Annotated in this window: 150 protein-coding genes, 1 tRNA gene and 3 pseudogenes (1 of these 154 only partly in view); 55 read left to right on the top strand and 99 right to left on the bottom strand. The window is 55.5% G+C overall.

Annotated elements, in window-relative coordinates; all coding sequences use genetic code 11:
- The 13 genes from QN378_RS08155 to QN378_RS08215 form a co-directional block, all read right to left on the bottom strand.
- Window positions 1-842, bottom strand: the 5' portion of a protein-coding gene (locus QN378_RS08155) for an alpha/beta hydrolase (protein WP_322206824.1). It extends 67 nt beyond the left edge of the window; only the first 842 of its 909 coding nucleotides appear in the window; the start codon lies at window positions 840-842; its stop codon lies beyond the left edge, outside the window.
- An 83-nt stretch (window positions 843-925) separates the two neighbouring features.
- The gene (locus tag QN378_RS08160; protein ID WP_322201612.1) at window positions 926-2,203 is read right to left on the bottom strand and encodes a flavohemoglobin expression-modulating QEGLA motif protein; all 1,278 of its coding nucleotides are present in this window, start codon (window positions 2,201-2,203) and stop codon (window positions 926-928) included.
- 44 nt (window positions 2,204-2,247) lie between these two features.
- Window positions 2,248-2,802, bottom strand: coding sequence for a hypothetical protein (locus tag QN378_RS08165; protein WP_323549409.1), 555 nt, complete (start codon window positions 2,800-2,802; stop codon window positions 2,248-2,250).
- A gap of 2 nt (window positions 2,803-2,804) precedes the next feature.
- The gene (locus QN378_RS08170; protein WP_323549408.1) at window positions 2,805-3,536 is read right to left on the bottom strand and encodes a TetR family transcriptional regulator; all 732 of its coding nucleotides are present in this window, start codon (window positions 3,534-3,536) and stop codon (window positions 2,805-2,807) included.
- Between the two features lie 59 nt (window positions 3,537-3,595).
- Entirely contained in the window at window positions 3,596-5,098 is a 1,503-nt protein-coding gene (gene lysS, locus QN378_RS08175; protein ID WP_323567412.1) for a lysine--tRNA ligase, read from the bottom strand.
- Window positions 5,099-5,216: 118 nt separating this feature from the next.
- Window positions 5,217-6,312 (bottom strand): peptide chain release factor 2 gene (prfB, locus tag QN378_RS08180; RefSeq protein ID WP_322168031.1). Its coding sequence is split into 2 segments (ribosomal slippage): window positions 5,217-6,239 and window positions 6,241-6,312, totalling 1,095 coding nucleotides; the frame shifts between segments, so codons are not numbered across the junction.
- Window positions 6,313-6,535: 223 nt separating this feature from the next.
- On the bottom strand, window positions 6,536-7,543 hold the full coding sequence (locus QN378_RS08185; RefSeq protein ID WP_322201604.1) for a PleD family two-component system response regulator: 1,008 nt from the start codon (window positions 7,541-7,543) through the stop codon (window positions 6,536-6,538).
- A gap of 45 nt (window positions 7,544-7,588) precedes the next feature.
- Window positions 7,589-8,599 carry a chemotaxis response regulator protein-glutamate methylesterase gene (locus tag QN378_RS08190; RefSeq protein WP_322201602.1) on the bottom strand — a complete coding sequence of 337 codons (1,011 nt, stop codon included), beginning with the start codon at window positions 8,597-8,599 and terminating at the stop codon, window positions 7,589-7,591.
- The gene (locus tag QN378_RS08195; RefSeq protein WP_323550883.1) at window positions 8,596-10,962 is read right to left on the bottom strand and encodes a hybrid sensor histidine kinase/response regulator; all 2,367 of its coding nucleotides are present in this window, start codon (window positions 10,960-10,962) and stop codon (window positions 8,596-8,598) included. The genes QN378_RS08190 and QN378_RS08195 overlap by 4 nt, the downstream gene beginning before the upstream one ends.
- The gene (locus QN378_RS08200; RefSeq protein WP_322201598.1) at window positions 10,959-11,648 is read right to left on the bottom strand and encodes a chemotaxis protein CheW; all 690 of its coding nucleotides are present in this window, start codon (window positions 11,646-11,648) and stop codon (window positions 10,959-10,961) included. The genes QN378_RS08195 and QN378_RS08200 overlap by 4 nt, the downstream gene beginning before the upstream one ends.
- A complete protein-coding gene (locus tag QN378_RS08205) occupies window positions 11,645-12,922 on the bottom strand; it encodes a CheR family methyltransferase (RefSeq protein ID WP_322201596.1) in 1,278 nt (425 codons plus the stop codon). Before QN378_RS08205 ends, QN378_RS08200 begins: the two co-directional genes overlap by 4 nt.
- A complete protein-coding gene (locus QN378_RS08210; RefSeq protein WP_323550882.1) occupies window positions 12,919-13,452 on the bottom strand; it encodes a chemotaxis protein CheW in 534 nt (177 codons plus the stop codon). The genes QN378_RS08205 and QN378_RS08210 overlap by 4 nt, the downstream gene beginning before the upstream one ends.
- A gap of 9 nt (window positions 13,453-13,461) precedes the next feature.
- A complete protein-coding gene (locus QN378_RS08215; protein ID WP_322201592.1) occupies window positions 13,462-15,084 on the bottom strand; it encodes a methyl-accepting chemotaxis protein in 1,623 nt (540 codons plus the stop codon).
- 299 nt (window positions 15,085-15,383) lie between these two features.
- Between QN378_RS08215 and QN378_RS08220 the strand changes: the two genes are divergently transcribed.
- From QN378_RS08220 to QN378_RS08255, 8 genes are all read left to right on the top strand, one after another.
- Window positions 15,384-16,298 (top strand): LysR family transcriptional regulator, encoded by a 915-nt coding sequence (locus QN378_RS08220; protein WP_322201590.1) that lies wholly within the window; start codon window positions 15,384-15,386, stop codon window positions 16,296-16,298.
- A gap of 135 nt (window positions 16,299-16,433) precedes the next feature.
- A complete protein-coding gene (locus QN378_RS08225) occupies window positions 16,434-17,891 on the top strand; it encodes a gamma-aminobutyraldehyde dehydrogenase (protein WP_322201588.1) in 1,458 nt (485 codons plus the stop codon).
- A 160-nt stretch (window positions 17,892-18,051) separates the two neighbouring features.
- A complete protein-coding gene (gene ydcS, locus QN378_RS08230) occupies window positions 18,052-19,203 on the top strand; it encodes a putative ABC transporter substrate-binding protein YdcS (protein WP_322201586.1) in 1,152 nt (383 codons plus the stop codon).
- A 162-nt stretch (window positions 19,204-19,365) separates the two neighbouring features.
- Window positions 19,366-20,406 (top strand): ABC transporter ATP-binding protein, encoded by a 1,041-nt coding sequence (locus QN378_RS08235; protein ID WP_322201584.1) that lies wholly within the window; start codon window positions 19,366-19,368, stop codon window positions 20,404-20,406.
- A gap of 2 nt (window positions 20,407-20,408) precedes the next feature.
- Window positions 20,409-21,359, top strand: a complete 951-nt coding sequence (locus QN378_RS08240) for an ABC transporter permease (protein WP_323550881.1) — start codon at window positions 20,409-20,411, stop codon at window positions 21,357-21,359.
- A complete protein-coding gene (locus QN378_RS08245) occupies window positions 21,349-22,176 on the top strand; it encodes an ABC transporter permease (RefSeq protein WP_322201580.1) in 828 nt (275 codons plus the stop codon). The genes QN378_RS08240 and QN378_RS08245 overlap by 11 nt, the downstream gene beginning before the upstream one ends.
- 24 nt (window positions 22,177-22,200) lie before the next feature.
- Window positions 22,201-23,625, top strand: a complete 1,425-nt coding sequence (locus QN378_RS08250) for a gamma-aminobutyraldehyde dehydrogenase (RefSeq protein ID WP_322201579.1) — start codon at window positions 22,201-22,203, stop codon at window positions 23,623-23,625.
- A 113-nt stretch (window positions 23,626-23,738) separates the two neighbouring features.
- Entirely contained in the window at window positions 23,739-25,220 is a 1,482-nt protein-coding gene (locus QN378_RS08255; protein ID WP_323550880.1) for an APC family permease, read from the top strand.
- Window positions 25,221-25,293: 73 nt separating this feature from the next.
- Here the strand turns inward: QN378_RS08255 and QN378_RS08260 are convergent, their stop codons facing one another.
- The 3 genes from QN378_RS08260 to QN378_RS08270 form a co-directional block, all read right to left on the bottom strand.
- Window positions 25,294-26,400 carry an NADH:flavin oxidoreductase/NADH oxidase gene (locus tag QN378_RS08260; protein ID WP_322201575.1) on the bottom strand — a complete coding sequence of 369 codons (1,107 nt, stop codon included), beginning with the start codon at window positions 26,398-26,400 and terminating at the stop codon, window positions 25,294-25,296.
- 112 nt (window positions 26,401-26,512) lie between these two features.
- Window positions 26,513-28,228, bottom strand: a complete 1,716-nt coding sequence (recJ, locus tag QN378_RS08265; protein WP_322201573.1) for a single-stranded-DNA-specific exonuclease RecJ — start codon at window positions 28,226-28,228, stop codon at window positions 26,513-26,515.
- A 62-nt stretch (window positions 28,229-28,290) separates the two neighbouring features.
- Entirely contained in the window at window positions 28,291-28,833 is a 543-nt protein-coding gene (locus tag QN378_RS08270; protein ID WP_322201571.1) for a YaeQ family protein, read from the bottom strand.
- A 284-nt stretch (window positions 28,834-29,117) separates the two neighbouring features.
- Here QN378_RS08270 and QN378_RS08275 point away from each other — a divergent pair, with 284 nt between their 5' ends.
- A complete protein-coding gene (locus QN378_RS08275) occupies window positions 29,118-29,954 on the top strand; it encodes a TIGR02285 family protein (protein WP_407074104.1) in 837 nt (278 codons plus the stop codon).
- Between the two features lie 195 nt (window positions 29,955-30,149).
- Here QN378_RS08275 and QN378_RS08280 read toward each other — a convergent pair whose 3' ends face one another.
- Entirely contained in the window at window positions 30,150-30,446 is a 297-nt protein-coding gene (locus QN378_RS08280) for a DUF3509 domain-containing protein (RefSeq protein WP_322206822.1), read from the bottom strand.
- Between the two features lie 173 nt (window positions 30,447-30,619).
- On the opposite strand from QN378_RS08280, the gene QN378_RS08285 reads away from it, so the two are divergent.
- On the top strand, window positions 30,620-31,282 hold the full coding sequence (locus QN378_RS08285; protein ID WP_322201569.1) for a response regulator transcription factor: 663 nt from the start codon (window positions 30,620-30,622) through the stop codon (window positions 31,280-31,282).
- Here QN378_RS08285 and QN378_RS08290 read toward each other — a convergent pair.
- The 11 genes from QN378_RS08290 to ffh all read right to left on the bottom strand — a co-directional run bounded on the left by QN378_RS08290 (window position 31,251) and on the right by ffh (window position 44,790).
- Window positions 31,251-32,504, bottom strand: coding sequence for an EAL domain-containing response regulator (locus tag QN378_RS08290; RefSeq protein ID WP_322201567.1), 1,254 nt, complete (start codon window positions 32,502-32,504; stop codon window positions 31,251-31,253). The two genes, QN378_RS08285 and QN378_RS08290, sit on opposite strands and share 32 nt — an antisense overlap.
- A gap of 85 nt (window positions 32,505-32,589) precedes the next feature.
- The gene (locus QN378_RS08295) at window positions 32,590-36,132 is read right to left on the bottom strand and encodes an ATP-binding protein (protein WP_416350634.1); all 3,543 of its coding nucleotides are present in this window, start codon (window positions 36,130-36,132) and stop codon (window positions 32,590-32,592) included.
- Window positions 36,133-36,297: 165 nt separating this feature from the next.
- Window positions 36,298-37,722 (bottom strand): threonine synthase, encoded by a 1,425-nt coding sequence (gene thrC, locus QN378_RS08300; protein WP_322201563.1) that lies wholly within the window; start codon window positions 37,720-37,722, stop codon window positions 36,298-36,300.
- 133 nt (window positions 37,723-37,855) lie between these two features.
- Entirely contained in the window at window positions 37,856-39,160 is a 1,305-nt protein-coding gene (locus tag QN378_RS08305; protein WP_322201561.1) for a homoserine dehydrogenase, read from the bottom strand.
- Between the two features lie 134 nt (window positions 39,161-39,294).
- Entirely contained in the window at window positions 39,295-40,035 is a 741-nt protein-coding gene (gene dsbC / locus QN378_RS08310) for a bifunctional protein-disulfide isomerase/oxidoreductase DsbC (RefSeq protein ID WP_322201559.1), read from the bottom strand.
- 161 nt (window positions 40,036-40,196) lie between these two features.
- Window positions 40,197-41,093: a site-specific tyrosine recombinase XerD gene (gene xerD, locus QN378_RS08315; protein ID WP_322201557.1), complete on the bottom strand. Its 897-nt coding sequence runs from the start codon at window positions 41,091-41,093 to the stop codon at window positions 40,197-40,199.
- Between the two features lie 148 nt (window positions 41,094-41,241).
- Window positions 41,242-41,592, bottom strand: coding sequence for a 50S ribosomal protein L19 (gene rplS / locus QN378_RS08320; RefSeq protein ID WP_296248607.1), 351 nt, complete (start codon window positions 41,590-41,592; stop codon window positions 41,242-41,244).
- Between the two features lie 43 nt (window positions 41,593-41,635).
- Window positions 41,636-42,388, bottom strand: a complete 753-nt coding sequence (trmD, locus tag QN378_RS08325; RefSeq protein WP_322201554.1) for a tRNA (guanosine(37)-N1)-methyltransferase TrmD — start codon at window positions 42,386-42,388, stop codon at window positions 41,636-41,638.
- Window positions 42,389-42,393: 5 nt separating this feature from the next.
- On the bottom strand, window positions 42,394-42,930 hold the full coding sequence (rimM, locus tag QN378_RS08330; protein ID WP_322201552.1) for a ribosome maturation factor RimM: 537 nt from the start codon (window positions 42,928-42,930) through the stop codon (window positions 42,394-42,396).
- A gap of 5 nt (window positions 42,931-42,935) precedes the next feature.
- Window positions 42,936-43,187, bottom strand: coding sequence for a 30S ribosomal protein S16 (gene rpsP, locus QN378_RS08335; RefSeq protein WP_297846527.1), 252 nt, complete (start codon window positions 43,185-43,187; stop codon window positions 42,936-42,938).
- Between the two features lie 226 nt (window positions 43,188-43,413).
- The gene (gene ffh / locus QN378_RS08340) at window positions 43,414-44,790 is read right to left on the bottom strand and encodes a signal recognition particle protein (protein ID WP_322201550.1); all 1,377 of its coding nucleotides are present in this window, start codon (window positions 44,788-44,790) and stop codon (window positions 43,414-43,416) included.
- 246 nt (window positions 44,791-45,036) lie between these two features.
- Between ffh and QN378_RS08345 the strand changes: the two genes are divergently transcribed.
- From QN378_RS08345 to QN378_RS08355, 3 genes are all read left to right on the top strand, one after another.
- Entirely contained in the window at window positions 45,037-45,849 is an 813-nt protein-coding gene (locus QN378_RS08345) for a cytochrome C assembly family protein (protein ID WP_323548978.1), read from the top strand.
- A gap of 13 nt (window positions 45,850-45,862) precedes the next feature.
- Complete coding sequence (locus QN378_RS08350; protein ID WP_323548980.1) at window positions 45,863-47,110, top strand: HlyC/CorC family transporter; 1,248 nt, start codon at window positions 45,863-45,865, stop codon at window positions 47,108-47,110.
- A 92-nt stretch (window positions 47,111-47,202) separates the two neighbouring features.
- The gene (locus QN378_RS08355; protein WP_323548982.1) at window positions 47,203-48,522 is read left to right on the top strand and encodes an MFS transporter; all 1,320 of its coding nucleotides are present in this window, start codon (window positions 47,203-47,205) and stop codon (window positions 48,520-48,522) included.
- A 64-nt stretch (window positions 48,523-48,586) separates the two neighbouring features.
- Here the strand turns inward: QN378_RS08355 and purT are convergent, their stop codons facing one another.
- From purT to QN378_RS08375, 4 genes are all read right to left on the bottom strand, one after another.
- A complete protein-coding gene (gene purT, locus QN378_RS08360; RefSeq protein ID WP_322201542.1) occupies window positions 48,587-49,768 on the bottom strand; it encodes a formate-dependent phosphoribosylglycinamide formyltransferase in 1,182 nt (393 codons plus the stop codon).
- 128 nt (window positions 49,769-49,896) lie between these two features.
- Window positions 49,897-50,109: a DUF1289 domain-containing protein gene (locus tag QN378_RS08365; protein WP_322201540.1), complete on the bottom strand. Its 213-nt coding sequence runs from the start codon at window positions 50,107-50,109 to the stop codon at window positions 49,897-49,899.
- Window positions 50,109-50,633, bottom strand: coding sequence for a gamma carbonic anhydrase family protein (locus QN378_RS08370; protein ID WP_322201538.1), 525 nt, complete (start codon window positions 50,631-50,633; stop codon window positions 50,109-50,111). The genes QN378_RS08365 and QN378_RS08370 overlap by 1 nt, the downstream gene beginning before the upstream one ends.
- Before the next feature lie 39 nt (window positions 50,634-50,672).
- Complete coding sequence (locus QN378_RS08375) at window positions 50,673-51,278, bottom strand: CoA pyrophosphatase (protein WP_322201536.1); 606 nt, start codon at window positions 51,276-51,278, stop codon at window positions 50,673-50,675.
- A 169-nt stretch (window positions 51,279-51,447) separates the two neighbouring features.
- On the opposite strand from QN378_RS08375, the gene QN378_RS08380 reads away from it, so the two are divergent.
- The 7 genes and pseudogenes from QN378_RS08380 to nagE all read left to right on the top strand — a co-directional run bounded on the left by QN378_RS08380 (window position 51,448) and on the right by nagE (window position 59,838).
- A complete protein-coding gene (locus QN378_RS08380; RefSeq protein WP_322201534.1) occupies window positions 51,448-51,999 on the top strand; it encodes an NUDIX hydrolase in 552 nt (183 codons plus the stop codon).
- A gap of 202 nt (window positions 52,000-52,201) precedes the next feature.
- Window positions 52,202-52,618: pseudogene (locus tag QN378_RS08385) on the top strand (L,D-transpeptidase family protein); the annotation flags it as partial.
- A gap of 92 nt (window positions 52,619-52,710) precedes the next feature.
- Window positions 52,711-53,441: pseudogene (locus QN378_RS08390) on the top strand (GntR family transcriptional regulator).
- Window positions 53,442-53,477: 36 nt separating this feature from the next.
- Window positions 53,478-54,584 carry an N-acetylglucosamine-6-phosphate deacetylase gene (nagA, locus tag QN378_RS08395; protein ID WP_323548983.1) on the top strand — a complete coding sequence of 369 codons (1,107 nt, stop codon included), beginning with the start codon at window positions 53,478-53,480 and terminating at the stop codon, window positions 54,582-54,584.
- The gene (locus tag QN378_RS08400; RefSeq protein WP_322201528.1) at window positions 54,565-55,587 is read left to right on the top strand and encodes an SIS domain-containing protein; all 1,023 of its coding nucleotides are present in this window, start codon (window positions 54,565-54,567) and stop codon (window positions 55,585-55,587) included. The genes nagA and QN378_RS08400 overlap by 20 nt, the downstream gene beginning before the upstream one ends.
- A 13-nt stretch (window positions 55,588-55,600) precedes the next feature.
- Window positions 55,601-58,129, top strand: a complete 2,529-nt coding sequence (gene ptsP / locus QN378_RS08405; RefSeq protein ID WP_323548985.1) for a phosphoenolpyruvate--protein phosphotransferase — start codon at window positions 55,601-55,603, stop codon at window positions 58,127-58,129.
- Window positions 58,130-58,149: 20 nt separating this feature from the next.
- Window positions 58,150-59,838, top strand: coding sequence for an N-acetylglucosamine-specific PTS transporter subunit IIBC (gene nagE, locus QN378_RS08410; protein ID WP_322201524.1), 1,689 nt, complete (start codon window positions 58,150-58,152; stop codon window positions 59,836-59,838).
- 59 nt (window positions 59,839-59,897) lie between these two features.
- Here nagE and QN378_RS08415 read toward each other — a convergent pair whose 3' ends face one another.
- Together QN378_RS08415 and purL are read right to left on the bottom strand one after the other, a co-directional pair.
- Window positions 59,898-60,209 carry a YqfO family protein gene (locus tag QN378_RS08415; protein WP_322201522.1) on the bottom strand — a complete coding sequence of 104 codons (312 nt, stop codon included), beginning with the start codon at window positions 60,207-60,209 and terminating at the stop codon, window positions 59,898-59,900.
- A 13-nt stretch (window positions 60,210-60,222) separates the two neighbouring features.
- Window positions 60,223-64,119, bottom strand: a complete 3,897-nt coding sequence (gene purL / locus QN378_RS08420) for a phosphoribosylformylglycinamidine synthase (RefSeq protein ID WP_322201520.1) — start codon at window positions 64,117-64,119, stop codon at window positions 60,223-60,225.
- A 190-nt stretch (window positions 64,120-64,309) separates the two neighbouring features.
- Between purL and mltF the strand changes: the two genes are divergently transcribed.
- On the top strand, window positions 64,310-65,770 hold the full coding sequence (gene mltF, locus QN378_RS08425) for a membrane-bound lytic murein transglycosylase MltF (protein ID WP_323548986.1): 1,461 nt from the start codon (window positions 64,310-64,312) through the stop codon (window positions 65,768-65,770).
- A 55-nt stretch (window positions 65,771-65,825) separates the two neighbouring features.
- Here the strand turns inward: mltF and tadA are convergent, their stop codons facing one another.
- Entirely contained in the window at window positions 65,826-66,308 is a 483-nt protein-coding gene (tadA, locus tag QN378_RS08430) for a tRNA adenosine(34) deaminase TadA (protein ID WP_323548987.1), read from the bottom strand.
- Window positions 66,308-66,519 (bottom strand): annotated as a pseudogene (locus tag QN378_RS08435) (multicopper oxidase domain-containing protein); the annotation flags it as partial. The gene tadA and the pseudogene QN378_RS08435, both read right to left, overlap by 1 nt.
- Before the next feature lie 92 nt (window positions 66,520-66,611).
- On the opposite strand from QN378_RS08435, the gene QN378_RS08440 reads away from it, so the two are divergent.
- Window positions 66,612-66,950 (top strand): zinc ribbon domain-containing protein YjdM, encoded by a 339-nt coding sequence (locus tag QN378_RS08440; RefSeq protein WP_323548988.1) that lies wholly within the window; start codon window positions 66,612-66,614, stop codon window positions 66,948-66,950.
- An 84-nt stretch (window positions 66,951-67,034) separates the two neighbouring features.
- Here the strand turns inward: QN378_RS08440 and QN378_RS08445 are convergent, their stop codons facing one another.
- The 6 genes from QN378_RS08445 to QN378_RS08470 form a co-directional block, all read right to left on the bottom strand.
- Window positions 67,035-68,249, bottom strand: coding sequence for a type II toxin-antitoxin system HipA family toxin (locus tag QN378_RS08445; protein ID WP_323548989.1), 1,215 nt, complete (start codon window positions 68,247-68,249; stop codon window positions 67,035-67,037).
- Complete coding sequence (locus QN378_RS08450) at window positions 68,249-68,593, bottom strand: transcriptional regulator (RefSeq protein ID WP_322201510.1); 345 nt, start codon at window positions 68,591-68,593, stop codon at window positions 68,249-68,251. Before QN378_RS08450 ends, QN378_RS08445 begins: the two co-directional genes overlap by 1 nt.
- 380 nt (window positions 68,594-68,973) lie before the next feature.
- Complete coding sequence (gene guaA / locus QN378_RS08455) at window positions 68,974-70,551, bottom strand: glutamine-hydrolyzing GMP synthase (protein ID WP_322201506.1); 1,578 nt, start codon at window positions 70,549-70,551, stop codon at window positions 68,974-68,976.
- Window positions 70,552-70,663: 112 nt separating this feature from the next.
- Entirely contained in the window at window positions 70,664-72,133 is a 1,470-nt protein-coding gene (guaB, locus tag QN378_RS08460; protein WP_322201504.1) for an IMP dehydrogenase, read from the bottom strand.
- A 195-nt stretch (window positions 72,134-72,328) separates the two neighbouring features.
- On the bottom strand, window positions 72,329-72,877 hold the full coding sequence (locus QN378_RS08465; RefSeq protein ID WP_322201502.1) for a sugar ABC transporter ATPase: 549 nt from the start codon (window positions 72,875-72,877) through the stop codon (window positions 72,329-72,331).
- A gap of 58 nt (window positions 72,878-72,935) precedes the next feature.
- Window positions 72,936-73,727 carry a sulfite exporter TauE/SafE family protein gene (locus QN378_RS08470; protein ID WP_322201500.1) on the bottom strand — a complete coding sequence of 264 codons (792 nt, stop codon included), beginning with the start codon at window positions 73,725-73,727 and terminating at the stop codon, window positions 72,936-72,938.
- 113 nt (window positions 73,728-73,840) lie between these two features.
- Here QN378_RS08470 and xseA point away from each other — a divergent pair, with 113 nt between their 5' ends.
- Window positions 73,841-75,220, top strand: a complete 1,380-nt coding sequence (xseA, locus tag QN378_RS08475) for an exodeoxyribonuclease VII large subunit (RefSeq protein WP_323549016.1) — start codon at window positions 73,841-73,843, stop codon at window positions 75,218-75,220.
- Between the two features lie 389 nt (window positions 75,221-75,609).
- A complete protein-coding gene (leuA, locus tag QN378_RS08480) occupies window positions 75,610-77,280 on the top strand; it encodes a 2-isopropylmalate synthase (RefSeq protein ID WP_322201498.1) in 1,671 nt (556 codons plus the stop codon).
- Window positions 77,281-77,370: 90 nt separating this feature from the next.
- Here the strand turns inward: leuA and QN378_RS08485 are convergent, their stop codons facing one another.
- From QN378_RS08485 to trmJ, 21 genes are all read right to left on the bottom strand, one after another.
- Window positions 77,371-78,162: an amidohydrolase gene (locus QN378_RS08485; RefSeq protein ID WP_322201496.1), complete on the bottom strand. Its 792-nt coding sequence runs from the start codon at window positions 78,160-78,162 to the stop codon at window positions 77,371-77,373.
- The gene (locus QN378_RS08490) at window positions 78,150-79,298 is read right to left on the bottom strand and encodes a pyridoxal phosphate-dependent aminotransferase (RefSeq protein ID WP_323548992.1); all 1,149 of its coding nucleotides are present in this window, start codon (window positions 79,296-79,298) and stop codon (window positions 78,150-78,152) included. Before QN378_RS08490 ends, QN378_RS08485 begins: the two co-directional genes overlap by 13 nt.
- Before the next feature lie 119 nt (window positions 79,299-79,417).
- Entirely contained in the window at window positions 79,418-80,881 is a 1,464-nt protein-coding gene (der, locus tag QN378_RS08495) for a ribosome biogenesis GTPase Der (RefSeq protein ID WP_322201492.1), read from the bottom strand.
- A gap of 156 nt (window positions 80,882-81,037) precedes the next feature.
- Window positions 81,038-82,192: an outer membrane protein assembly factor BamB gene (gene bamB, locus QN378_RS08500; RefSeq protein WP_323548994.1), complete on the bottom strand. Its 1,155-nt coding sequence runs from the start codon at window positions 82,190-82,192 to the stop codon at window positions 81,038-81,040.
- On the bottom strand, window positions 82,185-82,826 hold the full coding sequence (locus QN378_RS08505) for a tetratricopeptide repeat protein (protein WP_323548995.1): 642 nt from the start codon (window positions 82,824-82,826) through the stop codon (window positions 82,185-82,187). Before QN378_RS08505 ends, bamB begins: the two co-directional genes overlap by 8 nt.
- A gap of 39 nt (window positions 82,827-82,865) precedes the next feature.
- A complete protein-coding gene (gene hisS / locus QN378_RS08510; RefSeq protein WP_323548997.1) occupies window positions 82,866-84,155 on the bottom strand; it encodes a histidine--tRNA ligase in 1,290 nt (429 codons plus the stop codon).
- A 21-nt stretch (window positions 84,156-84,176) separates the two neighbouring features.
- Window positions 84,177-85,286 carry a flavodoxin-dependent (E)-4-hydroxy-3-methylbut-2-enyl-diphosphate synthase gene (ispG, locus tag QN378_RS08515; protein ID WP_323548999.1) on the bottom strand — a complete coding sequence of 370 codons (1,110 nt, stop codon included), beginning with the start codon at window positions 85,284-85,286 and terminating at the stop codon, window positions 84,177-84,179.
- 3 nt (window positions 85,287-85,289) lie between these two features.
- On the bottom strand, window positions 85,290-86,276 hold the full coding sequence (locus QN378_RS08520) for a RodZ family helix-turn-helix domain-containing protein (RefSeq protein ID WP_322201484.1): 987 nt from the start codon (window positions 86,274-86,276) through the stop codon (window positions 85,290-85,292).
- Window positions 86,276-87,034: a type IV pilus biogenesis/stability protein PilW gene (gene pilW, locus QN378_RS08525; RefSeq protein ID WP_322201482.1), complete on the bottom strand. Its 759-nt coding sequence runs from the start codon at window positions 87,032-87,034 to the stop codon at window positions 86,276-86,278. The genes QN378_RS08520 and pilW overlap by 1 nt, the downstream gene beginning before the upstream one ends.
- 14 nt (window positions 87,035-87,048) lie before the next feature.
- Window positions 87,049-88,197 carry a 23S rRNA (adenine(2503)-C(2))-methyltransferase RlmN gene (rlmN, locus tag QN378_RS08530; protein ID WP_323549001.1) on the bottom strand — a complete coding sequence of 383 codons (1,149 nt, stop codon included), beginning with the start codon at window positions 88,195-88,197 and terminating at the stop codon, window positions 87,049-87,051.
- Between the two features lie 23 nt (window positions 88,198-88,220).
- Complete coding sequence (gene ndk / locus QN378_RS08535; RefSeq protein ID WP_322201479.1) at window positions 88,221-88,652, bottom strand: nucleoside-diphosphate kinase; 432 nt, start codon at window positions 88,650-88,652, stop codon at window positions 88,221-88,223.
- An 89-nt stretch (window positions 88,653-88,741) separates the two neighbouring features.
- The gene (gene iscX / locus QN378_RS08540; RefSeq protein ID WP_322201477.1) at window positions 88,742-88,942 is read right to left on the bottom strand and encodes a Fe-S cluster assembly protein IscX; all 201 of its coding nucleotides are present in this window, start codon (window positions 88,940-88,942) and stop codon (window positions 88,742-88,744) included.
- A 14-nt stretch (window positions 88,943-88,956) separates the two neighbouring features.
- Window positions 88,957-89,298 carry an ISC system 2Fe-2S type ferredoxin gene (fdx, locus tag QN378_RS08545; protein ID WP_322201475.1) on the bottom strand — a complete coding sequence of 114 codons (342 nt, stop codon included), beginning with the start codon at window positions 89,296-89,298 and terminating at the stop codon, window positions 88,957-88,959.
- A gap of 3 nt (window positions 89,299-89,301) precedes the next feature.
- Window positions 89,302-91,164: a Fe-S protein assembly chaperone HscA gene (gene hscA, locus QN378_RS08550; protein WP_322201473.1), complete on the bottom strand. Its 1,863-nt coding sequence runs from the start codon at window positions 91,162-91,164 to the stop codon at window positions 89,302-89,304.
- Window positions 91,165-91,208: 44 nt separating this feature from the next.
- Window positions 91,209-91,730: a co-chaperone HscB gene (hscB, locus tag QN378_RS08555; protein ID WP_323549004.1), complete on the bottom strand. Its 522-nt coding sequence runs from the start codon at window positions 91,728-91,730 to the stop codon at window positions 91,209-91,211.
- Window positions 91,731-91,738: 8 nt separating this feature from the next.
- On the bottom strand, window positions 91,739-92,062 hold the full coding sequence (gene iscA, locus QN378_RS08560; protein WP_322201468.1) for an iron-sulfur cluster assembly protein IscA: 324 nt from the start codon (window positions 92,060-92,062) through the stop codon (window positions 91,739-91,741).
- A gap of 51 nt (window positions 92,063-92,113) precedes the next feature.
- Window positions 92,114-92,500 carry a Fe-S cluster assembly scaffold IscU gene (gene iscU, locus QN378_RS08565; protein WP_322167960.1) on the bottom strand — a complete coding sequence of 129 codons (387 nt, stop codon included), beginning with the start codon at window positions 92,498-92,500 and terminating at the stop codon, window positions 92,114-92,116.
- A gap of 47 nt (window positions 92,501-92,547) precedes the next feature.
- Window positions 92,548-93,762, bottom strand: a complete 1,215-nt coding sequence (locus tag QN378_RS08570; protein ID WP_323549006.1) for an IscS subfamily cysteine desulfurase — start codon at window positions 93,760-93,762, stop codon at window positions 92,548-92,550.
- Between the two features lie 44 nt (window positions 93,763-93,806).
- On the bottom strand, window positions 93,807-94,298 hold the full coding sequence (gene iscR, locus QN378_RS08575) for a Fe-S cluster assembly transcriptional regulator IscR (protein ID WP_297833141.1): 492 nt from the start codon (window positions 94,296-94,298) through the stop codon (window positions 93,807-93,809).
- 173 nt (window positions 94,299-94,471) lie between these two features.
- Window positions 94,472-95,248, bottom strand: coding sequence for a serine O-acetyltransferase (cysE, locus tag QN378_RS08580; RefSeq protein WP_322201464.1), 777 nt, complete (start codon window positions 95,246-95,248; stop codon window positions 94,472-94,474).
- Entirely contained in the window at window positions 95,248-96,021 is a 774-nt protein-coding gene (gene trmJ, locus QN378_RS08585; protein WP_322201462.1) for a tRNA (cytosine(32)/uridine(32)-2'-O)-methyltransferase TrmJ, read from the bottom strand. The genes cysE and trmJ overlap by 1 nt, the downstream gene beginning before the upstream one ends.
- Window positions 96,022-96,164: 143 nt before the next feature.
- Here trmJ and suhB point away from each other — a divergent pair, with 143 nt between their 5' ends.
- A complete protein-coding gene (suhB, locus tag QN378_RS08590; RefSeq protein WP_322201460.1) occupies window positions 96,165-96,980 on the top strand; it encodes an inositol-phosphate phosphatase in 816 nt (271 codons plus the stop codon).
- Between the two features lie 129 nt (window positions 96,981-97,109).
- On the opposite strand, the gene QN378_RS08595 is transcribed toward suhB, so the two are convergent.
- The 6 genes from QN378_RS08595 to queA all read right to left on the bottom strand — a co-directional run bounded on the left by QN378_RS08595 (window position 97,110) and on the right by queA (window position 103,223).
- A complete protein-coding gene (locus tag QN378_RS08595; RefSeq protein WP_323549008.1) occupies window positions 97,110-97,661 on the bottom strand; it encodes a glycine zipper 2TM domain-containing protein in 552 nt (183 codons plus the stop codon).
- Window positions 97,662-97,784: 123 nt separating this feature from the next.
- Window positions 97,785-98,696 carry a protein translocase subunit SecF gene (gene secF / locus QN378_RS08600; RefSeq protein ID WP_323549009.1) on the bottom strand — a complete coding sequence of 304 codons (912 nt, stop codon included), beginning with the start codon at window positions 98,694-98,696 and terminating at the stop codon, window positions 97,785-97,787.
- Between the two features lie 9 nt (window positions 98,697-98,705).
- Entirely contained in the window at window positions 98,706-100,574 is a 1,869-nt protein-coding gene (gene secD, locus QN378_RS08605) for a protein translocase subunit SecD (RefSeq protein WP_322201454.1), read from the bottom strand.
- A 63-nt stretch (window positions 100,575-100,637) separates the two neighbouring features.
- Complete coding sequence (gene yajC, locus QN378_RS08610) at window positions 100,638-100,970, bottom strand: preprotein translocase subunit YajC (RefSeq protein ID WP_322201452.1); 333 nt, start codon at window positions 100,968-100,970, stop codon at window positions 100,638-100,640.
- Window positions 100,971-101,022: 52 nt separating this feature from the next.
- Window positions 101,023-102,138 (bottom strand): tRNA guanosine(34) transglycosylase Tgt, encoded by a 1,116-nt coding sequence (gene tgt, locus QN378_RS08615; protein ID WP_322170764.1) that lies wholly within the window; start codon window positions 102,136-102,138, stop codon window positions 101,023-101,025.
- Between the two features lie 14 nt (window positions 102,139-102,152).
- Window positions 102,153-103,223, bottom strand: coding sequence for a tRNA preQ1(34) S-adenosylmethionine ribosyltransferase-isomerase QueA (queA, locus tag QN378_RS08620; protein ID WP_322201450.1), 1,071 nt, complete (start codon window positions 103,221-103,223; stop codon window positions 102,153-102,155).
- Between the two features lie 109 nt (window positions 103,224-103,332).
- Here queA and QN378_RS08625 point away from each other — a divergent pair.
- Both QN378_RS08625 and QN378_RS08630 read left to right on the top strand, forming a co-directional pair.
- Window positions 103,333-103,417: transfer RNA gene (locus QN378_RS08625), tRNA-Leu, on the top strand.
- Window positions 103,418-103,692: 275 nt separating this feature from the next.
- A complete protein-coding gene (locus QN378_RS08630) occupies window positions 103,693-104,475 on the top strand; it encodes an SDR family NAD(P)-dependent oxidoreductase (protein ID WP_322201448.1) in 783 nt (260 codons plus the stop codon).
- Between the two features lie 5 nt (window positions 104,476-104,480).
- Here the strand turns inward: QN378_RS08630 and QN378_RS08635 are convergent, their stop codons facing one another.
- The gene (locus QN378_RS08635; protein ID WP_322201446.1) at window positions 104,481-105,545 is read right to left on the bottom strand and encodes a LacI family DNA-binding transcriptional regulator; all 1,065 of its coding nucleotides are present in this window, start codon (window positions 105,543-105,545) and stop codon (window positions 104,481-104,483) included.
- A 132-nt stretch (window positions 105,546-105,677) separates the two neighbouring features.
- Here QN378_RS08635 and hisD point away from each other — a divergent pair, with 132 nt between their 5' ends.
- Entirely contained in the window at window positions 105,678-106,985 is a 1,308-nt protein-coding gene (gene hisD, locus QN378_RS08640) for a histidinol dehydrogenase (protein WP_323549012.1), read from the top strand.
- Window positions 106,986-107,105: 120 nt separating this feature from the next.
- Here hisD and QN378_RS08645 read toward each other — a convergent pair whose 3' ends face one another.
- Window positions 107,106-107,864 carry an HpcH/HpaI aldolase family protein gene (locus QN378_RS08645; RefSeq protein WP_322201442.1) on the bottom strand — a complete coding sequence of 253 codons (759 nt, stop codon included), beginning with the start codon at window positions 107,862-107,864 and terminating at the stop codon, window positions 107,106-107,108.
- The gene (locus QN378_RS08650) at window positions 107,854-109,194 is read right to left on the bottom strand and encodes an MFS transporter (protein WP_322201440.1); all 1,341 of its coding nucleotides are present in this window, start codon (window positions 109,192-109,194) and stop codon (window positions 107,854-107,856) included. Before QN378_RS08650 ends, QN378_RS08645 begins: the two co-directional genes overlap by 11 nt.
- 562 nt (window positions 109,195-109,756) lie before the next feature.
- Here QN378_RS08650 and QN378_RS08655 point away from each other — a divergent pair.
- From QN378_RS08655 to QN378_RS08750, 20 genes are all read left to right on the top strand, one after another.
- The gene (locus tag QN378_RS08655; RefSeq protein ID WP_322167946.1) at window positions 109,757-110,233 is read left to right on the top strand and encodes a formate dehydrogenase subunit gamma; all 477 of its coding nucleotides are present in this window, start codon (window positions 109,757-109,759) and stop codon (window positions 110,231-110,233) included.
- Window positions 110,230-111,792 carry a formate dehydrogenase beta subunit gene (locus QN378_RS08660; RefSeq protein WP_322201438.1) on the top strand — a complete coding sequence of 521 codons (1,563 nt, stop codon included), beginning with the start codon at window positions 110,230-110,232 and terminating at the stop codon, window positions 111,790-111,792. Before QN378_RS08655 ends, QN378_RS08660 begins: the two co-directional genes overlap by 4 nt.
- The gene (fdhF, locus tag QN378_RS08665) at window positions 111,789-114,677 is read left to right on the top strand and encodes a formate dehydrogenase subunit alpha (RefSeq protein ID WP_322201436.1); all 2,889 of its coding nucleotides are present in this window, start codon (window positions 111,789-111,791) and stop codon (window positions 114,675-114,677) included. Before QN378_RS08660 ends, fdhF begins: the two co-directional genes overlap by 4 nt.
- Window positions 114,674-114,895 carry a formate dehydrogenase subunit delta gene (locus tag QN378_RS08670; RefSeq protein WP_322201434.1) on the top strand — a complete coding sequence of 74 codons (222 nt, stop codon included), beginning with the start codon at window positions 114,674-114,676 and terminating at the stop codon, window positions 114,893-114,895. The genes fdhF and QN378_RS08670 overlap by 4 nt, the downstream gene beginning before the upstream one ends.
- A gap of 926 nt (window positions 114,896-115,821) precedes the next feature.
- Window positions 115,822-116,736, top strand: coding sequence for an MSHA biogenesis protein MshI (locus QN378_RS08675; RefSeq protein ID WP_322201432.1), 915 nt, complete (start codon window positions 115,822-115,824; stop codon window positions 116,734-116,736).
- Window positions 116,733-117,341: a PilN domain-containing protein gene (locus QN378_RS08680; protein WP_322201430.1), complete on the top strand. Its 609-nt coding sequence runs from the start codon at window positions 116,733-116,735 to the stop codon at window positions 117,339-117,341. The genes QN378_RS08675 and QN378_RS08680 overlap by 4 nt, the downstream gene beginning before the upstream one ends.
- The gene (locus tag QN378_RS08685; protein WP_322201428.1) at window positions 117,338-118,015 is read left to right on the top strand and encodes a type II secretion system protein GspM; all 678 of its coding nucleotides are present in this window, start codon (window positions 117,338-117,340) and stop codon (window positions 118,013-118,015) included. The genes QN378_RS08680 and QN378_RS08685 overlap by 4 nt, the downstream gene beginning before the upstream one ends.
- Window positions 118,008-118,331: a Type II secretory pathway component gene (locus tag QN378_RS08690; protein WP_323551116.1), complete on the top strand. Its 324-nt coding sequence runs from the start codon at window positions 118,008-118,010 to the stop codon at window positions 118,329-118,331. The genes QN378_RS08685 and QN378_RS08690 overlap by 8 nt, the downstream gene beginning before the upstream one ends.
- A 44-nt stretch (window positions 118,332-118,375) precedes the next feature.
- Window positions 118,376-119,971, top strand: coding sequence for a secretin N-terminal domain-containing protein (locus QN378_RS08695; RefSeq protein ID WP_323551117.1), 1,596 nt, complete (start codon window positions 118,376-118,378; stop codon window positions 119,969-119,971).
- Between the two features lie 4 nt (window positions 119,972-119,975).
- A complete protein-coding gene (locus tag QN378_RS08700; protein WP_322201423.1) occupies window positions 119,976-120,902 on the top strand; it encodes an ExeA family protein in 927 nt (308 codons plus the stop codon).
- Window positions 120,899-122,302 (top strand): tetratricopeptide repeat protein, encoded by a 1,404-nt coding sequence (locus QN378_RS08705; protein ID WP_323550691.1) that lies wholly within the window; start codon window positions 120,899-120,901, stop codon window positions 122,300-122,302. Before QN378_RS08700 ends, QN378_RS08705 begins: the two co-directional genes overlap by 4 nt.
- A gap of 33 nt (window positions 122,303-122,335) precedes the next feature.
- Window positions 122,336-124,060, top strand: coding sequence for a GspE/PulE family protein (locus QN378_RS08710; RefSeq protein ID WP_322201419.1), 1,725 nt, complete (start codon window positions 122,336-122,338; stop codon window positions 124,058-124,060).
- A gap of 58 nt (window positions 124,061-124,118) precedes the next feature.
- A complete protein-coding gene (locus QN378_RS08715; RefSeq protein WP_322201417.1) occupies window positions 124,119-125,351 on the top strand; it encodes a type II secretion system F family protein in 1,233 nt (410 codons plus the stop codon).
- 122 nt (window positions 125,352-125,473) lie between these two features.
- Entirely contained in the window at window positions 125,474-125,914 is a 441-nt protein-coding gene (locus QN378_RS08720) for a type II secretion system protein (RefSeq protein WP_322201416.1), read from the top strand.
- A complete protein-coding gene (locus QN378_RS08725; protein WP_323550692.1) occupies window positions 125,914-126,366 on the top strand; it encodes a prepilin-type N-terminal cleavage/methylation domain-containing protein in 453 nt (150 codons plus the stop codon). Before QN378_RS08720 ends, QN378_RS08725 begins: the two co-directional genes overlap by 1 nt.
- Window positions 126,363-126,818: a prepilin-type N-terminal cleavage/methylation domain-containing protein gene (locus QN378_RS08730; RefSeq protein WP_322201413.1), complete on the top strand. Its 456-nt coding sequence runs from the start codon at window positions 126,363-126,365 to the stop codon at window positions 126,816-126,818. The genes QN378_RS08725 and QN378_RS08730 overlap by 4 nt, the downstream gene beginning before the upstream one ends.
- Entirely contained in the window at window positions 126,818-127,714 is an 897-nt protein-coding gene (locus tag QN378_RS08735) for a type II secretion system protein (RefSeq protein ID WP_323550693.1), read from the top strand. Before QN378_RS08730 ends, QN378_RS08735 begins: the two co-directional genes overlap by 1 nt.
- Window positions 127,704-128,132: a hypothetical protein gene (locus tag QN378_RS08740; protein WP_322201408.1), complete on the top strand. Its 429-nt coding sequence runs from the start codon at window positions 127,704-127,706 to the stop codon at window positions 128,130-128,132. Before QN378_RS08735 ends, QN378_RS08740 begins: the two co-directional genes overlap by 11 nt.
- Window positions 128,129-131,461 carry a DUF6701 domain-containing protein gene (locus tag QN378_RS08745; protein ID WP_323550694.1) on the top strand — a complete coding sequence of 1,111 codons (3,333 nt, stop codon included), beginning with the start codon at window positions 128,129-128,131 and terminating at the stop codon, window positions 131,459-131,461. The genes QN378_RS08740 and QN378_RS08745 overlap by 4 nt, the downstream gene beginning before the upstream one ends.
- Before the next feature lie 270 nt (window positions 131,462-131,731).
- Window positions 131,732-133,129, top strand: coding sequence for an amino acid permease (locus tag QN378_RS08750; RefSeq protein ID WP_323550695.1), 1,398 nt, complete (start codon window positions 131,732-131,734; stop codon window positions 133,127-133,129).
- Window positions 133,130-133,165: 36 nt separating this feature from the next.
- On the opposite strand, the gene QN378_RS08755 is transcribed toward QN378_RS08750, so the two are convergent.
- The 10 genes from QN378_RS08755 to hmpA all read right to left on the bottom strand — a co-directional run bounded on the left by QN378_RS08755 (window position 133,166) and on the right by hmpA (window position 142,851).
- On the bottom strand, window positions 133,166-133,804 hold the full coding sequence (locus QN378_RS08755) for a hypothetical protein (protein ID WP_322201404.1): 639 nt from the start codon (window positions 133,802-133,804) through the stop codon (window positions 133,166-133,168).
- Window positions 133,801-134,436 (bottom strand): CatB-related O-acetyltransferase, encoded by a 636-nt coding sequence (locus QN378_RS08760; protein WP_323550696.1) that lies wholly within the window; start codon window positions 134,434-134,436, stop codon window positions 133,801-133,803. Before QN378_RS08760 ends, QN378_RS08755 begins: the two co-directional genes overlap by 4 nt.
- A gap of 73 nt (window positions 134,437-134,509) precedes the next feature.
- Window positions 134,510-135,403 carry a glycosyltransferase family 2 protein gene (locus tag QN378_RS08765; RefSeq protein ID WP_322206820.1) on the bottom strand — a complete coding sequence of 298 codons (894 nt, stop codon included), beginning with the start codon at window positions 135,401-135,403 and terminating at the stop codon, window positions 134,510-134,512.
- Between the two features lie 308 nt (window positions 135,404-135,711).
- The gene (gene cyoE / locus QN378_RS08770; protein ID WP_323550697.1) at window positions 135,712-136,599 is read right to left on the bottom strand and encodes a heme o synthase; all 888 of its coding nucleotides are present in this window, start codon (window positions 136,597-136,599) and stop codon (window positions 135,712-135,714) included.
- Window positions 136,600-136,608: 9 nt separating this feature from the next.
- Window positions 136,609-136,971, bottom strand: coding sequence for a cytochrome o ubiquinol oxidase subunit IV (cyoD, locus tag QN378_RS08775; protein WP_322201401.1), 363 nt, complete (start codon window positions 136,969-136,971; stop codon window positions 136,609-136,611).
- Entirely contained in the window at window positions 136,972-137,586 is a 615-nt protein-coding gene (locus QN378_RS08780; protein ID WP_322201399.1) for a cytochrome o ubiquinol oxidase subunit III, read from the bottom strand.
- A gap of 3 nt (window positions 137,587-137,589) precedes the next feature.
- A complete protein-coding gene (gene cyoB / locus QN378_RS08785; RefSeq protein ID WP_322201398.1) occupies window positions 137,590-139,566 on the bottom strand; it encodes a cytochrome o ubiquinol oxidase subunit I in 1,977 nt (658 codons plus the stop codon).
- Between the two features lie 3 nt (window positions 139,567-139,569).
- A complete protein-coding gene (cyoA, locus tag QN378_RS08790) occupies window positions 139,570-140,508 on the bottom strand; it encodes a ubiquinol oxidase subunit II (RefSeq protein WP_322201397.1) in 939 nt (312 codons plus the stop codon).
- Between the two features lie 466 nt (window positions 140,509-140,974).
- On the bottom strand, window positions 140,975-141,484 hold the full coding sequence (locus QN378_RS08795; protein WP_322201396.1) for a disulfide bond formation protein B: 510 nt from the start codon (window positions 141,482-141,484) through the stop codon (window positions 140,975-140,977).
- Window positions 141,485-141,669: 185 nt separating this feature from the next.
- Window positions 141,670-142,851, bottom strand: coding sequence for an NO-inducible flavohemoprotein (gene hmpA / locus QN378_RS08800; protein ID WP_322201394.1), 1,182 nt, complete (start codon window positions 142,849-142,851; stop codon window positions 141,670-141,672).
- Window positions 142,852-143,143: 292 nt separating this feature from the next.
- On the opposite strand from hmpA, the gene QN378_RS08805 reads away from it, so the two are divergent.
- The 4 genes from QN378_RS08805 to QN378_RS08820 all read left to right on the top strand — a co-directional run bounded on the left by QN378_RS08805 (window position 143,144) and on the right by QN378_RS08820 (window position 146,425).
- Window positions 143,144-144,043 carry a chemotaxis protein gene (locus QN378_RS08805; protein WP_322201393.1) on the top strand — a complete coding sequence of 300 codons (900 nt, stop codon included), beginning with the start codon at window positions 143,144-143,146 and terminating at the stop codon, window positions 144,041-144,043.
- Between the two features lie 226 nt (window positions 144,044-144,269).
- Window positions 144,270-144,593: a hypothetical protein gene (locus QN378_RS08810; RefSeq protein ID WP_322201392.1), complete on the top strand. Its 324-nt coding sequence runs from the start codon at window positions 144,270-144,272 to the stop codon at window positions 144,591-144,593.
- 100 nt (window positions 144,594-144,693) lie between these two features.
- Window positions 144,694-145,452: a YkgJ family cysteine cluster protein gene (locus QN378_RS08815; RefSeq protein ID WP_322201390.1), complete on the top strand. Its 759-nt coding sequence runs from the start codon at window positions 144,694-144,696 to the stop codon at window positions 145,450-145,452.
- Between the two features lie 10 nt (window positions 145,453-145,462).
- Complete coding sequence (locus QN378_RS08820) at window positions 145,463-146,425, top strand: GlxA family transcriptional regulator (RefSeq protein ID WP_323550698.1); 963 nt, start codon at window positions 145,463-145,465, stop codon at window positions 146,423-146,425.
- 21 nt (window positions 146,426-146,446) lie between these two features.
- On the opposite strand, the gene QN378_RS08825 is transcribed toward QN378_RS08820, so the two are convergent.
- The 7 genes from QN378_RS08825 to QN378_RS08855 all read right to left on the bottom strand — a co-directional run bounded on the left by QN378_RS08825 (window position 146,447) and on the right by QN378_RS08855 (window position 153,248).
- On the bottom strand, window positions 146,447-146,683 hold the full coding sequence (locus tag QN378_RS08825; protein ID WP_322201387.1) for a hypothetical protein: 237 nt from the start codon (window positions 146,681-146,683) through the stop codon (window positions 146,447-146,449).
- A 118-nt stretch (window positions 146,684-146,801) separates the two neighbouring features.
- The gene (locus tag QN378_RS08830) at window positions 146,802-147,794 is read right to left on the bottom strand and encodes a fimbrial protein (RefSeq protein ID WP_322201386.1); all 993 of its coding nucleotides are present in this window, start codon (window positions 147,792-147,794) and stop codon (window positions 146,802-146,804) included.
- Window positions 147,791-148,582: a molecular chaperone gene (locus QN378_RS08835; protein WP_322201384.1), complete on the bottom strand. Its 792-nt coding sequence runs from the start codon at window positions 148,580-148,582 to the stop codon at window positions 147,791-147,793. The genes QN378_RS08830 and QN378_RS08835 overlap by 4 nt, the downstream gene beginning before the upstream one ends.
- A complete protein-coding gene (locus tag QN378_RS08840; RefSeq protein WP_322201381.1) occupies window positions 148,579-151,029 on the bottom strand; it encodes a fimbria/pilus outer membrane usher protein in 2,451 nt (816 codons plus the stop codon). Before QN378_RS08840 ends, QN378_RS08835 begins: the two co-directional genes overlap by 4 nt.
- 224 nt (window positions 151,030-151,253) lie before the next feature.
- The gene (locus tag QN378_RS08845; protein ID WP_322201379.1) at window positions 151,254-152,003 is read right to left on the bottom strand and encodes a molecular chaperone; all 750 of its coding nucleotides are present in this window, start codon (window positions 152,001-152,003) and stop codon (window positions 151,254-151,256) included.
- A gap of 60 nt (window positions 152,004-152,063) precedes the next feature.
- On the bottom strand, window positions 152,064-152,645 hold the full coding sequence (locus tag QN378_RS08850; protein ID WP_322201377.1) for a fimbrial protein: 582 nt from the start codon (window positions 152,643-152,645) through the stop codon (window positions 152,064-152,066).
- Window positions 152,646-152,933: 288 nt separating this feature from the next.
- Complete coding sequence (locus QN378_RS08855; protein WP_322201375.1) at window positions 152,934-153,248, bottom strand: hypothetical protein; 315 nt, start codon at window positions 153,246-153,248, stop codon at window positions 152,934-152,936.
- Window positions 153,249-153,916: 668 nt separating this feature from the next.
- Between QN378_RS08855 and QN378_RS08860 the strand changes: the two genes are divergently transcribed.
- Window positions 153,917-155,452, top strand: a complete 1,536-nt coding sequence (locus QN378_RS08860; protein WP_322201374.1) for a sensor domain-containing diguanylate cyclase — start codon at window positions 153,917-153,919, stop codon at window positions 155,450-155,452.
- 55 nt (window positions 155,453-155,507) lie between these two features.
- Here QN378_RS08860 and QN378_RS08865 read toward each other — a convergent pair whose 3' ends face one another.
- On the bottom strand, window positions 155,508-155,978 hold the full coding sequence (locus QN378_RS08865; protein WP_322201373.1) for a PA2169 family four-helix-bundle protein: 471 nt from the start codon (window positions 155,976-155,978) through the stop codon (window positions 155,508-155,510).
- A 224-nt stretch (window positions 155,979-156,202) separates the two neighbouring features.
- Here QN378_RS08865 and QN378_RS08870 point away from each other — a divergent pair, with 224 nt between their 5' ends.
- A complete protein-coding gene (locus tag QN378_RS08870) occupies window positions 156,203-156,433 on the top strand; it encodes a DUF3820 family protein (RefSeq protein WP_322201372.1) in 231 nt (76 codons plus the stop codon).
- Window positions 156,434-156,538: 105 nt separating this feature from the next.
- Here QN378_RS08870 and QN378_RS08875 read toward each other — a convergent pair whose 3' ends face one another.
- From QN378_RS08875 to zwf, 3 genes are read right to left on the bottom strand one after another with little or no spacing between them, the layout of a single operon-like run.
- Window positions 156,539-157,213, bottom strand: a complete 675-nt coding sequence (locus tag QN378_RS08875) for a bifunctional 4-hydroxy-2-oxoglutarate aldolase/2-dehydro-3-deoxy-phosphogluconate aldolase (RefSeq protein ID WP_322201370.1) — start codon at window positions 157,211-157,213, stop codon at window positions 156,539-156,541.
- Between the two features lie 17 nt (window positions 157,214-157,230).
- Window positions 157,231-157,944, bottom strand: coding sequence for a 6-phosphogluconolactonase (pgl, locus tag QN378_RS08880; protein WP_322201368.1), 714 nt, complete (start codon window positions 157,942-157,944; stop codon window positions 157,231-157,233).
- Window positions 157,931-159,400, bottom strand: a complete 1,470-nt coding sequence (gene zwf / locus QN378_RS08885; protein WP_322201366.1) for a glucose-6-phosphate dehydrogenase — start codon at window positions 159,398-159,400, stop codon at window positions 157,931-157,933. The genes pgl and zwf overlap by 14 nt, the downstream gene beginning before the upstream one ends.
- Window positions 159,401-159,620: 220 nt before the next feature.
- Here zwf and QN378_RS08890 point away from each other — a divergent pair, with 220 nt between their 5' ends.
- Window positions 159,621-160,490 carry a MurR/RpiR family transcriptional regulator gene (locus QN378_RS08890; RefSeq protein WP_322201364.1) on the top strand — a complete coding sequence of 290 codons (870 nt, stop codon included), beginning with the start codon at window positions 159,621-159,623 and terminating at the stop codon, window positions 160,488-160,490.
- Between the two features lie 96 nt (window positions 160,491-160,586).
- Here the strand turns inward: QN378_RS08890 and QN378_RS08895 are convergent, their stop codons facing one another.
- From QN378_RS08895 to QN378_RS08920, 6 genes are all read right to left on the bottom strand, one after another.
- Window positions 160,587-161,441, bottom strand: coding sequence for a D-hexose-6-phosphate mutarotase (locus tag QN378_RS08895; RefSeq protein WP_322206819.1), 855 nt, complete (start codon window positions 161,439-161,441; stop codon window positions 160,587-160,589).
- 197 nt (window positions 161,442-161,638) lie between these two features.
- On the bottom strand, window positions 161,639-162,988 hold the full coding sequence (locus QN378_RS08900; protein ID WP_322201362.1) for a carbohydrate porin: 1,350 nt from the start codon (window positions 162,986-162,988) through the stop codon (window positions 161,639-161,641).
- 119 nt (window positions 162,989-163,107) lie between these two features.
- Window positions 163,108-164,271 (bottom strand): ABC transporter ATP-binding protein, encoded by a 1,164-nt coding sequence (locus tag QN378_RS08905; RefSeq protein ID WP_322201360.1) that lies wholly within the window; start codon window positions 164,269-164,271, stop codon window positions 163,108-163,110.
- A 3-nt stretch (window positions 164,272-164,274) separates the two neighbouring features.
- The gene (locus QN378_RS08910; protein WP_322201358.1) at window positions 164,275-165,120 is read right to left on the bottom strand and encodes a carbohydrate ABC transporter permease; all 846 of its coding nucleotides are present in this window, start codon (window positions 165,118-165,120) and stop codon (window positions 164,275-164,277) included.
- Entirely contained in the window at window positions 165,113-166,021 is a 909-nt protein-coding gene (locus QN378_RS08915) for a sugar ABC transporter permease (RefSeq protein ID WP_322201356.1), read from the bottom strand. Before QN378_RS08915 ends, QN378_RS08910 begins: the two co-directional genes overlap by 8 nt.
- 128 nt (window positions 166,022-166,149) lie before the next feature.
- Window positions 166,150-167,436: an ABC transporter substrate-binding protein gene (locus QN378_RS08920; protein WP_322201354.1), complete on the bottom strand. Its 1,287-nt coding sequence runs from the start codon at window positions 167,434-167,436 to the stop codon at window positions 166,150-166,152.
- Window positions 167,437-167,773 lie beyond the last annotated feature (337 nt).

A 167,773-nucleotide genomic window follows, 5' to 3' on the forward strand; every position in this document is an offset into this window, starting at 1 on the left:
GGATAATTCGGTACTTCGGCCAATCGACGCAGCCCATTGAAGTGCTGCGGATCTTCCAGATAACGCAGCAACACCTGACGCCAGGTCGGGTCAAAGAACGTTTGCACATGGCCACCCCGCGTCAATTGCAGGACCCGCGGCGGCGGCGCAGCTTGATACAGACTGATGCCATTGGAAAGTGGGACCAACGTATCGTCGATGCTTTGAAACATCATGATGGGCGTGCCCGCCAGCTGCGGCATTCCTTTGATGGCGCTTTCTGAGTCCGGGATCAGCCATGACAGTGGCGTTTGCAGCGGCCAGGTCAGCCACGACGTGCTCAAGGTGTAGCGCGCAACATCCCGGTAGCTGGCCGGCGTGCCGTCTAACACCAAGGCTTTGACCCGCGCCCTTTGCTGTGGATGCTCAGCCAAATAATGTACCGCCAGTGATCCACCGATGCTTTGTCCCAAAACCACCAGGGGCTTGCCCTGTACCTGCGGCGCGGTATTGAGCCAGGCAAAGGCAGCGTCGATATCTTGATAGATCGCCGGCAAGCTTGGCTCGCCTTGAGACAACCCGTATCCCCGGTAATCCAGCAGTAACACTTGGTAGCCCTGCGCCGGCAGCCAATAACTGCCACCCAGATGCCACGCCAGATTGCCGCCATTGCCATGCAAGTGCAAAACCGTGCCTTTGACCGGCACCCCGGCTTTTCCAGGCAGCCACCAACCATGCAAGTGCGTGCCGTCAGCCGCGATCAATGTGACATCGCGGAATTGCACATGGGCTTTTTCAGGGGTAAAGGGCAAGCCGGGTTCAGGGTAAAACAACAGGGAGCTGCAACCTGCCAGGGTCAGCATCAACGCTAATGCAGCGAAAATCTTCACCTGATATCCCTTTTGGTTGCGATGGCTGGACGACACGGTAGGTAGGCGCGTGAAAATTACAAAATATTGGAATAGTCCGCTTCGATCCGGTCCAGGCTCAGGTGGTTGAGGAAGTTCGAGAAACACATCCAGGCAGACAACGCATTCATGTCGCGGAACTGCTCGGGCAGGTACTTGGGTGGCACCACCAAGCCTTCATCGACCAGTTGACGCAAGGTGCGCATGTCTTCCAAGGTGGTCTTGCCACAGAACAACAGCGGCACTTGCTCCAGTTTGCCTTTACGCACGGCCAACTGAATATAGTTGTAAACCATGATGAAGCCCTTGAGGTAGGACAAGTCTTTGGTGAATGGCAGACCGTTGGGCACCGAACCACGAAATACGCGACTGGCGTTGCCGTAGCTTTCGGCCATTTCAAATCCCTGCTCGCGATAAAACTCGAAAACCTGCAGGAAATCAGCGCCCTCTTCGGCCATGTGAATGGCACGTGTACGGTTGGTCAACTTGCGCAGGCGGCTCGGATAAGAAGCAAACGCGATGACTTCCATCAGGATCGCCAAACCTTCTTGAGTCACCGTCGACGACGGAGGTCCTTTTGACAAGAAGGTACAGATTGGCTGGTTTTGACCGTTAAGCGTAGTCCCGACATGGACCAGCCCCTCGTGTACTTCGAGCGCACGCACATCACGCTCGTTGAACATAGCGTCAGTACGGATCTTGATGTAGTCGGCACCTGCTGCCGCATCGGCAACGATTCCGTCGGACTCGAACACCCGAATAGTTGACTCCGCCTCGCCGAACACTTTGTTCAGTCGCGATTGCAATCTATCCACCGCGTCTTTCGCGGTGAGGGTTTTCGGTTCGTCTTTGAGGTCGCCTCGGCCCGCAATGTTATTTAGGTAGTCAGAAAGCATCATGCCCAAGTCGGCCAGCGTAGGATCACCAGCATGGAAGGCGTCGGAAGCGGCGCCATACAGTTCTTGGGAGATCAGGCCAAAGTCTGGCGTACCTCGCGCTTCGAGCATGCGGATGACCATGCGGTATTCCTTGCACATGCGCCGCATGATCTGCCCGACCGGGTTGAATTGGCCCAGCTGCCGGGTGATGTCGCGCTCAATGTTCTGGAACTCCAGCTTCACTGCGTTAGAGTCGAAAGCCAGCGGGCGATTGTCGTAATAGGCGCGATCCACGGCGGGCATTTTCTTGCCCTTCGCTTCGAGGAAGCCCTTGCGAACGTTGTCGTCCCACTTCACCGCGTCGAGCACCCGGATTGGGGTTTGAGCCACGACGATACGGTCCGACAACGCACGAATAGTCTGCTGGTAATCGTCCACCCGATACTCCTTGCTAAATGACGGCTCGCTGCATACAGGCGCCGCTACTGAATCAGGCGCTGGTATCGCGCCATTTCGATGAATACATCGGAATTCGCCGGATCGTCGAGATAGCGAAACACCTGATCCAGGGGGCTAGTGACCAACACACCGTCGCCTTTTTCGGTTTCCAAATTGTCTGCCGCCAAGAGCTTCTGGTCGACCAACTGATTGATCCGATCAATATCGAGGGGGTAGACCACTAATTCATGGGTTTCGGTCAATTCAAACCCGGCAATGACGAAATTAGCGCCATATTTTTTTGGCAAGGCTGCCGACAGGTACCAGCGACTGCCATGCCGCGACACGGTAAACGTGTACTCGTCACGGTTTTTGCGGTCCCCCTTGCGGTAGCTGACGGCTTTGTACTCGTGATTGCCTAAACGGGTAATCTCCAGTTCAAGCGCATCGCCCCAGGCGTTTTGACTTGTCCACTTGCCAAGCAGTCCAGCGGGCGCGTCGTCGCTTGCCGCAATAGGGTCTTTGAACGTGACCAGACAGCCGCTTAATAACAAGAACGATAAAGCGATGACGACTGAGGATGTCCTGAAAAATCGCATATTTACTCGCTGGTCAGTGTTGGTGCGCCCAGTACCAAATGCATGTAACGGGTAAGAATTCCAAGCATTGTTTCGTCCCCATCAGGCTGCGGACCGTCTAGCAGGCCCTGATATTCCATCCGACAGATAATCCCCGTCAACACTTGAGCGTCCTGTTGCGGTTGCGTCGACCCCATAACCTGTAAAAACTGGAAGGTGCCCTGCAGCAAAATCTGCTGATGTGCACTCACTAACTGCACCAGCCGCGGGTTGATCAACGCCTCATGATGGAATGCATGCTCAGCGATCAAATGCTCGCGTCGTGTGGTCAATTGATGGCGCAGGTATTCAAGGGCCATCAACGCAATGTCGTCGGCCAATTGAGCCCGCGATTGGGCACTGCCATCGCTGAGTGCAAGCATGCCGCGCAGCACCACTTCAGTATTGCCCCATAGTTTGGCCATGTAAGCCGCACTGCGTTCGACGTATTGGGAAAAGGCGTCAGTGATCAGGTCGTCCATGTCTTTGAAATAGTAAGTGGTGGCCGAAAGCGGCACGCGGGCTTCAGTGGCCACTGCGCGATGGCGCACAGACCGTACGCCATCACGTACGACAATTCGCATCGCCGCGTCGAGAATGTCTTGTCGACGCTGCTCACTGCCCCGCTGACTGGCTTTACGCCCTTGATATTGAACACTGAGCGCCACCGCCGTTGCGATGCCAGCAGCCCCTTCTTGAGCGATGCCACGGGTCACGATGGGTCTCCTTTAGCGTATAAAAAAGCCGCCTCATCGGGCGGCTTCTTCATCGATTATTACGCTTGTGGGCGCATATGCGGGAACAGGATCACGTCGCGAATCGACGGTGCGTCGGTCAGTAGCATCACCAAGCGGTCGATGCCTATGCCTTCACCAGCGGTGGGCGGCATGCCGTATTCCAACGCGCGAACGAAGTCAGCATCGTAATGCATGGCTTCATCGTCACCGGAATCCTTGTCGCGAACCTGCGCCTGGAAACGCTCGGCCTGGTCTTCCGCGTCGTTCAACTCGGAGTAGGCGTTGGCGATTTCACGACCGCCGATGAACAATTCGAAACGGTCGGTGACGTTAGGGTTGGTGTTGTTGCGACGTGCCAGCGGCGACACTTCGAACGGATACTCAGTGATAAACGTCGGCTGTTCGAGTTGATGCTCGACCAGCTCTTCGAAAATCATGGTTTGCAGCTTGCCCAGACCTTCAAAGCCTTTAACCGCAGCACCGGCCTTCTTGGCGATAGCGCGGGCCTTGTCAATGTCTTCAAGGTCGGCCGCGGTGATGTCCGGGTTGTACTTGAGGATCGATGCGAACACCGAGATGCGCTGAAACGGCTCGCCAAAGTGGAATACTTTGCCTTGATAAGGCACATCAGTACTGTTCAAGACCAATTGCGCCAGCTCACGGAACAGCTCTTCAGTAAGGTCCATGTTGTCTTCGTAATCGGCGTATGCCTGATAGAACTCAAGCATGGTGAACTCAGGGTTATGCCGAGTCGAAACGCCTTCGTTGCGGAAGTTGCGGTTGATCTCAAACACTCGCTCGAAACCACCAACGACCAAGCGCTTGAGGAACAGCTCCGGTGCGATACGCAGGAACATGTCCAGGTCCAGGGCGTTGTGATGAGTCTCGAACGGTTTGGCCGCAGCCCCGCCGGGAATGGTTTGCAACATGGGTGTTTCCACTTCAAGGAAATCACGCTTCATGAAGAAGGCACGAATGTGCGCGATGACTTGTGAACGAGTGCGGAAAGTGTCGCGGACTTCTTCGTTGACGATCAAATCAACATAGCGCTGGCGGTAACGGGTTTCGGTATCGGTCAGGCCGTGGTGCTTATCCGGCAGCGGGCGCAGTGACTTGGTCAGCAAACGCACGTTGGTCATTTCAACGTACAGGTCGCCTTTGCCGGAACGGGCCAAGGTGCCTTCAGCAGCAATAATATCGCCCAAGTCCCAGGTCTTGACCGAGGCCAAGGTGTCTTCTGACAGAGTCTTGCGGTTGACGTAGACCTGGATGCGACCGGTCATGTCCTGAATCACCATGAACGAGCCACGGTTAAGCATGAGACGACCCGCAACCTTGACCGGAATCGCTGCAGCCAACAGCTCTTCCTTGGTCTTGTCGGCATACTGCTTCTGCAAGTCATTGCAGTAGCTGTCGCGGCGGAAGTCGTTGGGGAAGACATGGCCTTTGGCGCGCTCGACGGCAAGTTTTTCCTTGCGCAGGGCGATCAGGCTGTTTTCTTCCTGTTGCAGGTCTTGCGGGTCGAGTTGTTGGTCGCTCATGTCTTGGATTTCCATCACAGGTTCGGTGCCCTCGCCAGAGACGAGGGACTTGAATCGGGGCTATTGATCAATGCCTGATCAGCGCCGCTGCGTCTTGAAACGAAGTGTGCACATCTGACTACAGTCCTTGCTTGAGGCTGGCCTCAAGGTATTCGTCGATGTCGCCGTCGAGTACGTTGTTGCAGTCGCTGCGTTCGATGTTGGTGCGCAAATCCTTGATCCGCGACTGATCGAGCACGTATGAACGAATCTGATGACCCCAGCCAATGTCCGACTTGGTGTCCTCAAGGGCCTGCGAAGCGGCGTTGCGCTTCTGCACTTCCTGCTCGTACAAACGCGCTCGCAACATTTTCATCGCGGTGTCTTTGTTGGAATGCTGGGAACGTTCATTCTGACAGCTGACCACGGTGTTGGTCGGCACGTGAGTAATCCGTACCGCAGAGTCAGTGGTGTTAACGTGCTGACCACCGGCACCGGACGAACGATAAGTATCGATCCGCAGGTCCGACGGGTTGATGTCGATCTCAATGTTGTCATCGATTTCCGGGGAAACAAACACCGCGGAGAATGAGGTATGACGACGGTTGCCGGAGTCGAACGGACTCTTGCGCACCAGACGGTGCACGCCAATCTCGGTGCGCAACCAACCGAACACGTACTCACCTTTGATGTGCAGGGTCGCGCCTTTGATTCCAGCGACTTCACCGGCAGACAACTCCATGATGGTCGCGTCGAAACCGCGTTTATCCGCCCATCGCAGGTACATGCGCAGCAAGATGTTGGCCCAATCTTGAGCCTCGGTCCCGCCGGAGCCGGCCTGGATATCGAGGTAAGCGTTGTTAGCGTCCATCTCACCGCTGAACATCCGGCGGAATTCGAGTTTTTCAAGCGATTCGCGCAGGCGCTCTACTTCAGCGGCCACATCATCCACGGCAGCTTGATCTTCTTCTTCAGCCGACATCAGCAACAGGTCTTTGGCGTCGTTCAAACCGGAGGACATTTCGTCCAGGGTGTCGACGATCTGTGCCAGCAAGGAACGCTCGCGGCCCAGGTTCTGTGCATATTCGGGGTTGTTCCAGACAGCAGGATCTTCAAGCTCGCGATTGACTTCGGTCAGGCGCTCATGCTTTTGATCGTAGTCAAAGATACCCCCGAATGGTTTCGGAACGCTCGGACAGGTCCTTGATGCTGTTTAGAATCGGGTTGATTTCCATGGTAGGCAGCACTCGTAGGCGAACTTTTGAAAGCCGACGAGTATACCCCACAGAAGACCGCTAAGGCAGCCTGTTAAGCAGCGCTGGCGGGATTATTGTGCCTGATATCGCGCAATCCCCGTAGCAGCCGACTGGTTGGCGGGGGTCATGTCAGGCTGATCGAATAACGCCTCTCGCGAACAAGCTGCCTAATACAGAGGGCCGCGCGACATTTGCGAAAACACTACCCACCCACCACCACTTGATTACGCCCGTTGTTCTTTGCTGAATACAGGCCCTTGTCGGCCTCTTGAATCAGTTGGCGGCTGTTAGAGCCCGGCTGAGGGATCATGGTCGCCAAGCCGATGCTGATCGACAAAGTGGAACCCGGCACCGGGGAGTTGTGTGGGATTGCCAGGGCGGTCACGGTGTGGCGCAGTTTTTCTGCTAGCAATCGCGCGCCGCCCGGTGACGTGTTGGGCAACACCAGCGCAAATTCCTCGCCGCCGTAACGTGCCGGCAGATCGGAAGGACGCGCACAGCTTGCGCGGATTGCCTGGGCGACCCCGCGCAACGCCTCATCGCCTTCCAAATGGCCAAAGCTGTCGTTGTAGGCCTTGAAGTAATCGACGTCGATCATCAGTAGCGACATTTGGGTCTGCTCACGCGCAGCCCGACGCCATTCCAACTCCAGGTATTCGTCGAAATGCCGACGATTGGACAACCCGGTCAGGCCGTCGGAGTTCATCAAACGTTGCAACACCAGATTGGTGTCGAGCAACTGCTGTTGGCTGACGCGCAGAGCGCGGTAAGCTTCGTCGCGCTGAAGCAGGGTCATGTAGGAGCGCGAGTGATAACGAATGCGCGCCACCAATTCAATAGTGTCCGGCAGCTTGACCAGATAGTCATTTGCGCCAGAGGCAAACGCCGCGCTTTTGATCAGCGGGTCATCCTTGGTCGATAGCACAATGATCGGAATATCTTTGGTTTGAGGATTGTTGCGGTATTCGCGGACCAGCGTCAGTCCGTCAAGGCCTGGCATCACCAGATCCTGCAGGATCACCGTCGGTTTAATTAAAATGGCCTGACTGACCGCTTGATGGGGATCGGCGCAAAAATGGAAATCGATGTTTTCTTCGTTGGCAAGGCCACGTCGCACAGCTTCACCGATCATCGCCTGGTCATCAACAAGCAGCACCATCGCAGAGTTTTCGTCGGTTTTTTTAAAACCATCTATTTGTAAGTCATGCATGACGGGGCTCCCGCGAGTTGGCTGGAAAAAAACTCATCTCAATGATCATTGGGCGAACACCTCCATTAATCTGGATGCGATTTTTTCCAGGGGCCTTATTTCAACGGCCGCATCTATGGCTGCAGCAGCCTTAGGCATGCCGTACACCGCACTGCTCTGCTGATCCTGCGCAATGGTCAGAAATCCCTGTTGGCGCATTGACTTAAGCCCTTCGGCACCGTCACGCCCCATACCTGTCAACAACACACCCACCGCATCTCCACTCCAAAAGCGGGCCACACTGTCGAAGAACACATCGATAGAGGGCCGATAAATTTCGTTCACAGGCTCAGCCGTATAGGCCAAGTTGCCGTTTTTCAACAAGCGAATATGGTGATTGGTACCGGCCAATAAGACCGTGCCGTTTTGCGGGGGTTCGCCGTCGCAAGCCAACCGCACCGGTAAACCTGAAGCGCTGCTTAGCCATTCGGCCATGCCCGCCGCAAAAACCTGATCAACATGCTGCACCAGCACAATGGCCGCCGGGAATGTCGTCGGCAATCCTTTAAGCAGTATTTCCAATGCGGCGGGACCACCCGCAGATGAACCAATAGCAACTAATCCGCGACGCTGGACACTTTGCCGCAACGGGGTCAAGACGGTGCGTACGCGGCTGTCGCGCTGGCCAATCAGCCAGCCAATATTAAGAATCTTGCGCAGTAATGGAGCTGCGGCATCCTTTGGATTACCGGCACCAAGCGATGGAGTGTCAACCACATCCAGTGCACCATACCCCATGGCTTCGAATACCCGATGGACATTTTGCTCCCGGTCGACAGTCACAATGACGATGGCGCAAGGCGTCGCGGCCATGATTTGGCGGGTGGCCTCTACGCCGTCCATGACTGGCATGATCAAGTCCATCAAGATCAAGTCAGGTGTCAATTGAGCGCAACGCTCAACCGCTTCGGCGCCATTGCTTGCTATCCAGATCACCTGGTGTTGCGGTTCCAAAGCGATGGCACGGCGCAACGCTTCGACCGCCATGGGTATATCGTTGACGATTGCGATTTTCATCCTTGCGCACTCCCTATCAACTCCGTGACCGCGTCCAGCAGGGCATCGTCATGGAAGCTGGCTTTGGCCAGGTAGTAATCCGCGCCAGCATCCAGGCCGCGCCGACGATCTTCTTCTCGATCTTTGTAGGAAACCACCATCACCGGCAAAGATTGCAAACGGCTGTCGCGACGCAGCAACGTCACCAGTTCGATGCCGTCCATGCGTGGCATATCGATGTCTGTGATCAACAAATCGAAATCCTCGGCACGCAACGCGTTCCAACCGTCCATGCCGTCGACTGCAACAGCCACTTCATAGCCACGGTTGACCAGCAACTTGCGCTGCAGCTCCCTCACCGTCAGTGAGTCATCCACTACCAGCACGCGCTTGCGCACCGCCTTATCAACCTGTTGGCTGCGGCGGTCAATACGTTCCAGTCGCCCTGTATTGAGGAGCTTTTCCACCGACCTCAACATGTCCTCGACGTCGATGATCAATACCGCTGAACCATCGTCCAATAACGCCCCGGCAGAAATGTCCTGGACCTTACCCAGACGCGGATCAAGAGGCAGCACCACCAGCGTTCGCTCGCCGACGAAGCGCTCCACGGCCACGCCATACACGGCGTCACGTTCGCGTATCACGACGACCTTCAGCACCTCAGACACCGACGTGCTCTGCGGTCGCTGAAGTAGCTGACTCGCGGCAACCAGGCCAACATGTCGTCCCTCGTGCCAAAAATGCTGACGACCTTCAAGCTGCACAATTTCGTCGGATTTCAAATCCCGCATGCGCTCGATGTGAGCCAACGGGAAGGCATAAGCCTCACCACCGACTTCCACCACAAGGCTACGGACTACCGACAGCGTCAGCGGAACTTCAATATGAAAACAGCTGCCCTGTCCAGCGCCTTGCTCTAGCTCAACCGAACCGCGCAATTGGCGGACCATATGCTGCACGGCGTCCAGACCCACGCCGCGCCCGGACACCTCAGTGACCGTCTCGCGCAGGCTGAAACCGGGCAAAAACAGAAAACTCAGCAGCTCTTCTTCACTTAATTGTGCGGCGGTCTCGGTGGGCGATAGCTGGCGCTCGATAATGCTGCGGCGCAGCCTGTCCAGATCGACTCCTGCGCCGTCGTCGCTGATCTCCAATACCAACAACCCGGCCTGGTGGGAAGCTTTCAAGCGGATCAACCCTTCAGCGGGCTTGCCTGCTAGCAACCGCTCTGCGGGAAACTCCACGCCATGGTCAACTGCATTGCGCAACAGATGCGTCAATGGCGCTTCGAGTTTTTCCAAGACATCGCGGTCAACCTGAGTCTTCTCACCCTCAATCTCTAATCGCACCTGCTTACCCAGCTCGCGACCCAAGTCACGAACCATGCGAGCTTGCCCGCCCAATACATCGGCAAAGGGTCGCATCCGACACGCCAGCGCGGTGTCGTAGAGTTGTTGGGCACGCCGACCGGCATTCCAACCAAACTCGTCCAGCTCAGCCGTTTGCTGGGTCAACATCGCTTGGGCCTGGGATAACAAACGCCGTGATTCTTCCAGTGCGTCATGGACTTCAGCGCTGGCGCCCGCTTCATTAAGCTTCGCTTCAAGACTGTCCAGGGCTTGACCGCTTTGGTTTTGCAGGCGTTTGACCCGTTGCATCGTCGCTAAATATGGTTTGAGCCGCTGGGTCTCAACGAGGGCTTTGCTCGACAGATCGAGCAGACTGTTCAGACGTTCAGCGGTAACACGCAAAACACGCTCGCCGCCTTCTGTGTCTTGACGCCTGCGCCGTGAAACACGGGACGAGGCAGAGCTGACATCAGTCGTCGGTGCCGCGCTCTGCGCGGGTGCGACCTCAAGTGCCAAGGCGTCAAGCCGTAGCGCCTGCGCCAACAAATCAGCAGTCGAAAAGTCGGTTGTAAGAGTCGCTGAAGTCGACAGTAGAGATTCAAGTGATGGCGGCAGCGCGGGCGACTTTGCAACTACAACCGTGGGCGCCAGCAAACGGTTCATTTGCAACACGTAGGCGTTGATATCTTCCGGCCTGACGCCGGTACTGCCTGGCGTGGCGATGCGCAACAATAAATCAGTACCCAGCAGCAAAGCGTCGATATGTTCAGGCATCAGGTACAAGCGCGACTCTTGAGCGCTGACCAGGCAATCTTCCATTACATGAGCGACGCTGACTCCAGCATCAACCCCAACAATCCGCGCCGCACCTTTGAGCGAATGGGCAGCACGCATACACGCTTCCAGATGATCGGCTTGGGTTGGATTGCGCTCCAGCGCCAACAACCCCGTACTGAGAACCTGGGTTTGCGCTTCGGCCTCTAACGCAAAGAGCTCGAACAACGAAGCGTCGCGCATTTGCTCTGGGGTCATGAGAAGCTCCGGTTCATGGCCGACAGCAACTGGTCTTCATCGAGCAAGCGCAGACTGCGGGCTTTCCAGCGGATGACGCCCCGGGTGTATTTGGCATTGGCGTGCTGACCAGGATTCGATGCTGAATCCAAGGTGCCTTGGTCAATGGCGTGTATACCGTCGACTTCGTCCACCGGGACTACCGCCGGCCCACCCTCAGCGGTAATTATCAACATGCGAGGCATGATTCGGTTTGATGGATTGACTACCGCAGTACTGTCCAACCCAAGAAGCTCAACCAACGACACACACGCCACTAACGCACCCCTGACATTGGCAACGCCCAGCAAAGCTCGAGAGCGCTGATGTGGCAACGAGTGAATAGCCTGTAGTGGCGCCACTTCAATCAGACAGCGGGTAGGCAACCCCAGCCACTCTTCGCCCAGGCGAAATATAAGAACCGACCGGGTTTTAATTTCGTTATGAGCCTTGCTGCTGTGGGTCGGTATACGTTGTTCCTGAACCAGCGAATAGCGGTCCAGCAACCGCGTGGCCGCAGCAGAGTACACCGCGCAATTACGACAATGAATGTGCTCGACCAATAGTGGGCACGAACGCACGCCATGAATGCCGATGCGGTTCCAGCAATCATCAATTGCCTGAGTGTCCTCTTGAATCAAGCTCACCTCATTCTGCGGGGCGCTCATGGTTTATGTCCGTCCTTGCCCAAGCTCCGAGTTGCCCGCTCATGCAATCGTCGCGCACCCGCGAGATCACCCTGGGAGGTGAGTAGCGCCGCAAGCTGCGCTAACGCTTCGGGATGTTGCGGTTGCAGGTACAGCGCTTTGCGATACAAGCTTTGCGCCTCTAAGCGCTGACCACCAAGATCACTCAGCAGGCCCAACCAATAAAACACTTGCGCCGAGGGTTCAAACAGTTGCAGAAAACGCTCACAGCCCGCACGAGCCTCCGCGCTTCTACCCTGGTTCGCGAGGGCTGCGATGGTGCTCAGTAGACTGGCAGCGTCGGTATCCACGGCGGCGGGTTCAATGGATGACCGCTGCGTCAGGGTCGTGATTGACGGCCTGGCTACCAGCGGGCGTGGCGTCGACGGCCACGTCACGGGCGTGAGCGGCCGCGAAAGCGGCGGTGCCACCCCAGTGGCGACTGGCTCCGGAACGTTGTCGGCATGGCGACTGAAGGCGAACGACTGCGCAACGCCGATCGAACGCATCCCCAAGCGAGCCAGCAAATTCCCTTCAGCAGGGCCAATAAACAGCACTCCGTCCACACGGGTCCAGCCTTTGAGCACGTTGAACACCCGCTGTTGAGTCGCCAAGTCGAAATAGATCAGCAGATTGCGGCAGAACACAAAATCATAGGCTGGCTGAGCGGAAAACAAACCGGGATCAAGCACGTTGCCAGGCTGAAAGCTAACCTGCGCTTGCACGCGCTCGCTGATCAGCCAGCTGTCGTCTTTGGCGCTAAAGTGTCGGTCGCGAAACTCGATGTGTTCGCCGCGAAAGGAGTTCTTTCCGTAAATGCCATGTTGGGCGCGCTCGATTGATAGCGGGCTGATGTCTACGGCATCAATCTGAAATTGCTGCGGCATCAACCCGGTGTCGAACAACGCCATGGCGATTGAATAAGGCTCTTCGCCTGTGGAACACGGCAAGCTGAGAATGCGCAACGGCCGCACACCCATGAGTTCAGCCAAGCGTGCCTGAGCCAGCTTGCCCAAGGTCGCAAACGATTCCGGATAACGGAAAAACCATGTCTCAGGCACGATTACGGCTTCAATCAACGCTTGTTGTTCAGTGGCCGACGTGAGCAAAAGTTGCCAATAATCTTCGATGCTCTGGGACTTTGCCAGAATGCTGCGCTGCCGCACCGCACGCTCGATAATGGCCTCGCCCACAGACGCGACGTCCAGACCTATCCGGTTTTTAAGGAAGGTAAAAAAGTGTTGGTCACTGCTCATGGTTCACCCTCAAAAAGCTCGATGTCCGAAGACTTCACGGGGTAAAGCAGTTCGCGCACGGGATCACTGAGCAAGTCCTGCACTCGCACCCATTGCAACAAGCCTTTTTCATCCTCACGTACTGGCCCCAGATAAAGCGCCTGGGGGTTATCCAACCCGTAATGTTTGAACTCGGCAGGAAGGCAACGCAAGGTTTCGGTCGCTTGTTCGAGAATCAGGCCAAGCAGTTGGCTAGGACGATCGGCGTCCGGTCGATAGTTCACTAACACCAGCCGAGTACTGGTCCGAGCCTGTGCAGGATGGCCGAAGGTCAGCGCGCTAAGGTCGATAACCGGCACCATAGTGCCCCGATGCGCGAACACGCCTGCCACCCAATGCGGTGTCTGGGCAATGGGTTTGAGCTGCAGGCGCGGTAATACTTCTGCGATATCCACCGCCTCCAGCGCGTAACGCTCTTGGCCGATGAGAAACAGCAGAAATAAGGTGCTCCGTGGCGGTGAGGCGCCCCGCTTGGCCGATTGCTCAATCATCGCTCGTTCTCAAACTTTGAAACGCGACACGCCACTTCGCAACCCAACCGCCACCTGACTCAACTCGTCGATAGCGAAGCTGGCTTGGCGCAGCGAATCAACCGTCTGGCTACTGGCGTCACCCAATTGCACCAGCGCCTGGTTGATCTGTTCGGCACCCGTCGCCTGGGCCTGCATACCTTCATTGACCATCAACACGCGCGGCGCCAGCGCCTGCACTTGATGAATAATCTGTGAGAGTTGCTCGCCGACTTGGGTCACCTCGAACATGCCGCGCCGGACCTCTTCAGAGAATTTGTCCATACCCATCACGCCCGCAGACACTGCGGACTGAATTTCGCGAACCATTTGCTCAATGTCGTAGGTGGCCACAGCCGTCTGGTCAGCCAGACGCCGAACTTCAGTCGCAACCACCGCAAATCCGCGCCCATACTCGCCGGCTTTTTCCGCTTCAATGGCTGCGTTAAGTGAGAGCAGATTGGTCTGGTCGGCGACTTTGACAATGGTCACAACCACTTGATTGATGTTGCCGGCTTTCTCGTTAAGGATCGCCAGCTTGGCATTTACCAGATCGGCGGCGCCCATGACCGAGTGCATGGTTTCTTCCATACGCGCCAAGCCTTGCTGGCCAGATCCGGCGAGGATCGAAGCTTGATCGGCGGCGGTGGTGACTTCCGTCATGGTGCGTACCAGATCCCGAGACGTTGCTGCAATTTCTCGAGACGTTGCGCCAATTTCAGTGGTAGTGGCAGCGGTTTCGGTAGCCGTAGCTTGCTGTTGCTTGGACGTAGCGGCGATTTCAGTGACCGAGGTGGTGACTTGTACTGATGATCGCTGGGCCTGTGAGACCAGACCGGTCAGCTCGGCCATCATGTCGTTGAAACCAGTTTCTACTGCGCCAAACTCATCTTTACGTCCCAGGTTCAAGCGCTTGCTAAGGTCACCGGCGCGCATGATGTCGAGCACCCAGACGATCCGCCGCATTGGCGCCATGATCGCGCGCATCAACAGTAGTCCGCAGAAAACTGCGGCAATGATGGCAATCAGCAAGGAGACACCCATGCTGATTTTCGCGGAAAGCACCGTTGACGCGATTGAAGCCATCGACCGGTCTGCCGATTGTTTGTTTTGGACGATCAACGACGTCAGCAACGCGCGGCCCCGGTTCCACGAGGGTTCCATTTGTGAGGCAAACAGGTTGTGTGCCTTAACAAAATCATTGGCTTGATAGAGGGCGAGCACCTCATTGGTGATCTTTATATAGTCAGCATGCTGTTTCTCAAACTCATCGACAGACGCCTGATCCTCGGCGTCGAAAACCGTCTTGCGGTAGTTATTCAGTTCACCGACCAACGTATCTTCGTAGCCTTTGAAATTGCTGATTTCGGCAGGCGTGAGCACTCTGCCTTGGTCTTCACTGAACAACTGTAAGGTAGCGAGGTAACTGTTTACCCAGGCACTGCGAACCATGGTGCTGTAATAAAGACCAGGAAGGGCGTCGGTTTCAACCTTCTCTTCACTGGATTGAATCGATAACAGCCGGGTATACGACACGACAACCATCAATAACATGATGGCGATAATCACAGCGAAACTCGCCGATATTCGCTGGCGCAATGTCCAATTCTTCACGGTCCTGCCCTCAAGAGTTCAACTCGGCAGCGTTTGCCGCGTTCAAGAAGTGGACCGACAGGCGATCCAAAGCTGGCTGAGTATAGCCCAGGCCATTCGGCCTTAGATCGATGTTTCCCACATACTTTTGAGGTTTTTCCAACGCTTATTCGAGAAAAGCCCCAATGCAGTGCAAAACGTATAAACCGGGCGAAGTTGCAGCCTTTATCCGGACCTGAAGCAGGGCAAACGGGCCTATCGATAAAAAAGATATACACTCGAAAAAATCAATAAAAACGTTACCCACTAGAGCCATTCTCATGATGACGCTGCGTCAGATTCGTCACTTTATCGCGGTCGCCGAAACCGGTTCGATATCGGCGGCCGCCCAAGCGGTGTTCATATCTCAATCAACGCTGACTCTCGCCATTCAACAACTGGAGCAGGAAATCAGCGTATGCCTGTTCAATCGTCACGCCAAAGGCATGACCCTGACGCATCAAGGCCATCAATTTTTGCGTCAAGCGCATCTGATTCTGGCAACGGTGGACAACGCCAAGCGCAGCTTGCAACAGAGTACCGATCAAGTGGCGGGACAGTTGATCATCGGCGTGACCAGCTTGGTGGCAGGCTATTACTTGGCGGACTTGTTAACCCGTTTTCAGCGCGCCTACCCCAACGTCGAGCTGCGGGTGATGGAAGATGAGCGTCAATACATCGAACACCTGTTGGTAAGCGGCGAAATTGATGTCGGCGTATTGATCCTCTCGAACCTGGAAGATCGCCATGCGCTGCAAACAGAAGTATTGACCCACTCACCTCACCGGGTTTGGCTACCCGCACAGCATCCACTGCTGGAACACGACAGCATTAGCCTTGCGGACATCGCCCGCGAGCCGCTAATCCAGCTCAATGTCGATGAAATGGACATAAACGCGCTGCGCATGTGGGTCCGTGCCGGGCTGCAACCGCATATCACGTTGCGCACCGCCTCCACTGAAGCGGTGCGCAGCTTGGTCGCCGCAGGCCTGGGCGTGTCGATTCAGCCGGACATGACCTACCGCCCTTGGTCTCTGGAGGGCGACATCATCGAGGCCCGTCCGCTGGCCGACCTCACCCAGACCCTGGACGTCGGTTTGGCATGGCGCCGCGGCACCGCCAGACCAGCATTGGTCGACCCTTTTTTGACCGTTGCCCGAGAGCAACCGAACGCAGGACGCCGGCTATCTATTTAATCGAACGCTGCTTTCGGTATTTAGCATTTGTCGGCCGTACGTCCGCGCACTAGTCTCTGTGACAGAGCTAAGGCCGGGCGTGCAACGGAGCTTGCCTATGCATGGATGCCCCCGCCTAAAAAGAGAACAGCGAAAATGCCCGGTAACCCGACTCCATTATTCACTGCACTGCTGATCGACGGAGAACTGGTCGCTGGACAGGGCTTTGCCGAGCCGATTATCAATCCGGCCAACGGAGATGTCCTGATCGGCGTTGCGGAAGCCAGTACCGAGCAAGTTGAATCTGCCATTCTCGCTGCGCACCGCGCGTTTGCCAGTTGGTCGCGAACCACGCCGCAGCAACGCTCAGTCATTCTGTTGTCGATTGCCGATGCCATCGAAAAACAAGCCGACCTGTTGGCGCGCCTAGAATCGCTGAACTGCGGCAAGCCGCTGCACTTGGCACGTCAGGATGACTTGAGCGCAACCGTCGATGTGTTCCGCTTTTTCGCCGGGGCCGTGCGCTGTCAGATGGGGCAATTGTCTGGGGAATACCTGCCGGGTTACACCAGCATGGTCCGCCGTGACGCTATTGGCGTGGTGGCGTCCATTGCGCCATGGAACTACCCGATGATGATGGCCGCTTGGAAGATTGCCCCCGCGCTGGCGGCGGGTAACACGTTGGTGTTCAAGCCGTCAGAACATACGCCGCTGTCGATATTGGCATTGGCCCCTGTCCTGGCCGAGCTATTGCCCCGTGGGGTGATCAACATCATCTGCGGCGGTGGCGAAGGCGTCGGCAGCCATTTGGTCAGCCACCCGAAAGTACGTATGGTCTCGCTGACCGGTGACATTGTCACCGGACAGAAAATTCTTCAGGCCGCCGCCAAAACCCTTAAACGCACACACTTGGAACTGGGCGGAAAAGCCCCCGTAATCGTCTGCAACGACGCCGACATTCAGGCCGTGGTCGAAGGCGTTCGTACCTACGGCTATTACAACGCCGGCCAGGACTGCACCGCTGCGTGCCGAATCTATGCTCAAACCGGTATTCATGATCGCTTGGTGGCCGAACTCGGCGCGGCGGTCAGCAGCCTGCGCTTTGCCGGTAAACGCGACGCCGACAATGAAATGGGGCCGCTGATTAGTACTCGTCAGCGCGACCGGGTGGCCAGCTTTGTCGAACGTGCGCTGGGCCAGCCGCACATTGAGCGAATCACCGGCGCGGCCGTACATTCCGGCGCGGGTTTTTTCTATCAACCGACGCTGCTGGCGGGCTGCAAGCAAAGCGATGAAATTGTCCAGCGCGAGGTATTCGGGCCGGTGGTGACAGTGACCCGCTTCGATCAACTGGAACAGGCGGTGGACTGGGCTAACGATTCGGAATATGGCTTGGCGTCGTCGATATGGACCCAGAATCTGGACAAAGCCATGCAAGTGGCCGCGCGGTTGCAGTATGGCTGCACCTGGATCAACAGCCATTTCATGCTGGTCAGCGAAATGCCTCACGGCGGCTTGAAGCGCTCGGGCTATGGCAAGGATTTGTCCAGCGACTCACTGCAGGACTACAGCGTAGTGCGGCACATTATGGCCAAACATGGGGTGGCGTTATAAGCGGCAAGCTTCAAGCAAGAGCTGAATCAAAAACAAGAAGAATGGCTACACCCTGTGATCTTGCGGCTATACGTAATAGTAAGAGCGAAACCTCTTACGGCTTACAGCTTACAGCTGCCTGCAAAACTGCCCCGACCATAATTAAAGAAGAGGGAATTCCATGTCAGTGCTCAAGACCGCCGTACTCAGCGCTATTGTCACCAGCTTGTTCAGCAGTTGTGGCGTGCAGGCAGCAGAAATGCTTAAAACAGTGGGACCAGGTGAAGGCCAGCTCGATATTGTGGCGTGGCCGGGCTACATAGAGCGGGGGGAGAGTGATAAAGCGTATGACTGGGTGACAGGTTTTGAAAAGGAAACCGGCTGTAAGGTCAGCGTCAAAACCGCCGCCACGTCCGATGAAATGGTCAGTTTGATGGCCAAGGGCGGTTACGATCTGGTGACCGCATCCGGCGACGCATCATTGCGTTTGATCGTCGGTAAACGGGTACAACCGATCAACACTGCGCTGATTCCGAACTGGAAGAACCTTGATCCACGCTTGGTAAATGGACCGTGGTATGTGGTCAACAAGCAAACCTACGGCACACCTTATCAGTGGGGTCCGAACGTGTTGCTGTACAACACCAACGTATTCAAAACTCCGCCCGTGAGCTGGGACGTAGTGTTCAAAGAACAAAAGCTGCCCGATGGCAAGACCAACAAAGGTCGGGTGCAGGCGTATGACGGCCCGATCTACATCGCCGATGCTGCACTGTATTTGAAATCCATCCAGCCTGAATTGGGCATCAAAAACCCCTACGAACTGACCGAAACCCAATATAAGGCCGTGCTGAATCTACTGCGTGAACAACACGCGTTGATCCACCGCTACTGGCACGACGCGACCGTGCAGATGAGTGACGTGAAAAACGAAGGCGTCGCGGCCACCAGTTCATGGGGCTACATGGTCAATGGCCTGCAAACCGACAAACAGCCAGTGGCTTCGACCATTCCCAAAGAAGGCGCCACTGGTTGGGCCGATACCACCATGCTGCACGCCGACGCCAAACATCCAAACTGCGCCTACAAATGGATGGACTGGTCAATGCAACCGAAAGTCCAGGGGGATGTAGCCGCGTGGTTCGGCTCGCTGCCAGCTGTACCGGCCGCCTGTAAGGCCAGCGAACTGCTCGGGGCTGAGGGCTGTAATACCAACGGCTTCGACCAGTTCGACAAAATCGCGTTCTGGACCACTCCACAAGCTGAAGGCGGCAAGTTCGTGCCGTACAGCCGCTGGACCCAGGACTACATTGCGATCATGGGCGGCCGCTAACGCTGAATCTGCGGCATCCCTGTGGGGCGAATTCATTGGCGAATGACATTGCGCGGCTTTTCTAATAGACCGTGGCGCTTGCTTCCCGAATGAGTTCGGTTCCACACAGCCTGCACAGCGTTTCAAAGCCCACCGGGCTCTCGAATTTCGGAATCTTAAACCATGACACTCGCAGTCCAGTTCACTAACGTTTCCCGTCAGTTCGGCGAAGTGAAGGCCGTTGACCGGGTTTCTATTGATATTCAGGACGGTGAGTTCTTCTCCATGCTGGGCCCATCGGGCTCGGGCAAAACGACCTGCCTGCGCTTGATTGCCGGTTTCGAGCAGCCCAGCGCAGGGTCGATTCGTATTCACGGCGAGGAAGCCGCAGGCCTGCCGCCCTATGAGCGGGACGTTAATACCGTGTTTCAGGATTACGCACTGTTCCCGCACATGAACGTTCGGGACAACGTTGCTTACGGCCTGAAGGTCAAAGGCGTCGGCAAGACCGAACGCTTGAATCGCGCTCAGGACGCACTGGGCATGGTCGCATTGGACGGCTACGGCGAGCGTAAACCGGTGCAGCTTTCCGGTGGCCAACGCCAGCGGGTCGCCTTGGCGCGGGCACTGGTCAATCGGCCGCGCGTGCTATTGCTTGATGAGCCGCTGGGCGCGCTGGATTTGAAACTACGCGAGCAGATGCAAGGTGAACTGAAGAAGCTGCAACGCCAACTCGGCATCACCTTCATTTTCGTCACCCATGATCAAACCGAAGCGCTGTCAATGTCCGACCGCGTGGCGGTGTTCAACAAGGGTCGCATCGAGCAGGTCGATACCCCGCGCAATGTGTACATGAAACCGGCCACCACCTTTGTCGCCGAGTTTGTCGGCACCTCCAACGTGCTGCGCGGTGAATTGGCCTTGCAACTCAGCGGCACCACCCTGCCCTTTTCTATCCGCCCGGAGCATATTCGTTTCGCCGAAGGCCAGGCCGGCAGCCATGAGATTGAGGTCAGCGGTTTGCTGCACGACGTTCAATATCAGGGCAGCGCCACCCGCTACGAACTCACGCTCGATAACGGCCAGACCTTGAACATCAGCCACGCCAATAGCCAATGGCTGGACACCACGGCGCAGCACCAACCGGGGCAGCGGCTTATGGCCCGCTGGTCCCGTGAAGCCATGATTACGCTGCATGAAACTGCCTTGAGCGAGGGCGCGTAGTCATGAGCCAGGCCATCTCTCATCAGGCGATGCCGACTGGGCAACCGCCCTTGCGGCGGTTTTCCAATCTGCTGTATCGACGACCCAATCTGTACCTGTCTCTGCTGCTGATTCCACCGTTGTTTTGGTTTGGCGCGGTGTACCTCGGCTCGTTGCTGAACCTCTTGTGGCAGGGGTTCTACACCTTCGACGACTTCACCATGGCGGTCACCCCGGTCCTGACCCTGGAAAACTTCGCAGCTCTGTTCAATCCGGCCAACTTCGACATCATCACCCGCACCCTGAGCATGGCAGTAGCCGTGTCGGTTGCCAGCGGCATCATCGCGTTTCCCGTTGCTTATTACATGGCGCGCTACACCACCGGCAAAACCAAAGCGTTCTTTTACATCGCGGTGATGATGCCGATGTGGGCCAGTTACATCGTCAAGGCCTACGCCTGGACCCTGCTGTTGGCCAAAGGCGGCGTTGCGCAGTGGTTTGTTCAGCATCTGGGCCTGGAATCGATCTTACAGTTGATCCTGAGCATTCCCGAGATTGGCGGCAGCACCTTGTCGACCTCGAACGTGGGGCGCTTTCTGGTCTTCGTTTATATCTGGCTGCCATTCATGATCCTGCCGATTCAAGCCTCACTGGAGCGCTTGCCGCCTTCATTACTGCAAGCTTCTGCGGACCTTGGGGCCACGCCGCGCCAGACCTTCATGAACGTGGTATTGCCGCTGTCGGTGCCGGGGATCGCCGCCGGTTCGATTTTCACCTTCTCCCTGACCTTGGGCGATTTTATCGTGCCGCAATTGATCGGGCCGCCCGGTTACTTCATTGGCAGCATGGTTTACGCCGAGCAAGGCGCCATTGGCGACATGCCCATGGCGGCGGCCTTCACGTTGGTGCCCATCGTGCTGATTGCGATTTACCTGTCCATTGTCAAACGCCTGGGAGCCTTCGATGCGCTTTAACTCTTCGACTGGCAGCGCGCACGCACCTCTGGGCTTGAAACTGGCGGCCTGGGGCGGTTTGGTATTTTTGCACTTTCCGATCTTCATCATCTTCATGTACGCCTTCAACACCGAAGACGCCGCCTTCAGCTTTCCGCCACGGGGATTCACTCTCAAGTGGTTCAGCGTGGCCTTCTCGCGGACGGATGTGCTGGAGTCGATCAAGCTCTCGCTGGAGATTGCTTGCATCGCCACCTTGATTGCGATGGTCCTCGGCACACTGGCCTCCGCTGCGCTCTATCGCCGGGATTTTTTTGGCAAGGACGGTATCTCGCTGATGCTGATTCTGCCGATTGCACTGCCGGGAATCATTACCGGTATCGCCTTGCTCTCGGCGTTCAAGACGTTGGGCATCGAACCGGGAATGTTCACCATCATCGTCGGCCACGCGACCTTCTGTGTAGTAATCGTCTACAACAACGTTGTCGCTCGACTGCGCCGCACCTCCCACAGCTTGATCGAAGCATCCATGGATTTGGGCGCCGACGGCTGGCAGACCTTTCGCTACATCATCATGCCCAGCCTCGGCTCAGCCTTATTAGCGGGCGGGATGCTGGCGTTTGCGTTGTCGTTTGACGAGATCATCGTGACCACCTTTACCGCAGGCCATGAGCGGACGTTGCCGATTTGGCTGCTTAACCAACTCAGTCGACCGCGCGATGTGCCGGTGACTAACGTGGTCGCCATGCTGGTGATGCTGGTGACTATGCTGCCAATCCTTGGCGCGTATTACCTGACACGCGGCGGCGAAAGCGTCGCGGGCAGTGGTGGTAAATAACCAATTCCCCTGTAGGAGCCAACCATGCAAACCAAACTGTTGATCAATGGCCACTTGGTCGCGGGCGAAGGCCCTAGCCAATCGATATTCAACCCGGCGTTGGGCCGTGTATTGGTAGAAATCAACGAAGCCAGTGAGGCTCAGGTCGATGCTGCCGTGCGGGCCGCAGAGACCGCATTTGAATGCTGGTCGCAGACCGCGCCCAAGGATCGTTCGCTGTTGCTACTTAAACTGGCCGACGCCATCGACGCTCATGCAGAAGAATTGGCAAAACTTGAATCCGATAACTGCGGCAAGCCGTACCACGCCGCCCTCAACGATGAAATGCCGGCGATCGCCGACGTGTTCCGTTTCTTCGCTGGCGCCAGCCGTTGTATGAGCGGTTCGGCGGCGGGTGAGTATTTGCCGGGACATACCTCCATGATCCGCCGTGATCCAGTGGGCGTTGTTGCCTCGATTGCGCCGTGGAACTACCCGCTGATGATGGTCGCCTGGAAAATCGCACCGGCGTTGGCGGCAGGTAATACTGTGGTGCTCAAACCGTCAGAACAAACCCCGCTGACCGCGTTGCGCTTGGTCGAGTTGGCCGCCGATATCTTCCCGGCGGGCGTGCTGAATCTGGTGTTCGGTCGCGGGCAAACCGTGGGAAATCCGCTGGTGACCCACCCGAAAGTGCGGATGGTCTCGCTAACCGGCTCAATCGCTACCGGTTCGCACATCATTTCCAGCACCGCCGACAGCGTTAAACGCATGCACATGGAATTGGGTGGCAAGGCGCCGGTGATTATTTTTGACGATGCCGATATTGAAGCCGCCGTGGACGGTATTCGCACCTTCGGCTTCTATAACGCGGGGCAGGACTGCACCGCTGCGTGCCGGATTTATGCACAGAAAGGCATCTACGAAAAATTCGTCACTCAACTCGGCGAAGCGGTCAGCAGCATTAAGGTGGGTTTGCAAAACGATCCGGAAACCCAATTGGGTCCGTTAATTTCTGCGCAGCATCGGGATCGAGTTGTGGGTTTCGTTGAGCGCGCACTTGCCCAGTCACACATTCGACTGATCACCGGTGGCAAGGCGATAGAAGGCAATGGCTTCTTCTTCGAACCAACGGTGTTGGCCGACGCTCAGCAGGATGACGAAATCGTCCGCCGCGAAGTATTTGGACCGGTGGTTACGGTGACTCCATTCGACGATGAAGCACAGGCATTGGCGTGGGCCAATGAGTCGGATTATGGCCTGGCGTCCTCGGTGTGGACCAAGGACGTCGGCCGCGCCCATCGGCTGGCCGCCCGTTTGCAGTATGGCTGCACGTGGGTCAACACCCACTTTATGTTGGTCAGCGAAATGCCCCATGGCGGGCAAAAGCTGTCCGGTTATGGCAAGGATATGTCCATGTATGGATTGGAAGACTACACCACCGTCAGGCATGTGATGTTTAAGCATTAGAACTGATCGTAGCCTTTAGTGGGATCAAAACAATAACGACTGAACCGGGCCGCGCTTGAGTGCATGGCTGCGGATTCCCATACCCAAAATCTGGCGATTTCCAGGAGAAATATATGACTGTTCCATCCCTTAATTCAGCCGCAGACAGCGACGCTGAACAACTGAGGAAGTTGGGTTACACCTCTAACTTCAACCGCACCATGAGCTTGTGGGAAAACTTCGCGCTGGGCTTCACCTACTTGTCGCCGGTCGTCGGCGTTTACACCTTGTTCGGCTTTTGCCTGGCAGCGGGCGGCCCCCCGATGTTCTGGGCTTACTTATTGGTGGGTATCGGCCAATTATTGGTGTGCCTGATCTTCGGTGAGGTGGTGTCCCAGTTTCCGATTTCAGGTGGTGTTTATCCGTGGGCTCGCCGTTTAGTGGGTAAGCGCTGGGCGTGGATGGTGGGCTGGATTTACGCGATTGCCTTATGCGTGACTATTGCCGCTGTTGCAGTGGGTGCCGGGCCTTATTTGGCCGCGATGTTGGGTTTCGCACCGAGCAACACTACCAATATCGTCATTGCACTGGTGCTAACGCTGTTTGCCACGTTGGTTAACCTAAGCGGCACTAAGGTACTGTCGCGCATCGCCATGTTTGGCTTTTTATGCGAGTTGATCGGCGCTGTAATCGTCGGTTTGTACTTGTTGATATTCGAGCGCCACCAGCCAATCAGCGTGCTGTTTAACACCTTCGACATCCGTATAGACGGCTCGTACTTGCCGGCTTTTTTGACTGCATCGCTGGCGGGAATGTTTTTGTATTACGGCTTTGAAGCCTGCGGTGACGTGGCCGAAGAAACACCCAACCCGAGCAAGATGATTCCGCGCGCCATGCGCATGACCATCTACATCGGCGGCGCCGCAGCAATGTTCGCGTGCCTGGCGCTGATTCTTTCCGTGCCGGACATGGCGGCGGTGATCAACGGCACCGACAAAGACCCGGTGACCACTATTCTCAGCAACGCTTTCGGGGTCACCGGTTCAAAAGTGGTCATGGCCGTTGTAATGATTTCGTTTATCTCCTGCGTGATAAGCCTACAGGCCGCCGCTAGCCGACTGCTGTATGCCTACGCCCGAGATGAAATGATCGTGGGCAGCGACGTGCTTAAACGTCTGTCGCCCAATACCCAAGTGCCGGTCGCGGCACTGTTTGTAGCCGGTATATTGCCGGCGCTGATCATTTGCCTGGGCCTTGTGTTGCAGGATGCGGTTGCCACCATCGTCAGCTTCGCCGCCATCGGAATTTACCTTGCGTTCCAAATGATCGTGGCCGCTGCCCTTTTCGCCCGCGCACGTGGCTGGATACCCAGCGGCCAATTTAGCCTCGGCATATGGGGCCTGCCGATTAACCTTGGTGCGCTGATCTATGGCGTCCTAGCGATCATCAACATGGCCTGGCCGCGCACCCCAGACGCGGCGTGGTACATCAACTACGCCATGGTCCTGACCACCGCCATCGTCATCGGCCTGGGCCTGCTCTACATGTGGCTCGGCAAACCGTATGACCACGGGACGGCACCAGCCGGGGATGCGTGCAAGGTCGGGAAAAGCTGAGATCTACCCCCTGTAGAGACCAATTTGTTGGCGAAGGATTCACAGCGGCGTGTTGGACACGCCGCCTGTCCATTCAATCGCGCAAATCGGATTCGTGGATCGGTTGATCACGGTGGGTGGCGCGTTGGTATTGGGCGGGCCAGACGGCTTTGCGGCCGCCGAGATCGTCGTCGGCGTGGAGGGGCCAGTACGGGTCACGCAGCAGTTCTCGGGCCAATAGGATCAGGTCGGCCTGGCCGGTACGCAGGATGTGTTCGGCCTGTGCCGGTTCGGTGATCATGCCCACCGTGCCGGTGGCTATGCCGGACTCTTTGCGCACGCGCTCGGCGAATCGCGTCTGGTAGCCTGGTCCTACCGGAATTTCAGCTTTGGCCGCCGTGCCGCCTGAGGATACGTCAACCAAGTCGACGCCCAAGTCTTTCAAGCGCCGTGCCAGCTCGACGGTTTCGTCAGGGTTCCAGCCATCCTCCACCCAGTCGGTCGCAGAGACGCGTACGAATAAGGGCAGCTCTTGCGGCCAGACCGCACGCACGGCTTGGGTGACTTGCAGCGTTAAACGGATGCGATTTTCGAATGAACCACCGTATTGATCACGACGTTGGTTGCTCAGAGGCGACAGAAATTGGTGCAGCAAATAGCCATGGGCGGCGTGCAGCTCGATCACTTTAAAGCCGGCGATCAATGCGCGCTTGGCGGCTTCAACGAACGCGGTGATGATTTCCTGAATCTGCGGTTCTTCCAGCTGAGTTGGCGCTGTATGTTGCGGATCAAAGGCAATCGGGGAAGGGCCAACAGGCACCCAACCGCCTTCACTGATCGGCACGCTGCCATGTTTGCCGATCCAGGGGCGCCACGTGCTGGATTTACGTCCGGCATGGGCCAATTGCATACCGGCGACTGCACCTTGGGCCGTAATAAACCGGGTAATACGTTGCAGCGGCTCGATCTGCTCGTCATTCCACAACCCCAAGTCTTCAGGGGTTATGCGGCCATCTTCGGTCACCGCTGTGGCTTCGGTGAAAATCAGCCCCGCGCCGCCGATGGCGCGGCTACCTAAATGGACCAGATGCCAATCATTGGCCAAGCCATCGACGCAGGAGTACTGACACATCGGCGACACCGCAATGCGGTTAAGTAAGGTCAGTTCGCGAATAGTATAGGGTTCAAGCAGCAGGCTCATGGGCACCTCTCAAGTTAAACTTCCAGACTCTAATTAACGTTCTCGATCGTGCTTAGAGCCTAGTAGACAACCCGAGGTAGCGAGGGTTCGTACCCCTGCCTACTTGCCTGCTCTAACGCGGAGCGATGTGCGCAACCATCAATTGAACTGTTTCATTACCTCGAAACTCATTTAGGTCGAGTCTGTAGGCTAACTCCACCCAACGAATGGTTGGATTGGGCCAGATCTCACGATCAACACCAAAGGCGATACCGTCGAGCTTCAGCGACCCGCATTCGCTTTTTAGCACCATTTTTAAATGTCGATCACCGACGATGCGTTGTTCGACCAGTTGGAATACGCCGTGGAACAGTGGCTCGGGGAAGTGCTGGCCCCAAGGACCGGCGTTACGCAAGGCGCGAGCCAGTTCCAGGTGAAACTCTTCCACCGCCAGCGTGCCATCAGACAGCAGTCGCCCGGTCAGGTCTTCTTCATCTAATTGGCGACGGACTTCAACGTCAAAAGCCTCGGCAAAGGCGGGGAAGTTCGCTTCTGGCAATGACAAGCCGGCCGCCATTGCATGGCCTCCGAACTTGCTGATCAGTTCTGGGTGTTTGGCGGCAACCGCGTCTAGTGCATCGCGAATGTGGAAGCCGGGCACCGAACGCGCTGAGCCTTTAAGCACACCCTCCCCCGCACTGGCGAAGGCAATGGTTGGACGGTGATAACGTTCCTTCATGCGCGAAGCGAGGATGCCAATCACCCCTTGGTGCCAATCGGCTTCGAATAAGCATAAACCGAACGGCATTGACTCCAACGGCAAGTCCTTGAGTTGGGCCAGTGCCTCGCGCTGCATGCCTTGCTCGATGGATTTGCGGTCCTGGTTCAAATCATCAAGCTGCGTGGCCATTTCACGGGCCAGGGTTTCGTCTTCGCAGAGCAGGCATTCAATGCCCAGACTCATGTCATCCAGACGCCCCGCCGCGTTCAAGCGCGGACCAATGATGAAGCCCAGGTCGGTGGACGTAATGCGTGAGGCTTCACGACGTGCGACCTCGAGAATCGCTTTGAGCCCCGGCCGCGCGCGACCCGCACGAATTCGCAACAAACCTTGATGCACCAGAATGCGGTTGTTGGCGTCCAGCGGCACGACGTCGGCAACGCTGCCCAACGCGACCAAATCCAGCAGGTCACCGAGGTTCGGCTGAGTCTGTTGGTGGGCCTGGAAATAACCGGTGTCACGCAAACGAGCGCGTAAGGCCATCAACACGTAGAAGATAACGCCGACACCCGCGAGGGCTTTGCTGGAAAACTCACAACCGGGCTGATTCGGGTTGACGATGGCATCGGCAGCCGGTAATTCACGGCCGGGCAAGTGGTGATCGGTGACCAGTACCGTCAACCCCGCCGCTTTGGCCGTCGCCACACCCTCGACGCTGGAGATGCCGTTGTCCACGGTAATCAACAATTGCGGCTGACGCTGAAGTGCGACCGCGACGATTTCCGGGGTCAGGCCGTAACCATATTCAAATCGATTGGGCACCAGATAATCGACATGAGCCGCGCCGAACAGACGCAGCCCCAACACGCCCACGGCGCTGGCGGTTGCTCCGTCAGCATCGAAGTCGCCAACGATCAGAATGCGCTGGCGCTCTTTCAGCGCAATAACCAGCAGATCGACCGCCGCATCAATACCCTTGAGTTGCTGATACGGGATCAGCCGCGCCAGACTCTTGTCCAGCTCCACCTCGGACACCACGCCGCGTGCGGCATATAGACGGGTCAACAAGGGTGGCAGGTCGCCAAGGAATGGCAAGGTGTCAGGCAACAGGCGAGCTTCGATACGCATTCGGTTTCCGCTGATGTTTTACTTTTTGACCATGCTGGCCGGGCAGTCAGAGACGGCGCTAATCAGTCGCGCTCACCGGTAAGCCATTGCAGCTGAACTTCGTGCTGGCCGCGGTCGTCGGTGACGAAAATAGTCCCTTCGCTGATCATCACGTCCCACTTGATAACCCGTGGCATGTCCTTGGCCAGTACTTCCAGAATGTCTTGCGGCACAGCGGCGATATTCACGTTTTTCAGGTTTTTCGCAACCGGAATCACCTTGGTTTCCCAAACGCGCAAGCTGCCGTACGCCAGCAAACTGGTGCGTTCGGTTCGCCGCGAAGACCAGGTCAACCGATCTGCGTCAGGCTGACCGACTTCGATCCAGTGTAAAACGCGATCATCTAGGCTTTTTTCCCACAGCGCTGGTTCGTCTACTTCTGACAGACCACGGCCAAATGACAGCTGCTCGTTGTACCAAAAGGCATAGGCGAGCAAACGCACGGTCATACGTTCTTCGGTTTCCGAAGGATGCCGGGCGATAGTCTGTTTAACGCTCTCATACACGCCACGATCAAGGTCGGTGAGGTTGAGTTCGAATTTGTAGGTCGTGGACGGCTGGGCCATGGACGGGCTTCTAGATACGGGGAAAGGCGACAAGTCTACCCGATGCTGACCTCTTCAACGACGACGATGGTCTGCCAACGACTTGGGAACACCTCTATTTATGAGCACGTTGGGCCGAACTCAGCAGGTACGTTGCTTGAGGCAGAGACAGCGGAAGGCAGATTTTAATCTAGACAAGCAGAACGCCAGCTAAATGGCGCTATAATTCAGTCACTTTTTTTTGCGGATGGATTCAGCGAATGACCTGCCGCTTACTACTTACCAGAACCTACGCAAAGGTAGCGCTGATCACGCTGATGCTTTTATGCGTTCCGCGCATTGGTATGGCGAAAGACACAATTATGTGGTTACTGCGAGACTTTCCCCCTTTGACCATTAGCTCAGGCCCCCAAGAGGGACAAGGCGCTATTGATAAGCTAATGCCTTTGCTGATAGCCGGGATGCCTGAGTACGATCATTTAATGTTGCGTGTAAATCGGGCCCGGGGGATACAGATGCTCAATGAACCGTCGTTTACCTGTGACCCGACATTGCTGTGGACCGCTGAGCGCGCTAAAACCATTGTATTTTCGATCCCAACCTACGCAGTGATCAGTAATGGCATAGTTATTCGCCGCAATGACTTCAGTCGCGTAAGCCCTTTCATCAAGGAGGGTCAGGTCGATCTAGCGGCGCTGTTGGCAAGTCGACAAATCAAGCTCGGAATCGTCGCAGAGCGAAGCTATGGCCCGGTGATCGATCAAATACTTCAGGCCGCACCAAATGATGCGGTCAGCCGGCACTATGGCAATGACGCTGTTGGCAGCCTGTTACAGATGGAGCGCGTGGGCAGATTGCGTGCGCTAATCAGTTACTGGCCTGAGGCACGATTCACTGCGACGCAAGAAGATATCGACCCCAACGATCTAAAGTTCTACCCGATCATGGGCACGGCTAAATATCAGTTCGCCCATATTGGTTGCTCGGATACGGCCCAAGGGCGCGACGCGATGGAAATCATCAACCGCAAAATGCGTGTCCTGCGTCAAACCAAACTCATCGACTTCTACGCCGACTGGCTAGACCCCAACTCCCGCTTGGCGTACCTGGAAGACGCCAAGGCATTTTTTGAAAGCCCATAAGGGGAAGAGTTCATTGCAGTAATCAGACTCATTGGCCGAATTTCAGGCAAAAGAAACCCCGAGCAGTGGGGCACTCACTCGGGGTCAAACCGTGATCCCTCAGGACCAGTACGGCAGGTATCAATCACCGGAGCACAATGCTTGAACCTGCCGTAATTAATCAGAGCACTCGGCGCGAAAAAGGTTCCCGAACAATCAATTAAAAGCCTGCAACGAAGTAAAAACCTGAGTAGACGTCGCATACCGCATGGCTGCGATGACGCAAGGTTCAATTCGGCCTTCAGCAATCAGTAGATCCCGGTGAAAACCATCTACCACATCCGTCAGTTGCCGTTTGTCACAAAGCTGCGCCACGCAAAGTGTGCGTTCGATCACAATCGCACCTGCCGCATTTTTCAAAGTGACGACGCGTTCGCCATTCGCGCCCGCTGGCCCTAGGTTTGCCTGATAAGGTGTCAGGGCTTCACTCAGCAATAAGCTGATATTTTCCATCTGGTCACCACTCGATAGTTTGAATGCAAGGTGCTTATCAATGACCATCCGTTCGATAAGAAAGTTCTTCTCACCTGAGTGGGGTGATTGCCCGCTACCAGACGCCTGAGCATGCCTGCCGAAGATGACAGATAAAAAACAACGGCAGATATCTCTTATAAAGGACCCCAATATTGAACGCCGCTCCTGCCAAACCGTTGCGCGTCATTCTGGCCGACGATCATCCTATTTTCCTGATCGGGTTGAGGGTTGTGCTTGAGCAACACAGCCATGCCACCGTAATCGCCGAGGCCGACTCGCCATCGGCGCTCGCCGAGGCACTGAAAAATCACCCCTGTGATGTACTGGTGACCGACTTCATGATGCCCATCGATCTGCAGAACGACGGGCTAATATTGCTGGAGCGGGTTCGCCGTGATTACCCACAGCTGCCCATCGTCGTCGTGACTATGCTCAATAATGCAGGGCTGTTTCGCTCGATCCTAGCGTCAGGTGTCACGGCACTTTTGAGCAAGGCAAGCTTGGCGGGGGAATTGCCCGCTGCGATCGAGTGCATCCATCAGGGCAAGCAGTACGTCGCAGCATCGGTCGCCAAAACGCTACTTGACGCGGGTGATTACGGCTCGGACACATTGATCGCCCACCAACACCTATCCCCCAAGGAGTCAGAGGTACTCCGCCTGCTAGGGGCCGGTCGCTCAGTAGGTGAGATTGCCGCGCAATTCAACCGTAGCAAGCAAACCGTGAGCGCACATAAAGTTAGCGCCATGCGCAAATTAGGGCTTAGCAATGATGCAGGATTGTTTATTTATTTGCAGGAACATGGTTTGACTTGAAATCAACGCTGGAACGCCCTGCCATCCAGCCAAACAGGTCCGCCTCGTTCATAGGTTTAGCCACGAAATATCCCTGCAACATCGGACTGCCTAATGCCTTGACCGCCTCATAATCACAAGTTGTCTCCACGCCCTCTACTACCACCTCCATTTGCATCTCGCGCGCCATCACCCAAGCACCCGCTACTACGGCAGCTTTGCGGGCATCTTCGGCCATACCGCGTATGAATTCGGCCGGAATCTTCAACTCCGAGAACGGCAATTGAAGCAGGCGCTGAATATTCGATGCGCCCGTCCCGAAGTCATCGATAGACAAAGTGCAGCCCCGCATGCGCAAGCGCAGCAAGCCTTCCAGCTGCGCAGTAGTGGTTTGCAGCGCTGAGCTTTCTACGATCTCAAGAGTGAGGACGCTGGCCGGTAAATCCAGTCGTGACAGAAGTGCGCCGACGCCTTCAACAAAATCTGCTTCATTAAGCATTGTCGGCGCAATATTCACCGCAACGGGCAATGCGCTGCCAGTTGCCTGCATAACCTTGGAAGATAATTTCAATGCCAACTCCAGCATGCGCCAGGTCAGCGGCACGATAAGCCCCGCGCCCTCGACGGCGGCCATGAAGCTGCCCGGCGACAACAAGCCATGACGGGGATGCTGCCAGCGAATCAACGCTTCGACGCCAAGCACATCACCTCCAATATTGACTTTAGGTTGGTAGTGGGCGGTCCACTGCTCGACAACATCAATTTCGCGAATATGCTGACCGGGTGCCAGTGGGTGCAGTTCTTCCAAAGAAAACACGGCGCAACCGGGAGACAGAGGTAACGGCTCGAGAGCCTGTCGGCCGGCGCAGTAAGACTCAAGCAATTCCCGAAGCACCGCAGCGGACGCTGGCTTTTGCAGGCTGCCTAAAACCCACAGGCCCTGTTGCCGCGCTAGATAGGCCGCACCGTCGAGTACGCTTCTATCACTGCTGCTAAGGATAATAATCGCGCGAGCGCGCTGACCTTCGGCGAGGTATCGAATCATCTCAAGCCCGTCCGCACCCTCCATTTGCAAATCACAGATAGCAATATCGACATCGCCGCGATTAGCCAATGATTGCCGCGCATCGGCAACGCTGTGAGCCGTCATGACATTGAACACCTGATTTGCGTTGAGCATTTGATGCAGCGCCATCAGTTGAAATGCATTGTCTTCAAGTATCAAAACATTAAGTGAGCGCACAATTTCGCCTCCCGGGTCAGAGCAGTTTTAGCCAACGGTCTCTGCACTTTAAAGTGGTCAGCATCTGTTCCCAATAAGACATGTCTTAAACTGGAGGCGACAGGTGATGCTGGATATCCGCACGCAACTGCTCAATCGCGCAACTCAACGTTTGCCATTGCACGGCAAGCGAAGCGTTGTTCTGTTGACTTACGCTACCATCAAGACTGGCACACGCCTTCGCCAACGGAACTGAATCGATAAGGCACGCTACACCTTTTAAGCGGTGCACAGAGGCACTCAGGGCCTTCCAGTCCTGCGTCTTGGTGGCAGGCGCAAGTACTTCCACCTCCTGCTGCAGGTTTTTCCAGAGTTCTGACAACAGTTGGTGCATCTGTTTGTCGTTGGCTTGGGTCATTTTGCGCAGAGTATCGACGTCAAAAGACTGCATCGGTGCAATCTCGGCTAGCACTTGCGCCAGCCGGCTCAACGACACTGGCTTGATCAATAGTTGGCTCATGCCTGCCTGTTCGCAGCGCTGACGCTCCCCACTCATGGCGTTGGCGGTATAACCAATGATCGGACAGGCCTGACGTTGTTCCTCTATCTCAATCGATCGAATATTTTCGGCCAACGCATAGCCACTCATTACCGGCATATTGCAGTCGGTAAAGACCGCATCGAATGTCTCTTGTCGCCAAAGCTTAAGGGCTGACCTTGCATCGCCGGTACATACCACCTCATGGCCGAGAAATTCTAACTGCTGATTCAGTACCAGTCGGTTCGCCGACAGGTCATCAACAATTAGTATCCGAATTGAGCGGCTAGCGGCGAGATGTTTATCCGTTTCGGTGGCCCGATCATGCTCTATGAGCACGCGGACCAAGGGCAATTCAACCGTCACGCAAGTCCCTGTGCCTGGGGTACTTTCGAGGCCGACGTGGCCTCCCATTAACTCAACCAACTGCTTGCAGATACTCAAACCAAGGCCGGACCCACCGTATTTGGCAGCCGTATCGTCGGTGGCTTGTGCGAAAGGCTGAAACAGCTGAGATTGCTGCGCGATGTCGATACCTACTCCACTGTCTTTTACGCTGACCCGCAGACACGGCCGTTGCGGCAAGCCCGAGGTCGTGACACTCACGACCACTGACCCCTCTCGGGTGAACTTTAAGGCGTTGCCCAGCAAGTTGTGCATGATTTGACGCAGACGCAGAGGGTCGACCCAAAAATCCCCCTCGGCCTGGTCGGCAAACTCCAATCGCACATCGAGTCCCTTTTCACGAGCACTGACCTTAAACAACCGAAAAATGCCATCAAAAAACGGCCGTAGTGAAGTCACCGCCAACGCCAATTGCATGCTGCCGGCTTCAATTTTGGTCAAGTCCAAACTGTCGCCAATCAGCTCGATCAGCTCATGGGCAGACTGACAGGCAAGATTCAGCCCTTGAGACGGTGTTTCGCCGCGCTGCAAGATCAGTTCGCGCTCGAGTTCGAGCAAGCCAATGATCGCCCCCATCGGCGTGCGAATTTCGTGACTCATGGTCGTCAGAAAAACGCTTTTGGCTTCATTAGCCTGTTCAGCCAGTTGCCGTGCTTCAGTGAGCTGAGCTTCCAGTCGTTTGCGCTCGGTGATATCAATCCAGCCACCTAATAACCCCTGTAATTGACCGTCAGCCCGATAGAACGGTACGGTCCATTGATAGGCATCAATCAAGCGACCAAACAGTTCCATGCGCCGGTCAGCAAACACCGGTTGCTGGTTTTCAAGCAATTTCAGGTAGTCGGCATGCATCTGTTCGGCGCTTATGCTCGGGATTAACTCGACATCAATCAGGCGACGTCCGCTCATTTGCTCGAAGCTGATGCCAAAACTTTCCTCGTAGCTGCGGTTACACGAAATCAAACAACCGCGTAGGTCACGGACGTAGATCGGATTGGGAATACCATCGAGCAAGGCCCGCTTGAATGCCAATTGATCGTTGAGTTGTTCCTCGGCTTTGAGGCGCTGCTGTATCTGCACATTTAAACGGCCGCTCCAGATCAGGGAGATCAGGCCGAACAGAAGTGTGACCGCCATAGCCCAGTAGACCCAAGCCGGAATTCGCAACCACACCGGCGGCGGAACGACAACTGCCCCCAACCATTTCATGCGAATCGCGCGCATTTCCGCCACCGGAAACTCTTCGAGGGCTTTATTCAGAATGCTGAGCAGTTCGGGTTGCGTCCGTACTACGGAGAAGCGATCAGATGACCACTGACCCTCAACGGTGCGGCCAATTTTCAGCGTAGCGAGCGGAAGCAGATGAGCGCCAGCCTCGCTCTGGATCGTGGCATCGGCCTGACCGTTTTCAACCATCCTGCGCGCTTGTTCGTAAGTGTTGACCGAGTAGATCCGGATGCCTGAATAGTTTCGGCGGATATAGTCCTCCAACGCATGCCGGGCGGGCAGCGCGAGGACACGTCCCGATAACGTTTGGAGGCTAATGGGTGACGCCTCGTTCTCACGCGAAACAAACACCCAGTTGCTGCCTCCAAACGAGTATGTGAAATCAAGAAATCGCTCGCGTTCGTTATTTTCGGCGAGTGTTGTACTCATATCGGCTTGACCGCTTCGCAGCAAATTGATGCTTTCCTCGGTAGAAGCCACTTCTTTGTGCACAAACTGCAAACCCGTCATGCGTGAAATTCGCTCCAGCATGTCCACGTTCAGGCCGACCCAGTGGCCGTTTGAGTCTTTGTAAAGGTACGGCGCATGTTGCCCGGACACGACCGTGACTTGGGGATGCTTTCGAATCCAGGCTTGTTCAGCGGTATTCAGCTTAATGCGCTGACGGGCAACGTCCGATCCCAGACCTGTAGTCCAACGTCCGAGCACTTCGCGCCGAACCGAATCATCGATACTCGCCAGCGCAAGATTGATCAGCGCCACCAGAGCGGCGTCTTCCTTACGGGTAGCGAATGAAAAACCAATAGGCGGCAACGCACTTTCGGATTTGATCTGCAACCCCATATAGGGCCGCAAAGCCATGTAGGCACGCACGATGACTTCGTTACCAATAAAGGCATCAACCTCGCCTTGGCTCAGTGCTTCAAGGGCACTGAACAGATTGGGAGCGAGAATCACCTCACTTGCCGGGTAGACCCGATGAACTACCTCAGCATCGGCGTAACCATCGAGTAGTACGATTTTCTTGCCTTTCAACTTTAAAGGCAGGGTGAAGTCACTGCTTCGCCCAACAATGACTGAGCGGTCTGGAAGGTAATCAACAGAAAACTCAAGCGCTTTTACCCCACGCTCAAAGCCGTTGGCCGTCGTGAGCATATCGACAGTGCCATTGCGTAACGCCTCAACGGCTTCATTGCGCTGGGCGAAACCGACGACCTGGATGGGGACAGAAAGCTTACTGCCAATCAGACTCAGGTAATCCGCGCTGATACCTTGGTAGCGATTACGGTCACTGGTGATGTCAATCGGTTCGTAGTCAGCAATCGAGATGCCCACACGCAATTTCTGGCGTTGATCCAACCACTGCCTGTCTTTTGGGTCGAGTGACAACGGCGTCAGGTTGACAAAGGGCGGGACGAGTCTGAACGGTAAGCTATTAGCTGCGAACGCCACTTGACTTAGACATAACAGCCAAAACAGAAGGGCTGTGTACAAAATAATTCTATTAGGGGCACCCGCAGGGTGCATGCTGAATTCCTTCACCGCTATTCCATTCCATATGGATCCAATACCTCACGAGTGTGGCACGCGGAAATAAAAAAGCCCGCCAAACGGCAGGCCTTATGTTGTTACACGACGATACCGTTAAAGAGGTGCTCCGCGATTACCGTGCTGAGCAACGAAGTCATGTACGGCTTTCAAGTCATTTGGCAGTACGGTGTACTTTTCTTCACGAACAAAAAGATCAGATAGATGTGCAGGTAGCTCGAGCGCTTTTCCTACACCAGCTTTATCGACCGCTTCCGGGAATTTGACCGGGTGCGCGGTCCCCAGAATGACCATCGGGGTGTCCAGGCTTCGGCGACAATCGCGAGCGGCTTTGACACCGATCGCCGTGTGCGGATCGAGCACTTCGCCTGTGTTTGCAAACACCTCGGCGATGGTTTCGCAGGTCTCTTCATCGCTGACTGCCAGCGAATCGAACAGTTTGCGGGTTTCGGTCCAGCGCTCTGCATCGACGCTAAAGGCGCCACTTTGCTTGAACGTATCCATCAAGCCCGCAATAGATGCGCCGTTACGTCCATGCATATCGAACAACAAGCGTTCAAAGTTCGACGAAACCATGATGTCCATGGACGGCGACAACGTCGCGTGCAAGGTTTCCTTGGTGTACTGATTGCCGCTCATAAAGCGGTGAAGAATGTCATTGCGGTTGGTAGCCACGATCAGTTGGCTGATCGGCAAGCCCATGTTACGCGCAAGATAACCCGCGAAAATGTCGCCAAAGTTACCTGTTGGGACTGAGAACGCCACTGACCGCGCCGGGCCACCAAGTTGCAAGGCTGCGTGAAAGTAGTAGACGATCTGGGCCATGATCCGCGCCCAGTTGATCGAGTTGACCGCCACCAGGCGCGTCCCCTTCAGGAAGCCCTGATCGGCAAAGCTGGCCTTGACCATTTCCTGGCAGTCATCGAAGTTACCTTCGATGGCGATGTTGTGAATGTTCTCGCCCGCAATGGTGGTCATCTGCCGACGCTGAACTTCAGACACCCGTTTGTTCGGGTGCAGGATGAAAATGTCGACGTTGTCGCAACGACGGCAGCCTTCGATAGCAGCAGAGCCGGTATCGCCGGAGGTCGCGCCGAGAATCACCACCCGTTCGCCACGCTTGGCTAGCACGTAGTCGAGCAAACGCCCGAGCAGTTGCAGGGCGAAGTCCTTGAACGCCAGGGTCGGACCATGGAACAGTTCAAGCACCCACTCGTTGCCGTTCAGCGGGCGCAGAGGCGCAATACCGCCGTGGGCAAACACGCCGTTTTCTCCCGACGAATAGGTTTCTTCAAGAATTTTTTTGAAATCGGCATCTGGAATGCTGCCGCTGACAAAGGGCCGCATCACCCGAAAAGCCAGCTCGTGATACGCCAGGCCCGCCCAAGAGGCGATTTCTTCCTGGGTAAAGCGCGGCAGGTTTTCCGGCACATACAGGCCGCCATCGCTGGCAAGGCCAGTAAGCAGCACGTCTTCGAAATTCAGCGCGGGCGCTTGGCCGCGGGTACTGATGTAGCGCATGGGGGCAACCTTCGGTTTGAGCTGCAAGCTACAAGCTACAAGCTACAAGTTAAAGCAGCTTGGCTTCTACTTGCAGCTTGCGGCGTGAAACTTGCCGCGATGTTGATTTGCTTTTGTTGTAGCTTGCTGCTGCCTAGTTCAAATGCTCCACGCGGATACGAACCACCGGTCCAACCACGTCGTGCAACGCTTCCAGTGCCTTAATGGCATCGTTCATGCGTTGCTCCAGCACACTGTGAGTCAACAGAATCATCGGCACCAGGCCGTCGTGTTCTTCGACTTCTTTCTGCATGATCGACTCGATGTTAATTCCGCGCTCCGACAGAATACTCGCCACTTGCGCCAGGACGCCGGGGTGATCCTTGGCCTGAATACGCAAGTAATAAGCGCTTTCACAGGCTTCGATCGGCAGAATCGGATGCGCGGACAGCGAGTCTGGCTGGAAAGCCAGGTGCGGCACGCGGTTTTCAGGGTCGCAGGTCATGGCACGAACCACGTCGACCAGATCAGCAATCACTGATGATGCGGTGGGTTCCATACCGGCGCCGGCGCCATAGAACAAGGTCGAGCCTGCCGCATCACCATTGACCATCACTGCGTTCATCACACCATTGACGTTAGCAATCAGACGGTCAGCAGGGATCAGGGTCGGGTGCACCCGCAACTCGATACCTGCGGCGGTGCTGCGTGCCACGCCCAGGTGTTTGATGCGGTAACCCAGCGCTTCGGCGTAGTTCACGTCCGCAGTGGTCAGCTTGGTAATGCCCTCGGTGTAAGCCTTGTCGAACTGCAACGGAATACCGAAAGCAATGGACGCAAGAATAGTCAGCTTATGCGCAGCGTCAATACCTTCAACGTCAAAGGTCGGATCAGCTTCGGCGTAGCCCAATGCCTGAGCTTCCGCCAGCACATCAGGAAAGGTGCGACCCTTCTCACGCATTTCGGTGAGAATAAAATTACCCGTGCCGTTGATGATCCCGGCCACCCAGTTGATACGGTTAGCTGCAAGGCCTTCGCGAATCGCCTTGATCACGGGAATGCCGCCAGCCACTGCGGCTTCGAACGCTACGATTACGCCCTTTTCGCGAGCTTTGGCAAAAATCTCGTTACCGTGCACGGCGATCAGGGCTTTATTGGCAGTTACAACGTGCTTGCCATTTTCAATGGCTTTGAGCACCAGTTCGCGGGCAACGGTATAACCCCCGATCAGTTCGATAACAATATCGATTTCGGGGTTGGTGGCCACGGCAAAAACATCAGCGGTCGTAGGGATACCGGTTACCTGGCAATTAGGATTTGGCCGACGCAGGCCAATTTGCGCAACTTCAATGCCACGCCCGGCACGACGAGCAATTTCCTCAGCGTTACGTTGAAGCACGTTAAAGGTGCCGCCACCGACAGTACCAAGCCCACAGATGCCTACTTTGACCGGTTTCACTATGAACTCCCCATAAAACGGCCGACGCAAGGCCGGCCGCGAAAACCGCCACCTGCTGCGAGGTGGCTCTATTAATGAAGCGGCTAATGATTCGCACGCTCTTGACCGTCAGAGGTTATCCCTGCATGTCAGGATTATTTTGCGCTCAACGCCAATTTGGCCACTTGCGGTGCTGGTTGATAACCGGGAATGACTTGGCCGTCTGCCAGCACGATGGCCGGAGTACCATTCACCCCAATAGACTGGCCCATGGCGTATTGCTTGGAAACAGGATTAGCGCATTTCACCGAGTCTATGTTTTTGCCCTCAACCATACGGTTCATGGCGCTTTTCTTGTCCTTGGAACACCAAACCGCTTGCAGCTGCTCGTCGCCTGGTGAACCTAACCCCTGACGCGGGAAGGCCAGATAGCGAACTTCGATGCCCAAGCGGTTCAGCTCCGGCACTTCGGCATGCAGTTTGTGGCAGTAAGGGCAGGTGGTGTCAGTGAATACGGTGATATGCGACTTGGTTTCACCGATGGCGGGGTAGACGACCATCTCAGCTGTAGGAATACCATTGATTGTTTTTGAAATAGCCAGACGCTCGGCTTTCTCGGTCAGGTTGACCGGCTTACCGTCCTGCATCTGAAACAAATAACCTTGCATCACGAACTGGCCGTCAGCGCTGGCATACAGCACGCGGCCGCCCTGGAGTTTCACTTCGTACAAATCATTCAGCGGGCTGGCCGCAATACTATCGATCGGCACATCGAGCTTCAGTGTGTCGAGGGTTTTACGGATGGCTTTATCGGCGGCATCATCAGCCAAGGCAAACATACTAAATGAACTGGCCAACACAATAGCTGCAGCGGCGAAAATCTGGGGCACGCGCATGGGGACTCCTCGGGCGATGGTCTATGGGGAGCTAATAACGGCGATCGCGGAGGACCGAAGGCGTTTTAGTGATGCCCAATTTGCTAACCGGCAAAGCCTATCACATAAGGGCTGTGAGGCCGACTTCGGCTGATGTGGGACCGACCGAGGAAAGCGGGTGTTTATCCTCGCGGATGATGCTTGGCGTGCATTTCTTGCAACCGAGCGCGCGCCACATGGGTGTAGATTTGCGTGGTGGATAAATCGCTGTGTCCCAATAACATCTGGACCACGCGCAGGTCGGCGCCGTGGTTGAGCAAATGAGTCGCAAACGCGTGACGTAGGGTGTGCGGTGACAACGAATTACTGATGCCAGCGACCATAGCGTGTTGCTTGATCCGATGCCAAAACGTTTGCCGGGTCATTTGCTCACCGCGCAGACTGGGGAATAAAACGTCGCTAGGGCGCCCGTTCAATAACTCTGAACGGGCATCACGCAGGTAGCGCTCAATCCAGATGATTGCCTCCTCCCCCATCGGCACCAGGCGCTCCTTACTGCCTTTGCCCATCACACGCACAACACCTTGACGCAGATTAACTTGCTCAAGGGTCAAGCCAATCAACTCAGTGACACGTAGCCCGCAGGCATAGAGTACCTCGAGCATGGCCCGGTCGCGTTGACCGATGGCTTCGCTCTGGTCCGGTGCGGCCAGTAACGCTTCAACGTCAGCTTCGGACATTGATTTTGGTAACGGACGACCCAACTGGGGCATGTCGATGCGTAACGTTGGATCGATCTGAATCATCTTTTCGCGCAACAGGTACCGATAGAAACCGCGAACCCCTGAAAGAAAGCGAGCTGTTGAACGCGGCTTGTAGGCTTTCTCCAAGCGCCATGCCAAGTGATCCAGGATAAGTTCACGACCGGCCTGATCGAGCTCGATACCGTGCTCCTGAAGCCAGCCATTGAACAAAGCCAGGTCGCTGCGATACGCATCGCGGGTGTTATCCGACAGGCCTTTTTCCAACCACAAGGTGTCTAGAAAACGGTCGATCAAAGGGTGGTCGATGGCGGGCATGGGGGTGACGGATTCTGCGAAAAATAATAGCGGGAGTTTTTCACAAATGAGAGCGTAGAGCGATCTCTCTGTATGTCTGTAGAGACTTTTATTCGGTCAACAAAAAAGCAGCCCTTAGGCTGCTTTTTTACATCGGGAAAAACTGAAATCAGGACAGTTTTTCTTTGATGCGAGCTGCTTTACCGGACAGGTCACGCAGGTAGTACAACTTGGCTTTGCGAACGTCACCGCGACGTTTCACAGCCATACTGTCGATTTGCGGGCTGTAGGTCTGGAAAGTACGCTCAACGCCAACACCGTTGGAGATTTTACGAACAGTGAAAGCACTGTTTACACCACGGTTACGCTTGGCAATTACTACGCCTTCGAACGCTTGCAGACGCGAACGGTCGCCTTCCTTCACTTTCACCTGAACGACAACAGTGTCGCCCGGGGCAAAGGGAGGGATCTCTTTAGTCATCTGCTCAGCTTCGAGTTGCAGAATGATTTTGTTAGTCATGCTGTGCTCCTAAGGCAGATCATCAAGATCTACCATCGATACGTTAACTATCGTCCCGCTCGCGAATATATTCCGCCAGCAGCTTTTTCTCTTCTCCAGAAAGCGAGCGGCTTTCCAGAAGATCGGGTCGTCGTTCATAGGTCCGCCCAAGGGACTGCTGTAAACGCCAACGCCGGATATGTGCGTGATTGCCACTTAGCAACACGTCGGGAACACGCTGATCCGCATACACCTCCGGTCGGGTGTAGTGCGGGCAATCCAGCAGACCATCTGTGAAGGAATCTTCCTCCGCAGAGTCCGCATGCCCTAAAGCTCCAGGCAGCAGCCGCGTAACCGCATCTATCAGGACCATCGCCGGCAGCTCGCCACCGGAAAGTACATAGTCGCCAATCGACCACTCTTCATCGACATGAGCTTCAATAAAACGCTCGTCAATGCCTTCATAACGACCTGCGATGAGGATAAAAGCCTCCCCTTGCGCCAGTTCGCGTACCGCCGACTGAGTCAGCTGACGGCCTTGTGGCGACAGGTAAATAACCTTCGCCGCGTCCCCTGCTGCATGCCTGGCCTGAACCAGAGCATCTTCCAGAGGCTTGATCTTCATCACCATGCCCGGACCACCGCCAAAAGGGCGATCATCAACAGTGTGGTGACGATCAGTGGTGTAGTCCCGCGGATTCCAACAAGTCAGCTGTAGCAGCCCTTGTTTCACCGCACGGCTGGTAATGCCGTAGTCGCTGATGGCGGAAAACATCTCGGGGAACAAACTGATCACTTCTACGCGTAGGCTAGCCATGTCGCTTAGAAGTCCGCATCCCAATCCACCCTCATCTCGCCAGCACCAAGGTCGACTGCCAACACGCATTGCTCTGTATAGGGCAACAAGCGTTCGCGATCATCCAGGCTGCCTGCACAAGGCTTGACCACTATTACATCGTTCGAGCCGGTTTCCAGCAGATGATCAATCTTCCCGAGCAATTGCCCGAGGTGGTCGATGACCTGGAGACCTTCAAGCTGGTACCAGTAGTACTCGCCGTCGGTCAGATCAGGGAACAGGTTACGCGGAACGCAGATTTCAAAACCGGCCAGAAGACGAGCTTCTTCACGGTCATCGAGACCTTTGATCTTTGCGACCAGGAACTTGTTTTGCAAGCGTCCACTGACCAGCTCTACCTGTCGTACTTCACCGTCGCGCCGAAGCGTGAGGTGTTTGTAATCCAGGAGGTTACCAATTGGATCAGTAAAGGAAAAAACCTTCACTTCGCCGCGAACGCCGTGAATCGAGTAGATCTTGCCGATAACGATCAAATCATCTGCAATGGTTGGCGTCGCGTTCATATTGCTCAGGCCGCAGCCTTAGCATTGTCCTTCAACAACTGAGCAACGCGCTCAGAAGGTTGTGCACCAACGCTCAGCCAGTAGGCAACGCGTTCGTTATTCACAGACAGGCGGATTTCTTGACCACGAGCAACCGGGTTAAAGAAACCAACTTGTTCTTTGTGTGAACCGTCGCGCGGGTTGCGGCTGTCGGTCACGGTCAAATGGTAAAACGGGCGCTTTTTGGAGCCGCCGAGGGCAAGACGGATGGTAAGCATATAAGCATCGTTCCTGTAGTCGTGCTGCAAATCTAAGATGCACAACGGGCATAGGTGCCCGAAAGGCCGCATATTCTAAGGAATATCCGCACTTTTGCAAATGTCTTTTTCAGGCGCCTACCGGCATGCCATCGAGATCTGCTATGGAGCCGCTGTAAACAGCGGCATTTCAATCCCGCCAAAAGCAGGATTACTGGAGGCGAACCTCCATATGAGGGCACTGCAATTACATTTTCGGGCCAGTGCGGCCGGGCATCATTGAGCCCATTCCGCGCATCATTTTTGCCATGCCGCCTTTCGCAGAGAATTTTTTCATCATTTTCTGCATTTGCTTGTGCTGCTTGATCAGACGCCCGATGTCCTGCACCTGAGTACCTGAACCCAGGGAGATCCGGCGCTTGCGCGAGCCGCTGATCAGGTCAGGGTCTCGGCGCTCGGCAGGCGTCATCGAATTGATGATGGCTTCCATCTGCTTGAACTGCTTCTCGGCCGCGCCTTGAGCGTTACCCATTTGGGCCACGTTCATGCCGCCGATGCTTGGCAGCTTGTCCATAAGGCCACCTAAGCCGCCCATGTTTTTCATCTGTTGCAGTTGATCGCGGAAGTCTTCGAGGTCGAAGCCCTTACCTTTCTTCAGTTTTTGCGCGAGCTTGTCGGCTTTCTCTTTGTCCAGACCTTGCTCGGCTTGCTCAATCAGACTGAGCACATCGCCCATACCGAGAATGCGTGACGCAATACGGTCCGGGTGGAACGGTTCGAGCGCGTCGCTCTTCTCGCCCACACCGATGAACTTGATCGGTTTGCCCGTGATTGCCCGAACCGACAGCGCAGCACCACCGCGTGCATCACCGTCGACCTTGGTCAGAATCACACCGGTCAATGGCAGCGCATCGCCAAAGGCCTTGGCGGTATTGGCGGCATCCTGACCGGTCATGGCGTCAACCACGAACAGGGTTTCGGCCGGCTTCACTGCCGCGTGCAACGCCTGGATCTCGCCCATCATCTCGACATCGATGTGCAAGCGGCCGGCGGTATCGACGATAACGACGTCGATGAATTTGAGCGTGGCTTCTTTAATCGCCGCCAGTGCGATATCCACTGGCTTCTGGCTGATATCGGACGCGAAGAAGGTAACGCCGACTTCGTTGGCCAGGGTTTCCAACTGCTTGATGGCAGCAGGACGATAGACGTCGACCGACACCACCATGACGCTTTTCTTTCTGCGTTCTTTTAGAAAACGCGCCAACTTAGCGGCGGTGGTGGTTTTACCCGCACCCTGCAAACCCGCCATTAGCACGACAGCCGGTGGCGTAACGTTGAGTGCCAGATCTTCGTTGGCCGCGCCCATCAATGCTTCAAGTTCGGCCTGAACGATCTTCACGAACGCCTGACCCGGTGTCAGGCTGCGCGACACTTCGGTGCCGACGGCGCGGTCTCTGACCTTGTTGACGAAGTCTTTGACCACCGGCAAGGCGACGTCGGCTTCGAGCAACGCCATACGCACTTCGCGCAACGTATCCTTGATATTGTCTTCGTTCAGCTTGGCCTTGCCAGTGACATGGCGCAGCGTCAGCGACAGACGTTCGGTAAGATTTTCAAACATGTGCGATCCTTTCAGGTTCCTGGTGAACCCACGGTTGGTGCGGCCCGGCTCGTGGTAGCCCTGCGCCTGAACAGAGGCTAAAACGGCTACTGAAAATAGCCTGCGACGAGCCTGCGACTTGAGCAGGTGGCGGATTATAGCGAAGACTCTGCTGGACGGACACCATGGAGTCTGCTTCTGTAGTCTTTCGTCAAATGTCGGTTCTATGCGAAACTCAGCGCCTTTCGGGCTTGCCTACCAGGATTTATGCTCCCCTTGCCACCCAGTCTGCTAACTAGCCTCGCCGCCGCCTTCCTTTACGCCGCTGCGACCCTTTACCAAGCGCTTCGTTTGAAGCAAGGCGCCAAGGCCGATAAACGGCTGCTTTGCTTGCTCGGCAGCTTTGCGGTGATTGCCCATGCGGTTGCTCTCTATTCCCAATTGATTCGACCGATCGGCTTGGGGCTGGATTTTTTCAGCGCCGCCAGCATGATCGCTATCGCCATCATTGTTGTGACGATGATCGCCTGTGCACGAATTCCGGTGGAAAACCTGCTGGTGCTGGTGTTCCCGTTAGGTCTAATGACGACGCTTCTGAGCCAGTTCGCCCCCAGCGGCACGGTACAGATCATCAACGAAGAGCCCGGTATTCTGAGCCATATCGTGCTGTCGATTCTGGCCTATGGCATGTTCACCATTGCGGTTTTACAAGCCTTGTTGTTGCTGATGCAGGATCATCGCCTCAAGCACAAACATCCGTCGGGCCTGATCAAAAACTTCCCTCCACTACAAACCATGGAAAGCCTGTTGTTCGGCTTCTTGTGGGCGGGATGGATCTTGCTTTCCCTGTCGCTGATCTCGGGTTGGTTGTTTGTCGAAAACCTGTTTGCTCAACATCTGGTACATAAAACGCTGCTCGCTTGTTTGGCCTGGCTGGTGTTCAGCGTGCTGTTGTGGGGGCGCAATCGTCTCGGCTGGCGCGGTCACAAAGCTATCCGTTTGACCCTAGGCGGTTTCTGCCTGCTGATGCTGGCGTTTTTCGGCAGCAAGCTGGTACGCGAATTTATTCTGCACATCTGACGGGCGCTTGATCATGGATAACTTGCCCATCGGCCCAATGCTCGGCGTATTGGTATTGCTACTGTTGTGGTCCGGCCTGATAACCGCCGTAGAAGCCGCTTACCTCAATATGAAGGCGTTACGCCCCAGCAGTCGAAGCAGCGACGCCGCCAAACCGAAACTGGCGTTCAAGCTCGCCAGCTTGATTCTGAGCAACTCCCTCATCAAAGTGCTGATCACGATCATCAGTACCTTGCTGACTCTGAACTCCTGGTACTTCAACGGCCCAACGCTGGCATGGATTCTGGTCAGCAGCGGGCTACTGATCTTTGCCGAGTTCATACCTCGCAAGCTGGCCGCACGTTATCCCGATGCCATCCTGATGCTGGGCAACAGCATCCTTCGCCTGCCAATGAAGCTTCTTTACCCACTGGCCTGGCTGTTTTCGGCGATTGCCGACGCACTGTTGCGCCCCTTCGGTGTCACCGACAAACCGAATATCCGTCAAGCGGACGACGATGAAATTCCCCTTGCGGTCATGCTTCACGACGGCGCGCAGGAGCATCAACCACGCTCACATATGATCTCGGGGATTCGTGCGCTCGACAGCATTACCGTCAACGATATTCTGGTGCCGCGCAGCGAAGTTGATGGGATTAATCTGGATGACACCATCGAGCGAATCATCGAACAGTTGATCATTTCCCGTCATACGCGGCTGCCGGTGTATCACAATGACATCAATCAGGTTGAGGGCGTACTCAATACCCGTCAGATCAGCCACCTGCTGCCGACCGCCAAACTCACCAAAGACGACCTCAAAGCGGCGTGCTACGAACCCTACTTCGTGCCGGAAAGCACCCCACTGCAACTGCAACTGCTCAATTTCCACAAACAACAGCGTCGGCTTGGCGTAGTGGTAGACGAATACGGCGAGGTTCAGGGTATCGTCAGCCTGGAAGATATTCTCGAAGAGATCGTCGGCGAGTTTGAAAACGAACAGGACCTGGATAACCCCCATATCCATCCGCAAGCCGATGGGCGCCTGGTCATTGAAGGCGCCGCCTCGATTCGTGAACTGAATAAAATTCTGGGCTGGCATTTGCCGTCCGACGGTCCCAAGACCCTCAACGGTCTGGTGACCGAAGCGTTGGAAACTATTCCGGAAAGTTCGGTTTGCCTGAAAATAGGGCCGTACCGACTGGAAATTCTCGAGACCGAAGACAATCGTGTCACCCGAGTGATGATATGGCACAACGGTATGACTCGCGCCGTGGTCTAGCCCTTCGCGCTTCTGCCTGGCGCTGTACTAAAATGCCCCACCCAGCAAGCAAGCAGCCATAAAACAATAATAATTTCATCGGGGACACCTGCATGACTAGCTCTACAACCTTCAATGACGACACCTGCGCCACCAAACCAACCAACTCCACCGGCCGCGTCGCCATCGCCAGCTTCATTGGCACCGCCATCGAGTTCTACGACTTCTATGTATATGCCACCGCCGCCGCGCTGGTAATCGGCCCGGTATTTTTCCCGCAGACGTCAAGTTCAGCGCAAATGCTGGCGGCGTTTTTGACCTTTGGCATCGCCTTTCTGGCACGGCCACTGGGCGCGGCGCTCTTCGGCCACTTCGGTGACCGCATCGGGCGCAAATCGACCCTGGTTGCTTCGCTAATGCTGATGGGTGTCTGCACGACCCTGATCGGCGTGTTACCGGGCTATGCCACCATCGGTTTCTGGGCGCCGACGCTATTATGCGTGTTGCGTTTCGGCCAAGGGCTTGGGCTCGGCGGTGAATGGGGCGGCGCAGCCTTGCTCGCCACGGAGAACGCCCCCAAAGACAAGCGCGCCTGGTTTGGCATGTTTCCACAGTTGGGCCCCTCGATTGGCTTTCTGGTAGCCAACGGGCTGTTCCTGGCACTGGCCATGACCCTCACCGACGAACAGTTCCGTTCATGGGGCTGGCGCATTCCGTTTCTGCTCAGTGCGTTGCTAGTAATGGTGGGTCTATACGTGCGGTTGAAGCTTGAAGAAACACCCATCTTTGCCAATGCCATTGCTCGCCATGAGCAGGTCAGATTACCGATTGCTGAACTATTCACCCACTACTGGCGGCCAATGCTGCTGGGCGCGGCGTCGATGGTGGTGTGCTATGCGCTGTTCTACATCTCCACGGTATTTTCCTTGAGCTATGGCGTAGCCTCTCTCGGCTACAGCCGCGAGACGTTTCTGGCCCTGCTGTGTTTCGCCGTTCTGTTCATGGCCGCTGCCACACCCTTATCTGCTTGGGCAAGTGATCGCTTCGGGCGCAAACCAGTGTTGATTGTTGGCGGCGTACTGGCGGTGCTTTCCGGGTTCACCATGGAACCGCTGCTGACCCACGGCACTACGGGCGGCGTCGCGCTGTTCTTGTGCATCGAGTTGTTTTTGATGGGTGTAACGTTCGCGCCAATGGGGGCGCTGCTGCCCGAACTGTTTCCGACTCGCGTGCGCTATACCGGCGCATCGGCAGCCTACAACCTGGGCGGCATCGTCGGCGCATCCGTGGCACCGTTTTTTGCGCAAAAGCTGGTAGCAATGGGTGGTTTGAGCTGGGTCGGAGGGTATGTGTCGGCGGCGGCGCTAATTAGTTTGATCGCTGTGCTTTGCCTGAAAGAAACCCGGGAACGGGAGCTGGATACGATTGCCTGATAGAGCCAGTCAAGCCGTTCCCGAAATCACCGGGAATGGCTTGACTGGCTCCCGGCTTATCTCATTACAACTGAACCTTAACCGCTCTCGAAGCGCGCATGGCTTTTGCCCGCGCCAACTCAATGGATTCGTCACGGGCCAGGGCAACGCCCATCCGGCGCTGGCCGTTGACCTCAGGTTTGCCGAACAAGCGCAAGGCGGTGTCAGGCTCGCTGAGTGCCTCGCCCAAGTTGGCAAAACTGGTTTGAGTAGATTTGCCTTCGACCAGAATCACCGCCGAAGCCGATGGCCCAAACTGGCGGATCAATGGAATTGGCAGACCCAGGATCGCCCGCGCATGCAATGCGAACTGCGACAGGTCTTGGGAAATAAGGGTCACCAGACCCGTGTCATGCGGACGCGGTGACACTTCGCTGAACCACACTTGATCGCCCTTGATGAACAGCTCGACGCCAAACACACCGCGACCACCCAAGGCCTCGGTCACGGCGAGGGCAACCCGTTCCGATTCCGCCAATGCTGCAGGGCTCATGGCCTGTGGCTGCCAGGATTCCTGATAATCGCCCTTCTCTTGACGATGACCGACTGGCGCACAGAATGTCGTGCCACCGATGTGACGCACAGTCAGCAGGGTAATTTCGTACTCGAAATCGATAAAGCCTTCGATGATCACCCGACCTTTGCCAGCGCGACCGCCTTCTTGCGCGTAGTCCCAGGCTTTTTGTACGTCGTCGATGCTTTTCAGCAGGCTTTGGCCTTTACCCGACGAACTCATGACCGGCTTGACCACGCACGGGAACCCTAGGTCTTCGACAGCTTGGCTGTAGTCCTCGAACGTGTCGGCGAAGTGATAGGGCGAAGTCGGCAAGTCCAGTTCTTCAGCCGCCAGGCGACGAATGCCTTCGCGGTTCATGGTCAACAGCGCGGCGCGAGCAGTTGGAATGACGGTGAAGCCTTCAGACTCAAGTTCAACCAGAGTCGCGGTGGCGATCGCTTCGATTTCCGGCACGATGTAGTGCGGTTTTTCGGCTTCGATCACCGCACGCAAAGCCGCACCATCGAGCATGTTAATGACGTGGCTACGGTGTGCAACCTGCATGGCGGGCGCGTTGGCATAACGGTCTACGGCAATCACTTCAACGCCCAGACGTTGAAGCTCGATGACCACTTCCTTGCCCAACTCTCCGCAACCACAGAGCATTACACGGGTTGCAGTAGGCGACAGCGGCGTTCCGATTTGAGTCATTTCAGGTCCTCGTGGAGCAGGTCGTCGAGTTTGCCCACGGTGGCGCACGACTCGGATGAGAAGAAAGTCGCGCAATTTACCACGAAGCGGCAGGCAGAGGCTCAAGCCCGGACAAGCGAGCCGCCGAATCAGGACGCCGGCTTTACACCCACGTGCCAAAGCACGCCGTTGGCCCGCGCCCGCTCATGACATAACCCCAGCACCACACGACGCTCGGCATTGTCCATACGGTTCCAGCCGGTGATTTCTTCAACGGTGCGCTGACAGCCCAGGCATACATCCGCGTCATCCAGGCAACAGATGCTGACGCAAGGCGACGCAACGCGACCTTCAGGGTTCATCAATCGTCCTGCGGCGCTAGATCACGGGCATAGCGCTGGGCGTTATGGACGTAATGTGCGGCACTGGCTTCAAGCATTTTTTTCTGCACATCGGTGAGTTCGCGCATGACTTTGCCAGGGGAACCCATCACCAGCGAGCCGTCAGGAATAACCTTCCCCTCGCCGATCAACGAATTGGCGCCGATCAAACAATGCTTGCCTATCTGCGCACCATTGAGAATCACCGAGTTAATGCCAATCAGGCTGTAATCACCAATCGTACAGCCGTGCAGCATCACGTTGTGGCCAATGGTTACGCCTTTGCCGATGTTCAACGGCGACCCCATGTCGGTGTGCATTACCGTGCCGTCCTGCACGTTACTGTTTTCGCCGATGTGAATCAGTTCGTTGTCGCCGCGCAACACGGCGCCGAACCAGACGCTGGCGCCCGCCTCAAGTTTGACTTTGCCAATCAGTGTGGCAGTGGGTGCGACCCAGCTCTTAGGATCGGTTTCTACACGGGAATCGCCCAAGCGGAATTTCATCTTGTTTGTCCTCAAGGCTCTTTGGCCGTGGGTGGAGCGCTAGCTATCGAAAGTAATAAAACGGTCTGGTGGTGTGTGCAGGCTGATGTTGCTGTCGTACAACACATTGACCAACTCGACGATCATAATTGCGGTCAATCCCCATATCTTGAATTCCCCATAACGGTACGACGGTACATACCAGCTGCGCCCTTGGTAGTCGATGCGATGGGTGTGTTCGCGGGTGTCTTGACGAAAGAACTCCAGTGGCACGCTGAACACGGCGGCGATCTCGCCATCATTGGGGCAGTATTCGACAAAGTCGGGAATCAACCCCACGTAGGGCGTGACCAAAATGCCGTGCTTGGAAATCAGCGGGCTAAGTGGACCGATGATCTCGACCAGTCCCGGTGGCAAACCGATTTCCTCTTCGGCTTCGCGCAGCGCGGTGAACACCAGGTCCGGATCACCGGGATCACGACGACCTCCAGGAAACGCCACCTCTCCGCCATGGGTCGACAGACCGCTGGCGCGCAGGGTCAATATCAACTCCGGTTGTTCGCTGCGAGTGATGGGCAATAAGACCGCGGCCTCGGGAAAGCCTCGGCCCGCCTCAAGCGTGTTAGGTGTGTGACTGCTTACGCGGCGAAGTAGCTCGTCCAGCATGGGAATCTCGGTTCTGTTGCTTGTTTGGCATCATGCACCAAAGCGGCGAAGTGCCCAAGCCCTTGTAAGACAGTTCATCACGACGCCCTTCTCCTTCAATTGCACCAGCGACTTGCCGACCTTGATGCGTCAAGCCAAGATAGCCACTGCTTTCAGGAATCCAGCCCGTATGAAATTCTGCAGCCACTGCGGTAAACCGGTCGTCCAGCGCATCCCCGACGGGGACAGTCGCCTGCGTTTCGTTTGCGAAACATGCCAGACTGTTCATTACCAAAATCCAAATATCGTCGCCGGGGCCGTAGCGGTTTGGGGGACACAGGTGCTTTTATGTCGTCGCGCCATTGAGCCGCGCCTCGGGTTCTGGACTTTGCCAGCCGGCTTCATGGAGAACGGCGAGACCCTTGAAGAGGCTGCTCGCCGCGAAACCGTCGAAGAAGCCTGCGCGACGTTGAGCAACATGACGCTGTACATGCTGGTCGACGTGCCCCATATCAGCCAGGTTCACGTGTTTTATCGCGCTGATCTGGTCAATATGGACTTTGCAGCCGGTGTCGAGAGCCTTGAAGTCAGGCTCTTCGAAGAGGCCGAAATTCCATGGTCAGAGCTGGCTTTCATGACGGTGAGGCGTACTTTAGAATGTTTTTACGCCGACCGGATCGAGCAGGTTTATCCAGTACGATCGGAAGCCATTTTGGCCTCGCATCCGACGAAAAAAACCTGATTCCACGGTGCTGCCCGCCAAGGCAGCCCTTACTTTACCCAGGGATACCGTTTCAATGCGTTGGTTGCTCACCGTTTTCTGCTTGTGCTTCGCGTCGCTTTCGCAGGCTGAATTTATTAAAAGCATTGTCCCAAAGGGTAGCGAGCAAGCGTTTTTGGGGCAAAAGGTCATCGACACTCAAGACATCTCAGACCGCCCGGTCGACAAAATACTGGTCCTCAAATCCGCGCATCAGCTGCAATTGATCAGTCACGGCGAAGCACTGAAAACCTATCGCGTTTCACTGGGCAAATTCCCTAAAGGACAAAAGCTGCGCGAAGGCGACCGACACACGCCCGAAGGGTTTTACTGGCTGGACTGGCGCAAAGTCAGCGACGCCTACAACTTATCGATGCACATCTCTTATCCCAACATCAACGACTCGGCTCGCGCCCGACGCGAAGGGGTTAGTCCGGGCAGCATGATCATGATTCACGGCACCCCGGTTGATGAGAACTACCCGGAATGGTACTTCCAGACACTGGATTGGACAGATGGCTGTATTGCCATGAATAACATCGACATGCGAGAAGTCTGGAGCTTGGTAAAAGACGGCACCATGATTGAAATTCGTCCCTGACTATCGGGCGTATCCCGCTTACTCCGCCAAGTGGTCTTTTATTGGTATTGACGTGGTATTAGCTTGGCGTCATATCGACTTTGGACTGCGACATGAACCCGATCTCTGCCTTACGGCCAGACGACACCCAGGCAACTCCCCTCTACTTACAGCTTGCTCGTAATATCGAAGCCGCCATTCATGCTGGCCAATGGAAAGCCGAGCAGGCCCTGCCGTCTGAACGCAGCTTGAGCGAGCTGCTTGGTATCTCTCGCGTTACTGCACGCAAAGCACTGGAAATTCTCTTTGATCAAGGTTTGATCCGACGCCATCAAGGCTCCGGCACGTTCATCACGCCGCGCTTGGAACAACCGTTGTCACGGCTTCCAGCTTCAGCGAAATGCTCCAAATGAAAGGGTTTACGCCTGGGTCGCAATGGATCAAGCGCGAAATAGCCCTGCCAACACACGATGAATTGATTCGATTGAGCCTATCGCCCATCGACAACGTCGCGCGCCTCAAGCGTTTACGAACAGCCGACGGAATCGTCATGGCCATCGAAATGACGGCCCTACCCGCTAAATTGTTACCCGACCCCCACGCTGTAGGTGATTCGCTTTATGCGCACCTGGACAGCATTGGCCGCCCTGTCGTACGCGCCCTGCAACACATTCGCGCTATCAATGCCTCGGCTGAGTTCGCCACGCTGGTCGGCATCGAAACCGGCACTGCCATGCTGTTGATGACGCGCATCGGTTACCTCGAAGACAACACACCCATCGAGCTAACAGACACCTACTGCCGTGACGACTATTACGATTTCGTCGCCGAACTTCGTCGCTGAATGACTTTTTTTCAAAGTAAACTGCCGGGGCTACTGATGTCCGAACACAACATTCTCACGCCACAGGGCTGGATTCTCGGCCATCTGGAACATCAAGACGGGCGCGTGAGCGCTATCCGGGGTCAACATTGCGAGCCGCAAACCAACAATAAACCATACCTGCTGCCCGGCTTTATCGATCTGCATATTCACGGGGGTGGCGGTCAAGACATCATGCAAGGCCGCGAGGCTTTCGACACCATTGCCCGTACCCACCTGCGCTTCGGCACCACGTCATTATTAGCCACAACCATGACCGCTCCTCCTGAAGAAGTCAGCGAGGTGTTGAGTGCGCTGGGTAGCTATTGCGAGCAACGACAACCCGGCACCGCGCGGGTGTTGGGTGTACATCTGGAGGGGCCATTCATCAACCCCAGCAAGCTAGGCGCACAACCCAATTTCGCCCACACCGCGTTGCTGTCCGAAATAGAGCATTACCTAAGCCTGGCGCCAATCCGAGTGATCACCATTGCCCCGGAAATTGCCGGGCATCTACAACTGATCCGCGAGCTGAGCCAACGCGGCATAAGGCTGCAACTGGGTCACACGTTGGGCAGCTACGAAGAAGGTGTTGCCGCCCTCGATGCGGGAGCATCCAGCTTCACTCACCTGTACAACGCGATGAGCGCACTGCACCACCGCGAACCAGGAATTGTTGGCGCTGCGCTGGCCCACGCGAATTACGCCGAATTGATTCCTGACCTGTTGCACGTCCACCCCGGCGCCATGCGCGTCGCCCTGCGGGCCATCCCGCGGCTCTATTGCGTCACCGATTCCACTGCGGCGGCAGGCATGCCCGATGGCGAATACAAACTCGGCAGCCACACGGTCACTAAATGCCTGGGTGGCGTTCGTTTAGAAGACGGCACTCTGGCCGGAAGCACCCTGACCATGGACCAAGCCCTGCGCAACTTGGTGAAAATCGGCGTGTCATTGCCTGAAGCATCACAACGTTTGTCACAATTTCCCGCAGATTATTTGGGTTTGGAAGAGCGTGGGCGCTTGCAAACTGGGAGCTGGGCTGATTGCGTCGTACTGGATCGTTCACTGAATGTGCAAGCCGTCATGGTCGAAGGAGAAGCCATTGAACTCAAAAATGCTTGAAGAAGCCCTATCGTCCAGCGACGCGGTCGAGCGCCAATTACACAAGATGGACCCGTCCCTGATACGAGTCGCTAAACGCCTGCGCGGCGCGGCGCCGAATGTGATCATGACCGTCGCCCGTGGCAGTTCAGACCATGCCGCGAGCTACTTCGCCTACCTGACCATGCAACTGACCGGTGTACCGGTGGCCTCGTTACCGATGTCAGTGGTGACGTTGCAGCATTCGCCAATGCACGTTCTTGGGCAGACGGTTTTCGCTTTCTCTCAATCAGGTCAAAGCCCCGACCTTGTAGACAGTTTGCGCACATTGCGGGAGCGCGGAGCCTTGAGCATTGCTTTGGTCAATGCCGAACAATCACCGCTGGAAGCTGCCAGCGAATATGTGTTGCCGCTCTGCGCCGGGGCCGAACGCAGCGTCGCGGCAACCAAGAGCTTCATCGCTACGTTAAGTGCCAGCGCCCGTTTGATTGGTCATTGGCAACAGGACGACGCGCTATTAGCAGCCGGCTTAATCCTGCCGGAAAACTTGCGTAACGCCGCTCAACAGGACTGGAGCGCAGCCGTCGACGTGCTGCGTGACTGCCAGCAGCTATTGGTGATCGGCCGTGGCGCCGGGTTTGCCATCGCTCAAGAAGCAGCGCTTAAATTCAAGGAAACGTCATCGATTCAAGCCGAAGCGTTCAGCAGTGCTGAGGTGCGCCACGGTCCCATGGCATTGGTTGGCGAAGACTACCCACTCCTTATTTTCGCCCCACGTGGTGCTGAGCAGACAGGCCTGCTGAGCTTTGCCGCAGACATGCGCAAACAAGGAGCTCGCGTGCTGTTGGCCGCACCGGACGACATCGAGCAACGTGACTTGACCCTAAGCCGTGCGGCCCATCCCGCCCTGGATCCGATACTTGCCATACAAAGCTTCTACGTCATGGCCGCTCATTTGGCCAAGGCCCGCGGCATGGACCCTGATCAACCCCGGCACTTGAGCAAAGTTACCCTCACTCACTGAATGAGAATGCGCCATGCATAATAATAAGGATTTGATTCTCAGCGCGCCCCTCAGCGGCCCGGTAATAGCACTGTCGCAAGTCCCTGATCCGGTGTTTGCTAGCGGTGCCCTAGGTGATGGGATTGCGATTGACCCCACCAACGATTGCCTCTGCGCGCCTTGCCCCGGGGTCATTGTGCATATCGCACGCACCCTGCACGCGGTAACGTTGCGCGCGGACAACGGCGCCGAATTTTTACTGCATATCGGCCTGGACACGGTTGCTCTCGCAGGTGACGGTTTTACTGCACTGGTCGAGGAAGGCTCCCGCGTCAGCGAAGGTCAGGCGCTGCTGCGCTTCGATCTGGACCGCATCGCACAACATTCCACCAGCCTGATCAGCACCTTGGTCTTGGTCAACGGTGACCGCTTCAAGTCAATACCGATCGCGGGCGTGTCATCGGTGACCCTAGGCCAGCCGCTGCTTAACGTCAGCGCATTGTTGTCGAAACTACCTTTCGACTCAGGTCGCAGCTCTAATATTTCGCAAGTACGTGGACGCGTCCGTGTTGCCCACAGCGGTGGCCTGCACGCGCGCCCGGCAGCGTTGCTGCGTCAAACCGCTCAAGGCTTTATCAGCCAGTCCGAACTGCATTTTTCAGGGCGTAGCAGCTCATCCGAGAGTTTGGTTGGGATCATGGGTTTAGGGGTCGCCGAGCAAGACGAAGTCGAGGTCGTCTGCAGGGGTGAGGACTGTGAGGCTGCACTGCAGGCGTTGCTTAACGCATTGTCCATCCCTTCACCCCACGATAAGCCCCTACACCTCCCTGCGCCGCTCGTGACTGATCACCCAGCGTCTAAAGTCGGTGTATTGCAAGGCGTCTGTGCCTCGCCGGGCCTGGTGAGCGGTCCGCTGTTTCGGTTGAACTCGGTTCACCTCCCAAGCGATCCCGGGCAGCATGTCGCTCGCGAGCAGCGTCATGCCCTGCAACTTGCATTGCAGCAGGTAGCCGCTGAGATTCAAGGGACAATGCACGCTGCCGAACAACGCGGTGACCAGCAAGAGACGGCGATCTTCGCCACTCATTTGGCACTGCTGGAAGACCCAGTGCTATTGGATGGCGCCACACTCGCCATTGATCAAGGTAGCGCCGCGGCCCACGCCTGGAGCCAGGTTCTGCTTGCGCAATGCGACGTGTTGCAGGCATTAGGCAAACCGTTGCTCGCCGAGCGCGCCAACGATCTTCGAGATTTACGTCAGCGGGTGTTGCGGGCCTTGCTCGGTGACGCCCTACGCCTTGATATTCCAAGCGGTGCAATTGTCGTCGCCGAGGAGCTGACGCCTTCCGACTTGCTGATGCTCAGCCAGCATCAGGTTGCCGGTCTATGCATGGCCGAGGGTGGCGCCACCTCGCATGTGGCGATTCTGGCGCGGGGCAAAGGCCTGCCGTGCGTGGTGGCATTGGGTCCGGTATTGCTGAACCAGCCACCAGGCAATACCGTTGTCCTTAATGCCGACGACGGAACGTTGGAACTGATACCCAGCACCCAGCGCCTACAACAGGTCATCGAGCGCCAGCAGCAATGGGGTCGGCAACGACGCAACCAGCAACAGTTTGCTCATGTTCCTGCCGTTACCGTGGATGGCGTGACCATTGAAGTGGCCGCCAATGTTGCCTCCCGCGCAGAGGCGGCGGAGGCCCATGCGGCGGGTGCGGACGGTGTAGGGTTGTTGCGTACCGAGTTTTTGTTCGTTGATCGCACCACCGCGCCAGATGAGCACGAACAATGGACGGCCTATCAAGGCGTGCTGGACGCCATGGGCGATAAATCGGTAATTATCCGTACGATTGACATCGGGGGTGACAAGCAACTGGCGTATCTGCCGTTGCCCGCCGAAGCCAACCCGGTATTGGGCTTGCGCGGCATTCGCCTCGGTCAGCTGCGTCCAGAACTTCTCGACCAACAATTGCGCGCCTTGCTCAGGGTGAGCCCGCAGCAGCGGTGCCGAATCCTGTTGCCCATGGTCAGCGAAGTGGATGAGTTGTTGAACATTCGCCAGCGCTTGGAGGCGCTGAGCGCCGAGCTCGGGATTGCCCACCGTGCACAACTTGGAGTCATGATCGAGGTGCCCTCCGCGGCGCTAATGGCTGAGCAATTGGCCGAACATGCGGATTTTTTGTCTATCGGCACTAACGACCTTTCTCAATACACCTTGGCCATGGACCGTGACCATGCGGGACTTGCGGCGCGGGTGGATGCCCTTCATCCCGCGCTGTTGCGACTGATCGAAATGACCTGTGTCGGTGCTGCACGCCACCACCGCTGGGTAGGTGTATGCGGGGCGTTGGCGTCAGACCCGCTAGCGACTGCGGCGCTGATTGGCCTTGGCGTGCGTGAACTGTCGGTCAGCCGACCATTGATTGGGGAAATCAAGGCGCAGGTGCGCATGTTAGACCTGGCTGACTGCCAGCCCTGGAGCCGATCGCTGCTCAGCTTGAACAGTGCTCAAGCGGTACGTCTGGCATGTCAACAATATTTGAAGCACCACGCCTTCGTATAACAATAATAAGGAAAACCGCCATGTACCAGCACCTGATCGAAGGTTTACAACGCCTTGGCCGCGCCCTGATGTTACCCATCGCCATCTTGCCCATCGCCGGCCTGTTGCTGCGCCTCGGTGATACTGACTTGCTAAACATCGCCATCGTCCATGCCGCTGGCAACGCAATTTTCGCCAATCTCGCGCTGATTTTCGCCATCGGCATTGCCGTGGGTTTCGCCCGCGACAACAACGGTACGGCTGGATTGGCCGGCGCCATTGGTTATCTGGTGATGGTTTCAGCACTCAAAGTGCTGGACCCCAAAATTGACATGGGCATTTTGGCGGGGATCATCAGCGGGCTAGTCGGGGGAACGCTCTATAACCGGTTCAAGGACATTAAGCTTCCGGAGTATTTGGCATTCTTCGGCGGACGGCGCTTCGTGCCCATCGTCACTGGCTTAACCGCCGTGGTGCTCGGATTAATATTTGGGCTGATATGGCCGCCGTTACAAGGTGGCATCAACAGCCTCGGCAAGATGATGCTGGAGAGCGGTAGCGTTGGCGCCTTTGCCTTTGGTGTCATGAACCGAATTTTAATTATTACCGGCCTGCACCACATTTTGAACAACCTGGTGTGGTTCGTCTTCGGAACCTTTACTGACCCGGAAACCGGGCGAGTGGTCACGGGTGACTTGGCTCGCTATTTCGCAGGCGATCCGGAAGGTGGTCAGTTCATGACCGGTATGTTCCCGATAATGATGTTCGGCTTACCCGCCGCGTGTCTGGCGATGTACCGAAATGCTTTGCCGAGCCAGCGTAAATTAATCGGCGGAGTATTGCTGTCGATGGCCTTGACCTCCTTTTTGACCGGTGTCACCGAGCCGGTGGAATTCGCCTTCATGTTCCTCGCGCCCCTGCTGTACCTGATTCACGCACTGTTGACGGGGTTGTCGATGACCCTGACTGACCTGCTCAATATCCACTTGGGATTCACCTTTTCCGGTGGCGCCATTGACTTGGCTCTAGGCTGGGGCAAGTCCACCAATGGGTGGATGATTTTTCCGCTGGGACTGCTCTATGCAGCGGTGTACTACGCAGTGTTCGATTACTGCATTCGCCGCTTCAATTTAAAAACCCCGGGGCGCGAACAACTGGTCAACAGAGACGCTCTAGTACCTCAAAGCGAACGCGCCGGTGCATACATTCATGCGTTCGGGGGGGCGGCTAACCTACTCAGCATCGACGCTTGTACTACACGTCTGCGCTTGAACCTGGTAGACCGCAGCAAGGCCATCGACAGTGAACTTAAGGCTTTAGGCGCAATGGCCATTGTGCGTCCAGGCAATGCAGGAAGTCTGCAGGTGGTCGTCGGACCCATGGCTGACAGCCTGGCAGACGAACTGCGAATAGCCCTGCCTAATACCAGCGTATCGCCGCTGCCGGTGACCCCCCCGACCATAGAGCCACAGGTGCAGCCGGTAGCGAATGAAGAAGCGCAACAATGGCTAGCCGCATTGGGTGGTAACCATGTAAGGCAAGTCGATTGTATAGCGCTGACGCGTCTGCGCGTACAGATAGATGCGGACTATCAACTGGCTGAAAGCCAACTGAAGGCACTGGGATGTTTGGGATTGAGTCAATTGGAAGATGGCGTATGGCATGTACTGGTCGGCGATCGAGCTCAAGGATTGAGCAAGGCTATACGACCGATGCTTGTGGGGGGTTGACCCTTAACGCTGAGAGTCTCTCGCGGCCCAGATGGCATCAGAAGATAATCTGCGGTGTCTCAGAAGTCAGCCAACCGCCACACTTCATACGCCGGGATTTCGTAGGGGTGACTCTGTTTAAGAGCCACAACTACGTGAGCGATCAACTCATCTGCGACAACCAGCTCGACTTTCCATTCCTGCAACTGCTCAATTTCGCCCCTGATCCCCCTGAACGGCTGACTGCCGTCCAGCGGGCAGAACTGCCCTTGCCCGAGTACTTGCCATGAGCAATGATCATAGGCGCCAATCCGACCCGCACCGGCAGCGAATACAGCGTTTTTGACCTCGTCTACATGGCTCTGTGGAACAAAAAAGCAGAGCTTATACATGGCTGACGCTACCTCAGTTCACCCAGACCCGTGCGTTACGGAATATGCGCATCCAGGCACCGTCTTCATTCCACTCTTCCGGACGCCACGAGTTCTGCACAGCGCGAAATACCCGTTCCGGGTGCGGCATCAGGATCGTGACACGACCGTCGCGCGAAGTCATACCACCGATACCGCGTGGCGAACCGTTCGGGTTAGCCGGGTATTTCTCAGTCACCTTGCCGTGGTTGTCAACGAACCGAATCGCTACGGAGCCAGATACCTCGGCTTCAAGTAGCGCATCTGCGCTGGCGAACTCGGCATGGCCTTCACCGTGGGCAATGGCTATTGGCATACGCGAGCCGGCCATTCCCTGTAGGAAGATTGACGGCGAATCCTGCACTTGGACCATCGCAACCCGCGCTTCGAACTGCTCGGAACGGTTACGTACAAAGTGCGGCCAGAACTCGCTGCCCGGAATTAATTCCCGCAGGTTGGACAACATCTGGCAACCGTTACACACGCCGAGAGTGAAGCTGTCCTGACGCTCAAAGAAGCCTTGGAACGCATCCCGGGCACGAGTATTGAACAAAGCTGATTTGGCCCAGCCCTCGCCAGCGCCCAGTACGTCGCCGTACGAAAAACCACCGCACGTTACCAGACCTTTGAACTCACCCAGATCGACGCGACCAGCGAGGATATCGCTCATGTGCACGTCGATGGCGTTAAAGCCAGCGCGGTCGAACGCGGCGGCCATCTCCACCTGACCATTGACGCCCTGCTCACGCAGAACGGCGACTTGTGGACGAATATTCTTCTTGATGTACGGCGCGCTTATGTCGTCATTTACATCAAACCCGACCTTGACGCTGAGGCCTGGATTGTCTTCTTCCAGCAGTACTTCGAACTCCTGTTCGGCACATTCAACGTTGTCACGCAAACGTTGAATCTGATAACTGGTTTCAGCCCACTGACGTTGCAGCAGGCGACGCTGACCGCCAAACACCGGATCACCGTTGAAGCTGATAGCCACTTCGTCGTTGTTTACTGGCTGGCCGATGACCGAAACGCATTCGCCAAGACCGGCAGCGCTGAATTGTGCAAGAACATCCGGAGTATCGTCCTGACGAACTTGAATCATCGCGCCCAGTTCTTCGTTGAACAGGATCGAGGCCAAATCAGCCGGACCGTCTGCCAAGCCATCAAGAAATAAGTTCAATCCACAATGACCGGCGAAAGCCATTTCAAGAGCAGTAACCAGCAAGCCGCCATCGGAACGGTCGTGGTAAGCCAGTACGTGACCGTCAGCATTGAGGCCTTGGATCACAGCAAAAAAGGCTTTGAGGTCTTCGGCGTCGTCCACGTCCGGCGCCACACGCCCGAGTTTGCCGTGGGTCTGTGCCAGAATCGATGCGCCCATACGATTTTGACCACGGCCCAGGTCGATCAGGATAAGGTCGGTTTCGCCCTTGTCCATGCGCAACTCAGGAGTCATGGTTTTACGAATATCCGTCACTGGGGCAAAGCCGGTCACGATCAACGACAGCGGCGAAGTTACGCTCTTGTCGGTGTCTTTATCGCGCCACTGGGTTTTCATGGACATGGAGTCCTTGCCCACTGGAATGGTGATACCCAGTTCCGGGCACAATTCCATGCCGACCGCTTTCACGGTGTCGTACAAACGAGCGTCTTCGCCGGGGTGACCGGCCGCGGACATCCAGTTGGCCGACAGTTTGATATCTGAGATTTTAGCGATGCGCGACGCCACGATGTTGGTCAGGGTCTCGCCAATGGCCATCCGGCCAGACGCCGGAGCATCCAGCAGCGCCAACGGCGTGCGTTCTCCCATGGCCATGGCTTCGCCGGTTTCAACGTCGAAACTGGTGGCGGTCACCGCGCAGTCAGCTACCGGCACTTGCCACGGGCCAACCATTTGATCGCGGGCGACCAGTCCGGTGATAGAACGGTCGCCAATAGTGATCAGGAAACTTTTGCTGGCAACTGCCGGGTGATGCAGAACCCTGGTCACACAGTCTTCGATATCCAGCATGCTTGGGTCGAAATCATCGCCCAACGCCTCTTCGCGAACAGCTGAACGGTGCATGCGTGGCGCTTTGCCCAGCAATACTTCCAGCGGCATGTCCACCGGGCTGTTGCCGAAGTGACTGTCGGTGACAGTCAGCTGTGGCTCGGCCGTGGCTTCACCAACGACAGCAAACGGGCAACGCTCACGTTCGCAAATGGCTTTGAAACGCTCGAAATCTGCGGCACCCACCGCCATCACGTAGCGTTCCTGGGATTCGTTGCTCCAGATTTCCAGCGGGGCCATACCCGGCTCGTCATTGGGGATATTGCGCAGTTCGAAACGACCGCCGCGTTCGCCATCGTTGACCAGTTCCGGGAAGGCGTTGGACAAACCGCCTGCGCCGACGTCATGGATGAAGCTGATCGGGTTGTCTTCACCCAGCTGCCAGCAGCGGTCAATCACTTCCTGGCAGCGGCGCTCCATCTCAGGGTTTTCACGCTGAACCGAAGCAAAGTCCAGATCTGCCGAACTGGTACCGGTAGCCATCGAAGAGGCTGCACCACCACCAAGGCCGATCAACATGGCTGGACCACCGAGCACGATCAGCTTAGAACCGACCACGATTTCGGCTTTCTGGACGTGTTCGTCACGAATGTTGCCCATACCACCGGCTAACATGATCGGCTTGTGATAACCACGGACTTCATCGCCGTGGGGCGTGTTAATCGATTGTTCGAAAGTACGGAAGTAACCGGTCAGTGCCGGGCGCCCGAACTCATTGTTGAATGCTGCGCCGCCCAACGGACCTTCCAACATGATGTCCAGCGCGGTGACGATACGCTCGGGTTTACCGTAGGGCACTTCCCAAGGCTGCACGAAACCGGGAATTTGCAGGTTGGACACGGTAAAGCCGGTAAGGCCGGCCTTTGGCTTAGCGCCACGACCAGTCGCACCCTCGTCGCGAATCTCACCACCCGAGCCGGTAGCAGCGCCGGGGAACGGGGCGATAGCGGTTGGGTGGTTATGGGTCTCGACCTTCATCAATATATGCACCGGCTCCTGGACCGCACCGTATTGGCGGGTCTCAGGATCCGGAAAAAAACGCCCAGCAACCGGGCCAGCAATGACGGCGGCATTGTCTTTATACGCAGACAACACACCTTCACCATGCATCTGGAAGGTGTTCTTGATCATGCCAAATAGGCTTTTTTCCTGATTCTCGCCGTCGATGTCCCAGCTGGCATTGAAGATTTTGTGGCGGCAATGCTCAGAGTTGGCCTGAGCGAACATCATCAGTTCGATGTCGTGGGGATTACGGCCCAACGCAGCAAAACTCGTCACCAAATAATCGATTTCGTCGTCAGCCAGGGCCAAGCCCAACTGGACGTTGGCAACTTCCAGCGCGGCGCGCCCGCCACCCAGCACATCGACGGCAATCAGTGGCTTGGGTTCGGCGTGGCCGAACAAACCGGCAGCGTGTTCTAGCGAACCCAACACCAACTGAGTCATGCGATCGTGCAGACAGCTTGAGATCAATTGGGCATCGGCTTCGCTAAACTGGCCTTCGACATAGAAGGCGATTCCGCGCTCAAGGCGCTGGACTTTCGCGAGACCGCAATTGCGGGCGATGTCGCTAGCCTTGCTCGACCATGGCGAAATAGTGCCGAACCGCGGGAGCACCAAAAACAGCCGACCGCTAGGCTCTTGAACCGCCACGCTAGGGCCGTATTTCAGAAGGCGGGCAAGCACCTGCTGTTCTTCGTCGCCAAGAACGTCGGCGACCTCAGCGAAGTGGGCGAATTCGGCGTACAAGCCACTTACAGCTGAAACTTTGAGTTCCAATTGCGCAAGTAATTTGCTGTGGCGGAAGGCAGAAAGGGCAGGAGCACCGCGCAGGATCAACATCTTCGGGACAGCCTCGGGAAGGGGTGTGCTTTGAGGCCGTGCATTCTAGCCTAAACCGTCCCTTTCGGCACCCAAAACGGTGGCGTGCGACGTCACCTAATGTCGGCATCCCGATTACCACCCGGGCCTATCAGACATGGCCTTGTCTGTCGAGATATGGTGCCGGGGGTCCTTTGCGTATACTGCACCGATGTTTTCCCATCCCGCTTTCCGCCCGCTGTGTGCCAAATGGCTCATCGCAACCGGACTCTTCCTGATGCTCGGCGCCTGTGTTGATAAACCCAACACACTGGAGCGAGTCAAGGAGGATGGCGTTTTGCGCGTCGTAACTCGTAACAGCCCGGCTACTTATTTTCAGGATCGCAACGGCGAAACCGGTTTTGAATACGAACTTGTTAAGCGTTTCGCCGAAGATCTCGGCGTCACACTGAAGATAGAGACAGCGGACAACATCGACGATTTGTATGATCAATTACACAAACCCGGTGGTCCGGTACTGGCCGCTGCCGGTTTGGTTGCGACCGATTCACGCAAATTGCAGGTGCGCTTCTCACACCCCTACTTGCAAGTCACCACTCAGATCATCTATCGCAACGGTCAACCGCGCCCATCGACGGCGGCCGATTTGATCGGAAAAAAAATTATGGTGCTTAAAGGCAGCAGCCACGCCGAGCAATTGGCCGCTCTGAAACTGAAAATGCCTGCACTGGAATACGAAGAATCTGACGCAGTTGAGGTTGTCGACCTACTGCGGATGGTTGATGAGGGTCAGATAGACCTGACCCTGGTTGATTCGAATGAAGTGGCAATGAATCAGGTGTACTTCCCAAACGTGCGCGTGGGGTTTGATTTGGGCGAGGGTCGCGATCAGCGTTGGGCGGTTGCGCCAGGTGACGACAACAGCCTACTCAACGAGATCAACAAATTTCTCGATAAGGTCGAGAAAAACGGCACGCTTCAACGCTTGAAAGACCGCTATTACGGGCACGTGGATGTCTTGGGTTACGTCGGCGCCTACACCTTCGCGCAACATCTTCAAGAGCGCTTGCCGCGCTACGAAAAACATTTCAAAACCTCTGCCAAGCAAGAACAGGTGGACTGGCGACTACTCGCGGCTATCGGTTATCAAGAGTCTCTTTGGCAGCCCGAGGTGACGTCAAAAACCGGTGTGCGTGGCTTGATGATGCTCACCCAAAACACGGCGCAAGCCATGGGCGTGGTCAATCGGCTGGACGCCAGGCAAAGCATTGAAGGCGGGGCAAAGTATTTTGCCGCCATGAAAGATCAGTTGGATGACAAGATTGAGGAGCCGGATCGAACCTGGCTTGCATTGGCCGCTTACAACGTTGGCAGCGGGCATTTGGACGACGCGCGAAAGATGGCGGAAGCCGAAGGAATGGACCCCAATAAATGGCTCGACGTGAAAAAAATGCTGCCGCGTCTGGCGCAAAAGAAGTGGTTCAGCAAAACCCGCTACGGCTACGCCCGCGGTGGCGAACCGGTAACTTTTGTCGCGAACATCCGCCGCTATTACGACATCCTCACTTGGGTGACTCAGCCACAGCTCGAGGGCAGTCAAGTGGCCGACGGCAACCTGCACGTGCCGGGAGTCGACAAAACCAAACCGACCGAAGAAAATCCTTCGCTGTAACCCATAAAATTCTGTACGCCCGCTGAACAGCTGGTTTCAGAGTTTTCTGTGAGGTTCAGCCCTTCGCCCGCCGCGCCTTGAAGAACTCACTCAACATCGCGCCGCATTCTTGGGCCAATACGCCGCCTTCGAACAGCACCCTATGGTTGAGAAACCCCTGGGTAAAAAACTGACCCTGGCTCTGCACAATACCGGCCTTGGGTTCAGGTGCGCCGTATACGACCCGGGCGATTCGTGAATGCACGATCAGCCCAGCGCACATGCTGCACGGCTCAAGGGTCACGTAGAGCGTGGCGCCCGAGAGCCGATAATTACCCAAGGCCTGTGCCGCCGCCCGGATTGCGACCATTTCCGCATGTGCGCTAGGATCATGACCGCTGATGGGGCAGTTAAAACCGCGACCAATAATCTCGCCGTTTTGCACCACTACCGCGCCCACGGGCACCTCGCCCAGCGCCCCGCCTTGGGCGGCCAAGGCCAGCGCTTCGCGCATAAAAAACTGGTCCTGACTGCGATCAATAATCTGTGGCTGCCTCATCAGGACACCTCAATTGCGGCCATAAGCCCGGTTTCCATGTGATCGATCACATGACGTGAAACATCCAGATGCCGGGATTATCGGCCACCTGTGCCACACGAGCACGCTCGTTTTTACCTAACAAGTAGGTATCGGTGAAATACGGAATGATGGCTTTACGGTTCGAGACGATGACCTTGAAGCTCATCCCATGCAAGTGGATCGGATATTGCTTATTGCTGAGCGTTTATCACGAGTCGGCACCCTACCCCCTTAAAAACCCTTATAATCCTGCGTCTATTATCTTCAGATGCGAGAAACGCCGTGAGCTTACCGCCGTGCCCCAAATGCAATTCCGAATACACCTACGAAGACGGCACCCAATTCGTCTGTCCGGAATGCGCCAACGAGTGGACCGCTGACGGCGCAACCGATGCCTCTGACGACGTCAAAGTCATCAAGGATTCGGTAGGCAATACCCTGCAAGACGGCGACACCGTTACCGTTATCAAAGACCTCAAGGTCAAAGGCTCGTCACTGGTGGTTAAAGTCGGAACCAAGGTCAAGAACATCCGCTTGGTGGACGGCGACCACGATATCGACTGCAAGATCGACGGCATCGGCGCGATGAAACTGAAATCGGAGTTTGTAAAGAAGGGTTGAGGCTTACTCGTGCGGTCTGATCATCGGCCACCACACCGCACGCGCCCAACCTTGGAAACCACTTTCAAACTCATAAGCTCTTGCTTACCTGAGCATTCGCTCTGAGCTGGTGGCTTCGCGTGCCATTTGCAGGTCTCCACCTTTAAGCCATTGGCTGTAGTAGTCCTTCAACTCTTCTTCCCAGCTTGCTACCTCATCAAGGAGATGCTCGGCGTGCTCACGCTCAAGCGCAAAGTGTGTGTGATGGCTGAGTAAGTTGGAGCGACTCACTTGGGGGCCGTCACTTCCAACCGCCATGGCTAACGCCTTAGCTGGACCTTCCTCCAGAATCGGCAGAACGTCATACATGGGTGAAAGGCGCCACTGGCCGTGGATTAAAATTACTGCATGGTTACGCGGGTGATCGTCGCTATTTCCAACCAGTGCGTTGTAGCACATGCGCCTGAACAGCTCATGCAAGTCCTCATCAGGAACACCACGTCGGCGCATCTCATCGGCCATGCCCGCGTACAACCAGTCACGATGGTACGGCTCATTCCAATCAGCATTCAGCAAGGTCAATGCGCTGAGCATCGGGATACGTTTCGCACCTTCAGCAATCGGAGTTCGGTCAAAGCGCTCCACTAGCAGGGTGGTTGGGGACTCGGCGTGAAGGGCCGTCTTCGCGACGCTCAATCCCTTCGATGCCGCGAAAGTCATGCACGCATACTCAATCGATGGATAGTCGTAGTTATCGAACCGATCTCTTGGCTTGGCCAGGATCAACATTCCGTTGTCTTGCAGGGTTCGTTTCGGGCGCGCACCGCCGAGTGCCGACCGCTGCTGGCGAATGTTGAGCGTGATTATCGCCTCATCTTCGAGCTGCCCGTCGTAAACGGCTTCACAGGCCTCAACAAATTTTGCCAATCCGCGCAAAGTTGGAACTGCTCCCCCACCTAAGCCCGGTGCCGGTGCCGCCGCGGTTCCAGCCATCAAGTTCCCAATCCGGTCGCTGTTCGGCGACTTGAGCAAAAAATCGATTGGACCAAGATCTCTTCCATATGCGCGATGGAGCAATCGCTCGCCCCAACCGTCGGGCATCGCGTCATTGATGAAGCCGGGAACGCCACGGTTCTTCGTAATTCCGGTGTAAAGCTCGGCGCGCAATGGATAGTTGATGGGGTCAGGCACCCAACCCCCGCGCTTAACTAATTCGGGCGCATAGAGAAACTCACCCGTGCTCCCTGTCAAGGCCAGCCTTCCGAGGGTCAGAAGCTCGCCGGTTTCGGGATGATCCATGTAGATGTAAGCACGCGACATCAGAAATCCTCGGGCTTGGATTTAGGCAGTCGCACACGCTTTGTTGCTATGGCGTGGTGGGATTCGCCTTCGTAGGTAAAGCGGGTGATTTCGGACGTTTTTTCGATTCCTTCCAGGGAAGCGAAAACCGTTTCTGTGATTCCCAACTTCCACAGCACCAACATGAACGACCGAAGATCCACGAGTTCAGATCCACCCTCAATCTTGCGGAGCGTGTGCTCCGAGACGCCAAGTGTGACTTTTAGGTCCGATTGGCGCACGCCTAACGCAAGGCGCTTGGCTTTAACTAGAAGCCCGATTTTACTTAGCCTATCAGCGCAAGCGACGGGGAAAAAGCCGTCCATTAAGACTCACCACCATTAGCATTAAATAATTTAAGGTTCACGATAGCACTTATTAAGCGCGCACCAAATAAAATTAAAGCGCTTCAGCGTGAGCCTTAAGGACAATAAGGTTAACAAGGATGAATATTATATTAAGGCTCGTGAGCCAGGTATCGCTTGGGAGCGCCGCGAGCGTCAAAAATTGACGAGTTGAAAATGCAGCGTGAGATGAGGCCGAGCGACCTCATCAATTGGCGGCGGCGGCATCGCCCAACCGAACACGGTGTCGATACACTGGCTGAGGATGCTGCGCTGCACACCGTGGACAGCGCCATTAATGACGTAGAAAGACTCGTAACTATTGAATATATTTAGATAAATCAAATAGTTACAACCAATACCTACTCCCACTCAATGGTCGCTGGCGGCTTGCTCGACACGTCGTAGGTGACGCGGGAGATGCCTTCGATTTCATTGATGATCCGGCCACTGACTACTTCCAGCAGTTCGTAAGGCAGGTGCGCCCAACGTGCGGTCATGAAGTCGACGGTTTCAACCGCTCGCAAGGCAACGACCCACGCGTAGCGACGTGCATCGCCGACTACGCCAACCGATTTCACTGGCTGGAACACCACGAACGCTTGGCTGACTTTGTGATACCAGTCGGCCTTGCGCAATTCTTCGATGAAGATGTGGTCGGCACGACGCAGCAGGTCGGCGTATTCCTTTTTAACTTCACCGAGAATCCGCACACCCAAGCCTGGGCCTGGGAATGGGTGACGATAAACCATGTCGTACGGCAGACCCAGTTCAAGACCCAAGCGACGGACTTCGTCCTTAAACAACTCGCGCAGTGGCTCGACCAGTTTGAGGTTCATCTCGTCCGGCAAACCACCCACGTTGTGGTGCGACTTGATTACATGGGCCTTGCCACTTTTAGCGCCAGCCGACTCGATCACGTCCGGGTAAATGGTGCCTTGGGCCAGGTACTTGATGTTGTCCAACTTGCAGGATTCAGCGTCAAACACATCGATGAAAGTGCGACCGATGATCTTGCGCTTTTTCTCCGGATCGCTTTCGCCTGCCAGGTTGTTGAGGAACTGATCCGCAGCGTTGGCGCGAATCACTTTGACGCCCATGTTCTCAGCGAACATGGCCATCACTTGCTCGCCTTCATGCAGGCGCAGCAGGCCGTTGTCGACAAAGACGCAGGTCAGCTGGTCACCAATGGCTTTGTGCAGCAACGCCGCGACCACCGAAGAATCGACGCCACCAGACAGACCAAGCAGTACGTTGTCAGTGCCAACTTGAGCGCGGATGCTGGCAATGGCGTCGTCAGCGATGTGCGACGGAGTCCATAGCGCTTCGCAGCCGCAGATGTCGAGGATGAAGCGCGACAGAATGCGCCCGCCCTGCTTGGTGTGGGTTACTTCCGGATGGAACTGCACGCCGTAATAGCCACGCTTATCGTCGGCCATGCCAGCGATTGGGCAGCTTGGGGTGCTGGCCAGCAGGTGGAAGCCTTCCGGGATTTCAGTCACTTTGTCGCCGTGGCTCATCCAAACGTCTAGGCCCAGAACACCATCAAGGTCGATGTGGTCTTCGATGCCGTCCAGGATGCGGCTTTTGCCGACCACATCAACACGGGCGTAACCGAACTCGCGCATCTCGGAGCCTTGCACGCGGCCACCCAGCTGCTCAGCCATGGTCTGCATGCCGTAGCAGATGCCGAAAATGGGAACGTTCAGGTCGAAACACGCTTGCGGCGCTCGTGGGCTGCCGGCTTCATGAACGGACTCTGGGCCGCCAGCGAGGATGATCCCGCGCGGGTTGAATTCGCGAATCGCTTCGTCGTCCATGTCAAACGGATGCAGTTCGCAATACACGCCGATCTCACGCACGCGGCGGGCGATCAGTTGGGTGTACTGCGAGCCGAAGTCGAGGATCAGGATGCGGTGGGCGTGAATGTCGAGGGCCATGACTCTTCTCGTTCTCGTCGGAAAATCAGGAACAACACGGGGCTGCTAGCAGCCCCGGATAGATTGTGGGACCGAATTTACTCGGTCCCACAGGAACAGCTAAACAGCGCTTTTAGCCGACGCGGTAGTTCGGCGCTTCTTTGGTGATCTGCACGTCGTGGACGTGGGATTCAGCCATTCCAGCACCGGTAATACGCACGAATTCTGGCTTGGTGCGCATCTCTTCAATGTCGGCGCTGCCGGTGTAACCCATCGACGATCGCAGGCCGCCCATCAGTTGGTGAACGATAGCCGAGAGCGAGCCTTTGTAGGCGACTCGGCCTTCGATACCTTCCGGCACCAGCTTCTCGGCGCCTTCTGAAGAATCCTGGAAGTAGCGGTCGGAAGAGCCTTGCGCCTGGGACATGGCGCCTAGCGACCCCATACCGCGGTAAGCCTTGTACGAGCGGCCCTGGAACAGTTCGATTTCGCCCGGAGCCTCTTCGGTACCAGCGAACATCGAGCCCATCATGACGCAGGAAGCACCTGCGACGATGGCTTTGGACAGGTCACCCGAATAACGGATGCCGCCATCGGCGATCAATGGAACACCGGTGCCTTCAAGGGCTGCAGCAACGTTGGCGATGGCGCTGATTTGCGGCACGCCTACACCGGCAACGATGCGAGTAGTGCAAATGGAGCCTGGACCGATGCCAACCTTTACCGCATCGGCGCCAGCAGCAACCAATGCCTTGGCAGCAGCGCCCGTGGCAATGTTGCCGCCAACGACCTGTACTTCAGGGAAATTCTCTTTAACCCAACGGACGCGATCAATCACGCCTTTGGAATGGCCGTGGGCCGTATCGACCACCACCACATCCACACCTGCCAGAACCAGGGCTGCAACGCGCTCGCCAGTGTCTTTGCCGGTGCCGACTGCTGCGCCAACGCGAAGACGACCTTGGTCATCTTTGCTCGCCAGCGGATAGGCCTTGGCTTTTTCGATGTCCTTGACGGTCATCATGCCCTTAAGGGCGAAGTTGGCGTCGACGATCAGGACTTTTTCCAAGCGGTGCTTGTGCAGCAAATCGCGCACTTCGTACTTGTCGGCGCCTTCACGGACGGTGACCAAACGCTCTTTTGGCGTCATCACTTCACGAACGGTAGCATCCAGACGGGTTTCGAAGCGCACGTCGCGGGACGTCACGATGCCGACCAGGTCGCCATGGTGCAGTACCGGTACGCCGGAGATATTATGCAAGCGTGTCAGTTCAAACAGGTCACGAACCGTGGCGTCCGCCTCGATGGTGATCGGATCTTTGACGACACCCGCTTCGAATTTCTTGACCTTGCGCACTTCGGCAGCTTGCTGCTCGATGGTCATGTTCTTATGGATAATGCCGATGCCGCCTTCCTGAGCCATGGCAATCGCCAATCGGGCTTCGGTAACGGTATCCATTGCGGCAGAAACCAGCGGAATGTTCAGCTCGATGCCACGTGTCAAACGTGTCTTCAAACTAACTTCGTTAGGAAGTACCTCGGAATAACCGGGCACTAGGAGAATGTCGTCGAAGGTTAGAGCTTCTTGGCTGATACGCAGCATGCGGGGGCTCCCGAGCGGGAAATTGGAAGCGCGTCATTGTACCCAGACATGCCTGTCGGCTCAATGTAAACCTCAGGCTATTTTTACCACCGCCACCGATCTCTATAGAGCCAACTTTCTGGCGAGAGGCTTGGTGCAGCCTGTCTGACACAACGCTTCGCCAACAAGTTGGCTCCTTGTATGTGTGGGGCCGGGTCAAAGCTCGACCCTGACCCAAGCCACGGGACTGTCGAGCCAATCTGCGAACTCGTCGATGAAATTCTGCTGGAACCCGGCTTCTGCCCAGTTATTGAAGATAAAGCCCAGGTTGGAAAACGCGCAGGGCTGCAAGAACAAGAACCCGTTGATGTCGTCTTCGTGCCCGCATTCCGGGCAGACGAAGTTGTCGGTGCGCCCCGGCATCCAGTCTTCAAGGCTTTCAAATAACGCCTCACCCACTTCTTTACGGCATTCGGCGCAGCCCGCCTCTTCAAGAAATCCCTTAGCCGGGGTGTAGATGCAGCGATGGGTGATTATTTCCAAGCCGTTGATTGGCTCGCTGAAGGGAAGCGCTTCAGGATGCAGCACAACATTGGCCGCGCCCGGCGCAATGGCGTGGGCCATGCGATTGCCGCTTCGACCGCAAGTAGTCGGCGCTTCTTCGATGATATTTTTGCGCACCAACCAGCGCACAATAGCCCGCGCCCGTGGTTCGTGAACCGCCAGCGTGGAGATTTTCGGGACAATAATGCTCTGCGAATTCATGGTACTGCCTGTTGCGACGCGTTAAGAACAAGGCAGCTTAATCCCTCGCGGCATCAGGTCAAGTGCTGGTCGAAAGGGAAATGTAGCGGGCAATCAGCGCAATTCCGCTGGCCAATACTAGCCAAATGATCAATCGTACGAAGGTTTCACGGGACAGCTTCATGCTCAACGAGCGGCCCGTCCACGAACCCAGCACCATGGCCGGAAACAGACAGGTCGCCAGCAAAAATAAAGAAACTTCAGCGTATACGCCCGCGATCAGAAACAGGCTTAAACGGACTATGGTGCTACAACTGATCAACGCGGCCTGGGTCGCCCGCACTTGTTCTTTGGAGCCCAAGCGGCTGTTGAGGTAGATCGCATATAAAAATCCGCCGCTGCCGAACAGCGCCCCAAACAATCCGCCCACCGTACCCATCGGTATCGCCCACCCCGCCGCCAGTTGAGCCGGGCGCACTTTGACCAATAGGCTATATAACGCATAAGCGGTGATGAACAGCCCCATCAATAACAGCAACACATTGGCTTTCAAGTTAAGCAAAAACACCACGCCAAGGGTGCAACCAATCGCCATGCAGGGCAGCAGGCGCAGCAATTCGCTTTTGACCACGGATTGGCGCGAAGGCAGCAGATTGCCGAACGCTGCGATGAAATCCAGCAACACCAGCAACGGAATGATCCGCGACAGAGACATGAAGTTGATCAGGATCGGCCCGGCGATCAGCGCAGTACCAAACCCGGCGATGCCAAACACGATGTAAGCCGCCGTTACCCCCACCTCTATAATCAACCAATCCAGCGGCGTGAATTCCAACTGATTGAACAATGTAGCGATGTCGGAAAGGGGCATAGATAAGCGTCCTGAGTACGGGCGCTGACTTTAGCAATGTTCAGCGCTATGGAGAGATTTTGAGCTGACGGCCTGGTTTAGCGATCCCATCCGCTGCGTGTATCATGCCAGTCATGATTAAAGACCCCTTCGCAAGACTCGGCCTCGACCGAGAAGTCCTTACCGTGAGCCAACTCAACGGTCGTGCGCGCGTGCTGCTGGAGGACGTGTTCAGCAATATCTGGGTAGAGGGCGAAATCTCCAACTTGTCCCGCCCGGCCTCCGGCCACGTGTATTTCACCCTCAAGGATAGCGGCGCCCAAGTGCGTTGCGCGCTGTTCCGGCAGAACGCAGTGCGGGTTCGGCAGGTATTGAAAGATGGCTTGGCGGTAAGGGTACGGGGCAAGGTCTCGCTGTTTGAAGGACGTGGCGACTATCAACTGATTCTCGATACGGTTGAACCCGCTGGCGAAGGTGCCCTGCGTCTGGCCTTCGACGCCTTGAAAGAAAAGCTCAATGCCGAAGGCCTGTTCAGCGCCGAACGCAAAGTGCCGCTGCCGTTGCATCCACAGCGTATTGGTATTATCAGCTCGCCCACAGGCGCGGTGATTCGCGACATCATCAGCGTGTTTCGCCGCCGCGCGCCTCAGGTCCGGCTGACGTTGATTCCCACTGCGGTGCAAGGCCGCGAGGCGATTGCGCAGATCGTCCGAGCGCTAAAGCTGGCCGACGCCCAAGGTTTTGACGCCCTGATCCTGGCCCGAGGCGGTGGATCACTGGAAGACTTATGGTGCTTTAACGAAGAAGCCGTGGCCCGCGCCATCGACGCCTGTGTGACCCCTATCGTCAGCGCTGTCGGACACGAAACCGATGTCTCAATCAGTGATTTCGTGGCGGACGTGCGTGCGCCCACCCCATCGGCCGCCGCAGAGCTGCTAGCCCCGGACTCCAATGACTTATATAGGCGAGTTGATAGTCTGAAGCGCCGCTTGGTGGCACGCATTCAAGACCGGCTGATGCGTGATCGCCTACGTCTGGAAGGCATGTCTAGACGCTTGCGTCATCCTGGCGAACGTCTGCGCCAACAAGCACAGCGTCTGGATGATTTGGACATGCGTCTACGTCGAGCCTTCGAACAGCACGCGCATAAACGCGCAGTACGCCTGGCCCATCTGGAGACCCGTCTTGCGGCGCAACATCCTGGGCGCACCCTGGCCTTTTTGAAGCAACGGCTGGACGGTCTTTCCGAACGCCTGCCGCGTGCCATGCGTGAAATGCTTAAAAACCGTCGTTTACAGCTCCAAAGTCAGGTGCAGACTTTGCACGTGGTCAGTCCGCTGGCGACCTTGAGCCGTGGTTACAGCATTTTGCTTGATGAGCGCGGTCACGCGATTCGCAGCGCCGAACAAACTCATAACGGGCAGCGACTAACGGCGCGGCTCGGTGAAGGTGAACTGCACGTACGGGTCGAAGATAACCATTTGGCACCGGTCACCCTTTCCCTTTTGGATTGATCTAAATCCGGTTATTTTCATTGGGGCGTTTCGGCGTTGATGACTCCAAGCAGTCCTGACCTATATGAACTACTGCGCCGCAGAAACATGCAGCTGCTTTATCAAATGCGCAATAACACCGCAGCTTGCGCCAAAATTGCGCTATGAAATTCGTTAAAAATCGAAAAATAGAGAACTTATCTCAATTTTTCAGCACTGCTTGCCAACTTCAATCTCAATGGTTACGGTTGGCGGTATGAAAACGCCAAACACCCTCATTCTACTGCGTCAACACAGCTGCCTTAGCCTCGTCAGTTCACGACTGCCACGCTAAACGCTATGCCTCAGCTCGCTCTTCCATTTCAACGGTAGGCCGCCTCTTTCCGGCCCGAACAAAAAAGGATTTCCCAATGACGATGCTCAACGATCCATCGACCAAGTACCGCGCGTTCCCAACCATTGATCTGCCTGATCGTACCTGGCCGTCGAAGACTATTACCATGGCGCCTATCTGGTGCAGCTCCGACCTTCGCGATGGCAATCAGTCGCTGATCGAGCCGATGGACGCAGTTAAAAAGCTGCGATTCTGGAAGACCCTGGTCGCGGTGGGCGTCAAGGAAATTGAAGCATCGTTCCCGGCCGCATCGCAAACCGACTTTGATTTCGTTCGTACCCTGATCGAAGGCAATCACATTCCGGATGACACCACCATTCAGGTGCTGACCCAGGGCCGTGAAGACTTGATTGCACGCACCTTTGAATCACTGCGCGGGGCGAAGAAAGCCATCGTTCATCTGTATAACGCCACCTCGCCGTCGTTCCGCCGCATTGTCTTCAATCAGGACAAAGCCGGGGTAAAAGAGATCGCTGTCAGCGCCGCCAAATTGTTCGTCAAGTTTGCCGCCGAGCAGCCAGAGACGCAGTGGACCTTTGAGTACTCGCCGGAAACCTTCAGCGCCACTGAACTCGAGTTCGCCAAAGAAGTGTGTGACGCGGTGATCGAAGTATGGAATCCGACGCCGCAGAACAAGGTCATCCTTAACCTGCCAGCCACTGTTGAAGTGGCGACACCTAACATTTACGCGGATCAAATCGAGTGGTTCGGCCGTCATATCAACCGTCGCGACAGCGTGCTGATAAGCCTGCACACCCACAACGACCGTGGCACCGGCGTCGCAGCCACTGAATTGGGCCTGATGGCCGGCGCTGATCGCGTCGAAGGCTGCCTGTTCGGTAACGGCGAGCGCACCGGCAATGTCGATCTGGTCACCGTGGCACTGAACCTCTATACCCAAGGCATCAACCCACAATTGGACTTCTCTGATATTGATGGCGTGCGCAAAGTCGTCGAAGAGTGCAACCAGATTCCGGTTCACCCCCGCCATCCGTATGTGGGCGACTTGGTGCACACGGCGTTCTCCGGGTCGCACCAAGACGCGATTCGTAAAGGTTTCACTCAGCAACAGCCAGACACCTTGTGGGAAGTGCCTTACCTGCCAATTGATCCCGCTGACATCGGCCGTAGCTATGAGGCAGTGATTCGGGTCAACAGCCAATCAGGTAAAGGCGGTATCGCTTACTTGCTGGAACAGGAATATGGCATTTGCCTGCCTCGCCGGATGCAGATCGAGTTCAGCCAAGTGGTTCAAGGTGAAACCGACCGTCTGGGCCTGGAAATGACTGCGCAGCAGATCTACAGCTTGCTGCACCGTGAATACCTGCAAGCCAATGCACCCTACGCTCTGCTCAGCCACAGGCTGCAGGAAGAGAATGGCACCAGTGCTGTAGATGCCGAAGTTCACTGCGAAGGTGAAACTCAGCATTGGCGCGGCAAGGGCAAAGGTGCGCTGGAAGCGCTGGTCGCCGGGCTGCCAGTGTCCGTGGAAATCATGGACTACAACGAACACGCGATTGGTGCGGGGACCACGGCCAAGGCCGCTGCCTACATCGAGCTGCGGGTTAACGGTGATCGTGCGGTGCATGGCGTGGGTGTCGATGAAAACATCACTACCGCGAGCTTCCGTGCACTGTTTAGCGCATTGAACCGTTCGCTGTGCCAGGCCGAAGCCAAAGCGGCTTGATCTAAACGCCGTGAAATAAAAATGGCCCCGAAGTTAACGCTTCGGGGCCATTTTTTTGTCTGGGCCGCAGTTCACTTTTCAATATCAGGATCAGTGCAGCTCAAACACATCCGCATCGAGATTAGCCGGGAAGCGCGTGCGATACGCAGCCAAGTCGGCAGCATTGAGGCTGACGTGAAAGACCCCATCGGCTTCGCCGGCACTCAACAGACTCTCACCCTGAAAATCAAACACATGGCTATCGCCGGTGTAGGCGAAGCCTTTGCCATCAACACCAACACGGTTAACCGCCGCGACATAACACAGGTTTTCGATGGCGCGGGCGGGTAACAGTCGGTTCCAGTGCAGGCGTCGGGCGCCGGGCCAGTTGGCGGTGTACAGCAGTAAATCGGTGTCCTGTGCGTCGCGACTCCAGACGGGGAAACGCAGGTCATAGCAAATCAACGGCCTGATCCTCCAGCCTTTCAATTCGAACTGAACCTGCTGCTCGCCGGGTGTGTAGTGTTTGTGCTCCCCCGCCATACGGAACAAATGGCGCTTATCGTAGTGCAGAACCTCGCCATCAGGTCGCGCCCACAGCAGACGGTTGCGATGGCTACCGTCAGCAACACGCACAATGATGCTACCCGTGATGACGGCGTTAAGCTTTTTCGCCTGAGCTAACATCCATGTCACCGTAGGCCCCTGCTCGGGTTCCGCTTGGGCTTCGGATTCCATGGTGAAGCCGGTGGTGAACATCTCCGGCAGCACCACCAAATCAGCGCCTGAGGCCTGGTCAAGCAGCAGCTCGAAATGGTCGTGGTTGGCTTGGCGGTTGTGCCACACCAATGTGGTCTGGACCAATGCAACGTTAAGGTTAGGTAACTCGCTTAGATCGCGCATAGTTGTGTCGCTGCTTGACGCAACGTCTCCTCGCGTTTGGCGAAACACAGACGAATCAGCCGCTGACCCTGCGGCGGGGACTGGTAAAACACCGACACTGGAATGCTGGCAACACCATGCTCACGGGTCATCCACAACGACATGTCCACGTCATTTAAGTCGGGACGAATATTTGAATAGTCCACCAACTGAAAGTACGTCCCGTCCACACGGTCGAAGGTAAAGCGCGAGGGCGCTAACAAGTCGCAGAACAGGTCGCGCTTGGCTTGATAGAACGCTGGCAGTTCTTCGACGTGTTCGGGACACTCGGCCATAAAGTCAGCCAGCGCGTATTGCAACGGCGTCACACCACAAAAACTCACGTATTGGTGGATCTTACGCAATTCGGCCGTCAGCGCTGGCGGTGCGACGACGTATCCGGTTTTCCAACCGGTGACGTGATAAGTCTTGCCGAACGAGCTGACCACAAACGAACGCTGATAAAGCTCTTGATGGGCCAGCACGCTGGCGTGTTTCACACCATCGAATACCAAGTGTTCATAGACTTCATCGCTGACCAAGTAGATGTCGCGATTGGCGATCAAGGCAGCCAGTCGATCAAGTTCATCACGGGTAACCAGCGCACCCGTTGGGTTATGCGGACTGTTGAGGATGATCATTCGAGTACGAGGGCTGATGGCATCACCCAGTTTTTGCCAATCGATCGCAAAATCTTTGGCATCCAGCTGTACATGCACGCAACGGCCTCCAGCCAGTTCAACCGAGGGCTCATAACTGTCATAGCACGGGTCGAATACGATCACTTCGTCGCCAGGATTTATCACCGTTTGGATCGCGCAAAAGATCGCTTGGGTGGCGCCCGGGGTGATGGTGATTTCAGTGTCGGCATCGACCTGACGACCGTAGCTGCGAGCGATTTTAGCCGCAACTTGTTGGCGTAAAGCAGGCAGCCCAGTCATTGGCGAATACTGGTTGTGCCCTTCGGCGATATGGCGACCAACGGCATCGCGCAGCGACTGCGGGCCATCAAAATCCGGAAAGCCTTGAGACAAATTGATTGCACCCGTCTGGGTGGCGAGCTGAGACATGGTGGTGAAGATGGTGGTGCCAACGTTCGGCAATTTACTGATGATCATCGGCTATTTCCTTGCTGGCACCCGACTCTACGACGGCGTGAGAAGCAGCAGGATAGCCCATACTGCGCGCATAAAAAAAGGCGCCATTGGCGCCTTTCTTGAAAAAGTCCGTTACACAATCAGCGCTTATCTTTGCGCTTTTTGTCGGCTTTCTTGTGGTGCGACATCATTCGACGCTTTTTGTTGACCTGACGGTCTGTCAGCGTGTTTTTGTTGCCTTCATACGGGTTCTCGCCACCTTTGAACTCGATCCGGATTGGCGTACCGACCAGTTTCAAGACCCGGCGGTAGGTGTTTTCCAGATAGCGAACATAAGATTTGGGAACTTTTTCAACCTGGTTACCGTGGATCACGATCAACGGCGGGTTGGCACCACCCAGGTGAGCGTAGCGCAGCTTGATGCGGCGGCTGCCAACCATCGGCGGTGCATGCTCGGTGACGGCGTCTTCGAGAATCTGGGTCAGACGGTTGGTCGGCCAGCGGGTAACCGCAGACATGAATGAGTTTTGCACCGACTGGTAAAGGTTGCCCACGCCAGTGCCGTGCAGCGCCGAGATGAAGTGGATGTCGGCGAAGTCGACGAAGAACAACCGACGTTGTAGCTCGACCTTGACGTAGTCGCGCTCGCTCGGCGTCATGCCATCCCACTTGTTCAACGCGATAACCAACGCACGACCCGATTCCAGCACGAAGCCCAACAGGTTGAGATCGTGGTCAACCACGCCTTCGCGCGAATCCATCACAAAAATGACGACGTTGGAGTCTTTGATCGCTTGCAGGGTTTTGACCACGGAGAATTTTTCAACTTCCTCGTGGACCTTGCCGCGCTTGCGCACACCTGCGGTGTCGATCAGCGTGTACTTCTCATCACCGCGCTGGAACGGGATATAGATGCTGTCACGGGTGGTGCCCGGCTCGTCATAGACGATGACCCGGTCTTCACCGAGCATGCGGTTGACCAGTGTCGATTTACCGACGTTAGGACGGCCGATGATTGCGATCTTGATGCCGTCTTTTTCGCTCGGGCCCGGAATACGCTTGGCTTCCTGACCTTCCTCGACGTGTTCTTCGTCGATTTCTTCTTCAGGATCTTTCGGGAAATCTCCCAAGGCGATTTCCAGCATCTGGGTGATGCCACGACCGTGCGCGCCGGCAACCGGTATAGCGTCGCCCATGCCTAACGGACTGAATTCAGCGCGGGCCATTTCCGGGTCGATGTTGTCGACCTTGTTGGCAACCACGTAGGAGCGCTTGCCCCGCTTGCGCAGATGCTCGCCGATCATCTGGTCAGCAGCGGTGAAACCGGCGCGAGCATCTACCAGGAACAACACAACATCGGCTTCTTCGATGGCCAGCAGCGACTGCTCGGCCATCTTTTCGTCCATGCCATGCTCATCACCAGAGATACCGCCGGTGTCGACCAGAATGTAGGAACGCCCTTGCCACTTGGCCTCACCGTATTGGCGATCACGGGTCAGACCGGACAGATCGCCGACGATAGCGTCGCGAGTCCTGGTCAGGCGGTTGAATAAGGTGGACTTGCCGACGTTCGGTCGGCCCACCAGGGCGATTACGGGAACCATGCGGCTCTCCACTTCGTTATTTCAGAAAATACAAAGGCCGCTGCAGGGCAGCGGCCGGTGTTCGGAGCGGCACTTGAAGTGCCGCGAGCCTTGCCGAAGCAAGGTTATGAGAGGTCATATGCCTCAAGCATAGACAGCGACCTCACGCATAGACAGTTACTGCTTGATCTTCAAGGCTTCCAGCTTGCCGCTGTTGCCAAAAACGTAAATGGTGTCGCCATCAACTAACGGACGGGCGCGCAGGCCATTGCCATCAATTTTTTCACGACCTACGAAACGCCCATCCACCTGGCTCAACAGGTGCAGATAGCCTTCCATATCGCCGACTGCCACGTAGCTGGAAAACACTTCAGGCGCACCCAATTGGCGGCGAGCCAACGAGTCATTGCTCCAGAGAGCAGTTGTCGAACGCTCATCAATACCTTGCACTGTGCCGTTTGCCAAGGTCACATAAACGCTACCAAATCCTTGGGCAACACCCGAGTAGCTAGAGGCGTCTCGCTGCCAAAGAATACGACCGCTTTCCAGATCCAGAGCAGCAACTCGGCCCTGATAGGTCGCAACGTAAACCTTGTCGGCCGACAGCAACAGGCCGCCGTCGATATCAACGACACGATCAAGCTCCGAGCGACCTTGTGGGATCGCAACGCGCTGCTCCCATATTGGAACGCCGTTGCTGGTGTTCAACGCTACTACCTTACCCGTCGACAACCCGGCCAATGCAAGGTGGTTAGTGACGATCGGTGCACCAGTACCACGCAATGTCAGTAGCGCCGGGGTGCTTTCGTAGATCCAGCGCTGGGTACCAGTGGCGGCGTCATAGCCGATCACACGGTCATCCTGAGTCTGGACGACGACAACATCACCGTTGGTGGCGGGTGCTGACAATATCTCGCTGGTAGCGCGAGCACGCCATTTTATGTCACCGGTGGTGGCGTCCAATACGACGACTTCACCCTTTAGCGTACCGAGCATGATCAGCCCGTAGCCCGAACCAACGGCACCGGAAACAGGCAACTCGAGGGCTTTCTTCCAGACAACGTCACCGGTATTGCGGTCCAGCGACATGATCACGCCCTTCACGTCGGCGGCATAGATATGCTCGCCGTCGATTGCCGGAGTCAGCATGTTATAGATGTCGCCTTGACCGTCACCGATGGAGCGGCTCCATTCCTTTTGCAAAACTACTTCTTCTTTGAAGTCAGTCAGCTCGGCTGGGGGCAATTCTTTTTTACCATTGCTGCTGCAACCCGCGGCCAAAAGGGCCAGGGCCAGCAATGCTGCATGTTTCCAACGCATCACGTCACGCATCCCCTTTCGCCAGGTCGTCTAGCTTCATTTGTAGGCCACCTACCGCCGCTTCTTCTGACAGCGCGGATTTGGCTTTTTCATAAGCAGCATGAGCGTCATCGGTACGGCCAAGCTGTACCAGCAAATCGCCTTTAAGTTCTTCGCGGCTGGCCAGAAATGCCTTGTCAGCATCGCCATCGAGCAGCTTCAGGGCGTCATCAACCTTATTCTGTGCAGCCAAGACGCGAGCCAAGCGTTGGCGCGCAACTTCACCCAGCGCCTCACTAACAGGCTTGTCGACCACGGCCTTGAGTTCAGCTGCCGCATCATCCAGCTTGCCGGTATCGACCGCAACTTTCGCGACGAGCAACCTGCCGTATTGAGCATAAGCCGTGCCGCCAAAATCGCTTTTTAGCTTGCTGGAGATATCCGCAACGCGCGCGGCATCAGGCTGACCATTCGGAGTCAGCGTGGTTTCCAGCAATGCTTGATAAAGCATCGATGCACCTTGTGACTGACTCGTTTGATACCTGTGCCAAGCCTGCCAGCCAAGCACCACGATCGTCACGACCAGACAGCCGGTGACCAAGGGTTTGCCGTTGCGCTGCCACCAGTCTTTCATCACTGCCAGCTCTTCATCTTCGGTACGCGACACCCCAATACTCCTTTTCGCTAAATCGGCTGTTTATCAGCTTCAACCCTGCACAATGCAGGAGGCCAGGTGCTCTGAGAGAGCATCCCAAGCAATATTTTGTTGTTCGCCCTGGCCACGCAGGGGTTTGACGCCTACCACCTGCTGAGCCAACTCGTCTTCGCCCAGGATCAGGGTGTACAACGCACCGCTCTTGTCGGCTTTCTTTAATTGACTTTTGAAACTGCCAGCCCCGGCGTTTACCTGTAAACGCAGGTTCGGCAACTGGTCACGCACACGTTCAGTCAGCGCCAAGGCAGCTAATTCGGCCGCTTCACCAAAGGCACATAAATAAACATCGACCTGACGCGAGATATCTTCCGGGATCTGCCCGAGACTTTCGAGGAGCAATACCAAACGCTCGATGCCCATTGCAAAACCAACTCCGGTCGTAGGCTTACCGCCCATTTGCTCGACCAGACCGTCGTAGCGGCCACCCGCACATACAGTGCCTTGGGCGCCCAGTTGATCGGTGACCCACTCGAAAACGGTCTTGCTGTAGTAATCCAGCCCGCGCACCAGCTTGGGATTGATCACATAGGGAATACCGGCAGCATCCAAACGCGCTTTCAGGCCGTCGAAATGGATGCGGGATTCATCATCGAGGTAATCCACCAGTTTCGGCGCATCAATCAGGACTGCTTGAGTCTCAGGATTCTTGGTGTCGAGAACGCGCAGAGGGTTGGTCTTCAAACGACGCTGACTGTCTTCGTCCAGCTCGCTCAAGCGCGCAGAAAGAAATTCAACCAAAGCCTCGCGATAACGCGCACGTGCTGCGCTGGTGCCCAGGCTGTTGAGTTCCAATTTGACCGCGTCGCGAATACCCAGCAACCCCCACAAGCGCCAGGTCAGCACGATCAACTCTGCGTCGATGTCCGGACCGTCGAGGTTGAATACTTCCACGCCGATCTGGTGAAATTGACGATAACGGCCTTTCTGCGGACGTTCGTGGCGGAACATCGGACCGATGTACCACAATTTTTGCACTTGGCCACCACCGGTAATCCCGTGCTCAAGCACCGCTCGGACACACGCAGCAGTACCTTCAGGCCGCAGGGTCAGGGAATCACCGTTACGGTCTTCGAAGGTGTACATCTCTTTTTCGACGATGTCGGTCACTTCACCGATTGAGCGCTTGAACAGCTCGGTGAACTCGACAATCGGCATACGAATCTGACGGTAGCCGTAATTATCCAGCAGTCGCGAAACCGTACTTTCAAAAAAGCGCCACAGCGGCGTCTGATCCGGCAGGATGTCGTTCATGCCCCGAATAGCTTGCAAAGGCTTGCTCACAAAAAATCCTTAAAAACTAAATTAGCCGCGCGCGATCAGCGCTGCGTCAGCTTCGACTTTCTCGGCAGCTCTCTGACGGATCAAGCGTTCGAGCTGATCCACTAAATTATCGTTGGTCAGTTTCTGCGCAGGTTTACCGTCGATGTAGATCAGGTTAGGCGTACCGCCCGTGAGGCCGATATGGGCCTCTTTAGCTTCGCCCGGACCATTAACCACACAACCGATCACCGCGACGTCCAGCGGCACCAACAAATCTTCAAGGCGCGTTTCCAACTCGTTCATGGTCTTGACCACATCAAAGTTCTGCCGCGAGCAGCTCGGACAGGCGATGAAGTTGATCCCACGAGAACGAAGGCGCAACGATTTCAGAATGTCATAGCCAACTTTCACCTCTTCAACCGGGTCAGCGGCCAGCGAGATGCGGATAGTATCGCCAATTCCCTCGGCGAGCAGCATCCCGAGGCCGACTGCGGATTTCACAGTGCCAGAACGCAAGCCGCCCGCTTCGGTAATACCCAGATGCAGCGGTTGGCTGATTTGCCTGGACAGCAATCGATAGGCTTCCACCGCCATGAACACATCACTGGCTTTGACGCTGACTTTGAAATCCTGAAAGTCCAAACGATCCAGATGCTCGACGTGGCGTAACGCGGATTCGACCAGCGCAGCCGGCGTCGGCTCACCGTATTTTTTCTGCAGGTCTTTTTCCAGCGATCCGGCGTTGACCCCGATACGGATCGGAATACCCCGATCACGGGCAGCGCTCACAACGGCTCGAACCCGATCTTCGCGGCCGATATTGCCTGGGTTGATTCGCAAGCAGTCGACGCCCAGCTCGGCGACGCGCAAGGCGATTCGGTAATCAAAATGGATATCAGCCACCAACGGCACTTTGACCAACTGTTTGATTCGGCCGAAGGCTTCAGCTGCATCCATGTCCGGTACTGAGATCCGCACGATGTCCACGCCCGCTGCTTCCAGACGATTGATCTGGGCGACAGTGGCGGCCACGTCATTAGTGTCGCTGTTGGTCATACTCTGCACGGCGATGGGTGCATCGCCGCCTACCGGTACGGAGCCGACCCAAATTTTACGCGTTTCGCGACGCTTGATAGGGGATTCGCCGTGCATGAATTATTGTCCTAATTTTAGGCGAGCAGTTTCGCCGCTGGAAAAAGGAGCCAGATCAACGGCCTGGCCGTTATAGGTCAACTGAACCCCGCGAGCGAAGCCCAGTCGCACACTGAACGGCGGCTTGCCGCTGACGTCCAGGTTCTCACCCTTGCGCTTGACACCGCTCAGCAGCACCTTGCCGTTGCCGTCGGTTACTTGAGTCCAGCAATCGGCCACATACCGCATATTGAGCAGCCCGGCACCGGCTTCAGGCGTAGGCTGGACGCCTGAGGTGGTGACCGGCATTGTGGTCGCTGGCGTCGGCGAAACGGTGGTGGCCGGCGTCACAGGTACAACATGGACTGGCGCCGCAGTTACGCTGGCAGAAGGCGCTACGACCGAAGTCGCCGGCGCGGCGGGCGCAACCTCGGCCGCTTGGGTACCTGCGGGAAGCGCCAACGTCGAGGTAGTGCCTTGAGAATCCGCCACAACTTGATCTTCCGGCCCATCCAGAGGATGAATCTGAGTGGTGCCGTCAGCACTTTCGACTTCGACATGCTCCAGATTGGTGTTTACCAGCTCCTTGCCACGCATTGACGCCTGATCCTGCCACCAGAAAAAGCCACCACCTACCAGCACTACCAGAAGCAACAAGCTGACGATGCGCAAAATATTGTGTGACAGCCGCACCGGTTCCTCGATACGGCCCAAGCTATGTACGTTGCTACCGTGGGAATCAGTTCCGGTGTAATGATCAAACTGCTGAACAAGGGCGGTTTGATCAAGGCCGAGCAACTTCGCATAGGCGCGGATATAACCACGAGCGAATGTATGCCCTGGCAGCTTTTCAAAGTCGCCGGTTTCCACGTTGCCCAGAAAAGCAACGGTCAGGTTTAACCTCGAAGCCACATCAGGCAGCGACCAGTTTTTACTCTCGCGACCTTGGCGCAAAGTTTCGCCAGGGTTGACACGAGTGGCTGCTACAACTTCGGGATGCGCCGCTTTCATCATTGCTCCAACTGGTATTGCTGATATTCCGGCGAGCCGGGATAGAGTCTTTTTAATTGCAACGCATAACTGGCTGCTTTGTTGCGATCACCATAACGTTTAGCCAATCGCGTACCGAGCAATAGACTACGTGCATTTTGATCGCTCAGCTGGCTAAAACGGTCGTAATAATCACGGGAGGGCACATAATGCCCGTCTTCGTAAGACAACTCAGCCATTTCCAGCAATGTTCTCGGCTGCCGAGGATTGAGGCCCAATGCTTTGGTGAAGAAAGCCAGGGCTTCGTCGCGTTTTTCGAGCTTCATGGAGGTCATCCCCAGGCTCTCGAAAACTCTGGAACGCTCCGGATACAAAGTATCTGAAGCGGCCTGTTGAAATCGTTCGTAAGCGTCTTTGTAACGCTTTTGCTCGTAGAGAAAACTGCCGTAATTATTCAGGATTCGCGCGTCACCGGGACGTGCTGACAGCGCCTTTAGAAACTGCTTGTCTGCTAGATCCGGTTCCATTTCGGCCTGAAAGACCAAAGCTAGCGCCGCATTGGCATCAGGGTCCGAGCTGTCCATATCAAGGGCTTTTTTCAGCGGAACCTTGGCCAGTTCGGTTTGCCCTTGCTGTAGATAGCCAACACCTAGCTGCACGTAAGCAGCGCGCGCCTCATCGCGGCCCTTGCTGGTACTCAACGGATTGATGGTTCCCGATGACACGCAGCCGGCCAGCACGTTAATCAAACAGAGCAACAGTGCAGTACGCAAGGTCATGAACATAGTCCCGATCAGTTCGACGTGGCGGCGCTTTGGACCACATCGCCCTCGGCACTCAACTCACGCACAGCAATATACCGCTCGCTGCGGCGGGTGCGGTCATTGACCTGCCCCACCAACTGGCCGCACGCAGCGTCGATATCTTCGCCACGGGTGGTGCGCACTGTGACGTTGTAGCCAGCCTGGTGCAACTGATCCTGGAAACGTCGTATTGCGTTGTTGCTCGGACGTTCATAGCCAGAGTGCGGAAACGGGTTAAATGGGATTAAGTTGATTTTGCAAGGAATGTCCTTGAGCAGCTCCGCCATTTCGATTGCGTGCTCAACCTTGTCGTTGATGTCTTTCAACATCGTGTATTCGATGGTCAATACGCGTTTTTCACCCAATGACGCCATATAACGCTGGCAGGACTCAAGCAGAACCTTTAGCGGATACTTCTTGTTGATCGGTACCAGTTGGCTGCGCAACTCATCATTGGGTGCGTGCAGTGAAAGCGCCAGCGAAACGTCAACGTGCTTGGAAAGCTCGTCAATCATCGGCACCACGCCAGAGGTGGACAACGTCACCCGGCGCTTTGAAATGCCATAACCTAAATCATCCATCATCAAAAGCATGGCGGAAATGACATTGTCGAAATTGAGCAGCGGCTCGCCCATGCCCATCATCACCACGTTGGTAATGGCACGGTCGACCGTAGCAGGGATACTGCCAAACGATTTGTTGGCAATCCACACCTGACCGATGACTTCGGCAGCGGTGAGGTTGCTATTGAAGCCCTGTTTGCCAGTGGAGCAGAAACTGCAATCCAGCGCACAGCCCGCCTGGGACGAAACACACAAAGTGCCGCGCTTGCCCTGGGGAATGTAAACAGTCTCGACACAGCTGCCCGACTCCACGCGCACCACCCATTTACGGGTGCCGTCGGTGGATATGTCTTCGCTGACGACTTCAGGACCGCGAACCTCAGCGCAGACCTTGAGCTTTTCGCGCAAGGCCTTGCTGACGTTCGTCATGGCGTCGAAATCTCCGACGCCAAAGTGGTGAATCCATTTCATTACCTGACCGGCACGAAAACGCTTCTCCCCGATCGAGTCGAAGAATTTTTCCATTTCCGGTTGAGTCAGACCCAACAGGTTGGTTTTGCCAGTCGATGTTGTCATTTTTTCACCCTCACTCGTTAGCCTTAGGCGTTACGAGCGGTTACTTCGGTAGCGGCGAAGAAATAAGCGATTTCACGTGCAGCAGCCGCTTCGGAATCGGAGCCGTGTACAGCGTTGGCGTCGATGGAATCAGCGAAGTCAGCACGGATAGTGCCAGCAGCCGCTTCTTTAGGGTTGGTAGCGCCCATCAATTCGCGGTTTTTGGCGATGGCGTTTTCGCCTTCCAGAACCTGAACGACAACCGGACCGGAAATCATGAAAGCAACCAGGTCGCCGAAGAAACCGCGAGCGCTATGCTCAGCGTAGAAGCCTTCAGCTTCAGCTTTGGACAGCTGCTTCATTTTCGAAGCAACCACTTGCAGACCAGCTTTTTCGAAACGAGTAACGATTTCGCCGATTACATTTTTAGCAACAGCATCAGGCTTGATGATGGAAAAAGTACGTTGAACAGCCATGGTGAAACTCCAGAAACGGTGATTAAAGCGAAAAATTAAACCCGCGTATTGTACGCGGGTTTAGGGGTATTGCCTAACGCACTGTTGGCTCAGTCCGCCTCATCGATCCAGGCAGCCTGAATAGCCTCCAGAACCTTCTCGCCGCCACGCACCGGATCATCATCGAACTCTGGCAGGCTAATTACCCAACGCTGGAGTTCGACGAAGTTCACGTAGCGCGGGTCCACCTCTGGCTTGCTCTCAGCCAATTGGATGGCGATCTCAAGCACATCCGTCCATTTAATACTCATAAAAACTCCTTGAATCAGTGCGCTGCTTCGGCTGCATGGTTAAGGGAGTATTTCGGTATCTCAACGGTCAAGTCCTCAGTACCCACGATTGCCTGACAAGTCAGACGCGATTGCGCCTCCAGACCCCAAGCCCGATCAAGATAGTCTTCTTCCAGTTCATCAGCCTCATTCAGCGAATTAGAGCCTTCGCGAATAATGCAGTGACACGTCGTGCAGGCGCAAACGCCGCCGCAGGCGCTTTCGATCTCGATATGGTGGTCATGGGCCACATCGAGAATGGATCGACCGGCCTCAGCCTGCACAACCATACCCTCCGGACAATGCTCGGCGTGTGGCAGAAAAATGATCTGCGGCATCAGTTAATCCTCGATTTCATTCAGTTTGCGCCCCGCCAGCGCGGATTTGACAGTTGAATCCAGGCGGCGAGCAGCGAAAGCATCGGTCACTTGCGATAGCCGCTTGGTCTGTAGCTCGATGGCAGGGCCATCCGTGCCTTGCATCAATTCATTCAGCTCATGCATTTGCGCCTCAATGACCACGCGCTCCTCTGCATCCAACAAACGATCGCCGTCTGCATCCAGCGCGCCCTGGACTGCCTCCAACAGGCGCTGAGCGTCAACCTGCTGTTCACGCAGTACGCGAGCAACCTTGTCATCGCTGGCATACTGGAACGAGTCCTTGAGCATGCGGGTAATTTCGCCATCAGTAAGGCCATAGGATGGCTTGACCTGGATGCTGGCCTCGACGCCCGATGCCAGCTCTCTAGCAGCGACACTGAGCAAACCATCGGCGTCAACCTGGAAGGTGACGCGGATTTTTGCAGCCCCAGCTACCATCGGCGGGATGCCGCGCAATTCAAAACGCGCCAGGGAACGGCAATCACTGATGAGCTCACGCTCGCCCTGCAGCACATGAATCATCATGGCCGACTGACCGTCTTTGTAGGTGGTGAAATCCTGAGCACGGGCGACGGGGATGGTGGTGTTGCGTGGAATCACCTTCTCCATCAGACCACCCATGGTTTCAAGCCCTAAAGACAGCGGAATCACATCGAGCAACAATAACTCTTCACCATCACGCTTGTTGCCCGCCAACGTATCGGCCTGGATCGCAGCGCCAATGGCTACTACTTGATCAGGATCAATTTCAGTCAATGGTTGGCGACCAAACAGCTCGGCGACAGCCTCTCGCACACGCGGCACACGGGTCGAACCGCCGACCATGACCACGGCTTCAACGTCTTCGACTTCGATGCCCGCGTCGCGAATAGCGCGCCGACATGATTTGAGGCTGCGGGCCAGCATGGGTTCGAGCATCGCATCGAACGCTTGACGAGTCAGTACCGAATGCCAGTCGCCGTGCACGACCTTGACCGAATCGACTTCAGTCAAGGCTTCTTTGGCAGCGCACGCAGTTTGCAGCAGGCTACGTTGGGCAGAAGGATCAAGGTCGGAGGAAAGCCCAGCCTCGCTCACTATCCAGCTGGCAATGGCGTGATCGAAATCATCGCCACCCAGCGCCGTGTCGCCGCCGGTTGCCAAGACTTCAAAGACGCCGCCCGTCAGACGCAAAACGGAGATATCAAAAGTGCCGCCGCCCAGGTCATAGATAGCTACCACGCCTTCGGCGTGTTGATCCAGGCCATAAGCAACCGCTGCGGCCGTAGGCTCGTTCAGCAGGCGCAGCACGTTGAGGCCGGCCAGCCGAGCAGCATCTTTGGTGGCTTGCCGCTGAGCATCATCGAAATAAGCCGGAACGGTAATCACCGCACCCACCAATTCGCCACCCAAGGTCGCTTCGGCGCGCTGACGCAGCACTTTGAGAATTTCTGCCGACACTTCTACCGGGCTTTTAGGCCCTTGAATCGTGTCAATAAAGGGCATGTGCGACTCGCCACCGACGAAGCGGTAAGGCAGCTGCTCACCCAATTGCTTCACGTCGGACAAGCCTCGACCCATCAGTCGCTTGACTGACAAAACGGTGTTGAACGGATCAAGCGCGGCGGCGTCTTTAGCGCTCTGCCCCACTTCAATACGATCGGAGTGATAGCGCACGGCGGACGGCAGAATAACCTGCCCTTCACCATCGGCCAGAGGCTCGGAAAGACCACTGCGTAATGCAGCGACCAACGAATTTGTAGTGCCCAAGTCGATTCCAACCGCCAGACGTCGCTGATGCGGTTGAGGACTTTGGCCGGGTTCGGCGATCTGCAGTAGGGCCATGCTTATCTGAATTTCACAGGCGTGCAGCCAAAGGCGGCACGGGGTTAGTCGTCGAGGCGCTCTTCCAGCTGGCGCACTTCGTAGGTGAGCTTGTCGAGGAACTGCATACGTCGCATCAGCCGTTCAGCTTGTTCGCGTCGTACAGCGTCATTCCAACAGGCAGCGAAGCTTTCGTTCAATCCATCCTGAGCAGCTTTTAGCCTACGCTTGAACACAGCAATACCAGCCAAATCAGCGTCATCTTGCAAATCCTCAAGCTCTTCGCGCCATTGCATCTGCTGCAGAAGAAACTCAGGGTCCTGCACGGTGACTTCCAACGGCATCTCATGACCGCCTAACGTGAGTAAATAACGTGCCCGTTTAGGTGCGTTTTTTAGCGTTTGATAGGCTTCATTGAGACTGGCGGATTGCTCAAGCGCCAGCCGTTGCTCACGCTCGGGAGCATCAGCAAAGCGGTCTGGATGTACGGTGCGCGCCAGTTCACGGTAGCGTGCGGCCAACTGATCGAGATCCAAACAGAAATCCGGTTTGAGCTCGAATAAAGCGAAATGACAAGGAGTACCCACGGTCAGCCTCAGATGTTGAAGCTTTCGCCGCAGCCACATTCACTGCGCGAGTTAGGGTTGTTGAACTTGAAGCCTTCGTTCAACCCTTCCTTGACGAAATCGAGTTCAGTGCCATCGAGATAAACCAGGCTTTTGGGATCGATGATCACTTTGACACCGTGCAATTCGTACACGGTGTCTTCGCTACCCGCCTCGTCGACGAACTCCAACACATAGGCGAGACCGGAACAACCTGTAGTGCGAACACCCAGGCGAACCCCATCACCTTTGCCGCGCCCTGCAAGGGAGCGACGTACGTGTTGAGCGGCAGCTTCTGTCATGCTGATAGACATCGAAACTCCTTAATTGAATCAAGCTTCGTAAAGGCTCTCCTCCCTCGGGGATTAGAGCAAGCCTTTCTTCTGCTTATAGTCGCGAACAGCTGCCTTGATGGCGTCTTCCGCCAGTACAGAGCAGTGGATTTTAACTGGAGGCAACGCCAGTTCTTCGGCCAAGTGAGTGTTTGTGATGGTCTCTGCTTCATCCAGAGTCTTGCCCTTCATCCACTCGGTAGCCAAGGAGCTGGAGGCGATAGCCGAACCGCAACCGTAGGTTTTGAACTTGGCGTCTTCGATGATGCCGTGTTCGTTGACCTTGATCTGCAGGCGCATTACATCGCCGCACGCCGGGGCGCCGACCATGCCGGTACCCACATCTGGATCTTCCGCGTCCATCTTGCCGACGTTGCGCGGGTTCTCGTAGTGGTCTATGACCTTTTCGCTATATGCCATGGTACTTAATCCTCACTCATCAGAAAGTCGCTCTTATTGGCGACTTGTCAGTGCGCAGCCCACTCGATCTTCGAGATGTCGACGCCGTCTTTGTACATGTCCCACAGCGGCGACAAAGCGCGCAGCTTGGTAACGGCCTCGCACACTTTCTGCGCGGCGTAGTCGATTTCTTCTTCGGTGGTAAAACGGCCGAAGGTAAAACGAATCGAGCTGTGCGCCAATTCGTCATTGCGGCCCAGGGCGCGCAATACATAAGAAGGCTCAAGGGAAGCCGAGGTGCACGCAGAGCCGGACGAAACCGCCAGATCCTTGAGCGCCATGATCAGCGATTCGCCTTCAACGTAGTTGAAGCTCAGGTTCAAGTTGTGCGGTACACGGGAGATTTGGCTACCGTTCACGTACAGCTCTTCCAAATGTTCGACTTGCTTAAAAAAACGATCGCTCAAGGCTTTGATGCGAACGCTCTCAACAGCCATGTCTTCTTTAGCAACCTGGAAGGCTTCACCCATACCCACGATCTGGTGAGTCGCAAGCGTACCGGAACGCATACCACGCTCATGACCACCACCGTGCATGGTCGCTTCCAGGCGAACGCGCGGTTTGCGGCTAACGTAGAGGGCGCCGATGCCTTTAGGGCCGTAGGTTTTGTGCGCAGAGAACGACATCAGGTCAACGTTGAGGTTGGCCAGATCGATATCGACTTTACCGGTGGACTGTGCGGCATCAACGTGAAATAACACGCCGCGCGAACGGGTCAGTTCACCAATAGCAGCGATATCGTTAATGGTGCCAATTTCATTGTTGACGTGCATGACCGACACCAAAATGGTGTCCTCGCGCAAGGCCGCCTCAACCATCGCCGGGGTGATCAAACCGTCTGTACCGGGCTCGATATACGTCACCTCGAAGCCTTCACGCTCCAGTTGGCGCATGGTATCCAAAACCGCTTTGTGCTCGATTTTGTTGGTGATCAGATGCTTGCCTTTGCTGGAATAGAAGTGTGCAACACCTTTAATGGCCAGGTTATTGGACTCGGTGGCACCTGAGGTCCACACAATTTCACGTGGATCTGCATTGACCAGATCAGCGACCTGACGGCGGGCATTTTCCACGGATTCTTCTGCTTTCCAGCCGAACACGTGCGAACGCGACGCGGGATTACCGAAGTTTCCATCAACCAGCAGGCATTCGCTCATTTTTTGCGCAACGCGCGGATCGACTGGAGTCGTCGCGGAGTAATCGAGGTAAATCGGCAATTTCATTGAATATCTCCTATCAGGCAGGCGCGCCGCTCATGCATCTACGGTCATTCGACGGCGGACGTTTCGATCTTATCCAACTGCGGTGTTCTGCACGCATTGCGACGCAGATCCTGACGTTGAGCGACTTCTTGCACCTCACGGCGAGTAACAAGGTCAGCCAGGCTTATACCGCTAAGGAATTCGTGGATTTGCTGACTGAGGTCGCACCACAAGTGGTGGGTCAGACAGGTATCGCCAGCATGGCAATCACCCAGCCCCTGACAGCGTGTCGCATCAACCGATTCGTTAACCGCATCGATTACCTGCGCAACCTGGATGCCCTGCATGTCACGGGACAGCTGGTAACCACCACCTGGGCCGCGAACACTCGACACCAGATTACTGCGACGCAGTTTGGCGAAAAGCTGTTCAAGATAGGACAAAGATATGCCTTGCCGCTCTGAAATATCGGCCAGTGACACTGGCCCGCGCTGCGCATGTAACGCCAGATCAAGCATGGCTGTTACAGCGTATCGGCCTTTAGTAGTCAGTCGCATGGCATGTACCGCGGAGGTTCGGAATGAGGGCGAGTATGCTATTCCCGAGTGTTTAAGTCAACTATAAGACCTAGTAAATTAGTCGGGATTACCCGCAAATAGCGGCAGCATCATAGCAAATGCCTAGGCGCGCTGGCACGCACCTTAGGTCTATGAGCGTCAGGAGCTCGCCCTTAGCCAACTTTAGTTTCGCTGCAGTCTTTCACGCACTCAAAGACCTCATCGCGCAGGGCGGGCAGCTCCTTGGAGCTGTAATCGCAGCCCAGCTTATTAAGCGCCTCGCCCATACTTTCAAGGCGTGCATCGACGGCCTGAATGTGATCGAGCAGTTGGCCAATTGCTTTCGCGACTGGGTCCGGCATGTCTTCACTGATTCCATAGGCGTCGAAACCGAGCTTTTCAGCGATGGCTTTGCGCTTGGCATCTACCTCTTCATCGGTCTTGATAATGATCCGCCCCGGAATGCCGACCGCTGTGGCACCCGCCGGTACTGCCTTGGTGACCACAGCATTGGAGCCGACCTTTGCGCCTGCGCCGACCGTGAAGGGCCCCAGCACTTTGGCACCGGCACCGACGACGACACCCGCTTCTAATGTCGGGTGACGCTTACCCTTGTTCCAGCTGGTGCCGCCCAAAGTCACGCCTTGGTACAACGTAACGTCATCCCCGATTTCAGCGGTTTCGCCGATCACGATGCCCATTCCATGATCTATGAAGAGACGCCGGCCGATGGTTGCCCCTGGATGAATCTCGATCCCCGTCATCCAACGCCCGAAATTAGAAACCATCCGCGCCAGCCATTTCCAACCCAAATTCCACAAGCAGCGTGAAAGTCGATGCAGCCAGATGGCGTGCATGCCGGGATAGCACGTCAGCACCTCGAACGCATTGCGTGCAGCAGGGTCTCGATGGAATACGCTCTGAATATCTTCTCGCAGACGGTTGAACATCATTGGCCCTTGCGCTTATGAGGCTCGCCGCGCGCCACTTTCTGCGTCTCGGTGAGGATGCCGCGTAAAATATTCATTTCTGATCGGTAAACGGCGCTGCGCCCGAACAAGCGGCGCATGCGAGCCATGAGGTGACGCGGGTTTTCCGGATCGAGAAAACCAATAGCGACCAGAGTTGCCTCAAGATGACCGTAAAACAGCTCCATCTCATCCATGGTCACAGGCTCGGAGCTACGGGTGGAGGTGACTTCCACCTTCTCAATTTTTGTCGGTTTACCTTGGGCCGCGAGCCACGACATCCGCACTTCATAGCACAGCACCTGCACCGCCGCGCCAAGATTCAGCGAACTAAACTCGGGATCAGACGGGATATGCACATGATAATGACATCGCTGCAGCTCTTCATTGGTCAGCCCAGCGTATTCACGACCGAACACCAATGCGATTTCAGCACCGTCAGCCGCCTGTTCTGCAGCCATTACCCCGCATTCACGCGGATCAAGCAGCGGCCAGGGAATCCTGCGGTCACGAGCACTGGTGCCCAACACCAGATTGCAGCCCACCAAGGCATCTTCTAACGTCGCCACCACTTGGGCGTTCGCAAGAACATCGCTGGCACCGGACGCACGCGCTTCGGCCTCGTGGGAAGGGAAATCCAGCGGATCGACCAGCACCAAGCGTGAAAGCCCCATGTTTTTCATGGCACGCGCAGCCCCACCAATGTTACCGGGGTGACTGGTACCGACCAGGACGACACGAATATTTTGCAGCAATGCAAGTTCTCACAGACGGGAGAAAGGGGAGCAAATCTTACAGAACCCCCTCGATTAACGCTATGGACGCTATGCGCGCTGGAAATAATCAGTCGGTGCCCCTACAATGTTCGGCTTTCTTTAACGACCTAGGTGAAACGTCCATGCAGCCCATGCTGAATATCGCGCTGCGCGCCGCCCGCAGCGCCAGTGAATTGATTTTCCGCTCCATCGAGCGCTTGGATACCATCAAGGTCGACGAAAAAGAAGCGAAGGATTACGTCACCGAAATTGATCGCGCTGCCGAACTGAGTATTATTACCGCCCTGCGAAAAGCCTATCCGACCCACGGCATTCTGGGCGAAGAAAGCGGCCTGCATGAAGGCAGCGGTGACGGTACCGAATACTTGTGGATCATCGACCCCCTTGATGGCACTACCAACTTCGTAAGAGGCGTGCCGCATTTTGCGGTCAGCATCGCTTGTAAATATCGCGGTCGCCTTGAGCATGCAGTGGTTCTGGACCCAGTTCGCCAAGAAGAATTCACCGCGAGCCGTGGCCGTGGTGCCGCCCTTAACGGTCGTCGCTTGCGTGTGAGCCAGCGAAAAAGTCTGGAGGGCGCCCTGCTGGGTACCGGATTCCCATTCCGTGATGGTCAAATGGACAACTTGGAAAACTACTTGGGCATGTTCCGCAGCCTGGTAGGTCAAACTGCCGGTATCCGTCGCGCAGGCGCCGCCAGTCTCGACCTCGCTTATGTAGCGGCCGGTCGTTTCGATGCGTTCTGGGAGTCGGGCCTGTCTGAATGGGACATGGCGGCAGGCGCGCTGCTGATTCAAGAAGCAGGCGGCTTGGTGAGCGACTTCACTGGCGGCCACGACTTCCTTGAAAAAGGCCACATCGTTGCCGGCAACACCAAGTGTTTCAAAGCCGTGCTAACTTCAATCGCACCGCACTTACCTGCCTCGCTGAAGCGCTAAGCCTCACGGCTCTCATAAAAACCGGCATTTGCCGGTTTTTTTACATCACTAGATCTGTTTTATTGCGCGACCAAATACAAAAAAGCACCCGAAGGTGCTTTTTTTCACGGCCAACCCGTTTTTGAATAATTACTGCGTTGCGGCGCCACCTTGCCCCAAAATCAATTGGCCTTGTTTGTTGACCGGAATTTGATTGCCGGGATCACGATCCATACGGACCTGACCAACTTTGCCGTTCAACTGATACTTCACGTCATAACCCACGACCTTGTCGCTAATGTCATTAACGGTATTACACCGAGTTTGATTGGTGGTGTAAGTATCGCGATTCTGCATGCCTTCCTGAACGCGGTTACCCGCATATCCGCCACCCACGGCACCCGCGACCGTGGCAAGTTTCCGACCGTTGCCACCGCCAACCTGGTTACCGAGCAAACCACCCGCCACAGCACCCAACACACTGCCCAATATTTGATTTTGATCCTTAACCGGCGCCTGACGAGTGACAGCCACCTCTTTACAAACCTCTCGCGGGGTTTTTACTTGCTCTTTGATAGGCTGAACACCCAACACATCCGCATACTCAGGGCCGCCTTTGACCAAGCTATAGGTGGCGATAGCACCTCCGGCGGTCACGCCGACAGCGCCCAACACCGCACCAATTAACAACGACTTGTTCACTTGAACCTCCTGGCACTAATACGCGGCGCTTATCAAAAGAAAAGTCTCACGCCATCCTAGCCTTGGAGTACAAAAAAGGGCGTGAGTTCAACACTCACGCCCTTACGGTCAAACCAGCATTACTTACGGACGATCATCAGCCCTGTCCGCAACGACGGGAGGAATCAGGTCTTCGGTGGTGAGGTTCAGCCAGATCAGAACGACGTTGGCGATATAGATCGATGAGTACGTACCCGCTAATACACCGATGAACAGTGCAACCGAGAAACCGTGCAGGCTATCGCCACCAAACACCCACAGGGCAGTAATGGCTAACAATGTCGAAATCGACGTCGCCATGGTCCGCAACAGGGTCTGAGTGGTGGAGATATTGATATTCTCAATCAGAGTCGCTTTACGCAGGATTCGGAAGTTTTCCCGAACCCGGTCGAAGACCACAATGGTGTCGTTCAGTGAGTAGCCGATAATTGCCAGTACGGCGGCGAGCACGGTCAAGTCAAACGTTACCTGGAAGAACGACAGGATGCCCACGGTAACCACCACGTCATGAATCAAGGAGACGATGGCGCCGATGGCAAACTTCCACTGGAAGCGGAAGGCCAGGTAGATCAGAACGCCACCCAACGCCATCAGCATGCCGAGGCCGCCTTGGTCGCGAAGCTCAGAACCCACTTGGGGGCCCACGAACTCTACGCGCTTGACGGTCACCGGGTTGTCCGCGCCGGTCTGGCGCAGCACTGCAGCAACCTGATTGCCCAACTGCGGATCTTCACCTGGCATACGCACCAGCAAATCCGTCGTTGCGCCAAAGCTTTGAACCACTGCTTCGTGATAACCCGCAGCCTCCAACTCCTGACGGACCTTCGGCAAGTCTGCCGCACGTTCGTAAGTCAGCTCGATGAGCGTACCGCCGGTAAAGTCCAAACCGTAGTTCAGGCCTTTATGAAAGAAGCTGAACAACGCCAGCGCCGTAAGGAGCATGGTGACAGCGAACGCAATATTGCGAACGCCCATAAAGTTAATGGTACGTAACATGGCAGCCCCTTAAATCCATAACTTCTTGAAGTCACGTCCGCCATAGATCAGGTTGACCATTGCGCGGGTCACCATGATGGCCGTAAACATCGAGGTAAAGATCCCGAGCGACATGGTCACCGCAAAGCCTTTGACTGGGCCAGTGCCCATCGCAAAGAGAATGCCGCCAACCAGCAGCGTTGTCAGGTTGGCATCGAGGATCGCAGTGAATGCGCGGCCGAAGCCTTCGTTGATCGCGCGCTGTATGGTCATGCCCCCAGCGATTTCTTCACGTATTCGCGAGAAGATCAGCACGTTGGCGTCGACCGCCATACCCATGGTCAGCACAATACCGGCAATACCTGGCAGGGTCAGCGTGGCACCCAGCAAGGACATCAATGCCAGCAGCAGCACCATGTTCACAGACAGTGCAACCGTAGCAATCAGACCGAAGAAACGGTAGATCGCAATAATGAACAGCGACACAAACAGCATGCCCCACAGCGACGCATGGATACCCTTGGTAATGTTGTCTGCGCCCAAGCTCGGACCAATAGTCCGTTCTTCAGCGAAGTACATCGGCGCAGCCAGACCACCGGCACGCAGCAGCAGCGCCAACTCGGAAGCCTCACCCTGACCGTTCAGGCCAGTGATACGGAACTGGCTGCCCAACGGCGACTGGATGGTTGCCAGACTGATGATTTTTTTCTCTTCAGTGAACGTCTGTGTCGGTACGTCTTTCTCGACGCCATTGACCATTTGCTTGGTGTAGGTGGTTGTAGGCTTCTGCTCGATAAAGATGACCGCCATGCTGCGACCCACATTACTACGGGTCGCACGACTCATCAGATCACCGCCGTGACCATCAAGTTTGATGTTCACTTGCGGGCGACCGTGTTCGTCGAAACCGGCCTTGGCGTCAGTAACCTGGTCACCGGTAATGATCAAACCACGTTCAACCGGCGCCGCAGGGCGACCGCCTTCACGGAACTCGAACATCTCGGTAGAGGCTTTCGAATCGTCGGGACCTGCGCCAAGCCGGAATTCAAGGTTGGCCGTCTTGCCCAAGATACGCTTGGCTTCAGCGGTGTCTTGCACGCCCGGCAGCTCAACCACAATGCGGTTGGCGCCTTGACGTTGAACCAGTGGCTCGGCAACACCCAGTTCGTTGACCCGGTTACGCACCGTGGTCAAGTTCTGCTTGATCGAGTATTCGCGGATCTCGGCAATTTTCGCCGGCGTCATCGCCAAGCGCAGCACGAACTGATCGCCGCGCTCGCTGGTGGTCATGGTGAAATCGTTGTTGTTCTTGCGGATCAGCGCACTGGCCTGCGAGCGAGTATCTGCATCAGCAAACCCAAGCATGATGCCGCCACCCACCGACGGCAGAGTGCGGTAACGCAAACGCTCTTTGCGCAATAAGGTTTTGACTTCGCCGTCATAAACTTTCAGGCGCGCCTCCAGCGCTTTATCCATATCGACTTCCAACAGGAAGTGAACACCGCCAGACAAGTCCAAACCCATTTTCATCGGGCTTGCACCCAGGCCGCGCAGCCATTTAGGCGTGGTCCGAGCCAGGTTTAGCGCAACGACATAGTCATCACCCAGCGCCTTGCGTACCACATCCTTGGCAGGCAACTGGTCTTCTTGCTTGCTCAGACGTAACAAACCGGCCTTGCCATTCTCAGCCAGAGACGCGCCTTTGACCGTAATACCTGCGTCGACGAGCGCTTTGCTCACTCGGTCCAGGTCAGCCTGGTTCACCTGAAGCGCAGTGCTCGCGCCGCTGATTTGAATAGCCGGATCGTCAGGATAGAGATTGGGTGCGGAATAAATAACACCGACCACCAGCACTGCCAGGATCAGTATGTATTTCCACAGAGGGTATTTGTTCAGCATCACGCCGCCCGCTTATAACGCGGGGCGCCTTGCGCGCCCCGTCGATTGGTAAAAGACTGAATCTTAGATCGCTTTCAAGGTGCCTTTGGGCAGCGTGGCGGCGATGGCGCCTTTCTGGATTTTCAGTTCAACCGTGTCGGACACTTCAATAACCACGAAATCATCGGTGACTTTGTTGATCTTGCCAGCGATGCCGCCAGAGGTGACTACTTCGTCGCCTTTCTGCAAGTTACCCAGCAGGTTTTTCTGTTCTTTGGCACGCTTGGACTGTGGGCGCCAGATCATCAGATAGAAGATGACCAAAAAGCCGACCAAGAAAATCCATTCAAAACCCGAACCAGCAGGACCGGCAGGTGCAGCAGCGTCCGCAAACGCGGAAGGGATAAAAAAGCTCATTTAGCACTCCAATTACAAAATTTTTAGAAATCAGCAAAAAATCGGTATTCAATCAATCCAACGGCGGCGTTGGCAGCCCGCGTTTGGCATAGAAGGCATCCACAAAGGCGGCCAATGTACCCTGTTGAATAGCCTCGCGCAAACCAGCCATAAGCACTTGGTAATGCCGCAAGTTATGAATGGTATTGAGCATACTTCCCAGCATTTCTCCGCACTTATCCAAGTGGTGCAAATAGGCGCGAGAGAAGTTCTGGCAGGTGTAGCAATCGCAGGTCGGATCCAACGACGAATCGTCATGACGATGGAACGCATTGCGAATTTTCAGCACGCCGGTATCAATGAACAAATGACCGTTGCGCGCGTTGCGGGTGGGCATCACGCAATCGAACATATCGATACCGCGGCGCACACCTTCAACCAAGTCTTCAGGCTTGCCCACGCCCATCAAGTAACGAGGTTTGTCAGCCGGCATCATTCCCGGCAGGTAGTCCAGCACCTTGATCATCTCGTGCTTGGGCTCACCCACAGACAGACCGCCGATGGCCAAGCCGTCAAAGCCAATCTCATCCAGGCCTTCAAGGGAGCGCATGCGCAAATCCTGGTGCATGCCGCCCTGGACGATGCCAAACAGCGCAGCGGTGTTCTCGCCATGGGCAATTTTTGAGCGTTTGGCCCAGCGCAAGGACAGTTCCATGGAGATCCGCGCAACATCTTCGTCGGCCGGATACGGCGTGCATTCGTCGAAAATCATCACGATGTCCGAACCCAGATCACGCTGGACCTGCATTGACTCTTCCGGCCCCATGAACACCTTGGCGCCATCCACTGGAGAGGCGAAGGTCACGCCCTCCTCCTTGATCTTGCGCATGGCACCCAAGCTGAACACCTGAAAACCGCCGGAGTCAGTCAGGATCGGGCCGCTCCATTGCATGAAGTCGTGCAAGTCACCGTGACGCTTGATGACTTCAGTGCCAGGGCGCAACCACAAGTGGAACGTATTACCCAGAATCATCTGCGCACCAGTGGCCACGATGTCCCGAGGCAGCATGCCCTTCACCGTGCCGTAGGTGCCGACCGGCATAAACGCGGGCGTTTCAACCACGCCCCGTGGAAAGGTAATCCGACCTCGACGCGCTTTGCCATCAGTGGCCAGCAATTCGAAAGACATACGACTGGTGCGACTCATGCTTGATCCTCTGGGGCCGATTCCGATTCCTGTGGAGCGGTCGGCGCGGGATTACGCGTAATAAACATCGCATCCCCGTAACTAAAGAAGCGGTACCCATGCTCCACCGCCGCTGCATAGGCTGCCATGGTTTCGGGGTAGCCAGCGAATGCCGAAACCAGCATCAACAGCGTGGATTCCGGTAAATGAAAGTTGGTAACCAAGGCATCGACCACATGAAACGGCCGGCCAGGGAAAATGAAGATATCGGTGTCGCCGCTAAACGGTTTCAACACACCATCCCGCGCAGCGCTTTCCAGCGAGCGCACGCTGGTAGTACCCACCGCAATGACACGACCACCGCGCAAACGACAGGCGGCGACGGCGTCCACCACGTCCTGGCTGACTTCCAGCCATTCGCTGTGCATAAGATGGTCTTCGAGCCGCTCGACGCGCACCGGCTGAAACGTACCCGCGCCGACGTGCAAGGTGACAAACGCGGTTGAAACGCCCTTCTGTGCAATCGCATCCATCAGCGGCTGATCAAAATGCAGCCCGGCAGTCGGTGCAGCCACCGCGCCAGAGCGCTGGGCATAGACAGTCTGATAACGCTCACGGTCGGCGTCTTCGTCCGGACGATCTATATAAGGTGGCAGCGGCATGTGGCCGACGCGGTCCAGCAACGGCAACACGTCCTCGGCAAACTGCAGCTCGAACAGTGTGTCGTGTCGCACCAGCATCTCAGCCTCGCCACCACCGTCGATCAAAATCTTCGAACCTGGCTTGGGCGATTTGCTCGACCGCACATGTGCCAACACCCGGCGGCTGTCCAGCACGCGCTCGATCAGAATCTCCAGCTTGCCCCCAGACGCCTTCTGCCCAAACAACCTCGCCGGAATCACCCGGGTATTGTTGAACACCATCAAGTCGCCAGGGCGCAAATGCTCCAGCAAATCAGTGAATTGTCGATGAGCCAGCGCGCCGCTAACCCCGTCCAGGGTCAATAAACGACTGCCACGACGCTCAGCCAGAGGATGGCGAGCGATCAGGGAATTCGGGAGTTTGAAGGTAAAGTCAGCAACGCGCATGATGGGGTTCGTTTAGCAGGGCCGTAGAGTCTAGCGGAAATAGCTAAAATTCACCAAGAAACAGTTGTTGACCAACGGTAGCCTCATCTCTATACTCCGCCGCCAGCAAGCCCTGATGGCGGAATTGGTAGACGCGGCGGATTCAAAATCCGTTTTCGAAAGGAGTGGGAGTTCGAGTCTCCCTCGGGGCACCAAATAGCAGTAAGTACAGGTCTCTACCGGCTTGTATGAGATAGACGAGAAGCCCGCGAAAGCGGGCTTTTTTGTGGGTGACTGATTGGTTAAAGCGAAAGCCCGTTTGGTAGCTGTTGCATGCAGGCATTTCTGAATCAGTTGATTGCACTCAAGCCCTCCCTGATCCGTCTTGCTTAGTCAAATACAATCAAACCAACCTCACCTCCTCAACCTTTTCATTCATCTGCCAAACTCTATATGATCGATTGCATACGAATGCAAAACTGAGGTCATCATGGTTGTGTCGAGCGATTTTTTTGGAATGCCGTCCTTTCGTCTGGACGGTAAAACAGCACTTATTACCGGCGCGGGAGGGGGCATTGGAGCGGGTATCGCTCAGACGTTGAGTGCTGCGGGTGCTGGTGTGGTGCTGGTCGGAAGAACGGAATCCAGGCTGATTGAGGTCGCAGAGTTGATTTGCCTGGCTGGCGGCCAGGCGCGCACGGTGGTATGTGACGTGACGGACAGCGCGGCCATTAGGGCGATGATCAATGCCCTGCCCAGCCTCGACATTCTGGTGAACAACGCAGGCACCAATTACCCAGAACCGATGTTGGAAATGCGAGATGAGCACCTGGACGAGATGCTGAATCTGAACATCCGGGCGTGTTATGTAGTGGCGCAGGCGGCTGTGGCGAAGATGCTGGAGCGCACGGGTAATGAGAGCGGTTCGGTGATCAACGTGTCTTCGCAAATGGGCCATGTGGGTGCAGCCAACCGGACGGCCTATTGCATGACCAAACACGCGGTTGAGGGTTTGACCAAAGCAATGGCCATTGAATTTGCAAGCCGCAATATCAGGGTCAACACGATTTGCCCAACGTTTGTGGATACGCCGATGATCCGAAAAATCGCCAGCGCACCAGGCGCCATTGAAAGCTTTGTCTCAAAAATCCCCCTGGGGCGCATGGCGCAGATGGAAGACATCGTTGGCGCGGCCCTTTATCTTGCGGGGCCAGCTTCGCGAATGGTGACCGGTACGTCGCTCAAGATCGATGGTGGGTGGACGGCTCAGTAGCAGGTTTATACTGTCGCCCGCCATACCCGCTCGCCATCAACCTCAGCAAACCCTGTCTCCGGCAACCGCGCACTTCCCCGAACGATCAGGTGCCCAGCGAGTACTTTTTGTATCGCGGGTGTGGCGCGGTTGGTCAATTGCGCTTCGATAATGTCGACGGCGTTTTGGACGAATTGGTCGAGAGGTTGACGATAAGTCGTCAGCGCGACTGCTGGCCAGGCTGCCATGGCGATGTTGTCGAAGCCTATGACCGAGATATCTCGCCCTGGGATCAGCCCATACTCTCGCTCAATCACGTTAATGGCGGCGATGGCCATTAAATCATTTGCACAAAAGATTCCGTCGGGGCGATTTTCGCGGGCGATAAGCCGCCGCGTAGCGTCCATTGCACCCTGAAACGTGTAGTCACCTACTTCTCGCAACGGTGCTTTATACCCGTGTTCCTCAAGCCGTTTTGTAAAGCTGTGCTCGCGGTCTCGACTGGTTGAGGAGCCATTAATGCCGGCGATGAAGGCCAGCGATTTATGGCCCGATGCAACCAGAAAATCAGCAATGACCGCTCCCCCTTCAGCGTTGTCACTGGTCACGCTGGACACCGCCAGGCTGTCGTTTTTTCGGTTGAGTAGCACGACCGGAAGACCGATTTGTTTGCACTCTTGCGCGAAATGCGACGACAGGCTAGAAGACACCAGAATGAGCGCGTCTACCCGATGGCGCAGCACTTCTTCTAGTACGGGATCGGAGTCATCTTTACCGGCTGTGGAAAATAGCAACACACCGTATCCAGAAACTTCAAATGCCTTGGACAACGCTTCAAGCACATTGGAATAAAACGGATTTTCCAGGCTGGGTACCACGACGCCGATAAGGTTCGAACGACGAGTGATGAGGGACCGAGCCACCAGGTTAGGCCGATAACCCAGTGCTGCCGATGCCGCCTCGACCTTCTCCCGAGTCTTCTGCCCCACGCTTGCGCCTTTGGTGTAGGTGCGTGACACCGCAGATTGAGAGACGCCCGCCAGCCTCGCTACATCGTGCGCAGTGACGGGGCGGCGAATGGTTTCAGCCATGAATGTTAAATCCTGCTCGACGACAATTACGTCATCGTACCCATGTACCCCTTTCCAAACTACCCAACAGTCTTTTATGATAGATTGCATACGTATGCAATCACTCGTAAAAAATAAGTTCTGGAGAGCACCATGGCGAATTGGCTGAAGAGAAGCGTGGGGATCGAGGCTGTTAAATCGGCTGACCGGCAGGTTCGTGAAACAGTTGAAACTATACTGGCCGACATTGAGGCGCGCGGCGACGCGGCGGTGAGAGAGCTCGCGTTCAAGTTCGATAAAATGGAGCGTGACAGCTATCGGTTAACGACTACCGAAATTGAGGCGTGTTATTCACAACTGACCAAACGAGACATCGCTGACATTGAGTTTGCCCAAACTCAGGTACGAAATTTCGCACAGCACCAGCGCAACAGCATCCACGACATTGAAGTTGAGACCCTGCCAGGCGTTATTCTTGGTCACAAAAATCTGCCGGTAAACGCGGCGGGGTGTTATGTGCCTGGTGGGAAATATCCTTTGCTGGCGTCTGCCCATATGTCCGTCATCACCGCAAAGGTAGCCGGTGTCCCGCGCATCATTACTGCTGCGCCGCCATTCAACGGCAAACCAGCCCACGCCATCGTCGCCGCCCAGCACATGGCGGGGGCTGATGAGATCTATTGCCTTGGGGGTATTCAGGCGATTGGTGCGATGGCGATCGGCACTGAGACCATATCCCCTGTGGATATTCTGGTCGGACCGGGCAATGCGTTTGTGGCTGAGGCTAAGCGTCAGCTGTTTGGCCGCGTGGGGATTGATCTGTTTGCCGGACCAACCGAAACGTTGGTAATCGCTGACGAGAGCGTCGATGGGGAGATTTGTGCGACGGATCTGTTGGGGCAGGCGGAGCACGGTCCGGACTCCCCCGCCATTCTGTTGACCACCTCACATTCGCTGGCCCTCGACACCATGGCTCATATTGAGCGGCTGTTGGCGATTTTGCCGACTGCGCCCATCGCCCGTAAAGCGTGGGAGAATTTTGGTGAGATCATCGTTGCGGACAGTGACGAAGAGATGTTGGACATCGCCAACAAGCTGGCATTTGAGCACGTGCAGGTGATGACCAAGGACCCAGACTGGTTCTTGGCGAACATGCGCAACTACGGCGCGCTGTTCTTGGGCCCGCGTACTAACGTGGCGTTTGGCGACAAAGTTATCGGCACTAACCACACGCTACCGACCAAAAAGGCGGCGCGTTATACCGGTGGATTGTGGGTCGGGAAGTTTCTAAAGACCTGTACGTATCAGAAAATAATGAATGACGAAGCCTCGGCAATGATCGGGTCGTATTGCTCTCGTTTGTGCGCGCTGGAAGGCTTTTCCGGACACGGAGAACAAGCCAATATCCGCGTCCGCCGCTATGGCCACAAAGATGTGCCTTACGCCGGTATTGCGGAATAATGATTGAAGTGCATCGTTGAGATTCGCAGCATCTGGTCAAGGGAATGACCAGCACTTCATTGCTTCTAATGCCTCACCGGGATAATCAACGCCCCGTGAGGAATAGCCTTCAGCGCGAAATCAGCCTCTGGCGGCCTTTACTTCCGTCGTCATGGCTGCCTTGAGCAGGTTGGCGTCGTGATTAGGCACAACAAAATGGAAACCTTGTGCCACATAACGTGCGGCGACGGCGCCCGAGGTGCAAAAAATACCGATGTACTTTCCGGCCTCTACCGCCGCTTTTCGGCAGAGCTCAATGGCTTCGAGTACCTGAGGATCGACAGGGTCCCCAACCGGCCCTTTACCTAAGGCTAAACCCAGGTCGGCAGGACCGATAAAGATGCCTTGCAAGCCGTCGACCGCCAGGATCTCTTTCACCGCCTCCAGGCCCGGCAGCGTCTCGATCATGGCGAGCCGGACGATGGTTTGATCGGCGTGCTGAAAATAATCCGGGCCGCCGTAAAGCAGGCCGCGCGTTGGGCCGAAGCTGCGCAATCCAAGGGGCGGATAGTGGGTCGCGCTGACAAATTCCTGCGCTTGCCCCGCGTTGTCCACCATGGGGCAAATCAGCCCATAAGCGCCAGCATCGAGCGCCTTCATCATGATCGTCGCATCACACGAGCCCACCCTGACAAACGGCGTCGCCGGTGTTGCCGAGATGGCCTGCAACATGCCGATCATTTGTTGGACGTCGGTCATGCCATGTTGCAGGTCCACGGTGACGCAATCCACCCCGCTCCATCCGACAATTTCCGCACTGTAGCTATTGCCGATGGCCAACCAACCGGATACTGCAGCACGACCGTCGGCCCAACATTCGAGCACTCTGTTAGGACGCATCAGATGTCTCCTTTGATTCAATAAAGTGAATGTCACGTGGCAATCCCCACGCGATCAACAAAGCAGCCACACCGCACACGGCTGCGATAGCGTACAAACCCATGGAGGCGCTGCCGGTCAAGTCTTTGACCCTGCCGACCATATAAGGCGCGAAAACACCGCCGAGCTGCCCGATGGAATTGATAAGCGCGATCCCCCCCGCGGCCGCTACACCGGTCAGCACACGAGGCGGATATACCCAGAACAGCGCAAAGGACGAAATCAGACCTGTCGTTGCAATGCTAAGGCCAATGACCAGCAGCACCGTGTTATCGCCGAAGGTGGCGCACACCACATAACCCAGCAGCCCGGCGAGCACACAGCCTACCAAGTGCCAGCGCCGCTCACCCGTCCGGTCCGAACTTCGGCCAATGAGCACAATACCTATAAGGGCGGCGAAGTACGGCAGCATGGTGATGATGCCGATCTCGAGCGGGTCCGCGTTGCCAGCGGTTCTGACTAACTGCGGCATCCAGAAAAAAATCCCGTAGATGCCCGCACACAAGCCCAAGTAAATGAGCGACAGCATGTAGGTAATAGGGTTACGCAACGCATCCTTGAACGAATGCGATGAGTGCACCTTATGCTCACGACGGAGAAGGTCAGACAGCATGGTTTTTTCGGAAAGTTTAAGCCATTTTGCATCTTCTATTCGATCATCGAGCACACACAAAACTACAATGCCGAGAACGACCGACGGGATGCCTTCGAGGAGGAACAACCACTGCCAGCCCGACAGTCCGTGCATGCCGTTCAGGTACTTCATGATGCCGCCCGCCAGCGGTCCGCCCAGAATTCCGGACAAGGCGCTCGCGCCGAAGAAGAACGAGTTGATTCGACCCCGCTGCTTGGCGGGAAACCACTGCATGAAAAAGTACATGACGCCGGGAACAAAACCCGCCTCTAACACACCCAGTAGAAACCGCAGCACGTAGAACATGGCTTCGGTGTGGACGAACATCATCGCCGCCGACGCCGTGCCCCAGGTGACCATGATCCGTGCAATCCATCGACGCGCGCCGACCCGCACCAGAATCAGGTTGCTGGGAATCTCAAACAGCAGATAGCCAATGAAGAACATGCTGGCGCCCAATCCGTAGGCAGCATCACTCAGTCCCAACTCTGACTGCATCTGCAGCTTTGCGAAGCTGATATTGACGCGGTCAAAATACGCCACAACGAAGCAGGTCATAATCAGCGGGACCAGTCGCCACGCTACTTTTCGCAGCAGGTGTTGCTCTTCCTGCTCCATGGGCACTACAGGATTGCCTGCCAGTGATGGGTTTTGCATAGGTTTCCTCGTCTTATATTTATTGTTAGTTTCATTCGGCCCTGCGCCTACGCGGCAAGGTCCACCGCATTCATTGACTGAGCGGCATGGACGGCAATCACGTGCAAAGAAGGGTGGAATGCATACGTATGCATAAATGCCAAAGCTAGGCGGCTTTACCCCCCCTGTCAAGGGAAATGCTGACTACATTGACGCCACGTTTGGGGAACAACCTGTGGGAACCTGCTCACGAAGGCAACGGCGCGGTATACCAGACACACCGCCACAGAAAATCGGGTTTTACTACGCTTTCTTCGCACGCCTCTAAGCTGACCTAGTGGTCGCAAAAAGAACCGAGCACGTCGCTTTGGTGTAGAAGAATCGCATCCGACGTGGCAAGCTGATTTTAATCCCTGCAACGGGTGCGGCGGAGACCGCGCTTAGGAACAACAAGATGCCCCTAAGGGTGCCTGGCCAGCGGCCTGAAATGCCACGCTTCCGTAACGTGGTGTGAGTGCCGCAGCCGACACTTTCGGACAATCGACAACCACTTGGTTCGCTCGTGGCCGTGAGGAATTGCTGTATGCCCGATGATATGTTGCACCTGCCTATGATCAATAGCGTGTTGGAGAGCCACAAGGGCTCACCCGGCGCACTGTTGCCGATCCTTCATGAGATTCAAGCGGGCTTTGGCTTCATCCCTGATGCCGCCGTCCCCGAAATCGCCCACGCCCTCAATCAGAGCCACGCCGAGATTCGCGGGGTGATCAGCTTCTACCATGACTTCCGTACTGCGCCCCCGGCCCGGCATATTCTGCGTCTGTGTCGAGCCGAGTCGTGCAAAAGCCGCGGCGCCGAACAGCTTGCCGCGCAGTTGCGCGAACGCCTTCAATTGGACGACCACGGCAGCAGCGCCGACGGCAATATCAGCCTGCGTCCCGTGTATTGCCTCGGAGCCTGCGCCTGCTCGCCAGCCCTGGAGCTGGATGGCCAAGTGCATGCGAGGATCGACGCCGAGCGCCTAAATGCCCTGCTCGACGCTTGCCAGGAGGACGCATGATGCCGAGCCTCTATCTGCCCTGCGATTCTCTCGCACGTGCCGTGGGTGCCGACGAGGTCGCTGTGGCCCTTGCCGCTCAGGCGCTGAAACGCAACTTGCCGCTGGACCTGCAACGCACCAGTTCTCGCGGCCTATATTGGCTCGAACCGCTGCTCGAGGTAGACAGCCCACACGGCCGTATCGGCTTCGGCCCGCTGACCGCTGCCGATGTGCCGTCGGTGCTCGATGCGCTGCAAGGCGAGCCGTCCGCCCATCCACTGGCCTTGGGTTTGGTGGAAGAGCTGCCTTATCTCAAGTCTCAACAGCGCCTGCTGTTCGCTCGTGCCGGCATTACTCGGCCGCTGTCCTTGGAGGACTACCGGGCGCATGGCGGCTTTGAGGGTTTGATCCAGGCCATCGCGTTGGGTGGCGAGCAGACCTCGACCGCCGTGTTCGATTCAGGTCTGCGTGGCCGGGGCGGCGCAGCTTTTCCGGCGGGGATCAAATGGCGCACGGTGCGCGGCACCCAGTCAGCGCAGAAGTACATTGTGTGCAACGCCGACGAAGGCGACTCGGGCACGTTCGCCGATCGCATGTTGATGGAAGGCGATCCCTTCCTGCTAATAGAAGGCATGGCGATCGCCGGTATCAGCGTCGGTGCCAACTACGGCTACATTTATGTTCGCTCGGAATATCCACAGGCCGTGGCAACAATGCGCCAGGCGCTGGATATCGCCCGCTCAGCCGGTTACCTCGGGGCCAACGTCGGCGGCAGCGGCCAGGCCTTCGATATGGAAGTGCGGGTCGGTGCGGGCGCTTACATTTGCGGTGAGGAAACCGCGCTGCTGGATTCACTCGAAGGCAAGCGCGGGATCGTCCGCGCCAAGCCGCCCATCCCTGCCCTGAAAGGTCTGTTCGGCCTGCCCACTCTGGTGCATAACGTGGTGACCCTGGCGTCGGTGCCGCTCATTCTGGCCAAGGGCGCGCAGTTCTATCGCGATTACGGAATGGGCCGTTCGTTGGGCACCATGCCTTTCCAACTGGCGGGCAATATTCGTCGCGGCGGCTTGGTGGAGCGGGCCTTTGGCCTGACCTTGCGCGAACTGGTGGAAGGCTACGGCGGCGGTACCGCCAGTGGCCGACCACTGAAGGCCGCGCAAGTTGGCGGCCCTCTCGGCGCTTGGGTGCCCCCCGCGCAATTCGACACTGCGCTGGATTACGAAGCGTTTACCGCCATGGGCGCGATGCTCGGTCACGGCGGTGTGGTTGTGGCTGATGACACCCTGGACATGGCTCACATGGCGCGCTTCGCCATGCAGTTTTGTGCCGAGGAATCCTGCGGCAAATGCACCCCTTGCCGCATCGGTTCGACCCGGGGGATGGAGGTGATCGACCGCCTGCTGGCCGCGCCGGACCAGAGTGGTCGAGATCAGCAGGCGATCATCCTCAAGGACCTCTGCGACACCATGCAATACGGTTCGCTGTGCGCGTTAGGCGGCATGACTTCCTATCCGGTGGTCAGCGCCCTCAAGTACTTCCCCGCCGACTTCGGTCTGCAGCCCTCGGAGGCCGACCAATGATTACCCTCTTCGACCCGAAAACAGATATCGACCTAGGCACCCCTGCCCGCCAAAGCCAGGTCCAGATCACCCTGAACATCGACGGCCGCAGTATCAGCGTGCCGGAGGGGACTTCGGTGATGCGCGCTGCTGCACTGATGGGCACCACCATTCCCAAACTATGTGCCACCGACAGCCTGGAAGCGTTCGGCTCGTGCCGTATGTGTCTGGTAGAGATCGACGGCATGCGCGGCTACCCGGCGTCCTGCACCACGCCGGTCAGCGAAGGCATGAGCGTTCATACTCAGACGCCGAAGCTTGCGACCCTACGTCGCAACGTCATGGAGTTGTACATCTCCGATCACCCTCTGGACTGCCTGACCTGCTCGGCCAACGGCAACTGTGAGTTGCAAACCGTAGCCGGGCAGGTTGGCCTAAGGGAAGTGCGCTACGGCTATGAAGGCGACAACCATCTAGAGGACCAGAAGGACACTTCTAACCCGTACTTCGACTATGACCCCAGCAAGTGCATTGTCTGCAACCGCTGCGTGCGCGCTTGCGAAGAAACCCAAGGCACTTTTGCCCTGACTATTACTGGGCGCGGTTTTGAATCGCGGATCGCGGCTGCTGGCGGCGAGAACTTCCTCGACTCGGAATGCGTATCCTGCGGCGCTTGCGTGCAAGCCTGCCCCACCGCGACCCTGATAGAAAAAAGCGTCGTCGAATTGGGTCAGCCCGAACGCAGCGTGATCACCACCTGTGCCTATTGCGGCGTAGGCTGCTCGTTCCGCGCCGAGATGAAAGGCGACAAATTGGTACGCATGGTTCCAGACAAGAACGGCCACGCAAACCACGGCCACTCTTGTGTCAAAGGGCGCTTTGCCTGGGGCTACGCCACCCACCCGGATCGCATTACCAAGCCGATGATTCGCAAGCACATCAACGACCCTTGGCAAGAGGTTAGCTGGGATGAAGCGGTGACCTACGCCGCCAGCGAATTTCGCCGACTGCAGCAAACATATGGTCGCGACTCCATCGGTGGCATCACCTCAAGCCGCTGCACCAACGAAGAAACCTACTTGGTGCAAAAACTGGTGCGCGCTGCCTTCGGTAACAACAATGTCGACACCTGTGCGCGGGTCTGCCACTCGCCCACCGGCTATGGCCTGAAACAAACCCTTGGCGAGTCCGCCGGCACCCAGAGTTTCGACTCGGTGATGCAGGCCGACGTGATCCTGGTGATGGGTGCTAACCCCAGCGACGCCCACCCGGTATTTGCCTCACAGCTCAAACGCCGCCTACGTGAAGGCGCGCGGTTGATTGTTATTGACCCACGACGCATTGATCTAGTGGACTCGGTACATGCCCGCGCCGAATTGCACTTGGCGCTGCGCCCTGGCACCAACGTGGCCATGCTCAACGCACTGGCCCACGTCATCGTCACCGAAGGCCTGCTCAACCAAGACTTTATCGAAACCCGTTGCGAGGGCAGCGATTTCGCCCGTTGGAGCGAATTTGTCAGCCGTGCGGAAAACTCGCCGGAAATCCTCGGCGCCGTCTGCGGCGTAGCGGCTGCCGACATCCGTGCCGCTGCCCGTCTGTATGCCAGCGCTGGTAACGCGGCGATCTACTACGGCTTGGGGATTACCGAGCACAGCCAAGGCAGCACCGCAGTCATGGGCATTGCCAATCTGGCGATGGTCACCGGCAACATCGGCCGTGAAGGCGTGGGCGTGAACCCGCTACGTGGGCAGAACAATGTTCAGGGCGCCTGCGACATGGGTTCCTTCCCCCACGAGCTGCCCGGCTACCGGCACATTTCCAACGAGGTAGTACGCGCGCAGTTCGAACAGGCCTGGAACGTCACCCTGCAACCCGATCCCGGTCTGCGTATTCCCAACATGTTCGAGGCGGCCTTGGGTGGCAGCTTTAAGGGCTTGTATTGCCAGGGCGAAGATATCGCACAGAGCGACCCCAATACCCAGCACGTGACGGCGGCTTTGTCTGCCATGGAATGCGTGGTGGTGCAGGACATTTTCCTCAACGAAACCGCCAAGTTCGCCCACGTGTTTCTGCCGGGCAGTTCGTTCCTGGAAAAAGACGGCACCTTCACCAACGCCGAGCGGCGCATCTCCCGAGTACGCAAGGTGATGGAGCCTCTGGGTGGCAAGGCCGACTGGGAAGGCACGGTGGCCCTGGCCAATGCGCTCGGTTATCCCATGAGCTATCAGCATCCTTCAGAGATCATGGATGAAATCGCCAGCCTGACGCCGAGCTTCACTAACGTCAGCTACGCCCAACTGGAACGCCACGGCAGCCTGCAATGGCCGTGCAACGCGGCGGCACCCGATGGCACTCCTACCATGCACATCGACGAGTTCGTGCGCGGCAAAGGACGGTTCATGCTTACCGGCTACGTGCCCACCGAGGAAAAGGTCAACAATCGCTATCCCCTTCTGCTGACCACCGGGCGCATCCTTAGCCAGTACAACGTCGGCGCCCAGACCAGGCGAACCGACAACGTCGCCTGGCACGCCGAAGACCGGCTGGAAATCCACCCATCCGACGCTGAGAGCCGTGGTATCAACGAAGGGGACTGGGTCGGCATCGGCAGCCGCGCCGGGCAAACCGTACTGCGTGCACGGGTCACCGAACGGGTCGCCCCGGGCGTGGTGTACACGACGTTCCACTTCCCTGAATCGGGGGCCAACGTCATCACCACCGACAACTCCGACTGGGCCACCAACTGCCCAGAGTACAAGGTCACTGCAGTGGAAGTCAGCCGCGTCTACCATCCTTCCGAGTGGCAAAAGCGCTATCAGGAGTTCAGTGACAAACAACAAAGCCTGCTCGATGAACGCCGCCAGGCACGCACCAGCGCCACAACGCCCGGAGTAAGCCGATGAGTACTGCCAACCTGATCAAAATGGTTAATCAAATCGCTCAGCACTTCGCCGGCGAACCTGACCAGGAACAGGCCGTACTCAGCGTGCGTAATCATCTGAAAATGTTCTGGACACCGGGCATGCGCATGGAGTTGCTAGCTTGGCAGACGGAGCATCAGGGAACTGACTTGCACCCACTGGCGCAAGTGGCGGTCAGCGGGGCGGGCTGGGAGGCTTAGGTTCATATCCTCTGTCTTTCACAAGAACCAAGAGTGTACTCGCAGGTATGTTTGCCAAATCCTGCAACATGCCCAAGGACTGCGTTCACTGCGCGGTTAAACCAGAAACGTCTGCGCTATTGAGGCAGACGTTTCGATACCGAAAATGAGGGTAAATCCGTGAAATATTTTTTACGCGCTTTCGACAAAAACTGAGCTTTTAGCGTTTGATGTTGAACTGCCCTCCTAATAGTTAAGACAGTTTTACGAAACGGCCAGACGTCATTTCCAAGTCAAACGGCCGCATATCTCCTTAAACTAGAACCCCCCCCGCGCGCGGCCATAACAGAGCAGACAATTCTCAGAGCACTGCTCCTTCTAGCAGCTGGCACCCGAAAGAAACTGGCGATAAAATTCTCGACCGGCTATCTGACATCCTTTAGTGGGGCTTTCAAATACCTGTTAGATTCGTCAGGTTTTCAGCACCTGCATCTTCTATATCCGGCATCTATGTTCGGGTCATTGATTCACTTCCCTGCCTCATTACTCTGAAACTTCGTAGAAATCGGCTAAAAATACACACCTGTATTTTAAATAATTGCATAAGTAGACCATAGTCGAATGAAGTGATAAAAAATCAATGAGTCACTATTTTTCGATTTTGATTAATTTTTCAATAAATTTTAAATAAACAGATATCACAGATAATACAAAGAGTTAGCTTATGACACTTCAGATCATGAGCGCTCTCAGGGTTATTTTTCTACCGTTCGCTGTTCCAGCCAAATGACAACATATGTCTTTTGGCCATCATTGAGAGCGTCAGAATTCTGACCGTATATCGAAGAAAACAAGTTGTCCTACGATACGTGCTATTGTTTTGACATCGCCCTTCTGCGTATCGATGTGGTACTGGCGCACCTCGCCAGGTAAAGAGATGAGAAGTCATGTGGTTTACTCGTATTAAAACCACTGCAAGCGGACACCTGGGCGTTGAATTCAGCCCCGCCGGCATTGCTTTAGCTAATGTTTTACAACGTCCAAACGAACCTCCACTTTTGCTCGATTGTCAGTTCCGCGAGTCTTCTCCGGAACGGCACGCTGCTGTATTAAAAAATCTTGTCAATGAACTAGGTCTGGCTGGTTTACCCGTAAATCTGGTGTTGCATCCTGCGGCATATCAGATGCTGCTACTAGAAAGCCCCGACGTTCCTGCCGAAGATTTGGGTAATGCCATGCGTTGGCGCATCAAGGACCTCATCAAAGAGCCTCTTGAAGACGTCGTCGTGGACGCCTTTGCCTTGCCTACTGACGCCTACCGTGGCCGCTCGCACATGGCGTACTGCGCCGTGCTGAACAAGGCCCGGCTGCAGGAGTGGTGCGACCTGATCAAACAAGCGAACTTGAACCTTGTCAGCGTTGATGTAACTGAAATGGCCTTTCGCAATATTGGATTGTTAGCGGGCGCCGATGACCTGAATATTGCAGTGCTGCGATTACGTTCCAGCGGTGGCCTGATTTGCGTGCAGCACGGGCCCGAGCTGTATATGGCACGTGTTATCGAGCACGGCCTGGATTTGGCGGGTTCGAACATCTCTGCAGCCATGCTGGAAATCCAGCGCACACTCGATTATTTCGAAAGCCAACTTGGCAAAGGGCAGATCAATCGCCTGATGCTATTGCCAATGAAGCGCGATGGCGCAGAAGCCCTACTAGCTCTGGACGAACGACTGACGGTTAATGTAGCGGCATTAGACTTGCGGGAGTTATTTCCGGGTCAGGCGGCTGCCGATCTGGATGAAGAGACCCAAGCTTCTTGCATGACCGCGGTCGGTGCTGCATTGCGCCGAGTGGCCCTATGATGCAGAACCTGAATCTTTATAAAGCGGAGAAAAAATCCGCTCGCCGGCCTCAGAAGCTTGAGTTTCTCGGTGGACTGGCAATGGTCGGGGTGCTTTGCGTAGGCCACGTCGCTTGGGCAGGTTGGAATTTGCATGTGGGCGCAACACGGTTGGCCAACGCCCAAACTCAAGAGCGGGAGCAGGTACGCCAGCTCGAAGAGGCCAAGGCTTCTTTCGTCCAACCGGTTCTGGACCCTCAACTGCCTTTACGGCTCGCCGATCTGGATGAGCAAAACCGCGCATTGGAACGCCTGATCAACTACTTGAAGGTCGTGGCGAGCCAACAACGCGTAGGTTTCGTTGCACCACTTTCGGCGCTGGCGGCACAGCATCCACCGACCGGTCTGTGGCTTAACGTAATTTCGTTGCGCGACGGTGGTACGCAAATGCGGTTGCAGGGTTTTAGCCAAAACCAACAGACGTTGCCAGAGTACCTGGGACTACTGGGCGAGAATGCAGCCTTTAAAGGGCGAGAGTTTGCGCGTTTCGACGTGCAACGCGGTGTCGATAAATTGTTCCATTTCGACCTGTCCTCACGGGTTACCGATCCCAAGGAGCGCCCATGAACACTGAGAAATGGTTGGCGCGCTGGCATATTCTTTCCCCGCGAGAGCAATGGCTTGCTTATGGCGCAGGGCTGGCGATATGCGCCGTGCTGTATGTCATGGTGCTGGGTAACTCTCTAGCTACAGCCGCGGCCAAACAGGCAACTGATTACCAATCTTCGGAAGCCCGTGCTTATGAGGCCGTTTCTGCTCTAGGCAAGTTGCGCGCTGCACTTGAGGCTGATCCCAACATTCCTTACAACCGCGCCCTGTTGTTGGCGTCCACCAACAGCGCAAACTTGTTGGCGCAGATCGACCACAACACCAGTGAATTGATCTCCCCGGACAAAATGCGTTCAGTGCTTCGCGACTTGCTCAAAGCTCAGCCGGGCCTACAATTATTGAGCATGGAAAGCTCTAGCGCGGCGGTCGAACTGCCTTCAATCGACCCGGCTGCTAAAGCTAACGCTAAAACAACCCCTAGCGTCGTTGTCTTGTATCGACATGGTGTACAGCTGAAGTTGGAGGGTGGTTATTTCGACCTCTTGCATTACCTGCAATCGATCCAGGGCACCCAATGGAAACTGAACTGGGACAGCCTGGAATATCGCGTCGGCGATAGCGGTGCTGCCCACGCTCAAATCAGCCTGGAGCTTTACACCTTAAGTCGGTACGCGGGGTGGATCGGTGTTTAAACTTTTTTTTGTCGGTGCACTGCTATGCAGCGCGGCGGCCCAAGCCAGCACTGAAGTTCCTATTGACCCGACTCTGCCGCCGGCGCGCTTTATGCCGAGTCTTCCAGGCGAACAGGTCCACATTCCGGTGCTGCAAGAAATTATCCTAGGTGCCCATGGTAGCCGGGCAGTTATTGATGGCCAGACCGTTCACGTCGGCGACAAACACGCCGACGCACGGATACTGGCTATTTATCCTCAAGCAGTTCTGATCGAGCGTGACGGTAAGCGCGAATATCTGCGACTGGTCAACCCCGTTATACAACCGAGCCGATGATGCCCATGATGAAGTTTCTGTCGGGCCCAGGCCTACTCTTTTTAGTGTCTTTGCTTTCCGCATGCCAGACGTTCAAAGGCGGCGACCAGGTGCTCTATGATCAGAGCAACAAGCTACTCAATGAAAGTATCCAACAAGCCCAAACGCGAGTAGTGCCTCCCCCTTCGGTTCAAGCAGCGTTGCTGCCGCCCTATAACGTGCAGACCCTTCCAAAAAGTGATGCTCGTTTTGACGTATCCGCCAAAGACATGCCTGCCCGCGATTTTTTTCTGAGCTTAATGCAAGGCGCGGGACAGAACCTTGTGGTGCATCCTGATGTAACAGGCAATATCACCTTTAGCCTTCATCGCGTAACGCTCGAGGAAGTACTCAGTGCAGTACGGGACACCTATGGCTACGATTACCGCCGTACCAGCTATGGCTATCAGATCCTGCCTAACAGCGTCATCACCCGAAGCTACGACCTCAACTACCTAAACTTGCAGCGCGTCGGTAAAACCGACACCCGCGTCAGTGCGGGTCAAATGATCAGCAATAATGGCAACCATGGCAATAACAACAATAACGGCAACAACAATGGCGGTAACGGGGGCGACAACGGCAACGGCAACGGGCAAAACAACGGCAACTCGCAGTCCACCCTTAATGCCAGCCAAGTAACAACTATCAGTGATGCCGACTTTTGGAAGGAAGTTGGCAAGGTGGTCGAGATGATCGTCGGTGACGAGCCGGGCAACAGCGTGATCGTCAACCCACAAGCGAGTTTGCTGGTCGTGCGCGCCAAAAGTGCAGATCAAGAAAACGTCGCACGGTTTCTCGATAAGGCCCAACGTAATTTGCAACGCCAAGTAGTTCTGGAAACCAAGATTCTAGAAGTCCAGCTTTCCAAAAACTTCCAGGCAGGCATCAGTTGGGCCAAGTTGGGCGGCGATCTGGGTGCTAGCCTTGCGGGCGCACCGCTGACGGGACCAACGGCGGTGGGGGGAGTGTTCAGCAGCACTATTAATGTGGGTGACTTCTCCGGTTTGATTCAGCTACTGGAAACTCAGGGCGAGGTTCGCGTGCTTTCTAGTCCGCGGATTTCCACACTGAACAACCAGAAGGCAGTGATCAAAGTCGGAACCGATGAATTTTTCGTCACTGACGTTTCGTCCACCTCCGGCACCACTACGGTTGCCGGGGTTACCCAACCCACGCAGAACGTTACGTTAACCCCGTTCTTTTCCGGTATTTCACTCGACGTGACACCACAAATCGATCAGAACGACACCGTGACCTTGCATGTGCGACCAACCGTCAGCCGGGTTACCGACCAAAATAAAACCATTACGCTGGGTGTGAATAACGTCTTGCAACTGCCGCTGGCGCTGTCTACAACCCGCCAGTCTGATTCCATCGTGCGTGCACACAGCGGCCAGGTCGTGGTGATCGGTGGCTTGCTGCAAAACGCAAGCGATGACAGCAACACTGCCGTGCCGTGGGCTAGCAAGCTGCCAATCATTGGCAATCTGTTCAAGCAACAACGCAACTCGCTGCAAAAAAGCGAACTGGTGATTCTCATGAGACCCCAGGTTGTTAACGACGATGTGTGGCTGGGCGACTTGCGTAAAACCGCAGAGACGTTCAAGGATCTAAAGTAACCCCATGTATGAAGCCTACTTTGGCCTGCGCGAGAAACCGTTCGCACTGACCCCAAATACAGAGTTTCTAGTCAAGCTGGCGCCGTACCAGGCATGCCTGAATTTGTTGCAGGTGGCGCTTGGTGAAGGCGAAGGGTTTATCAAAATTACCGGTGAGGTAGGGACAGGCAAAACCTTGGTCTGCCGCGCCCTACTCAAGCAGCTGGACAGTGAGCGCTACCAGTTGGCGTATCTACCCAATCCAGGCATGAGCCCCACCGGTTTACGCCAGGCCTTGGCCCGTGAGTTATACATTGAAGATGTTGAAGAGTTTGACTCCCAAGGTGTGCTCGACGCTTTGCATCGGCGCCTGATCGAACTGGCAACAAACGGTAAAAGCACCGTACTGTTAATCGACGAGGCCCAAGGGTTGCCCGTCGTAACACTAGAGGCTTTGCGGCTGCTGACGAACTTGGAGACCGAGCGGACCAAGTTGCTTCAAGTGGTGCTGTTCGGCCAGCCCGAACTGGATACCACCTTAGCGCGCAACGACCTGCGTCAGTTGCGCCAGCGCATTACATTTTCCTATCGCCTGCGTAAGCTGGACAGGCATGACACCACCCAATACTTGAACGAGCGCATGACCGTTGCAGGTTACCGGGGCAATTCGTTATTTGATCAAGGTGCTATTCGCCGCCTGGTAAAAGACAGCGGCGGCATTCCTCGCTTGATCAATATCCTCGCGCACAAAGCGTTGATGGTGGCCTATGGAGAAGGCCGCCGACAGGTCACGGCCAAGCATGTTAAACACGCGTGGCGTGACACTGAAGGCGCTCGATCGGTTGTCCAGCAAGATACATTCTGGTCCAAATGGCATGTGGTCATACTCACGCTTTTGCTGTTTATCGCCGCCGGGTTGTGCCTGATGCAACTTAACGAGGTGCTTATATGAGCTTGGTTAATGACATGCTCCGCGACCTCGAAGAACGCCGTGCCGGAGCATCCCGGCAGCTGCAGCGGGACGGTCTGTTGGCCGTGGATGAAGCCGGGGCTGAGCGCCGCGAACGTGTTCGACGCTTTCAGAGAAACCTTATCGGCTTGGGCCTGGTGATTATTGTCGGCCTGCCTCTGGGGTTACTGGTAGACCGGTTGGTCAAGTCCCATTCTCCAGCGCAGAGCGCGCCCGCTATTGCTGTAGCAGCCGTACCGCTGGCCGCCGTTCAAGCACCAACTTCCGCGCAGATTTTGGAAGTACTGCCTCAAAACGACAGCAACGGTCTAGTCCTTAAATTGTTGATTGACCGTTCAGCGGCTTATCAGCGCCGCGATGAAAACGGCTTGGTGATGCTCGACCTGCCTGGCGCCCAACTGAATACATCACTTGGCGTCGCGATGCGCGAAGGCCGATTGCAACGCGACGGCCGCAGTTTGTCGTGGAAAGTTCAAACCCAAGGGCAAAACGTGCAAGTGGTGTTGACCGGTCTGGGTGACAACCTACAAGTGCGTGATCGGTTGGAGCCAGCCGGCAACAATTGGCTGTTGAGAATCGAGGTACCCATGCCGACCAAGGCAACCATCGCAGATGCTGCTGACACGCCCATGGGCTCAGACAACACAGCCGCGAACGAACCGGCCACTGTTGATACCGCAACCGATGAGGCGCCTTTGCCCGCTTGGGCTAACGCTCCTGTTCTGCCCGCGGAAAGACAGCCTCGTACTGCAACCGTGGTTCAAGCAGCAAAACCGTTGTTGGTCAGTGGCCCACCGCAGATGAAAATAACGCCCTATCAACCAGACGCGCTCACCGTGGCCCTGCAAGTCCTCCAAAGTGGCGACTATCCCCGGGCTATCAGTGAGCTAAAAGCGCTGCAATTGTCTCGTGGTAAAAACCTGGATGTAATCCACGGTCTGGCTCGTGCGTACTTGGCTGACGGCCAGCAAGCGCTGCTGCTGACATGGCTGCCGCTACAACTCAAGCAATGGCCTAACGACAGCGAATTACGCCTGTTGTTGGCGCGCTCGCAACTGCAATCCGGCGACGCCCGGAACGCTGTGACCACGTTGGAGCAAAACCCTCCCACGCTGGCACAAGACCCTACTTATTACGCCCTGCTTGCGGCCAGCTATCAACAAACTGCGCAGTGGCAAAAAAGCGCTGGATTGTATGAGCAGTTGACCCAATTGCGACCTACTCAAGCCGCATGGCAGCTAGGACTGGGAATTGCCTTGGAACGCCTGTCGCAACCTGCCGAAGCGGCGCGACACTACCGCTACGCCGAGCGCGGACAAGGTCTGGACGACGGTGCCCGGCGTTTCGCTGGCGAGCGCGCCGTCGCGTTGGGAGGTAAGTGACAATGTGGTTAGCTCTGATGTGGGTAAGACTGTATGGATAAGGAAGAGATACGTCGGGGCAAGGTCCGTCTTGGCGACCTGCTAATCGACGCCGGCCTGCTCAACGACATCCAGTTGCAACGTGCCTTGCAGGAGCAAAAGCGCACGGGCTTCAAACTTGGGCGCACGGTCATTGACCTGGGTTTCGTCGATGAGCAACGCCTGCTGACGGCATTGTCCGAGCAGTTAAAGATTTCGTTTATCGAACTGAAGAACTTTAAGTTCGATAAAGCTCTGGTCCAGATGCTGCCGGAAACCTTGGCAAGGCGCTTCCGCGTCATTGTTTTGTCCAAAGCGGCGGACGGCCTAGTAGTCGGCATGAGCGATCCGCTCGACCTGTTTGCGCTCGATGAAATGGAGCGTGTATTGCGTACTCCGGTTCAACCCGCCGTCGTACGCGAAGCCGAAATGCTTAAGGCCCTGGATGCGCTGTACCGGCGCACCAGCGAATTGGACACCATTGCTGGGGAATTGGAAGGCGATCTTAAAGACAGTGACTTCGACCTGTCTGCGCTGGGGGCCACCAATAACAGCGACGCCCCGGTGGTTCGTCTGCTGCGGACGCTGTTTGAAGACGCCGTGCAGATGAACGCGTCAGACATTCATATCGAGCCAGGCGACGGCATTTTGCGTATTCGTCAACGCATCGACGGTGTGCTCAACGAACATATTTTGAAGGAGCCGCGGGTGGCTTCTGCGTTGGTGATGCGCCTGAAAATCATGTCAGGCCTAGACATCTCCGAAAAACGCATACCTCAGGATGGCCGCTTCAATATCCGAGTCAAGGAGCGCACCATTGACATTCGCATGTCGACAATGCCTGTGCAACACGGCGAATCAGTGGTCATGCGTTTGCTGGATCAGACAAATGGCATCACCGACCTGGACAAAGGCGGCATGCCAACCGCGATGCTTGCGCGTTTTCGTCAACTGCTGCAACGCCCTTTCGGCCTGGTGCTGGTCACTGGCCCCACCGGTTCGGGCAAGACCACCACGCTGTATGCAGGGCTCAGCGAACTGAACAGCCCGCAAAAGAAAATCATCACTGTCGAAGACCCGGTTGAATACCGGCTGGCACGGGTGAACCAGGTACAGGTCAACACCAAGATCGACCTGACCTTTTCCCGTGTATTGCGCGCCGCCCTTCGACAGGACCCGGACATACTGCTGATCGGGGAAATACGCGACCACGAGACGGCTGAAATCGGGCTGCGTGCGGCCATGACCGGTCACTTGGTGTTGTCGACCCTGCACACCAACGACGCCCCGACGACCGCCATGCGCTTGATCGACATGGGTGTCGAACCGTTCTTGGTGGCCACCGCTTTGAGCGCCGTTTTGGCCCAACGACTGATTCGTCGGGTCTGCGAAAGTTGCCGCGCGGTCCACGTCCCCGAACCGCATCAGCTTACCTGGATGGAAAACCTCTACGGCGGGTCGTTGCGCGGTCAGCTTTTCTACCAGGGCGTCGGTTGCCATAACTGCCATAGCACCGGCTACCTTGGGCGGTTGGGCGTGTACGAATTGCTGGAAATGAACGACGAAATGGTTGGCGCTCTGCGCCGCAATGACCCACAAGGTTTTGCTGACGCAGCGCTTGCCAGCCCCCTTTATCGACCGCTGGCTACCTGTGCGCTGGATTTTGCGATGAAGGGGCTAACCAGCGTCGAAGAAGTACTGAAGGTCAGTATTTCCCGGACCGACGAGGTGTTGGTCTAATGTGCGGCTTAAGACGTAGCACCCGGGCGCGCCACATTCAAGCCGAGGGCCTGGGCCAATGACCATTTTCCGATTTACTGGCCGGGACGCCCGAGGCACGCAAGTGACCGGCAGTCGCGATAGCAACTCGGCAGACGCGCTTGCTAGCGAATTGTTGTCCCAGAGCATTGTTCCGCTGACCATTGTTGAGCATGTAGAACCGGTCGGTGACCTGTTGGAGCAACTGACTGAGCGGTTTAGCAGTAAGAAGGTTGAACTGCTGGAGCTGATTATCTTCTGTCGGCAAATGCACAGTTTGAGCAAAGCCGGTGTCCCGATCATTCGCGCTATTGGCGGGTTGGCCGAATCAAACTACAACAAACATTTTTGCGCAATATTGACTGAAGTACGCAGCGACCTAGATGCCGGCATGAGCTTGGCCGTGGCGTTCAACTCGCACCCAAAAGTGTTCAATACGCTAATTGTGAGCATGATCAGCGTCGGCGAGAACACCGGCCAACTGGACCAGGCCTTTCGCCAACTGGCGATTTATCTGGAGCTGGAGCGGGAAACCCGCAAGCGCATCAAGCAAGCCACGCGCTATCCCATGTTTGTGCTTATTGCCATGGGCATAGGGCTGACCGTAATCAACATGGTGGTGATACCAGCCTTTTCCCGAATATTTGCGCAGTTTCACGCGCAATTGCCGTTACCCACCCGGTTTCTGATCGGCATGTCCCAGTTCTTCCAGGATTACTGGTGGGCGATGGGTTTGATGGTGGTCGGCGGCGTTTACAGCTTTTCCAAATGGACACAAACCGACGCCGGCGCACTGCTTTGGGATCGGATCAAGCTGAGCCTGCCGATTGTCGGCGGTCTCTTTGAGCGCATTGCACTCGGCCGTTTCACCCGCACGTTCGCGATGATGTATCGCGCAGGGGTGCCACTGCTGCAAACCCTATCAATTAACAGCGTGACGGTCAGCAACCGCTACATCGGTCAGGCCATTCTCGATATGCGCGAAGGCGTGGAACGGGGTGAGTCATTGACCACTACCGCCACCACCAGCGGCCTGTTTACCCCCCTTGTGCTGCAAATGATGGGCGTCGGTGAAGAAGCCGGTGCCCTGGACGATCTGTTTGTCGAGGTCGCAGATTTTTACGAACAAGAGGTGGATTACGACCTCAAGCAACTCGCCGATGCCATCGAACCGATTCTGATCGTGGCCATGGGCTTAATGGTGCTGATTCTCGCATTGGGGGTTTTTCTTCCCATGTGGGATTTGTCAGCGGCCGCAAAGGGACATGGGTGAGTCGGGGCTATCAGCACCGTCTATACAGTCATTTACCAACCAGACAACGCATAACACGCCGATACCGGCAAAGCATCAATCAGCACCAACTGAACCTCATTTCCGCAAAAGGTAGTAAAAACATGAAAAGACAACAAAGTGGTTTCACTCTGATCGAACTGGTCATGGTGATCGTTATCATCGGCGTTCTCGCCGCATTCGCACTTCCGCGTTTCGCTAACCTGACTGGCGATGCAAGAGCAGCCACCCTCAATGGCGCAGCAGGTTCCATGCGCTCTGCTTCTGCGATAGCGCACTCTGCATTTCTGGCCGAGGGCGGGACTGTAACGCTTGAAGGCCAGACTATTACGATGCTCAATGGCTACCCGGATGCACCAGGCATTCTATTGGCGGCAAATATTGCTTCGAGTGATTACTCCTTTACCCAACCCGCAGCAGCGGCTACAACGGTGGCAATCAGCGCTAAAAACGCGACAACCCCGGCCTCTTGTACCTTTACCTATACAGCAGCGACCACAACAGCCGCCCCAGCGTTCTCAGCCGTTACGACTAGCGGCTGCTAATGCCTGACATGCGCGGTTTCACGCTCGTCGAACTGGTTTTGGTGATTGTTATCATCGGAATCATTTCGGCTGTTGTGGGACCACGTTTCTTTGATAGGCAGGTGTTCAACGAACGCCTGTTCTTCGAAGAGAGCCAGGCTGCCGTGCGCTATGGGCAGAAGATTGCCCTGTCCAGCGGTTGCCTGACTCAGGTCAGCCTTAATACCAACGGCTACCACCTGCGCCAAGCGGTGAACTGTACGAGCGGCGCTTATAGCCTCGAAGTTCAGAGCCCGGATGGCGATGCAACCTTTGCCGCTGCAGCGCCCACTGATGTGACGCTGACAACGGCCAATTTTCCCGTTGTATTCGACTCCCTGGGCCGTCCGTCCAGCGCTGCGAGTGCAACCATCGGCACCCTGAATGGTGGCCATTCGTTCAGCGTGACGGCTGACACAGGTCTGGTGCAATGAAGCGCCAACGGGGCGTGACGTTGGTTGAGCTAGTGCTCACCATCGCGATTATCGGTATCGCTGCCGTCGCACTGTTCACGGCCATGGCGGCCATCACCAGCCAATCGGCCGATCCTCTGTTACGCCAGCAAAGCCTGGACATTGCCAGTGCCTACCTTGAAGAAATCCTGTTGAAGGATTTCGCCGATGCAAGCGGTAACGTCTGCGCCACGCCACCCAGTAGCCGTAGCCAGTACCAGCGGGTCTGTGATTACGCCGGGTTAAATGACACCGGTGCCCACGACGCGGACGGTAACGCTATCTCCAGCCTCGGGGGCTATCGAATCAGCGTCGCTGTCAGCCCCCAAGCATGGGCGGGGCTGAATTCTGCCAACGCGCTGTACGTCGAAGTCACCGTCACCGATCTCGCCAACCAAAAGTTAGTGCTGGGCAGCTACCGGACGCGCTACTGATGAACAGACCAACGCGCCCACGCGGCTTCACCCTGGTGGAGCTAGTGCTCGTCATCGCCTTGTCCGGCATCATCGTCGTGGTGATCAGCACGGTATTTGCGCACCCGCTGCAAGGTTTGTTGGATCAGAGCAGGCGCGGCACTCTGGTGGAACAAGCGGCGGGCGCCATGAATCGATTGACTCGCGATGTACGCCTCGCGGTTCCCAATTCATTGCGAGCGTCGGCAGACGGTAAAGCCGTAGAGCTGATGCTGATTCAAAGTGCGGCGCGTTATCGTCCGAACCGCACAGACACCGACGGCTTGCGATTTTCCACCGATCCGGCGGGCACTTGCGGCAGTTCAACTATTGATACTCGCTGTGACGAAGTGCAGATGTTGGATGGAGCATTCAACCCCACGGGCGCTCTCTGGATGGTGATGTACAACATCGGCGCGGAGTCAGGCGGTGCACCGGTGCCCGGAAGTAACGTGTGGGCGCCTGCAAATCCTGGCGTCATAACCCCGACAGGCACCACATTCAGTTTGCTTCCAGGTGCACCAATAGGGGAAAGCCGGGTCGCCGTAGGTAATTTGCCAGTGGGTGGATTTCGTTTTGCTTATGCGTCACCGCAATTTCGCTTGTACACGGCGCAGTCCGTGGTGGGCTACCGTTGTGAAAATAACCAACTGCTTCGCTATAGCTACAGCACCCTTTTTTCTGCAATACCGTCCGGACCGCCGCCAGGTTCCAACCCTGAGCCACTGGCAACAAACGTCGATTGTTCGAAAACCAATTTCACCTACCAAGTGGGTAGCACTCAGCGTGGCGGTTTGTTATCCCTGACGTTGCAGATCTCCATCGGCAACGAAAGCTTCAACCTATTGCAACAGGTTCACGTCGACAATGCGCCCTGACCGCCGCTGGCCCCAACGCACCCAGGGATTTGGCCTGGTAGCCGCGATGTTTTTGTTGATTGTGGTCACCTTGGTGGTGTTGGCCATGGCGCGCCTGTCTGCTGCGCAACACGGTTCCAACAGCCTTGCCATCCAGCAAGCTCGTGCCTACCAATCGGCCAATGCGGGGCTGGAGTGGGGAATAAGTCAATCAATCAGTTCAGGCCTATGCACTCAAGGCAGTCCGAGTCTTACCGGAAGTAATCTTGCCGAATTCAGCGTTAGTGTCGCGTGTACCAGTAACAACTATTTGGACAACAACGGTTCGCCGCTGCAGATATTCCACTTCACCTCGACCGCACAAAACGGCAGCACCGGTAGCCGCTCCGATTACGCCTACCGGCAACTCACGGCAACTATAGAAAAAGGCACTCCATGAGCAAGCAAGTAGTGAAGCAAAGCTTCCTTTGGGGAGCGCTTTTGGGGGGCCTGTTGCTGACAAACACGGCCAGTGCCGCGACGGCTTATTCTTTCAGCCTGCTCGGGACAAACGCACCCTGCACGGGCCTTTGGAGCAGCACTGGCAATACCTTTACCTGTACCGGCAAGGTCATTTTGGCAACTGGCGACTCATTGGTCGTGGGCACGTTGATCGTCGGCAATATTACCGTCGTGGCCAATCAAGGCTTTTCGCTGGACACCAACACGATTGGTACCAGCGGCAGCACCATAGACCTGGTTTCGACGGCCGGGGCAATTGACGTCGCAGGTACAAAAAGCACGTTCAGTGGGTCAATCAATTCCACCGCTGGCACGATTACGCTGTCCGGTGCCAACGTCGCCGGTTCGGTCCAGACTACCAACGGCACGATGACGCTTGCGGGCAGCAACATCGGGGGCAGTGTCCAGGCTGGTGGAGCAATTACCGCCACCACTACCAAAGTGAACGGGAACGTCATTAGCACCTCAGGCGCCGGCACACTGGCAGCTGTAACCGTTGGCGGCTATGTGAAGGCTTCAGGTGCCATAACCCTCAAAACGGGCTCCGCGATTACCGGATCGGTGACCAGTACCGGAGGGGCATTGACCCTTAGTGATTCAAGCGTAGGCGCTGACGTTCTGGGCTACGGCGCAGCGACATCCTCCGATACCGCGATCAAAGGAAATCTGACCAGCAGCACCGGCGCTATCACGATTGTCCGGGGCAGCATCGCCGGGTCCGTCGTTGCTGAGGGCGCAATCACCTCGACTGGCGCACCGATAAACGGCGGTGTGACCAGCCATTCCGGGGCAATCACCCTGACAGGCGGCAGTGTGGGTGGCGACATCAAGGCGTTCGGCGTGGTTACCATGACCGACACCCCCATAACCGGCAACATAAACACGCAAGCGGCTGCTACCTTGGTCCGCGGAAGCGTCTCTGGCGATGTGATTGCCGCTGCCGTGATCACCACCACAGACACCTGCGTTGGCGGTAACGTACAAGGGGGAGCAGCCATGACGCTCACACGCACCAGCGTAGGCGTCAGCGTCCAGTCAAAAGCGGCGATGACCTTGACGGGGAGTACCATCATTAAAGACGCCTTATCCGGCGCGGCCCTCACTGCCACTGACACCTGCATCGGTGGTACCACCCGTGCTGTTGGCGCACTGTCCATCACCGGGGGATGCAACACCAGCCCGGCCCATACTTACTGCAGCGCTCCGGCCCCTCTTCCGCCGGTGGCCGCTATCGATCATTTCGCGTTCAGCTACGCGGGCACAGCACTGACCTGCAATCCACAGCCCGTTACTATCACTGCCTGCGCCACTGCCGGTTGCAGCCCGTTTACCGATCCAGTCAGTATCGCGCTAAGTCCTGCTAGCGGCTGGACTGCAGCGGCACCCGCAGTGATGAATGGCAACACCATCACGTTCAGCGGTGGCAGCGCACAAGCGTATCTGAGCATTGGCAGCGCGGGTAACGTAAGCGTCGGAGTGAGTTCGTCCGTTCCAGGGAGTAACGGACAAACTGTCTGCTCAACAAGCGGTTGCACCATCGCCTATGCCGACAGCGGTTTTATTTTCACGGTGCCAACTCTGATTACCGGTCGGCCACAAAGCGGCATTTCCCTGCGCGCCGTGAAAAAAAGCGATACCTCTCAAGCCTGTGTACCGGGGTTTTCCAACGTCACCCGCAACCTGAACTTCAGCTCGACCTATGTCAGTCCCGTTTCTGGCAGCCAACCCGTTATCGTCAACAACACCGCAGTCACCAGCGCGCCTACCCGCCTGAGCCTGGTGTTTGACAGCACCGGCAGCGCGCCCCTTACTGTCCGCTATGACGACGCAGGTCAGATGATGCTCACCGCCACCTACCTAGGCAGCACCGCCAACAACGATGCCGGCTTGAGCATGAACGGCAGCGACTTATTCGTCTCCAAACCTTACGGCCTGTGCATCCAGACAGACTCGGTGTGTACCGTCGCGGGTGTCAGCTCTGACTGCAAAGCATTCCCTGGTGTGCGAGCCGGGGATAACTTTCCGATTCGCATACAAGCAGTCGGCTGGCTGGCCGATGGTGATCCGCTGACCGCTGCGTCGTTGTGCAGCGGCCGGATAATCGCGTCTAACTTTCAGCTGCCCAACATTCCCCTCGCCAGCGTATTGGTTGCGCCTGCGGCGGGCGACAGCGGCATACTCTCGCCTACTCAGTACAACCAAGTACTGGGCAACCAGACAACCGCCACGACATCGATTTCCGAAGTAGGGGTATTCCAACTGACGGCGACACCAGCGGCCAACGCCTATTTTGGTGAAACTGTCAGCGGCGGCAGAAGTGGCCTGGTCGGACGCTTCACTCCGGCTTTCCTGGGCGTGCAGGGCAGTGCCAGCCTGACCCAGAGCTGCGGGACATCCTTTAGCTATCAGGGCCAACCAATGGCGTTTGCCGTTGGGCACGAACCCAACCTCATCGTCACCGCGTTTAACCGCAACAAAGGCATCACGCACAACTACGACCGCGATGCGTTTTGGAGACTGTCTATACCCGTTCGAGATGCGTACACCTCGATCACTGGCAAAACCAGCGTGGATGTCATCGGTCGCCTGACCAACAGCGCCACGGCCACCGTAGCGCAAAGCGGTGCAAACAACGGTGACGGTGCCGAGAGTTTCCGCTGGAGCGGCGACACCCTTCAATACACCCCGGCTGCCCTTCCGCTGGCTGATGACTTTCCGTTTACGGCCGCTATTCGTCAGCGGTTCAGTGCTGCAACATTGACCGACGCCGATGGCGCTTGTTTTGGCGATGGCACAACATGTACTGCCTACAGCTATGACTTTAGCAACACTCCCGGCAGTCAAGTACGCCTCGGGCGCCTGCGCTTGGGGAATGCCCATGGCTCAGAATTACAGGTGCTAACCCTGCCGTTAAGTCTTGAAACATGGCAAAACATCGCGGGGGGTAGCTTCCAAACTGAAGGTCTCGACACCTGTACCGCCGCCTTTCTGCAGACACCAACATTAACCAGCTATACCGGCCAACTGACACCGGCGAACTATGCCAATAGCAACATTTCGATGATCGCCCCCAGCGCAGGTGTTGGCTTATTGAAACTGCAACCTCCGGGCATTAGCGGCTCGGTACTTGGCAGCTTACCCGCCACCCCATCATGGCTTCTGTATGACTGGAACGGCACCGGACGCCAAGCTGCGACGGGGGTTGCCCGGTTTGGCATTTACCAAGGCCCTTCGCCAATGATCTTCCGTCGCGAGAACTATCGCTAAGCGAGTACCCAGAGTCCGTTCAGACAGGCTTAAGGTCTGTTTGAACGGAGCTTGCCGCACTGCCAGTCTGTAGAAGCCAGGCTGTTGGCGAAGCACCCCTGCGATGTATCCGGCACGTCGCTTCGCCTACAAGTTCGCTCCTAAAGTTGATACCAAGCGCCCCTGCCCGCAATTTAGAGATGCTTCCTACGCACTGCCCGTTTTAGAATGACGGCCAATTTCAACACCCGCTCCACCTCCGCCCTATTCCAAATACAGAAAGGTAAAGCAATGACAGGTGAAGACCTGACGCCAGGCTTGCTCAAGCGTGGCTTGAAAAACCGCCACATCCAGCTGATTTCGCTCGGTGGCGCGATTGGTACCGGGCTGTTCCTTGGCTCTGCGGGCGTCCTCAAGTCGGCCGGTCCGGCAATGATTTTGGGATATGCCATTTGTGGTTTCATTGCGTTTTTAATCATGCGTCAACTGGGCGAGATGATTGTCGAGGAGCCCGTGGCCGGCTCTTTCAGTCACTTCGCGCATAAGTACTGGGGCGGATACGCGGGCTTTTTATGTGGCTGGAATTACTGGGTGCTGTATGTGTTGGTCGGCATGGCCGAGCTTACGGCCGTCGGTAAATACGTTCAGTTTTGGTGGCCGGATGTGCCGTCCTGGGTCAGCGCTGCGGTATTTTTCGTGTTGGTCAACTTGATCAATCTGACCAACGTGAAAGTCTTCGGCGAAACCGAGTTCTGGTTTGCGATCATCAAGGTGGTCGCCATCATCGGCATGATCGTACTCGGCGGATATCTGCTGATCAGTGGCACAGGTGGCCCGCAGGCATCGTTTAGCAACCTGTGGACCCACGGCGGTTTCTTCCCCAACGGATTCAGCGGGCTGTTGATGTCGCTGTGCTTCATCATGTTTTCGTTCGGCGGGCTGGAGTTGGTGGGTATCACTGCCGCAGAAGCAAGTGAGCCACGCAAAGTCATTCCCAAAGCGATTAATCAGTTGGTGTTCCGCATCCTGATTTTCTACGTCGGCGCACTCACCGTACTGCTGGCGCTGTATCCATGGGATTCGTTGCTGCAAACACTGGGCGCTTCCGGCGATGCCTACAGCGGTAGCCCTTTTGTGCAGATTTTCGCTCTGATTGGTAACGACACTGCGGCACAAATTCTTAACGTTGTGGTGCTGACGGCGGCGCTTTCGGTCTACAACAGCGGCGTGTACTGCAACAGTCGCATGCTTTTTGGACTGGCCGAACAAGGTGATGCCCCTAAAGCGCTAATGAAGCTGAACAAACAAGGCGTACCCGTGTTGGCAATCGGAGTTTCGGCGTTAGTGACCTTGCTGTGCGTGGTGGTCAACTACCTGGCGCCGCAAAAAGCGCTGGAGTTGTTGATGGCGCTGGTCGTCGCGTCTCTGATCATCAACTGGGTCGTGATCAGCCTGACCCACCTGAAGTTCCGTAAAGCCATGACCGAGCAAGGCGTTGTGCCTGGGTTCAAGGCGTTTTGGACACCGTTCAGCAACTACTTGTGCCTGGCGTTCGTGGCATTGATTCTAATCATGATGTTGATGATTCCGGGGATCGCCATTTCGGTCTACATCATGCCGGTGTGGATTTTGTTCATCCTGGGGCTGTACCGACTGCGCATGGGGCGTCAGGTAGTGAAGATGGCGTGAGGATCGAAACGAGAAATCTGCGGCATACGGGCTTCATCAGATGGGCGGTTTGAGCTGCAGCTGCACTTGAGGTGTCCGCCATTCCGGCTGTTTGAAGGCCCGATCACCGCCAGAAAGGGTCACGGCTATTCGGTTCAGTAGATTCTCGGCGGTGTATTTGGTGGTGGTGGCGTTGAACGCCATGAACGCCAATCCAAGCACCAGCGCAGCAGGAGGGATTTTACGGATTTCGAGGCCCTCCACGCTGAACAGAAACACGCAAGCGGCCAAGGAACCAAGAAGAGCCCCCGCAATCGCCTCTTGCAGAGGATGTACAAACGGTGCCACACAGTACGTGGCGAACCACCAACCCATCATCAGCCCCACACCAGCCGCCGGCCAACGCAATCGAGGATCGATTTGACGGGCAAGCAAGCTCAATACCACGGTAAGTACCAGGCAGGTGTGCATCGCGTGGCCGCTGATAACTGAAATATTGAGGCTGAGCAGGCCGATGCCCCAGCCCTTGAACAAAATCTTACTTATTCCAACGACCACGTAGACCGACAGCATTGTCGCCAACCACAGCAATGCCGAGCGTTTGGACCCGGATACGTAAAGCCAAATGCCAACGACAATCGCGGCAGGAAGCATAACCGTGATGCCACCGTACTGAGCAAAATGTGCCAGCGTCATCCCAACCCCTGCTCCACGTTGCGCTCATTGATATAGCGGATGAACCCGTCAATATCCGCACTGCACAAGGTTCTCGCCATTGCCTTGACCTCCTCGATGGGCCAGTCCCACCATGCCGATTGCAGCAACGTCGCGCGGGTTTCTTCGTCGAAGCGCCAGCGAATGAACTTACAAGGGTTGCCGCCAACCACAGAGAAGGGCGCAATGTCTCGGTTCACAATCGCACCGGCGGCGACGATAGCGCCATGACCGACGGTGACGCCGGAGAGGATCATTGCATCGGTGCAAATCCAGCAATCACTCCCGATGACCACGTCGCCCTTGCTGGTCGAGAAGTCGAGGATATCGTTGACTTCGCTGATCATCGCCGGAAATGGATAAGTGCTCACCCAATCAGTGTGATGCTCACCTCCCAGCAGAATTTTGACCCCCGTAGCAATTGACGTATAGGCGCCGACTTTCAGGACAGCATCATGACCAAACTTGATAACCTCGGGAATACCGTAAGTGCCAACGCCGAATGAATACTTCGGGTAGCGCAGTCTAATTTTCTCGGGTAACCGATGAAGCTTGTCCATGCCATTGAGCTGTTTTTTTGTCCGCCTTTCTTTTAAAGCCTCAAGAAATTTCATGGCCGTGTTCTATCGAAGATGGGAGTGAGACCGGAAACATTTCGGTAAAGTTCCAAGCAGCGACAACGCCCGACTAGCGGTGCAACAGCAGCCGTTTCAATCGGCGAAAAGTGGTTTTGTTAAAACGGCGAAGGGGGATGGCTCGTAACAATCGCCACGCGTCTTTCTTGTCAGTAACAACCGCGTATTTAAGCGCTTTATTGAGGATTACAGCCCTGCCCTTCTCATACCCAGGGTGCGACTGATAAGGGCTGATTGCCTTCATATCAGCGTCCAGTAGCACTTTATATCGACGAGACAGGTTATTCGGATGACGTCGATAACGGGTAACACTTATCGGCAATATGTGTATCTGATAACCCTGATCGGCTATTTTCAACGTCATCTGGAAGTCTTGGACTTTGATGCTCGGCTCGTAAAACCCGGCGGCCCGGAGCGCGTCCATTCGGTACAACGAAACCGGGGCACCCACCACAATGGCGTTGCTCAGAATCTCGTCGAAACCCAAGCGCTGGATTTGCGCCGACTTCTGCGTTTTGACGTTATTGCCCTCACTGTCCATGTAGACGACCAAGGCGCCAACACAGCCCACTTCAGGATGTTTATCCAGGTAGTCAGCCCTTACCCGCACGGACTCTGGAAGCATGATGTCGTCTAGGTCCGGGGTGGATACATATTCACCTTGCGCATGCTTCAACCCGTAATTCAGGGCAGCGCTCACGCCTTGGTTTGGCTGTGTATAAAGCTGAAAATCGTAAGTGCTTTGCAGGGCCTCTAACATGGCATAGCTGTTATCAGTCGACCCGTCGTCGACAATAATAACTTCTACATTGCTATAGTCTTGGGCAAAAATGCTTTTAAGCGCCTCCTCCAAGTATTTTTCCGCGTTATAACAAGGCGCAACAATGGACACAAGCGGACCGACATCCGCCGCTTGTTCTTTCCTGGAAGTAAGGTGTTCGGTCATCATTTGATGTTTCTACTGGAGTCTATCGACAGCGGCGCCGGACAAGGCGAGTCGCAGTCATTTTGGGGTCCACTCTGCTCCAGTCATCAGACCAGACAATATCGGAGCGGCGGCGAAACCATTCTTCCATGGGCGTCAAGCGCCCCTATCATGCTGTAACGTGATGGCTTTTGCCATCGCCTCATCGCCACTTTTACAGTTCGCTCGTTTTGCCTGACGTTGCTGAACGAAGATTACCCAACCAAGCCATAAAAAAAAACCCGCTCTTTATCGGAGCGGGGCGTCTCTGTTCAAGCATCTGCGTAGGTTCAACGTGCGTAAGTAATCAGCAACTCACTTGGCACCTGAAAATCAACTGACATCATCACACTAAGAGCAGTGATGGTTAGAATGGAGAATACAAACAGTTTACGTGCCCAAATAGTGTCGTCCACCGCTTTATAGCCCGTCCAGGCCATATACAACCAGTACATTCCCATCCCTGCAGCAACGGCCAGGTAACTAAAGCCGGCATAACCACCGATCGTCAACATCAGCGTTGCTACCAGAAACGCCAAGATGTAGATCAGGATGTGCCGCTTGGCGACGACAATACCGCGCAGCACCGGAAGCACCGGGATCGACGCAGCTCGGTAATCGTTGAAACGAAAAATCGCGATGGCATAGGAATGCGGCATCTGCCACAAACTGAACATCACCAGCAACGTCAGCGCCGCCATATCGAAGCTGTTGCTCACCGCCACGTAACCAATCACCGGTGGCATGGCTCCAGATAGACTTCCAACCAACGTGCCATGCACCGATTTGCGCTTTAGGTACAGGCTGTAGAAGCCGACGTAAATCACAAATCCAATGACTGCAAAAAGCGCTGCCAGCGGGTTGGCCTTGGTATAAAGCAAGCCCACCCCGGCGACGCCCAAAACGGTGGCGTAGAGCAAGGCCAGCTTCAACGAAACCAACCCCTGCACCAGCACCCGATTCTTGGTTCGTTCCATTTTCACGTCGATGTCGCGGTCAATACAGTTGTTAAAAACGCAACCTGACGCAACTACCAACGAGGTGCCTATTACCGCAGCCAAGAACACGCCGAAGTCGACATGCCCTTTAGAAGCCAAGAAGAAGCCACCTGCCACCGAAAGCACATTACCGAAAATGATCCCCGGCTTGGTGATTTGGATAAAGTGCTTAAGGGACATTCAGATTCCTCAGTGCGCCATCATGTTCGTGTGGATGCTGTACATCACCCACAACGACAGGCCGACCACGATCACGATGATCAGGGCAGTGAAGGCAAAAGCGACAATATTCCAACGCTGTTCGGATGACCTGTTCATGTGCAGGAAGAACACCAGGTGGACAAATATCTGTACCACTGCGAACAACACTACGATTGCCAATGTGACCGGCTGAGCGAAGATCGGGTGCATCAGCAGACCGAACGGAATCACCGTAAGGATCACCGACAGGAAAAAACCGATAGCGTAGGACTTCAAGCTGCCGTGGTCGGCACCTGCACTGCCGACATGCGCGTGTTCGGCGCCAGCATGGCTGATATTAGCGTGATCCATTTACAGTGCTCCCATCAGGTAGACAACGGTGAACACGCAGATCCAGACCACGTCCAGGAAGTGCCAGAACAAACTCAGGCAGCTCAAACGGGTCATGTTGGTTGCGGTCAGACCTTTCTTCTTGATCTGGAACATCAGCACGGCCATCCAGATCAAACCAGAAGTCACGTGCAAACCGTGGGTCCCCACCAGCGTGAAGAAGCCGGACAGGAAGGCGCTGCGATCAGGACCAAAGCCTTCAGCGATCAGGTGATGGAATTCATTGATTTCCATGCCAATGAAGCTGAGACCCAGCAAGAAGGTCACGATCAACCAAGCGATCACGCCCTTCTTGTTGCCTTTGTGCATCGCCAACATGGCGAAACCGTAGGTGATACTGCTGAACAGCAGGCAGAAGGTTTCTACCAAAACGTAAGGCAGCTCGAAGATATCTTTGCCCGACGGGCCACCTGCAACGTTGTTGCTCAGCACCGAGTAAGCGGCGAAGATCGTCGCGAACAAGATGCAGTCGGTCATCAGGTAAATCCAGAAGCCGAACACGGTCATTGACCCGGCATCCTCGTGCCCATGCTCCTCAGCATGGGCAATCTGGCTTTCTAATACTAAGTTCGACATGGTTTAAGCCTGCTTAGCCATAAGTTGAAGGCGTTCGTTTTCGATTCGCGCGACTTCTTCGGCAGGGACGTAGTAGTCGATGTCGTCGTCGTTCGAGCGAATGATGAAGGTTGCCACCATCCCGACCAGACCGATCGCAGCTAACCACCAGATGTGCCAGATCAAGGCAAAACCGAAGATCAGGCTGCCAAAGCCGATGTAGAAACCCACGCCAGTGTTACGCGGCATGTGGATTTTTTTGTAATCCGCGGCAGTTTTGGTCTTGATCCCGCGCTCTTTCATGCCCCAATACGCATCCAGATCGTCAACAACCGGCTGCTCGGCAAAGTTGTAGAACGGTGGAGGCGAAGAAGTTGACCACTCAAGGGTGCGGGCATCCCACGGATCGCCAGTGAGATCACGGTTCTTCTCGCGGTCACGGATGCTGACAACCAGTTGAATGAGCTGGAACGCGATGCCGCACATGATGACCAACGCGCCAACGAAGGCCGCGATGAGCCAAGGAGTCCATTGCGGATTATCGGTATGGTTCAGGCGACGGGTCATACCCATGAAGCCCAGTACGTAGAGCGGCATGAATGCCAGGTAGAAGCCGACGATCCAGCACCAGAATGCGTACTTGCCCAGGCGCTCGTTAAGCTTGAAGCCGAATGCTTTCGGGAACCAGTAGGTGAAACCTGCCAGGTAACCGAATACCGCACCACCGATGATCACGTTGTGGAAGTGAGCGATCAGGAACAGGCTGTTGTGCAACACAAAGTCAGCACCCGGAACCGCCAGCAGTACGCCGGTCATGCCGCCGATAGTGAAGGTTACGATAAAGCCCAACGTCCACAGAACTGGTGTGGTGAATTCAAGCCGACCGCGGAACATGGTGAACAGCCAAGTGAAGATCTTCACTCCCGTGGGAACGGCAATAATGATCGTCATGATTCCGAAGAACGCGTTGACGTTGGCACCCGAACCCATTGTGAAGAAGTGGTGAAGCCAAACAACGAACGACAAAACAGTGATTGCGATAGTCGCATAGACCAACGATTTGTAGCCGAACAGTGTTTTCTTGGTAAACGTCGACGTCACTTCCGAGAACACACCGAATGCCGGCAGGATCAGGATGTAAACCTCTGGATGGCCCCAGGCCCAGATGAGGTTGACATACATCATCGGGTTGCCACCAAGCTCGTTGGTGAAGAAGTGCATGCCCAGATAACGATCAAGCGTCAGCAGAATCAAGGTGGCGGTGAGGATCGGGAACGATGCCGCGATCAAGATCGCGGTGCACAGGCAGTTCCAGGTGAACACCGGCATTTTCATCAAGGTCATGCCAGGTGCGCGCATTTTCAGGATGGTGACAATGAAGTTCACCCCCGTCAGCAACGTACCCAACCCGGATAACTGCAAGGCCCAGATGTAGTAATCAACCCCCACGCCCGGGCTATAAGCCAGGCCGGAGAGCGGTGGATAGGCAACCCAACCGGTACGGGCGAATTCGCCGATACCCAGTGACAAGTTGACCAATACCGCACCGACAACGAACAACCAGAAGCTCAACGAGTTGAGGAACGGGAAGGCAACGTCTCGAGCACCAATCTGCAGCGGTACGACGATGTTCATCAGGCCGACCACAAAAGGCATCGCCATGAAGAAGATCATGATCACACCGTGCGCGGTGAAGATCTGGTCGTAGTGTTCCGGTGGCAGGTAGCCTTCACCGCCGGAGCTGGCCAGGGCCAACTGTGAGCGCATCATGAGGGCGTCTGCAAAACCACGCAGCAGCATGACCAGCGCAACGACGATGTACATCACGCCGATTTTCTTGTGGTCAACCGAAGTCAACCATTCAGACCACAGGTAAACCCATTTGCGGTTGTAGCTTATTAAAGCGATCACTGCCGCACCAACCAGCGCGATGACGCACAGCGTCACCATCACTATCGGAACATGGAAGGGAATCGCGTCCAGCGTTAATTTACCGAACATCTGTTACTCCTCTGCCCCGGCAGCCGAATGCTTAGTCATGTCCATACCCGTCATTTCACTCTTCTCACCTGCCTCATGCTTCATCCCGGCGCCTTTGTTCATTCCTTCATACTTATCGATGATGGTCTGGAACAGATCTGGCTGAACGGTGGCGAAGTACTCCACAGGGTTTTTCACGCTTGGCTTGGCGAGTTCGTTAAATTGCATCAAGTCGAGCTGATTTGGTGCTTTCTTGGCGGCAGCAACCCAGGCGTCAAAATCAGCCTGGGAGGTAGCGTATGCCTTGAATTTCTGGTCAGAAAACCCCTCGCCAGTGAGGTTGGCTGCCATACCGTCGTATACATGATTCTCGTTGGAGATCAGGTGCAGTTTGGTTTCCATACCGGCCATGGCGTAGATCTGACCGCCCAGGCCTGGGATGAAGAATGAACCCATCGTCGCGTCGGATGTGATCCGAAAGTTAACCGGTACGTTAGCGGGAAACTTGATTTCGTTGACCGTGGCAATGCCCAAGTCCGGGTAGATGAACAGCCATTTCCAGTCGATCATCACTACTTCGATGGTGACTGGTTTGATGGCCGACTCAAGCGGTTTGTAGGGATCGAGGTCGTGAGTTGATTTCCAGATCAAAATGCCCAACGCAATAACGATAACGGTCGGGACGCCCCAGACAATGGCTTCAATTTTATGCGAGTGTGCCCAGTCTGGTGCGTACGTAGCTTGAGTGTTCGAGGCGCGATATTTCCAGGCGAACACAAACGTCATGACGATCACAGGCACGACGACTAACAACATCAGCACGGTGGCGGTGATGATCAGGTTCTTCTCGTCAACGCCTATCTGCCCTTTGGGATCAAGGACGGACATACCACAACCACTGAGCGCGAGTGTGCTCAAAAAGGCTAAGAAGCCTAGTAATCTGGGGTACCCTTTTCTACTCATCTCACGACCTCTAAAGCAGCTTGCGCAGTCAGTTGGATTTCGAACGCAGACACTAAAGCCTGCCGGTGTTGGCGTTTTTTTTGATTTGAATAAGGGCGTGCCTGAGCAGCTCAAGAGCCGAACGACAAATCCGAAATTATCTGTGTTTTCTTATTTGAATGGTGGCAACGGCCTGGTTGGCAGACCAATTCCATTTGGTGCGGATATTCTGAGGTGTCAACGCCTGATGGTGGCGCGCTCTACAAAGGTGGTAGAGACGCCGAGGGCATCGTTTCTTCCATAGCGCGTGCGGTGCTGACTGGTTAATGCTGGCGATTGTAGATAGGTAACCTTTTGCTGACTATGACTCATTCAGCAATAGTTCATATCAGAATCTGCAAAAATCAATTACCAAGGTGAACTCGGTACAGATGAGCGCCCTAATCTCCACAGGAAATGTAAGGCGTTCGAAGTCTATACCTCAAGTTCAACGACTACTACGGCGATTGTGCAAAATTCCCAACGGGACCAACACCACCGTCAATACAAATGCGACCAACGCCCACTCAGCCAATGATAATCCTAGTATTGGCGGATAAGGCGTAGTGCAGAAGCCATCCACTTGGAATCCCAGCGGAAATAAATAGGCCAACGGCATACTGTCCACGATAGGTTGAAGCACATCGATACCGCAGCTTTCTATGGGATGCGCAAGGATGTACGCGTGGCGCCCTGCAACCATGGCGCCGCCTATTGCACTGAGCATCACCAACCCCTCGAACACCGTAATGCTGAGGCGACCCGGCATCAGAGCGCCAATGAACGCAAAAATGGCAATAAACAACAACGCATAACGTTGCAGGATACACAATGGGCACGGCGCCTCTTCCAGTACCACCTGCATGTACAAAGCGCCTCCGATCATCGCAAGGCAAATCACCCCTAGCATCACTAGAAATTTTTTCTCGCGCCCCAGATACATTAAGTTATCGCTCATCCCTTTACCCTTTAAATGGTCTGACACAGAGTGTAAATGCTCAACGGACGAATCGCCCGCGATAATCATGGGCAGTCGTTACCAACTCAAGCGCAAATCACCGCAAGGATAAATCGAATCGACCGATGGCATCACACTGACATCTATCGAGGATGAGACATGTTGAGCGCGTACTTCAACAATCTTTATTCAAGCGCAGAAGCCGGGCCGAAGAACTCGTAACGACTTTGCTGCTCAGGCACACCCGCCGCCTTGAGCTGGCGCTTTACCGCCGCCATAAATCCTTTCGGCCCCAGGAAGTAAGCATCCAGATCACGGTCTTCAGGCAACCATTGCTCCAGTCGTTGTTGATCTAATAATCCCACTGAATGCGCGGGAGAGCTAACGCCATCGTCTTCGGCGTAGCAATAGAAGTGCTTCAACTGCGGATAAAGACTGGCAAGGCCATCAACCCAACCCCGGAAAGCATGCACACTGCCATTGCGCGCGCAGTGAATAAAATGCACTGGCCGCGAAGTCGCCAACGCGGTTTCAAGCATCGCCAGTGTCGGCGTAATGCCTACCCCGCCGCTGATCAACACCAGCGGTTTTAGGCTATCGGTCAGTGTGAATTCTCCTGAAGGCGTAAAGAGATTAATGCGCTCGCCGACGTGCAAGTGGTCATGCAGAAAATTCGACGCCAAGCCGTTGGGCTCACGCTTGACGCTGATACGGTACTGGCAGCCATCGGCTACCGCAGACAACGAATAGTTGCGGCGCGTCTCTTCGCCATTAATGAAGAGTTGCAAGCCAATGTATTGGCCAGCGATGTGACCCAGAACAGCCTCACCATCGACAGGCACAAAATGGAACGAGGTAATCTCAGCACTTTCATCAACGCGGCGAGCCACCTTGAATTCCCGCGCCCCGCGCCAGCCGCCCACAGCGTCGGCTTTCTCCTCGTAAATCACCTGCTCCGCGCCAATCAAAATGTCGGCGAGCTGTTTATACGCATTGCTCCAGGCCCGCAAAACTTCAGGTGTTGCGATGTCACTGCCCAGCACTTCTTCAATGGCGCGAATCAGGCAGGTACCTACGATGGGGTAGTGGTGCGGCAAAATCTGCAAAGCGATGTGCTTATTGATGATTTTTGCAAGCAGTCCGCCCAGTTGCTCTAGTTCGTCGATGTGGCGCGCATACATCAATACGCCGTTAGCCAGCGCTCTAGGCTGATCACCACTGGCTTGGTGAGCCTGGTTAAATAAAGGCCGCACCTCCGGGTACTCTCTCAGCATCATTTGGTAGAAATACGTGGTCAACGTTTCGCCGCCGCTTTCGAGGAGTGGCACAGTGGATTTAACAATGGCACGATCATGAGCGCTTAACATGGGGATGACTCCTAAGCCGCAAGGCTTGATAACAGGTACCTTGCCCCATCAGTTTTCATGCCATATTTTAAGTCGTTATAATTCAACATATTAGGAAATATATATCAAATTGACCCCACTCAAATACAAGTCATAAAGACTCACAAATGTCTTTATGACTACATATGTTACAAATGGTCGATGATCTTAGGCACAAAAGCGGCTCAAGCCTGCTTCAGGCAAGTCGATAACCCGACATCGAAAGCTGTTCGCCGCTCATGTATAGCGACGCCTTTAATTTCAGAAGGTTGATATGTCCTCGAATAAAGCCCGCGCAGATTCTCTATCGCTGCTGCTGTTCACCTTGCGCAGCGGCAAAATGATGGCAATCAATTTGCTCAAAGTCAGCGAAATTATCCCTTGCCCTCCCCTGACCCGTTTACCCGAATCCCATCCACACGTTCAGGGCGTCGCTATCCTGCGGGGGGCGTCGTTGTCGGTGATCGATCTTAGCCGCGCAATCGGTGAGCAACCGTTGGTAGATCCATCGGGTGGGTGCCTGATCGTCACAGATGTGAGCCGTTCCAAGCAGGGTCTGCACGTCCAGGCGGTGAGCAAGATCGTTCACTGCTTGACCACCGACATCCGCCCACCGCCTTTCGGCTCGGGCAATAGATCGTTTATCACGGGCGTAACCCAGGTTGACGGCGTACTGGTACAGGTGCTGGATATCGAAAAAGTTATTCACGGCATCGCGCCGGCTAGAATCGTCAACGAACCCGTGCACTTGAGCGAAGAAGAAGCGCGAGTCTTGTCTAAGGCGAATATCCTGTTGGTCGATGACAGTCAGGTTGCCATGCAGCAATCGCTAATAACACTGCGCACCCTGGGAGTCCATTGCCACACGGCACGCAGCGCCAAGGAGGCCATCGATCAACTGCTTGAGCTGCAAGGCACTGCCGAGCAGATTAATGTGGTGGTTTCTGACATTGAAATGTCGGAGATGGATGGCTACGCTTTTACCAGAACGTTACGCGAAACACCGGATTTCAAGGACTTATACGTGCTTCTGCACACCTCCCTGGATAGCAAAATGAACAGCGAAAAAGCAAGTGCAGCCGGAGCAAACGCAGTGCTTACTAAATTTTCTTCTCCCGAGTTGACCAAGTGCTTGATTCAAGCGGCCCGAACGGTCGAGGCCCAAGGCATCTAAATCACCCTATTGAGACGAAGTCTCGCTAACACCGCCGCATGTTTCGTCTGCGTGACGCAGCCAGCGTCGATCTCAAAGTGCCGGAGACCCATCACGCCGCTTCACGCCTGAATGAAACATCTGGCATGCGTTATGTCCAACGCATTGCCGTTATACGACGAATTCCTACCGAGCTTGTCTGCCATAATTTGGCATCCAATGGATACTGCTCAAAAAGGAAATCGACATGAAAGCATTCGCGCTATTGCTCACAGGCCTTACGGTTATTGGCAGCCAAGCCAATGCATCCAGCGATCAGGCCTGGAAAGATCTGGATAACGCCGTCATCGCTAGCTGTGTCAAGGCCAGCCAACTAAAAGACGTAAAACCCGCAGGCGCCGCAGCGCTATTCGACGACAGCATCGGTTACAGCGCGCTTGTGCTCAAAGGGCACTACCCACAACCACACATGAAAAACAAAGTCGGCACCGAGCTGTGCCTTTATCAGCGCCAAAGCAAAACGGCGGTGGTGACCGAGTGGGACTTAATGCTGACCCCGGCGAAAAAGTAAGATCAATGGCTTATAACTTGCTTCAAAATCTGCCTCGGCAGTGACGATGCGGGTAAATCTGTCACCGTCACAACGTGCATTTTTTGGGCTTTCTACTTTGATGAAGACTCAGTTTGCCTGCGTAGGTTGCGGAAAATGCTGCAACGACCATCACGTCCCGCTGACATTACTCGAGGCCGGACAGTGGACGGCCGATGGCGGTACGGTGATCATCTTGGCCGAAGCTTTCCTTGAGGATGGATACGGCGTAATAGCCGTGCAACGCACCCACGCACAACGCCGTTCACTCAAAGTCCTCAGCGGCAGCGCGACCGCTTATGTTGCTATCACGTTCGCCGCTTATAACGTCGGACCTTGCCGGAATCTTGACGCAGAAAATATGTGCCGTATTTATGAGCGTCGTCCTCTGGTCTGCCGAATTTACCCAATGGAGATCAACCCGCATATCCCTCTAAAACCCGAGAGCAAGGATTGTCCGCCTAACGCATGGGAACAGGGACCGGATCTCATCCTTGGAAACGCGGTGGTCGACGCTCATCTGATGGCACTCATCGAACAATCGCGGCTAGCCGATCACGATGAGGTTGCTGCTAAAAACGCCATTTGCGATGTGCTGGGTATCCGCACCGCCGCACTCAAGGGCGACGGTTTCACTGCCTATTTGCCGGACATGACTGCCTTCGCCGGTGCCATGCAAGAAGTTGCCGATTTTCCTACGTCTGCGCAATCATCCGTCGAGTCCAACTGGTCATTCCACGTGTCGGGCCCGGAAATTATAGATACCTTGCAGTTAGCCGGAGCTCAGGTCGTAACCCATGAACCTCTGAACTACACCTTTATTTCCTTACGGAACACATGAACGACCATCAATGAAAAGTGTGGCGATTGTGATCTTTCCCGGCGTCCAGTCATTAGATGTCGCGGGACCATTAGATGTGTTTGCTGAGGCTAACCGTTTTGTACCTGCGGCTAACGGCTATCGCATCATTACGATCGGCACCGCTTCCTATCCGATCATGGCGTCCAACAGCATGCCGCTGGGTGCCGAGGTCGCTATTGAAGACGCCCCTCATCAATTTGACGTGGTGCTGGTGCCCGGAGGCCCGCTGTTGCCTGAAAGCATGCCTCAGCCTGCGATAACCAAGTGGTTGCGTAAAGCGGCGCCGCTCGCTGGGCGCTATGGGTCTATTTGCACCGGAGCGTTTATTTTGGGACATGCCGGGCTGCTTGATGGCAAACAGGCCGCCACTCATTGGAGCCATGCACGCCAACTGGCCGAGCAATTTCCTCTGGCGCGGGTTGAGCCTGACCGAATTTATGTGCGCGATGGTGCGCTCATGACCTGCGCAGGGGTTACTGCCGGAATCGACATGGCTTTGGCATTAGTCTCGGAAGACCACGGGGCAGCGGTGGCATTGACGGTAGCCAAGCGCTTGTTGGTGGTGGTGCAGCGTCAAGGGGGACAATCGCAGTTCAGCCCCTACCTGACAGCGCCCGACAATGAAGGTTCGCCGGTGGCAAAAATCCAGCGCTACGTCATGGAACACATCGCCGAGCCGTTCTCTGTGGAGCGGCTGGCACAAGTGGTTGCGATGAGTCCGCGAAGTTTTGCGCGAATCTTCGCCCGAGACGCGAAAGTGACCCCGGCTGAATTCGTGCAACGGGCGCGGATCGACGCCGCGCGTCATTTACTCGAAGGCAGCCAATTGGCGATCAAGGCCGTGGCCTATCATTGCGGATTTGGCAGTGCCAGCCGCATGCGCCTGATTTTCAGCCAGCGACTTGGGGTAACCCCTACCCAGTACCGCGAACGCTTTCAACAAAATGCATAAGCGTAACTACAAGGTCAGGAATCAGCGCTTACCCATGGACTTGCGAGTGCCATGCGGCGCGGCGCCCGGGATCTTGTTGTGGCTGGCTTTGCCGGACTTCTTGTAATACGGCTCTTCCAAGGTCTTCACTGGCGTGAATTCAGCAGCTTTGAACGAAAACTTGAAGTCCGGAATGATCGCAGTTTTTTTACCTGCAACGATCTCGGCGCCCTGTTCGGCGACGGCTTCAGGAGCTGGCGTGTGTTCGGGGGTAGTCATGGAAGCTCCAAAAGTATCGAGTCTGTCGTAGGGCGATGATGGGCGGTCACCCAAGGCCGCGCAGCATACCTGAATCCTGGACGGCCTGCCGGCACCGCCTCCGACCTCCCATCGCCTTCTATTTGTAAAACAGGTCGATGATGACTTCGGCCTCGAATGCACCCGCTTTGGGGTTGGGGGTTTGCCAAACAAGTTCAGCGTCGAAATCAGCTTTGGCGGACGAGTCATTCCCCAACAGATCGGCCAAATGGAAAGGCTGGTTATAAGGCAGCGTGGCGCCGTTGCCGGAGTTGACAATGCGAATGCCAACGCCGTCGTTGGCTACCGGAACCAGAAAGTCGCCCGATATGATGCCCGATACCGGTTTGAACTGCGCACCGAGGCTGAAAGGCGTGTCACAGGTACGGTTGGTCATCAAAGAAAACGGGCGCCGATCAATCACCCGGCCCACAGCTACCTGCTGAATACCTATTGCGCCAAACTCGACAGTCTCAGGAATCACCTGCAACTCAGCATCACAGGCAACAAACCGCAGGCCACTAAGGTTGTTAATAACGTAGCTGAGGTTATAACCAGGCAGAGGATTCAGCCCCTCCGCGCTGTCCAGTTGCAGCAGTCGGTAATCCTGCAACTGACTGGCCACACCCGAAGGCGGCGTAGGACCAGATTTCTCTATGAACACCGATAAGGCCAAGTTGAAGTTTATACGCGGACAGGCATCGATATTCGACGCCCCTTCATTGCACACTGGCAGGCTTTGTCCGGTGCCAATCCGACCACTGCTTTGAAGATAATCGACGCCATTAAAGGTCAGTCCAACCCTGATACCTTGCCCTACTAACCTGTTGTCCGGGTTAAGGTAAACGAACACTTCTTCCTGTTGCGCCTGCAAACCATCCTTGAAGCACTCAACCTGAACATTGAACTGATCCGAGCGCCAGACAACAGTGCCTTCAGGAGCTGACGCGGGTATAGCAACGGTGCTACCCAGATCAGCTTGAATTACGGAAGATCCGGTCCCCTTGTCTTTGCATACCAACGCAAAACTGGTTACCGGAGTGAACAGTAACAGCGCCGAGATTAGGGAGCGAATGCAGCAGATGTGGGTCATGGTTGTACGTCCTTGATAAATGCGGCGGTCGGCCGCAAACGAGCGTTGAACGGCAAACGCTCTTCAACCTCAGCGCTGTAGTAGCGCGGACCGCCATAGTCGGTGAGTGCCTTGAAGGACAAGTGATGCCACCCTGGATTGCCAGGTGCGACAGCACCCAGTGGCAAGCTGAGGGTCACCCCCGGTGGTAGCAATTGGTAATCGCTGACGAGATGTTTCCCATTCGCGCCATCGAGTTGCACGTGCTGTAGTGAGGCATGGTAGGCAGTGGGATTACTGACCCGCAGAAAGCTCGCGCCCTCTTCATCACGCATCACACTCCACAGCAACGCTTCGGCAGTTTGCGCAGGGTCGCCAGACAAGCCCGGAGGTCGATAAAACACGTTGATGCGTTGGCGAATCGCAATGCTCAGCTGGTTTTCACCCGCCGCCCGCCGGGGGATTTCCATCACGTACAAATGCAGCAATGACTCACGCTGCAGCGGCCTGCCAACACCTTCATACAGAAGACGCAATGCCTGCTTGCGGTTGGCCGACAGTTGCGACAAGTGTGGCGTTACGGCAAAAGGCAGGTCGTTAGACTGATCGGCGTCAATGTCTTCAGCATCGCTGAGCCACGCCTGCAGCAGCACTTCATGATTGCTGCGATTAACGACTTCAATGCTCACTTCACGAAAGTTGCCGTCGAAGATCAATCGTGTTCCGCTCAAAGATACGGCGGCCTGCGCACCAGGAACGTTCAGCAAAAGGCCCACCGCCAACCACCCTAAAATTCCCAGCCGAATCATTGGCAAGTGACCTTCAATCGCTCATAGGCGCGGACCGGATCTTTAGGCGGCAAGCGGTAGGACGCCTGGCAGCTTTGATCGGACCACTTAACTCGCAGCACACCTATGTCCTGATCACTCAACACCAGCGCACGACTCGTGGGATCGACCACTGCCAACGACTTTCCATGTTCGTCTTCCACACTGGCGCCCAGCGGCACTTTGCTGCCATCCACGCGCACTAACTCAAATTGAATACGACGTCCTATCGATGCGTTGAAATGCACAACACTTACAGCACCGCGCCTGGGCACTACCTGAACGATAGCGTCTTCAACATCAATGTCGGCTCCTAACTGCCGCGTATCGAGTGCGACCCAATTAGTGCGATAGGGCTGGGCATAAGGCAACACTGCATAACCATTGGCCGATGTTTCGACGTTGTTGTAGTTGGTCAGCTTCGCGCCGCTGATCTGTGGCACCTCAACCAGCGCAAAGGTTTCACCCAAGGGTTGCCCGAAGTTAATCCCGCCACTATGTCCGACCAATGACCCGGAGGCACCCAGGCTTATCGCATCGTAATTACGACCTTGGCTATACCCCGCTTCGAAACGACCGTACGGCTTCGTGGTCGTAAGTTTCCCCGAACCAAACGAACCGGCACTACGGTCTTGTCCGGCCTGGACCGAGTAAAAGGTATTTCTGTCGTCTAGCACTTGGCCGTTGAGCCCCGCTTGGGCGTTGTAATCGCCGCCGCTGTCGCGTACCAGATTGAACGAAGCCCTGGACGATTTCGAGCTTGACCCCAGTGGCACTGTTAGCCCTACTGAGAGGCGATGGTCGGTACCCGCTTGTCCATCTGCATTCATCTGCTGATTACGCTCAATCGACAGGCTATAGCTGATGGTTTTCCAAGCAGCGTTGTACGACAAGAAAAGCTGGCGCGTGTTACCCGGTAGATTCCAGTAACGCTGATCGCTGGCTGTGAGACTTAACGAACCCGACAGTGCAGGCAATGACTGACTGATGTTGAGTTCAAGGCGGTCTTTTGCCCGACCGACCCCGGTTTGACCGATACGCTCGGCCTGTTCATTAACATGGTCTTCCAGCGTACGAAATTGGTCTGTGGAATAACGATATCCCGCGACGGCAAGGGTGGTGCGGGTCATATCAAGGGTGTTGGCGTAACGCAGGCGCAGGCTCCGCCCTTGTTGAGATTGCTCGCGCTGCGCACTGACGGACTGAGTGAGGTCCGCAGAAAAAGCACCCATGGGTGAGTTGATACCGGCACCGAGATTGGCCGCCTGATAATCCTGCGCCCATTGCACACCGCCAAAACCTGTTAGCCGCTCGGACACACCGTAAACCAGCGTACCCGTGGTGAAAGCGGGGGTCGCCTGATAGTCACTGTTGCTGTCGTATTGCCCGAGCGCGAAGCTGTAGCGCAATGCTCCCTGCGGCACCATGACGGGTAGCGATGCAAACGTCTGAGTGTATGAACGCGTAGTTCCGTTCGCTTCGACGACAGTTACCAACAGATCGCCATTGGAGCCGCTGGGGTAAATGTCATTGATTTCGAACGGGCCGGGAGAAACGGTGTTGCTGTACAGCAAATAACCGTTTTGGCGGACTTCCACCGTGGCATTGGTCTGGGCAATACCGCGAATGGTCGGAGCATATACCCGCTCACTGTCAGGCAACATGCCATCATCCGAACCAATCTCGGCGCCTCTAAAACGCACGCTGTTGAAAATTAATGAATTGGAATACACCTCACCGAGGGTGAGCTGGCTTCTAAGTGCCGTCAGGTCACGCTGGGCATAGGTGCGATTAGTGGTGAATTGGTAAGGCTTATTACCGCCATACGTCAACGAGGATTCATTACGCAGGCGCCAGGCACCTAGATTAAAACCATTGCGCAGCCCCAAATAGTATTGATCATTTTGCTCTTGCTGATTGTGCCGACGCACAGCACTGAAGTTGTAATTGATAAACCCCGCTGTTTCGCCTTCGTCCCACAGTTCTGGCGCCACGTAACCCCGAGCGCTGCGCGCCATCGCAGCCTGTGGCACGCTGATAGACAAGCGAAGATTATTGGGTTGGTACTCGACACGGGCAAACTCGACGTGAGCTGGCAGATCGAAACATGTCGCGGGCAGGCTGTCGCGTCCAAGCGTTGCAGGCTGCTGCAAACGGTCAATATCAAGACCAAAACTTTGAAGCATGTCCAGCGTCAGACATGGCTCGACCCGCTTGGACGTGGGGCTTTGCAAAAAGCCGATATCACGACGCCCGGCCAAGGTGCGATTGACATAAACGTCGATGCTGTAAGTACCGGGCAATACGCTGTTCCCGCGTAGAAACGCGTCAAGATCCGCCGGCTCGTTAGTACCCTGAATAAAGGCGGTGTTGAAGGTGACGGAAGCGGGTTGATCGGCGGCAGCGATTACAGGAGTCGTTAACGCCATGGCAATGCCAATACGAAGACCACTTAGCTTAATCCATGCACTCTCTGCAACCGGGTTTGCGATGAATCGTTTACTGTTAAGCGTGTACCATTCCATGTGCTGTTATCACTCAATCCTTGGGGTACTGTCACGCCGCAGAGTCCTTTCGCACAGGCGCAACCCGCCGAGGATGCGCACAGGTCGCAACTCGGATGCTCGGTATATAAAGGGGGTTCTTTTACTCGCTATTGAGTAACACGATCGCTTTTGTTAGTTAGAACAGCATTGGCCATGTCATGCCCATTTAATAGGGCGCGATATTGCACTTGCCCGCCGAAGTCATTGATGCTGATAAAGCTTACGGACACCGATCGGCCTTTCTGCAGTTTGGTCAGCGCAAGCTCCAAGGATTGTTTCGGCGCCAACATATGGCTCTCCTTACTCATCACCTGACTTATACCGTCATGCGCTTCAATTCTGACCATAGACACATGATAAGAACCTGGATTACTCACCTGCAGAACGCCGTTTCGCAAAAGTCGCCATTGCAGTTGCTGCGGCGCTTGGGACGGTACATCGCTTAATCCCTCAGGGCGGAAAAATACTTTGATGCGCTGACGAATAGCGATCTGCAACGCATTTGCGGCGGCAGTTTGTGGGATCTCTTGAACATTGAGCCAGAAAACTGATTCGCGATCCTGAGGCATGTCGGCACCGGCATACATAATCCTTAGGAGTTGCTTACCGTGGCCAGGCATACGAGTTAAGGCTGGAATGATCACAAACGGCAAATTTGAAGTCTCTTCGGCAGCGGCCTCGAGCCAGGATTGCAAAAGGATTTCCCCGCCCCCGCTGTTGTGAACGCCGAAACTGACTTCTTTGTCCTGCGCCGGATAGATGATACGGGTGGTATTGAGAACAATACCCGCCTGAACGCTGACGGCCGTTAGGAACGCCAGTAATAAGCAGGCATATTTAATAAGGGTGAAACGCATGATGACCGTCGCCTGAAACCGAAGTGTGACGGGGTGAGAAGACTCGCCCCGTCAAGGTTGTTACTCGTAGTCCAGTACGAAAGGCATGAAGCCGTCAGCGTTACCTGGATTAGTTGGCGTACCGTTCAATACATAGACTGCGCCGAAATTCAGCTCAGCCGTTGCACCTCCGGTGCCATCCTTGATCAACGGTTTGTCGATGGTTTCAGTACCGCTCAAGTCCATAATTTGGTTCTGAGCGTTCAGCAGGCCGATACCTACGCCGTCGGCAGCGCCCGTAGTACGCAACAGTTTGGAGTCGTTGTTGTCCAGACCGCTACCCGAGCGTGCGACAAAGCGCATTTTTACCGTGCTGTATTGCTCAACGCCTGCACTGCAGTTGATCAGTAACTGAACCGGCGTAGCGGTTTCCAGCTTGGTATCGCTGGCAGCGCCAATATCGGAGAACGATACATTCCCCAGATCAACGTTAATGTCCCCATTCGGGCCCGCACCTACGCCAGCACCCGGGCCGACTGCGCAGGAAATATTAGTCAGCGTACCGTTGAACACCAATTTTCCGTTATTGGCGGCGTTGGCCGTGCTCACGGCACCCAGACCCATTGCGCCTAACACAGCTAATGCGAGAGAGAGTTTTTTCATACGAATAACATTCCTTGTGTGTGTTTATGTTTTGCCCATCACTGGACGGCCTGAACTATAACGACACGATACAAAGGCCGCTGTCAGGAAAACCACATTATTGATAAGGATTTGGCAACAGTTAGCGAAGGCCTTTTCCGTAGGCAAATTCAGATTATTGATTAAACACCTATGAACGGGGGCTTATAGCGCAGACACAGCATGTAAAACCTTGGCAAAGGTACGAGATAAAAAATTTCGCAACCTGACGCTATATAACTTGAAGCAACATTTCGAAACAGTTGCGGGCTATTGGTACGTAACGATTACAACGCTGGCAGCAGGGTTTTCGTCTGCAATACCCCCTACTAAGGAAATATCGAAGGCCATGACATCACCGCTGCAAGCATTGCGATAGCGGTCCAGAACCAAGGTGACACGGGGTAAAACCTGAATTAGCTGTACTTGCTTCAAGGTTTTTAATTCAAAAAGGTGCCGGACATCACACGATGATTCAACAACCTGTCCCCGGAAATTGAGCACGCCGCCGCTGGCCAGTACTTCGGCACTGAAAGTTAAAATAGCTATTGAAAACAGAATAAAACCTGCCGTTTTTCTGCTCATATCACTACTCCGCCTAGTCATTTTCAGCGAAAGGACAGAAAAGCTTTAAGTAGGAACTTTCCTATACTTCCTTTCAGCAACCTTTCAACAAGCGTTCAATCACCCCTATTAAAAACAACGATTTTAGAAACCTTCGACCCCTATTTTTGTTATCGACAGAAACCGTGGAGTCTTGAGTTTTCGAAGATCTGCTCGCCTACCTCAGCGGAGTTAGATCCTCTTTCGCACTGGCTGACCAAGTCGGCGGGCAAATGAAGCGAATGAAGCTGCGGATATTCGAAAGACCTTCAACAGCTATTCTAGACCACCCCGCCCCTTCACCGGCCTTGCGACACCCAATGACACTGCTTCGAGGTAGATCGCAGGCAAGCGTGCTCATGCTTCACTCCTGATCGACCGTTTTATGGCAACAGTCATCAGTGGCTTTTTTTGCTTAACGTTTTACGAGTTTCCCTGCTTAGCACGCTCTTGAGGCGTCCGCACGCAAATTGGAAATCAACCGTTTCGTCACACCAAGACAGACTTGCAATTATTTTCAAAAAACACTCTGATTCAACCTGTATATTACCCTGCAGATAAAGGCGTTTATTTCTACATAAAATGCTCAATATCCAAATAAATTCAATGAATTATAGATATTCCCAGTATTCATTTTCCGGACTTCAAAAATGGATTCAACGCTCCCCGACCATGAACTGTTAGGCGATAGGTCCAGACCGGAGAATGTTTTGATTTTCGGTAGTGCGTTAGCGGTAATCGCTATTGTGGTCATTGTCACTTCGTTACTCATTCGCGAACGCGCCAGCGCAAAAGATTTCGCCGCCCGCTCAGCGTCTAATATTGTTAAATTGATCAAGTCGGATGTGCAGCGCAACATCGACCTTTACGACACTTCATTGCAAACCATGACCAGCTCCTGGCAGCGTCCCGAGGTTCAGGCCCTCACACCACAACTGCGCCAACAGCTGTTGTTCGACCGCTTCACCGCCGCGCCGTACAAAGGCAATTTGCTTCTACTTGATCAGAAAGGTGACGTGCTCGCGGACTCTCTATCCATTGCATCGAGACCCGATAATTTCGCACACAGGGAGCATTTTCGTGCCCACCAAGCCAACCCTGGCTTGGGTTTACTAATCAGTGACCCCTTCAAATTGCGATCGGGCTATGGCGACTGGTGCATTACGGTTAGCCGACGCATGTCTTCTTCCGACGGCAAATTCATAGGTATTGCTTCGGCGGCGATGCGCTTAATATATTTCAGTAAACTGTTCCAAAGCCTGGATATCGGCAGCAACAGCTACGTTAACCTAATCAATACCAACGGATATTTACTAGCGCGACAACCCGATGTCGGCAATGAAGCCCTTATAGGCAAGGATTTCAGCCAGAGGGAAAATATCAGACGCTTTATTAAGGAAGGCAACGGGACTTTTATCAGCGTCTCCAGCTTCGACCATCAAGAGCGTTTATTCACGTTCTCAAAGGTCGGTGATCTGCCATTAATAGTGGTGATTGGGCAGTCGATGGAGGAAGTTTATGGAACGTGGCTTCGCGGAACATGGCTGGTGGGCGGTGCTACGGGCGTTCTGTGTTTAGGTATTTTTTGGTTGACGTTTCTACTATGCCGGGAGTTGAGGTTACGTCGATGCGCCGAGCAGGGGTTGGCGCAGCTAGCCTCGACCGACGGTTTAACAGGCCTCGCAAACCGCCGTCAGTTGGATAAAGTGCTTAATGCCGAATGGATGCGCGGACTTCGCTCAGGCAAAACGATGTCACTGCTGATGATTGATGTTGACCATTTCAAGGCGTTCAACGATCGCCATGGTCACTTCGGCGGAGACGAAACACTGCGTCACGTTGCAGCAGCCATTCTAGCCAATATCCGTCGTCCAACCGATCTAGCCGCTCGCTACGGAGGCGAGGAATTTTCGGTAATTTTGGCCGAGACCCCACTTGCAGGCGCGGTGCTCATCGCAGAAAAAATCCGAGCGGCTGTAGAGGCATTGCCCACGTTTTCGACTGATGAGCAGGGCGTCACCGTCAGTATCGGGGTCGCCTCCCAAGATCATGTTTCAACGAGTGACCCTGACTTGTTAATCAGCATTGCGGACGCTGCGCTTTACCAAGCCAAGCGCAATGGACGTAATCGCATCGAGTGCGCAAGCGCTTGCAATACCGCCGCCCTTCCTCATGTCTGCCTGTAATCCGTCTAATAAAAAAACGCCAGACAAGCTGACGTTTTTTACCATTACAGCCACGTTAGCTGCGCGCGCGAACCTGATCACGCAAAGCCTTCACCTGATCGTGGTTCCGTTGCGTGCCCCTCAGTTGCTCTTGAATGAGCGCAACAACATTGAAAGGTAAGTTTTTAGAAGTCGCTTTTTCTAATGCATCTTTATAAGCCTTAAGCGCATGATCTTCGCCGCGCTCAACTTCATTAAGAATAGCTTCATCACTTTTACCGGTCACCGCCGACTTCAAGTCAACCCATGCACGGTGCAGCGACGCCCCTACACTCGTGCTGTCTTCTGGATCACCACCCAACGACCGTACTTCAGCTTGAAGCTTGCGAACGGCTGCGGCACATTCTTGTGAACGAGTGATAAAAAAGCCCTTCACTGTCGGATTCTTAATGTCTTCAGCGCTGGAATGAAAACCTTTTTCACCGTCTTTGCTGGTTTCGATAAGATCGTTAAGCACTGAAACAGCTTCTTTATTAATATCAGTCATTTCCAATTCCTCTTTGGTGGATGATGCTAATAAAGAGAGCAGCGACCATGCCAGCTTGTAGTTACAACAAAAAACGTTTAATTTCAAATAATTACAAATTAACTGACTAAATTAAATCGCTCTTTCTGCAAGAACTGTCGTTTAGCCTGCATGCAGAATGCACGTATCTTGCACAACGACACCGCGTGGTCGGCCAAGAGCACATCCAACCAGTGGGCGCACACATGAACCCTCAAAAACTTGAATTACTAGTTACCCGAGAAATGCCCTATGGCAAATACAAAGGCCGACTCATCGCTGATCTGCCGGGGCAATATTTGAACTGGTTTGCTCGGGAAGGGTTTCCCCACGGCGAGCTGGGCGCGCTGCTGGCCCTGATGCATGAAATCGACCACAACGGTTTGGGTGCGCTATTGGACCCTCTGCGAAAAAGCAAACGCCCGTTCCGCTTATGAAGAATCAGGCCATAAAGCACATTGGCGCAGCAAAAAAACGGGGCACCCGACCAAGGCGCCCCGTAAATGGCCGTAAACCAACCGTCAGTAATTAATAATTAAAACCTAATCGAACAACGCCAATGCTTCTGCACTGGCCGCTTGAACACGTGCCCAATCACCGCTTTTGATCCAGGCATTGTCCAGCATCCATGAACCACCTACGCACATCACGTTAGGCAGGGCCATGTAGCTTCGCAGGTTGGCTGGGCTGACGCCGCCAGTTGGGCAAAAACGTACATCAACAAACGGTCCACCGAGGGCTTTAATTGCAGCGACGCCGCCGCTGATTTCTGCCGGGAACAGCTTGAAGCGGCGATAACCCAAGGCATAGCCAACCATGATTTCCGAAGCGCTGCTGATTCCCGGCAACAGCGGCAACTCAGATTCGGTACCCGCCAGCAGCAGGTCATGGGTACAACCGGGCGTAACAATAAACTGCGCACCGGCGGCTTCTGCGTCTGCAAGCATCTTGCGATCCAGAATAGTGCCGGCACCAACGCATAACTCTGGACGCTGCTCACGCAAAACACGAATCGCGGTCAGACCGAACGCAGAGCGCAGGGTCACTTCCAGCGTGGTCAAGCCGCCAGCGGCCAAGGCATCAGCCAACGGCAGAATGTCTTGTTCACGAGCAATAGTAATCACCGGCAAAATCTTCGCTTTAGCGCAGAGCTCGTCGATTTGGGCAATCTTGTTCGCCATGCTATTGAGAGGCCGGTTGCTTTCTATTGTCTTCATAGCGGCGGATCCTTTACTTATGGGCACCAGTAAATCTCTAACGAAGAGTTGAGGAAGGCACGGATTGGCATTTGAGCAAGATCATCGCCCGCCAGTGCCGTGCGCAACGTGTCAAGTTTGGCCTGCCCGGAAATGGACAGGATCGGCAGACCCGCCGAAGCCAACAATTGGCGTGTCAGGGTCAATCGCTGATGCGGTACCGTCGGTGCCAGCATCGGCAGGCAGCGGCGCTGACCGTTAAGATTCAACGCTTCACCCAAATTCGGGCTGTTCGGGAACAGCGACGCGGTATGGCCGTCATCGCCCATGCCTAACACCAGCACGTCAATTGCTGGCAGTTCTGCCAGCGCCAGGTCAGCGGCCTGCGCTGCCTCTTCCAGATTCGCTGCGGCGCTGTAAAGGCTGATAAAACGCGCCTTGGCGACAGGACCTTGCAACAGGTAGCGCTTGAGTAAGCCAGCGTTACTGTCCGGGTGCTCGACCGGCACCCAGCGTTCATCCGCAAGACTGATCACCACTTTCGACCAGTCCACCGCATGCGCGGCCAAGCTCTGGAAGAACGCTACCGGGCTGCGCCCACCAGACACCACTAACGTCGCTACACCATTGGCCGCAATCGCGTTGATCAACTGCTCAGCCACCGCAGCGGCCAACTCATTAGCCAGTTGCGCCGGCTTTGTGAACTCGTGAGCTATAAGGCCCGTTGGCAGTTCAAGTTCATATATCGCCATACCATGCCCTCCCATCACGAGTAATCAAGGCAATGGAGCTCATTGGCCCCCACGATCCGGCGGCGTAAGGCTTGGGCGCATCGCCCGCCTTTTTCCAGCCTGCAATCAGTTGGTCACACCATTGCCATGCGGACTCAATTTCATCTTTACGAACAAACAGGTTCTGATTGCCGCGCATTATTTCCAGCAACAACCGCTCATAGGCATCGGGGGTTCGTGCGCTGTGATAGGTGTCGGAAAAATCCAGTTTCAACGGGCCGCTGCGTAACTGCATGCCTTTGTCCAAACCCTGATCCTTGGTCATCACCTGCAAGGAAATGCCTTCATCGGGCTGCAAGCGAATGATCAATTTATTGCTGATCTGCATCCGCTGCTCCGGGGCGAAAATATAGTGCGGCGGTTCTTTGAAATGGATCACGATCTGCGACAATTTTTGCGGCATGCGTTTACCCGTACGTAAGTAAAACGGCACGCCGGACCAACGCCAGTTGCGGATATCTGCGCGCAGAGCAACAAAAGTTTCTGTGTCGCTCTGCGTGTTGGAATTTTCTTCTTCCAGGTAACCCGGTACGGGCTTACCTTCGCTGTAACCGGCGATGTACTGACCGCGTACAACCTGGGTCGCGAGGCGTTCAGGGGTAAACGGCACCAGCGCTTTGAGCACTTTGACCTTCTCGTCACGAATACTGTCCGCAGACAGGTCGCTTGGCGGGTCCATAGCAATCAGGCAAAGCAGCTGCAGCAAGTGGTTCTGGATCATATCGCGCAGCTGCCCGGCCTGATCGAAATAGCCCCAACGGCCTTCAATCCCAACCTGCTCCGCCACTGTAATTTCCACGTGGGAGATATGGTTCTGGTTCCACTGAGTTTCGAACAAGCTGTTAGCGAATCGCAGGGCAATCAGGTTTTGAACCGTTTCCTTGCCCAGATAATGGTCGATTCGGTAGACGCGGTTTTCCGGAAAAAACTGCGCCACAGCATCGTTAACCCGACGTGAAGAAGCCAAGTCGTGGCCGATAGGTTTTTCCAGCACTGCACGGGTGCGCTCGGTCAGGTTCACCGAGGCCAGGTTTTCGCAGATCGCGCCATACACCGAAGCTGGCGTGGCGAAATACGCGATCATTGTCTCGGCGTTGCCTACTCGCTCAGCGAGTGCGACATAATCGTCGGCCCTGAGAAAATCGACGTGCAGGTAACTCAAACGCGCTTGAAAACGGCTGACCACTTCTTCGTTCAGTTCCGCAGCCGGCACAAAGCGGCGCAGGTGACTGTCGATGTTCGCCAGATGTTGCTGTTCGTCACCGGTTTCACGGGCCAGCGCCAAAATACGCGTGTCCGCGTGCAACAGTCCGGCTTGGTCGAGTTGATACAGAGCAGGAAACAGCTTGCGCAACGCCAGGTCGCCCAAAGCGCCGAACAAGGCAAAGGTGCACGGTTCAACCGTTATCAGAGGCATAATGTTTGTTCTTTTATCAAGTTAGGCTACAAATACCTTTTTTAAAGGCAGGACTCAAGGCCAAATGTAGTAATAATCACAACATTTCGTCTAAAACCAGATTCCTGTGGTGATCGACGAGGCCCATCAGTACGATAGGCCACCTTTGCCCGCACTTGGAAGACTCTCGATGACAGGCAGCGACCAGGCCCGTCTGACGCTGGCCAGACAAGGATATTAAATGGACCGCACGCGCAATCTCCTGGAGCACATTCAGGCTCGGCTTGACGATTTGAACAAGGCTGAGCGCAAGGTCGCCGAGGTGATTTTGCTCAACCCGCAGCAGGCTACCCGCTTGAGCATCGCCGCGCTGGCCCAGGCCGCCAAGGTCAGCGAGCCCACCGTCAACCGCTTCTGCCGCTCGTTTGGCGTCAGCGGTTACCCCGAATTGAAACTGCAATTGGCGCAAAGCCTGGCCAGCGGTGCTGCATACGTTAGTCGTGCGGTAGAGGCTGACGATGTTCCCGAGGCTTATACCCGGAAGATTTTCGGCAGCGCCATCGCCTCACTAGACAGCGCCCTGCAACAACTTGATCCGAACCTGGTTAGCAAAGCCGTGGACCTATTGATTCAGGCGCGACAGATTCACTTTTTTGGCCTCGGCGCCTCGGCACCGGTTGCCCTCGACGCGCAACATAAGTTTTTTCGCTTCAACCTGGCTGTCACCGCCCACGCCGATGTGCTGATGCAACGCATGATCGCCTCAGTGGCCCATACCGGTGAGTTGTTCGTAATCATTTCCTACACCGGGCGTACAAGGGAGCTAGTAGAAGTGGCACGCATCGCCCGCGAAAACGGGGCATCGGTGTTAGGACTGACTGCAGAAGGTTCACCACTGGCCAAGGCCAGCACCTTAAGCCTGAACATTCCACTGCCAGAAGACACCGACATCTATATGCCCATGACTTCGCGGATCATCCAGCTTACCGTGCTCGATGTCTTAGCAACGGGCATGACCTTGCGCCGAGGCGTGGATTTTCAACCGCATCTGCGCAAGATCAAAGAAAGCCTCAATGCCAGCCGGTATCCGATTGATGATGAGTTGATTTAGGAGCTGGGTTCGCTATCAATGCATCGGTTATTGAATTGTAGGGACTGGCGAAATCCCGAGGAGAGCGCCCCTTCGGGACAATCCAAGGTTATGCGCTCAATCCACCAAATGCGCCTGCAAGCTCAAATGCGCCTCCTCCCCCGGCGCAAGGCTTAGGCTGCTGGAACCTCCTGAAGCAGCTTGGACACAAACAAAACCCAGCGCCTCGTTACCGCCCACTCCCATTAACGGACGACTGCCTGGGTGCCAGATGACAGTGCTGGTGCTATCGCTGATGTCAATGCACAAATTGCGCTGCCAGGCCTCGTCCTGAAGCTGTAACTCTCCGGCATGACTGAACACCCGCTGACAACCGCCTTCAATGCGTAGCGATCCCTTCTGCACACAAGCCTGTCGATTCATTTGATCGTAGCCACGGGCGCCATCAAGGCCTTCCAAGGCGACATCGGTCACGTCGCTGATGCGCCAATAAGCGTGCAACGCCTGACCGAACAGGCAGGGCTCAATGTCTTGGTGTTTAGTACTCAAGCGCAGCTCCATGCCTTGCCCCAGGTCGGCGTGCAGATCGACCTGCCAATCCCACAGTTTCAAACGCCAGTGCAGATGGACGCCAGATTCGTCCTCAGTGCTGTCGATCAACTTCCAATCCAGCAACCGCGCCCACCCATGGGAAGGCCACACGCCTTCGCTAGGGTGGCGACCGTACCAAGGCCAGCAGATAGGCACCCCTCCACGGATTGCACCAACTTGCGGCCAACGCGCAGCGCACCACAACCAGGGACGCTGACCACGAGGTTGAAAATGCAGCAATTGTCCGCCCTGACGGCTGAATGCCGCTTGGCATTGAGGGTGATCAATCAGCAACACATCCCGCTGTTGATAGCGTTCCCACTGAAAAGTTGGTCTGGCCCGCGACCCATAAAAAAAACGCTGTAGCGGATGCTCAAGCATGTGCCCGGTCCTAAAAATCATGCTGCCCAAACCCTAGGCAACGATGTGCAGGCGACATAGTCATGTCGTTTGCTGCACAGCCATGCGAGGACCGACAGGCCTGCTCCCATGTCAGTGCTGAATGGCTTCCAAAAAAAACGGATAGCCATGGCTATCCGCAAAATGAGCACAAAGAGAAAGAACTTATTGCAACATCGTTAAAACACCGTCTGAATTTTCAGGCCGGCCACAACCGCGTTGTCAACTTTGTCCACGCCACCTGGATGGGTGATGTATTGCAGGTTAGGACGCACGGTCAACCAGTTGGTCACGTGGAAGCCGTAGTTGAGTTCGTAGTTGTACTCGGTGCTGCGCAGCGGGGCGTACAACGGATTGTCGTAGTCGGTGACGCCGTTGCTCGCATTGAGCAATTCAGCGTTTTTCTTCACGTCATTGTTAACATGGATACGCGCAAAACCGATCCCCATGTCATCCTTTGGACGCATATCGAACGGGCCTTTGTACACAAACATCAGCGACTGGTAATTGTCGATGAAGTTGGTGTCCTTGTCGTGAAAGGTAACGTTGGCCGCGACTTGCAGACCGCGCGAAGCGTCGCCGTTGTGGGTAGTGAGTTGCTGTTGTATTACGCCCCAGTAGCCGTGCTTGCTGCTGTGAACTTTGTAGCCGTTACCGGTAGTCGCTGCATTATTGCCGTTGTCGTCCTGAAGAACGTCATTGGCGTTGGCTGAGCTCTTGTAGTAACCCACACGGTACTCGCCCGGCAGACCGTTGGGGTTCGGCGACCAGACCAGTTCGACCGGTATGAGGGCACCCTTGGTCCCACTGCCGCTGAGTTTGAAGCCGTTGCCGTGTTCCAGTTGCGAAGGGTTCTGGTCGTACACACCGATCTGCGCATAAAACTCAGGGGTGATGTTGTACTTCACCCGCAAAGCTGCCTGCATGACCGGCCAGTTGTACCAGATGTTCGTCGCCCAGTTACCCGCCTGGGAACCGCAGAACGCCAGGTTCTGGAATTCACAGGGGAAAGTGTTGAAGTCTTCACCTTCGCCGAAGTAACCAGCTTTAATGTCCAGTTTGTTGTCGAGGAACTGATGCTGAATCCACAATTGGGTCAGGCGCACCATGTGGCCACGGCCGTACACCTCTTGGGAAGAACTCAAGGTGCCGGCTCGTGGGTCACCAATACGGTCATTGGAAATGTTTTGACCATTACGATTGGTGAGCTGGATCTTGGCCTGGGTGTTATCCCAGCCCACCAGCTTTTGCAGATCTAACGCCACGCCCAGACCAAACTGGTCGGAGTAGCGCGCAGTCTTGTCGTTGTTGTAGCCACCATGCAGGTTGCCGCCTACTTCACCGACGTAATCCGCCTTGATGTCGATACCTTGCTCGATCAACTTGGTCCGCTCGCCGCCCCAGTCGCCGGTCATCCATTTGGAATCGGCACTGAAAGCTTCGTCTGCCATCGCATTGGCAGAAAGAACCAGCGCTGCAACCGCTGACAGTTGGCAGAGCAAACGGGTGTTGTTGTGTTGCTTTTTCATCCCTACATCCTCATTTTATTGTTATTAGCTTAAGTACATGGTCTGCAGCATTTGCTCCGTCTTGCTGGTGGACCGACCTTCACGGCAGACCCGATCAACCAACTGTGCTCAAGCAGCCTTCAATGACTACGGTTTATCTGTGTAACGTTACCCCCACGCTCGGTGGGTTGCGGCGTCCCCAAAATACCTAGACGCTCGCCGCTCTTGGCGTCAAACAGCAAGACTTTGGACGGATCAAATTGCAAGGTCAGCGACTCGCCCACTTGCGGTGCGACATCCGGTGCCAAGCGACAACAAACCTTGCTGCCGTTCAGCAAAACGAATACCAATGTATCGGGCCCCGTAGGTTCGGTGACTTGGACCTCAGCGCGGATAGTCGGCAATCCATTCGCTTCGATGCTAGCCAAAACGATCTGTTCAGGACGCATACCGAGGATCACTTCACGGTCTTCAAGCCCGGCGTCAAGTATGCCCAGCGGCAGTTCACAGCGTGCTTGCCCGCTGTCCAGCAGCGCTAAAAGCCGTCCGTCTTTGCGTTGTAAGCGCAACGGTATGAAGTTCATCGGTGGCGAACCGATAAAGCTGGCAACGAACAAGTTGGCCGGGTCGTTGTAGATCTGCTGCGGGGTACCAAACTGCTGGATGATTCCGTCTTTCATCACGGCCACTTTGTCGCCCAGGGTCATGGCTTCAATCTGGTCATGGGTAACGTAAACGGTGGTGGTTTTATTGCGCTGGTGCATCAACTTCATTTCGGTGCGCATCTCGACTCGCAACTTGGCGTCGAGGTTGGACAGTGGCTCGTCGAACAGGTTGATTTTTGGCCGACGCGCAAGTGCGCGCCCCATGGCTACACGCTGCTGCTGGCCGCCAGACAGCTGCCCGGGTTTGCGGTTAAGCAGATGCTCGATTTGCAACAACTTGGAAACCCGAGAGACCTCTTCTTCAATTGCAGCGGGCGCCATTTTGCGAATCTTCAGGCCAAAGGAAATGTTCTCGCGCACGGTCATGGTTGGATACAGCGCGTAAGACTGGAACACCATGGCGATGTCACGATCCTTGGGACTCATGCCGCTGATGTCAGCGTCATCGATCAAAATTGATCCACCGCTGATGCTTTCCAATCCTGCGATGCAATTCATCAACGTCGACTTTCCGCAGCCGGAAGGACCCACAAGGATCAAAAACTCACCGTCATTGATCTTCAACTCGATATTTTTCAAGGTGTCCGGCAAACCGCTGCCGTAGGTCTTGTTAACGTTACGTAATTCTAGAGTTGCCATGCCTTACCCCTTGACCGCGCCGGCCGTCAGGCCTCGCACGAAATACTTGCCAGCGACGATGTACACCAACAGCGTTGGCAAGCCAGCGATCATTGCAGCCGCCATATCGACGTTATATTCCTTGGCGCCAGTGCTGGTGTTGACCAGGTTATTCAGCGCCACTGTGATCGGTTGCGAGTCGCCGCTGGAGAAGACCACGCCAAACAAGAAGTCATTCCAGATTTGAGTGGATTGCCAAATCAGGCAGACCATGATGATCGGGGTCGACATTGGCAGGATGATCTTCATGAAAATCGTAAAGAACCCGGCGCCGTCAAGCCGCGCGGCCTTGACCAGTGCATCCGGGATGCTGACGTAGTAGTTGCGAAAAAACAGGGTAGTAAATGCCAGTCCATAGACAATGTGCACAATCACCAGGCCAGTGGTGGTGCTGGCCAGCCCCATTTTGCCAAGGGTAAAAGACGCTGGCAGCAACACGGTCTGGAACGGCAGGAAGCAGCCGAACAGCAGCAGGCCAAAAAACAATTGCGAGCCGCGAAAGCGCCACATCGACAGCACGTAACCGTTCAGGGCGCCAATGGCCGTAGAGATCAGAACCGCCGGAACAGTGATTTTGATCGAGTTCCAGAAATAGCCATCCACGGTCGCCCAGGCTTTAACCCAACCAATGGAGGTGACCACCGTCGGCCAGCTCAACAAGTTGCCGCTGCTGATGTCTGCCGGTGTTTTGAAGCTGGTTAGCAACATCACCACCAACGGCACCAGGTACAGCAAACATGCGAAAATCAGGACCGCGTGAATCGCGATCCGACTAAGGCTGAAAGATGATTTATTCGCCAGACTACTCATCGCGCTTGGCCCTCAATTCGGAATACAGATAAGGCACGACGATGGCAAGAATCGCCCCGAGCATCAGCATCGCACTGGCAGAGCCCATGCCCATCTGGCCGCGACTGAAGGTGAACGAATACATAAACATGGCAGGCAAGTCCGATGAGTAACCCGGGCCGCCAGCAGTCATCGCTGCTACTAGGTCAAAACTCTTGATGGCAATGTGCGCCAGGATCATCACAGCGCTGAAGAACACCGGCCGTAGACTAGGAAGAACGACCTTGAGATAGATGTGAGGCAAGCTGGCGCCATCAATCTGCGCAGCACGAATAATTGATTGATCAACACCACGCAGACCGGCAAGAAACATAGCCATGATAAAGCCCGATGCCTGCCAAACTGCTGCAATGACCAAGCAGTAGACCACGCGATTCGGGTCCACCAGCCAGTCCAGACGAAAGCCTTCCCATCCCCAGTCGCGCAGCATCTTGTCCAGGCCCATGCCGGGATTAAGCAGCCACTTCCAAGCGGTACCGGTGACGATCATCGAGAGCGCCATCGGGTACAGATAAATAGTGCGAATAAACCCTTCACGGCGAATGCGCTGATCGAGGAATACCGCCAACACCACGCCAACCACTAGGCTGATGGCGATGAACATGCTGCCAAAGACAGCCAGGTTTTTGCTTGCAACCCACCAGCGATCGTTATCGAACAAGCGAGCATACTGAGCCAATCCCGCCCAGCTATAAGACGGTAGAAAAGTAGAGGTGGTGAACGACAACACAAACGTCCACAGGATATAACCGTAAAAGCCGACCAATACGACGAACATGCTCGGCGCCAGCACCAACTTTGGTAACCAGCGTTGAAGCACGTCGAGCGGCGAGGCTTTGCTGATAACAGCGACAGAGCTCATCGAAAAATCCACGTCAGAAACATCAATACCCGTTCGCAGTTGTGCCTGAAACCAAACTCCGGTTTCATCAGCACGAACTGCGGCTGGGGCTTACTGCTGGCAAGCCAGCAGTGGTTAGATTTATAGGTTCACTTGGCTGATTTAATTGCCGATGCCAACTGCGTCGCTGCCTTCGCAGGATCAGCGGCTGGATCGTTGATGTAGTTAGTGACCACATCGAAAATCGCACCTTGCACAGCCAGCGTCGTTGCCATGTTGTGTGCCATGCTCGGCTGCAGGCCGCCGGTTTTAGCGTCAGCCAGGAAGTCCTTGGCTGCCGTCTGGGCACAGGAGTCGAAGCCGTACTTGTTCATGTCCTTCAGCATGTCGAGACGAACCGGAATCGAGCCTTTGTTGATACTGAAGACTTTCTGAAAGTTCTCACCCAACGCGACTTTGGCCAAGTCTTGTTGAGCAGCCGTTGTACCCGCATCCTTTTGCTTAAACACGGCCAGGGAGTCGATGTTGTAGGTGAAGGCATGTTCGGTGCCAGGGAACGGAACGCACTCGTAATCCTTGCCCGCTACCTTATGCGCCGCAGTCCATTCACTTTTGGCCCAATCGCCCATCATCTGCATACCGGCCTTGCCATTAATCACGTCGGCAGCAGCGAGGTTCCAATCACGACCCGCTCGGTTAGCGTCCATGTAAGTAGCGATTTTCTTCAACTCGGTGAATGACTTCACCATTCCCGGACCAGTGAGGGTTTTTCCATCAAGATCTACAAACGCTTTCTTGAAACCATCAGCGCCCATAACCGATAGCACTACGTCTTCGAAGACGGTGCTGTCCTGCCACGGTTGACCACCGTGGGCCAGGGCAATGAAACCGGCAGCCTTGAGTTTGTCGCCGGCTGCGTAGAATTCTTCGAGGGTGGTGGGGGCCTTGGCGATACCGGCTTTCTTGAAGACTTCAGGGTTGATCCACAGCCAATTCACACGGTGGATGTTCACCGGAACAGCAACGTAGTCACCTTTGTACTTCACCGTGTCGGACACTTTTTTGTCTAGTAGGCTGTCCCACTTCTCTTCTTTGGAGACATTTTTCAGCACGTCGGTATCGAGTAGACCAGTAGAGGCCCACTCCTGAATATCCGGACCTTTAATCTGAGCAACGCCCGGAGGATTACCGGCAACCGCGCGACTTTTGAGCACGGTCATCGCGGTAGAACCGCCGCCGCCGGCTACAGCGCCGTCTTTCCAAGTGAACCCGTCTTTTTCAACTTGAGCTTTCAGTACATCGACCGCAGCTTTTTCTCCGCCGGATGTCCACCAATGCACTACTTCCACAGTACCTTTGGAGTCAGCAGCTTGAACGCTCAGAGGGAACAACGAGGCGAGAGAAATGACGGCGGCGAGGCGGGAAATTGAATTCATCTGATTACCTTTTCTTGTTGTTATACATGAGCAAGTCTGGAGCTTGCGCTGCATGGATTCTAACCAAGGGATTGAGCAATACCGTAACGAAGGGACGCGCAATGGTCACAGACTGGTTACATTCACACAAAATGGTACAAGCCGGTCTATAGGGGGCTCGCGGGAGACGCCGAAGATTCTGTGGGACCGAATTCATTCGGGAAGCGGTCAATCAGATGGATCGCGTCAAACCATTCGCGAATGAATTCGCTCCCACTGAATGAACTGCGCCCCAAATGTTGGACAGTGATTGAATAAGCTACGCGGCCTGAGTTCTGTATGCCACTGGACTCAAGCC

This window comes from Pseudomonas sp. 10S5 (assembly GCF_035019745.1).
GTDB lineage: Bacteria > Pseudomonadota > Gammaproteobacteria > Pseudomonadales > Pseudomonadaceae > Aquipseudomonas.

Coding starts and splice junctions, on each gene's coding strand:
- QN378_RS08700 (WP_322201423.1), top strand. CDS start 119,976: ATGTATGAAGCCTACTTTGGCCTGCGCGAGAAACCGTTCGCACTGACC.
- QN378_RS08910 (WP_322201358.1), bottom strand. CDS start 165,120: ATGAGTAGTCTGGCGAATAAATCATCTTTCAGCCTTAGTCGGATCGCG.
- ptsP (WP_323548985.1), top strand. CDS start 55,601: ATGCATAATAATAAGGATTTGATTCTCAGCGCGCCCCTCAGCGGCCCG.
- QN378_RS08165 (WP_323549409.1), bottom strand. CDS start 2,802: ATGCGATTTTTCAGGACATCCTCAGTCGTCATCGCTTTATCGTTCTTG.
- QN378_RS08240 (WP_323550881.1), top strand. CDS start 20,409: ATGAGCCAGGCCATCTCTCATCAGGCGATGCCGACTGGGCAACCGCCC.
- QN378_RS08630 (WP_322201448.1), top strand. CDS start 103,693: ATGGTTGTGTCGAGCGATTTTTTTGGAATGCCGTCCTTTCGTCTGGAC.
- bamB (WP_323548994.1), bottom strand. CDS start 82,192: ATGCGTGACGTGATGCGTTGGAAACATGCAGCATTGCTGGCCCTGGCC.
- QN378_RS08250 (WP_322201579.1), top strand. CDS start 22,201: ATGCAAACCAAACTGTTGATCAATGGCCACTTGGTCGCGGGCGAAGGC.
- QN378_RS08245 (WP_322201580.1), top strand. CDS start 21,349: ATGCGCTTTAACTCTTCGACTGGCAGCGCGCACGCACCTCTGGGCTTG.
- QN378_RS08755 (WP_322201404.1), bottom strand. CDS start 133,804: ATGACGCTGGCACATTTTGCTCAGTACGGTGGCATCACGGTTATGCTT.
- QN378_RS08195 (WP_323550883.1), bottom strand. CDS start 10,962: ATGACCCCAGAGCAAATGCGCGACGCTTCGTTGTTCGAGCTCTTTGCG.
- QN378_RS08210 (WP_323550882.1), bottom strand. CDS start 13,452: ATGATTGAGCAATCGGCCAAGCGGGGCGCCTCACCGCCACGGAGCACC.
- QN378_RS08840 (WP_322201381.1), bottom strand. CDS start 151,029: ATGGCGTTAACGACTCCTGTAATCGCTGCCGCCGATCAACCCGCTTCC.
- QN378_RS08725 (WP_323550692.1), top strand. CDS start 125,914: ATGCCTGACATGCGCGGTTTCACGCTCGTCGAACTGGTTTTGGTGATT.
- suhB (WP_322201460.1), top strand. CDS start 96,165: ATGCAGCCCATGCTGAATATCGCGCTGCGCGCCGCCCGCAGCGCCAGT.
- QN378_RS08225 (WP_322201588.1), top strand. CDS start 16,434: ATGCCCGGTAACCCGACTCCATTATTCACTGCACTGCTGATCGACGGA.
- QN378_RS08865 (WP_322201373.1), bottom strand. CDS start 155,978: ATGACTGATATTAATAAAGAAGCTGTTTCAGTGCTTAACGATCTTATC.
- QN378_RS08900 (WP_322201362.1), bottom strand. CDS start 162,988: ATGAAAAAGCAACACAACAACACCCGTTTGCTCTGCCAACTGTCAGCG.
- cyoA (WP_322201397.1), bottom strand. CDS start 140,508: ATGAGTAGAAAAGGGTACCCCAGATTACTAGGCTTCTTAGCCTTTTTG.
- QN378_RS08220 (WP_322201590.1), top strand. CDS start 15,384: ATGATGACGCTGCGTCAGATTCGTCACTTTATCGCGGTCGCCGAAACC.
- QN378_RS08185 (WP_322201604.1), bottom strand. CDS start 7,543: ATGCATGACTTACAAATAGATGGTTTTAAAAAAACCGACGAAAACTCT.
- rlmN (WP_323549001.1), bottom strand. CDS start 88,197: ATGACAACATCGACTGGCAAAACCAACCTGTTGGGTCTGACTCAACCG.
- rimM (WP_322201552.1), bottom strand. CDS start 42,930: ATGAACGCGACGCCAACCATTGCAGATGATTTGATCGTTATCGGCAAG.
- iscU (WP_322167960.1), bottom strand. CDS start 92,500: ATGGCATATAGCGAAAAGGTCATAGACCACTACGAGAACCCGCGCAAC.
- QN378_RS08735 (WP_323550693.1), top strand. CDS start 126,818: ATGAACAGACCAACGCGCCCACGCGGCTTCACCCTGGTGGAGCTAGTG.
- QN378_RS08895 (WP_322206819.1), bottom strand. CDS start 161,441: ATGCTTGAGCATCCGCTACAGCGTTTTTTTTATGGGTCGCGGGCCAGA.
- QN378_RS08780 (WP_322201399.1), bottom strand. CDS start 137,586: ATGTCGAACTTAGTATTAGAAAGCCAGATTGCCCATGCTGAGGAGCAT.
- QN378_RS08890 (WP_322201364.1), top strand. CDS start 159,621: ATGGACCGCACGCGCAATCTCCTGGAGCACATTCAGGCTCGGCTTGAC.
- QN378_RS08850 (WP_322201377.1), bottom strand. CDS start 152,645: ATGAAAAAACTCTCTCTCGCATTAGCTGTGTTAGGCGCAATGGGTCTG.
- guaB (WP_322201504.1), bottom strand. CDS start 72,133: ATGCTGCGTATCAGCCAAGAAGCTCTAACCTTCGACGACATTCTCCTA.
- QN378_RS08740 (WP_322201408.1), top strand. CDS start 127,704: ATGCGCCCTGACCGCCGCTGGCCCCAACGCACCCAGGGATTTGGCCTG.
- QN378_RS08675 (WP_322201432.1), top strand. CDS start 115,822: ATGTGGTTTACTCGTATTAAAACCACTGCAAGCGGACACCTGGGCGTT.
- QN378_RS08715 (WP_322201417.1), top strand. CDS start 124,119: ATGACCATTTTCCGATTTACTGGCCGGGACGCCCGAGGCACGCAAGTG.
- QN378_RS08745 (WP_323550694.1), top strand. CDS start 128,129: ATGAGCAAGCAAGTAGTGAAGCAAAGCTTCCTTTGGGGAGCGCTTTTG.
- xerD (WP_322201557.1), bottom strand. CDS start 41,093: ATGCCCGCCATCGACCACCCTTTGATCGACCGTTTTCTAGACACCTTG.
- QN378_RS08710 (WP_322201419.1), top strand. CDS start 122,336: ATGGATAAGGAAGAGATACGTCGGGGCAAGGTCCGTCTTGGCGACCTG.
- rpsP (WP_297846527.1), bottom strand. CDS start 43,187: ATGCTTACCATCCGTCTTGCCCTCGGCGGCTCCAAAAAGCGCCCGTTT.
- QN378_RS08355 (WP_323548982.1), top strand. CDS start 47,203: ATGACTAGCTCTACAACCTTCAATGACGACACCTGCGCCACCAAACCA.
- cyoE (WP_323550697.1), bottom strand. CDS start 136,599: ATGTCCCTTAAGCACTTTATCCAAATCACCAAGCCGGGGATCATTTTC.
- QN378_RS08680 (WP_322201430.1), top strand. CDS start 116,733: ATGATGCAGAACCTGAATCTTTATAAAGCGGAGAAAAAATCCGCTCGC.
- iscR (WP_297833141.1), bottom strand. CDS start 94,298: ATGCGACTGACTACTAAAGGCCGATACGCTGTAACAGCCATGCTTGAT.
- tadA (WP_323548987.1), bottom strand. CDS start 66,308: ATGAGGCAGCCACAGATTATTGATCGCAGTCAGGACCAGTTTTTTATG.
- QN378_RS08235 (WP_322201584.1), top strand. CDS start 19,366: ATGACACTCGCAGTCCAGTTCACTAACGTTTCCCGTCAGTTCGGCGAA.
- iscA (WP_322201468.1), bottom strand. CDS start 92,062: ATGTCTATCAGCATGACAGAAGCTGCCGCTCAACACGTACGTCGCTCC.
- QN378_RS08845 (WP_322201379.1), bottom strand. CDS start 152,003: ATGCGTTTCACCCTTATTAAATATGCCTGCTTATTACTGGCGTTCCTA.
- pilW (WP_322201482.1), bottom strand. CDS start 87,034: ATGACCTTGCGTACTGCACTGTTGCTCTGTTTGATTAACGTGCTGGCC.
- QN378_RS08720 (WP_322201416.1), top strand. CDS start 125,474: ATGAAAAGACAACAAAGTGGTTTCACTCTGATCGAACTGGTCATGGTG.
- secD (WP_322201454.1), bottom strand. CDS start 100,574: ATGCTGAACAAATACCCTCTGTGGAAATACATACTGATCCTGGCAGTG.
- nagA (WP_323548983.1), top strand. CDS start 53,478: ATGTCCGAACACAACATTCTCACGCCACAGGGCTGGATTCTCGGCCAT.
- QN378_RS08370 (WP_322201538.1), bottom strand. CDS start 50,633: ATGAAATTCCGCTTGGGCGATTCCCGTGTAGAAACCGATCCTAAGAGC.
- pgl (WP_322201368.1), bottom strand. CDS start 157,944: ATGGCGATATATGAACTTGAACTGCCAACGGGCCTTATAGCTCACGAG.
- purL (WP_322201520.1), bottom strand. CDS start 64,119: ATGTTGATCCTGCGCGGTGCTCCTGCCCTTTCTGCCTTCCGCCACAGC.
- QN378_RS08730 (WP_322201413.1), top strand. CDS start 126,363: ATGAAGCGCCAACGGGGCGTGACGTTGGTTGAGCTAGTGCTCACCATC.
- QN378_RS08905 (WP_322201360.1), bottom strand. CDS start 164,271: ATGGCAACTCTAGAATTACGTAACGTTAACAAGACCTACGGCAGCGGT.
- QN378_RS08655 (WP_322167946.1), top strand. CDS start 109,757: ATGCCCGATGATATGTTGCACCTGCCTATGATCAATAGCGTGTTGGAG.
- QN378_RS08915 (WP_322201356.1), bottom strand. CDS start 166,021: ATGAGCTCTGTCGCTGTTATCAGCAAAGCCTCGCCGCTCGACGTGCTT.
- yajC (WP_322201452.1), bottom strand. CDS start 100,970: ATGAGCTTTTTTATCCCTTCCGCGTTTGCGGACGCTGCTGCACCTGCC.
- QN378_RS08805 (WP_322201393.1), top strand. CDS start 143,144: ATGTCCTCGAATAAAGCCCGCGCAGATTCTCTATCGCTGCTGCTGTTC.
- QN378_RS08795 (WP_322201396.1), bottom strand. CDS start 141,484: ATGAGCGATAACTTAATGTATCTGGGGCGCGAGAAAAAATTTCTAGTG.
- QN378_RS08200 (WP_322201598.1), bottom strand. CDS start 11,648: ATGAGCGCCCCGCAGAATGAGGTGAGCTTGATTCAAGAGGACACTCAG.
- rplS (WP_296248607.1), bottom strand. CDS start 41,592: ATGACTAACAAAATCATTCTGCAACTCGAAGCTGAGCAGATGACTAAA.
- leuA (WP_322201498.1), top strand. CDS start 75,610: ATGACGATGCTCAACGATCCATCGACCAAGTACCGCGCGTTCCCAACC.
- QN378_RS08835 (WP_322201384.1), bottom strand. CDS start 148,582: ATGATTCGGCTGGGAATTTTAGGGTGGTTGGCGGTGGGCCTTTTGCTG.
- QN378_RS08765 (WP_322206820.1), bottom strand. CDS start 135,403: ATGACCGAACACCTTACTTCCAGGAAAGAACAAGCGGCGGATGTCGGT.
- recJ (WP_322201573.1), bottom strand. CDS start 28,228: ATGCGTATCGAAGCTCGCCTGTTGCCTGACACCTTGCCATTCCTTGGC.
- QN378_RS08485 (WP_322201496.1), bottom strand. CDS start 78,162: ATGCGCGATCTAAGCGAGTTACCTAACCTTAACGTTGCATTGGTCCAG.
- QN378_RS08760 (WP_323550696.1), bottom strand. CDS start 134,436: ATGAAATTTCTTGAGGCTTTAAAAGAAAGGCGGACAAAAAAACAGCTC.
- trmD (WP_322201554.1), bottom strand. CDS start 42,388: ATGGCTAGCCTACGCGTAGAAGTGATCAGTTTGTTCCCCGAGATGTTT.
- QN378_RS08380 (WP_322201534.1), top strand. CDS start 51,448: ATGAAATTCTGCAGCCACTGCGGTAAACCGGTCGTCCAGCGCATCCCC.
- QN378_RS08830 (WP_322201386.1), bottom strand. CDS start 147,794: ATGACCCACATCTGCTGCATTCGCTCCCTAATCTCGGCGCTGTTACTG.
- guaA (WP_322201506.1), bottom strand. CDS start 70,551: ATGGCCCTCGACATTCACGCCCACCGCATCCTGATCCTCGACTTCGGC.
- QN378_RS08670 (WP_322201434.1), top strand. CDS start 114,674: ATGAGTACTGCCAACCTGATCAAAATGGTTAATCAAATCGCTCAGCAC.
- cysE (WP_322201464.1), bottom strand. CDS start 95,248: ATGTTCAACCGTCTGCGAGAAGATATTCAGAGCGTATTCCATCGAGAC.
- QN378_RS08825 (WP_322201387.1), bottom strand. CDS start 146,683: ATGACTACCCCCGAACACACGCCAGCTCCTGAAGCCGTCGCCGAACAG.
- QN378_RS08570 (WP_323549006.1), bottom strand. CDS start 93,762: ATGAAATTGCCGATTTACCTCGATTACTCCGCGACGACTCCAGTCGAT.
- QN378_RS08190 (WP_322201602.1), bottom strand. CDS start 8,599: ATGAAAATCGCAATCGTCAACGATATACCCATGGCGGTCGAAGCGTTG.
- fdx (WP_322201475.1), bottom strand. CDS start 89,298: ATGCCGCAGATCATTTTTCTGCCACACGCCGAGCATTGTCCGGAGGGT.
- QN378_RS08260 (WP_322201575.1), bottom strand. CDS start 26,400: ATGAGCCTGCTGCTTGAACCCTATACTATTCGCGAACTGACCTTACTT.
- QN378_RS08870 (WP_322201372.1), top strand. CDS start 156,203: ATGAACCCTCAAAAACTTGAATTACTAGTTACCCGAGAAATGCCCTAT.
- QN378_RS08470 (WP_322201500.1), bottom strand. CDS start 73,727: ATGCCCCTTTCCGACATCGCTACATTGTTCAATCAGTTGGAATTCACG.
- QN378_RS08280 (WP_322206822.1), bottom strand. CDS start 30,446: ATGGAAAATATCAGCTTATTGCTGAGTGAAGCCCTGACACCTTATCAG.
- QN378_RS08650 (WP_322201440.1), bottom strand. CDS start 109,194: ATGCAAAACCCATCACTGGCAGGCAATCCTGTAGTGCCCATGGAGCAG.
- fdhF (WP_322201436.1), top strand. CDS start 111,789: ATGATTACCCTCTTCGACCCGAAAACAGATATCGACCTAGGCACCCCT.
- QN378_RS08660 (WP_322201438.1), top strand. CDS start 110,230: ATGATGCCGAGCCTCTATCTGCCCTGCGATTCTCTCGCACGTGCCGTG.
- QN378_RS08490 (WP_323548992.1), bottom strand. CDS start 79,298: ATGATCATCAGTAAATTGCCGAACGTTGGCACCACCATCTTCACCACC.
- QN378_RS08810 (WP_322201392.1), top strand. CDS start 144,270: ATGAAAGCATTCGCGCTATTGCTCACAGGCCTTACGGTTATTGGCAGC.
- cyoD (WP_322201401.1), bottom strand. CDS start 136,971: ATGGATCACGCTAATATCAGCCATGCTGGCGCCGAACACGCGCATGTC.
- xseA (WP_323549016.1), top strand. CDS start 73,841: ATGATTAAAGACCCCTTCGCAAGACTCGGCCTCGACCGAGAAGTCCTT.
- iscX (WP_322201477.1), bottom strand. CDS start 88,942: ATGAGTATTAAATGGACGGATGTGCTTGAGATCGCCATCCAATTGGCT.
- QN378_RS08345 (WP_323548978.1), top strand. CDS start 45,037: ATGCTCCCCTTGCCACCCAGTCTGCTAACTAGCCTCGCCGCCGCCTTC.
- lysS (WP_323567412.1), bottom strand. CDS start 5,098: ATGAGCGACCAACAACTCGACCCGCAAGACCTGCAACAGGAAGAAAAC.
- QN378_RS08365 (WP_322201540.1), bottom strand. CDS start 50,109: ATGAACCCTGAAGGTCGCGTTGCGTCGCCTTGCGTCAGCATCTGTTGC.
- secF (WP_323549009.1), bottom strand. CDS start 98,696: ATGTTACGTACCATTAACTTTATGGGCGTTCGCAATATTGCGTTCGCT.
- QN378_RS08750 (WP_323550695.1), top strand. CDS start 131,732: ATGACAGGTGAAGACCTGACGCCAGGCTTGCTCAAGCGTGGCTTGAAA.
- QN378_RS08450 (WP_322201510.1), bottom strand. CDS start 68,593: ATGGACGGCTTTTTCCCCGTCGCTTGCGCTGATAGGCTAAGTAAAATC.
- QN378_RS08645 (WP_322201442.1), bottom strand. CDS start 107,864: ATGCGTCCTAACAGAGTGCTCGAATGTTGGGCCGACGGTCGTGCTGCA.
- QN378_RS08920 (WP_322201354.1), bottom strand. CDS start 167,436: ATGAATTCAATTTCCCGCCTCGCCGCCGTCATTTCTCTCGCCTCGTTG.
- QN378_RS08445 (WP_323548989.1), bottom strand. CDS start 68,249: ATGTCGCGTGCTTACATCTACATGGATCATCCCGAAACCGGCGAGCTT.
- nagE (WP_322201524.1), top strand. CDS start 58,150: ATGTACCAGCACCTGATCGAAGGTTTACAACGCCTTGGCCGCGCCCTG.
- thrC (WP_322201563.1), bottom strand. CDS start 37,722: ATGCGCTACATCAGTACCCGCGGCCAAGCGCCCGCGCTGAATTTCGAA.
- QN378_RS08270 (WP_322201571.1), bottom strand. CDS start 28,833: ATGGCCCAGCCGTCCACGACCTACAAATTCGAACTCAACCTCACCGAC.
- QN378_RS08415 (WP_322201522.1), bottom strand. CDS start 60,209: ATGTATAAGCTCTGCTTTTTTGTTCCACAGAGCCATGTAGACGAGGTC.
- QN378_RS08635 (WP_322201446.1), bottom strand. CDS start 105,545: ATGGCTGAAACCATTCGCCGCCCCGTCACTGCGCACGATGTAGCGAGG.
- hscA (WP_322201473.1), bottom strand. CDS start 91,164: ATGGCCCTACTGCAGATCGCCGAACCCGGCCAAAGTCCTCAACCGCAT.
- ydcS (WP_322201586.1), top strand. CDS start 18,052: ATGTCAGTGCTCAAGACCGCCGTACTCAGCGCTATTGTCACCAGCTTG.
- cyoB (WP_322201398.1), bottom strand. CDS start 139,566: ATGTTCGGTAAATTAACGCTGGACGCGATTCCCTTCCATGTTCCGATA.
- ndk (WP_322201479.1), bottom strand. CDS start 88,652: ATGGCTGTTCAACGTACTTTTTCCATCATCAAGCCTGATGCTGTTGCT.
- tgt (WP_322170764.1), bottom strand. CDS start 102,138: ATGTCTTTCGAATTGCTGGCCACTGATGGCAAAGCGCGTCGAGGTCGG.
- QN378_RS08255 (WP_323550880.1), top strand. CDS start 23,739: ATGACTGTTCCATCCCTTAATTCAGCCGCAGACAGCGACGCTGAACAA.
- ispG (WP_323548999.1), bottom strand. CDS start 85,286: ATGCACGGCGAATCCCCTATCAAGCGTCGCGAAACGCGTAAAATTTGG.
- hmpA (WP_322201394.1), bottom strand. CDS start 142,851: ATGTTAAGCGCTCATGATCGTGCCATTGTTAAATCCACTGTGCCACTC.
- QN378_RS08685 (WP_322201428.1), top strand. CDS start 117,338: ATGAACACTGAGAAATGGTTGGCGCGCTGGCATATTCTTTCCCCGCGA.
- QN378_RS08520 (WP_322201484.1), bottom strand. CDS start 86,276: ATGAAAGCGGCGCATCCCGAAGTTGTAGCAGCCACTCGTGTCAACCCT.
- QN378_RS08350 (WP_323548980.1), top strand. CDS start 45,863: ATGGATAACTTGCCCATCGGCCCAATGCTCGGCGTATTGGTATTGCTA.
- purT (WP_322201542.1), bottom strand. CDS start 49,768: ATGACTCAAATCGGAACGCCGCTGTCGCCTACTGCAACCCGTGTAATG.
- QN378_RS08860 (WP_322201374.1), top strand. CDS start 153,917: ATGGATTCAACGCTCCCCGACCATGAACTGTTAGGCGATAGGTCCAGA.
- queA (WP_322201450.1), bottom strand. CDS start 103,223: ATGCGCGTTGCTGACTTTACCTTCAAACTCCCGAATTCCCTGATCGCT.
- dsbC (WP_322201559.1), bottom strand. CDS start 40,035: ATGCGCGTGCCCCAGATTTTCGCCGCTGCAGCTATTGTGTTGGCCAGT.
- mltF (WP_323548986.1), top strand. CDS start 64,310: ATGTTTTCCCATCCCGCTTTCCGCCCGCTGTGTGCCAAATGGCTCATC.
- QN378_RS08375 (WP_322201536.1), bottom strand. CDS start 51,278: ATGCTGGACGAGCTACTTCGCCGCGTAAGCAGTCACACACCTAACACG.
- QN378_RS08855 (WP_322201375.1), bottom strand. CDS start 153,248: ATGAGCAGAAAAACGGCAGGTTTTATTCTGTTTTCAATAGCTATTTTA.
- zwf (WP_322201366.1), bottom strand. CDS start 159,400: ATGCCTCTGATAACGGTTGAACCGTGCACCTTTGCCTTGTTCGGCGCT.
- hisD (WP_323549012.1), top strand. CDS start 105,678: ATGGCGAATTGGCTGAAGAGAAGCGTGGGGATCGAGGCTGTTAAATCG.
- ffh (WP_322201550.1), bottom strand. CDS start 44,790: ATGTTTGAAAATCTTACCGAACGTCTGTCGCTGACGCTGCGCCATGTC.
- QN378_RS08465 (WP_322201502.1), bottom strand. CDS start 72,877: ATGAATTCGCAGAGCATTATTGTCCCGAAAATCTCCACGCTGGCGGTT.
- QN378_RS08820 (WP_323550698.1), top strand. CDS start 145,463: ATGAAAAGTGTGGCGATTGTGATCTTTCCCGGCGTCCAGTCATTAGAT.
- QN378_RS08875 (WP_322201370.1), bottom strand. CDS start 157,213: ATGAAGACAATAGAAAGCAACCGGCCTCTCAATAGCATGGCGAACAAG.
- QN378_RS08815 (WP_322201390.1), top strand. CDS start 144,694: ATGAAGACTCAGTTTGCCTGCGTAGGTTGCGGAAAATGCTGCAACGAC.
- QN378_RS08205 (WP_322201596.1), bottom strand. CDS start 12,922: ATGAGCAGTGACCAACACTTTTTTACCTTCCTTAAAAACCGGATAGGT.
- der (WP_322201492.1), bottom strand. CDS start 80,881: ATGGTTCCCGTAATCGCCCTGGTGGGCCGACCGAACGTCGGCAAGTCC.
- QN378_RS08705 (WP_323550691.1), top strand. CDS start 120,899: ATGAGCTTGGTTAATGACATGCTCCGCGACCTCGAAGAACGCCGTGCC.